The organism is Chloracidobacterium sp. (assembly GCA_025057975.1).
Taxonomy (GTDB): domain Bacteria; phylum Acidobacteriota; class Blastocatellia; order Chloracidobacteriales; family Chloracidobacteriaceae; genus Chloracidobacterium.
In genome coordinates this window covers 1-207,432 of the sequence record JANWUV010000007.1, presented here as the reverse complement: position 1 = coordinate 207,432, position 207,432 = coordinate 1, and the positions used below count along the sequence as shown (strand labels likewise).

The window sequence follows — 207,432 nt, the reverse complement described above, 5'->3', positions numbered from 1 at the left end:
CGCGTACGCCTTCCGATCCCAGTAAAAGCTGTTCCGCCCGTTGATGTACTGGTTGATGAGCGGCACGCTCGACCCGCTCGGCACGACGCTTTCACTGAACGGCACGCTCGTCGCCGGGTTGTTTTGCGCGTTGTATTCCACCCGCTCCTTCTCCCCCGTCGGATGCGTCACCTCCACCCACCGCTGCGCCCCCGTCCCAGGTCCGTTCGTGAAGCTCGTCGTCCCATACGGCGTCGTCAGGCTGGTCAGAAAGTCCCCCGCCCCATAGGTGAACGCCGACTCGATCCCGATCACGTCCGTGATCCTCGCCAGCCGTCCGCTCCCGTCGTACGCAAACTGCGCATACCGCCCGTACGGGTCCGTCACCCGCGTCACCCGCAGCCGCTCCGCGTCCGTCCCCGTCGTCGGGTAGTCCAGCCGCGTCCGCCGCCCCTGCGCGTCCACCACGCTCGTCAGTCGCACGCCCGCGCGTCCGCATCGTACGGCGCTTCGTTGTAGTTCAGCGTCACCGTATGCCCCTGCGCGTCTTTCAGCTGCGTCAAAAACCACCGCCGCGTCGTCCCTGTCGGCGGATCGAGCGCCAAGCCATAAACTTCCAAGCTCCCGTCGTTGAACCGCCGCTCGTAGCGCGTCGTCTGTCCCCCGCCCAGCACCCGTGTCACCACCGCCTGCGACCGCAACTTATGACACAATCACCCACCAGTCTTCGCAGTGGGGTAGGTCCGGCTGTGTCGCGCAGTCTTGCTGCCGGAGGCAAATCCGGTTGATGCAGAAAGTCCCGTGATTTTCACAAAGCTGCCCGCGCGCGCCGACGCACTCATAGCCCAGCGCGTTGCCCTGCGAGTCGTAACGCGCCTGACACGTCTGGTTTGGGCAGTAGACGTACGCTTGCCGGGCAGGCTGATCGCCTACGCTCGCATCGCCTACGCTCGCAACGACCGACTCCGGCGCTACAGCGCGCCGCCAAGTTTCGCCGTCCTCAAACTTGACTTCTTCAGCCGCTAGGATGAGCAAGACTTGGCTAGCCTGAGACCGGCGCGCCGCCTCCAAGAGCGATCCCAGAGGCAATCCATAGTCGCGCCGACCAGCCACCGTCTCCACATCGGCCGGCTTGCCTTTGCGCGCAACTTGGGCGACTTCTCGCGGCAGCCGCTTCGCTACACACTGACCGGCGGCGAGAACGCGCTTGTCGCCATCCGCTTCGATCAGAAACCACGCAAGGCGGAGATCTTGCATGCGGCGCTGAGTGGCGTTTCGAGTCTGGACAAGCGTCGCTCGGAATGGACGCGCCTCACTGGCGACAGCCGAAACCTGGATCTCAGCGGCAAAGCCCTCTGAAGTGATATCCGGGACGACGCTAAGCCACGGGAAGCCCTTGTTGTCATCGGCGGGATGAAGCTGCGCGCCCGCCTGAAGAGGCGACAGCAGCCACAACAGCCACAGCGTCAGCAAAACGCCCCGACGGCTTATCACAGCAAAACCTATTCTTGACTGAGCCAATGACATGTTTGACCTCCAGAACACAGTCAATCTGCATCAGATGCAAAGTGAAGCCAACAGCAGCTTTCTTTAACAAAAAATTACATTGGTTTTTTGCGTCAAGCGCGGACTCAGCGCATTGGCGAACCCCACAGCGGAAGGGAGCAATGGTACTTCTGCCACATTTACGCAACGCTGTCGCCATAAAAATAACCAAGCAAAATACTAACAACAGAACAAATACAACTACTAGGTGAAATACAACAACAAGTAGCAGGGTCAAGCGATTTTTCAGCAATTATGATAACAGCAGGGGATTGCAGCGTTTTTCAGGTGCAGCCGGCTCAAAGCGCCTCTGAAGCAATCGGTTTCAGCCGCGAATGACCCGGCCGCAATGAAGGAGACTGCGCAAAGGGCGATGACGGACTCGCGCCGAGACGCCAAGGCGCAGCGAGCGAGGAAGAAAGCCGGGCTACATCGCTGCGAAAAACGATATGATGATCGAGCAACGCTGCTCTCCGATGTCGCGGGACGACGAGCCATGAACCCATCATCCCACTACTTTCATTCGCACCGGCTCAAGCTGCACTACTGGGACTACGGCGGCGGAGACGACCGGCCGCCGCTCATCCTTGTACACGGCACGCAGGATCACGCCCGCAGCTGGGACGATTTTGCACGCGCGTTTCACCACGAGTACCACGTCTACGCCCTCGACTTACGCGGCCACGGCGACAGCGCCTGGGTGGAAGGCGCGATGTACGCCTTTCCAGAGTTTATGCTCGATTTGGTCGCGTTCGGCGGTGTGGTACAACGGTTTCCGGCCGCCGTCGTCGGGCATTCGCTGGGCGGAGTGGTGGCGATGCACTATGCCGCCGCCTTCCCGGAGCGGGTTGCCGCCGTCGTCAACATCGAAGGTTGGGGGCCGCCGCCGTCGGTGAAAACCAAAACCTACACCGAGCGGCTGCGGACGTGGGCGGAGCGTGTCCTAGCGGCCGAGAGCCGTACGCCTCGCCGCTACGCCTCAATTGAGGAAGCCACCGCCCGGATGAAGGAAGCCAATCCGCACCTAAGCGACGCGATGGCCGCGCATCTGACGCGCTACGGCACGAACCGGACGGCCGACGGCAGCCTCATCTGGAAGTTCGACCCGTATTTGCGCCACCTGCCGCCGTTGGGTTTACCGACGGAGTTGGCAAAGGAGTTGTTCGCCGCCGTCAAGTGTCCGGTACTGTGCATTCGAGGCGCAAAGAGCTGGGCGGCGAATCTGGCGCAAAGTCCCCAACTCCAGATGATTGAGCGGATGCAGTACGTTGAGGTCCCCGAAGCCGGCCACTGGGTGCATCACGACCAGTTTGAAGCCGTCGTCCAGGCGACACGTCGGTTTCTGGCCGAGAACGCCGTTTCGCCAACGAAACAACCGGCGTCGAGCGGGGCGGATGGTCGGTAGTTTGCGTCAGGCTTCGTCTGCAAGCCGAAGCGCGCGCCGACCGGAACAGGGCAGGGGAAACCCGTGAGCTATTTCGCCGCCGTGTAAGAAACTTGGAAAACTCTCCGACGGCGGAGACCGGCAATGGTCGCGGCTGGTGGCGATGGGGACAAGGTAGCCGGACGCAAACGCGCCCAACAAGAGCAACGCCAAAACGAGCGCCAACGGGTGAAGCTCCGCAAGTGCAAGTGAGGTTGAAAATAAGCGCCTGCTGTATTCATCGCCTGTAAGGCAGGCGGCAGTCCACACGCGGGCGGCGCTCCACGCGCCAAGCTAGCTTGCCTACGGTCAGGCCCTAGCGACGCCAAGGGAGCGCCAAGACGTAGCCTACGTCTTCAGGGAAATCACGCAGCGCAGAGCCGAAGATGACGCAAAGCTTACGCGAGGAAGTCGCCCCGGTTGGCGCACGGCGCGTCGCAGTCCGGGCACACCGCCGCCTGGGCCCATATCAGCCGACCACTCCCACCGGCGCAAGGTTGACAACGGCGGCGGAAAGACTCGGCGGCGGCTTCGGCGTGGCGGAAACACACATCCGCGACCGCCGCCGCTTCCTCCAGCTGAACGGCCAAGGTCGTTCGGCGGCGTCATACGGGTGTGTCACAGGATTTTCGCCAGTCGGTCAAGCGTCTCCTGAAAATCGGCCTTTTCACTCGTGGACTGACGCAGGAACTGATTGACCGCGTCAATTTTCGAGATGGCGTAGTCGGTACGCTTGTCTTTGCCGCTTTTGTACGCGCCGATGAGAATCAGGTCCTTCTGGGACTCATAGGCGTCAAGAATGTCGCGCAGCTTCATCGCCTTGGCGATGTGATCCTTGTCGGCTACGGCCGTCATAACGCGCGACACCGAGTGCCGGACATCAATCGCTGGATAGTGACCGCCAGCCGCCAGCGCGCGCGACAAAATGATATGTCCGTCCAAAATCGAGCGGGTTTCGTCGGCGATGGGTTCGGTCATGTCGTCGCCTTCGACAAGCACGGTGTAAAAGGCTGTGATCGAGCCGCGCTGCGAGTTGCCGGTACGCTCCAACAGCTTGGGCAACTCGCTGAATACCGACGGTGGGAAACCGGCGCGCGCCGGGGGTTCGCCGGTCGCCAAGCCGACTTCGCGCAAGGCGCGGGCGAAGCGCGTCACGGAGTCCATCATCAGCAGCACTTTTTTGCCTTGGTCGCGGAAGTACTCGGCGATGGCCGTCGCAACGTGCGCCGCCTTGAGCCGCACCAGCGACGGTTCGTTGGACGTTGCGACAACGATAACCGACCGCTTCAGACCCTCCGGTCCGAGATCGTGTTCGAGAAAGTCGCGCACTTCGCGTCCGCGTTCACCGATGAGCGCAATGACGTTGACCTCAGCTTCCGTGTTGCGCGCCAACATCCCTAGTAGCGTTGATTTGCCCACGCCAGCGGCGGCGAAGATGCCGACGCGCTGCCCTTCGCCGACGGTCAACGTCGCGTCAATCGCCCGTACGCCGGTCACAAAACGCTTTGTCACACGCTGGCGCTTCATCGGGTCGGGCGGGCGGGCGGAGACGGGAACCTCAACGGCGTTCTGGATCGGTCCTTTGCCGTCCATCGGTTCGCCCAGCCCGTCCAAGACGCGCCCCAGTAGTTCGTCGCTTACCCGCACCTTGAGCGAGCCGCCGGTTGAGATGACTTCCGCGCCCATGGCGACATCCTGAAGTTCTCCCAGCGGCATGAGAATAATTTCCGAACCGCGAAAGCCGACGACTTCAGCCTTCAAATCCTGCGCGCGGTGCGGCGAGCGGATGAGGCACAGTTCCTCAATGCGCGCGCCCGGTACAGAGGCCCGGACAAGCAAGCCGACCAGTTCTGTGACACGCCCGCGCACCTCAACCGAAGGCAACCAGTCAAGGGCCCTGACGTAGGGCGACAAGTCCAGTCGTGGCGACACCACTCCTCCCATCAACGAACGCCTCCTTCGGGTTTGTCCGTTTTTCCGCCGCTGAAAAGCCGCCGCCGGATGATACCGCCAACCGGCGCAGCGGCGCACGCCGGCCGGCGTGAATCTTTAGCCGGCTGGCGCCGGCGTAGGGATTTGCTTCTGAAGAATGAGACGCTTGGTGCCGCCCTTGGCGCGACCGATAAACGGAACATGGAAGCGATAGGTCGTCACCGTACAGAAACCTTCATTACCTTCCTTGCAGTAGGTCACGGACACCACCACGTCAAACGCGCCCATACCGTCAGCCGTGACGGTATAGGGAATCGTCACCGGGAAGCGCAGCTTCTCACCCGCCGCCGCCATCGCCTTGGCCGGTACGGTAAAGCCCTCCGTTCCGGCCTCAATGCTCACAAAGTACCGTTGCTCGGCCTTGGGGGCATACTTGAACCCCGGCGGCAACTTGACATCCACCACAATCTCGCCCGCGCCCGGTATGAGCCGCTGCGCCGGGACGCCGACCTGTTCCTCGTTCGGCAGCGCATCGGCCTTGCGTTTGACCGGCGTCGGAGCGTTGAGTTTATCAATCGGAAACGTTCGCACCCGCGTCGGCTCAAACTCCACCACGCGCACAACGTGATTGTTGGTGTCGGCGATGAACAGTTTGCCGTCGGCGTAGGACACGCCGCCCGGTTCGTGAAACAGCGCCGGGATGTCGTTTTGCAGGCCTGGCTTGCCGGCGCCAATCAGGTTTGAGACAAAGCGCGTTCGCAGGTCAATCGTGCGCAGCTTATGGTTGTAGCTGTCCGCAACGTACAGCTTGCGGTCGGCGACGGCTACTCCCAGCGGATGCTGGAAGCGGGCGTTTTCGCCCCTGCCGTTAGCGTCGCCGAAGTCGAACAGATCGCCGCCAGCTATAGTCGTCACCTGTCCATCCTTCAAGTCAATGGCTCGAATGGCGCTGATTTCACTGTCGGCCACATACAGTCGCTTACCATCGGTCGCCAATCCCGAAGGCTGAGCAAACAGCGCCGTGTCGAGCGCGCCGTCCCGCCGTCCCTCGCCGCCGGTTCCGGCGTACCAGCCGACCGTGCCGGTGTCGAGGTTGTACCGCCAGATTTGGTGTGCCCCCGCCATAGCGATAAACAGCGTGCGTTCGTGGACGACCAAATCCCAAGGTGAACTGAGGCCGATGGTCGTCCCTGGCCCCGTTCGGTCGCCGCGCTCGTTTTTGCCCGTCCCGGCGACTGTTTCCACCTGCTTGGTCTTGAGATTGACACGCCGAATCAGGTGATTGCCGGTGTCGGCGACATAAAGGAAATCGCCGTCCAGCGCCAGTCCCTGCGGATAACGGAACTCAGCGAAATCGTAAGGGCCGTTGCGCGTTCCTGGCGCGCCGGAGCCGATGACGTCAAGCAACCCGCCGTCGAAATCAACGACAACCACCCGATGGTGGCCGGTGTCGGCGATGAATAAGCGCCGACTCGCCGCATCCGCATGCACCTTGCCCGGAAACCGGAGCGGACGGTCGGGTTCTTTGGACAGTTCTAGCGCGGTTTCCACTGACCCCGGCTTGAGCGTCCCCTTGCGCTTGGCCTCGGCAATGAGCGCAGCGATGTCGCGGTCAAGTTCGTCGCGGTGACCCTCGCCAGTGTACCGACTCGCCACGTAGCCGTCGGGTGTGATCAGCACCAGCGTCGGCCAGGCGCGTACTGCATAGGCGTTCCAGATGGCGAGGTTGGCGTCGTTGACGACCGGGTGCCGGATGTCGTAGCGCGCAATCGCCTGCCGGATGCTGTTGCTTTCTTTCTCGTTTGTGAACTTGGCCGAGTGGACGCCGATGACAACCAGTTCATTTGGGTACTTGGCTTCCAATGCCTTGAGGTCGGCGATAACGTGCAGACAGTTGATGCAGCAGTAGGTCCAGAAATCGAGTAGCACGACCTTCCCACGTAGCGCGGCGAGCGACAGCGGCCTCGGTATGTTGAGCCAGTCCACGCCGCCTTCCAGTTCAGGGGCGCGAACGGGACCGATTTGCAGCAGGGAACGTGTCGGCATTGGGGAGGAAGCCGTCGGCCACAACGCCGTCGGTGACAAGAGCAGGAGGAGAGCCGCTAGGATCGTACAACACGAAAGCCACAAACGTTTCATACACCGCATGGTGTTGCGCCGGGACGTACCCGGCAAGTGGAACGGTACGCCAGAGGAGGGCAAGGTGATGCGTGAGGAGACCTTTGAGATTGAAGGCATGCACTGTGGGCATTGCGTGCGCGCCGTCGAAACCGCACTCCGCGCGCTCGTCGGCGTTGAGGTACGCCGGGTGGAGATTGGGCGGGCTTCCGTCGCCTATGCGCCCGAAACCGTGAGCCGGGCGCGGATTGTCGCGGCGATTGAAGAAGCCGGCTTTCAGGTTGTTTGAGCAAACGCAAGGAGGAAAAGCCGTAAAGACGCTCTGAAAGCGCCATGCGCGATACACTAACAACATCGAAGTCAACGTCAACCACAACACCCTCTCACACCTCTGCCGAGCCGCCTATCGCCGTAACGGAAATCATTGGCGTCGGCGGGATGACGTGTGCGGCCTGCGCCAACCGGATTGAGCGCGCGCTGCACCGGCTCGAAGGCGTCAGGGCGGCGACGGTGAACTTGGCGGCGGAGCAGGCGATTGTGACCTACTACCCCGAAACCATCACCTTGCCCGCGCTACACGCCGCCATTGAACAGGCCGGTTACACGGTCGTCACGACCGCCGCCGATGCGCCGGAGCAGGCGGCGGCCGACGCAAGCGAGCGCGAGCGGCGTTCTCTTGGTCGGCGGGCGCTCATCGCCGGTCTCTTAGCCGTGCCGCTCTTCATGCTTGAGATGTCGCCGATGTTCCTGCCGGCGCTGCACCACGCCTTAGTCGGCGTCGTAGGGGAGGCGGCGCTGCGGTGGGTGTTGTTAGGGTTGGCGACGCTCGTGCAGTTCGGCCCCGGCTGGCGCTTTTACCAAAAGGGATGGGCGGCGGCGCGCGCCGGAGCGCCGGATATGAACACACTTGTGATGCTGGGGACGACGGCCGCCTACGGGTACTCGGCGGCCGTGACGTTGTGGCCCACGGCGTTCCCTGCCGGGACGACACACCTGTACTACGAGGCGGCGGCGACGGTCATCGCGTTGGTGTTGCTCGGCAAATATCTTGAGGCGCGCGCCAGAGGGGAGGCGGGCGCGGCGATTCGGCGACTACTTGAATTGCAGCCGAAAACGGCCCGTGTCATCCGCAACCAAAAGACCGTTGACATTCCAGTGTCCAACATTTGTCCGGGTGATCTGGTCGTTGTCCGTCCCGGCGAGCGCATTCCTGTGGACGGCGTCGTCGTCGAGGGAGCGTCCTTTGTGGACGAATCTATGCTGACCGGCGAGCCGCTCCCGGCGGCGAAGGCCGTTGGCTGTCAAGTCGTCGGCGGGACGGTCAACGGTCGGGGAAGTTTTGTGTTTCGAGCCGAGCGCGTCGGCGCAGAGACAGTTTTGCAGGGCATCGCCCGTCTAGTGCAAGCCGCACAGGGGACGCGACCGCCCATCCAAGATGTGGCGGATCGCGTCGTGAGGTGGTTCGTCCCGGTCGTGTTGGGGACGGCGCTGGCGACCTTTGGCCTCTGGTGGGGACTGGCGTCGCTGGAGTTGGCGGTGGTCAACGCCGTCGCCATCCTGATCATCGCCTGCCCCTGCGCCATGGGATTGGCGACGCCGACCTCACTGTTGGTCAGTACGGGCAAGGCGGCGCAGTTCGGCATCCTGTTTCGGACAGGCCGCGCCATGCAAACGCTCGCCAATCTGCGGACGGTGGTTTTTGACAAGACCGGCACGCTGACCGTCGGACGCCCGACGCTCACGGATGTCCAAGTTGTGGCGTCCCCGCCGGGCCTGACCGAAACTGAACTGCTGGGTTGGATTGCGGCTGTGGAGCGCCGGTCGGAACACCCAGCGGCACGGGCTGTTGTCACGGCGGCCGAAGCGCAGGGCTGGCCGCAAACGGATGTCGCCGACTTCGCCGCCCTGCCCGGTCTGGGTGTGACGGCGACGGTCGCCGGACGGCGGTTGGCCGTCGGTACCGGCCAGTTGATGGCCGAGCTTGGCGTGGACGCCACGCCCCTAGCGCCGACGGTGGAGGCTCTGACATGCGCCGGAAAGACCCCGTTGTACGCCGCGCTTGATGGGCGGCTCGCGGCGTTGCTGGCCGTCGCCGACGAGGTGAAACCGACGGCGGCTGCGACGGTTGCACGCTTGCGCGCGGACGGGCTAGAGGTGGCCATGGTAACGGGCGACAACCGGCAAACCGCACAGGCGGTGGCGTCGTGGCTGGGCGTCACGGAGGTCATCGCTGAGGTGCGCCCGGAAGCCAAGGCGGAAGTGGTGCGGGCGTTTCAGAAGCGCGGCGCCGTGGCGTTTGTCGGGGACGGCATCAACGATGCGCCCGCGCTGGCGAGCGCCGATGTCGGCATTGCGATCGGGACGGGGACGGACATCGCGGTTGAAGCCGCCGATGTCGTGCTGATGTCCGGCGATCCGTCCGGCGTGGTGAATCTCATCGCGTTGTCCCGCGCGACGATGCGCAACATCCGTCAAAACCTGTTCTGGGCGTTCGCCTATAACGCGGCGCTGTTGCCGGTCGCCGCCGGCGTCCTGTACCCGGCGTTTGGCGTGTTGCTTTCACCCATGTTCGCCGGGGCCGCCATGGGGTTATCGAGTTTGTTTGTGTTGGCGAATGCGATGCGTTTGCTGCGCTGGCGACCGCCGGTTCAGCCTTAGGGGGCTTTTTGCGCCGGCGCGGCGGAGTCGCCGAGCAGCGCCTGATACGCTTTGCCGAGAGAGACTATGCAATAGCTCCTTTTCAGGTAGTGTTACTTGGCGGCCGACAGAAGATCATAATCGAGAAGCTACGATGACCACGTCCGCGAAGTTGAACCACAGGGTGAACCCTGTGCTTGTCTAGGAGTCTCCCCATGGCTCCGATGATGAAGATTGGCGAAGTTTTGCAGGGGCAAGTGGCTTTGGTCATCGGTGCGGGTTCGGCCGTCGGCGCGGCGTCGGCGCGCAAACTCGCACGCGTCGGAGCAGACGTCGCCGTCAACGACGCCGGCAATCCGGCCGGCGCGCAGGTGACGGCTGACGCTATTGCCGCCGCCGGCGGCCGAGCCGTCACCCTTGAAGCCGATGTGAGCATTGGAGCTGAGATCAAGGCCATAGTCGCCGCCGTCGTCAAGGCGTTCGGTCGCCTTGATATTTTGGTTAGCGACGCCGGACTCCAATGCGACGCCGCCTTTGCCGACAGAACGTTTGAAGAATGGAACTACATCGTCGCCGTCAACCTGACGCGGCAGTTCTTGTGCGCGCGGGAGGCCGTCCGGCAGTTTCTCGCCCAGCCGCCGCGCCCGTGGGGTTCAGCCACGCTCGGCAAGATTATCTTCACATCGGGTTTGCCTAACGCGATTCCGTGGGCCGTCGAAGTCAACGGCGCAGCTTCCAAGCAAGGCCTATCGTTCCTGAAGAAGTCGCTGTCGCCGGAGGTCACCGGCAAGAGAATCCGCATCAACGCAGTTTCGCCGGGCGCAATTCAGGCATCCGGCAACCGGGCGGCAGGGGATACGTCGGAGTTGATCTTGTATGGATGCGTCGCCTCCCCGGAGGACATCGGCCGCGCCGTGGTCTGGTTGGCGTCGGACAGCTCGGATGACTTCACCGGGACGGCATTCTATGTGGTTGGAAAAAAGCTTTATATGGACAATGGGATGCTCTTGTGTTCAGAGCTTTGAGAAAGAAGGACAAGAGGCATATGCAAAGTCTGAAAAGACTGCATGGCGGCGATGGTCATCAGCGGCAAATTTGACCGCCCGTTTTCAGAACGTGTGGCAAGGCGTCGGCTGACGCCTTGCCATAACGAAGATAACGAAATGGCTGGACTTTGCTTAGCCTCTGATTTTGATTTGGTGCTCCACTTGGAGGAAGCTTGGCTTTGACACGCGAAAGCCGGCTGCAAGCAGCTGAACGCCGACAATCGGCTAACTCCCATTGTTTTTTTTTGATGAACTGGCTTGACGGCGAGCAACATCACAGCCGTGCAACAGCCCATGAACCTATTGCCCAAGTTTTTTCTTTTTTTATTGCTTTTTACCAGTTACCAAGGCCTCTATCCTTCCGTTTGAGACACTGACGGAGACGCTGATCGTAGAGCTTGCATTCTCTTTTTGCGCTTTGATGACCGTCGTATTGCCGTCGCGCTCTGTCTCCCAGCGATAATCTTCCTTCTTAAACTTCGCCTCGTAGTAGTTAACAATCTTCTGGTCTGAGTCTCTGGACTTGGCTGTGTATTTAATTCGACCTTTGGCGCCGCGCTTGAGATGAAATCCGGTATCTGGGTACTCAATCCATTCGCTCCAATATTCTGAATTCTAATCCTCCGAAGCATCAGAAACTGAGTATTTCTGAGTTAATTCTTCCGATTGGATAGCAAAGGTAATAATTCCAACTCCGTTACGGACTACAAAACGTCTCACCACATTGGAAGCCTAGTGTGGTATAGGTTAGGGATTAGCTTGGAAAATACATTGGCATGGTCGCTTATCCATCGCCAACTTGCGTTTCAGAACGCAGGCCTGTTTTGCGTACACCGGAAGGGAGAGATTCGTGTATGTTCTCCAAAACGGCGCCGACGCTCCGGCTGTTGATGACCGGTTTGCGGTGCGGTTCATGGGTTGCGCCGCCGCCGCCCGGCTGGGAACGACTCCCGTCGGCGACCTGCCGCCGCTTACAGCCTTTCTTTCCCGAACTCGACCTTGGCCGTGATGTGCTCTGGCGGGTCGGCCCGCTGCCGTGGTGGGTGCGGCGGACGGCTTTTGTCCCGCCGATTGCGATTACGTTCGGTTCACTCGTTTGGGTGGCGCCGGGTTGGTACACGCCGGACACGCCGGCCGGAGTTGAACTCATCGCCCACGAGCTGGCGCACGTCGTTCAGTACCGTCGCTATGGCTACGTCGGCTTTACGCTGCGTTACGGATGGGATTTTCTCGTCAACCTGCTGCGCGGCGACAGCCTTGCCAAGGCGTACGAGAACATTCCCTTTGAGATTGAGGCGCGGACTCGCGCAGCCGCCGTTTGCCGGCAGTCCCGGCTGGTTTGATAGTTTTGAACGCGCCATCCCCAAACACCTATCGTCCTCACCACTACGATGTCGGCCGACGCTATTCGCCTGACCAAGCTCGCCAAGCGCGCTGGCTGCGCCGCCAAGCAGCCGCCGGGCTACTTGTTCTCATTCTTGAGCGGACTCCCGCCCCTGACGGACCCCAACGTTTTGGTCGGAAGTCAGACGGCCGACGACGCAGCCGTGTATCGCCTCAGCGACGACTTGGCGCTGGTGCTGACGACCGACTTCTTTACGCCGATTGTGGACGATCCGGCCGATTTTGGGGCGATTGCGGCGGCGAACGCCCTGAGCGACGTGTACGCTATGGGAGGCGAACCGCGCGCGGCGCTCAATCTGGTCGGCTTCCCGGACAACCGGCTGGAAGCGTCCGTGCTGGGCGACATCCTGCGCGGCGCGATGGAGATTGCCGCCGCCGCCGGTGTGAGCATCGTCGGCGGTCACACCATCAAGAGTGACGAGCCGATCTACGGGCTGGCCGTCGTCGGTGTGGTGTCGCCCGACCGGATGCTGACCAACGCCGGCGGACGGCCGGGCGATCGGCTGGTGCTGACCAAGCCAATTGGCGTGGGCGTGGTGACGACGGCAGCCAAAAACGACGCCGACGAGCTGGGCGCGATAGCGGAGGCCGTCCGCCTGATGCGGACGCTCAATCGCGCCGCCGCCGAAGCGGCTCTCTCCGTCGGCGTCCAGGCCGCAACGGATGTCACCGGCTTCGGCCTGCTAGGTCACTTGCGGAATCTGGCTTTCGCCAGTGGTTGTGCGGCGGAAGTGGATTATGACGCCGTTCCAGTGCTACCTGCCGCCCGGCGCTATGCGGAGGCTGGTTTCTGTCCGGGCGGGACGCACGCCAATTGGCGCTTTCTCAATGACTGGACGGCGTATGATCCTGCGCTCGCCAAAACCGATCAGCTGTTGCTGTGCGACGCGCAAACCTCCGGCGGCTTACTGCTGGCCGTTGCGCCTGAGGCCGTTGTGCCGCTCCTCGACGAACTGCGCAAGCGCGGGACGCCCTGTGCGGCGGTCATCGGCAAACTGGTCGCCGGTCCACCCGGTCGCCTGACTGTACGGCGAATGGCAGCCTAGCCGGACAACGGAGGGGATGGGCGGCGCGCGGCTGTCCGGTTTCCATTTGACAAACAACCCTGACCCTGAGTAGTCTGACAGCCGTTTCAGTCCAAGCCAATACCGGCCTAGCGGATTGGAACGCTTGCAACGGGGCGTGGCTCAGCCTGGTAGAGCGCACGGTTCGGGACCGTGAGGTCGGAGGTTCAAATCCTCTCGCCCCGACCACGTTGTTCGTCGAATGCACTAGTGAACAACAGGTTTGGCCGAGCTGGGTTAATCCTGGCCCGGCTTCTTACGCTTTGCAACAACAGAGACGGGCGGCATGGGCGTAATTGCACGGCACTTTCGCATCACGGGACGGGTGCAAGGCGTCGGGTACCGGTATTTTGTCCTGTGTGTTGCACGTGAACTGGGGATTGTGGGATGGGTGCGCAACCTTCCAGACGGCAGCGTTGAAGCTTGGGCCAAGGGACAGCCTCACGTGATGGAAGCTTTTCAACACGAACTGAGTTTTGGCCCCTACAATGCCCAAGTCGCCGGCATTGAAGTGACGGAAGCTGATCCCTCGGTTCAGTGTGACGAGTTCCGCATCTTGCGCTAGCCTGTCGTCGCCTGAAAGCCGGTGGTGCGCCGCCGGTTTCGTTTCGGTGAGCCTTCTTCTAGGAGCGCGCGATGGACGAGCTGCGACGCCTGATTCGTGAGATTCCCGATTTTCCTAAACCCGGCATTCTGTTCTACGACATTACAACGTTGCTCAAGGATTCGCAGGGGCTGCGGTTGGCGGTCAACCGCATGAGCGAGGCTTTGGCCGGACAGCCGATTGATGTGGTGATCGGCGTCGAAGCGCGGGGCTTCATCTTTGCGCCGCCGCTGGCCTACCAACTCGGCGCAGGGTTTGTCCCAGTCCGGAAACCAAGGAAATTGCCCGGCGAAGTCGAGCGCATCAGCTACGACTTGGAGTACGGCAGCGATACGCTTGAAATCCACCGCGACGCGATTCAGCCGGGGCAGCGCGTCGTCATCGCCGATGATTTGTTGGCGACCGGAGGGACGGCGGCGGCGGCGGCGGCGCTTGTCGAGAAACTCGGTGGGGAAGTGGTCGGTCTAACCTTTCTGGTTGAGCTGACGTTCTTAGGCGGGCGGAAAAAACTGGCACGCTATCCTGTGATATCGCTACTGACGTACGACCGTTAGACATTTCCGGCGTGCTGGCTTCTAGAAAGTCACATCCGGCAATGTCAGGCTGGTCAGGCGGTGGGATTGGCGCTAGAGTGCAGTTCAAAAAGTTCGGCGTGCGCTTGCGTAGCTCAGTGGATAGAGCAACCGCCTCCTAAGCGGTAGGTCGCCGGTTCGATTCCGGCCGCGAGCGCTTCTGCTTTTAGGTTGCCCGCCTTCAGAGCCGAACACCGACCGCCGGCATGTCGTCGTGTTGAGGCAAGTGGTGTTGGCGCAATGTCTCAGCAAGCACGGCCTTTGGCTCCGCCGGCGGACGGTCATACAACTCGCCCGGCCGCCGCTGGAAAGCCTTTGTTCCGTAGCCGCGTCTTTGCGCCGCCCGGCTGATTGGCGAACCCGTGGAGGTCAGGTATAGGGCGATTTCCCGACTGGAAACCAGCCGCTGACTGACAAATGCCTATTGCGCCGGCGCGTGTCGCCACCGATGACCTGCCGGTTGCTGCGCACTTCTGGGAGACAGCCGTCGGCGTCCCAGCCCTCTTCGGAGGTGACGTAGTAGAGCGGCCGTCCGGCTCTGGCAAAAGTCACTCTTCCTGCTGTCGGTCGAGACGGCAGACGGCGATATCCATCCCACCGGTACCTTAACCAACATGGACGCAGGGGCGCTTTTCCGGGTTTTCAACCGCTTTGCGCAGCACTTCGTGGACGACCGGGGCGGTGTCGCCTTCGCCAAGGAACAAATACTTGAAGGCGTAGCCAATAGGACTGCCTTCCGTCCAGCCGAAATAGACATCGGGGATGACGCCGGTTTCCTTCTGCGCATGCAGCAGGAAAGCGGCGATGGCGTTGGGCACGGCGGGGCTGTCGCAGCGCAGAACACGGTGCTTACCAACAGTAAATCCCTGAACTTCTAGCACTTCGTCGTTGAATTCCGACGGGTTGACAATGCTGACCTCGAAAAACAACACTGGCTCATCGTACCCGATGCGATGGACGCGCTTAAGTTCGGCGCGTTTGCGGGCGTATTCGCGTTCGTCGCCGGTTTGCGGCCGATTCGCCGCAATGCGCAGCATGTTGTTTTTGACGGCCTCCCGTAGAAACTTCTGCGCCTTGGCGTCGAGAACGACCCGCTTGGTACGTAGTTCGGTCGCTCGCAGCGCGCGCGACACCAGCGAGACGAAGATCAGCGACAAAATGAACGCCAGACAGACTTTTAGCCCTGTCGGCCGCTCGCGGATGTTTTCCAGCGTGGTGTAGGTGAAAACCAGCGCAATGGCGATAAAGCCAGCGTAAGTCCATCCGCCGTCGCGCCGCGCCGAGATGACCACGGCGATGGAGGCCGACAGCATCAGCATCAGCACGCCGGTGGCATAGGCGTCGCCCTGCGCTTCAATGCTTGCGTCGAAAAACCACGTCACGAAGAGCGTCACCGCGGTAATGACAACGACCAGCGGCCGGTTGGCGCGCGCCCATTCCGGAGCCATCCCGTAGCGCGGCAGGTAGCGCGGAATAAGGTTGAGCAAGCCGGCCATAGCCGAGGCCCCGGCATACCACAAAATCGCCGCCGTCGTCAGGTCATAGAACGTCCCGAACCCGACGCCATAGAACTCATGCGCCAAATACGACAGCGCGCGACCGGCGGCTTTCCCCTCCGGTTGGAGCGCTTCAGGGGGGATAAGCAGGGTGGTGACCAAGGAACTGCCAATGAGCGCCAGCGACATGATGACCGCCGCCGTTAGGAGGAGTTTCTTCGCGTTGCGAATCCGCCCGACCGGCTGTTCCGGCGTGTCAGTCGGGTCGCCTTTGATGAGCGGCATGACCGTCACGCCGGTTTCAAAGCCCGAAAGCCCCAACGCCAGTTTGGGAAAGGCGAGCAAAGACAACAACAAGATCAGCCAGACGTTGCCGTGGGCGGCGCCGGCCGCCAGCGCCGCTTGCCAGCGGGGGAACACTTCCGGGTGGGTGGCGATTTCATGCAACCCACGCCCGATGACGACGACGTTCAGCCCCATAAAGACAATGACCAGTCCGACGGCAAGGTAGATAGCTTCCGCGAACCCTTTGAGAAAGATGCCGCCCAACAAGACGAGTAGAAAGAACGTCAGCAGCAACCGGTGATTCAGCCAACGGGGTGCAAAGGGGTTTTCGATGAGATGCTCGGCGGCGTCGGCCGCCGACAGCGTCATGGTGATGACGAAATCGGTCGCTGCAAAACCCAGTAGGCACAGCACGAAGGTTTTGCCGCGCCAGCCGGGCAGGAGTTGTTCGAGCATGGCGATGCTGCCCTGCCCATTGGGGCTTTCACGGGCGACGCGCCAATACATTGGCACGGCCCCGAAGAGCGTCAGGGCGACAAGAAACAGCGTCGCCACAGGCGCGAGCGCGCCAACGGCCAGAAACGCAATGTAGGGTTGATAGGCAAGCGTGGAGAAGTAATCCACGCCCGTCAGACACATCACTTGCCACCACGCTTTGGTCGGATGGCTGTGTGCGACGGACTTGGTCGCAGTCAGCGTCCGGTCGCGTGCGCCTTCAAGAAACCAAGCCCGGAATCGAACGATGGTACGTAGCATGCAGATTTACCGACGCGCCCGGCTCGGCTTGGCGCCGCGCCGGTCATGTCGCTCCGGGACGGCATTCTAGTCCATTTCCACCAGCATGCGCAGCTTTGGAGATTCGACCGGGGAAGTTGTCCTGAGCGGTGTAAACCTGCGTGTTGGGGCAGGGAAGGACGCTTACCGTCGTGCGCCGCTGCGCGGCGGCGTGTAACGAACTAAGTCCCCTGTGACGGTTACGCCGCGCGCTCTGAACCGCACTCGCACCGGCAGTCGCGCTGCGTCTTCCGTCAGCCACAGAAAAAACGTCCCTTGATAGCGCGTAAAGCCCGCCTCATAGGCTTTCAGGTCAAGCTTGCGTGCGCGAAACCGTCCGGCGCGAGTCGTAATCGTTTCGACCTCGTTGGTGATAAGCACCGGGATGTCGTAAATACGGTCGTCTTCGGTTAGCACCATAGGAATCGTGACGCCGGGCGTCAGTGGCTGGGTGCGCAGGACGTGCCAGAAGGTTTGCAGGTCGGTCGTCCAGCCGCGACTGGGCAAGGTGCGCACCTTGACCGGCGACGCCGCGTCACCGTCGCGTTCTAGTATGGTGCGCAGAGCCGCCGTCCGCGCTTGGCAGGTCATTTGCAAGCGCTCCCACCGCCGACTGCGCAGGGCGCGTTCGTTGTGGACAAGACCTAAGTCGGCGGCGTCCACAATCGAGAGATAGTCGTTGCGGATATCGAGACGAAGGAGCGCCGGAAGAAAGCCCCGTGTCCGCGCCTGCGCCTGAAACACCAAAACCGGCGGCGAAATCGGCGCTGGACAGCGTTCAGCTGTTTCCGGTGTTCTGAGCTTGGAAGCCAAGGCATCCATTGTTTCCCGAACCGTCTCCGGGGCGACCACCGCCAGTTCCAGTTCGCCCAGCTTGCCGTACAGCGGGAAACGCGAGAAGCTGAACTCATAGGTTAGTTTTTCACCAACTGTAAACGGATAGGGCCGTGGAATAGGGAACGGCGGGGCGATGGAAGCGCCGACGGCGGCGGTGTTCTCCACCGCCGCTGCAGTTCCGCCGGGGGCTTGTCCGTAACCAAGCGGCGTAAGCGCCAAAACACTGAGAGCGCCGCTGAGTCCAAGCGTGAGCCAAAGGCGGTTCGTCATGAGGCGATGTCCTCAATTTGCCGAGGCCGGTTGTTCCAACAACGGCAGAAGTTGCTTTTCAAGATGCTCGGCGGCGTCGGCGAGATGCTGGGAAACGGTCGTCAGGGCGCGACCTTCGAGGACAATAATGCGACGCGGGTTACGTCCGACGGCAACCGCCACCGCCGGGTTGTCCAACAGCCGCTGCCGAGCATCGGCTTCTTTTCCCAGTTCAGCGCCTGTCACCACATAGTCCGGCTTCCACTGGATGAGTTGTTCCGGGCTGATTTGACGGAAGCCGACGACGCCTTGTTCCGCCGCCACGTTGACGCCGCCGACCGCGCGCACCAGATCATCAAACGTCGTCTCTGCACCGGCCGTGAAATATGACGCGCCGAACGACATCAAACGCGGGCGTTGGCGGCGTTGGCGAGCGCGCTCGGCCAGCGCCGCGAAGCGTTGTTCGAGGTCGGCGACAAGTTTCGCAGCCGCAACGGGTTCGCCGACGGCCTCGCCAAGCGCGCGGATGTTAGCTTTGATGTCATTGAGGCCACTGAATTTCGTGAACCGATAAACCGGCGCGCCGCTCGCGCTAAGGAGTTCTACAAGTTCGGCTCGGCTATAGCTCGCTACGAAAATTAGGTCCGGTCGGAGTTGCAAAATGGCTTCTGCGCTGGCGCCGCAACGCCCGGCGACGAGTTTGGCTTTGTCGGCGCAGTAGCTGTACCGTGGATCGTCGGCGAGGCTGCTTAGCGCCACAAGGCGTTCCGGCGGCAGCATGGCCAGCAGGAGCTCATCCGTCGCCAATGTTTGCGAGACAATTCGCTGCGGACGCACCGGGACGGTGACGGCCTTGCCGGCGCCGTCGGTGACAACGCGCACGGCGGATGTTGGCGGCGGCTGAGCCGGCGGTTTCGGTCGCATGCAGCCGCCGAACACCAAAACCGACGCACCGCACAGTAGCGCCCATAAGCAAAGCCGATGGACGCGCCGGCGCGAACAATCCTTTGCGGGAATGAGCATGTTGCTCATTGAACGTTGCACCGCCTTCCGCAGCGAGCGGCTACATCGAGTGTTTGCGCGCCGTTGCAACGGCGGCTCCAAAGGCGATCGCTGCATTGACAAGCAGCCACACGCGCGCGCCGTCGCCCCGCAGCGCCAAGATGTTCGGCAGGAAGATAATCGGCGTGCTGTGGCTCTGCGTGATGGCGTCCCAAGCGAGATGGCTCGCCATACCGACCGCCAGCCCATAGCCGACGGCCTGCCACGGGCGGCGCTCAAACGTCAGCCCGAGAACGGCGAAGGGCAAGATTGCGGAGTGGGTCAGAAACCACCGATGCCATGGCATCCCAAGCCACAGGATGTCCCAGTCCGGGACGGGGTAGTGAGTGAATTGCCAGAGCCGGTTGACCCACGTTCCCGGACGATCAATATGCGTCGGGAGAAAAAACAACGCGCTGGAACCCATGACTAGCGCAAACCAAAACCACAGCCGGCTCGCTTGCCGGTTCGGAGAAGCAGACGCCGTCGCCGCCGGGTCAGAGCCGGCCGACCTCACGAGCGAGAAAAAGGCCCACGCGCACCCCAGACCGGCCAGTGCGTGTTGAAGTCCGTTCCAAAAGTAGGGGTTCATTGCCCGGCCACTCGCGTCGTCGAGACCTAGTAGTAGCCGACGCCACGGTTGGCGAGCGTCGAGTTCAGAGACAGCTTGACGCCAATTGCCATCAGGAAAGCCGACACTAAAAACTCGAACAAGGTTGTGGGCAGCAACACGGCGCGTCCTGAAAAGACCACAAGAACGCCACTCAACGCCAGCAACCCGCCGCCAATCCAGCGCGCTTGTCCACGAAGGAAGACGACGGCCAACAAACCGGCTATCGCCAGCAACACCGTACCAGCGGCGGCAACGCCGTACCACCAGCCGTACCACCAGCCCCAGCGCGAGCTGTAGTACACCGTACTGTCGCCGGCGGTCAGAACGATTTTGCGTCCCAGCCCGTAAAGCCCCGCGAGAAAACAGCCGACGCCGACCAACCCGGATAACCCACGCATGCCGGACACCTCCCAACCCACAAGTGATGTCGTTGCTCAAGGCAAGCCTGTTGCATTCCGGGCAATGTACACGAACCATCGTTTCAACGCCATGTTGCAAAACCCAAACCGCCGGCTTCGGCGACGGCCGTCCGCTGACGACTTGCGCCTGCCGACTAACTCTCGGTAGCTTTTCATCCGATGACGCAGCCGGAATCACCCGCCCCACAAGCCAACGGTGACGATTGGTTTGGAACGCCGTACTACGCCCTGCTTTATCACCACCGGGACGAAACCGAGGCCTGCCTATTCATCGCCAACCTCGTCCGTCACTTGGCGCTGCGTCCTGGCGACCGCGTGCTTGACATCGGCTGCGGCCGCGGCCGCCACGCCGTCTGCCTGCACGAACACGGTCTCGACGTGGACGCCTTTGACATTTCCCTGGCCTGTATCGCCGTCGCTCAACGGTATGCCGGGGAGAGGCTTCGATTTCACGTTCACGACATGCGCCGGCCGTTCGCCGTGGGCGGCTACCGCTGCGCCCTCAACATGTTCACTAGCTTTGGTTATTTCGCGGATGACGCCGAAAACGCCCGCGTCGTCGCCGCCGCTGCGCAGGCCCTTGATCCGGGCGGCTGCTTTGTTCTCGATTTTCTCAACGCCCACTGGATCGTGCCGCGTCTGACGCCCTTCAGCGTTCAAGTCATTGGCGGCATTCGCTTTGAAATCCGACGCGAGTATGCGGACGGCTTCATCCTCAAAACCATCACCTTTGAGGACGCCGGGCGACGCTTTCGCTTCGTCGAGCGCGTCAAGGACATCCGTCTGCCGACGCTGCAAAGCTTCTTTGCAGCGTCGGGTTTGCACGTGGAGGCGGTTTTCGGCGACTATGACCTGTCGCCATACGTGCCGGACGCCTCACGCCGGGTCATCCTCATCGGCCGTAAGCCCTAACGCCGGCCTTTCGTATGCTGCTCCACCTTGTCTGGTCAAACCTACGCCACCGGCCGGTACGGACGGCGCTCAGCGCTTTCGGCGTTGCGCTGGCCGTGACGCTCATTCTCGTTAACGCTGGTCTCGTCAACGGCTCTCAGCGCAGCCGCGCCCAACGCGAAACCAATGTTCAGGCCGAACTCATGTTCTGGCGCGAGTTCAGCTTGACTTCAACCTCAGCTCTCGTCATGCCGATTCAGTACGCCGACCGCCTGCGGCAAATCGCCGGCGTCGCCGATGTCGCTCCAGTCGGGCAATACCTCAAGCCGAGCGAGTACGGCATCGGGCTGGAAATCGTTGAGGGTGTCGAGTGGGAAAGCTATGCGCGCCTGACCGGCGTTCGTTTGCAGGCGGGAACGCCCCCAGTGGACGAATATGACGCCGTTGTAGATGCGGAGTTCCTCCGTACGCGCCGAGCTAAGCTTGGCGACACGGTCAAGGTGTTCGAGCGGTCGTTTCGGATTGCCGGCGTCTACGCGCCGGAAGCCGGCACGGCGCGCTTCAAGATGCGGCTTGACACGATGCAGAAGCTGTTGGCTGCGCCGGAACGCTGCACGTTCATCTACGTTAAGTGCGCCAAGCCGGACGAACAGGAAGCTGTCGCCGCCCGCATTCAGGATGAACTGCCCGACAACACGGTGATTCTCGTCCGCGACCTGCCGGCCGCCTACGCGCAGGGCATTCCGGCGCTCAACACGTTTCTCAAGCTGGTCATTGGGCTGGCGGTCGCCGTCGGCGTGACGTTTGTTTTTCTGACGATGTACACCACCGTCGCTGAGCGCAAACGCGACATCGGCATTCTGAAATCACTGGGCGCGTCGCCGTGGTGGATTATTCAGGCGATTGAAGCCGAGGCGCTGCTTGTCGGACTGGTCGGCTTTGCACTAGGTGTCGGCGCAGCCTACGCGGCGGTCGCCGGCATTACGGCATTGACGGCTTTACGGCCGGAAATCGAACTTCGCTGGCTGGGCTTCGCCGCCCTGATCAGTTTGGCGAGCACGGCGTTGGGAGCGTTGTATCCGGCGTGGCGTGCAGCGCGGCTCGATCCGGTCGAGACGCTGGCCGAGTAGTTCCGCCGCTGCGTAGCCGCGCACTGTGCGTTTGCTAGACGCTACGGTATAGTGCGCGCACGGCGCAGGGCGTCCGCCGCCGGCGCCGGTTCACTCACAGCAACCGAGGAAGTTCCAATGGGTTTCATCACCGGCAACCCGCCCCTGACCCGACCCGACGCCACCTTCGTTGCGCCGACCGAAATCAAGTACGGCGTCGGCAAGGTCGGCAACCTGACGATTGAACTCCAACTTGCGCCCGATCTGGCCGAACGAACGCGGGTCGCCGTCTTCACCGACCCCGGGGTGGCGGCGGTCGGCTTGCTTGATGTTGTCCGGCAGGCGTTCGCCGACTCGGATTACACAATTGTCGCCGTCATCGCCGACGTACCACCTGAATCGGACACGGAGTTTGTCAAGCAGGCCGCCGCGAAGCTCAATGAACAGGAAGTTTCACTCATCGTGGCGCTTGGCGGCGGAAGCGTCATGGACACGGCCAAGATTGCGGCGGTGATTGCAGCCTACGGCGGCGAAGCCGGCGACTATGAGGGCGGCTTTATGGTGCCAGGACCCATTACGCCCATCATCGCCATTCCGACGACCGTCGGCACGGGGAGCGAAGTGACGCTGGCCGCCGTCGTCAAGGACAACATACGGCGACGCAAGCTGACCATCGGCAGCCCGTTTCTTTTCCCGCGCATGGCGGTGCTCGATCCCAACATGGTCGCCACGCTACCAGCCAAACTGGTTGCGTGGACGGGCTTTGACGCCCTTACCCACGCGATTGAAGCCTATTCCTGTGCAGAGCGCGAACCAATTTCGGCGGCGCTGGCGCTGGGCGCGATTGAACTCATCGCCGACAACCTTGAAGCCGCTATGCAGGAAACTGGGCCGACGGAGGCCCGCGCCAAAATGCAGTACGCGGCGACGATGGCTGCCATGGCGTTTTCCAACTCGCCGGTTGGCGCTGTCCACGCCATTGCCCATTCGGTGGGTGCACTCTTCGGCATTCACCACGGCTTGTCGAATGCGATTGCCTTACCCTTTGTGATGGAGTTCAATCTGCCGGCCGTGGCGGCGTACTACGCCGCCGTCGCCCGCGCCTTGGGCGTGAAGGATGTCGGACAATCCACGGAGGCGTTAGCGGAGGCGGGGATTGCGGCCGTGCGCGCCTTGAAGCAGCGATGCGGTGTGCCTGCGCAGTATCGTGAAGTCGGCGTGCCGACTGACCCCGACACGGCTGCGGCTGTCACGGATTTGACGCTTGAAGACATCTGCTTGTCGTTCAACCCGGTCAAAGCCGAACGCGACGCAATTCTGGCATTGGTGACGCGCACGTTATAAGCACCTAGTAAGCGCCGGCCTAGCCGGTTGGTTTAGCGAGTGGGGGATAAGGTGGAAGCGCCATGAGTGAGGTCCCGGACGATCCGTTTGCTTTCGACCTTTTCGCCCAGCCTGTTGTCGCGCCGGACGAAGAGGAAGTGGCGGCGGCGCCGGAAACAGAGCCGCCGCGTGAGCGGCGCTGGTACGACGCGCTGCCTAAACTAACGCAGGTCGAGGCGGCTTCCGGGCGTGAATTAGGCGGTGCTCCAACTTGGCTGTTTGGAGCGATGTTTCGCGCGGCCGCCCCGCGGCTGCTAACCATTTTACGAACGCCGCCGGAACTGTTCGGGATAAGCTCCTTTGGTCTAGCCGAAGTCGCCGCCAACGAGCTTGGTCGCGCCACCGAAGACCGCCGTTTTTGCGCCACTTTGGGCGTCGGTCAGGGTGACGCCGCCGTGTTTTTGCAAACCGACGCCGGTTTCGCGGCGGCGCTTGTTGAGCGCATGCTGGGTGGGAGCGGGACGCCGCCCGACAGCGTGCGCCAAGTGTCCTCGGCTGAGGCGGCGGCGCTGGAGTTTTTGTTGCTTGCCATGGCCTGGGACGTCAACGCTTTTCTCGGCGAACCGGCGTTGCGCTTGACCTCCTGTGCGCGGTGGCTGTCATACGGACACTTTCTCTCCGCTACATCCGATCCCAACGCGCCAACCCGCCGGCTGGTTGGGGCCGTCAGCATGAAGTTTGCGGAAGTTGTTGGTTTTGCGGAATTTATCTTTGACGCCGCTGCCCTGTCCGCCCTGCGGACGCTCGCCAGCCGGGTGATGGCGCGGCCGCTTACCGACCCGGCCTTGGCGCTGATTCGCCAAAAACGTCTGGCGGAGTTGGCAAAACTCCAACCGACGCTGCCCATGGCGGTGGAGGTCGGAGCTTTTGAAGCCGCCTACCGGGAGTTGCAGACGCTTGAAGTCGGCGACTTCGTCGTTTTGGAAACGATACAATCCGTGCTTCAACCGGGCGAGGCCGGCAGCGTCACGGTTGGCGGAACGGAAAACCTGAGGCTCTTCGGCGACTTTGACGATACACTGCGCCTGATTGTCCGAGACCTTCTGCCGGCGTCGCCGCTGTCGCTGCTTGAGGAGAATGTCGCCATGCCTGTAGAGGAAACCGCCGCGCCGGCTGTGGCGCTCGACGATTTGACCGTCACGGTGCGCGTTGAGCTGGCCGCGCGCCGAATGCGTTTGGAGGAAGTTGCGCAGTTGCGCGTCGGCCACGTTCTGGAACTTGGCTGTAAGCCGACCGATCCGGTGACGCTGACGCTTGACGGCCGCCCGATTGCGCGTGGGGAACTGGTGGATATCGAGGGACGTTTGGGCGTCCGTATCACTCAAGCCCGGAGCTAGGTGCGATGCTGGCGCTGGTTGGATGGCAAAGCGCCGTGGAGCCGCCCCCGCCGGCCGGCAGCGGTTTCTTTTGGGCGTTGCTTCAAACGCTCGCCGCGCTGGGGATAGTCTGCGCCGTCGCCTACGTGACGCTGCGCGTGATCCTGCCGAAGCTGGGCGGTCTTGGGCTGCGGCGGTCGGCCGGTCTTGTCCACGTTGTGGACGCCCTTCCGCTTGAACCCCGCCGTACGCTATACGTCATTGAAGTCAACGGAAAGTACCTGCTGGTCGGCGCGTCCGAGGCCGGCCTTCAGATAATCGAAACGCTGGATGCGGCGGCTGTGGAGCAGGCGTTGGCCGCCCGCGAGACTGCACCGCCGCTGCCGCCGTTCGCGCAGGCCGTCGGCCGGTGGTTTCTGCGAAAGTGAGGAAAGCCATGCCGTTACGTGCGCGTCTGCTCAAGGTTGTCGCCGTATTCTTCCTACTGGTGGGTTGCAGCGTCGGATCGTCGTCGGCGGCGATGGCGCAGGGGCCGGTGCAGGCGAATCCGGTGGTCTTGGTGGTGACACTGGGTGCGCTCGCGCTCGCTCCCTTCGCGCTCATCATGATGACCTCGTTTGTAAAGATTTCCGTCGTGCTCTCCATTTTGAGAAACGCGCTCGGCACACAGCAGATTCCACCCAATCAGGTCATCACGGGCATTTCGCTCATTTTGACCATCTTCATTATGGCGCCGGTGGCCGAGAAGATGCTGGAAGAAGCCGGCCTGTCGGACGCCACAGCGCCGGTCTTTACGGAAATGCGCGCCGAAACCCTCTTCAAGGCGCTTGATAAGGGCAAGGAACCGCTGCGGGCCTTTCTCGAACGCAACGCCCACGAAGCCGACCGCCGGTTGTTTCTGGGATTGGCGCAGCGGCTGGCGCAAAAGAACGGCAAGGACCCAAACGCCATTACCGCCCGCGATTTTCGCGTTGTTGTTCCGGCGTTCGTCACCAGCCAACTGACGGAGGCGTTTCAGATTGGCTTCCTGCTGTTTATTCCGTTTCTCGTCATTGACATGCTGGTGTCGAACATCCTTCAGGCGATGGGGATGTTCATGCTTTCGCCGACGATCATCTCGCTGCCTTTCAAGTTGTTGCTTTTTGTGTTGGTCAAAGGCTGGGTGACGCTCATCCAGAATCTTGTGGTGAGTTACGCTTGACGGCTTTCGCGCCAAGGTACGCCTATGCAGACGTTTCTAACGCTTGCCAATCAGACGCTCTGGTTGATTTTGCTTCTGTCGCTGCCGGCGTTGACCGTCAGTCTCATCGTGGGGCTGGTCATTAGCCTGTTGCAGGCGCTGACGCAAATTCAGGAACAAACCCTGACGTTCGTGCCAAAGATGATCGCCACCATCCTTACCTTGATTTTCTTCGGCAGTTGGACGTTCACGCAGTTGATCACGTTCACCCAACAGGTCATGGCGTACATTCCGAGGGTCGCCGCCTTGCGCTGAGCTGCACTATCGCGGCTTCCAATCACGCCTGTAACTGTTTACGTTCACCGCTGGCGGCCGGCGCGGGCGCTGCGTTCGTTGTCCCGGCGGCCGCTTGACGACGTTTGGCGTAGAACAGGAAACCGCCCAGCCCAAGGACAGTGACCACGATTGAAACGCCGACCAGCGTCACCAGCTTGTTGATTTTCGCCCGTTTCTCGATGTCGGCCAGTTGCGCCTCAAGCTGACGCGGCGGCTCGGAGAAGATCGTCACCACCACGTTGTTAGCGTCCAAGTTGGGAACGCCGCCAGTGACAAGCCGTTTCACGTCGTCTTCTTTGAAGCGGGTTTCGGCGGATGTTGTCACCAACAGCACCGAAGCTTTGGCCGGCGTCGGCTGCAAGCTGGCGATGTCCTTTTCCGGCAGCACAATGTTGACGCTCACCCGCGCCACGTCCGGCAACTGGCGTAACTGGCGCTCGATTTCCGTTTTGATTTGTTTGATTTTCTTAGCCTCTTCCGCCGTAGGCGAAAGACCGCCGAACGTCCCGCCGCCGGTATCTTCACCTAGCCCTGTCCCCGTGGGGCGCGGTAGCCCTAGTTCCTGTAGGATGCGAATGGCCAGCGCCGCCTTACCCGAAGCGAAGGCGTCTTCAATAACGAGGATGCGCCAACCCTTTTGGTCTTCGCCCCCAGCGGGTTCCTTTTTGGCTTCAATACCGCGGTCTTGGAGGACGGCGATGATCTCGTTGGCTTCAGGTTCCGTTTGTACCGTCACCACCGGTTCCTGCTTCTGACAGGCGGTCGTCAGCAACAGAACCATCCACAAACCCACCAAAGACAGCCGGCGCCAAGCGTTGCGACGAGCCGGGGACGGGCGAGGCGTCGAGCGGAGCATGACAGAGGACATACTGGAATACCGTGGTACAGGATGGAATCAGGCGTCGCCGGTGAACATTGGCAAGTAAGCTTGGCGACTGAGCGCCGAAAGTCAACCCGGTGCGGGTGGAAGCGTGATGGTGACCGGTGTCCCGAGCGGGCAGGCCAACCACAGTTCCTCGATGTCGGCGTTGTCCAACGCCACGCATCCCGCAGTCCAGTCGGTGTTGACGCCCCCGCCGTGGATGCCGATTTCCCCACCCAGCGGCGTATCCCACGGCGGACGCGCCCGCGCGCGCTGCGCCTGCAGGATGGCGTCATGCTGCTCGCGGCTGATGAGTCCAGCGCGCAGCCCGCGCACGGCATCTTCTGCGTTTGGGTAACTCAACCCCAAAAACAAGTGGAAACGGCTGCGCTCATTGCGCGTGCAAACGTAGAAATCACCCACCGGCGTTCGCTGATCACCCTCCCATTCCTTATCCAGATTGGGTTCAGCGCCTAAGGCGACGCGGTAGGTTTTGACGCAAACCCCACCAGACCATAACTCAAGCCGGCGTAAGCGCTTACAGACGCGCAGCGCAACCTGCTCAAGCGGGAACGGGACGCCGGCTTCCGTTGCCGCCGCGCGCAGGCGCTCAGAAGCGGTGGGGGCGGGCGTCGTCGGCGGACGCAGCGATGCAGCGGCGCAGGACTGAAGCGAAAGCGGCGCAAGCAACACCAACGGCGACTGGCGCGTCGCAGAAATCGTCCCTTGGTCGGGACGGTTGGCCCCGCTTGCAATTCCAGCTTGCTCCATATCAAGCTCCATCAAACATATTCAAAGTCTGGTTTGAAGTAACGCATAATGATTCGAGTTTTGTTTGTTTGCACTGCCAATATTTGTCGGTCGCCAATGGCGGAAGGTATTTTCCGTCACCTCGTCGCTGAGGCTGGCCTTGCCGACGTGATCGAAACTGACTCAGCCGCCATTTCACCCCTGCGGATTGGCGAACCCCCTGACCCACGCGCGCAACGGACGATGCTCAAGCGTGGCATAGACATCAGCGATTTGCGGTCACGCGAGGTTCAGCGGGATGACTTTCAGCGGTTTGATTACCTACTAGCGATGGACCGCGCCAACCATGCCTACCTGCGCTCGCTCTGTCCAAAGGGCTGTGAACATAAGCTCTACATGATGCTGGAGTTTGCGCCCTCCCTTGGCGTGGCTGAAGTTCCCGATCCATACGCCGGCGGCGAGGAAGGTTTTGAGTTGGTGTACGGTGCGCTTGAGATGGCGGCGCGCAACCTCTTGGCGCACATCCGCAGCCGGCAGACATCAGCGGGCGGCGACCTTATGTGACCGCGCGCTACATCACGGTTGTGATGATTTCCTGAATGCTGCGTTGGAGGTCACGGTCGTCGGTAATCGGGTTGACAATCGCCGCTTGACAGGCGCTGACCGGCGCAACGCCGCCTCGGATAAGCTGCGCCGCGTAAACCAGCAGGCGTGTGGAGACCCCTTCTTCAAGCCCGTGGCCGCGCAGGTTGCGAACCTTCTGGCCAATCGTCACCAAGTCGCGCGCTGTCGCTTCATCCACCCCGCCTTCGCGGACGACAATCGCCGTCTCGATTTCAAACGGCGGGTAGTCGAACTCAATCGCCACGAAACGCTGCCGCGTGGACTGCTTCAAATCCTTCAGCACGCTCTGGTAGCCCGGATTGTAGGAAATAACAAACTGAAACTCGTCGGGCGCTTCAATGACGATGCGGCGCTTCTCGACCGGCAGAATGCGCCGGTCATCCGTCAGCGGGTGGATCAGCACCAGCGTGTCTTTGCGCGCCTCGACAACTTCATCCAAGTAGCACATTGCGCCGTGCTTGACGGCCAACGTCAGCGGCCCGTCGTGCCAGACGGTCTCTTCACCCTCCAGTAGGTAACGCCCGACCAGATCGGTCGCCGACAGGTCTTCGTGACAGGCGACCGTCACCAGCGGCCGCTTGAAGCGCCACGCCATATGTTCGACAAAGCGGGTCTTCCCACAGCCCGTCGGGCCTTTCAACATCACCGGCAACTTCGCCTGATACGCCGCCGTGAACAACTCGACTTCGTTGCCGACCGGCAGGTAGAACGGTTCTTTCTCAAGGATGTATTTTTCGATGGCGCGTTCCATGAGCATGCTTTTGTTGTGCGTGTCTTGGAAGAACAGCGTTAATCCGCGATAAGGTGATGGGAGTGCGAGTTTTTCACAGGCCGCCGCCGGCGTCCACCAACCGCCGTAGGCGCGTCGCCGCTTGACACGTTCACTGGCGTCGGCGTCCGTCGCGCCGGCCGCTCCGATTTCACCAAAGTATCATCCCATCTTCGTCTCCCAGCGAGTTCCACCGGCTTATGTCTTTTCTCCACTGTTGGGTACGGGGGCTGCCGTACCGCTCCGGCGTTTGGTTTGTGCTCTGGCTCGGCGTTCTGGGCTGGCCATCACCGGCGGCGGCGCAGCCGGCAATCGCTTATCGCGTGACCATCACCGCGTCCGGCGACGCCGAAGCCGAGATTGAAATGACCATCCGCAACCTCGCCAACCGCGACGCCTTCGATGTGGCGTTGCCGGCTTGGACGCCCGGTTCGTACGAAATCCTTAACCACGCTAAAAACCTCTTCGACCTGACGGCGCAAACCCCGGACGGCAAGCCGCTGCCCGTGCAGCGCCGCGACAAACAAACTTGGCGTGTGACGTGCCGCAACCAACCTACTGTCGTTCTGCGCTACAGTGTGCTGTGCGACCGGCAAAGCGTGGATTCCAACTGGTTGGGCGACGATTACGGTCAATTGGTCGGGGCGGCGACGTTCCTGTACTTGCCCGATAGTCGGCGTCTGCCCGCCACGCTGACCCTGCGCCTGCCGCCGGGTTGGCAGGCGGCTGTCCCGCTCAACCAACGGCCGGAGGGCGACTATGCAGCGGAAAGCTACGACGCGCTGATTGACGCGCCGCTGCTTGTCGGCCGCCTGACGCGCTTGGATTTCACCGTCCGCGACAAGCCCATCAGCGTCGTCACAGCACGTCCGCCCAAAGACCCGGCGGGTTTGAAGGCTGTGGTCGCCAAGCTTGTTGAGACCTACGCCGATCTGATGGGCGGACTGCCCTTCGAGCGGTACATGTTCCAGTATGCCCCGCTTGAAGACGAAGACGAGGAACGGCTGGAGGGTCTCGAACATGCCAACGGGACGCTCATCAACTATGCGCCCGAAACTTTGCTTGACAACCCGCGCGCCAAAAACTTCCTGGCCGTGACGGCGCATGAGTTTTTTCATGCGTGGAACGTCAAGCGCCTCAAACCGTGCGAGTTCGCCGACTACGCGCTCGACCGTGAGTTGTACACGCCGCAGTTGTGGTTCGCCGAGGGCGTGACGGAATACTACGCTTGGCGTGGTTTGCGGCGGGCGGGTCTCATCACCGCCGCCGACTTTGACGAGGCCGTTCAGAATGCGCTGGCCTACGTGATCAACAACCCGGCCGCCAAAGCCGTCAGCCTCGCCGACGCTTCGCTGGCGACGTGGCTGACCGGAACGAGCAACTTTGAGGACATTCCGCTGGATTACTACCGCAAGGGCTTTTTGGTCGGTTTGCTGCTGGACATCGAACTGCGCGTCCGCACGGCGAATGCGCGCGGCCTTGATGATCTCATGCAGCGGCTGTTGCGCGAGTTTCCAGCGAACGGCCCCGGCTACTGCGCCGCCGACATCGTGCGACTGGCCGGCGAACTGGCGGACGGCGACCTGAGGCCGTTCTTCCAGCGTTTTGTCGAAGGGACGGACGACCTGCCGATGGAAACCGCGCTGGCTCAGGCCGGGATGACGATGCTTGTCGAACCATTGACCGAACTGGATTTCGGCTTCGAGTGGGAAGCGACGCCGGCCGGTTTGGAAATCGTTGAAATTGAACCGGATTCCCCGGCCGGCGCCTCCGAGCTGGAAGAGGGCGACCTGCTGCGCACGGTCGCCGGTAAGCCCGTACGCAGTGAAGACGACTTTGAAACCGTCTTGGCGACATTACGCCCCAACACGCCGGTCAAACTGACCGTCCTGCGCGACAAACGTCCCGTGACGGTCACGCTGACGCCGGAAGTCGTGACGACGTTGGATGTCGCGGTCGGTCCTGCGCCAAATCCGACGCCGGCGCAGAAGGCGATTCGGACGGCGTTGCGCGGCGAGTAACCGTTGATCGCGTACGGCGTGCAGCGTTCCAGTCGGTTGAAGCCGTTGCGCCGCCACAGTATTCTGCCGCCCGTCTTGCAGACGGAACGCGACAAGTTAGGAGGCGAGCATGGCTTTCAAACGCTGGTTGTCTGGCGCGCCACGGGGCTTGGCGGCCTTTGTCGTCGTGGCGTCACTTCACAGTCACGGCCGGGCGCAGGCTGTGGGCTGTCCGTGCGAACCGTCGCCGAAGGTCAAGGCGGCGTTGGAACGGCTGTCCTCCGCCGATGAACAGGGCGACAAGCCGCACGAAGCGTTTTACCACCGGCGACTTCAGCGGTTGCAGGCGTTGCTGAAGCAGCATCCCAGCGATCCGTTTGTTCATCGGCGCTACCAGACGGTGGTTTTGGCTGATTCGGAGAACTCGGACGCGCGCCCGCGTCTAATCGCCGAGTATCAAGCCTGGGCCGAACGGGAGCCGCACAATCCGGTCGCCCAGTACCTGTACGCCTGTGCGCTGGGGCCTCAGCAGTGGGAGGCGGCCGCCGCCGTCGGTGAGCGTGCGCTGGCGACGGCGCCGACCTGTCCACAACTGCATCTCCTGATGACGAAGCTTTACCAGTATCGAGACAAAGAGCGTGCGCGTCGCCATTTGAGCGAGTTTATGCGGCTTTGCCCGAACAGTTTGGCGGGCTACGCCTACGCTTCACTCATCACCGACCCGACGGAACTACAGACAACGGCGGAGCGCCTGCGGGCGCGACTGCGGAAAGCGCAAGACCGCGAAGCGGCGGCGGCGTATGTCCAACTGTGGCGCATCGAATTTCGCGCGCGGACGGTCGCCGAGCACGCGCAACTGCGCCGCATGATTCAAAGCGATTTGCAACGCCTGCGGGCGCAACATCGCGTCGTAGATGAGCCTTGGCTGCGAACGCTCTACGAAGGCTACGGCTACATCTCGGATGAAGACGGCCGGCGATGGGTTGAAGCACAACTCGAACAGTTTTTTCCCTATTCCAAGTGGCGGTGGGAAATTCTGGACAAACGGTGGCAGGCTGAGCATCCCTATCCCGATGCGTCGGCGACCCCGGAGCAACTTCAGTCCTATTACCGGGCGCTTTTACAGCATACGGAACAGAAGATTCGCGTCCTACCAGATGACTTTTACGCCCGGCTGCAACACTTTGAGGCGTTGGCGATGCTGCCGGACAGCCCCGATGCGCAGGTGCTACGCGCCGCCGATGCGTTGCTGCGCGTCCTTGATCGACCATCGGAGGTGGTGTACGCCGTACCGCCCATTCAAATGCGCATTGCACGGCAGTACGCCAAGCGCAAACTTCGGCTGGATCAAATCCCCGGACTGATTCAGGCCGGACTGCGACAGCTTGAGCGTCATGGGGAAAGCCAAGCGGCGACGCCGGAGATGAAGAAAATTTTTGAAAACAACATGGCTCTTGCTCGTGAGGAAGGTTGGTCGCTGCTGTTTGACCTGTACTTGGAAATGCAGCGGTACGACCAAGCGCGGGACATCTTGACCGAGATGAGAGCGGCGCTGACGCCGGGGCGGGAGGCGTCCGAACCGGCGGTGGGCGGTTCGTCGCCGGTTTGGAAGGTCCGCTTGGAACGGCTGTTCTGGGAGTGGTCGGGGCGGCTGGCGGAAGCCGAAGGTCGTAAGCTGGATGCCATCGTGTTTTACCAACGCGCCGGGCGGCCGGAGAAAGCCCAAACGCTATGGTCGGCGGCGGGCGGGACGGAGGATGGATGGAAGGCTTTCGGTTTGAGCCACCTGCCTTCGCCGCCAAAAACGCCGCCGCCGGCGCCGGCGACCATCGGTTGGATGAAACGCGATACGCCGTTGCCGGATTTCACCCTCAGCGACTTAGGGGGCAGGACGTGGAAGTTGGCCGACCTGCGCGGCAAGACGGCGCTCATCAACATCTGGGCGACGTGGTGCGGCCCGTGTAAGCAGGAGTTGCCGCACATACAGAAACTCTACGAGCGGGTCAAGAACCGACAAGACGTGGTGATTCTTTCCTTCAACGTGGATGAGGATGTCGGCTTGATTGAACCTTTCGTGAAGAAGCAGGGCTACACCTTTCCGGTGGTGCCGGCCAAAGCCTATGTTGAGCAGGTTGTGCCGCAGCTTTCAATCCCGCGCAACTGGCTGATCAGCCCCGATGGCGTGCTGCACATGGAGCAGCTTGGTTTCCGTTTGCCGGGCGAGCAGTGGATCAACCAAGTCATTGAGATGATGGAGCGCGCCCGCAGCGGCCGAAATCAGTCAAAGGACGGTGACGCCGAGACGGTCATCAAGTAGGCGCTTTCGGTACGGGCGCGGTACGTCTTTCCGGCGTCGGTGGGGCTGTATCTGGTTCGGTGCGGGCGGATGGCCTTCCCGGCCCGCTATCGGTGGAGAGCGCGTTGCGTCATCCGTCGTGCGTTCACCGTGAGCTTGCGCGTTCACTCCGCGCGGCCTAGGTCGTCCGCCGGAGCGGTTGCAATCGCGATGCGTGTCGGGCATCATCCCGCCGCCGACAAGCCCACCTATGAACACAGTGACGGCAAACCTCGACAGCACGGAGCAGCGGTCGGCGCTGGAACGTGAAACGCGCCCATGGGGGCAGTACGCCGTTCTCGACGCCGGGCCGGGATACAAGGTCAAGCGCATCGAAGTGCTGCCCGGTAAGCGCATGAGTTACCAGAAACACGCGCGGCGGCACGAACACTGGATGGTCGTCCAAGGCTGCGCTCAGGTCACGCTTGACGGCGACGAGCGGTTGGTTCGCGTAGGTGAAGCCGTTGACGTACCCATCGGCGCGGCGCATCGCATCGCCAACCCCGGCGCGGAACTGCTGGTGCTGATTGAAATCCAGCGCGGCGATTACCTCGGCGAAGACGACATCATACGTCTTCAGGACGACTTCGGGCGCGTGACGGGCTGACCACCGTTGCGCGCCTGTAGGATGAGCCGCATCTTGAGGTCGTACAGCGATTGCTCCAACCCCGTTGGGTAAATGTGTGGATTGACGAACCGCTTCAGTCCTGGCGACAGCCGTGCCACAGCCGATTGCGCCCGCCGGCGGACGGTTTCCAAATCCGGTGGGTCATACACGCACGCGCCGCCCCGAAACACCGGCACAAGCAGGTCTTCATAGGCGGCTTCAGCCGGAATCCGCTTGCGCCGCGTTGGATCAAGTGGGTCAATGATGACGCATGGTTCGGTGACGCCCAGCCGAACGTCGTAAATCGCGTCGGCAAGCAGTTCGCCGTCCACGCTAAAGCGTCGTACCTGGTGGATGCCCGGCGTCGAAATTTTGACGGCCTGTTCCGAGAGTTTGAGACAGTAGCGCCAGTCGTCGGCGTCGCGGTCGCGCAGCGCCGTCAACTTGTACACGCCGCCCAGCGTTGGTTGGTCATACCCGGTGACAAGCTTTGTCCCGACGCCCCACACATTGATGCATGCCCCCTGCTGCTTGAGGCTGTTGATGATGGTTTCGTCAAGGTCGTTGCTGGCGACGATGACGGCGTCGGGAAAGCCAGCGGCGTCCAACAGCTTACGCGCTTCAATGCTCAGGTACGCCAGATCGCCCGAATCAAGCCGGATGCCAACCATTTCATGGCCCTGCTCACGCAGCCACCGCCCGACCTCAATCGCATGCCGGACGCCTTCCAGCGTATCGTAGGTGTCCACGAGAAAGATGCAGTTGTTGGGCATGACCTCGGCGTACGTTCGAAACGCCTCGCGTTCATCGTCAAACGACATGACCCAGCTATGGGCATGCGTCCCACGGACGGGGATGCCGTACACCTTCCCCGCCAAGACGTTGGAGGTCGCCGCGCAGCCGCCGACATAGGCAGCGCGGCTGGCCGAGAGTCCGCCGTCCGGCCCCTGCGCTCGTCGCAACCCGAACTCAATGACCGGCTCGCCCTGCGCTGCGATGCAAATCCGCGCAGCCTTGGTGGCGATGAGCGTCTGAAAGTTGATGATATTGAGGATAATCGTTTCCAACAGTTGGGCCTGCATCAATGGCCCTGTCACGCGAACCAGCGGCTCGAACGGGAAAACCACCGTTCCTTCCGGTACGGCGTCAATGTCGCAGGCCAACCGAAAGCCGCGCAGCGTCTCAAGAAACGCCGTCTCAAATAGCGGCCGCCCATCACGTCCTTCCAGCGTCGCCAGATACGCTAGGTCACTTTCCTCGAAAGTCGCCTGCGTCAAGGTCTCAATCAGCGTGTGCAGTCCGCACGCCACTGTAAAGCCCCCGTCAAAGGGATGGCGGCGAAAGAACATCTGGAAGACGGCTTCCTTTTCACCACGCCCGGACTTCCAGTAAGCTTGCGCCATCGTGAGCTGGTATAAATCCGTCAGCAGCAGCGACGAGGTCGGCCATATCGTCGGCATCGGGTTGCGCTCCATAACTTCGGTGAAAGTTGTTCAACGGGGCCGGCAGGGGACGTAACTGTTTCGCGTCGGCGTCATTTTCGCAAGCCATTCTTTCCACATTACGTTTATGCGCCCCGAACCTCTTCAGCCTCAACCGGGACAGGAATCCGTGTGGGACTATCCGCGCCCGCCGCGCCTAGAGCGTACTGCGAAGCGGCTGCGTGTCGTCTTTGCCGGGACGACCATCGCTGACACAACGCGCGGGTGGCGGGTGCTTGAAACCAGCCATCCGCCGACGTACTACTTTCCACCTGACGACATTCTCCCGGATGTGCTCATCGCCAGCCAGCGCACATCGTACTGCGAATGGAAGGGCGCGGCGCAGTACTACGCCGTCCGCGTCGGCCAGCGGGTAGCGCCAGACGCCGCTTGGAGCTATCCGCAACCAACGGCAGCGTTTGCGCCTATCGCTGGTTACGTTGCCTTCTACGCCGGGCTAATGGACGCCTGCTATGTGGACGACGAGCAGGTGATCCCACAGCCGGGTGGGTTCTACGGCGGGTGGATCACGAGTGACATTGTGGGGCCGTTCAAAGGCGTCCCCGGTTCGTGGGGTTGGTAGAGCGCCCCGTTTTCGCGCCATGAATGACCCCATCGGCTTCATTGACGCCCTGCTGCGGTTGCTCGACGTACAGATTTCCGTCGCGGCGCTGCTGGTGCTGGGCGGGTTGGTCTTTGCGCGCATGCTGGCGTTTGTGACGGTTGTGCCGTTTTTCGGTGGGCGGAGCGTTCCGAATCAGGTCAAGGTGGCGGAAGCGGTGGCCTTCGTCCTCATCATTGCGCCGGGTCTGAGCGCGAGCGTGCCGGAACTTGCTGTTCGGGGTGGCGCGTTTGGTTTCGCCATTCTGGTCGTCAAAGAGGTCGCCGTCGGCTTCACACTGGGGTTTGTGGCTTCGCTTGTGTTTGAGGCGATTCAAGTCGCCGGGCGCATTATTGACGCCCAACGTGGCGCGATGATGGGTGAGATGCTCAATCCCATGCTTCAGGAACAAGTCTCTGAGTTGGGACAGTTCAAGCTTCAAGTCGCCGTCGTGATTTTTCTCGCGCTGGGCGCGCACCGTTTTGTCATCGAAGCCCTCTTTCGCAGCTTCGAACTCATTCCCGTTACCGACTTTCCCAAGCTCGGCGTCGGTCTCTCGCCGGGGCTGACCAGCGTGATGCTGCTGACGGGTGAAATCTTCACGCTGGGCGTACGTCTGGCGGCACCGGCGATGGCGGCGTTGTTGCTGACGGATGTGTTCTTTGGGTTGGTCAATCGCGTTGCGCCCCAGCTCAATGTGTTTTTCCTCAGCATGCCAGTCAAGATGGCGCTGGGGATTTTCATCGTGATGCTGGCGCTGCCGGTGTACGCCGAGCAGTACCAAGCGGCCTTCAAAGAGGCGCTTCAGGCGTTTGAGGTATTGATGCGTCAACTGGCCCCGTAGTTATGGGGGCTGTTTTGTGGCGCAGACGCTCTGATATAGTGTGGCAATTTCCTCTCCTAGGACCTCCGCACAACGCAACCATACTTCCTAGAATCCAATGCTTCGGACATTATGAGGAAGAATCACCCGCCCAATGTCAACCAACCCTTCTTGGACGCCTGACACGGCGGCGCTCAAACGCGACCTGTCGTTTGTGCGACGGTTGCGTTGGCTATACATTGCGGCGCTTGCCACACTGGCGGCGCTGACCATCGGCGGGCAAATCGCCGTGCAGGATTTTATTGCCGAACAGCGTGACGACGCGCGGAGCATCAACGTCGCTGGCCGACAGCGCATGCGAAGCCAGCGCCTTACGAAGTGTTTGTTAGCTTGGCGACTGGCTGAGACGCCAGCGGAACGCCAAGCCTACGTGGACGAACTGCGCGAAATCCTCGCGCAATGGAAAACAGCGCATCGTGCCCTGCAGGAAGGGGACCCTGAAACCGGCGTCTCGGCTTGTCGCACGCCAGCGGCGCAAAAGGCGATGGCGGCGACGCTGCCGCACTTCAACGCGATGGTCGCTGCGTTGGAGCAGGCGTTGGCGGCGACCGACGCGACCGGTGCGCCGCGTCCGCCTTCCGCCGACCAGATTCAAACCGTGTTGGAGCGCCAAAAGCTGTTTCTGGCCGCAATGGAGCAGGTGGTGGATACGTTGGAGGCGGAGTCCAACCAGCGCCGGCTGCGGCTTCAGACGTTTGGTTGGGTGTGGCTGGTGGTTGTCCTGAGCATCTTCAGTTTGGAAAGCGGCTTGATTGTCCGGCGGGCGCTTTCTAAAACCGTCGCCGTCATTCGGGAAATTTCACTGGCGCGTGACCGCCTTGCGGGGTTGAACCGGCGACTGGAACGCGCCCGCGACGAGGCGCAGGCTGCCGTTCGCGCTAAGTCAGCGTTTCTCGCCAACATGAGCCATGAGATTCGGACGCCGATGAACGGCGTCATTGGGATGGCCGACTTACTGGCTGCGACGCCGCTTTCCAAAGAACAGAGCGAGTACGTTGAGACCATTCGCGCCAGCGCCCAGAGCTTGCTGGTCATCATCAACGACATTCTCGATTTTTCAAAGATTGAGGCCGGCGCGCTCCAGATTGAACGATTGCCCTTTGATTTGCGTGAATGTGTCGAGAGCGCGCTCGACCTGATCGCCGAAGCGGCCGGACGGAAGCGCTTGGACGTGGCATACCTGATTGAGGACAACGTTCCGCCGACCATCGTCAGCGACCCAACCCGCCTGCGGCAGATTTTGCTGAACTTGCTAAGCAATGCAGTGAAGTTCACGCAGCGGGGTGAAATTGTTGTGACGGTCTGCGCCGAGCCACTCGACGAGCCGGTGCCGGTCGGAGAAGAGCGCCGCCGGTATGAGTTGCGGTTTGACGTACGGGACACTGGGATCGGCATCCCGCCGGAAGCCCGCGAGCGTGTGTTTCGGGACTTTGAGCAGGCGACCGACACCACGGCCCGCGTGTACGGCGGTACCGGCCTTGGGTTGGCGATTTCCAAGCGGCTGGTTGAAATGCTTGGCGGCGAAATCTGGTTCGACAGCGAAGTAGGCGTGGGGACAACCTTTCACTTCACCATCCAGTGCGAAGCCTCACCGAGCCAGCCTCGCTTGTATGTGCGCGGCTCATTGCCCGGATTGGAAGGGAAGGTTGTGTTGGTTGTGGACGACAATGCGACGAATCGGCGTGTGTTGGAGGCCCAACTCCGCGCCTGGCAGGTGACGCCAATCTTGGCCGCAACAGCGGAGGAGGGGCTGCGCTGTTTGCGAGCTGAAACCAAGGTGGATGTTTTGATTCTCGACATCCATTTGCCGGACATGGACGGTTTGGCGTTGGCGCGGGAGATTCGCCGGCAGCCGGCGCACGCCAAGACGCCGATTCTGTTTTTCGGCTCCGTCACGGAGGAAGCCGTTCGGTCCGCTGTGGCGGCGTTGCCTCCGGCGCAGTTGCTCTCCAAACCGCTCAAGCCGACAAGCTTCCGGCGCAGCTTGGAAGAGCTTTTCGCCGTCCGCTCTGAGTCGGTTCAGGCGACGGCGAAGCCGCAGTTTGACGCCGAGCTTGGGCGGCGACACCCGTTGCGGGTGCTCATCGCCGAAGACAACGCCGTAAACCGCAAGCTGGCCGCCCGCATGCTGGAAAAACTCGGCTATCAGGCCGAGCTGGCTTCCGACGGCGTGGAAGCGGTGGAAGCGATTCTTGGCGCAGTCGCCTGCGACAAGCCCTACGACTTGGTGTTTATGGACATTCACATGCCGGAGAAGGATGGACTGGAGGCGATTCGGGATGTTCATCAGGCGCTGCCGCCGTCCAAACGCCCCCGGTTTGTGGCGTTGACGGCGGCGGCGATGCCCGAAGAGCGGCAGGCGGCGTTTGCGGCCGGCGTGGACGATTACCTGTGCAAACCATTCACGGTCGTTGACCTCGTGAAAGTGATCGAGGCGACGCGGCCTCTCGCCCAACGTGAACGGGAAAAACAATCGGTATGACCATGACCTCGGCGAACGGCGCGCTCACGCCGGTTTTTCTGCAACGGCTGATTCTGATCAACGGGCTGCTGCCGCTGGCGTTGTGCAGTTGGGATGGCGCGGCGGGTCGCTTGGGCGCGAATCCATTGGAGTTTATTCTGCGGCTGACCGGCATGCTGTCGCTGGTGTTCCTGACGCTCACGTTGATGGTCACGCCTATCGTGATGTGGTTTGGGCCGGCATGGCTTATCCGGTTGCGCCGAACGCTGGGGCTGTTCGCCTTCTTTTACGCGGCGCTGCACCTAGTTTGTTATCTCTGGTTTGACAAGATGTTTGACCTTGCAGCCGTCAGTGTGGATGTGCTGCAGCGACCGTTTATTTTTTTCGGCATGCTGAGCTTTGTCGTCATGGTTCCGCTTGCCGTTACGTCAACCAACCGGATGATCAAACGCTTGGGCGCGCGGCGCTGGAAACGGCTGCATCGTTTGACCTACATTGCCGCCGTCGCCGGGGTAGCGCACTTTTACCTGTTTGTCAAAGCCGACACGACTCTACCGGTGGCGTTTGCCGCCGTTGTTGGGTGGCTTCTGGCGTCCCGTTGGTTGCAAGCGCAGCAAGTGACGACGTTGGGCCTCCATAACGAGCGTTCGTGAGAATACCGGCTGTGAAAACACCTGAGCGGGAAGCGACTAAGCCCTGCGCACGCAGACCACCTTCCCGCTTGTTCCCAAAATTAGGCTGCGCGATGCGTGTGAAAGATGGGCAGCCGCCTTGGACGCCGCAAATCAAAATCTGCGGCGTAACGAATATCGCCGATGCGGAAGCGGCCGCAGCGGCTGGCGCCGACCTGCTGGGAATCATTTTCGCGCCGACCAGTCCACGGTGTGTCACGGTGGAAACAGGGCGGGAGATTGTCGCCGCCGTTCGTGGGCGATGTCTGACGGTCGCCGTCTTTCAGGACGCCTCGGTGGAAACCGTCAATGCCGTAGCGACGGCGCTTGGTTGCGATTTAGTTCAGCTCCATGGCCGCGAAACGCCGGTTATGGCTGCGCGGTTGATGCGGCCGGTGATTCGCGCCGTGACGGTAACGGCGGAAACCGACGAGGCGGAGGTGACGGCTTGGGCGACGGCGGACAATGTCGCACATTTACTCTTTGACCGGCCAAAAGACGGGAAAGATGGGTGCTGGGCGGCAAGCCTAGAGCGGCTATGGGCAGCGGCGCAGGCGACGCCGGCGGGCCGGAGAAGTTTTCTCGCAGGCGGACTGTCGTCCGATAACGTTGGGGAGGTGGTGCGCCGCTGGCAGCCGTTCGGGGTAGATGTAGCGTCCGGGGTCGAAACAGCGCCGGGCTGGAAGGATACGGAGAAGATGCGGGCGTTTTGTCGGGCTGTTCGTGCGTCCGGGCCCGGCGGTGCAGCCGTCTGTCCCACGCGGCATACTCTGAGAAAGTAACGATAGGGTTCAACCGAGGGAACGGTTTATGAAGGCGCTGGTCAAACGATATCGGTGGCGGCCGGGCGTTTTCATGTGGCTCGCAGCGACGTTCGGCTTCATGACCGTTAACGCCTTAGCGCAGGCGGGAGCGCTTGATGTCACCTTCAATCCGGGCGGAGGCGTCAGCGGCGCAGTGTACGCCATCGCCGTCCAGCCCGACGGTAAGGTCGTGATTGGCGGCGAGTTCAGCGCCGTCAACGGCCTTCCACGCAACAATGTCGCCCGCCTCAACCCTGATGGCTCGCTTGATGTCGCGTTCGATCCCGGTAGCGGCGTTAATGGCCGCGTCGAGGCGCTGCTAATACAACCGGATGGCAGAGTGGTCATCGGCGGCGCATTCTCCAGCGTCAACGGCGTCCCGCGCCGCAGCCTCGCCCGTCTCAACGCGGACGGCTCGGTGGATTCATCGTTCACCACGGGGACGGACGCCGCTGGCGTCGTCTATGCGTTGGCGCGACAGGGGGACGGCAAGCTTCTCATTGCAGGCGATTTTACAAACTTGGCTAATGTCCGCCGCGAGCGCCTCGCCCGCCTCAACGCCGATGGTTCGGTGGATACCGATTTTAATCCCAACGCCGCCGCCAACGGCCCGATCTTTGCCCTAGCCATCCAGCCTAACGGACGCATTCTGCTGGGCGGCGCGTTTACGCAGGTGAACGGCATTCCGCGTAGCCGACTGGCGCGCTTGACGGCTGACGGCGCACTTGATCTGACCTTTTCACAAAACAGTGAGACGGACGGTGTGGTGAATGCGCTCGGCGTCCAACCTGACGGTCGCATTCTCATCAGCGGTGATTTTCGTTTCGTCAACGGCGTGGCGCGCGGTGGAATTGCCCGCTTGGAGCCGGGCGGAGCATTAGACACAACCTTTGGAGCATTTGGCGGCGTCGCCGGCGGACTACTGCCCGTGGTCTACGCGCTCGTTATTCAGCCGAATGGCCGCATCCTTGTCGCCGGCGACTTCACAACGGTCAATGGAACAGCTCGCAACCGGATCGCCCGGCTCAATCCGACGGATGGTTCGCTCGATACCGGCTTTGACCCCGGAAGCGGTGCCAGCAGCGCCGTCTATGCGCTGGCGCTTCAGGCGGACGGCAAGATTCTGCTGGGCGGCGCGTTTGCTTCGTTCAACGGAACGCCGCGCGCCGGCGTAGCGCGTCTGCTGGGGGACGATCCCGGTTGCGCCTCGGCCGTCGCGCCGACGACGGCGAATTTCTCCGCACTGGGCGGCGATGGCATCGTGACGGTGACGGCGGCCGGCGACTGTACGTGGCGGGCCGTCAGCAATGTCCCGTGGATCACGATTACGGGCGGTGCTTCCGGCGGCGGCAATGGGACGGTGACATATCGCGTGGCGGCGCATCGCGGACGACAGCGGACTGGAATGATCACCGTCGCCGGCCGTGCTGTCACGATTACGCAGGCCGTCTCGGCTTTTGAAAGTGTAGGGCTGTTTCGGCGGTCGGATGGCTTTTTCTACCTACGCAACAGTTTGACAAGCGGCGTCGCGGATACGGCGTTTTTCTTTGGTTTGGGCAATGATATCCCGCTTTCGGGTGACTGGGACGGCGACGGAACGACGACCATCGGCGTTTTTCGTGTGACAGGTGAGACGGCGACGTTTTTCCTCAAGAACAGCAACAGCCCCGGCTTCGCCGATGTGTCGTTTCCGTTCGGCGCGCCCGGCGACATCCCCATCGCCGGCGACTGGAACGGCGACGGCCGCGATACGGTCGGCGTCTTTCGGAACGGCGTCTTTTTCCTCCGCAACACGAACAGCGCCGGTGCGCCGGATGTGGTCGTCAACTTCGGTTTGGGGACGGATGTCCCGGTCGTCGGTGACTGGGACGGCAATGGGACAACGACCGTCGGGTGCTACCGCCGCGCCAACGGCTTTTTCTACTACCGGAACGATTTGCTGTCGGGCGTTGCCGAGGCGTCGTTCTTTTACGGACTGGCGGACGACATTCCCTTTGCCGGCGACTGGAACGGCGACGGCCGCGACGGCATCGGCGTGGTTCGGCTGACGGAGGGCAGTTGGCGGTTTTTTCTGAAAAATGAGCTAAGCGCCGGTTTCGCCGATGTGTCGTTCAACTACGGCAATGCGGGCGACCTACCGGTGGTAGGGAACTGGAACGGTCGCCCGTAGCGCGCTGCGGCGTGCAGTTCAGAAGGGACTTTGCGGAGAAGCGCATTTTGACGGCGGAACGGCGGCGGTCCCGCGCAGCGGAAAAGTCGGTGTCCCTTCCGCCCTTTCTGGCGAGGGAGCGATGTGTCGCCTGCGCTTGCAGCCGGGAGGCTAGCGGGCCTACAGCGCTCGCCCTGACGCCGCCGGTACGGCGCGATGTCTCTTCGGAAACTCCCCTGGCGACGCTTGGAGAGCCTCCGCGCGCCGTCCGGCGTGGTCGGCTGCGGACGCTCCCCATAGGCTTCTGTGGAAGGTCTTAACGCCAACGACTTACGGTTTCTTGACTACCGCTTGTCGTAGGCTTCGCGCGTCAAAGGCTCAATCGGCGCAAGGTTACGCTTCTTCAGTTCGGCGTTAACGGCCGCCAACTCGCCGTCCACTAGCGCCTTGTGCTGCGCTTCCGCCTGCTCGACCGCTCGCCGGTACGGCTCAACCAACGCCAGCTGCGATGCCGACGGCCGCCCGCCGTAGTAGCTAATCTTGCCGTAGAGGTCGGCTAGTTTTTCCCGCAGCTGCTCCTCGCCGGTAATGCCGCCCTCGCGGGTCGCCACCAGCGACGCCCGTAGGGCCTGACAGCGGTCGGCAAACGCCGTCAGTTGTTTGGCCAAAGTGTCATCGGTCGGCAGCCCCTTGGCGCGCGCCTGCGCCGTATCACGCGCATCGGTCAGCGCCGCGTCCACGTAGGCCAGCCGCTCCAGCAGAGCGTACAGCTCAAGCTGCGTCTGCTGCTTCAACCGGCGATCGGCTGGACGATGCGGCGAAGTCGGGTCGGCGATCAGTGTGATGGTACCGGTGTACACTTGTTTGTCCTTGATGAGCTTGACGGTGTACGTGCCTTCGAGTACCGACGGTCCCGGCAGCGGGAACGGCGCAGCCTCCGAACGCGGGACGCGCGGCGGCTTGAGGCGCGTTGGCCATTCAACACGATTAATGCCCTTGCGCTTGCCGCCCGGCAGCGTCGTCACCAGTTCGCCGGCTAGGTTGTAAATCTCCACTCGAAAGTCACCGACCACATGCCGCTCCTTCAGGTAGTAGGCGATAATTGCCGCGTCCGGCAGCGGCGTCCCGCGAAACTCATCGTCGCCCGAAAAGCGCTGGCTGATGACTGGCGTCTGTAAAACCGACGGGCGCGTTTCTAGAAAAGCGACATCCTGGGCCAAAACTTCCGGCGTGAGCCGTCGCAGTGGCGTCAGGTCGTCCACGATGTACACGCCGCGCCCGTGCGTCGCCAAAATCACGTCGCCCTCGCGTGGATGAACGAACAAGTCATAAACCGGCAGGTTGTTCGGCAAGCCGCCGGTAAACTTCACCCACCGCTCACCTCGGTCAAGCGAGACAAAAAAGCCAAACTCCGTCCCCAGAAAGAGCAAGTTGCGCATGACCGTATCCTCGCGGACGACATGCGCAAAGCCGGTCGCGTCGCCGTCGGTGATGCGCCGCCACGTTTGGCCGAAATCGTCCGTACGGTAAACGTACGTCGCCATATCGCCTGTCCGGTGGCCGTCAAAGGTGGCGTAGGCTGTTCCGATGGCAAACCGCGACGCCTCCACGCAACTGCACCACGTATTAGGCGGCAGTCCCGGAATGTTGCGTACGACGTTCGTCCATGTCCTGCCGCCGTCGCGGGTCACTTGCAGGTTGCCGTCGTCCGTACCCACCCAGATGACTTTCTCATCCAGCGGCGACTCGCTAATGGTGAAAATTGTGCAGTGGTTCTCAGCCGTGGTGTTGTCCACGGTCAGCCCGCCGGATTCCTCCTGCTTCTGTTTGGTGGGATCGTTGGTCGTCAGGTCGGGCGAAATGCGCGTCCACGATTCGCCCTTGTCGCGCGACAGAAACAGATACTGTGCGCCGAAGTAGAGGTTCGCCGGATTTTTGCGTCCGACGGCGATGGGTGAGTTCCAGTTGAACCGCAGCTTCTCGCCGGGCGGCTCCGGCGGCGCAATGAACTTCGTTTCGCCTGTCCGCCGATGCCAACGGGCGAGATTCCCACCCTGGGATTCGAGGTATACAAGGTTGTCGTCGGTCGGATCGGGGACAGCCCAGAACCCGTCGCCGAAGCCGATGTTTTGCCAGTCGGCGTTGGTGATGCCGCCCGGCTTGTGCGACGGAGCCATCCAGGTCCCGTTGTCCTGCAACCCGCCATAGACGTTGTAGGGACGCGCGTTGTCGGCTGCGACGTGGTAAAACTGCGACACCGGCAGGGAACGCAGCAGGCGGAATGTCCGACCGCCGTTTTTGGATTCATACACGCCGCCGTCCGTGCCGAGCAGCAAGTGATCGCTGTTGTTGGGGTTGATCCAGAGCGCGTGGTGGTCGCTGTGCGTCCCGCCGGCGATGACTTCAAACGTCTTGCCGCCGTCTTCGCTGCGCGCCAGCGTTGTTGCAGGCTTATACACGCGCCGGTAGTGCTTGGGGTCAACCACCACCAGACTGAAGTAAAACGGGCGCGATTTGACGCTCGCGTTGACGTCGTTGACTTTCGTCCAACTCTCGCCCAAATCGTCTGAAACGTAGAGCGCCGTTTTGCGGCTTTCCACGTTGGCATAGACCGTGTTCGGGCGCGACGGCGCGACGGCGACGGCGATCCGCCCCAACTCGCCTTCCGGCAGCCCCTTCGTGAGTTTTTTCCATGTCTTGCCGCCGTCGGTGGACTTGTGCAGGCCGCTGCCGGGGCCGCCGGACGTGAACGTCCACGGCAGCCGCCGGAACTGCCACATCGCAGCGTAGAGGATGTCCGGCTCTTGTGGGTCAATGGCGACGTCGGCGCAGCCCGTATCAGCGTTGATGTAGAGGATTTTCGTCCACGTCTTGCCGCCGTCGGTCGTTTTGTACAGACCCCGCTCTTCGCCGGACGCCCAGAGCGGCCCTAACGCTGCGACATAGACCGTATCCGACTTGCGCGGATCAATGACGATGCGGGCAATGCGCTCGGTCTTTTCCAGCCCAACGCGCGTCCACGTCTCGCCGCCATCGGTCGTCTTGTAAAGCCCCGTCCCGACCGACACCGAGTTGCGCGTCCAACCTTCGCCCGTCCCAACCCAAACTGTATCCGGGCGCGTCTGGTCAATCGCAATCGCGCCGATGGATTGCGTGTGTTTGTCGAACACCGGCTTGAATGTTAGTCCACCGTCGGACGACTTCCACACGCCGCCGCTCGCCGCGCCGACATAGATGATTTTGGGATTTGTGTTGACGACATCGAGCGCCGCAATGCGGCCGCTCATGGTCGCTGGGCCGATCGCCCGCGCCGTCCAGGCGCCTAGCATAGACGAATCCAACTTCGGCGGCGCCGCCGTCTTGGTCGTTGCGGCAGGGGGAGCGGCGGGGCGCTCCTGCGCCGTTCCAAATATTAACAACAGGCAGCACCATCCAAGGGCCGCCAAAGCATGTGGCTTCCAAACGAACATAACTGTTTCTTGAGGTGATCTTCTGGAGAATTTTGGAAGGCAGTGACGAAAAGCCTGCAAAGACGTGAGCCGACGACCATCGCCGCCGGCTCACATCCAATGAATGCCGTTTTCGGGGGGCTATTCCGGCATTGAGAACATGGCGTCGTCAACCGCCACGTCGTATTCAAGACGTTCAAGGACGATTTGTATGAACGGCCGCCCGTCAATCAAGCGGTCAACTGCATGAGCCGTCATAATGCCGTTGACTTCCTTATAGTTGGAGAACACTGTCTCCATCTCGACTTCGGCGCCCTGCATTTTTTCTTTGCCCCGCGTCTTGAGGATAAGACCCGTGGCGGCGTCCACGTAGTAAGTGTCGGTTTCCCCGCGCTTGTTGGTGACTTTGACAACGTGAACAGGCGTCCCGTCAATTTCTTCGTCTTCCCCCAGCGCCAACTTGTAGCCCTTCTTTTCCGAATCAATGAAGGGGCCGTCCAGATCGGCCGACTCAATGAGGCTGTCGGCTTCCTCACCGCTCACTTTTTCAGGCTTGCTCGAGCCGGTGAAGGGGTTGATTTGCCAGACGGTCGTACCGTCGTATGCCTGTACCAATTTTGCGCCGCCCAAGTCGATTTCTTGGCGCATCTTATTGGGGCGGGCCAGCACGATGGTCAGTTTGCCTTCCGCCTGACCGCCGCCGATAACCACTTTCCCAGTGGCCTTGGATGATTTGACGCTCTTGAGCTTTTCGCCGCCCTGCGCTTTGACGATCTGCGCCACGACGGCTTCCAAAGTGGGTTTGTCGCCGGAAGGCGACCCCGCCGCTGCGCGCAGACCGGCGGATGACATCAAAACGACCAAAATCGCCGGTACAAACACCGGCCAAGACAAACGACGAAGCATGCACGAAGCTCCTTTGCAGGGATGTGAGGTAGCACTAGGCAACCTGTTTGTAGCGCAGTACGCGCCGACGCCGAGGGAAGTTTCTTACGGTGGTTTTAGTTTTTCAGTTTGCCGAGATGTTAGCGTGCAAATAAGTCGGCCGTGTTACGGAAGGCTTTGAACTCCAGATGGTTGCCTGACGGATCTTGGAAAAACATCGTCGCCTGTTCCCCCGCTTGTCCGGCGAAACGGATGTAGGGCGGTACAATGAACGTGACCTGCGCCTGCGTCAGTCGTTCAGCCAGCGCGTGAAACGCCTCCCACGACAACACGACGCCGAAGTGGGGAATGGGAATCGTCTTGCCGTCCACTGCGTTGCGTCCGGCGACGCCGAGAGGACCGGCGACGCGGTGCGCCGTAATCTGGTGACCCCAGAAATCGAAATCAATCCAGTCGTCGCTTTCGCGTCCGACGCGACAGCCAAGCAAGTCAACGTAGAAGCGCCGTGTCGCGGCCAAATCCGTCACTGGAAAAGCTAAGTGAAAGGGGGTCATACCGTGGCGTAAGTCGGCTCGGCCGATAGGGGCACGGGTTCGGTGGCGTCGGCCAGCGCCGTCGCCGCCAGCCACACGAGCGCCACCCACAGCGCATCGGCGAAAAACAGGTGAACAAGCTGCATCCAGATCGGAGCAAGCAGCCAAACGTTGATGACGCCCAGCGCGAACTGCGCGCTGACGATGGCGACGACGGCATTTGCGGCGCGGGTGGTTGTTACGGATGAGCGGAGTTTGACCGCCACCGCCACGATGACAGCGCTCGCCGCCAGCGCCGCGACGGGATGCAACCACCGCAACCGAACCGTGAAGTGTGAAAGGCTTGAAAATTCTTCCCGGATACCCTGCGCCAGCGAGCTTGCCGGAAACAGCGTATCACCCAGCGCCGCAATCGCGCCCGTCACGCCGACGACCAACGCCGAGACGAGCGCCGCCGCCAAGAGTCCTGGCTTTGTCCCTTGCCCGATGAGGCGCGGCGGACGGAAACCGCTGATCCAGTAGGCCGTCAAGGTCAGCGCGCCCAGCAGCAGAAACGTGTTGACCAGATGCACCGACATATAGACCGCACGTGCGACCGAGCGGTTTTCGGCGACCAGTTCCAGCTTGACAAGTAACGCGCCGATGAGCGCCTCAATGAGAATAAAGACTAGCGACCAGACAGCCGCCGTGCGGACAACGTGCCCGCGCGCAAACCGTCTGAACGACCAGACGACCAGCCCAATGACGCCCAGCAGCGCAAGGCCGCTCGTCGCCCGGTGCATAAACTCCACGAAGGCGGCAAACTGTCCAGTCGGTGGAACGACTTCGCCGTTGCACAACGGCCAGTGACTCCCGCAACCGTCGCCGGATTTGGACGCCCGAACATAGGCACCCCAGATGATGACAATGACATTCCAGCCGACGACGCCCCACGCAAAACGACGTAGGCGGCCGTCTGTTGTTGGAAAGTCCGTCGCCGGAGACAAGGTTTTGTTCGATGCACTCATCGGATGCTCAGCTACGTGCGGCAAGCCGCACCATTCGGGGATTGAGATCGGGACAGTCAAGCAGCGCTCCATACCGCCGAACTAGTTTGAAGACATAGCGCGGCGTCAACGCGCAACCTCCGACAGGACGGTTGGCGGCTGTCCGCTGGATGAGCGCCGCATGAGGCCCATCGCCCTTCGCTGCCCGGCGCAGCGGCAAGTCTAGCCGCAGGTAAGCGTCCAGCGTGGTTTTGGTCGGCAACGACAGGTCAACCATCCGCACTCGGCGCGTCCCGTCGCCGACTATCAGCCCCAATCCGGTTTCAGTCGCTTCCGGCAGGCGGACGACATCGCGCTGGCGCAGGCCACAGATTTCCGACACGCGCAACCCCATCTCACCCAACAGGCGCAACACTAGCGCGTCGCGCGCACCGACGAGCGTCCGCGTATCCGGTAAGGTCAGAAGCCGTTGCATCAACTGCGGGTCGGCAGCGGGAGTCAGCCTTGCGCCGCTGGTTGACGGCCCAGGCGTCATCTGCGCCGGGTTGTCGGCCGTCAGCCGCTGCGCGACGAGTTCGGCGTAAAACCGGCGCAGTGCCACAAGCCTCACGCCTACCGTCGGCGGCGCAACCCGCGCCAACAACGCCGCACGAAAGGCGCAGATGTCGTCCGGCGTAGCGTCCAGCCAGTGTTTCCCCTGCGAACGCAGCCAGTGCTCAAACTGGTCGAGCGCCGCGCGATAGACGCGGCGCGTCGTCTCCGAACGCAGCCCGGCCAGGAAAGTCCGGCGGCAAACGTCAATTGAGCCGACGGCGGCCGTCGCCATGGCTATCCGGCGGCTTCCTGCGCGCGCCGCCGCCGCGCCTGAATGAACGAGTTGACGCACAACGCCAGCATTTCACCGCACAACACAACCATGCCGATTTGCAGCGCTAGCGCCAGCGGCCGCGCCCCGAAATTGCCTTTGACGAGGCTCATCAGAATCGGTGTCAGACCGCCCAGCACGCCCAGCAGCGCCGCCGCCGACACCGCATGCATGGCGTGCTTGCGTAGGTTCTCCTTGTGAGCCAACGCGCCGAAAATCACAAACAACAGCCCAAAGGCAGCCGGAATGAACGCCGTCACACCGCTGTTGGCCGGGTCTTTGAGGACGTACCCGACGACGCTCAACACGATGAGCGCGACGCCGTTGCCGATGGAAATCAAAGGCATGGGAAGGGACATAACGGTTGCTCCACAAGCGCGCCCGGAGGCGAAATCAAAAAATGACACCGTGCGTTACCACACGGTGTCATTCTTCACAAAGGCGGCGGCGCGGGCAACGCCTATCCGCCGCCGTGACCGCTCACCGCAGGCGCATGGTCGGGTCGCCCAACAGCGTCCACGATTGCCGCACCTGTGGATCGCCCGTCGCCGCTTTCGCCCGCTGAACGGCTTCCCCCAACCGCGCCACCGGATTTAGGCCGTATATCGCGTCCAGCAGCGCCAGATTCGCCCAGTGCTGACCGTCGCTTGGCGTCAGCGCCGACGACGCCCACACCGCCGCCGCCCCGCCCGGCGCAAGCATCAACGCCTTGCCCAGCGCCGTCGTGTACAGGTCGTGGTGGAAACCGGTCAGGCAGGTCATACTCACCACCAGCCCGGCGCGGTCGTGGTTGCCCAGCGTCGCCGCGTCGCCGCTCGTCAGCACGTTTTCCGCCGCCCAGTTCTGAACCGAGCCGTGGCCGATGTAGTTGACCAGCCCCGCGCCAGCGTTGAGACCCGCCAGCAGCGCCGCCCGCGCGCCACCCGCGCCCAGCGCGCTCAGGCGAATCGGCGTCGCTTCCCCCGGATGCGGCAGCAGTTCCAGCACGTCGCTCGCCGCCGCGTCAAAGTCGCCGCCGCCGTCGGGATTATCCGCCACGACCAGCGCCCGCCGCTTCCAGTCGGCGTCGCCAGCCTGCTCATACGCCAGAATCTTCGACACGACCAGTTCCGCTTCAGCCAAGGTCTTGACCGGCAGGCGGCCCACCGCCAACCGGGCGAGTCCGGCCTCGTCCAGATCGCCGAGCCAGTCGTCCACGGCCGTTTCCAGCGCGCCGACGCCGATGAGCTTCGTCGGAATGAAGTTCCCGCCAAACCCAAGATAGTCGCGCGGATCAAAGGTCGCGTTGCCAACCAGCAGGGCGTACCGCGCCGGCCGCGCCCACGCCGTCGCCGCGTGTCGCAGAAAATCGCGCACTGCGCCGGCCGACTTCACGCCGTAGCTCCACTCGTCGTACACGTCGGTGATGTCCACGACCGCCGTCCGCAGCCCCTCGGCTTGCCGCGCCCGCGCCAGCCGATCAGCCGCCGGACGAAACGCCTCATGCGTGATGATGACGAAATCCACCGCATGGTCGCCGCGATGCCAGTGTGACGGCCGATTGGCTTCAGCGCGCGGCGTCGCCATCGCCGCCGAAGTCGTCACGATCACCTGCCGTCCCGGCGCGGCGGCGATGGTCGCCGTCTCGCCCGTCATCCGCACGGGCAGTTCGACCGGCGCGGTCGCGTCGGTCACATCGAAGGCGCGCGCCGCCGCCGTGAAGCCGTCAATCGCCAAAATGTGTCGCCCCAGCCCCGCGCCGTCGCGCGGGACGTTCACCACCAGCCGGTTGTCCGCCGCCCGCAAGCGGCGCTCGTAGGCGACCGTCAACGATTTGACGAGGTTGACATCGCCGGCCGTCGGCGCATGGAGTGTGATCGTGTTGATGCCGTTCATCACTTGGTCGGCCGGCAGCGTCCAGACGCCGCGCCCAACCGTGCGTCCACTGTAGTTCACCACGCCGAGCGGTCGGCCGTTCCACGCCACCGACACGGCGTGCTCACCCAACGACACGCCTTGTAGCTCAACCGTCACCTCAACCGGCCGCCGACCGGACGGGTCGGGGTCGCGCACCGTGACGGTCTGCTCCACGGGCGTCGTCGTCACCACGCTGCCGAAGAAGTTGTCTTCGTCACCGTTGAGCAGCGCCGCAAAATAGACGCTTTTATCGGCGCGCGTTGTCGCCGACCAGAAGCTTTGCAGCGTCGGGCGCAGCAGCGGGAACGACGCGCCCAGTTCAACGCGCCGCCCCGGACGGTCGCCCTCGATGAGCCAATAGACGGCTTCGCCGCTGTCGAGCGTATCCGCCGCGACGCCGTAAAACTCGACGCCTTCCGACGTGACGCGCAGGGGCGTTTCACGACCTTCGACGTAGAGTTGCAGGTTCGCCGGGTCGGCCATCCGCGACAGACCGGCCGCCCACAGCGCCGCCCACGTAACGCGCTGCCAGCCGGTTTGTCCGACGTAGAGCTTGACGGCCGCTCGCCCGGCCAGCCGTTGCTGCATTGCCAAGTCGCCGGTTGCGCTCTTGCGCCCAGGGCTTGCCGGCGGCGTTGTCAAGTCGTTCGGCGCGACTTCGATTTGTCGCCCGCCGGTCGCCGCCGCGCCTCGTCCGAGGAGCGGCGAGTTGCGCAGATGCAGCGGGAACGCTTCGCGCGTCTCGCGCAGCGTGATCGGGCCGTACCACTGGCGCGAGCCGTCCACGTCGTAGGCTTCCAGCCAGTAGTTGACCGGCGCGCGCGTCAGACGCAGCGCGTCGTCACGCCAGACGTAGTGTTGTCCGGCGGTGAGCGCGTCACTGGTGAGCAGGGCGCTGCCGGCGATGAGTTCCGGCGTGATTCGCTCGCGCTTGCCGCCGATCTCCCGCCAGACGTGGAAGCCAAGGTTATTGGCTTCATACCCGGTCGCCCACTCCACCACTGCCGCGCCCGTCGCGTAGCGCGTCGCTGAAGCGTTCGTAAATCGCGCGTCCGTCAACACGGGTGGATCGCACTCGGCGCTCGATGACAGCCCCGGCACGTCGGTGATGGTGATGTTAAAGTTATTGTTCGTGCCGTCTGCGCCGGGCGTCGCGCCATATGCAAATGGAAATGGGGGTGGAGGGCCGTTGAAAAGCGTTATGCCATTCTGCCCACCGGTTGTTGAAACTGATGCGCCAGTGATGGTCGAGGTTAGAAAAACCACGCCGCCGCCGCCACCGCCGCCGGGACCATGGGCATTTGCGCTGGTTTTCGCGCCTGTGTCATTTGGGCTATTGCTGCCGCCATTGCCGCCCTGCGCCTGAATGGTAAGCGTCGCTGGGCTGGGTTGGGTTGCCGTCAGCACGATGCTCCCGCCGCCGCCGCCGCCGCCGCTGCTGTCAGAGGCACTAGACATGCCGCTTGCCGTTGAGACCAGTTGTGCGTTAGCGCCGTTGGCGCGAATGGTTCCAGTTCCTAGAATTGTCCCGGCCCGGATGAAGACAATACCGCCGCCGGCCGCGCCGCTGCTAGCTTTAGCGCCCCTGCTGGTGTCGTTTGTGCCGACGTCGTCGTTGTTATTTGCGTTGTTTCCCGCGCCGTTGTTGCTGGTGCCGGCGCCGCCCCCGCCGCCCATAAAGATACGCGTCAAGGTCGGCGACTGCGCCGCCCCACCACGCCCTCCGCGATCCAAGGCGCTACTCCATGCGAACCCTCCCTGACCGCCAGCACCAGCGTTACTCCCACCACCACCGCCGGTGTTTTGATCGTTAGCAGAGGCATTGCCATCAGTGCCGCCGCCGCCAGCGTTCCCCGGCGCGCCGTAGCCCAAGCTGCCGTTCGGGTAGCCCTCAACGCCAGTATCGGCGACAATCATGTCGGCGAACGCCGGCGCAGCGTAGTTGGCGTTGGGATTGACAATTCTCACCACATAACGCGGTGTGCCGGCGATGCCTTCACCCTTTGAGGCATGAGCTGCGGCTAACGAGGCTGCCGAAGCTGGCGTCGTATTGCGGAAGTCGGTGTTGGCGTAACCGCCACTTCCGGTGAACCGCTTGCCGCCGCCGCCGCGAAAGCCACGACCGCTGACATCAATGACGCCGTTGGTTGAGCCGATCGTGAATTGACAGACGTTTTGCACGTCAATCGCCAACACACCGCCGGTGTTGCCGTCCCACGGCGCGCAGGTGAGTCCGACGCCGATCCCGACGCTGGTATACTGCGGCACCCGAATAACCTGAAACCGCCGCTGCCCCTGAGTAGCCGTGGCGTTAGCGTCCGTGTATGTGTTGGCTAAAGGCGTGCCGCCGCCGCTGTCGCTCGTGCGTACCGTGATGGTTCCGCCGCTCGTCAGCGACGTAACTGTGCTGGCAATGACGCGAGCGAATTCATACCGCCCGGCGTTACCCTGTGAAGTCTGGCCGCTGCCGGTACCTGTCCCTGCGCCATAGTTGGCGTTGTTGCTACTGTCAATCGTGGCGTCCTGCATCTGCATAACCAGCACCATATCGCCGACGGCAATGCCGACATTGACGCCCTGTCCTGACACCGTGTTCTTGATAGTAATGGTGCTGCTGTTTGGTCCGTTCACAACGGACTGGCCGGGATAGTAGGAGTTGACGACGCCGGTCAGTGGGGCTATCGGAGTAATGCGCGTGACCGGGGTGGCGTTATCGCATCGCTGCCCAAAAACCATGCCGTTTAGCATCAGCGCCACGGTGGTTACGAAAGCCGCTGCGACCGATACCCTTTGGGCAATAGCGTTACGCGCCAGGAAGCCGCGCTGTAGGTAAGAGCCAACCTGTTGCGCAATATGGAATGCGGCGTATCGGACAAGTGTCGGCATTTTTCTTTTCTCCAATAGGAAAGTCATCAGGCAGGCGGCGAAAAGCCTTGCCGCTTTTGCGGTGTTCGCGTGTGGTTGTTCTCGGAGATGTCGGGAGAGCAGTTGTTTATAAGACGCGGCAACCCGCCCAAGCGCCGGCGGCGCGATTGTATGCCAAAAGTGCCCTCGTTCGCATTGCCTGGCGCTCTCCGGCGTCCGGCCGCCGAACGTTGGAGTCACTCTGCCCAGAAGCGCAACGCGCGACACACAGTCCACAACCTCACGTTGCGCATCGCCACGCAGGAACAATCGCGCTGTTGCGCCGTCGCCCTCGACGGCGATGACGCGGTGCGCAATGAGCCGGTCACCGACGCGAGCCAGCACGATATCGCCGACCTGTACCGGCACGTCCGGCGACAACGGCTCGACCACAATCTCCGCGCCGTCCGGGATGGTCGGCTCCATACTCCGTCCCGGCGCGCGAAAACGTATAGGCTGCCCCTGCGCCAGTAACTCACCTGCTAGTTCGTACAGGTTGATCGTCATGGCGTCCACCTGCGAATAAAGTCCACAACTTCCATAGTCGGCGTAAACGCCAACCAACCACCGGGGACGGATGTCGCCAGTTCCGCCAGAAACCCCGCCGTAAAATCCATTGCTTCGGGATCGTAAAAAGGCGGGAAGGCGCGCGCGAACAGCAACGCAGAGAGCAGCCCGCTTGAAACAGGCTCGATGACGTTTTCGCGTCCCCGGCGCAGAACAAAAACGCCGGTGATCACCGCCGAATCAGGGCAGGCGTAGTCGGCTTCGCCATGCCACGGCGTGCCGAACATGCGCCACTGACCATGAATCCGGCGGACAATCACGCGGTCGTCGCTCAGAATCGTCGCGCCGGCCGCCGCCCACAGGCGGGCCGTCGTCGTCTTGCCGTCGCCCGATTGGCCGACGAACAAAAAGCCGCGCCCGTCCACATCCCTGACGGCGCAGGCGTGGAGTTCGGCCCCACGCCCGCGCGCCAGCAGATTCGTCACGAGTAACTCGTCCAACGGATATTCGAGCGCGGCGCGCATGGCGCGACGCACAACGGCGTCCGGTCGGTAGGCGATCCAACCGGTTTGGTAACTGGCGTCGAACCACGCTGTACGATACGGCTGTGCCCCAAAAACCGGCGAACTGATGTCATAGACGTAGCCGCCGTCGGCGCTGCGGTAGAGCGTCCACGTTCCGCCCGACGCGAAGAGTTGTTCCGTACGTCTCACCGGCGACCGGCGATCATCCCACCACACCACCGAAACAGTCGCCGTCGGCGTTGTGGGTCGCGTCGGCGTTGTAAACAGTGCCAGCGGGCCGTCCGTCGCCGAAGGCAAGTCGGTGGCTTCCCGCCGAACGGCGATGGTCAAGTCGCCGATGGAGAGTGTTTCTTCTGTCATGGCGTCTTGGCTTATGAGGCAATTGCGCTGCAACCCAGCGCCCCACACTGCGGGCTGGCCGGCCCAGCCGTGGTCATCGTCTTGCATGCGCCAAGAACGGCTTCTTCAGCGCGCAGTTCAACACGCACAATGGCAGGTTTCGTGTAGGGACGTCGCCCCTGCGCATCGCTTGGGGTGGGAATCGCTGGTTTGTCTTGGTTCTCCATGGATATTGACACCTCGGTGGCTTTCTATGCGTCAGTGCAAATTTTTTGGTTGCCAGCAAAAAACCTTCACCCGGCTGCCGGAAGCGCCGCCGCCGGCATAACGGGCAGACTGCGGCGCGGACGAGAGGGCAGAGCGACGCCCAATTCGCGGGCGCGTGAGCGCAGGGCTGCGACTGAAGCTTGGATGTCATCGTAACGTCCACTGCCGGGGCGGTATTCGCACAGCGGGTTGGGCTTGAGTGGAATGCCAAGCAGGTAGGCACGCAAATGATTGACGCGACAGGCGAAATCAATCGGCGCTTCCTTGTCGCCGTTTTCCAGCTCGTTGACGGCGGCGCAGCTTCCGCACATCGGACGAATCTCGCAGGTTTGGCACTTGACCGGGCGCGTTCGCTGTTGCAGGCGCACGTGGCGCAGGAAATGCTCCCAGCCGTCCCGAAAGCTGCCCCGCCGTAAATCGTAGGTGTCCACCTGCGACAGCACGCAGATGGACATCTCGCCGTACGGGTTGACCGCAAACGATCCGACGCCGCCGCCGCAGTCATAGACGGTATTCGTCACGTAAGGAGCCATGACCGCCGTTTGGTAGCGGTCGTTCAACTCCCGCCATGCCGGCAAACGACGCGGATCGCGGAGGTCCAGCTCAACGACCTCCTCCGGCGTTAGGCGCACTTCCAACGGTGACTGCGAGCAGTCAATGCGCGGATTGAGCATGCTGTCAAACTTGAACGGCACACCCAGGCTCTCCGCCCAGTCGCGCATGGCGAAGATTTCGTCCTTGGTGATGGTCGTCCCAACCGTTTTGAGCTTGAGGGGCAGTTGACGCTCCAGAAGCAACTGAATCCCCCGGTGACACCGGTCGTAGGAGCCGGGAACGCGCGTCAGGCGTTCATAGGTCTCACGGGTGTGGCCGTACAACGTGATCTCAATCGCAAACGGACGCCACTCGGCCAAGTAATCTGCGATGCGCGGCGTCACAAGCGTCCCGTTGGTGAAGAGCGTGATGAGAAACCCGCGCTTTTTGGCCTCGGTGTAAATCTCAAGAAAATCGGCGCGGGCAAAGATTTCGCCGCCGGTAAACAGCACCCAGAGCGTACCGGCTTCAGCGATCTCGTCGAAAATCCGCCGGTACTCATCCAGCGATAATTCCCGCCGCCGCGCCGCATGGTTGTTCATCGGCAGGTTGTTGTAGCAGTGGCGGCAGGCCAGGGGACACCGCCGGCTCACCTCAAATGTCGCCTCAAGCGGAATCCGTTCCTGCAATAGCCGATGGTGCAGTCGGCGACTGAACTCCGCGTAGGACACACGCTCCACCATAACGCCCCCCATCTCAAGCCCTTACGCAGCTTGTTCAGCGGCGTCTTTGGCGCGAATCAGGCCGGCTTTGCCAAGGTCGCTGAGGAAATCGGTGACATCCCGGATGGACTGTGCAAGCGACACATCAAACGCTTGGCAGAGCGCAGCTGCTAGCGCCGCCGGACTGTCATTGTGGTCAAGCTGCGCCCAGAGGAAGGCGGCCGTGTCATTGAGAACGTAAATGGCGTCGAGGTCGGCGGCTTGTCCGCGAATAGGGATCACCAAGGTTTCGCCGGCGATGCGGCGTACCACACAAGGCAGTTTTTCAATGATTTTGTTCACAGTTCACAGAGTTCAAAGAGTTAGTAATCACGAGGTCTGGCATTTATGCCTGTATGGTATAGTAGGAATGTTGCAAAATTCGTGTTTTTTTCTGGTAACTCGGCGGAAAATTTTAGCGCCCTTCCTCACTAAACCGGCTCGGCGGGCGTCCTGTGCCTTGTCTAAAGAAGGTGCACGGAGGCCTTCCACTTGGCCTTCCAGTGGCGTCGGGATAAGAATGCGCGCCTGTTCCGCGCTCTGCGGTAGGCTTGGAGCAGAGTGTTGAAGACCCCAAAAGCTTGTGCGAAGTCACGCCTTTGATGTCGTCCTTCTCTTTTGTCAACGTCTGCTTCGCTGTGATGTTGTGCATGGCTTCCGTGTCGCCATTGGCGACGCCGGCGGCCGAACCGTCCGCAGCATCGTCGGCTATGGTTTCTCCCCTTCAGCGGTCCGGTGGAAGCCACACACTGGTTGTCGCGCTGCCAGGCGTCGCTCAGTGGCGGACGCTTACGCTTGACGAGCGCGTGCGTTACCGGCAGGCGATTGAAAAGGTTTACTGGAAGCGGCGGCGCTGGGAAGCAGCAACGCCAAAACCTGCCTTGGAGAGTGTTCTGCCGCTAGCGCGGCTACGAGCATTGGTTGAAGACGAGCTGCGCCAACAGCATGCGCTTGAGCTGCTGTGGCGGCACGCGCCGACGGCGGCCGAACTTCACGCCGAAGTGACCCGGATGGTGCGGCAATCTAAGCAGCCGGAGGTTTTGCGCGAACTGTTTGCCGCGCTCGACAATGACCCGATTGCTGTCGCCGAATGCCTGGCCCGCCCGGCCCTTATCAAACAGCGGATTCATGCCGACTACGCCCGCGACCGACGCTTTCACGCCCAGACCGAGGCTCAGGCTCGACGTGCGCTTGAAAACACGCCAGCGCTTGAACAGACGCCTAACTTCGGCGCGCTCTACAGCGAAATCGAACTGATCCGGGATACGGGCGACGCGCCAGCCGACCGGCGACGTTCCGACCGTCTGCTTATTGCCGCCGCCGACTGGGACGCGGAACTCAACCGGCTTGCGGAACGCTTCAACATGCCGGCGGATAAACTGGCGCCCGGCGCAACGACGGCGCTGTGCGAAGACGACGAACGGTTTTTCGTCCAACGCCTTTACACGGTTGAAGAGGGGCGGCTGCGGATTGGCACGGCCGAGTGGCGCAAGATGGATTTTGATACGTGGTGGGCGCAGGTGAAGGCGGGCTACAGTCCCGTTGTCCCAACAATGGCGGGATCATTTCCGCCTGTTGTTATGGATAACGCTGCGCCCGAAGCCGTCGCCGGCACTGACAATCGGTGGGTCCTAGACCCAGTGGACGCCGTTCCTGCGCCGCGTTTTCGTCACACGGCTGTCTGGACGGGTGTGGAGATGATTGTCTGGGGCGGCTTTCGCGGAACGTTCAGCGGCGGCGGGCCGCTCAACACCGGCGGGCGTTATAACCCTATTACCGACACATGGACGCCGACGCGCGTTGCGCCTAGCGCCCCTGGCGCGACCGACGGCGCTCCGGCTCCGCGCGTCAACCATACGGCTGTGTGGACCGGTACGCGCATGATCATCTGGGGCGGCGTCAGCGGCGCGCCGGTCAACTCCGGCGCGCTCTATGACCCGGTGGAAGATAAATGGGTGGCGACACGCACCGACCCCAGTTCCTCGACGGCGAACGACGGTGCGCCAGCGGCGCGCTTTGGCCATGTCGCCGTCTGGGTGGCCCAGGCCGGGCGCATGGTCGTCTGGGGCGGCAACCTCAACTTTGCTGGTGGCAACGTTCTGCTCCCGACGAACACCGGCGGCGTCTATAACCCTGAAACCAACACCTGGAGCGCTACGGCGACGGCTGGCGCGCCGGCGGCCCGGACGGATCACATCGCTGTCTCAACCGGCGCGGCAATGATTGTCTTCGGGGGGGTCAACGCCGATGGCGGCCGGCTCAACAGTGGAGGGATCTACACGCCCAGCAACAACACCTGGACGGCGACGAGCACGACCAACGCGCCAGGTCTGTTCACGCCCAGCGCCGTCTGGACGGGCTCGGAACTCATCGTTTGGGGGAGTGTTGCAGGCACAGCGACGCCGACCGTCGCGGGTGCGCGGTACAACCCAAGCGCTAATAGCTGGACGCCCATCGCCACGGTCGGCGCGCCGACGCCGCGCGTTGACCAGACGGCGGTCTGGACGGGGACGGAAATGATCGTCTGGGGTGGCTCGGCGCAGGGAAGGCGCTTCAACGACGGGGGGCGGTACAATCCAGCGACCAATACGTGGACGCCGGTGACGACTGTCGGGGCTCCGGCCGGACGTGACAATCATACAGCCGTTTGGACGGACGCTTACGCTGCGCCCAACCAAAACGCGACAAAGTACATGATTGTCTGGGGTGGACAGGGCGGCGACGACACTGGCGGGCGGTACGACCCGCTAACTAACGCTTGGCTGCCGACGGCGACGACGCCCGTCCCGTCAGGGCGCGAGTTACATACGGCGGTCAACACCGGCGTCGAAATGATCATCTGGGGCGGCGCGGCGGCCGGCGTCCGGACATTAACCGGCGGCCGATACAATCTCGCTACGGCGCAGTGGACGCCAACCGCGACGCAAAATGCGCCCGGTTCGGCGAACAACCTGCCGCCGGTCGGTCATACAGCCGTGTGGACGGGTAGCGAAATGATTATCTGGGGCGGGCAGACAAATGCAGGCGGTCGCTACAACCCGCTGACCGACCAATGGACGCCGACCTCCCTGACGAATGCGCCTAGCGCCCGCGAGGAACACACCGCCGTGTGGACGGGGACGGAAATGATTGTCTGGGGTGGGCGCTTTACAAATCCCGCCAACAATCAAACCACCTACTTTGACAACGGCGGGCGCTACAACCCAGTGGCGGACACTTGGACTGCAACAGCCGCCGACGGGCGTCCGGCGCCGCGTGCGCGGCATACGGCCGTGTGGACGGGGACAGAAATGATCGTCTGGGGCGGCGTCACGTTTGCCGGCAACCGCCTTTCTGAACTGCGCACCGGCGGGCGCTACAATCCGGCCACGAACAGTTGGACAGCGACGCGCACCGACCCGACGGCTTCCGGCGGAACAGACGGTGCTCCCGACGCCCGCTTTGACCATACAGCTGTCTGGACGGGCGACCGAATGATCGTCTGGGGTGGAACGACCACGGCGGCGCGCGTTTTCAACTCTGGTGCGCTCTACAACCCGACGACCGACACTTGGGCTGCAACGGCGGCGGTCGGCGTTCCGACGGCGCGTTCTGGGCATACGGCGGTGTGGACGGGACGCGAGATGATTGTCTGGGGTGACGCTGGCGCGACTGGCGGACGCTACAATCCAACGTTCAACTTCTGGCGTCCGGTTGAGACAGAGGGCGCACCGGATTTGACCGCTGGACACACGGCGATCTGGGACACAACGCGCAGTCGGATGATTGTCTGGGGCGGTCGCGGCGGCGGCGGGTTGTCCAAGGTTCTTGGCGCATATGGCGCGCGCGGCGAACAGGGCGACACGGTGGGCGTCTTCCGGCGAGGTCAATTCTTCCTGCGTAACTCAAACACCTCCGGCGACGCCGACCTTGCATTCGCCTTTGGCGCAGAGGACGACGTTCCGCTGGCGGGCGACTGGGACGGCGATGGCGTAACAACTGTCGGCGTCTTCCGGCGCGGCGTTTTTTTCCTCCGCAACAGCAACAGCGCTGGGGTCGCCGACGTGGCCGCAGCCTACGGCGGAGCCGAAGACATTCCGTTGGTCGGCGACTGGGACGGCAATGGGACGACGACCATTGGCGTCTATCGCCCGGCCGAGCAAACGTTCTTTCTCCGCAACAGCAATACACCCGGCAACCCAGACATCATCATAACCTACGGCGAAGCAGGCGACCGGCCAATTGTCGGCGACTGGGACGGCAATGGGACGACGACCATCGGTGTCGTCCGTGGTAACACATTCCTTCTCCGCAACGACAACAGTGGGGGCTTCGCCGATCTGGCGTTTGCTTTCGGCAATCCTGACGATCAGGCGGTTGTCGGCGACTTCGACGGCGACGGCGTGGATACGGTCGGCGTCTATCGCGTCCAGACGTTTTTCCTACGCAACACGAACCTGCCGGGGACGGCCGACTTTCTGCTGGTGTACGGCGCAGAGGGCGACTTGCCGCTGGTGGGCAACTGGGACGGGGCGCTCTAGAGCAGTTTCCGTGTAAGTAGAGCGATGCCCCGGTTGAATCACATCAACGGTTTGGATGCGGTGGCGTTCCGCGCTGGAAACCGCGCGCATCGGTTCAGCGGAAGTTTCCCAGAAGCCACGCCTTGAAAGCGCGGCTATGCCCAACATCGCGCCGTGACGCCAAAGCCGCCGCTGCGCGCTTAGTCTTCGATCACGGCGGCAATGGGCACGCGCCGCCCGCGACCAAACGCTTTTGGCGTCACTTTAATGCCCGGCGCGGCCTGCTGTCGCTTGTACTCATTGCGGTTGACCATTTTGACGACCTGCTCAACGACGGCCGGCTCGAACCCGTCCGCAATGATTTCCTGAACGCTCTGATAGCGTTCGATGTATCGCTCCAGAATTGCATCAAGCAGGTCGTAAGGCGGTAATGAATCCTGATCGGTTTGGTTGGGACGCAACTCGGCCGAAGGCGGCTTCGTGATGGTGCGCGTCGGGATGATGGTCTGATGCCGGTTGATGTAGGCCGCCAGCCGATAGACATCCGTTTTAGGTACATCGGAAATCACTGCCAATCCGCCGCACATATCGCCGTAAAGCGTGCAGTAGCCAACCGCCAACTCCGATTTGTTGCCGGTCGTGAGCACCATGCAGCCGTGCTGGTTCGAAAACGCCATGAGCGTCAAGCCGCGCAACCGCGCCTGGATATTCTCTTCCGTCACGCCGTGCGGCGCGAAGCCGAAGGCGGGCGTCAACATCCGCATCATCGCCTCGACAGCTGGCTCAATTGGCACGACATGAAAGGCAATGCCGAGATTGCGCGCCAGTTCGGCGGCGTCCTCAAGGCTGTGTTGCGAGGAGTATTTCGAGGGCATAGCGACGCCCGTGACGTTTTCACGGCCGAGCGCGCGCACAGCGATGGCCGCCGTCACGGCCGAATCAATCCCACCGCTCAAGCCGATTACCGCTTGGCGGAAGCCGCATTTCGCCAAGTAGTCCCTAACGCCTAGCACCAGCGCGTCATGGATATCGCCGATTTCGTCGGAACTCTTGGGCGTGATAGGGGACGGCAGATTGGCTAAATCAACAATCCGCAGGTCTTCCTCAAAAGCGTTGGCTTCCAGCACCAACTCACCGCGCGCGTCAAGCACCATGCTGCGGCCGTCAAAGACAAGGCTGTCGTTGCCGCCGACCTGGTTGACCAAAACTACCGGCAACTGAAGCGCCGCAGCATGGTGCGCCAGCATCGCCCGCCGAAGCGCGGATTTACCGCGATGAAAAGGCGACGCGGAGACATTAATGATGACCTGTGCGCCCTGCTCGGCCAACTCGCGCACAGGATCAAGTTCGTATAGGTGCGCCTCCCAGAACTCCCGGCTGTTCCAAGCATCCTCACAAATGCACACCCCGAGGCGATGACCGCGCCACGCCATAATCTCCCGACGTTCGGCCGGCTCGAAGTGGCGCGCTTCGTCAAAGACATCGTAGGTCGGAAGCAGGGTTTTGTAGCGAATCGCCCGCAACTCGCCGCCCTCCAGCAAAGCCACCGCGTTGTAGAGCGGTTTGCCGAAATCATCGGGATTTTCCGCCGCAAAGCCCACCAGCAACGCCGCGTCAATCGTGGCTGAAAACCGCGCCAGATCGTCGAGCGCCGCTAGATTCCGCGCGACAAAGGCGGGGCGGTCAAGCAAATCAAGGGGCGGATAGCCGGGCAGAGTCAGTTCGGGGAAGACGACCAGGTCGGCGCCTTGCGACGCAGCGCGGATGGCGTACTGACGAACCTTGGCGGCGTTGGCGACAAAAGCGCCGACAGTGGTGTTGATCTGGGCGAGCGCGATTTTCATTGGGACTTCCTCTGGCTTGTACGGCGTGAAGGGGAAAAGCCTAAATTGTACACGTCCACGCCCGGTTGTCACCGGCTGGATGTTGTGGTCAGGCGGCGGGCGGCTACAAGGCAATGGACACTATGCATGGCGGATTTTTTTGATTTAGCCACTACCTATCGCGTAGGTATTAAAAACAGCTTGATTTCATGCGGGTTCCCAGCTACGCTCTGCGCCAATCCGCATTATGACAAGGGTAAACCACATACTTCGCGCGCTTGCGCTTAGGAGGACCCACATTCATGGCTGCCAAAGCTGCAAAACCGACGACCCCTAAGGCGAAAGACACGACTTCGGCGAAGGCGACGGCTTCAGCGAAGACCGACGCCCCAGCGAAAAAGGCCCCGGCGAAAAAAGCGTCGGCCAAACCAATGACGAAAACCGAAATCATCAACCACTTTGCTGATAAATTTGCGCTTCCCAAAGCGACGGTGCGCGCCTTTTTTGACGAACAGGCCCAGCTGGCGGCGGCGCAAGCCAAAGTCGGATTCAACATTCCGGGCATTGGTAAACTGGTCGTTCGGGAATATAAGGCGCGCGAAGGACGCAATCCGCGCACCGGCGAAAAAATCAAAATCAAAGCCCGTAAACGTCTCAAGTTTGTCATCTCGGCGGCGGCCAAGAGGGCAGCCGGCCTCGAGTAAACGCTGAGAAGCCTGAAGCGGCACTCCGCGCAGGTTCAGCGAATGGTCTGAGCGCGGGCTCTAGGACGGGGCAGAGACTTACTGCGGGGGACTGAATGTTTCCTCGCAGCGGCGGATGTCGGCGGCGGTGAGCGGAACGCGACGCGGCAGAATTGCCGCTTGTCTGTCCCGAATTGCTACGTTGGGCCGGAAACATTCCAAATAGCCGGGCGGCGGACGGCGAAAGTGTGCCATCAAGTCGCCGGTGGCTTGTGTGTTGCGCGCAATGACGTAATCGTTCAGTCCATGCTCGTCAATGACGTTGACGTGAGGGAGCGCCCATGCCAAGACGCCGACTGAAGTTTGCGTCACGACCGGGTACTGGTCGTCCCGGAGCTGTTCGCCAACGGTGCGCGGCGGCAGAACGCGCATTAGGAACAGATGGAAGCTCTTGTGCTCCTGATGACGCATGCATACGGCATGGTCAATGAGCCAGAACTGTAAGCGGTCGTACCAGCGGACATACGCCAACGCGAAGTCAGGGATGCCGGGGATGCGCCGCGCCAGAACATCCGCCACGGAAACTTTCAGGTAACTCGTCTCCTCACGGCTGGTCAGCCCCTTTGTCGCCAGCCAGTGCGTCCACGGAATAACCAACGAACAGGACAGGAACAGCACTCCAAAGACGGCGGCGCGGCGCGGGCTCGCGCCGACGGCGCTAAGCATCCATGCAGCGCTGACAAAGATGAGCGGAATCAAGTGACTGTACACCCGAAACTCAAAGTGGTCGCCGCCGATGACCAGCGTGTAGTAGGCGACCTGCGCCGCAAGGCTTAATCCGATGACCGCCGCGCTCAGGGTCGTCTCCAGATGTGCTGGGTCGCGTCGCAACCAATCGAGAATCATTCGCCAACGTCGGACGCCCACCCAGACGGCGGCCGCCGCTAAGCCGAGCCAGAACCAGAGGGCGTACTCCATGATGAAACTGAGCGCGTAGCGGACGCCGCTCGTCACCCAGAGCCAGCGCGGGTCGGACTTAGCGTAGTACGTGTTGGGAAGCCACTCACCATAAAATGACTTACGCCAGAGCACATGCGCCGGAATCGCCAGCAGCGGCGCGACGGCGAGCCAATCCACCGCCCGCCATTTTCCCTCTCGAAACCAAGCGTCGCCGACGAAAAGCGCCACCGACGCCAAGGCGAAAAGCAACCCGTCGGGGCGCGTCAAATAGACCAACGCCGCGAGCGTAGCAGTGGCTGCCAAGCGCATCGGGGTGTGTCGCGGTAGCCACCACCAAACGCACATCCACGCCGCCAGCAGCGCGTTGAACATCGCCGTCTCCAGCCCCGAACTTGCCCACGCGAGGAACGTCCGGTTGCTGAGGACGCCTACGAAAACGGCGGCTAGGATGGACAACCGGAATGGGGCCAATTGGCTTCCCAGCGGCAGCTTCAGGACGGCGACGCCGGTCAGCAGCAGCGTCAAGGCGGCAAAGACAAGCGTGATGTAGTTGGCCGCCGTCGGTGGGTCATAACCTGTGACCTCCCAGATGGCGCTTAGCACCATCACCCACAAGAAACTTGTGTAGCCCTCGACCGGCCGAAACGGCGGCGGATTCCAGACCAGACCGTAGCCCAGCTGGTGGTTGCTGACGTAACGAAACGCAATGTAGGCGTCGTCAGTGAGAAACCAAAACGCCCGCCAACCAAACCATAAGGCGACCAGACTGGCCGTAAACAATCCGACGACAGCGAAAGCACTGGAGCGACGGAGGATTGGCGGGATGTGGTTCCATGCCCGTGCGCCCACGCCATGACTACACGGGATACAGTGCCGACCGACCGGAGAGATTCCGCAAGCGTCTTCCATGGTGACTTGGTTTGACGCCGCCCGGTCGCTGCGCTTACTCAATATTGACCGACACAAAGCGAAACTCCCAGCGTCCGCCCACCTGCACCTCGACGCCCACTACCACCGTATCGCCAAGACGAAGTTCTTGCGTCAGCCGCGTCATATCTTCAGGCGACATGACCGGACGCCGATTGAGGCTGTGGATCACCATCCCTTTGGCCAGCCCCGCCTCATCGGCTGGACTGCCGGAGACAACTGATTCAATCAGCACGCCGTTCGGCTGACGCAGTTTGGGGATGAGGCTTTCCGGTAACGGCGCCGTCTTCAATCCGAGCAGGTTGTCGCCGTTTGTGGATTCGGTCTTTGGAGACAGGCGGGTGGTTTCTACCGCCGGACGCTCGGCAATCGTCACTTGGACGCTCCGGCGCTGGCCGTCGCGGATAAACTCCACTGTGACGGTTTTACCCACTTCCGTGTCGGCGACCTTGGTTGTCAGTTCGCGCTCGTTGCGAATGGGTGCGCCGTCAAACCGAACGATGAAATCGCCGCTGCGCAGCCCAGCGCGCGCCGCCGGACTGTCCGGCCCGACCGTGTCCTGCACGAGTGCGCCTTCCGCGTTTGGCAAACCCAGCGACTTTGCCTGCGCTTCCGTCATTGGTTGTACCGGCAGACTTACGCCAAGCCAGCCACGCCGGACACGCCCTTCCAAAATCAGCTTCCGGCAGATGCGTTCAACCAAATCGGACGGAATAGCGAACCCAATTCCCTCGCTGCCGCCCGACTCGGACAAAATCATCGTGTTGACGCCGATGACCTCCCCGCGCAGGTTCACGAGTGGCCCGCCGGAGTTGCCCGGATTGATCGAGGCGTCGGTCTGCAGGTAGTTGTTGTACTGGGCGAACCGATTCGTCCGTGAACTGGGCAGGTTGCGTCCGGTCGCGCTAATGACGCCGACCGTCATCGTTTGTTCAAGGCCGAACGGCGCGCCAATCGCCATCACCCAATCGCCCTGCTCCATCTCCGTCGGGTCGCCGAGGGTGACCGGCGTCAGGCCTGTCGCCTCAACCTTGATCACGGCCAAGTCGGTCGGCGGGTCAACGCCGACGAGCTTCGCCGTCGCTTGCCGGCCGTCGTCGAAGGTCACCCGGATTTTGTCGGCCTTGCCGACGACATGTTCATTGGTCACGATGTAGCCGTCGGAACTGATGACAAAACCGGAACCGGAGCCGCGCTGTTTGAGACCGCCCTCCAAACCGGGGATGGGCGGATGGTTGCGTCCCAGACCAAGCGCATCGGCGGAAACCGTCTCAATCACCCGAATGCTGACCACCGACGGCTTGACGAGTTTGCCGATTTTCCGAAACGCCGTCGAAAGATCGGCGGCCGCGCCGCTGAGCGCCTCGCCGTGGTGCGAGACAAGGGTCAGCTTTGAGAGGTCCGGCGCAGCCGGACGCGCCGTACGGGCCAACACCATCCATCCGCCCACCACCAGCGCAAAGCCGACGGCGGCGACCAAGACCGACTGGACGGCGAAACCAAACAGCTTGCGACGTGTACTCATAGATTTGAGAATCAGGCAAAGTGAGGAGAGTCGCGGCAAAGCGGAGGCGTGACTCCGAGTGTGGAGCGCGCCGGGTCGGCTGTCAACAACGGTCGCTCCAACGCCCGGCTGATGAGCAAGCGTGTCCGCGTTTTCCGACTTTTTTTCTCCGGCGCGCGTCTATCGTGACGGGTCCATGTCGGCGAACACCACGTCGGCCTTAGGCCAAATCAGTCCAAACGGAGTTTCATCATGCCACAGCGGTTGCGGTTGGGAGTGTTCGGCGGTTTCCTCTTATACGGCGTTTTGGTCGGGACGGCTGTTGCGCAGCAGCCCTCCCCACCCCCGCCGCCGGACGACCCGGACGCGGCGCTGCTGCGTCAGGAGACGGCGTTGCCAGCGGCGCTGTACGAATCGCGTCTGCTGGCGCGGGCGCTTGGATTGACGCCCGACCAAGTACGCCGCATGCAGGAGGTGCGGCGGCAGGAAGGGCCGGCGATGCAGGCTGCCCGACGGAAGGTCGTGGCGTGCCGGCGGCTGCTCAACGACGCCATCTACGGTGAGGAGACGAGCGACGCCCTTGTTGACCAGCGCGCCCGCGAACTGGCGGCGGCCGAAGCCGAACTCACGCAACTGCGCGCGCGGATGCAATATCGCATTCGGGCTGTGCTGACGGTTGAACAACTGCGCACCCTGAACGAACTGCGCGCCGAGCCGCGTGAGGACTTCCTACGACGTAGGCCGGAGCGTCCCGGACGGCCGATTCGACGGCCGACACCGTAGCCTTGCGTACGCCGTCGCCAACGTGGTCGCCGCTTGTCGGCCGGGCGGTCTTTTGGAGTTGCGCGGCGGCGCTGTGTGGTCTCGGCGCGGCGCGCAGCGGCGTGACGCCGGACGTGTACGGCAATGACTTCACGGTGTTTTACGCCGCCGCCCGGCAAGTCATCCTAACGGGCAATCCGTACGATACTGCGATACGGGCGGCGACGCCGTATCTCTACCCGCCGCTGTTCGCCCAGCTTCTGACGCCGTTGGCGCTGTTTCCACTTCCGGTCGCCGCCGGCGTTTGGGCGGTCGGCAACGTGGTCGCCGTTCTCTGGTTGTGGCGTTTAGCGCAGCCGGCGCTGACGCCGCCTCATGCTAATGCAACTCGTGCAACTCGCGCTTGGCTGTGGTGGGCGGCGCTTGCGCCGGTTTTTGTCGGCAACATCCTGCTGGGGCAGGTCAATCTTTGGATCGCCGTCGCCGTAACGTTCGCGTTGTCGGCGGACGCGGAGCGGCGACGCAGCCCGGCGGCCGGATTCGCCTTGGCTTTGGCGCTGAGCGTCAAGGTGTCCCCGGTATTGCTTTTGCCCTATTTCGTCGGGCGCCGCGCTTGGCGACTCCTTGGCTGGTGCGCGTTTTGGGTGTTGCTTGTCAACAGCTTGTCGTTGAGCCTGCTTGGCGAACACAGCCGAGACATTATTCAAGGCTGGTACCGGGAGGTCATTGTTCAGGGTTGGCGCTTTGATTTCGCCGTACCGAGCAATCAGTCGCTTTACGGCGCGCTGCTGCGGGTTGAACTGTGGCTTGGCATACCGGGTCGGCTCTCGTATTGGCCGTTGGCGGCGCTGGGGGCTGTGTGGCTTTTCAGCGTGGGCTGGGTCAGTCGTCGGGCGATTGAGCCGGCGGCGTATCCAGCGGCGGCGACGGCGGGCGCTTGGTGCGTTTTGGGAGCGAAACTGAGTTGGGTCGTCCATTTCGCGTTGTTGGCGTTGCCGGTCGCGGTTGCACTCGGCGGCCGGGCGCGCCGTTGGGCGGCTGAGGCAGGCGTGGTGGGCTTTGCGCTTTGCGCGTGGTCGGGTTTTCAGGTCGTACCATCGGCGCTCCGCTGCACGGTTGAAGCGTGGTCGCTCTTTGCCGGGGCGGGTATGGCGATTATGCTGGCGCTCGCTTTGGCGCTCAGATTAGACCTGTGTCGGGCGGCGGATGAAGAGGCGTCATCCGCGCCTGCGCTGTTCACCGCATGCAACAAAGGACAGATGGGCCGTCCGGGACGGCCTCGGTGACAACCGGTACGTCACACATCGCTTTGGCGGACTTGGCGACTGTCGGCGTTTTTACGGCGCTTTATGCGCCGTACGTGGCGCACGCGGCGGTGACGCGGGCGTTCTGGCTGGACGAGTTGTTCACCTTTTACATCGTGACGATGCCCGACTGGGCCGGGATGTTTGACCTCATTCGGCGCGGCCCCGACCAGAACCCGCCGCTGTTTTACGTCGTCACGCGCCTACTGGTCGGCTGCTTCGGCGAAAGCGAGTGGGTTTTCCGCTTGCCAGCGATGGTCGGCTACTGGGTGCTGTGCGTGGCGCTCTACTTCCTCGGTCGGCGTCTCGGCGGGTCGCCGGTCGGGCTGGTCGCCATGGCGACGCCGGTCGTTACGGGCGCAGTGTTTTATGCGACGGAAGCGCGTCCCTACAGCCTGATGCTGGGCTGTTTCGGCGTCGGTCTTGTTTGCTATGCCTTGGTCGCCGACGCGGCCCAGTCGCCCGCCCGGCGGCGCAGCGCCGTTTTGGGGCTGGGCGGCGCGCTGACGCTGGCGGCGGCGTTTCACTACTTTGCGGTGCTTCCGATGGTGTGTTTGGGGCTGGCGGAGTTGTATCGCACGTGGCGTACGGGGCGGCGGCGCTGGGCGGTGTGGGCGGCGTTGGTTACGCCGCTGGGCGTTCTTGCGTCCAACTGGATGCTCCTGACGGAACAGACCAAGCTGCCTTACTGGCGTGAGCAACTGCTCTGGCTGGAGTTGCCGTACTTTTATGACTGGCTCTGCAACACGCCGGCCTGTTTGGCGTTGTTGGCGCTGATGGCGGTTGTGGGTTGGCTTGATTGGCGCACATGCCGCACGCTCAACCCTGTCGAACCACCTGCGGCGGTTCCCGGTCCGGAGTGGTCGGCGTTGGGGGTGCTGTTGGTCGTCGTCCTGCCCGTCGGATGGATGACGCTGATGCAACTGACCGGTCAGACCCTGTTCACCCGACGGTATTTGCTGCCGGCCGTCGTGGGACTATCCATTCTGATTGTTCACGCCATACGGCGGCTGACGGCGCACAACGCTCGGCGACTGACGCTGGGGGTGTGGGCGACTCTCACCACGCTGACGCTCACGGCAACGCTTCAGCCGTGGCGACTCACACCGCCAAGCACTGAAGGCGTCGCCGACCTTCCCGACCGAAATCGGCCGATTATCGTCGGTATCCAGAATTACCTGCCACTGAAGCACTATTTTGGCGCTCAACTTCCACAGGTGGTTTACGTCTTTGGGGTGATGACCTACCCGCAACCCGACGACCCCACACGCGGACTGCGCGCCCTGCTGAATAATCCCCGCACCCCACGCTTTGAAGACCCAAACGCCTTCTTCCGCCGCCACCACCGCTTCTACGTCGTCTATCGCAAGCAGTCCGTCCTGCACGAAGCCGACCTGCTGCTGACCTTGTTTGAACAACACGCCCCAAAGCTGGTGCGCGCCACCGACAAGTACTTCGTTTATGACTTCTCCGACTAGCGGCTCGGTCGGTTTGGCAACCCGCGACGTGCGCCGTGATTTGCTGGTGATGGCAGGCTTTACGGCGCTCTATGCGCCGTACGTGGCGCACGCGGCGGTGACGCGGGCGTTCTGGCTGGACGAGTTGTTCACCTTCTACATCGTGACGATGCCCGACTGGACCGGGATGTTTGACCTCATTCGGCGCGGCCCCGACCAGAACCCGCCGCTGTTTTACGTCGTCACGCGCCTACTGGTCGGCTGCTTCGGCGAAAGCGAGTGGGTTTTCCGCTTGCCGGCGATGGTCGGCTACTGGGTGCTGTGCGTGGCGCTCTACTTCCTCGGTCGGCGTCTCGGCGGGTCGCCGGTCGGGTTGGTCGCCATGGCGACGCCGGTGTTGACGGCGGCGGTGTACTACGCCGGTGAAGCGCGTCCCTACGGACTGGCGTTAGGAGCGGTTGGTTTTGGGGCAGCTTGCCGTCGGCTTGCCGAGGTTCGAACTTGGCGACCATGGGCGACAGCCGGGCTGGCCGGCGGTCTTGGTTTGGCCGTTGCTCTCCATTACTTGGCTCTGCTGCCTGTCGCGGTACTCTGGGTTTTGGAAGTGATTCAAAGTCGGCGACGGCGGCGGGTTTCATGGGCAATTTGGGGTGGATTGTTGTCGCCGCTTCTTGTCTTAGCCCTGCACTGGCCTTGGCTTCACGGGCAGGCCAGGTTGCCTTTTTGGAAAACGGCGCTGTCTTGGAGAGAGGTTTGGGATTTCTACCACTGGCTGCTCAGCCCGCCGGAGTGCCTTTGGCTGGCGCTGATGGTCGGCGGCGCGACGGTGCTGGCGCAGCGGACAGCCCTGTCACCGCCAGCCTGTCCTAATGCCTACGAATGGACGGCGGCCGGCCTGTCATTCGCGCTTTTGCCGCCGATTGGGTGGATGTTCGTTCTCAAGCTTACCGGTAAAACATTTTTCGCCGACCGTTATTTGCTGGCGACGAGCGCCGGACTGGCGTTGCTGGCGGCGTATCCCTTACGCCGCATCGAGGTCCGCCATGGATGACTGGTTGGGATTGGCGTCTTGACCGTGCCGGCTCTGCTTTGCGTAACGACCATGCAACGACCGTGGCGACTCACGCCGCCAAGCGTCGCCGAAGTCGCCGACTTGCCTAATCCATCACAGCCGATCCTCGTGGACGTTGGTCAATTTTTTCCGCTCAAGCACTACCTTGGCGACCGGTTCCCGCAGGTGGTGCATGTGTTTGGCACGATGACCTACCAACAGCCCGCCGACCCAACCCGTGGATTGCGCGCCCTAACACTTAACCCACGCGCACCGCGTTTTGAGGAGCCGGCGCGCTTCTTTTCGGCGCACACTCGGTTCTATATCGTTTGTCACAAGGCATACGGAGCCGGAAAACTAATCCCGGAACTCACACAACGTCATGCTCCGGTCGTTCGAGAAACGCCGGAGTACCTCGTTTATGACTACGTCCAACAGCCAAACCACGAGTAGTTCCACGGCAGAGGCGTCCGGCGACCTCGTCCCGGACGGACGGCTACGGCTTGTCTCCACGGATGTCCCGGTGCTCGTTGGGTTCACGCTTTTGTACGGTGTCCAAGTAACGCACGCGGCGGTGACGCGGGCCTTCTGGCTGGACGAGTTGTTCACCTTCTACATCGTGACGATGCCCGACTGGGCCGGGATGTTTGACCTCATTCGGCGCGGCCCCGACCAGAACCCGCCGCTGTTTTACGTCGTCACGCGCCTGCTGGTCGGCTGCTTTGGCGAAAGCGAATGGGCGTTTCGCCTGCCCGCCATAGGCGGCTATTGGCTGCTATGCCTGTCGCTCTACATCCTTGGCCGCCGGCTCGGAGGTGGTTCAGCGTCGGGGCTTGTCGCTATGGCGACGCCCTTGGTCACGGGCGTCGTCTTCTACGCCAGCGAGGCCCGGCCCTACGGGCTGATGCTCGGCTGCTTCGGCCTCGGTCTGGTCTGCTATCACCTGACCGGCGACGCATCCTTGCCGCCCGACCGCCGGCGCAGCGCTTTACTCGGCCTAGGTGGTGGTTTGTCGCTAGGCATGGCGTTTCACTACATGATGCTCCTTCCGCTTACCTGCTTGTGGTTGGTTGAGCTGTATCGGACACAGCGCACCCGGCAGCACCGGTGGGCGGTATGGGCGGCGCTGCTAGCCCCATTGGGGGTTTTGGCATACAACTGGCCGCTTTTCATTGAGCAGGCCCAAATCCCATACTGGAAAACGACGCTCCGTTGGTCGGAGCTACCTGATTTCTACTGGTGGTTGATCAACCCACCGGCCTGCCTCGCCTTGTTGACGCTTTTGGCGGTTATTGTTCTGCGCAATTGGCAAGAACCTCGCACAGCCGCCCGTTCAGTCTGGTTTCAGAAGGACCTCGCCCCGGAATGGCCGGCGATGGGCGTCGTCTCGATCTTCGTTTTTCCAATCGGGTGGATGGTGTTGATGCAGATCACAGGCAAAACAATGTTCACCCAACGCTATCTATTGCCGGCCGTGGTCGGACTGTCCATTTGGCTCGTCTATGTCACCCGACGGCTGACGGCGCGCAACGCGCAACGACTGGCGGTGGGGGTTTGGGTCATCTTGGCAACGTCCACGCTGTGGGTCAGCCTGCAACCGTGGCGGCTTGTTCCGCCGAGCACCGAGGAGGTGGTGAATCTCCCCAATCCCTCGCAACCGGTCATCGTCAGCGTCTTGGAGTATCTTCCGCTCAAGCACTACTTCGGCTCACGGTTGCCGCAAGTTGTTTATGTCTTCGGAGTGTTGAGCTACCCCCAGCCTCAGGACCCGGAACGCGGATTGCGTGCGCTGTTGCGCAACCCGCGCACGCCGCGCTTTGAGGACAAATCGTTCCTTCAGCGATACAACCGTCTATACGTCGTTTGCCACAAGGTCTACGGCGCGGACTCACTGATTCCTCTGTTCAAGCGGCGCAATGTCCCGATTGTGCGGGAAACAGCGAACTACTTCGTTTATGACTACGCCTATTAGTCAGGCATTGGCGGATTCGTCAGCCGCCCCAAATCTTGTCTTTGATGGCGACGACGGGCGCAGCCTGCGCCAAGATTGCCTGACCGTCGCCGTCTTCACCCTGCTTTACGTTCCCCATGTAGTCCACGCCGCCGCCACGCGCGCGTTCTGGTTGGATGAGTTGTTCACCTACTACATCGTGACGATGCCCGACTGGGCCGGGATGCTTGATCTCATTCGGCGCGGCCCCGACCAGAACCCGCCGCTGTTTTACGTCGTCGCGCGCCTGCTGGTCGGCTGCTTCGGCGAAAGCGAGTGGGTTTTTCGGCTGCCGGCCATGGTCGGCTACTGGGTGTTTTGCGTGTCGCTCTATGTGTGGGTGCGCCTGCTGGGCGGCGGACGGGCGGCGGCGCTGGTCGCCATGGTCACGCCGGTGTTGACGGCGGCGGTGTATTACGCCGGCGAAGCGCGCCCGTACGGACCGGTTCTGGGAGGGTTAGGCTTGGGGCTGGTCGGTTGGCAACTGACACGGCAACCGCGCCAGCGGCGCTTGGGATTAGTGAGCTTGGGTTTGAGCCTGACGTTTGTCGCGGCGCTCCACTACCTTGCGGCGCTCCCCATCGGGCTGCTGTGGCTCGTTGAAGGGGGACTGACTTGGGCTACGCGGCGGTTCGACCGCGCACGGTGGGCGGCGCTATGCGCCCCCATGCTTGTGCTGCCGACGCATCTCCCCTTTTTCCACCAGCAGGCGCAACAAGGCTTTTGGAAAATCACCCTTGCGTGGCGCGAACTCCTTGACTTCTACCACTGGCTGATCGGCGCTCCGCCGTACCTCGGCTTGTGTGCGGTTGTCGGTCTCTTGGTCGTCCGGCGCAAACGGGCGTTGGCGAATGTTCATGGATTCGATTCAAGTACCTGCCCCGACGGCGACCGCATCTGGCTGACGACAAGTTTGAGCTTTCTCCTCTTCCCAATCCTTTGGATGATCGTCTTGAAAATGACTCGTCAAACGGCGTTTCAGGACCGGTACTTTCTTTCGACACTCATCGGTTGCGGCGGACTGGCGGCGTACGCGCTGCGCCGTCTGCCCGAGGAGCGAACGGCTTTGGTGTCCGTCGCAGCGTGGTGCTTGATGGGCGTCCCCGTCGCTGGCGCCGCCATGCAGCCTTGGCGACTTGTACCGCCAAGCGTTGCGGAAATCATCGCGCTGCCGCAGCTTGAATATCCGATTGTTGCAGCGGCCCACCTGTACTTCCCTATCCGTCACTACTATCCCGGACGATTTGAACAACTCCTTTATGTCGCAACGAAAAAGCGCCCGACACCGGACGCCGAAACCGGCTTATGGGCCCTGCAACGCCATCCGCGCGTCCCGGACTGGCTTGACGAAAACGAGTTTTTCAGCCGATGGGCGGGAAACTTTTATTTCGTCTGCCACAAAACCTACATGCGGCATTGGTTTGGTGAGTTCCAACGACGCGGCTATCCCATCGTACGCGAGACGCCGAACTATATCGTTTATGAGTGGCGGCGAACACCGTGAACAACATGCAGCGGCGCTCCTCCGCGCCGCAGGCGTTGTTTTCAGGGTCGGAATGTACGGTCAGCCCGCAGCGGAGATTTCCATGTGCGGCCGGTCGCCGTCCCGCGACAGCAAGCGCACCGTCGCTTTGGCGTTCGGCGTCAGGCGCAGGGCGTCCATCAGGTCGGTCGAAAGCCGCAGAAGGCCCCCGCGTCCACCGGCGACATACGCCGTGACGCTTCTCGCCGCGGCCGCAACCTCAAACGTGACCGTGATGCAGGTCGCCGAAGGCAGGCCGTGCGCATCCTTGATTGAAGGCGGCAACCCAACAAACGTCTTTTGGTTCGGATCGGCGCAGGCGAAGTTCTTGGCGAGCTGCGCCGCCTCGTTGGGCATGATCGGCGCAACCGGCGCCGTGTACTCAAAAATCGGACTGGCCATTGCCCCCTCCGCGTTCCCAACACTGGTTTCCCAGCGGCGGAAGCCAGGCGAGTTTTCACAACTTGACGGCTGTTGGCTCCTCGCCCAAGAATTTCCGCTGGAAAGCTATCATTTCAGATTTTGCCGCTTGAGGTCACGTGCATGTCCCAAACGGAGAAAGCGCCCCGTAACGTGCTTGGCGGTCCGCTTGAAATCTGCTGTACCTCGCCGCTGACAGGCTTTTATCGTACGGGCAAGTGCGAAACCGGTCCCGACGACCTTGGGACGCATGTCGTCTGCGCTCGGATGACGGCGGAATTCTTGGCGTTTACGAAGTCGCGTGGAAACGATCTGTCCACACCGGCGCCGTGGTATCGGTTTCCCGGCCTCAAGCCGGGCGACCAGTGGTGCCTTTGCGTTTCCCGGTGGAAAGAAGCACTGGACGCTGGCGTCGCACCGCCGGTCATTCTGGAAGCGACGCATGAAAAGGCGCTTGAAGTCGTTTCACTCGAAGACCTCAAGCGCCACGCTCTACCGGAACCTTTCAGCGATGTGGATGAAATCGTCTTCTCCGACGAGGAGTGAGGATGAGGCCGGCATGCCCCGCCTGACGCGCTTGGACGCGGGTCCCAGTCTGGCGCAGGTGTCGCTGTGCCTTGGTACGAGTAGGTGTAAGCCAGGGATATGGATGAAGTGGAGTAACGCGAAAACCATTTTGTACGGACGCCAAGCGCGACGGATGAAGACCCGCTTGTCCGTCCCACGGATTGGTCACATAGCTATGCTGGTAAGGCGGCGATGACCAAGATGAACGCCGCGCCGCGTCGGGCGGTAGTGCTGCTTAGCGGCGGCCTCGATTCTGCCACCACGCTGGCAATCGCCCGCGCCGAAGGCTTTGCCTGCTACGCGCTCTCGTTTGATTACGGCCAGCGCCACCGGCGCGAACTCGATGCCGCGCGGCGTGTCGCCGCCGCCATAGGTGCCGAAGCTCATCTAGTTGTCGCTTTCGACCTGCGCGCCATCGGCGGCTCGGCGCTCACGTCAGACCTGCCTGTACCGAAAGACCGCTCACCGGCGGCTATGGCGGAAGGCATTCCCATAACCTATGTCCCAGCGCGCAACACGATTTTTCTCTCGTTCGCGCTGGCTTGGGCTGAGACGCTCAATGCCGCCGACATCTTCATCGGCGTCAACGTCTATGACTATTCGGGTTACCCAGACTGTCGCCCCGAATACCTGCGCGCGTACGAAAGCATGGCGCGTCTCGCAACCCGCGCTGGCGTGGAAGGCGGGCAACGGCTGACGATTCACGCGCCGCTGATTGAAATGACCAAGGCGGAGATTATTCGGCGCGGTCTAACGCTGGGTGTGGACTACAGCCTTACGCACAGTTGTTACGATCCAACACCCGACGGCTTGGCTTGCGGGCGCTGCGACAGTTGCCGACTCCGTTTGAAAGGATTCACCGAGGCCGGTGTGACCGACCCCATCGCCTATGCGCCGTACTCAGAGGCCCCCCTATGAACCGCTACGATGCGCGGTTTGCTGCGCTCCACAGAGCCGGCCGCAGAGCCTTTATTCCCTTCACCATACTGGGCTTTCCTGACCGCGCTCGCTGTCTGGCGAGCGTTGCAGCCATGCTGGCCGCGGGCGCCACGGCGCTGGAGCTTGGCGTCGCCTTCAGCGATCCGCTCGCGGACGGGCCGGTGATTCAGCAAGCGACGCATGAGGTCTTAACGTCCGGTTTCAGGGTTCATGACGCCTTTGCGCTCATCCGCGACATTCGCGCACTAGATGCCGACATCCCCATTGGCTTGCTGGTTTATCACAACACCGTCGCAGCGCGCAGCCCAGCGCGCTTCTTTAGCGAAGTCAAGGAAGCTGGCGCGGACGGCGTCCTTATCGCCGATCTACCGCCGGAAACGGCTGTCGCGGCAGTGGAAGCAGCCAAAGCCGTCGGCGTCGCCCCAATCTTTATGGTTTCCCCACTGACGAGTGTGGAACGTCTGCGTCGGATTAGCACGTTGGCAGAAGGGTTTCTCTACGTGGTGTCGCGGTTGGGAACAACCGGCAGCGATACCAACTTTGACGACCAACTCCGGGCGACGCTCGCCCGCGCGCGCGCCGTAGCTAAGTTGCCGCTCTGTGTCGGCTTCGGCGTTTCAACTCCAGAAGCGGCCCGCCAGATGATTGCTCTTGGCGCAGACGGGGTTGTGACTGGCTCGCGGATTATTGAAATCATCCGTGAAGCCGGTCACGACGTATCAACAGCCGTCGGGACGTTTTGCGCCGCGATGCGGCAGGCGGTGGACGACGCCGCTCAAGCCGTGTAAATGCTGTCGCCGCCGACGGACGGCGCAGGCGTTTCGGAGACCGCTTCAGCGACTTCGGCCGCAAGCTCAGTGAAGTCACGCCGTCCAAACGCTGATTGCCCTGCTGCGCTGCCGTCGCCGCCGGTCAATGGGCCGCCACCGTCTTCAGCCAGCGATGTCGAGAACGAAGTCACGTCGAGACCACGCGCCTGCAGCATTTCATGGAGTTCACGGGCGTGGGCGTCCACAATGCGCTTAGCGGCTTCCGTCGTGGCGGTGATCTCCGCCGAGACACGCCCACGGGCGTCGGTTTGCAGCTTGATGCTCAATCCATTAAGGATGGAATGGGTTAGTTGAATCGTCGCTTGGGCCTCATTGCCGGAAAACGTCTGGGCGCGCACCGTAGCGACGATTCTTTCCATATCCACCACGTGTAGGATGCGCCGGGGTGTGACCTCCGAGGCCATCTCTGTGCGCAACGGCTGATTGGCGGGATACAGGTTTGCGCGAGCGGCTTCCTCGGCGGCGGCTGTTGGTGCTTGGTTGTCTTCACGTCCCTGCTCAAGCTGTCCCATCTCATCGGTGACGGCGTAACCGTCACGAGGTGAAGCATCGGCAGCCTGCCCAAGACCGACGGATTCCTGTAAGGCGTCGGCTTGGTTGAGGAGAGCGTCAAAATCCTGATTCGAAGCTTGGCGAGCAGGCGTCGGCTTCGACGCTGAACGTGACGACGAGGAGGATACCGTCGTTGTGGATGGGTTGACCTGCATGGCGCGTTACTCCGCTGAGCTAAGCATAAAGGCGTAGGACCGCCTATTTTGGTTTTCGGATCGGTGATCGGCATGTTGCGTCTGAAACGAAAAAATTGGCGCGGCGCGACGTTTGTTCAACCACCACACACGCCGAAAAAACTAGGGTTTGACACTTACCAAAAGGTGTGATTCCTTACAAACAAGCTCAAGTAGCCTGCCCTGCTACATAGGGTGTCCAATGCAACGCTCACTGTTGCGGTGACGTTGATTTTGGAACGGACAGGAGTCTCAGCATGAGATGCGCTTGCCGTGTGCTTGCTCTCGTTGTTGGGTGGTTGGCGGCGTGGTCGGGCTTGACCGTGACCGCGCAAAATCTCATAACGGCTTCCGAAGACGCCTTGACGGCGGCGGCGCAAGAATCACGCGCAGGGCAGGAGGGCCCGCGTGTCCCGCGGACGGTCGCCGACATCCCTGACCTACGCGATCTGACTGTACCTGGCGCGGAAGGACCGAGTAGCGTCAAGCCGCGCAGCGAGCGGCGTGAAAGCGACGTTGGCGTGCCGGTGGAAGACCGCTGGCGCATCGGTTTCCCCGAATGGAATCGCTACGAGAAGGGGAGCCTCCTGAATCCCTATCGGCTTAATGTCCTCAAGGGGGACTACCCCATCATTGGGCAGCATACGTTTCTTGTGCTGACCTTTGAGAGCATCACCTTCGTGGACGGCCGGCGGACGCCGCTGCCGCAGGACATCAACGCCCGGCGGCCCGGCGCGGCGGAGTTCTTCGGACGCGGCGGCCAGTTCCTCAACCAGCAAAACTTCATCGCATCGGTTGAACTCTTTCACGGCGACACGGCGTTCAAGCCGCCCGACTGGCGCATCAAGTTCACGCCGGTGTTCAACCTGAACTACCTCGCCGTACGCGAAAACGGCATCGTTAACCGCGATGTGCGTAAGGGGACGACCCGCTTTGACACACACATCGGCTTTCAGGAAGCGTTTGTCGAGGTTCGGTTAGGCGACACACCGCAGTTATTGCCCTTCTTGCGGGGCCGGGGGAGCCGCGGCGGACACAGCCCATTTTTTGACTTCACCTCGCTGCGCGTTGGGATTCAGCAGTTCAACAGCGACTTTCGCGGGCTGATTTTTGACGATTTCAATCTGGGCGCGCGCCTGTTCGGGAACTTCCGCGACAACAAGTGGCAGTTCAACGCGGCGTTCTTCTACATGCTGGAAAAGGACACCAACAGCGGCATCAACACTTTTGACCAGCGTAACCAGCGCGTGTGGATTGCCAACCTTTACCGGCAGGATTTTATCAAGCCGGGCTATACGATGCAGTTGAGTGTCCACTACAACGACGACCAGCCGAGCGTCAGGTTTGACCAGAACCGCTTTCTAGTGCGCCCGGTACAGGTTGGTCTTGTTACGCCGCATAGCGTCAAGGCCGGTTACCTTGGTTGGACCGGCAACGGTCACTTCCGGCGACTCAACATCAACCATGCGTTTTACCAAGTATTGGGGCGGGATTCGCTGCAACCCATCGCCGGCCGTCCGACGCGCATCAACGCGCAACTCGCCGCGCTGGAGTTGTCCTACGACCGCGATTGGCAACGCTTTCAGGTGTCGGGCTTTTTCTCGTCGGGCGACTCGAACCCGACCGACCGCGTCGCGCGCGGCTTTGACTCCATCCTTGACAAGCAGTTTTTTGCGGGCGGTGAAAACAGCTTCTGGAACAGTCAGGAAATTCGTTTGACCCGCGCCGGCGTCGCCCTTGTCACACAGGAAAGTCTGATCCCCAGTTTGCGCAGCAGCAAGTTGCAGGGGCAGGCCAACTTCGTCAATCCGGGCATCATCGTGGCCAACGTCGGCTATGAAGCCAACCTGACGCCTAAGCTGAAGCTTTTGGCGAACCTTAACTACCTGCGGTTCCACCATACGGAATCCCTGCAACTGCTGACCTTCCAGCGGCGCATTCGCAACAATGTCGGGATTGATTACGGCGCGGGCGTCATCTATCGGCCGCTGCTGAGCGAAAACATGATCATCAAGAGCGGATTCTCGGTTATGCACCCGCTCGATGGTTTCAAGGACATTTTCACCTCGAACTGTTCCGGGCTGAACTGCGGGGCGCAGTCGCGCTTCCTGTTCTCGCTCTACGCCAAGGCGATCTTCACGTTCTGACGACACTCGCGCCGGCGGCGAAAGCCCCCAATCCGGGTCCGGCGCGCCAAGGGTACGGCCATGGCCACGGCTTTCAGACTCAAAGCTTTTGTTCTCGGCGCGACGGTCGCCGTCGCCTTCCTTGGTTTTAGCGGACTGCCGGCGCTGCGTTCGGTGGCGGGCGACAATGCGCCGCCGCCGACCAACCCGACGCCGGCCGCCGGACAGGACAACACGCCTTCCGCCAAGCCCGCCGCGCCGGTGGACCCGGCGACGGCGCGTGCTCGGATTTACCGTGCCTCCAAGGACAAAACCGAAGACGATTGGAAGCTTCAAAACGCCAATGACGCCGGTTGCTTGAGTTGTCATACCGGCTACGAGGGCGGCTACAAGACAGCCCACATTGCCCCGGACGGGAGCGCGCTCAACATCGGCCGCAACATCACCTGTGTGTATTGCCACGGTGGGAACGGCGCAGTCATGAAGCCGTCCGGCAGCGAAAAGGGGCAACCCGCCTACATCAAAGCGCAAAACGAAGCCCACCCGCAGCCGAAGAATCCCAAACTGTGGAAGCGGAAGGACGGCTCGGCGCGGTCGGGCAACCCGGAGCTTTCCTACACGGCGCTGCTCAAGGAAGACCTTGAGTTCGTCCGCTTCGTCAATCCGGGCGATTTGCGCGTCGCAGACATCGCCTGCGGCGAGTGCCACAACAAGGCTGAGCGGTTCGACGGGCAGGCTTTCATTGTGGACAAGGTCAAAACCAGCATGATGACCCACGGCGCGATGCTGTGGGGCGCGGCGCTCTACAACAACGGGGCCTATCCCTACAAGGACACGCGCTGGGGCGAAAGCTACAACCAAGACGGCGCGCCGCAGGCGATTGTCTCCCTCAAGCCGCCGACGCCCTCCGAGCGCAAGTATCGCGGCATCCTGCCGTTCATCACGCCGCTCCCGCGCTGGGAAGTCACCCAGCCGGGCAACATCCTGCGCGTCTTTGAACGCGGCGGGCGGAAACAGTCGGAAGTCGGCAACCCAAACCCGGAAGCCGACCTGGCCGGTTTGCCGGAAGTCAAACTCAGTCCGCGCGGCTTTGGGACGCTCTTGCGCACCGATCCGGTGTTTTTGGGCTTGCAAAAAACGCGCCTGCTCGATCCGCTTACGTCGCTGCTGGGCACGAACGACCATCCGGGCGACTATCGCTCCAGCGGTTGCACCGCCTGTCACACGCCCTACGCCAACGACCGCTCGCCGGTGCACTCATCCACGAAGTTCGACTACGCGCATACGAATCGCGGGACGACCAAAACGGACGACCCGACGATTCCCAAGGACGAGCCGGGGCATCCCGTCCGCCACGTTTTAACCAACGCCATCCCGACCAGCCAGTGCATGGTCTGCCACATGCATCCCGGCACGAACATGCTCACGACCTATCAGGGCTTCATGTGGTGGGACAACGAAACCGACGGACGGCTGATGTATCCCGAAACGCCGCTCAAGCGCAGCGACGAAGAGCTGGAAAACATCGCCCGGCATAACCCGGAAGGCTCGGCGCAACGCGGCAAGTGGGGCGACCGTGACTTCCTCGATGAAGTGTGGACGAAAGTCAACCCCAAGGCGCAGCGGACGCAGTTCGCCGACTTCCATGGCCACGGCTGGATTTACCGCGCCGTCTTCAAGCAGGATCGCAAGGGACGCTACCTGGATGAAAACGACCAGCCGGTGGCGAATGTGACGCCGGACGCCCTGCGCGAGGCCGTGGCGTACACGTCGGAGGGCGTTGAAGTCAACAAAAAGACGATGCGCAGCGGCGTACCGGTGCACTTGAAGGACATTCACTTGGAGAAGGGCATGCACTGCGTGGACTGCCACTTCTCGCAGGACGGTCATGGCGACCGGCTGCTTTACGGCGAGCCGCGCGCCGCCATTGAGATCAGCTGTCAGGACTGCCACGGCTCGATTTACGCCTACGCCAACCCGAAATCATTGACGACCGGCTTTGCGGGCGGCGCGCGCAAGAAGAGCGCCGACGACGCGCTGGTGACCGGAAAGTTCACGGCGCGCAACAAGACCGAGGCGGAAGCGCCGGGCGGCGGCAATTCACTGGACGGCTACAAGACACGAACGGTTTACGACCGCGACCCATCCAAACGTCGCCCGCGTGGTTTCCGGCAGGCGTCCGTTCTCGAAATCCCGACGCAGGGGCCGTACAAGGGCAAGGTCATTCAGTACTCGATGGTGGACCCGGAAAAGTTCTGGGTTGTCGTTCAAACGAAGGACACCGTCACACCCGGCCACGAGCATTACAGCGAGAAGTCTCACTACGCGAAGATGCTCATGAAAGGCGACGTGTGGGACCCGAACGCCAAACCGGATGAAAGCAAAGACAGCCAGTTGGCTCACAGCGACCAGAAAATGACCTGCTACGCCTGTCACTCGGCGTGGATGACAAGCTGCTTCGGTTGTCACCTGCCGATGGTCGCCAACCGGAAGCGCCCGATGAACCACAACGAGGGCGGGCCGGAGACGCGCAACTGGACCTCTTACAACTTCCAAGTGCTGCGCGACGATGTGTTCATGCTGGGCATTGACGGCACGGCGACCGGCAACCGCATTGCGCCGGTGCGGTCGTCGTCGGCGGTCATCGTCGGTTCGCAGAACGCCAACCGACTGTGGCTATACTCCCAACAGCAGACGATTTCTTCGGAGGGCTATTCGGGACAGGCGATGAACACGCACGTGCCGCATACGGTACGGGCGCGTGAGACCAAGGGCTGTACGGACTGCCACATCTCCAAGGACAACGACAACAACGCGATTATGGCGCAGCTTCTGCTCCTTGGGACGAACTACGTCAACTTCATGGGACGGTACATCTATGTCGCTGAGGAGCATCACGGCATTTCAGCTGTTGTAGCGACGGAGCGGAGCGAACCGCAGGCCGTTATCGGCAGCACGCTGCATGAAATCGCCTATCCAAAGGAATACAAGAAGCACAAAGCCAACGGTGACAAACTCAAGGAAAGTTATCACCATCACGGTCATGCGCTGAGCGTTCAGATGCGGGGCGAGTATCTGTATGTCGCTGAGGGCGAGCGTGGCGTCCGCATCTACGACATCGCCAACATTGACAACAAAGACTTTTCCGAACGCATCACGACCGCGCCAGTGTCCCCCCTAGGGCAGCGGTTTTACGTCAAGACGAAGTATGCGACGGCGATCGCTGCCCCGACGACACTGGCCGTGGACCCAACCCGGCAGCGTTTCCCGGAAAATGAGGAACAGCCGATCAGTCCGGTGTATGCGTACCTCTACGTCAGCGACCGCGAGGAAGGGTTGGTAATGATCAACGCCGCAACGCTACTGGACGGCGACCCGACCAACAACTTCCTCAAGAAGGACTACACCTTCAATCCGAACGGCATCCTCAACGGCGCGGAGAACCTGACAGTAGCGGGCGACCATGCCTATATCTTGTGCGACCGTGGGCTGGTTATTGTGAACATCGCCAATGCCGCCGCGCCGAAGGTGGTTTCGGTGGTTGAAGGCTTCAAGAAGCCCAAGGGCATCGCCATTCAGTTCCGGTACGCCTTTGTAACGGACGCGACCGGCTTGCACGTCGTGGACATTACACTGCCGGAGAAAGCCCGACTCGTGCCGGGCGCGACCGTACCGCTGGAGGACGCGCATCAGGTTTACGTCGCGCGGACATACGCCTACGTCGCGGGCGGCAAGCAGGGGTTGGTGATTATTGACGTCGAGCGGCCTGAGCAGCCGAAGCTTGACCAGGTCTTTACGGCCGGCGGCGTCATCAACGACGCGCACGATGTGAAGGTTGGGATGACGAACGCCAGCGCCTTTGCCTACATTGCCGACGGCAAGAACGGCTTGCGGGTGGTGCAGTTGACCTCGCCGGAGACGATGGCGACCAACGGAGGGTTCAGCCCGCGTCCAGAGCCGCGACTAATTGCGACGCACCCGACGAAAGGTAAGTCGGTGGCTATCTCGAAGGGGCTTGACCGCGACCGGGGTGTGGACGAAAGCGGCAACCAGCTTGTCGTGTTTGGTCGGCGTGGGGCGCGGCCGTTCAAGTTGGACGAAATGCGCAGGCTATATCTGAAGCCGGATGGCACGGTGTACACGGTGTCAAACGATGTACCCAAAGGGCCGACCAAAGGGTGGTACGCCGAAGCCAAGGCGGCGGAGCCAAAGTCAGCGTCGTGGTGGCCGCTTGGTTGGCTGGCGTTTTTCGCTGTCGCCACGCCATTTGCGCTTCGCCGGCGTAAACGGCGCTGACGGCTTGGCGTGCGGCGATTTCATCAGCCTTCCATGTCCAGTCGCCGGCTTGGCGTGCGCCCACCGTCCCCACGAGGTGATTGTGTGATTGATTAGCAGCCGTCTATACGCTTCAGCTGTCCCGCGCCAAGCCGCCCGTTCACGGATAGCACTTGCACGTCGCGGCCTATCTGTCACCCCCGTCAGCTGGTTGAAATCCACATCTACGTAAAGCCCCAGTGTCGGGGGCGTGGGCGGCCGCTCGTTTGTGTTCGTGTAGCTGATGCTCTGCACGTTGTCGTCTCCAGCACAGGTCCATAGAGGCGCGTCTGCCGCCTCTGTGTGTCTTTCAGCTGCTTCAAAAAACCACTGCGTCATCTCATCGCTAGGGCTGAGGGCGGGTTGCGCCAAACAAAGACATCTGCCCTTCCGTCGCTAAACGGCTGCTCATAGCGCGCCATCTGTCCCCCACTCAACACCTGCGTTACCGCCCCTGCGACCACAGCTGCGGCGCGGCGATCAATGCTCCACGGTTACCACCACCCGATCGCCACTTCTCCCGTCCGCCGTCTGCGTGTACACCGTCATGTTCTGCGTCTTCTGCGTCGCCGCTACCTGCAGGTTCCTCCATCGCAGAAGCCGGGTCATGCTCACCTAAGGCTACTCCGTTGGCGCTCATCGTTGGACTGTAGATGCTGTCTGCTGCGCAGGCTGGAAACCGGCGTTAGCTACGGCGGGGATCATCCTCGACGGAAGAGCGACAGCGTTTACTGTTTTCCCGCCGAAAGGCACGGCGACGCCCGCTCATCACAGAAAAGTTCAGGTTTTTCGGCGCGAAACGCCGCTGAACTTCAAATGTAGCCTGCTCTGTTGTCTCGGAAAGCACCCTCGGTTAGCTGGGTGGGATGACGTCAATTGCCTCTGCATCAGTCTCAGGCCGCCGTTGGGGTTTCCCGAACCGGTGCGTGCTCCTGTTCAAGGCGTTGCCGACGTTTGTAAATCTCCATTACGATGAACACGATGGTCGCCAACGCGCCCAGCCCCAACCATTTGTCCAACGACAGCGGTTCGAGGCGCAAGATCGCCTGCATCACCGGCCAGTTCATCGAGAGGATGTGAATGGCCAGCGCCGTCAGCGCCCCACCGACCAACACTGGATTGCGCCGCCATGAAATCGTGAACGCCGACGCCGTCTCCGACCGGCAGGTGAGTACGTAGAAAAACTGAATCAGCACAAAAAACGCCAGCAGGATGTTGCGCGCCGCCGTGACTTCAACTCCTGTCTGCATCAGGTACACCCACAGCCCAAAGCAGAGGATCGCCATCGTGACACCGCCCAGCAGAACGCGCGTCATCATCCGCCGGTCGAAAATCCCTTCCTTCGGATCACGCGGCGGTTGCTGCATCGCGCCGGGTTCTCCCGCCTCAAACGCCAGCGCCACGTCCTGAATGCCGTTTGTGACAAGGTTGAGCCATAACCACTGGACGGCTGACAACGGCATCGGCAGCGCCAGCGCGACTGTCCCGCCGATGAGAATCAGCGACGCTGCGCCGGTCGAGATCAAAAACCATGTCACCTTGCGGATGTTGGCGTAGGCATAACGCCCCTCCTCAATGCCAGCGACGATAGAAGCGAAATTGTCGTCGGCGATGATGATCTGCGCCGCTTCCTTGGCGACATCCGTACCTGACCCCATCGCCACGCCAATGTTGGCTCGGTTGAGCGCTGGCGCATCATTGACGCCGTCGCCGGTGACAGCCACGACTTCGCCGCGCGCCACCAGCGCGTCCACAATCGCGAGCTTTTGGTCGGGCGTAACGCGGGCAAAGACACGCACCTGCGGGTGCTCATCCAGCCACCGGCCGAGCTGCTCGCGCGGCACCGCCGCCAGTTCCTGACCAGTGACCGTCTGCTCCTTGGTTTGCGCCAGACCTAACTCACGCGCAATCGCCAGTGCCGTCAGCGGATGGTCGCCGGTAATCATCATCACCTTGACGCCGGCGCGTTGTGCGCGGGCGACGGCGTCCTTGACCTCCGGCCGCAAGGGGTCAATAAAACCTACCAACCCGACAAGCGCCAGACACTTGACCTTTTCTAGGTCGGCCGGTGTCTCAACTGGCGTTTCAACAGCGCCGTGCGCAATGGCGAGCACGCGGTAGCCTTCAGCCGCCAGTGCATCCGCTTGCCGGACGACGCGCTCAAGGTTGAGCGCCTGCTCGCCCTGCGCTGTTTCCATCGTCCGGCAGAAGCCTGCGACGACCTCCACCGCGCCTTTGACCGCTGCGTGCGTTTGGTCTCCGACGCGGTAGGCGACGGCGGCATAACGACGTTCGGACTCAAAGGGGATTTCCGCCAGCGGCGGATGCGCTTGGCGTTCAGCGTCCGGCGTCAATCCGAGCTTGTAACCCAGCGCCAACAACGCCACGTCCATCGCGTCGCCGCTGTGCCGCCAGCCGCTCTCCGTGCGCGTCAGCGATCCCTCATTGCACAGGACGGCCGCGCGCGCCAGCCGGAGCAGTCTTTTGCGTTGCATGTCATCAAGCGGCTTGCCGCCGGCTAATGTGACCTCGCCCTCGCCGTTGTAGCCCTGTCCATGCGCCTCACAGCGTTGTCCATCGGGCAATACGATGACCTGTGCAGTTTGCTCATTGAGCGTCAGCGTTCCGGTTTTGTCGCTGGCAATGACCGTACAACTGCCCAAACTCTCCACCGCCACCAACCGCCGTGCAATCACCTTGCGGTTCGCCATCCGCGCCGTAGCGATGGACAGCGCCACTGTCAGGGCGACGGGCAATCCTTCGGGGATGGCGGCCACCGCTAGCCCGACCATCACCATAAACACCTCGCGGACGGGCAACCCTTGGAAGACCGACACGACTCCCAAGACGCACGAACAAGCGAGGATGATGAAGCCGACCTGATGCGAAAATCGCTCCATCCGTACCAGCAGCGGCGGTTTGGCGCTCGCCACCTCAACCAGCGACTGCGCAATGCGTCCGACTTCCGTGCGCGTTCCAGTCTCAACCACGACGCCCATCGCACGTCCGGTGACGACCAGCGAACCGGCGAAGACCATGTTGAGTCGGTCACTCACGGGCGTCGGTTCGGGTAACACCGCCACCGACTTGGTGATTGGCATAGATTCTCCCGTGAGCAGGGCTTCATCTACGCCGAGGTTGGAAACCTGAACCAAACGCACGTCCGCCGCTACTTTGTCGCCGGCTTCTAACAAAACGATGTCACCCGGCACGAGGTCTTCGGCGGAAACCGACAAGGCCTCGCCGTTGCGCCGGACGCGCGCACGAATCTCAAGCAGGTTTTGCAGGGCGTGGGCGTTTTGCTCCGCCTGCCATTCCTGATACGTCCCGATAATGGCATTGAGGACAACGACGCCGAAAATGAACCCTGCATCCTTGAAGTCGCCAATCGCCAGCGCCACCACACCAGCAATGAGCAGAATATAAATGAGTGAATTTGCGAACTGGTGCAGAATGACCACCCACAGCTTCGGCGGCGGCTTGGTCGGAAGGAGATTGCGTCCATATTGACGCTGGCGGGTCTCAACTTCGGCAGTGGTCAGCCCGTTTGCGTTCGTCGCCAGTCGGTCATAAATGTCATGCGTCGCCAGTGCATGCCACGGAGTGGTTGGTAAGGGGTTTTTCGTTGCCGAAGCGTCACGCCGCATCAGGCATCCTCCATCAACTTCGGGGTGAAAGCGCGTTGGGCTGCGGTGAAACTGGGTGATATTTCGGGGACGGCCGGGGCGAGCCGTTCCCCAATGTTTTCATCCTAATGCACGGATCAAACGCTGACGCCACCGAGCGGGAGCATTTTTCAGCCGCGTCGCCGCCGTCCGCCCCGCCCCAGGACGCCGAACAGGGCGGTGATCCGGTTGCCAAACAAAAGGTTGTTTGGGATGGTACGGCGCGCGAACGTCCTTCCCGAAATGAGATGGTTTTCTGATGCGTCATCCCGGAAGCCGTGAGATTGTGGCCTACTGGGCGGTGTGTCTGCTGATCTTGGCGGCCCTTGTGGATTCCCAGCTCATCGGCGCCATCGCCCCCGGCGTTGCGGCTGGGTTGGGGGCGTCCAAATCGGCCGTTGCGCAAAGCGCCGGTGTGTATTCACTCGCCAACGCCGCGACAGCGTTTTGGTTGGTCGGCCCAGGGCGAACACTGCGCCCGACACGCGGCTTGCCGTTGGCGGGGCTGCTGGCCGTGGCGGCGGCGCTGACGGCCGCCCTCGCGCCGAACATATGGGTGTTTTACTTGGCGCGGGCTGCGGCCGGTTTCTCCGGCGGACTGGTGTCGGCGCTGGCGATTGCGGCGCTGGCCAACGCTTCAAGTTACGCTGCGCGCGGCGTGCAAATGAGCGGCGTGGCGGTCAGTTACTTCTTGGCACCAGTCATCGGCGTTCCACTGGGCGCGTTTCTGGTCGGGCGCTTCGGCTGGACGGCGGCGTTCTGGTTCGCAGCAGCGGCGGCGGCCGTCGCGGGTGGGCTGGTGCTGCGGTTTCCGCTCCCGGCAACTCAAACGTCATCCGGCGCGCAGGTCGGCGGCGTCCGCGACCTGTGGCGCATGGCGACACGCTCCCGCTCGCATGGGTTGGCGCTCATCAGCGCGGCGTTCGTCTCCGGCGGTCTCGTCGCCTTCTCGGCTTTTCTGGGGACGTGGCTTTCCGACGCCTTCCGCGCCGACGAGTTCCGCATCGGCATGCTGTTCGGCGTGACGGGCGTCGGTGCCGTCGGCGGCGGCTTCGTCGGCGGCAAGTTGGCCGACCGCTACGGCAAGCGACGGGTGGCGGTGCTCGCCAATGGGTGGATGGCGGTGGGACTGCTGCTGGTCCCGACCTTCGCTTGGACATGGGGACTCCATCTGGCGACGGCGTTCGCCGCCTTTTGCGCTGCCGCGCGTGTCGCCCCGCTTCAAGCTCTGACGACGGAACTGGTCGCTCCGCATGAGCGCCCGGCTTTCATCGCCTTGCGCAACGGCTTCTCCCAACTGGGGATTGTCGCCGCCGTCGTCCTCGCCGGGCTGGTTTATTCGTCCGGCGGCTTCTTGGCGGTCGCGGCTGTCTGCACTGGCCTCACCATCGTCGCCTGGGCTTGCTTGCGCAATCTGGACGACCCGCAAACGGGACGCGCTGTGGTGGACCCACCAAAGCTACGTCTCTACCCGCGGTTGTTGCGGCGTGTCGCCGCGTGGCTGCTCATCATCGGGTTGGGACTCCCCTACCTTGCCGGCGTCGCCGTCACCAAAGCACGGACGCGCCCTGATGAACGTCGCCGCACGGATACGCCGGCGGCGCTGGGCGCGCAATATGAGGATGTTAGGTTTGAATCTTCCGGGATTCCGCTCACTGGCTGGTATTTGCCGGCACGGACACGGCAGGTCACCATCATTTTGACTCACGGGCTGTTTCGCTCGCGCTATGAAATGTTGGAGCGCGGTGTGGCGCTCTGGAAGCTCGGCTACGGCGTGCTGCTGTACGACGTACGCCGCCACGGTAAACACCGGGGCGAGTTCTGCACCGTCGGTTATGTTGAGCGCCGCGATGTACGGGCAGCCGTTGAGTTTGTCCGGCGGCGTGCGCCCTACGACCGGATTGTGCTGCTAGGCGTCTCTATGGGCGCGGCGGCAAGCCTGCTGGCGGCGGCTGAAACCCCGGAAGTCGCCGCCGTCGTCAGCGACAGCAGCTTTCGTTCCTTTCGGGACGCCGTTAGCAACGACGTACGCTATTTGGGGTTGCCCCACTGGCCGCTAGCCCCGGTGCTGACCTATACGACCGCGTGGCGGATGGGCTTCGCCGTTGGCGACTTCGACCTAGAGCGCGTCGCCCGCCGCATCACCGTCCCAATCCTATTCATCGGCGGCGGACGCGACCGGCGCATGCCGGTTGAAACCACGCTTGAACCGCTTTACCGTGCGGCACGGCACCCGGCCAGCCGCAAGCTGGTCATCGGCGGCGCGGCGCACGGCGAAGCCTACGCCGTCTCGCCCCAGCGGTACATCGAGGCTATAGACGGCTTTCTTCAGCAGGCAGTCATGATACCGTAGGTAAGCGCAGCAGCGCGTCCGACGCGCCGCCTCTGAATCTCAAAACTCTCACGCGAGGAAGAGACACCATGACACCTGTTCGCACCGGAACTCTGGCCCTAGCCGCCCTACTTGGTCTCGGCCCGGTCGTCACGCATTCGCCGACCACCACCCTGGCGGCGGCCGTTCAGGAAGGGATGAATACAGGCGAGAACGATCCACGCAAGGCGACGACGATTCAAACCGCCTCCGCTAAGCTGGGTAATGTCGCCGATGCCGTCACTGTACGCTACTTGAATCTGCCGTGGGGAGCGCAGACGTTTGGCTACATCGAAAACGGCGGCAACCAGTTCTACAGTACGCGCACATGGCCCATCGCGCACCTGACGCTCAAAGCGCGGGCGAAGTTCTTCGGCCGTGAGTTTGATCCCGGCGATTATGTCCTTGTTATTGTGCCGAAGGGTCTCGCCCACAAGATGGGCATGCAAGTACGTAGCTTCCAGCCAAGCGGTGACAGGGGGACGTTTCTTGTCCCCGGCAACGTGTTTACGGAGACGCCGGATGGCCCCATCCTCGCCTCGCGTCCAGTGGAGTTCAAGCCCGGCGCGCCTCAGAGCGACGCTATGCGGATTTCGCTAGTAGCCAAGAAGAACATGGTCGAAATGACCATCAACTACGGTGACCGCTCGTTTACGGAAAAGCTGACACTGGTGAAGTAACCGACCGACGGTGAATGGCGACTCGCCGCCGGACCAGGCTTGCTCCACTGTCCAAGATGCATTTTGGAGACGCCCCGGCGTCTCCGTCCGCTTAGGGAATGATCATGCCTGATGTCAACGAACCATTGATTCCAACCTCCGGCGACGCGCCGAGCAGGTCGTATTCCATGCTTGAGCCGCGCATGAAAAAAGTGTACGGCGCGTACTACAAAGAGCTGTACTACACGCCGGAGCGGCGCGTTCTTGATCCGAAAATTCAGGAACTCATTTCAATTGCGGCGTCGCTCGTCGCCAAGTGCGAGGGCTGTCTTGACGGTCATATGAAGAAGGCGCTCGAACTTGGCGCGACGAAGGAGGAAATCAGCGAGACGATTTGCATCGCGGCGGCTATCAATGCGGCGGCGATGATTGACATGTCGGATCGCTGCGCCGAACGGCTCAACCTCAATCACTTCCCCAACACGCCGTCCGCCGCGTCCTCTTCCAGTGCGTCATGAAGCCGGTGGTCATTAGCGTCGCCCTTCTATGGCTGGCCGGCTGGGTGGGGACAGTGGGCGGCGCGGCGGCGGATGGGCCGGATGGCCACGCTGCATCGCCCGGCGTGGTTGAGTACGGGACGTTTCGTTCGGAGAGTCTAGGACGCGACGTACCCTACGCCGTCTCGCTGCCGCCGTCATACGCCGCGTCGCCGGAGCGCCGCTACCCGCTGGTGATTTTCCTGCATGGGATGTTCAACGACGAACGTGACTGGGAAACGCGCGGCGTACAGGCGGCGCTTGACGCGCTCCGCGAAAAAGGACGGGTCGGCGAATTCATCGTCGCCATCCCGCGCGGCGAAAACAGCTTCTACATCAACGCCAAGCAGGGCGACCGGTATGAAGACGCCATCGTGCGGGATTTTCTACCCTTTATTGAGCGGCGTTACCGAACGCTCGGCGTCCGCGAAGGGCGAATGATTGCAGGCATTTCGATGGGCGGCTACGGCGCGCTGCTGATCGCCTTCAAGCACCCGACGCTGTTTGCGGGCGTCGCGGCGCACTGCGCGGCCATTTTCACGGAGCCGCCGCGCCCGCCGCAGTCGGCCGAGGATCGCATCGGCGCGTGGCGCTACAGCCTGGCGACCAAACTCTACGGCGACCCGCCGGACGCCGCGTTTTTCGAGGCGCATAGTCCGCTCGCCATAGCGCGGGCGCAAGCCGACGCCATCCGGCGGCTCAAGATCTACTTTGATGTCGGAACGGAAGACCGTTACCGTTTTGATGTCGGCAACCAACGGCTGCACGAAACACTGGAGGCGTTGAACATCCCGCACGAGTTTACGCTTGCGCCCGGTGGTCACGGCTGGGCTTTCTTGACGGCGCGGAGTGAACCGGCATTCACCTTTTGCTGGCGTACGCTGTCCCCGGCCGTGTCCGGCCGGTCGGCGCAGCGACCGGAGAAACGACTATGAGGGTGTGGGGACGCAGACGACGACTCCAGCGGCTGGTTCTGTGGGCGGCGAGTCTGAGTTGGCTGGCGAGTTGGCTGGGAGGACTGAGTCAACCTGTGTACGGACAATCTACAACGCCGGCGTATCGTCTGTACAAACCCGACGGCCAGCCGGCGACGCTCGACGACTTGGTTGGGGCGCTGGCCCGCACGGAGGTGGTCTTCATTGGCGAGTCCCACGACGACCCCGGCGCGCATGCTCTGCAACTCGACCTGCTGCGCGCGGCCTACGCCCGCTACGGCGCGGACGCCGCCGTGGATAAGCGGCAGGTCGTGCTGTCGCTGGAAATGTTTGAGCGCGACGTACAACTTGTACTGGACGAATACTTGGCCGGCTTGATACCCGAAAATCAGTTTCTGGCATGCAGCCGGCCGTGGAACAACTACCAGAGTGATTATCGTCCGTTGGTGGAGTTCGCCAAAGCGCACCAACTCCCCGTGGTGGCGGCGAATGCGCCGCGCCGCTACGTCAACTTGGTCGGCCGCGAAGGGCGCGAGGCGCTGACGAAGCTCTCCGCGCCGGCGCGCGCCTTTCTGCCGCCGTTGCCCTACGGGTTGGCCTCAGAAGCGTATGAGGCGAAGTTCCGGCGACTGATGACCGACCTGCACGGCGCCGGCGGCGGGACGCATCCCACGTCGAATCTTTCGCGGATGCTGGATTCACAGTCGCTGTGGGACGCGAGTATGGCGCATGCCATTGCTGAAACGCTGGCGCGCGTCCCACACCCTCTCGTCGTTCACATCAACGGTCGCTTCCACAGCGAGGAAGGGTTGGGCGTCCCGGAGCATCTTGCCGCCTATCGCAAAGGGACGCGCATGCTGATTGTGACCGTCGTGGCGGAGGAGGCCGACCCAGAAACTTTTGATGCGGCGCGCTACGGCAAACTGGGCGATTTTGTAGCGTTGAGCGTCAAGCCCAAGCCGTGACCACGGCCTAAGGATATGACGGTAGGAAGATGAGATGAGAATTTGCTCACCCTATTCGCGGTTGTGGACGGCGCTGTGGTGCGCCGTCGCCCTGGTCAGCGCAGCGTCGCCGCCGGCCGTCGTCCGTGCGCAAGTGGCGCGGCAGCCGGTGCGCGCCCCTAAAGCGATGGTGGCGTCGGCGAGCGCCATAGCGTCACGGGTCGGCGTGGACATTCTCCAACGCGGCGGCAATGCCGTGGACGCCGCCGTCGCCGTCGGACTGGCATTGGCTGTGACGTTTCCGGTCGCGGGCAACCTTGGCGGCGGCGGGTTTATGCTCATTCGGATGGCCGACGGCCGGACGACGGCGATTGACTACCGTGAAACCGCTCCGGCTGCTGCGCGCCGCGACATGTACCTTGACGCGGACGGCAACCACGTGGTGGAGAAGTCCACAGTGGGCTATGCAGCGGTCGGCGTGCCCGGCACGGTGGCGGGTTTTGACTTGGCGCTGCGCAAGTACGGCCGGCTCAAATGGGCGCAGGTCGTCGCTCCGGCGCGACGACTGGCGCGCGAGGGATTTCCGGTGAGCTACGCTATGGCGCAGGGTCTGCGGATCGCCGAACGTTTGGCGCGCGATCCCGAAAGTCGGCGAATTTTCCATCGGAACGGCAATTACTACGCGGAAGGCGAGATTTTCCGTCAGCCGGAGTTGGCGGATACGTTGGAGCGGCTTGAACGGCGCGGCCCACGTGAGTTTTACGAAGGCGAAACCGCCCGTCGGATTGCCGCCGCCATGGCCGCCAACGGCGGCCTTATCACGTTGGACGACCTGAAGCGTTACCGCCCAGTCGAGCGCACGCCGTTGCGTGGGACGTATCGGGGTTATGAAATCGTGACGTTCCCGCCGCCCAGTTCCGGCGGCGTCGTCTTGCTCAATGTCCTCAACCAACTTGAGGGCGACGATTTGGCGGCGTTAGGTCCCGGTTCATCCGAGGCGAGTCACTTGCTAATTGAGGCTCTGCGACGGTCGTTCGCCGACCGCGCTGCGCTCATGGGCGATCCGGATTTTGTGCAGGTACCGGTAGACATGCTCATTTCTAAGAGCTACGCCAGGGAACGGCGTGCAACGATTGATCCGAATCGTGCGACGCCGAGCGCCGCCGTCCGAGCGGGGCCGGAAGCGCCAGTGTCAGAGGCGGCAGAAACCACGCACTTCACAATTGTGGACGCTGAAGGCAACATTGTGGCGAACACCTATACGCTCAACGGCCCGTACGGCGCTGGCGTGACGGTACCCGGCACGGGTGTTCTGCTCAACAACGAAATGGACGACTTCACCGCCAAGCCCGGCTCGCCGAACGCCTTTCAATTGATTCAGGGTGAAGCCAACGCCATTGCGCCGGGGAAGCGGCCCTTGTCTTCGATGACGCCGACGATTGTTCTCAAGGACGGCAAGCCATGGTTTGCGGTTGGCAGTCCGGGCGGGCCGACCATCATTTCCACGGTGATTCAGATCATCATCAACGTTATTGATCACAAGATGAACTTGCAGCAGGCGATTGATGCGCCACGTTTGCATCACCAGTGGCTGCCAGATGTCGTGATGTGGGAGCCGTACGGGATGACAGCAGACACACGCCGCGCTTTGGAAGCCAAAGGTCATCGGTTGGATGTCATACCGCGTTACAACGGCGACGCTGAAGGCATCATGATTGACGCGACCGGCGTCAGACTAGGGGCGTCCGATCCGCGCAACCCGGACGCGCTGGCGATTGGCTACTAGAGTTGCTTCCGCGTGAGTCAAGCGACGCGCCGGCGAACTGTTTCAACGGTTTTGGGAGGTAGCTTGCCGCCGCCTCCCAATTGCAGGGCAGGGATAAATCACAGTGACGCGCGGCGCATTCGCCTCAGGCCCAGAGTCCCCGCCGCCCACGGCGGGCTGTTTTGCCTGACGCGCCGCTCCTGCGGCTACGCACATCGTTCAGCAAGCCGAAGTGGCGTGTTTTGCCGCTGGGCCTGCGTTTTGTCGCGCCGAACCGGAGGCGGTGAGGACGACACGGATTGTTCCGTCCGCCTGCCGACTGGTCCCGGTTCCCAACTTGTCGGGCCGTTCGGCCAGACGGTTTCACTGCGCGTCAGTTCGCCAAACTGCGGGCCTGGTCAGCGGCCAGCCGGTGCAGTGCGCTCGCGTCGCTCTAGTCGCTATCCCGGTGGCGGTCGGCGTCGGCGGCTGATGGAGCGTCATGGTCAGGCTATGAATAAAAACTCAGCCTTCCATTTGTCCTGCGCTTTCAGAATTAGCTCAACAACCTCCCGTACCGCGCCGCGTCCGCCGGGGCGGGTCGTCACGTAGTGGGCGACCTGCTTGACTTCTGGGACAGCGTTAGCGACCGCCACCGCCAGCCCTACCCGTTCCATCACCGGCACGTCCGGCAGGTCGTCCCCAATGAAGGCGACGGCTTCGGGCGGAAAGCCATGCGCCGCCATCAGTTCAGTCAGACGTTGCGCCTTGTCGTCGGCCGCCTGACAGAGAAACTCAACGCCGGTTTCGCGGGCGCGCTGCTCCAACGCCGTCGAACGCCGCCCGCTGATCACCCCCGTCCGCAGCCCCGCCCGCCGGGCGAGTTTGAGACCATGGCCGTCCTGCGAGTTGAAAGCCTTGAACTCTGTTCCGTCCGGTAAAAGGTAGATGAAGCCTTCGGTCAGGACGCCGTCGCAGTCCATCAGCAGCACCTCAATACGGCGCGCGCGGTCATAGACGGTATCCATGGAAACGTTCCTTAGGCGGCGTGAAAACTTGTGTAGACGCCGGCGACGCAGCGGCCGCTCCCGGACGCGGGCCAACCAGCGTCCCACGGCATGTCGCCGCCCCACAGTAACAGGGATAATCGCGTCGCCACGTTTCCGGGTCGCCCCCCACCACCTGCAAATGGTAGTCCATCGTCAACTCCGCCCCCGGCTCAATGTCGGTCAACGCCTCAATAAACACCCGCCCGTTGGCGTCCTGCACGCTTTCACAGTTGGGTTCGCAGGCGTGGTTGATGTAACGGGCCAGATTGCCGAAGCGACCGCCGTCCAGCATCGTCTGCTCGTCAATGATGAAGAGAAACGTGTGGGTGGTGTACTGCAGTTTGCGCGCGTACCGTCGGTCGGCCTCGGCGCGGCTGATCCGCTCGCCCTTGTATTCGATGATGCGCGTTCCCGCCTTGATGAATGTCGTGGCGAACACGCCCCACCCATGGATCGGAGAACGCCGTACTTCGCACAAATGATGCCGCTGCATAGGAAACCGCTCGGAAACAGTGCGGGAACAAATTGCGGGAGCGATGGGGACGCTTCTTCAACGGCGGGCGCGTCAGGCCATGGGGAGCGTAGAGCCACCGCTCGGTTGCCAGCAAATCCGAAACCGACACTCGGCGGCGCCTTCGCGCCGGCAAGCTGTCACCGTCACGTCGGGGTTGACGCCGCCGCAGAGTTCAACGGCGCGGCGAAAGTAACCAATCCCGGATTGGCAGTACTGTGACGGCGGCGGCAGGTCATAGGCCAGACAAACCGTGCCAGCGCGTACTGGCCCGGTCGTTTGTTCCGGTTCGTAGCGCGCGCTGCCGAAGGTCTGGAACGTTGGGGAAACGACGGCCGAAAGCCGTAAGAAACCGTCCACATCCCGCTGGACGAGACTTTCATACGTGCCGCCGATGTTGAGTTCGGCTGAAAACGCGCCTAAAGCTTCCACGACATCGGGCGTCGTGTCGCCCAGCGCCGCAGCAATCGCCGCATCTAGCCGCATCAGTAACCCAAGATCATACCATTCGCCGACAAACACTGTTTTAGTCAGCGTTGCGCGATCGGCTTCGTCAAGGTCGTTGAGGATGCGCTTGAGCGTGGCAATCCCATGCTTCATTTGCAGATACAGCAAGCGCGATTTAATCAAACTACCCTGAACCTTCCAGTGCCGAACGGCGGCGAGTTGCGCCGCGCGCTCTTCGCTGGTGACAGGGCGGCAGCACAGCGGTCGTGACCGAACATCCATAAACCAAACTCCCGAAAAACAGTGCGGCCATTAGGGATGACCGCTGAACAGCCGTCGCGCGTCCGTCTCCGACCCTGCACCGGCGGCGCACGACGGCACTTCATAGAGGTTCTTCCCAGAAGTTGTCAAAGCGAGTGCAGGCTTTGATAAACGTCAAATAAACCGTGCCGGTCGGCCCGTTGCGTTGCTTGGCGACGATAAGTTCAGCTCGCCCGGCGTTGTCCTCCGTCGGGTTGTACATCTCTTCCCGAAAGATGAAGGCCACCACGTCGGCGTCCTGTTCGAGGCTGCCGCTTTCGCGCAAGTCAGACAGCAGCGGCCGGTGGTCGGCGCGCATTTCGGAAGCGCGACTGAGCTGCGAGAGGGCGATGAGCGGAACGTTGAGCTCCTTGGCCAGCCCTTTGAGGTCACGCGAAATCTGCGAAACTTCGGTTTGCCGGTTTTCCGCGCGTCCGCGTCCGCGGACGAGCTGGAGATAGTCCACAATCAGGAGGTCAAGCCGCCCCTGCCGAGCTTTGAGGCGGCGCGCTTTGGCGCGCATTTCGGCGACGGAAACCGCCGGCGTGTCGTCAATGAAAATCTGCGCCTGCGTTAAGACGGCCAGCGCCTCAGCTAATCGTTTCCATTCATCGCGGTTGAGATAGCCGCTGCGCAGCCGCTGGGAGTCCACGCGGCTTTCAGCGCACAGCAGGCGCATCACGAGCGATTCCTTAGACATTTCCAGTGAGAAAATCCCAACGCACTTGCCCTCGTTGACCGCCGCATGTTGCGCGATGTTGAGACAAAACGCCGTCTTGCCGGCCGAAGGACGCGCCGCGACGATGATGAGATCGGAAGGTTGTAATCCATTGGTCAGCCGGTCGAAATCCGTAAAACCCGTGGCCAATCCTGTCAGGCGGTGACTGTGTTCCTGCGCGGCTTCCACACGGTGCAACTGGGTGCGGGCGACCTCGGCGACAGGGACAAAGCCGCCCCGAATCCGTTCTTCGCCGACTTCAAAAATGTCGCGCTCCAGTTCTTCCAAAATGGCATGGGCTTCTTTCTCTCCGCGTTGGCAGGCGTCAATCCCTTGCCGACAAACTTCCAGCGCCCGCCGCAAAAGGGCTTTATCTTTGACTGTCTTGGCGTAGGCTTCGAGGTTCGACGGTAGGGCGTAGGCGTCCAGCAGCGCCGAGAGCGCCGGAATGCCGCCGATATCGTCAAGCTGATTGCGTCGGCGGAGCACGGTCGCTAGCGTCGTCGGGTCAATTGGTTGATTCTGTTCCGCCAGTTCGCGCATCGCGTCGAAAATCTGCTGGTGGCTTCGTCGGAAAAAATCCTCCGGCTTGAGCAGTTCGAGCGCCGCGTAGCACACCTCGTTGTCAAGCAGAATCGAAGCCAGCACGCTCCGCTCGGCGTCCAGATCGTGCGGCAGCAGGTAATCGGGCGCTGATAAACCCTCGCTCTTACTCGTGCGTGCAGACATGCGGCGAAAGCAGCGGACGCTAGGCGAACCGCCGAACGGCGTCGCCGGGTGCGAATTGACTGGTGAAGCTTGGCGGAGGCACACCCGGGCGCGCCTTCCGCCAAACGCTCAACGGCGGCCGGTGAGCGCCAAACGCTGCGGCGACCGGCGGCGGAACCTTACTGCGGATACGCTGGTGGATGGAATTCTTCCGGGAACAACGGCGTGACGTTGACGCTCCAGTAGGCGTCGGAGCGGTCGAGGCTTCCCACCGCCACGATCACAAGGTGGTTCATCCCAACCACCAGCGTTCCGACGGAACCAATAATCAAAAAGCCTTGCGCCTCAAGGGCTTCGCGTGCCGGGAGCGTTTTCTTGTCCAGAAAGGGCAGCGCAAAGCCGTCCTGAACAGCCTGCCGCCAGCGCGACAGCAGAGCGAAAGCGTAGGGTTCAAGTCCGGCAATGGCAAGGGCTTCGGCCTTGGGGAACGTGGCTTCCCAGTACTCCATGTTCATGGCCGTCACCTCACAAACGCCCAATCGGCGTCGCATTGGGGGGCAAGCTTAGAAGGTCAGCCGCCGACGTGCGCCCGGTTACAGGCCTTGTGTGACGGAGCTATGACGCGAGGAAATCCAGCGCCAACGCCGTCATCGCCCGTACGCCGACGCCAATGCAGGCTTCATCCACCGCAAACTGAGGCGTATGGATGTCGCCGCCAATCCCGGCAGCCTGATTGGACACGCCTAGCGAGTAAAACATAGCCGGCGTCTCACGCGCAAAGTAAGCGAAGTCTTCCGCTCCCATGCGCGGCGCATGCTCAACGACCCGCTCGCTGCCGACGACCCGTTGCAGTGTGGGTAGCATGCGCTTGACGAGCGCGGCGTCGTTGACTAGCGGAGGAACAAGGCGTTCGTACCGGATGTCGCAGGTTGCGCCGCTGCCCGCCACGGCGTTAGCGACAATCTGGTGGATCAAGGCTTCGGTATCCACCCGCACGGTTTCGTCAAACGCCCGCACCGTGCCCTCCAGAACCACCTCGTCGGCGACAATGTTGTAACGCCGCCCGCCCTGCATTTTGCCGACGGTCAACACCATCGGCTGCTGGGCGTCGATCATGCGGCTGCGAATCGTCTGGAGCAGCATGACGACGGTGGAAGCGACCACAATCGCGTCCACGCCCCGGTGCGGGTAGGCCCCATGCGCCATCTTGCCCCGAATCGTGATGGTGAAACGGTCACAGCTCGACATCATCACGCCCGCGTTGTAGCCAAGTCGCCCGACTTCAAGCGGCGGATAGCAGTGCAGCGCAAAGATGGCGTCGGGAGGCGGCGAGCCGAGCGCGCCTTCAGCAATCATGAGTTTGGCCCCGCCTTCCTCACCCGGCGGCGGCCCTTCTTCAGCCGGTTGGAAAAAGAATTTGACCGTGCCGGAAAAGTGCCGGCGCAAGCGGTGCAACACTTCGGCCGTGCCAAGCGCCACGGTCATATGGATGTCGTGGCCGCAGGCATGCATGACGCCCGGCGTTGCGGATGCGAAAGGAAGCCCCGGCGGTTCGTCAATCGGCAGGGCGTCCATATCGGCCCGAACGCCAACAATCCGACCGGGCTGCCGCCCATGGATGGTCGCCACAACGCCATGGTGGGCGATATTGGCGCGAATGTCCGTGATGCCAAGTTCTTGGAGACGATGGACAAGGTAGCGTGCCGTCCGTACTTCGCGGTTTGACAGCTCCGGGTGCTGGTGCAACTCCCGGCGGATAGCGATCAAGCGCGGTTCGATTTGTGCAACCAGCTCGGCGACGAACTGATCTCGCGCATGGGGCGACTCAAAAAGGCGATATGATGATGAAACAGTCTCCGCATCCGGCATGGGCTCTCAAACAGCATTCCTGCAAGAAATACTGAGATGGTAATCTTGCCAGCGGCGGTTGAAAACCATGCTTTGCCAAGTTTGGAAAAGCATGCCCCATATGCGGCGTTTTTGGATCGGCTTACTAGCTTTAGCGGCAGTGGCGCTTTTCTGCGGGCGGAGTGGAGAGCCGGCCGCTGCACAGCCGTCGGTTCAAGAGTTGAACGCCCCCGCGCTCGATGTTGACGCCGTTCGGCGTGAGTTGCTGGCCGTCATCAACGCTCAGCGGGCGCGCGTCGGTGCGCCGCCGGTCGTGTTGGACGACCTTGCCAACCGGGTTGCCGACGCCCATGCGCGCGACATGGCGCAGTACAACTACCTGAGTCACTGGAATCGGGAGGGGCTGCCGCCCTACTTACGGTTTGCGCTACAGGGCGGCACGGACTATTCAGCCGAAAATGTTTCGATGTTCTCCGGCCTGTCCCCCCGTGCGACGCCGGCGGAAATCGCGGCGACCATCCTACGGCTGCACAACCTCATGCACGACGAGAAGCCGCCCAACGACGGCCACCGGCGGACGATCCTCAACCCGGAGCACACCCATGTCGGTCTGGGGTTCGCCGTCGTCGGCAAGGAACTGCGCATGGCGCAGGAGTTTCTGAGCCGCTATGTCCGCCTTGAGCCGCCGCCGACCAAGGCGCGTCCGACGGAGCGGCTGACCATTGTCGGGCAGGTGCTGGAGCCATCCGAGTTTGCTTGTTACGGCGCGGTCGTGCATCACGAGCCGTTGCCGCAGCCAATGACCCTGGACCAACTTCGTCAGCCGCGCCCCTACACCCTGCCGGAAAAAGCCCGCCTGCTCAAACCGAGGCCTCAGGACGGCGCACAATACACTGACGGGACAACCGGCGAGATTGACGTTGATCCGCGTGGCCGTTTCCAGTTCGAGCTAACGTTCCCCGAGCAGGAACGCGGCGTTTATACGACTGTGGTCTTCGTGCAGCGTGGGACACGGGGCAAACCGTTTCCAGCCGCCGCCTTCTCCGTCTGGGTTGAATAGCGCGGCGCGGCTCTCACTTCTCCGAAAAAAACAAGTTTTTGGATGCCATCTCGAAAACTTTGCATGCCGTCCGGGCAACAACTGTTCTCCGGCGCGGCGACGGCGCTGCTGCTCTCGCGGGCAACCCCAAGGCTTGGCGAAGGTTGTGGTTATGCCTACACCGGTTCTCATCGGCGGTGGGTCATGAATCTTCCGAGCGTCCCGCGCCCCCGTCGTCTGTTTTGGAGGTAACGCCACGTTGGCATCAAAGTTGCATTCTTGTGGCCAGCAAAGCCGGTCGCCTGACCATAACGGCGCGGCCGGTGGGTTCCGCGAAGCAGAGAGGAGCACAAGGTATGAAAAACTGGATCAGCCGCTTCCTCCAGGGCTTCGTTCTGGTGTGTGGGTTGGCGACGGTCGGGTACGCTCAACTCGACACCGGAACGATCACTGGTACGGTGTCGGATGAATCAAAAGCCGTGGTCGGCAACGCTACGGTTACGGTGCGCAACACGCGGACAGGACTAACTCGGACGACCCAAACCGACGGCGAAGGGCGTTTTCGCTTTAGCAGCCTACCAATTGGGAGTTACGAGCTAACTGTCGAGGCGACCGGACAAGCTAAATACATTCAGCAGGGCATCGAGCTGCTGGTCAACCAAGTCGCCGTGGTGGATGTGACGTTGAAGGTGGCGGCGACACAGGAAGTCGTCACCGTCACGGGCGACGCCTCGATTTTGAACACCTCCAACGCCGAAGTCAGCACACGCTTTGATTCGAAGCGTTTGATGAACCTACCGTTTGCGACGAACGGCAGCGTGTACAACATCCTGCTGTCCGTGCCGGGTGTCAGCCAGCTTGGTTCGGGGCAGACGGGCTTCGCCAATGGGATCAGCTTTTCGTCCAACGGTGGGCGCGTTCGCTCGAACAACTTCATGGTGGACGGGCAGGACCTCAATGACCCCAGCGTGGCGGGCGTCCAGCAGCCGCTGAACAATCCTGACCTCATTCAGGAAGTGCGCATCATCACCAGCCAGTTCGCGCCGGAGTTCGGGCGCAACAGCGGCTCGGTGGTGAATATAGTCACGAAGAGCGGCTCGAATGAGTTCCACGGGTCGCTGTTCTGGTTCAACAACAACAACGCGCTCAACGCGCGCAGCAACCTCGACAAACGCGCCGGACGGACGGAGGCGCCCTTCCGCGTGGAAAACCGCATTGGCGGCTCGTTGGGCGGCCCCATCCGGCGCAACAAGACGTTCTTTTTCGGCACACTTCAACGCTGGACCGACCGGGCGCTCGGTTCGGGCTTTACGCTCAACGGGGCGCCGACCGAGGCCGGGCGGCAGGTGCTTCGAGCCGCCGCCGGCGACCGTCCGCAGGTGGCGGCGCTGCTCCGCTTCCTGCCGCCCGCGCAGGCTCCCATCGGGCGCAACGCCACCTTCACGATTGGCGGTCAGACTTTCACTGTGCCGCTGGGTTCGCTTACCGGATCGGCGTCGCAGAAGTTTGACAACTGGCAGTGGTCAGCCCGCATTGACCAACAGTTTGATGAGCGCAACCGGGTTTCAGGCAGCTTTCTGTTCAACGACCAGCTTTCATCCGGTACTGGGCAGGTCACCCCACCGGGGCTGACCACCCGCGTCAAAGGCCGGCAGCAGGCGCTCAACCTGACGTGGACACATGTTTTCTCGCCGCGCTGGGTCAATGAGTTTCGCGCCGCCTACAACCGGTTCAACTCGATCACCAACGCCGATGATCCAACCTCGCAGGAAATCCCTTCGATTGAAATCAGCGAACTCGGCATGCTCGGTTTCAACGCGGCGGTGAGTCGGACGGCGATTGGGCTGGCGGTGAACCTGCCGCAGTCACGCCTGAACAACACCTATCAGTTTCAGGACATAATGACTTACACGGTTGGAAACCACACGCTAAAGTTTGGCGCGGATATCACCAACCGCGACATTCGGAGTTTCTTCCTGCCGACGTTGCGCGGCCGCCTGCACTACACGACGTTGCAGGCGTTCGTAGACGACTCGGCGACGCTCGCAGCGCAGATCAACCTCCCGCTGCGCGGCGGGCAAGCCATTCAGTACTACGACTTCACCGACGTGTTCTTGTTCTGGCAGGACGAATGGCGTATTCGCCCGAACTTCACCATCACGTATGGGCTACGCTATGAAACGCCCGGCAACGCGATGGAGAACCTCTATCGCCTCAATGACCGGATCGTTGCCGCCAACGGCAATGACCCGCGCTTCCGGTTGGAGGAGCGGCCGGGGCGCGACATGAACAACTTCCAGCCCCGGTTTGGGTTCAACTGGAATCCGCGCAACGACGGGAGCGGCGTCTGGGGCGCGATTACAGGCGGCGATAAGCTTGTGGTGCGCGGCGGCTACGCGCGCGCTTTTGACGCCTCGTTCCTCAACATCGCGCTCAACGTGGCGACCGCCTCGCCGTTTGTGGCGCTAGTGACGTTGCCCTCAACCAACTCCTTTGCGGCGCTGCGGACGGTGCAGCCCTTCACTGGCAACCCGCGTTTGCTGGCGGCGACGACGGTCGCCCCGGATTTCCGGTCGCCTTACGCCGAGCAGTACAGCCTCGAAGTCCAGCGCGAACTGACGCGCGACGTGGTGTTGCGCGTCGGCTATGTCGGCACGAAGGGGACGGCGCTGTTCCAGACGATTGACGCCAACCCGAACCGCCCGCGTACGACGCCACCGACGGCGACTGACCCCAACGTGCGTGTGGACCCAACGCGCGGCGTCGTCCGGTTGCGCGCCAACGCGGCGTCCTCGATTTACCACTCGCTCCAGATCAGCGTGGACAAGCGCCTAAGCCAGGACTTCAGTGCGGGCGTCCACTACACGTGGAGCAAGTTCATTGATGAAGCCTCGGAAATCTTCAACCCCTCGACGGGCGAGGTCGCCATTCCGCAGGATTCGTTCAATCGCCGCGCTGACCGCGCCGTCTCAAGCTACGACCGGACGCACCGGCTGACAGGCAACTTCGTCTATGAGTTGCCGTTCTTCCGTGCGCAGCAGGGCGCGCTCGGTCGGTTGTTGGGCGGCTGGCAGACTTCCGGCTTCATCACCTTCCAGAGCGGCGCGCCGTTCACGGTCTTCAACGGCTCCGATCCGTTGCAGAGTCTGTCCGGCATCAACGGGTTGGTCGGCGACCCGATTCGTCCGAATCTCAACACGACGCGGAATCTGAGCCGAATGAACGTGGCTGAGATTTTGCGGATGGGCGGTGCGAGCCTCTTTGCGCCCTTGCGGCCAGGTCAGCGCGTGGGCGATGCCGGACGGAACATCCTGCGCGCCGACGGTATCGGCAACATTGACCTCAGCGTGGCCAAGAACACGCGCATCGTGGAAGGCCACAACATCCAACTCCGTGTGGACTTCTTCAACATGACGAACACGCGCAACTTCGGTATTCCGGTCGCCGTCCGCACCTCCGCCGCGTTTCTCAACCAGTGGGGCACGGATGGCGGCAACCGGCGCATCGTGTTCGCCTTGCGTTATTCCTTCTAAAGTCGTCTGTGCTCGTGGGTGACGACGCCCCGTACGGCGCAAGTCGTACGGGGTATTTTGTTGTGGACGCCTTGCAAAAGCTGTGGCCACCGCCCTGCTGGGCGGCGGCCACTGAAGGATGGCTTGCTTGCCGGCCGCGCCTCCAACGCCCAACAGGCGCAAGGCGACCCCTTGGGCGGAAAGCGCTTAGAAGTTGTACTTGAACGCGAACTGGATCAACCGCGGTCCGGTCGAGGTCGAGAGAATCCGCCCGAAGTTCGGATTCAGCGGCGGCCCACCTGGTACAAGCGGCGCACCCGTACTGACCGGGTTGGCAAAGTTCGTCTGGTTGAAGGCGTTGAAGAACTCCGTCCGAAACTCCACCCGTTGCCGTTCGCTAATTGGGAAGAACTTCACAATGGAAATATCCGTGTTGGCCTGCGCCGGCCCGCGCAGGATGTTCCGTCCCGTGTTGCCGAAGTTGCCGACGCCCGTCGCGACGACAAACGCTCCCGTGTTGAAGTAGTTGTCCAACCGGTTACGGACGTTGCCGCTGCGTGCCGCGCTCCCCCGGAAGCCCGGAACGTAATCCGCCCGCGAAGCGTCAAATAGCCCGCGTCCCGAAATGACGTTGAACGGCAGCCCCGACTGAACAATGCTCACCGCTGCAATCTGCCAGTCGTTGAGCAAGAGTTTCGCCGCCAAGTTGTCGCCCTGATAAAACTTCGGCAGGTCATAAACAAAACTCGCCACGACGCGGTGCCGCCGGTCGAAATCCGCCGTCCCGCGCGTCCCGGCGAAAGTCGCCTGATCGCCCACATCGGCGGATACGTCGCTCGTTCCCAGCGAGGTAATCTGACCGGAGTAGTTGTCAATCGTGTGCGACCACGTGTAGGCAAATAGCCCCTGCAGGCCCTTCGACAGTCGGCGCGTGACGCTGATTTGCAGCGAGTTGTAGCTTGAATTCGCCGTCGTCTCCTGCGCATGGACGCCGAAGCCGATAGTGGGAATCGTCGAAAGCAGTGGACTGAGGGTGAACGTCCCGACCGCGTTTGGCGAGGTCGTCTGGTTGAGGTTGCGGAAGCGCGTGAGCTTGCGGCCCACCGAACCGACATAGGCAATCTCAAGCTGCGTGTCGCGGATAAACTCCCACTGGAAGCCAAGGGAGTACTGCTGGACGTAAGGCGTGCGCAGCTTGCGGTTGAGGTAAATGCCCTGCACTGGGATGACAATCGTCGGTTGGTTCGTCGGTCCGACTGGCAGGGCGGGATTGAACAAATCGTTCGGGACGATAAACGGAAAGCCGACTGGGTATTGCTGCGGAATCGGGACGAATGGGTTAGCCAGCGGCCGCGAAAACTGCGCCAGCGCCAATGTGTAGTAGGGATACGTCAGCGCCTGATTGTTGACCACGCGCGAGTTTGGCCGGTCGTAGTAAATCCCGTAACCGCCCCGAATCACGAACCGATTGCTTTCCAGCGGGCGGAAGGCGAAGCCGGTGCGCGGCGCGAAGTTGTTGCGGTCGGGTGGAACAAGCCCGCGCTCGATTTTCGGCACATTCGGAACACCCGGATTGGCGTTCCCAGCCTGCAAAAAGCCGTTGCCAGGCGCGCCAGCGCGGAAGCGATCCGGGTCAAAGGTCACAAACCGCCCTTCGGTGTCGAAGAATGGCCCGAAATAGTCATACCGAACGCCAAGGTTGAGCGTTAGCCGCGGGTGAATCTTCCAGTCGTCTTGGAAGAAGAGTGCAAAGTCATGGGCGCGCACCTGCCGCTTGGCCGCGCCGGGGCCGATGATGGAGAACGTCGGGTTGAAGCCTGGAAAAGCGTCCGCAACGAGAAACTCGGTGAAGGCGTCGCGGCGTCCTGGTGCAAACAGCGGCGCCAGCGACGGCAGATTCGCCAGCGCACCCGTGAAGGTGATCGAGCCGCGCGCAAACACGTCGAAATCCACCCGGACGCGGTTGTAGCGATATTCGCCGCCGAATTTCATGGCGTGGTTGCCGAGGGTGTAGGTCACGGTGTCGCCCGCCGTCAGCGTATCGGCTTGGTTGTCGCTAGCCGAAAACCCAGACGGGCCAACCGTAAACAGGTTCGTCAGGCCAATGGCCGGCATACCCGGAAACCGCCCGCGATTCGGCGAGTTGATGCCAAACTGCGCTGCTGTAAAGGGTTCGGTCGGCACAGCCTTAGCCGGGATGATGTTGAAGCCGAACCGCGCTTCGTTGATGAAGCCGCTTGCAAACGCATGCGTATCGGTGACGGACAGGAAGCGGTTGTTGGCTTCCGTGCGCACTGGGTAGCCGGGCGTCTGAAGCGCGTTCCCCAGCCCAAACTGGCTAAACAGCCCTTGGTCGGTCCGGTTGTTGGCGAAGAAAAACTTGACCGCCAGCCGGTTGGCGCTGCCGATTTGGGCGTCCACGTTAGCGTTGAACTGCTCCTCGCGGAACTTGGACAGCGTCGGTAGGATGCGCGCAATCTGCCCATTGCCCGACGGAATCAAAAACGAGCCGTCGGGATACCGCGCCTGAAGCAGTCGCCGCGCCACCGGATTGACGAAGCCCAGTTGCCCGAACAGCGCGAGGCCCGGCGCGCGCGCCCGCGACAGCGCCGCCAGCGCCGCGTCCGAACGGTCGTCGGTCAGATCCGGGGGTGTCCCAATGACAGCTAAGCTGTTGGTCAGCGACGTGCCGTTGGTTTCGCGCGTCCCCTGATAGGAGCCGAAAAACCACAGCCGATCCTTGACGATGGGGCCGCCCAGCGTGCCGCCGTACTGGTAACGCTCGTTCGTCTGCCGATCAATCCCCTGCCGCTTGAGGAAGAAGTTGTTGGCGTTGAGCGAGGTGTCGCGCAGGAAGAAATAGGCGTTGCCGTGAAACTCGTTCGTGCCGGATTTGGTCACGGCGGTGACAATGCCGCCCGCGTTGCGCCCGGCCGAAGCGTCGTACTGGCTGGTTAGCACAATGAACTCCTGAAGCGAGTCGGTCGCCGGTACGGCGAGGTTCGGCGTTGAGCCGGTCCCAATGGAGTTAGCGTCAATGCCGTTGATCAGGACGGAATTGCTCGTCGTGCGCTGGCCGTTGACGTTGATGGCCGTGTCGCCGCGTCCGACTTCCGACGTGTTGGTGATGTTGGCTGAAGTGCCCGCGCTGAGCGTTAGCAGTTGCTGGAAGTTGCGTGTCGGGAGCGGTAGTTGGCGGATGCTGCGCTCCTCAATAACGCGCCCCTGACTCGACGAGTCGGTGCGGACAAGCGCGCCTTCGGCGGAGACGACGACCACTTCGCCGCCGACTTCCCCGACCTGCAAGGTCAAATCCACAGTAGTGTTTTCAGTAATCCGCACGGGCACTTCGTCAAGCACCGTCTTGCGGAAGTTGGGGGCGGTGACTTCCACTTTGTACATGCCCGGCGGCAGCAACGGGACGACATACGCGCCGTTTTCACCGGTCGTGACCGTGCGCGTCGCCCCCGTTGCCTTCTGGGTGACGGTCACGGTCGCCCCGGCAATGGCCGCCCCGGACGGATCGGTGACAGTTCCACTCAACTGCCCAGTTGAAACCTGCCCCCAAACTGGCAGGCCCACCGCGCAGCCAAGCAGCAGCGCCAGACAGAGGCGCAACAATCGGCAGTGCATAGGGGTGAACTCCTTACTCCTGAGTATTTTGGGCTAAACCTTTTACGGTTGGTCGGACTGGCCTTCGGGCGGCTGCGTTAGGAGCGTGCGCAGATCGCGCTTGAGAATCTTGCCAGCGGCGCTCATCGGCAGCGCGTCAAAGAAATGCACCGACTTCGGCGTTTTGTAGCCTGCCAGCCGCTCGCGCAAAAACGCGATGAGTTCCGCTTCGGTCGCCGTCGCGCCTGGCTTCAACACGACGCAAGCCGCGCCGACCTCGCCCCATTTTGCGTCGGGGACGCCTACGACGGCGCACATGGCGACCGCCGGATGCGCATATAGCGCCTGCTCAATTTCCGCCGGATAGACGTTTTCGCCGCCCGAAATGAACATGTCCTTCTTGCGATCCACGATGAAGAAGAACCCTTCAGCGTCGTAGCGGGCGACATCACCCGTGTGAAACCAGCCGTCGGCGTCGCGGCTTGCGGCCGTCGCTTCCTCAGCGCCGAAGTAGCCGGACGACCCCGCTGGGCCGCGCAAAACCAGTTCACCGGCCGTGTCAGGCGGCAATAGCGTCCCAGCGTCGTCCATCACGGCAGCCTCAATGAAGAAGTTGGGACGCCCGATGGAGCCGGCCTTGCGTTCAGCGTCCTCCGGCGCAAGCGCAAAGACGCCGGGACCAAACTCCGTCATCCCGAAACCCTGCTTGAAACAGACACCCTTCGCGGCGCGGTAGGTCTCAATGAGCGACAACGGGAGCGGCGCGCCGCCGCTCGTGCAAAAGCGCAGCGACGACAAATCCGCCGTTGGCCAGTTCGGCGCGGCCGTCATCATCTGGTACATCGTCGGCACGCCCGCAAAGACCGTAATGCGTTCGCGCGCAATGAGGTTCAGTGTTTGCGCCGCGTCAAACTGGCGCATCAGTACAGTCGTCCCACCGAGGAGCGCAAGCGGCACGGTATAGACAAACAACCCGCCTGTGTGAAACAGCGGAAACACGTTCAAGTAGCGGTCGCCGTGCCGTAGGTCGTGAATGACCGTGTTGAGGGTGTTCCACGCGATTTGCCGGTGTGAAATCGCGGCAGCTTTGGGCGTCCCGGTCGTGCCGCCGGTGAAGATGAGCGCCGCAATGTCCTCCGGCTGCACCGGCGTCGGCGCGAAATCAGGCGCAGGCGCCGCAAGCCACTCGGCAAATGCCACGCTGTCGGCGACCGGCTCGCCGTCCAAATGAACCAACCGCGTCGCGCCGAGTTCACCTGTCTCGCGCATCTCGGCAACCGCCGTTGCGAAGTCGCTTCCAAACAGCAGCACACGCGGCTCAAGCCGTTTCAGGATTGCCAAATTCTCACGCCAGTGCAGTCGCCAGTTGAACGGCGTATGGAGCGCGCCGAGCTTGGCGCAGGCGAAAAAACAATCGAGATGTTCAATGCCGTCGCGGGCCAGCAGCGCCACCCGATCACCTGCGCCGACGCCCAACCGCCGCAGCGCGGCTGCGACGCGCACGGCGCGCACGTTGGCTTCAGCGAAGGTCAGCCGGAGCGGTTCGGCCTTGCCGGCGTCGACAAAGGCCAGCGCGTCCGGCGAATAAATGGCGCGGCGTCCAAGATAGTCGCCCAGTCCGACAAGCATGCTAGACCCACCTCCACACGGAAGCCGCCAGCGCAATGCCGCCGCCGCTGGCGCAAAAGACGATGGTCTGTCCCGGCTTCAAGCCGCGCCGTGTTGTGGCAAGGTCGTCGAGCGCCATCGGCAGGCAGGCCGAACCGGTGTAGCCCCACTTGTCCATTACCCAGTGCGTTTTTTCGACTGGCTGGCCAAGCATCGCCATGACCATTTCAATCGTCCGCAGGTTGATTTGCGTGAACAGGAACCAATCTACATCGGCGAGCGTCAGTTTCGCCTTGGCCAGCGTGGCCTGAATCAGCGCCGGCCAGTACTCGGTGTTGAACGTGCGCGGAAACTTTCGTACAAACTGCACCTTTGGCGGACCAAAAGCAGCGAGCGTTTCCAGCGTGCAGGGACGAAACGCGCCGCCAGTGTAAATCCCCATCGCGTCATGAAATCCACCGACGGCTTGCAGCTTGCCGGCCAAAAAGCCCGGCTTGTCGCCGGCCGCCAGAATGACTGCGCCCGCGCCGTCGGCGAAGAGCGTCGCCGTATATTTGTCGTTCGGGTCGAGAAAGCGGCTCATCCCGTAGCCGCCGACAACAAGGACGCGCCGATAGTCGGCGTCGGCGGCCATCATCAGCGCCGCCTGATTGAGCGCCGTCACCCAGCCTGCGCAGGCGGCGTTGAGGTCGAACGCCCCGGCGCGGTGCGCGCCAAGCTTGGTCTGTACGACTGAAGCCGTCGCCGGCGAGAGATAATCCGGCGTGTCGGTGGCGACAATGATGAGGTCAAGGTCGGCGGCGTCGAGTCCAGCGCGCTCCAGCGCCTGCCGGGCGGCGGCCACGGCTAAGTCGGAGGTCGTTTCGTCGGCGGCCATGTAGCGCCGTTCGCGGATGCCAACGTTGGCCTGAAGCCATGCGTCAATCGGTTCACCAAAGCGGGCGTCAAAAACGGCGTTCGGGACGACTTGCGCGGGCGCGTAACTGCCGGTGGCCAGGATGTGGGCGTAGCGCGTCATAGGCGCGTCTCCTTCAGGCGGCGAAGAAGGCAGCCAGCGCCGCCGCCGTTTCGTTGGGTTTCTCGATGGGGAACAGGTGCCCGGCGTCAGAAATCATGACCGTTTCGGCCTGCGGCAGCTTTGCCTTGAGCAAGGCGACGTTGCCGGGCGGTACAACTTGATCCAACTCACCGGCGAGAATCAGCGTCGGGCAGGTGATGGCCGCAATGCGGTCGGCGGCATTGTGCGTCGCGCCGGCCAGCATCTGACTCTGGAAGGCTTCCGGCGGCACAGGCGTCGTCAGTCGGTAGGCGATGAGCCGCTCCAGCATCGGCGGCTTGGCGGCAAGAAACGACGGCGCAACGGCCGTTTCAAGGCCGCGCCGGATCAACTCCATTGGGTCCATCGTCCGGTCAAGCATCAGCACGGCCATGGCGGCCGGCGTCGGCGGGATGGCTTCTGGGCCGCCAAAGCTTGTGCCGGCTAGGACTAGCTTGGTGACGCGCGTCGGATGCGCAAGTGTAAGCTCCTGCGCGATGAAGCCGCCAAGGGAATGACCGACGACGATGGCGCGCTCGACGCCGAGCGCGTCCAGCACGCCGACCATATCCGCCGCCATCTGCGCTGTTGTGTAGGGACCGGCCGGCTTGTCGCTGCGTCCCGCGCCGCGATTGGCAGGCGCAATTAGGCGGTAGCGGTCGCGCAGCAGCGGCGCGACGGTTTCCATCCAGAACCACTCGTCGTAGCCCAGACCGGTGATGAGAAGGACGGGCGGGAGGTCGCCGCCGGTGTCTTCGACGTAGAGGTTGACGCCGTTGGTCGTAACGTACGGCATGGGTTATAGCCTTTCTTCGGTGATGCGGCGGCGCAGCGCCGCTTTGTCGATCTTGTGCGCGCCGGTGCGCGGCAGCGCCGGAAGACGGATAAAGCGTTTCGGAACCTTGTAGCCCGCTAAGCGCGCCCGGCAAAACGCCGTCAGCTCATCGTCGCTTGCGTCGCCGGTGAGCACGACAAACGCCGCGCCGACTTCGCCCCACTTGGGGTCAGGAACACCGACGACGGCGGCTTCGACGACGGACGGATGCTCGTGCAAGACGCTCTCGACTTCGGCTGGATAGACGTTTTCGCCGCCGGAAATGAACATTTCCTTGAGGCGGCCGACGATGCGGAAACAGCCGTCGGCGTCGCGCGCCGCCAGATCGCCGGTGTGAAGCCAACCGTCGGCGTCCACGGCGGCGGCCGTTGCAGCGGGGTTGTTCCAGTAGCCGGAAAACAGGTGCGGCCCGCGCAGGCAAAGTTCGCCGACTTCATCGGGCGCAGCCTCTACGCCGTCTGATCGCACAATGCGCGCCTCAACCGACCAGAGCGGATAGCCGACGGCGCCAGGTTTTTCGCGCACCTGTTCTTCAGGCAGCCAGAAATTGTTCGGCCCGGCTTCGGTCAGCCCATAACCGGTTTTGAAAGCGACACCCTTGGCCCAGAAGGCCTCAAACACGCTCATCGGGCAGGGCGCGCCGCCGCTGATGATGAAGCGCAGGCGGCTGAAGTCGGCTGTCGCCCAGCGCGGATGACGCTGGAGTTCAATAAACATCGTCGGGACGCCGAACAGGATGGTGACGCCGTGGCGTTCAACAGCGTCAAACGTCTGATCGGGCGCAAAACCGCCCGTAACAATGCTCGTCCCGCCGACGGCGACCAGCGGCGCGGTCAGAACGTTGAGGCCGCCGGTATGAAACAGCGGCGCGTCGAGGAGCGTCACGTCATCGGGACGCAGTCCCCACGACAGAACGGTGTTGACGGCGTTGGCGAAAATGGCGCGGTGCGACAAGACGGCCCCCTTAGGCGTGCCGGTCGAGCCGCCGGTGTAGCAGAGCACCCACGGCGCTTCAGCGGTGATGGACGGCGGCGGCGGCGGTTCGGCGGAAAGTGTATCGCGTTCGCCAAAGGCCAGGGTGTCGGCGTCGGGAGCGTCGAAGGCGACGCGGCGCAGGGGAGGCGATTGCTCGGCGGCGAGTTCGGCGGCCAATGCCGCATGTGGCGCGTCGTAGAGCAGGGCGACCGGCGCGGCGTCGGCAAGAATGGCCGCCAGTTCGCGTCGGCTCAGACGCCAGTTGAGGTTTTGGAGTACGCCGCCGATATGTCCAAGCGCAAACCACACGTCAAGGTATTCAACCCGGTTGCGGGCGAGGACGGCGACGCGATCGCCGGGCTGGACACCCAACCCATCCCGCAGAAAACGCACCGTCTGGTTGACACGCCGAAACCATGCGCCGTACGTGACCGGAGCATAGCCGCGTTGCGCGTCAATGAGCGCCGTTTTGTCGGGCGACAGGCGCGCGCGGGCGGCAAGCCAAGCTGTCGGTGGGCACGTGGAAACGGTCATGGCGTTTTCGGGGAACGTTTCGTACGGGACTTCGGCGCCGTCTTTTTCGTGGTTCGACGTGGCGTTTTGACCGGCGCAGCGGCGTCCTTATCTTCTACGTCGTCAGTTACGGCAGGGCGCTCCGGCGGATTGGCAAAGGCGGTCATCGCCGCCCCAAGGTCAAGCCACTCGCGGAAGCGGCGGTCAAACTCCCGGCGCGTTTTCAGATACGCTTCCAGACTCGCCGTAAGGTAGTTCTGAAAGAAATCCTGAATGGTTTCACCCTGCAAGCGGATCAGCTGCAAGAGAAACGACACTGGTAGGAGATTTTGCCGGAGCTTTTCTTCTTCGAGGATGATGTTGACCAGCACCATTTTGGTGATGTCCTCGCCGGTGCGGGAATCCACCACACGGATGTCGCGCCCCTGCCGAATGATGTCAATGACATCTTGATTGGTTAGATAGCCGCCGGATTCCGTGTCATAAAGCCGCCGGTTGCCGTATCGCTTGATGATGAGCGCGTTATGCGTGGGTGTACGTCGCGTCATGGGCGTTTTTACGCAATTGGCTTCAATATCGTCAATAGTTTTTTTATAAAGTACTCGAAGTAAAGGAGTTTTGTCAGTTTTTGCAAGCGCAAAACCGCGTCATCTTGAAGGGCTATCACATTTTCGGCTAAATATTTTCAGAGCTAAACCATTCTTCAAAGGGCACTTAGCGACATTTTTGTGCAAATGCGAAAAAGTACCTTGACATGCCGCGCTAGGCGGGGATAGCTTCGTGAGCAGCCAAACGGCTTTCACCCTTTCAGCAAGGAGTACACTATGGCGCAGTCAAAGCAGACCGACAAACCCAACGAAGCCGCCGAGCGGCAATCAACCATGCTCGACCCAATGACCAAAGCCATGCGAGTTGCTACGGACGCCATGCTGGACGCGGCTTCGTCCCTGCGAAGCGTTGCGTTCACCAGCCTGCGCGCTGGACTAGCTGTGCAGGAAGAGGCCCTCAAGTCGGCGATGACGATGATTGCCGGCGCCGACCGGACGACAGCCGCCGCCGGGGATGCGGCGCGTGAAGTTGTCACCGCCGGGGCCGATGCCGTACGCGCCACGTTTGAGCAATGGAACGTGCTGGTCGGCGACAGCCTGCGCAAGCAGATGGACTTGCTGGCGTTTCCAATCAACCAATTCGTCAAGTAGAATCCCTGTGGGCGCTCATCCGTCAGGCTTCAGCACGGACAAGCGCCCCCTTTATCTTCACTTTCACGGTTTCGAGGCTTTCCCGAATGGCTAAAGCCGCCGGCGGCGCAAAAGCGTCTCAGTCCGCCAAATCCTTTCCGCAGGCGCTTTACGACATGCTCACCCGAACTTCGGCGGCGCAGTGGGACGCCGTGCTGCGCCATCCGTGGTTTTTGCGTCCGGTATCACTCTACATCAACGGCGTTTTGACGCTGTTGGAACGGACGCGGGCGTTGATGGGCTTCGGGCTGCGGATGATGAACCTGCCGACGCGCGAGGAAATTGCCGCCCTCGACCACAAGTTGACGGCGCTGCACGACCGGCTGGACGACCTGACGGCGCACCTGACCGACGTTGCTGCTCCGAAGCGCGCAGCGCGGGCGACGACTGCCCAGAGAGCTTCAAGCGCAAAAGGAATCGCCGGCCGAAAGGAGAAGCCTTCGCCAACTGTGAAACCGGCGTCCCCGTCGGGCCGCAAGCGTGCCGCACGCAAGGCGGTTGAGGCGGCTTCTGTGCCTGAGACGATCTCCACTTCCGACGCCGCATCCTCTTCATCGTGACAACTGAAGCGTCGCGCTTAAGCGCGTTTGTCGAGTACTGGCAATGGGCGCTGGACGACCGGTTGCTGCGCATCGCTGGAACCCCAGTCTTGGCGCACGCAGCCGGCTGGACGCTTGATCATTGGTTGGATTGGGTGGCGCTGGCTGGTGCGGCTGCGCCGTGGCATCCGTTCACGCTGGCTCAGGAAGTGCGGCAGGCGGCGCTGTTGGCGGCGGCCCGGGCTGTTGCGCCGCCGACGGCGACGACGCCCTGCGCCATGGTGCCCCTGGTGGGGCATACGTGGTTACGGCGTTATCCGCCGGCGGGCGTAAACGGCCGACGGCGCAAGCGTGCGCCGGTATTGATCGTCAACTCGCTCATCAACCGCCATTACATTTTTGACCTGTATGCTGGGCGCAGTTTTATCGCCTATCTGACGGCGGCCGGTCAGGAGGTCTTCGCGCTGGATTGGGGTTGCCCCGCAGCGGCGGCGCAGGCGTGGCGGCTGGAGGATGTGGTGGGCGTTGTCGGGCGCGCAGTGGAAGCGGTCGGTAGCGAAACCGGCGCGCGCGCTGTGCATCTACTTGGCTATTCGATGGGCGGCGTCTTGGCGACGACTTACGCAGCGTTGTCCCCGGCGCGGGCGGCGAGTTTGATCCTGCTAGGGACACCGGCCGACTTCACGCGCGATGCGCCATTGCGCACATGGCTGACCACGCCGACATTCAAGCCACAGCGCATAGCGGAGATTTTCGGAAACCTACCGGGGTGGTTGGTAAGCGCGTCATTTCGGAGCGTCAAGCCAGCGACCTACGCGACAAAGCCGTGGCTGATATGGCTGGACGCCGCCGACCGCGAGACACATCTAGCGGTCGAAGTGTGGCTGGCGGACGCCGTGCCGCTGCCCGGAAGGTTTTACGCTGACTTTGTGACGACCTACTACCAGGACAACGCCCTGTGGGAAGGAAAGCTACTGGTTGACGGGCAGCGGGCGGCGCTTGACGCGCTGGACTGTCCCGTACTCAACATCATCGGGTCATTGGATCAGATTGTGCATCCGGCGAGCGCTATAGCGCTGGCGGAGCGACTACCGGCGGCGCGATATGTGGAATACCAAGCGCGCTTGGGGCATCTGGCGCTGGTGGTCGGACGGGGCGCAACAACGACCGTCTGGTCGACCGTTCGGAATTGGCTTGCGCGGTAGGAATTGCCCGTTTTGCCGAGTCGGTGGCGCGCACGCCGTGTTGCGTTCGGTGGAGCGTCTACCCTGAACCGGCGCAGGCTGCCAGCGCCTTTGCGCAACGGGGAGCAACGGTGAACGGCATTTGTAAGCAGTCTGAGGAAGGACGAAAAACAATTCACGGGCGGGCCAAAGTGTGCTAAGTAACGTTCAAGCCGTTGGTCAAGCCTTGCTCGCCTGCTTGAACCGCCCCACCGCCTCCACTTCGGCCTCCGTCACGGGCCTCCGCCACGCGCCTATGTCGGAACAATATCCTTCGTCATCTAAACCACCGATTCAGATACCGCAGGCGTCCAAAGCGCCTTCCAATACCTCCGGCGGCGCAAGTGAGTGGTTTGCCGGCCCCGGCGGCGTTGGTCGCATCAACTATGCGCCGCCGATGTACCATCCGTACGCCGCGCCGGCCGGCGGCTATGTGAGCGGCACAAAACCTTGGTGGCAAAAGGTTTCGCGGCGCGGCTGGATTATCGGCGGCGTTGCAGCCGGCGTCGTCACCGTTGGCGGCATTGCGGGCTTGGTGGCGCTCTTCGGGGAAGAGGAGATTGACACCGATTCGCTTGAGCTTCAGAAGAAAAGCGGCTGGAACATCGGTTCGGAAAACCGGCCGCTGACGTTCGGCGTTCCCCAGACACGCCTCGACTCACGCAACAGCGACGCTTGGAAGCAATATCTTGCTGCCGACGCCATGCTGCGGGCGTTTGAACCGCGCGGCCGCTGGCAGCCCTACTTTGTGCCGACGCTCATCCAATCCCTGCAAGCCCAATCGCTCCGGTCGCAACTGACGCCGATATTCTCTCCGAGTATGGACGCGAGCTACGGACGTGGTCAGGCCTTGGCTGAGGACATTCTCGCCAACGCCTCCAACCCGAATGAAACGGCGATCTTCGTTGACCTCATCGGGCGTGACAGCGTCGCCTACGGTGCAGGTCTGGCGGCCCGCTGTCGGCTCATCACGACCTTTGACAATTACCCACATCCGCTGGGCGTCGTCCCGTCGCACGAAACCTTAGCAGCGATGCTGTACTACGCCGACGAAATCGCCGCCAAGCAGGCGACGCTGCCCGAAGACGCGCCGCCGGTGTTTTTGCTCGACGCCTACCGACTCAATGAGTACAAGGACGCCGACAATCAGTTCGACAACCGCTATCTGGCGAAGGTTCCGCCGGCGGACAAGCTCCGCGCCGCTGGCGTCAAAAACATCATCTATGTGACGCCTAATAGCTCTCAAAAGCATGAGATGGACGACCTCAACGAGGACTTTGTGGCCTACAAGGACGCGGGCATTCAGGTCGCCATCCTCCCGGCGAGCGAGTTCGTCCCTGACCCGAACCAGACGACGGCGAGCGGCGGCCGTCCGCGTTATTACTACGGCGGACATCCGCTCGGCAGCGTCTGGTTTTTCTATTCCTACCCGTGCTATGCGCCGTCGCCGGTGTACGTCAGCCGTACGCCCTACTACCGGACAATCACACCGGCGACGAACCCGATGGCTGGGCGCGTACCGAGCTACACGCCAGTCCCACGGCAGACGATGTTTTCAAGCACGCGGGTAGGCGGCGCGCGGGGCGTTGGACGGAGCAAGCCGAGTGGTTTTGGGCGCAGCACAGTGCGGGTCGGTGCCGGCGGACGCATTACGGGAACGCGGGCGGGACGGTCAGGTTCGTTTGGGCGCGGCGGCTTCGGCTTCGGATAGGCGGGAGCACAGGGGTGAGGATGCGCCGATGACGCTCACGGCGGACGAACTTTTCTTTCAGCGGGACGGCAAACGCGGTCTGTGCGCTGACGCGACCGGCGCGCCCGGCATGGCGGCGCCGGAATTAGACACGCTGGCGTCCGCGTTGGGTGAAACAGAAGCCGATCAGTCGGATTGTTGGCGCGCGATTGGACAGGCTTGGGGGCGGCGCATGGTCGAGCGTTTTGCTCGTTTACTCGCTTTGCGAACCGGCTTGCCGACCGTGTTGGCGCAGGCCCCGGTCGAACCCTTCCTTGATTTGTGCCGTGATTACCTGCGCGCATACGGCTTTGGAAGCTGTGTGTTTGTTGCGGGTGAGCCGACCTTCGCCGTCCACCTCCGCGACATCCCGGCCGGGGCGGATGCGCTACTCGCCGGCTTTTTTGAAGCCCTCATCGGCGGCGTGATGGAGACGCCTGTCGCCTGCCGAGTGAAAGCGCCCACAGCGGATCAAATCGTCTTAGAAGTCTTCCAGCAGGCTGAATCCTAAGTTCTCTTGTGGAGCGAAACTGAACTCGGTACAGTTTGCGCTATGACGCGCGCTTCCCGTTGGTCGCCAATGATGATCGCGCCAGTTGTGATAAGCCTTTGGCTGTCGCCTCTGGCGTGCGTTTTGACCTGCCTGCTAGGTGGTTGCGCGCAGTCCACTCGGTCGCATGCGGCGCATACTGTGGAAGTCCTTGTGTCACGCCGAGCGGCCTTGGCGGCGGCGCGTCCGTCAACGACCTCTGCAAATCGGCCGGAGACGACTGCACGCTGCTGTGCTGCGACAAGAGCTAAAACCTGCCGGCCGAAGACGGCCGGTAAACCGGCGTTGCTGGCGGCTACGCAAACGGCGACCGACGAGCCGGTTGTCGTCGCGCGTCAATACCCGACGGCGCACCTGACAGACTGGGATACCGTTGGCTGTGGCTGTTGTCGCCGTTTGACCGAGCCGAATCGTTTCACGGCGTCGCCGTTCTTGACGCTTACCGTCCCCTTGCCGTCGCCGGCTGAGCCGCCGGTTATACGTACGGCGGCGTCACGGCTAGAGACACGGCTGCGGACGACGACGTATCTTCCCTCGTACCGTGAGACCTATTTGAGGTGCTGTGTCTTCCGCATTTAGTACACGGCTGTGTCGCTTTGGCTTTGCCCACCCGGCGCTTCCACGTGGAGCGCCGAAAGACACACCGAATGACTTTGAAAAAGGAGACACATCATGTTGAAAGCCATTGTTCCAGCGTTGTTGCTTGCCGTCACGACCTTTGGCGGCGCGTTTGTTGAAGCCAAAACCCCGAAAACTGGGAAAAAAGCGCCGGCGGCCTGCTGCGCGACGAAGAAAAAAGCCGATACGGCCGCCTGCTGCGCCAAGCCCGGCTGTTGCGTCGGGCAGGCGTGCGATATGGGCGCGGATTGCTGCGCGCCGGGGAGCGATTGCTGCGTGGACGGTCAGTGCACCGGCGGCAAGAAGGCAAAGAAGACCGCTCGCTAGGCTTTCCATCAAACGTGCTGTTTCGACGCGCGGGGCTCGTCCCCGCGCGTTTTCTTTGCAGTGACAGTTCTGTGGCGTGAACTGCTCTTGAAACGTCAGTCGGCGGCTTTCTATGCTCACGCTGCTACGATTGCCGCTGACTTTCTCACCGCCATGCCTTCCGGTCGTACCCACGACATTGTCACCTATGTACTCGCTGTTCCAACGGCGGTCGGCTTCTTCTGGCTGACGCGCCATGCCGGTCTAACGGTGCTTGGAACGGCCATGATGCTCTTTGGCGGTCTGATGTTCGGTCCTGACCTTGACACCCACAGCAAGCAATACACCCGCTGGGGCGTTCTGCGCTGGTTGTGGTATCCCTACAAAAAGCTTTTCCCGCACCGGTCACACTGGACGCACGGGCTGCTGTGGAGTACTTGGCTGCGCGTCGGCTATTTCACGTTCATGGTCACGCTGGCGCTGGCCGCCGTCCTCTACGCGCGCGCCGTCTGGTTGGAGGGCTTACCGGCCGACGGCGACCAAGCCGTGCGAACGCTCCAAGCAGCCGGTCATCACATGGCGCGCCTGTTTCGAGCCGTGGACGGCAAAGTGTGGCTGACGGCGTTCATTGGCTTGTGGTGGGGTGCAGCGACGCATACGCTTACGGATATTGTCGGCAGCGCGCTCAAAAGTATGTTCAAACTCCTGTAGCGCGTTTTCAAGTTTGGGTTGCCGAGAGGTGCGGCCTTCTTTGAAAGGGTTAGGGGCGCGCCGTCCGAAAACCAAAATTCCATTGCGGCGCTACGTGTTCATCGTCGGTGATTCGCCAAGGGTGCTTTCAATGACTGCCGGATTGTTGAGAATGTCGTGCTTGTGTGTGGGACTAGGGATGTGGTCGGCGGGCGTCGTCTTAACTGGCGTCGGATGGGCGCAAGCGCCGACAGGAAGCCTGAGCGGGCGCGTCGTTGCGCGTGAAAGCAACCAACCGATTGCTGGCGCAAAAGTCACTGTCACGCGCTCGGTGACGAAGGACGCCTACACGGGTGAAACCGACGCTAAGGGCGAGTTTCGGCTTGGCGACCTGCCGCCCGGCAACTACGTTGTTGAGATTGACGCTGAGGGCCGCACAGGCATTCGTCTCAACGTGCTGCAAACCGTTGAAGCCGGCAAGACTACGGCGCTCAAGACGCCTTTCAAACTGGAAGTTGAGCGGACCTACTCGGTCATTCGTGGCGCGGTCTTCAACGAACGCGGACTGACAATGCCTGGCGTCACGGTGGTCGCCGAACGGGTTTCGTCCTCTGATCCCAGCCTCAAGCCCGGTAAGGTTGGGACGGCCGTTACCAACAGCGCTGGTGAGTTTGCCTTCCGTTTTCCCGGCGCGGACGCCGTGTATCGTCTTACGGCGCAGGCCAAAGGCTACCGAACGCAGACCAAGGCGTTGGACGTACAGAAACGGGAGGCGCGCAACATGGCGTTTCAGCTAGAACCCGAACCGCCTCGTAAGGATCGCGCCAATGAATGAGTTTTTGAGCTTCGCCGAACAGGTCGCGCGTGAGGCGGGCGCGATTTTGCGGGAACGGTTCGGCGCGCCGCTTGATGTCCGTCGCAAGGGGCGCATCGACTTAGTGACAGAAGTGGACGTACTGGCGGAAAACCTGATTCGTAGCCGCATCCAGCGGCGTTTTCCCGACCATGCCATCCTGGCTGAAGAAAGCGGCTTGGTGGAACGCGCCTCAGCCTTTCGTTGGATCATTGATCCGCTAGACGGAACGACCAACTACTCGCATGGCTACCCGTTTTTCAGTGTCGCCATTGCGCTGGAGCAGGCGGGCGAAACGGTTGTCGGCGTGGTGTATGATCCGTTGCGCGATGAACTGTTTGCGGCGGCGCGGGGGCAGGGAACGACCTGCAACGGCCATCCGGTGCGAGTCTCGGCCGTACCAACTCTGGAACAAGCCTTGCTCGTGACCGGATTTCCCTATAACGTCAGATCGTCGCCACGGAAGAATCTGGACCATTTCAGCGCGTTTCTGGAGATCGCACAAGCCATCCGGCGGGATGGGTCGGCGGCGCTGGATTTAGCGTATGTGGCGATGGGAAGGTTTGACGGGTTCTGGGAACTCAATCTCGCGCCATGGGACATGGCCGCCGGAAGCCTTTTGGTGACGGAGGCCGGCGGCCGGGTTACAGCCTTTGACGGGCAGCCGTTTAGTCCATACGTGGCCGAGATTGTCGCCAGCAATGGGCTGCTGCATGACGCCATGTGCGAGGTGCTCCGGGCGTCGGCGCGAACATCGGAATAGTCGCCCACCGAAACGATGTACGCGGGCAGGGAGGCGTTAGATGTCGGAACATTCCGAAGTGCCAACGATCAAAACCACCCGGCTGGACATAGAAGCTCTGTCCCGTGCCTCGTCGCCGAGCGAGCGGTTTGCTACGTTGCTGGTTCTAGAGGGGGGCGGCGTCAAAAGGACTCACATTCTTGACGCGCCGACGACCATCATCGGACGTGCGCCGACGGCGACCATTATGCTGGAAAACGATGTCGTCGCCTCGCGCGAGCATGCGCAAGTGACGTTGGACCTTGCGCCGGAGGCGTCGGAGCGGGCGCGTTATTTTCTCACCGACTTGGGCAGTACGAACGGCACATTCCTCAACGGCCGGCGGCTGCCGCCGCACGAGCGTTGTCTGCTGTCGGACGGGGACCGTTTCACCATCGGGTCACATACCTTCGTCTTTGTGCTGCCGCTGCGCAGCGGCTCGAAGTTTTTGACCGGCGATCTAAGTCGGATTTCGGTCTTTGATGTCATTCAGGTCATTGAAGCAAACCGGCTGACGGCGGCGTTTACGGTACGCGCCGCGCAAGGCCACGGGTGGCTTGGCTTCAACGACGGCCTCATTGTGACCTGCGAGGTGGGCGACCTACGCGGACTGGAAGCCTTCCGCAAGTTTGTCACCTTCACAGAGGGGTTTTTTGATGTGGAACGTTCGGCGACGCCCTTTCCGGTCACAATTGTAACGACAAGCAACGCCAGCCTGACGCTTGACACCCTCCGGGAGATTGATGAAGCCAACGCTGAGCTGAACTAGAGCAGTTTTTGGGCAAAGATTAGCCCCATCACGCTAGCGCGCGGATGGCGTCGTGACGCCTTCACACCCACAGCCTAGACTGTTTGTCTGTCACGCCGCACTAGGGCCGCTGACTGACAGGGTGACTCGCTACTTTGCTCGGAAAGCGCGCTGAGCGGCGTCCCGTCGCTTGGTTGTAGAACGCCGTCAGTGCGCAGCCCTTAGCTGGGCAAGACATTTGCGCGCCCAGAGCAATGGTGCGGCGGATGCAGCCGCGCGAAGGTTGGTGGGCAGCTGAAAATGTCGGCGGTACGGCGCGCGCAGCCGTTTCCAAGTCGTCCGAACGGCGAGCGTGCTCAACCAAGCGCCGCCCAAGCTTAACCCAATCACTTCCCACAATAGGCGCGAACTGTAGAGCAACAGGAAAACCAAAGCCGTGCAGCCCATGGTAAACCCAGCGGTTGACACGACTGCGCGTGACGTAACGTTGGGCAATCTCGCCGGTTTGCGCCTCCAGTAAACACGTCGCCTCCAGAATCCCAACAGGGGACTGCTATCGGGCGCGCGCCGGGCGGCTTGCGCGCCGTTACCTTGATTTGTTATTCAGATTATTCCTATTTGGTATTTGCCAAGGTATCGTTCCATGTCCGCTATGCTGGAAGCTATTGACTTGAACAAGGGTACGGCGCGCATCCGGCTCTGGACGACCTAAATCTCACGGTCGCCCCCAGCGAGATTTTTTGTCTGCTGGGAGCCAACGGCGCCGGCAAGACGACGACCATCAACCTGTTTCTGGGTTTCACAACGCCGACCAAAGGCGAGGCGCGCGTCAACGGTTATGTCGTCGCCGAGCACCCGCTCGAAACCAAGCAGTGATTCGCCTACATCCCGGAACAGGTGATGCTCTACAAGAACTTCACCGGCGTTGAAAACTTGGATTATTTCAGCGAACTGGCCGGCAAGCGGTACGCCAAGCGCGAGTTGCTTGATTGGTTGGCCAAGGCCGGCCTGCCGGCCGAAGCCGCTGAGCGGCGCGTCTCAACCTATTCCAAGGGCATGCGCCAGAAAGTCGGAATTGCCATTGCTATGGCCAATGAAGCCAAGGCGCTTCTGCTGGATGAGCCGACTTCCGGCCTCGACCCACAGGCGGCCAACGAGTTTTCCCAACTGTCACGCGCTTAGCCGAACAGGGCGTAGCCATCCTGATGGCGACCCACGATTTGTTTCGGGCCAAGGAAGTCGGTACGCGCATTGGGATTATGCGGCAGGGCAGGCTGTTAACGACGCTGACAAGCGCCGATCTGACGCACCGCGACCTTGAGACGATTTACCTTGAACATATGCGGAACTAAGGGGGCGACGCCCTCCGAGGGGAGCACGGAGTATAAGGACTTGGTCGATCGTTGCGCGGCGCGAGTTTCAGGGCATGCTCCGCGACCAACGCTTTCGTTGGCTATGCGGGGCGGTTGGCCTACTGGTGTTGGCGGCGACGGTTGTTGGTTGGCGGCAAGTCAGCGCCGTCCGACAACAACGCGCCGCCGCCAATGCGCTGGCTCGTGAGCACTGGGTGACGCAGCTGCCGAAGACCCGCACAGCGCGGCGCACTACGGGGTGTACGCCTTCAAGCCACAGACGGCGCTGGCCTTTGTGGACGCCGGCGTGGATGACTACGCGGGCGTCGTCGCCTACCTTGAAGCGCACCACCGCAACGACCTGACCGGAGCGGCGGCGCAGGACGGGCGCGCCCAACGGTTTCTGGCGCTGACGGCGGCGGGACTGCTCCAGTACGTCCTGCCGCTGCTCGTCATCGTTCTGGCGTTTGACGCCTTCGCCGGTGAGCGCGAAAGCGGAACGCTGCGGTTGGCCGTGAGTCTCGGCGCGCGTCCCGGCGCGCTGGTCGCCGGAAAACTCCTCGGCGTCGGCGGCGCTTTGGGGCTGGCGCTCCTCCCGGCGACGTTGGCGGGCGTTACGCTGCTGTGGACGCTCGACGGCGCGCGCTGGGAAGCAGGGCGCTTCGCGTTGATGGTCGGCGGCTATACGCTTTACGGGTTGATCTTTCTGGCGTTGACGCTGGCGGTTTCGGCGCGGTTGTCGTCCCGACTGACGCTGTTGAGTTTGCTGGCCTTCTGGGTTGTGAGCGGCTTTGTCGTTCCGCGCGCCGTGTCCGACTTGGCGGCGCGCTGGTTTCCAACGCCGTCGCGGGCGGCGTTTGACGAGGCCGTTGCGCGCGGTATGCGCGATGGGATTGACGGCTACGACCCGCAGGCGGAACGCCTCAAAGCGTTTGAGGCGCGCTTGCTGACGCAGTACAACGCAAAGCGTTTGGAAGACCTGCCGATCAACCCGACCGGTTTGTTGATGCAGGAAAGCGAGGAACACGGCAACCGCGTGTACGCCCACCATTACGCGGGTTTGTGGTCGGCGTTTGAGCGTCAGGACAGGTTGTACAACGCGGCGGCGGCGCTCTCGCCGACGCTGGCTATGCGCAGTCTCTCAATGGCGCTGGCCGGCACGGACGTTTTTCACCACATCGCCTTCGTGGAAGCGGCCGAGCAATACCGGCAGCCGTTCATCAAAAAGCTCAACGAGGATTTGGCGTATCAGTCAACGATGGCGACCGATGAAACCTACAAGGCCGACGCCCGGCTGTGGGCCGCCATTCCTCCATTTGCCTACAACCCGCCGCCGCTTGGACCGGCGCTCGGCCGGCAGTGGTTGGCCCTAGCGATGCTCGGCGTATGGTGCGGCGTCGCATCGGCGGCGCTCTACTGGGCGATGCGCCGCATGGTCGTTTTGAACTGAGCCAAGCTGATGTGGCGAGTGATTTTCCGTTGCGAATGGCGGCGTCTTTTTGTGGAAAAAACCGCGTGGCTGATTTTGGCGGCGCTGCCGATGCTCATCCTCTTCGGCGCGTTCAATGGCCTGCGGTGGACAACTTTTCAGCGTGCGGCTATTCATATCGTCTCCGCCATCTGCGCGACCATGCACAGCTTCTCGCTGGGCGTCATCTGGCGATAACGCTGGATGAGCCGTTGCTCTATCTCAGGGCGCGTGTCGTTGGGTATTTCGGAAGGATTGTACCTTGGCCGAGAAGGATTATGGGATATTGCTTGCCTGCCTTATGGAGCATACTCTCGCATCCGCCGCTCGAATACGAGGCAAAGCTGCGCGCTGCCTCGCGACTGAATAGGATAGTTGGCGATAAATAACTCTTCGCCCGCACGTGCGGTTAGTTGCTTGTAGTTGTTCATTCCATATTGCAGTGTCCAGCGTACCTGTGTGTACTCGGCGTACAAGTCGCGAATGAAGGGGCTATCGTCGTAAGTCAGCAACCAACGATGTGGAGTCTCGCGCAATACGCGCATCAGGCGGTGGTGATCAAAGCCTGTGTGTAGCTCCCCGCGCTTGCCATAAAGGCGCGAATCGGTTGCTGAGTAGTAGGGCGGGTCTAAAAAGAGAAATACCCCCGCCCCCTCTGCGCGTACTACAAGCTCAGAGTCTCCGTGCGTGATTTGTACCCCTTGCAGCAAAGGTTCCAGCCGCCGAACACGCTCAATCGCGGAACTGGTGAACCGCCCGCGAAACGCCTGTTCCGAGTAGCCTCCTGAGTCGACCGTGCCAGAGAAGGTCATCCGATTAAGCGCGAAGAAGCGGACGGCGCGTTCGAACTCGTCGCCCTGCCCATAGCGGTCAAGCAAGCGGTAGAAGAGTGCCTTCCCGTTTTGAGTTTCCGCTCGCAGTTGGTGAAGCGCGTCAGCGAGCTGATAAGCGCGTTCCTGCGCAACCTTCCAGAAGCAGTAGAGTTCGTAGTTCAGGTCGTTAATCCAGTAGCGGCGGTTCGGGAAGCGTTGGCGCACCGCAAGAAACACCGATCCGCCGCCCACCATCGGCTCGCGATATTCCTCAAAGTCGGGCACGATGGGCAGAATCTGCCCAATCGCCCGCGATTTGCCGCCAGGGAAGCGAAGGGGACTCTTAAGCATCGTTACCCTCCAGAACGCCTTCTATGCCCAGTCGTCGCAGCTCCTCGTTCAGCCAAGTCAGTTTCGAGCGTGCAGGCTGCTTCCGTCCTCTGCAAAACGCTTCCAACACTTCGGTCTCCGCAGGCAAACTTAGTTTGCCCCTGAACGCTCCTGTCAATCGCAGACGTGTGCGAAACAGCAAGGGCGTTTTCCCTAACTGCAGCTGCTGAAGTTGAGAGAACAACAGGAGTTTGAACAGACCGTCCTTGACATCGCTAAGCGACGGTAGGAAATGCTTTGTGCTGTTTTTGCTCTCCTGAATGACTATCTGATTTTCGCACTCGAAGATAACCTCGTCGGCGGTCAGGTAATATACGCCTCCTAGGTAGTTGCGTATCTCAAAAAATCCCTTTGCGCTTCCCGCCTGACTGCGTTCCAGTGCATGCTCTGTGATTGTCTCTCGCAGGGCTGCGCGTTCAGATGCAGAAAGGGAATGTTCAGCGTACTTGGCGAGATCTAACTTGTGTGGATTTTCCGTCGAGCGCACTGTGTCGAGAAACGAGCGCAGCCCTCTTTGTGAATGCAACTGCACTCCTAGTCTCTGAGCAATCGCGCTGTAGCTCTGAATAGCGCGTTCATATATGCAGAGGAACTTATCCACAAAATGGTCGCGGTTCCAGTGGTGCGCGTCCATTTTATAGCGCGCTATCTCCTCAATTTTTTGGTGAACATATGCGTTCTCCATGCGCTGGTGAGTGATGCGATAAGAATCCTTCTTACTGGCGTCGCTATACCAAGCGAGGACAACATACACCCCCATCAAGTTCATCCACGATAGCGTGATAAAATTCACCTGATCGAGATTTGTGTCATTCTCGCGTTCGCCTTTGCCTTCATCTTTGATAATCGGGATGACCGTGACAATCTTGCCGCTGTGCGAGTAAGTGTCGTAGACCTTCGCCAGCGGATAGGTGCGCGTGCGTTTCGGACCTGTCCACTTGGACAGGGCGATTTCGGCACCGTCAGGCAGGCGCACCTTGCAGGCGGGGCGGGCGTTATTGATATCGAATCCGCTCCAGTCATAAACGGGCAGTTCTGTAGGTTGTCCGCAAAAGCGGAGCGATTGAACGAGTCCTTGCAAGCGGATGACTGGGCGCGGCATGGATAAGGAGTATACCTGTTTGCACATGAGGTACAATCCCCCCGCCCTGCCACGCCCGACGCTGGTGATCATTGATGGACACAGCCCTCAACCACGTCCTGCGCAACCGCGAAGGGAAGCGCGTCGCCGTCATCGTCAACGACATGAGCGAGGTCAACATTGACGCACAACTGGTCGCCAACGGCGACGCGGCGCTCAATCGCGTTGAAGAAAAGTTGGTGGAAATGTCGAACGGGTGCATTTGCTGCACACCGCGCGAAGACCTGCTCATCGAGGTCGGACGGTTGGCGCGGGAAGGACGGTTTGATTACCTGCTCATTGAATCCACCGGCATTTCAGAGCCGCTGCCCGTCGCCGAAACCTTTACCTTTACCGATGAGACCGGGCGGAGCTTATCGGATGTGGCCCGACTGGACACGATGGTGACGGTCGTGGACGCGAAGCACTTTCTGCGCGATTACCGTGAGGCGCAAAGCCTCACGGAGCGTCGTCTTGAACTTGGCCCGGAAGACGACCGGACAATCGCGACTTGCTGACCGAACAAGTTGAGTTCGCCGATGTCATCCTCATCAACAAAGCCGACCTTGTTTCGGCGGAGGAACTCTCCGAACTGCGCGGCGTTCTACGGCGGCTCAACCCGGAGGCGCGTCTGGTGACATGCCAATTTGGACAAGCGCCGCTGACGGAAGTGTTGGGGACAGGGCGTTTTAGTTTTGAGCGCGCCAGTCAGGCCGCCGGATGGCTCAAGGAACTGCGCGGCGAGCATCCGCCGGAGACCGAAACCTACGGCATATCGAGCTTTGTTTATCGTCGCCGCCGTCCGTTTCATCCTGAACGATTGTGGGCGTTTTTCCATGGCGAGACGGGCGGCGACGAGTGGCAAGGCGTTTTACGATCAAAAGGTTTTTTCTGGTTGGCGACGCGCATGGACGCGGTCGGCATCTGGAGTCAGGCAGGCGCGCATGTCGCGTCGAACCCGGCGGGTACTGGTGGGCGACGCAACCGGAAGAAGCCTGGCCAGCGGATGAGGCGCTGCGGGCTGAGATTCGGTCGCTGTTTGACGGTCTGTGCGGCGACCGACGGCAGGAGCTTGTGTTTATCGGCGACCGGCGCATGCGGCGCGATGTCATCGAAGCGGCGCTCGACGCCTGTCTGTTGACGGAAGCCGAAGCGCGACGCGGGTTGAGGGCGTGGGCGACGCTGCCCGATCCTTTCAATAATTTGGGAGGCATCTGAAGTTGAGGCATAGGAATGCTCATTGTTTTGGGTAAGCTTTTTCTGTCAGCCGTTTGGTACACACTCTCTTGAAGACGGCCTATCAGTCGCCGACTCAAAGTGAGCGCCGGTTTTTTGGAGCGCACCCTGTGGCGGTGAGGCCGAAAAAACTGGTTGCACCGCCATGCAAACTTTGCAGGTCGAGTTCGTCGGAGGGCGACGTTTGCCTTGACGTGTGTCTTTGCACCTCGTCATACTCTGTGCATTTATTAACCAAACTTTGTCGTCTCAACCACGTACGCCCTACGTCTTTTGTGGTGCTCGACCGTTCTCTGTTATTTTGAAGCCTGCCCATGTCCCTTCACTTGGTTTTCCATTCCCGTACCGCGCGTCGTTTTGGTTTGGCGGCGCTGCCCTGCCTGTTGTTTGCCTTGATCTGGCTTAGTTTTCCGGCGCGGCAGCGCGCCGCCGCCTCTGGAGCGCACACGATGACCGAGTTGACTCCGCCGACCGATTTCACGATTTCGCTGCGCGGCTTTTGCTTTGACCCCACGACGAGTGACCCGGCGCGCGAATGCGCCCGGCGCGGCGGCTACCTAACCGAACACACTGGCGACGGCTACTACCTTGTCCAGTTCACAGGGCGGACGCGGGACGCTTGGCTGACGCAGTTGCAGGCGTTGGGCGTCGAGCCGGTGCAGTACGTACCGCATCAGGCGTACTTGGTCTATGTCCCGGCCACGGCGCGTGAGACGACGACCGGGCTGGCGTTTGTGCGGTGGATGGGGCCGTACCACCCCATCTACAAGCTCAGCCCGGACTTGCAGTGGGTGTTTACGGGGAAGGCAAGGAAGCCGGCAGGGGATGGGACGTACCTTGTGGCGACCTTCAAGCGCGAAGGGCTGGAAGCGGCGGCCCGACAAGTGGCGACGGTCGGGAAGGTGCTGACGGCGGAGGCGATGCCGTCCGGGGCTGCGTTTGACGTGTTGCGCGTCCAACTGACGCCAGAGGGGGTGGCGGCGGCGGCGCAGTTGCAAGCGGTGCTGGCGATTGAGCCGTACGTGCGACCGACGCCGGAAGACGAGCGCAACGCGCACGTCACGGCCGGGAACTACACCGGGACGGGGATCGAGAACTTGGCGGGACCGGGGTACAACCCGCAGGCGCAGTTTGGAAGCAATGGAAATGGGGTGACGGTCGGCGTAGTGGACGACGGGGTAGAGATTCCAGGGCCGCAGGGATTTTACATCACGGCGGCAAACGCAGTGGCGGGGCCGCCGCGCGGGGCGGACGGGGCGAGTTCGTTTCGTGGCGGACACGGGCATCTGTGCGCGAGCATCATTGCGGGGACGACGCCGTTTCCGAATCTTTTGGACCCACGCAACTACAACTACGGGCTTGGAGTGGCGCCGGGGGCGCACTTGGTGAGCGTGCCGCTGATTACGGGCGGGGCGTATCAGGGCGGAGACGCGACGGCGGTCAACGACACAATCACGACGCTGCCGCCGAACGGGGCGCGGGCGACGATTTCCAACAACAGTTGGGGCGCGGGGGTTGGGACGGACTACGGGACACGGGAAGCGCAGTACGACGCCTTCACGCAGGACGCTTCACAAGGTGAGACGATTGACCCGCTGCTGTTTGTGTTTTCGGCGGGGAACAGCGGGCCGAACGAGGGGACACTGACACGGCCGAAGGCGGCGAAAAACATCATCACGGTGGGGTCGTCGGTGGGCCTACGGCCGGAGTTGCCGGCGTTTTCAGATATTCCGAACACGAACATTGATTTTTTGTCGAGATTTTCGAGTCGCGGGCCGGCGGCGGATGGACGGGTGAAGCCGGATGTGTGCGCGCCGGGACAGCGGATTACAGGGCCGCGGACGACCTCGGGGCAGGTTGGGACGCAGCTTGGGGATGGGGTTCACGTTCACGGGAGCGGGACATCGTTTGCAGCGCCACACGTCGCAGGCGCGGCGGCAGTGTTCACGGGATGGTGGCGGGCGAACAACGGAGGACAGACGCCCGCGCCGGCGCTGGTGAAGGCGGCGCTCATCAATGGGGCGGTGGATATGAACGCCGAGCATCCGGGCGCACCGAGCAGCAGTACGACGGTGCCGATTCCGAACACGGGCGAAGGGTGGGGGCGTGTGAATCTGCGGCGCACAATACCAGGCGGGCTGCCGACGGTGTACGTCAATGAAAACATTGCGCTACTGGATGTAGGGCAGACCTATGTGTTTACGGGGCAGGTGGTCAACGGGGGTCAGCCGGTGCGGGTGACGCTGGCGTACAGCGACGCACCGGGAGCGCCGGGGGCAAGTCCAGCGCTAGTCAACGACCTTGATCTGGTGGTGACGGTGGGCGGGCAGACATATCGTGGGAATGTGTTGGCGGATGGAGTGTCGGTAACCGGCGGGAGCGCGGACAACCGGAACAACGTGGAGAACGTGTTTTTGCCGCCGCAGCCAGCTGGGACGCCGGTGGTGGTGCGGGTGGTGGCGACGGCGCTGAACGGGAACGGGATTTTGGGGAATGCGGATGGTACGGACCAGCATTTTGGGTTGGTAGTGTCGAACGCGGTGGCGGTAACGCCGACAGCGCCGTTGCTGGGGGTGCTGGGTGTGACAGCGACAGAGCAAGGGGGAAACGGGAATGGTGTGATTGAGCCGTGCGAGGGTGGGACGCTGACGGTACAGCTTCGCAACGACGGCACGCTGGCGACGGGGTTGTCGGCGACGCTGACAGCGGTGACGCCTGGGGTGGTGGTGACAAGTGGGACAGGGACGTTCCCCGACGTAGGGACGGGACAGGTGGTGACGGGGCCGACGCCAGCGTTTCGGTTTACGCTGGGCGCAGGCGTGCCGTGCGGGCAGGTTGTTGAGTTTCAGTTGACAGTCAACTATGCGGGCGGGGGCGGGCCGCTGGTAACGACGCTGCGCGTGCCGACGGGTTTTGTGGGGGGGAACTACACGTTCACGTCGTCGAGTGGTGGGACGATTCCGGCTGGAGGGCAGTTGGTGGTGGGGAGTCAGCAGGATGACGCGCTGGTGACGCTGACGGCGCCGTTTGGGTTTTCGGTGTACGAGACGAACGTCGCCGGCGGGGCGACATTGACGGCGGACACAAACGGGATTTTGCGGTTGGTGGGTGGAGGGGAGAGTTTGTTCACCAATCAGCCGCTGCCGGTGGCTGGGACGGGGAGCGCGCCGGCGTTGTTTGTGTTCTGGGATGATATTGACCTGACGGCGCAGCAGGGCGGCGGGCCGCGGGGGATTTTCACACAGGTGACAGGAACCGCACCGAACCGGCAGTGGATCGTGGAGTGGCGCGGGGTGCGGTTTGGGACGAGTGAGGAGATTCACGTAGCGGTGGTGTTGCAGGAGGGGTCAAACCGCTTTGAGTATCGGTATGCGCAGACGGGTCCTGGGAATGGGAACAGCGCGACAGTAGGGGTGCAGGCGGCAGGGAGCGGGAATCGGTTTACGCAGTTTTCGTTCAATCAGGGGGTGATTACAGCTGGGCTGCGGTTGGAGGCACAGTTGCCGAGTTGTGCACCGTGTGCGCCGTGCGAGTACACGGTGACGCCGACGGTGGTGAACCTACCGGGTGACGTTGTGCCGAGCGCGACACTCACCATCACAACGAGTCCGAACTGCACGTGGGAAGCGACGGTGCGCAACACTGACGCGCCGTGGATCAAGCTGATTTCAGCCCAGTTGGCCAGCGGGCAGGTCGTTACGCCCCGCATGGTCGGTCAACTCGGCGATGTCAATCGCCGCTTGGCCATTTCCGCGGCGGGCAGCGCGACGCTCACCTTTGCCGTTGGGCGCAACCCGCGCGCCACACCCCGAACAGGCACGTTCTTCGTCGCCGGACAGGTCGTGACCGTCACGCAAGCTGGGTCGGTCGGACCGGGCGCGCCCATCGGCTCAACGATGGCGATGTTTCGGCCGTCGAACGGGTATATGTACTTGAAGAACCGGCTGATTTCGGATTTCGCCGACCAAGATTTCTTCTATGGTTTGGCGGGCGATGTGCCGTTGGCTGGGGACTGGGATGGGGACGGGATTGACACGCCGGGGATTTACCGGAATGTCAACGGAGCGATGACGTTTTTCCTCATCAACAACAACACGGGCGGTTTTGCGGATGTGTCGTTTGCGTTTGGGGGTGTAGGGGACATTCCGCTGGCTGGGGACTGGGACGGGAACGGGACGGTGACGGTGGGGGTGTACCGACCGAGCGTGCAGACGTTTTTCCTGCGGAATGCGTTGGCGGCGGGGAATCCGGACTTGGCGGTGGTGATTGCAGGGGCGCAGGGGGGTGACGTGCCGGTCGCGGGGCGGTGGACGGCCGGGAGCGGTGTGACGGGGGTGGGGCTGTATCGGCCGAGTACGGGGCAGTTTTTGCTGAAGAACGCCAACACGAGCGGGGCGCCGGACGTGACCTTCACGCTGACGACGACCGGAACGTTCGTGGCGGCGGTGGCTGGGGACTGGACGCGGCAGGGATTTGCGACGGTGGGGGTGGTGGTGAACCTTGGGGGGACGATCCAGTTTCAGTTGCGGACGTCGAACACGAGCGGGCCGCCGGAGATTCGAGTGAACTACGGCGTGCCGGGGGACGTGCCGCTGATTGGGAACTGGGACGGACAGCCCAAACCACCGCCCGTCTCCGTACCGTAAGCAAGACTGGGCGCGTGGGCTGCGCCGCTTTTAGAGAGTAAAAAGCCGTAGCCGGCTAGGGGTATGCTTTCGTGTCAACTCGCGTACGCCCCAGTCATCCGTCTGAACGCCTCTCCGCCATCCCGGACGTGGATGGTGACGGCTCGCTCGCTGCACAAGCCAGTGGCTCAGCGGGGTGTTGCCTGCCGTTGACGCTTGTCCCATGACACATGACGGCTCAGGGTCTTTGTGCCGTCGAGGTGGGATGGAGCAGACGGCGTCGCGCCGGAGGCGGCAATGGAATGGGCGGCTCGGCGATTGCCTGCTTGAGTCGCCGCATAAACTCGGCGCGCGGAATTTCCTTCGCCCCAAACATCGCCATGTGCGGCGTCATCACTTCAATGTCAAACCAGGTCATCCCGTGCCGACGGAAGTACTCTACGGTTTGAATGATGACAAACTTTGAGGCGTGGGACTCGCGGTAAAACATGCTCTCTCCAGCGAACGCGCGTCCGATCATAACGCCGTACATCCCGCCGACCAGCTCGCCAGCAGGATTGCGCGCCTCAAAACTGTGCGCGTAACCGGCGTAATGCAACTTCGTGTAGGCCGCCTCAATCTCCGGCGTAATCCAAGTCCCTTGCTGATGCTTGCGGACGCTCATGCGGCAGCCGCGAATGACCCCAGGGAAGTCAGTGTTGATATGGAAGGTGAAGTTGGCTTTTTTGAGGTAACGCGCCAGCCGGGACGGAATGTGAAAATCCGCAAAGTCGAGAATGGCCCGTTCAGCCGGAGCAAACCACAGCATCGGATAACCTTCGTGCGGCCACGGAAAGATGCCGTTGCTGTACGCCAGCAGCAGCGATGACACGTGCAAGTCGCCGCCGACTGCCAAAAGACCATGCTCGTCGGCTTCTTCGACCGGTGGAAACTCCAGAATGGGCATGGTGAGCCGTCGGTTTGGACAGAAAATGGTGCAAAGCCCTGTCTTTAGTGCCGCCACCTTGCGGCAGTTCGCAGTTTACGAAGGCTGTTCAAAAAAGATGCGCGTCATGCCAATTCTGGTCAAGCCTAACGCACCCAAGCCATCTAAAATCCCTTAGGCGCACGGCCCTCCACTGGTGGAAAACACACCAGGAGATGCAGGGCGTCCACCGCTGCGGTCTGCCAGCCACGTTTACTCGTCATCATCATCCGTCAGCTTCAGGTCCTCAGCAAGAATCGCCACACGCAGACCCGTCCCACCAACACAAGTCGGGCAGTTGCCGAGTCGTTCCGGTTCGGCGCGGCCGCGCATCGCCGACCGGCATAACTCGGCCTTGTATGTCGCGGCGCCCCCACGTCGGACGCGATACACCGGATTGAGTACGTCGTAAGCGCTGCCGTCCGTCGGCGTATGGTCGTAGTCCTCAACGAAGGCGTCCTGACACCACTCCCAGACGTTGCCGTGCATGTCAAAAAGGCCGAACGCATTCGCAATGCCTAGCGACCCCACCGGCAATGGATGGCCAACGGTTGCTGACGGCTTGCCCTTGCTATAGGGAATTTCACCGTTGATGTTGGCGACGCGCGTGGTTAGGGTGTCGCCGAATGCGAACGGTTTAGACGACCCGGCGCGACAGGCATACTCCCATTCCGCTTCTGTTGGCAGCCGGAAATGTTTGCCAGTGATTTTTTCAAGTCGCCGGCAAAACTCAACCGCCTGCGACCACGTGATGTTCTCAACCGGCAACGTGTCGGTGTTCTGCAGTGCCATGCGCGGGGAGCGTCGCGGTCGTGGCGTGTCCGACGGCGAAGGATCAAGCGGTAGGTCGTCTTTGACTTTGGGCAGCGACGCGACAAACGCCCATTGCCGGCGGGTGACTTCATAACGGCCAAGATAGAACTCCGGGACAGTAACCTCATGCAGTTTCTCGTTCGGCAACCGGCCGACCTCATGCTCTGGCGACCCCATTTGAAACTCGCCGCCCGGAATCCGCACCAACTCCAAGATGACCCCCTTTTCCCGGTCAAGTTCAATCGCTACTAGCTCAGACTTCAAAATGCGTGGGTTAACAATGTGACCTTCTGGGGTCAGGTCTACGGTTTGGAACTCATCAAAGGCCAACTCACGCATGATGAGTGGGGCGTCACCGCCGCCTTTGTTGCGGCTGCGCAGCCGTTCCAGTTCGGCGTTTTCGGCCAACCGCTCGGCAATTCGCCCGTACTTACTGTCCGGCCCATACTTGCTCAGAAAGGCTTTGAAAGCTTCCGGGTCGCTGCTATGGCGAATGGCGTTCCAGGCGCGGTCTTCCTCCGTGAGACGAACAACCGCCTTTGCCCGCTTCGGTGTAACGCGCACAACGCGCGTCGGCTGCGACGTACCAACGCGCGTACTCAGTTCCTGTGACCGGACTGTACGTTCAGCCGGCTGCCAGAGGCTCATTCCAATGACGAGAATAATCACCAGCGTCGGCCATCTCCACCGTCGGCGCAGGAAGGCCGGCGTCGAGTCCTGAAGCAACCGTTTTGCCCATGACATGGCTTGGCTTTGCTAAGGAAATTAGGTTGTCTGGTGGTCGGCGTTGTCACCGCCAATCAGTTATAGATTGTATCTTTCAGCAATCTGCTTTTGGTTTGTTTTTCAGCCTTGGCGGGACGTGCGCTCAAACCGAACTAAACACAGAGCGACCTTTCGGAAGGCGCTTTATCCGCGCCCGGCTACTGTCAATACCGAGGAATTTGTCGTAGATTAGAGGCGTCATCACTTCGCAAGCGCACGGCCGCTGCATCGTTTCTGAGGAAAAGCGTATCATGAAGGGCCTCCCTGTCCTCTGGGCTTTGTTTGCTTCATTCTGCACCGCCGCCGTGATTGTGTTGACCGTGCGTTGGCTATACCGCCGCGCTGCCCGGCCGCGCCGGCGTCCCCTCCGAGAGTTGTTGCGGAATCTTGAACACAAGCGACCGACCCGCCGAGTGCGCGCCGCCAGCGAGCTGGCGGAGTGCTCAGGCTCGGAGGCAAAGGAAGCCGTGGATGCTTTGCTCAAGCGGTTGTCCGATCCCGAACCGGAAGTGCGTGCTGTGGTAGTGGACTCACTAGGGAAACTCGATGACCCACGTGCGAGCGAACCGCTACGGGAGCGCCTGCATGACGACTCGGCGGAAGTGCGCGGCCTAACGGTCTCGGCGCTGGTCAGCCTCAAGGACTTCGCGGCCCTGCCGGAGATCATCCGCCTCCTCGACGATGAGGACTGGACGATTCGCGCTTGGACGGCTTCGGAGATGGTGCGGCTCGGTCGGGAGGAAGCCCTAGAAACTCTGCTGGCGGCACGTAATCGGGAAGTCTGGCGGGCGCACCTGCGGCTGTGTGACGCGGCGTCACGTGTAGTGGACGAGCGCGCGGTTTCGCCCTTGTTGGTTGATATGCGGAAGGCCAAAGAACCGGGCGTCCGCGTCGAGGCTATGCTGGCGCTGGCCAGCTTCGGCTACATCCCTGACGAAGAAGCCCGCTTGGTCGAGAATCTAGTGGCTTCGACCGAGGAGGAACATCCCAACCTGCGTTTTCACGCTGTCGCCATGCTCGGTACGATGGAGATGCGGCGCATTGAGCCATACCAGCAAGCGCAGCGTGTTCTTGAGCGTCTGGCTGTCCGTGACGACAACGCGCTGGTGCGCGCCGCCGCCAGACATAGCCTGAAAAACTTCACCATCGCGCGCGAACGGACGATCCGAGCCCTGCCGCCGCCGCCGGCGGCAAAGGCGGTCGCGCCGGTGCGCGTCGAGATGCAGGACCTCGCCACGCTCACAGCGAACCTCAAAAACACGGAACTCCCCATGCGCTGGCGCTACGTGCATGCGTTGGCGGCGACGCGCCATCCAAAAGCGGTCATCCCACTGGCTGAAGCGACTCACGACAAAGAGTGGCGCGTTCGTGCGGCGGCTGCTCGCGGCCTTGGGTTGCTTGTGGGCGTCAGTGAAATGGACGTGCGTCCAACGTTGGAGCGCGCCGCGATTGAGGATGAACATTTCAGCGTCCGTGAGACGGCCGAACTGGCGCTGGCGCGGATTACGCCGACTTCGACTTCAAACCTGCGCTGACCTTGAGGTAGTGAATCCTACCGCGTCCTCTGAAGCTCAGAAGCTGTGTGACGGCCTAGGGAGCGCGTGCGCCACGCTCCGCCCTACCCAAGACGATCAAGGGAGTGATTTGCTATGGGAAAATCTGCGGCGGGTTCGTCGCCGATCGCGGAGGTCGCTACTCAGGTTTCTCCGGTTGAAATTGAGATAAGGCTGGCCCTTGCGCCTGACCAAGTACGCCGGTTGAGACGGCATCCTGTTGTGCGTCAGGCGCCGCGAACCCGCGCCCGACTGCGCACCATTTACTTCGACACCCCTGAAGCAGCGTTGTTCAAGCGAGGGCTGTCTCTACGCTTGCGGCGCGTTGGACGGCGGTGGGTGCAAACCGTAAAAGGGTGGCAGGGTGCCGGCGGCGTTCTCTCGCGGCGATTTGAGTGGGAGACCCCGATATCGCGTCAAGGCCCTGCGCTCGACGCCTTGCCGCCGGACATCCGAGCCTGTCTCCCGCCGGAAGTCGTCTCGGAGCTACGTCCTTGTTTTGAGACGGACGTCTGGCGTGAGACTTGGCAGGTTGTCCGGGATGAGACCCAGATTGAAGTTGCGCTAGATCGAGGCGAAGTGCGTGGGAATGCGCAAGTTGCGCCGCTTACTGAGATTGAGTTGGAACTAAAGACCGGCGAGGCGATTGGCCTTTTTGAGTTGGCGGAACAGTTGGCGACAGCGTTCCCGGTGTCTCTTGAACCGCGCAGTAAAGCGCAGCGCGGCTATCAGTTGACTGGAGCCGTTACGCCAACGCCCGTCAAGGCCGTGCCACCAACGCTGGATTTCGACGGCCCGGCGGTGCTGGCGTTCCAGCAAATCGTGCGCAGCTGCATGCGGCAGTTTGAGGCGAATCTGTCGGGTTTTCTGAACACTCCCGATCCCGACCCAGAATATGTACACCAGATGCGCGTCGCTCTACGCCGGATGCGGGCGGCGTTTGGTCTGTTGCGCTTTATGGAGTGCAGCCGGCCAGACTGGCTGGGAGAACTCAAATGGCTGATGGGCGAGCTGGCGGCGGCGCGTGACTGGGACGTATTTGTGACAGAAACGCTGACGCGCGTTCGGACGCGCCTTGAACAGCCAGAGCGACTGGATGAGTTGCTGGACGTAGCGGCGGCGCTGCGCCGGGCAGCGAACCTCCGGGCGCGTGCGGCGGTTGGTTCGTCGCGTCTGGTGCGGCTATGGCTCAAGTTGGAGCGCGAACTGGCGACCCAACCGCCCGTGGTGATGACGGCGACGGCATGGTTGCAGGCGGCCTTGCACCGTCGCCATCGCCAACTGTTGCGCCGGGGAGAGCGCCTTAACAGTCTTAGCCCAGCCGAGCGGCATGCGCTGCGCATCGCCGCCAAGAAACTGCGCTATGGGGCGGAGTTTTTTGCCGGGCGGCATCCGAAGTCGGCGCGACGTTTCATTCGATGTCTGGCTGATTTGCAGGACGTGCTGGGTGTGTTAAACGACGCCGCTGTGACAATGCGCTGCCTAGACGCCATCAAACAAAACGGCGGCCCTGCCGTCTGGGAAGCCGCTGGATTTGTCGCCGGATTCTTAGCCTGTGAGCAGGCCCGGCGGCTGGAAGAACTTGAACGGCTATGGCGAGACTTCCGCCGGGCGCAGCCGTACTGGGTTGGGAAAGATTAGGGCACAAGGTGAAGCGAGCTGAGGGGAGCTCTTTCTGGCCGGGAGTGCGTCCAGTGGCATGGCAATATGCGCTTGTCCAAAGACGACCCTAGTTCACTTGAGCGCCCTGTTGGCTATGCAGCGCCTCCGATGCGCAAGACGCCCCATTCAGACGCGCACAATGTGTCCAGCAGCGCTTTTCAACAACCTCAAGCCTGTCAACCACTGCCAAACACTACTTTTTTTCAAAGGTGCGCTTGCTAGCCAATCCTGACAACAGTCGCCAGCTGATTGACCGAAATTTATCTGCTCACGTAGCTTCCTAAGCCAGTATACTCAGCCCGTGGTTACAAGCTGGCTTGCCTCAGTCTCAGGTGAACTACTGAAACGAGGTGACAAAGTTTGTCTATGCCCGCCGTCGGAACACGCCTTGCGCACTACGAAATCTGTGAAAAGCTTGGTGCCGGCGGCATGGGGGAGGTTTATCGTGCGCGTGACCTTAGACTCAATCGGGATGTCGCTATCAAGGTTTTGCCGCCCCATCTGGTCAATGACCCGGAAGTACGCTTGCGCTTTGAGCGCGAAGCCCGGGCCATCGCCCAGTTGACGCATCCAAACGTGCGCGCCATTTACGACTTTGACGTGGAAGGTGACTGCGCCTTCGCCGTCATGGAATACCTTGAAGGTGAATCCCTGCGCGAACGCCTGCGTCAGGGCCCAGTCTTACGGACAGAAGGGCTGACGATCGCCGTCGCCGTCGCCGAGGGACTCGCCGCTATTCACCAGAAGGGCATCGTTCACCGCGATCTCAAGCCAGAGAACATCTTTCTGACGGCCGATGGACAGGTCAAAATTCTTGACTTTGGGGTGGCGCGCATGTCGAAGCCACAACCCTTTTCAGAAGAGGAGAAAACGGTACGCGCGTCAGAGACCTTTGCCACGTCGCCCGGTATGGTCGTCGGGACTGTTGGCTACATGTCCCCGGAGCAGGTACGTGGTGCGCCGCTCGACGGCCGAAGCGACATTTTCGCCTTGGGTGCGGTGCTGTTTGAAGTCTTTACGGGACGCCGCGCTTTTCCAGGCGCGACGCCGGCGGAAGTCACCGCCGCGATCCTGCGCGACGATCCGCTGGCGCAACTCAGTGAGACGGATGTCCTGCCGGCCGATCTGCGCCGCATCCTCGCGCGGTGCCTGCACCGCCGGCCAGAGCAGCGTTTCCAAAGCGCCTGCGACCTTGCCTTTGTCTTACGCACTCTCCAGCCGGGGACAACGGAAAACGCTCCGGCGGCGAAGACAACGCGCCGCGATGCCACCGTCCCGCCGCTGTCGCAAAAAGTTTTCAAAGATGCTGCGCTGGTCGGCGACCGAAGCTGGTTGTGGTGGGGCGCAGGGGCGCTCGTAGCGGCGGCGCTGGCAGGGATGTTCACTGGCTGGATATGGGGTAGTCGCTCAGCGCCGCCGTTTTTGACCTATACCTACCTGACGAACGCCGGGAGCGACACCACTCCGGCGTGGTCGCCGGATGGTCAAAGCATTGCCTTTGCTTCACAGCGCGACGGCCGGCAGCGCATCTGGATCAAGCGTCTCTCCGGCGAGGATGTCGAGGTGGCGATTACCGAAGGGGAAGACAGTGCGCCGCGTTTCTCGCCTGACGGTCAGCGGATTGTCTTTACACGTCGTGCAAGCGATGGTTCAACGGCGCTTTACGTGGTGTCGTCGCTGGGCGGTGAGCCGCGCAAGGTGGTGGACGACGCCGTGGAAGGCGACTGGTCGCCCGACGGCCGCCGCCTGTGCTTCATCCGTTGGGTTCGGGAGCAGGGCGTTACCTCGACGCTGCTGGAAAGCGTCGAAAGCGACGGCAGCAACCAGCGCCCCGTTGTGCGTCTGCCGGGTTTGCGCCTACGGCGTCCGCGTTGGTCGCCGGACGGTCAATTCATTGCGCTGACTAAGGATGTCGTCGCGGGCAATGTGATCTCGTCGGTCTGGGTCGCCACCGTCGCCACCGGCGAAGTGCGCCAGTTTGACCCGACAGAACGCGGCGGCTATCTGTCCAGCCCTGCTTGGCTTGAAGACAGCGCCACCATCGTCGCCGTTCAGGCGACTTCGCCGGAAGCGCCCAACATCGTTACGCCAGCGCGCGTGCTGGCGTTTGACCTCCGGACGCGCACTGTTCGTGTCATCGCCGCCCTGCCGCACGATACGCCGGTGTGCGACGTGCGGGACGGGCGACTGCTCTACGAAGCCCGTTCACGGCGCGGTAATCTCGTTGAAGTACGGCTTGGCGTGCGGCCCGGCGAGCCGCCGCAGCTGCGCGTGCTGGCGCGCGGCACGAGCATTGACCGTCAACCGCGCTACACGCCAAAGGGCGACGGGCTGGTGTTTACGTCCAATCGAACGGGCAACAACGATGTCTGGCGACTGACCTTCGCTGACGGCCGTCTTGCGCCCCTCACGACACACCCAGCCACCGACTGGGACCCGGCGCTGTCGCCGGACGGCGGCCGGCTGTATTGGAGTTCCAACCGGACCGGCAAGTTTGAAATCTGGACGGCGGCGGCCGACGGGACGCGCGGGCGCGCGCTGACGGCTTTCAACGCGAGCGCCCAGAATCCGACTGTCTCGCCGGACGGCCGGACAATATTCTTTACTGTCAGCGACCATCCCGATTACGGCCTCTGGCGCTTGGGGGTGGACGGCGCAGACGGTCGGCGGCTTGTCGCCGACATGCCGGCGCGGTGGCCCGAGGTGTCGCCGGATGGGCGTTACGTGCTCTATGTCACGACGATGCGCGAAGGCAACGGCAACGCCATCCGCGTTGTACAGGCGACCGACGGCGCGCAGGTTTTTTCCATCGAGACGGGGTTGGGCGGTTTGAGCCATGGCCGCGCACGGTGGTCGCCGGATGGCCGACACATTGCTTGGGTCTCAACCGCTGGCGAGGTAGGCGTTTTCATGCAGGAGTTCCGTCCCGGCGCGGACACCACAGCCACACGCCGCCGCCTCGTGGGGGACATCTTCGGTTCGCCGCCGGAAAGTTTCGCCTTCTCGCCGGACGGACGGGTGCTGGTGGTGGCGGCGAGCGACGATGCGCCGAATCTGATGCTGTGTGCTGGGATTCCTGAGCTTGCACTGGCCGGAAAAAGACGGGCGGCCGTCCCATGACCGGGCTGGATTGGGCCATCGTTGCGGCTTACTTTGCTTATCTCATCGTGGATGGTTTTCGGGCGGGTCGCCGAAGCCGCACGCCGGACGGCTACTTCCGAGCTAACCGCAGTTTGGGTTGGTGGACGGTGGGGCTGTCGGTGATGGCGACGCAGCTCTCGGCCATCACGCTGGTCGGCGCGACGGGGCAGGGCTACGCCGACGGGCTGCGCTTCATTCAGTTTTATTTTGCGCTGCCGGTCGCCATGGTCATCCTCTGCGCGACGGCCGTACCGGGCTTTTACCGAGCCAATGTCTTCACCGCCTACGAGTTTCTGGAACGGCGCTTTGGCGGCTGCGCCCGGACGCTGACAAGCGTCTTTTTTCTGCTGTCGCGGGGGTTGGCGACTTCGGTGGTCATCGCCGCACCGTCGGTTGTGTTGTCGGCGGCGCTGGGCTGGCCTGAGTCCGCCACGATCCTGGTCATGGGCGTCGTAACGACGCTGTACACGGTCGTGGGTGGCGTCCGCGCCGTGGCGTGGAACGATGTCAAGCAGATGGCGGTGATTGGGGTGGGACTGGTTGCCGTGCTGTGGGTGCTGATTGCGCGGTTGCCGCCGACGGTTTCGCTGTGGGACGGCTTGCAGGCGGCCGGCGCGACGGGTCGCCTGACCGCCGTGGATTGGCGATTTGACTGGCGGGAGAAGTACACTGTGTGGTCGGGGCTGCTGGCCTCGCTGTTTTTGTTTCTGTCGTACTTCGGCTGCGATCAAAGCCAAGTCCAGCGGTATCTGGCGGCGGCGTCCATTTGTGATGCGAGGCGGTCGTTGTTGCTCAACGCTGTGGTGAAGATTCCGCTGCAAGCGGCGGTGCTGTTGATTGGCGTGTTGATCTTTGCGTTTTACGTATTTGCGCCGGCGTCGCCACTGGTGTTTACGCCGCAGGCGGAGGCAACACTTGCCGACGACGCGGCGCGGGCGGCTTATGCACAGCTGACGGTGAACTACCGAGCGGCGGTCGAAGCGCGACGGCAGGCGGCGTTGCGCTATGCAGAAACACGGAATGCAGGCGCGGCGGCGACTGAAGCGCGTGAGGCGTTTCTAGCGGCGCAGGGGGCATGCGACCGGCTGCGGCGGGAAGCGACGGCGCTGCTGACGAAGGCGACCGGACGGCCCTTTGACGACACGAACTACGTCTTTCCAACCTTTGTCCTCTCGCAATTGCCGGCGGGACTGGTTGGTTTGGTGTTGGCGGCGGTGTTTGCGGCGGCGATGTCCACGAGCGCGGGCGAACTCAATGCGCTGGCGACGACGACCGCGTTGGACATTTATCAGCGCCGTTTTGCGCCGACGGCGACGGAGGCCGAGTTGGTGGGGGTCGGCAAGTTGGCGACGGTGTTTTGGGGCGTGTGGGCGTGCGTAGGGGCGCTTTACGCCGCGCGGTTGGGTTCGCTCATCGAGGTCGTCAACCGCTTTGGTTCGTGGTTTTACGGGGCGCTCCTGGGGGTGTTTGTCCTAGCTGTCGCCGACCGGTGCGCAAACGGACGTGGCGCCGTCGCCGGTCTGCTGTCGGGGATGGCCGGGGTCTGGCTGCTTGCCGCGACCGACGCCGTAGCCTTTTTGTGGCTCAACGCGGTCGGCTGCGCGGCGACCGTAGTCATCGGGGCGTTGGTCAGCCGATTGCCGTCCAAGGCCGACCATCTGCAATGAGTTAGCAGTGTTCTAGCATAGTAAGTAGATGCTACCCTTTCAATTCGATAAGTAAAAGTTACACTGTTTTTTCGATTATAGGTACATTGACAAATGTTGCTATACGATTTACGAGGGCAATCTTACTGCGACGGTCTTTTGTTGCTTTGAGTCTACCCGAAGCCAACCGGATGAAGCTCTCTTGATGTACTTGAGACTCAACGAGAAGGTCAACATCAAGCCGATTGTAAGAAGTATCTTGGTAAAGTCTTACACCCTTAATCCTTGAGAAATCATAGACAACTTCATGCTCTATGTTATTTCGCCGGATTAGCTGGAGATAAATTTTTTGTAAATTTTTGTCAAAAAAATCATTTGCATTTTAGGATGTAATAGTTTTATTAAAAGAAATGGCAAAATTGACATAACAAGAAGGGATAGAGAGAGAAAAGTGTAAGCTCTAGATGGATTTCCTTGAGAATATAAGCTTTCATTAGTAAGGTAGGCAAGTAAGAACATACAAAATAAAATAAATGAAAGGATTCCAATTAAGCGAACCAATTCAAAGGGCAGCAAGATGCGACCAAAATTAGTTCGCACCTCGTCAATAAGTTCCGGCTTTCCTCTGAGTATTATATTTGAGCGTTACATTCTATAATTTCCATGGTGCTTATTCTAACACTAGCGAGTCACTTAGTTGATGATGTCATCTTTTGTCAGTCATAGCTAAACTTACATTGTGACATAAGGCTACAGTTATTTGTTGCCGATGAGCAGAATCACGTTCTGTATGTCATCATGCATCTTATCGGGTGTGTTTTATTACTTCATTTGAGAAGGTTAATGGATATTCTCTAGTGTATTTTTCTATTATAAGCTATATTTCAAGAGAAAATTCTATTTACAGATTCCAGTCAGAGGCACTTGAATAAAGCCTGCTAACTTTTGTGCGATAGCAATTTTGCTCCTGTGATCTCCTGTAGGTTCTAGCCCTCCTCCAACAACTTCAAGTTTGTAAGAACTAGTAACTAAGTAGACATTTAATTTATCATAGGAATAATCATCAAGAAACTCTATGCTTTTTATACTTGAAAGATGGCATACTTTTCTGGATAAAACTATATCTCTAATAGTCTCTTGATGAGTAACACATTGAGCGATTTTGTCGATAACTATTTCTCTTCTTACTATCCCTATTTTTTTCATTGAGCAGTAATATGAAAGCAAGAATTAAGAGAAATGCTGATGGTATTGCAAGAGCAGTGTCTTTTGGTATGCCTAATCTTACTAAAAGTATCCCAATAAAAAGTATAATCGGTGAAGAAAACAACGGCAAGCCGAGGACAAATACAGCTACGAGTATATTGTTACGATAATATCCTTCCAAAACTATTTTCTCGCTGTTTTCAAAAGTAATTTTCATATTTATAAATTTTTGACAAAGCTAGAGCGTAGTATATTTATCGTCTATTATGCCCAGTGAGTTTGTGTGAGCAATTGATTACTAAAATCCTTTTCTATTGCTGTCGCTAAGTCTACCGAGATTCGGTAAGTGGCACATCTAGGTCCGACAATAATACCAGGTATCTCTGGTGCTACTAGAAGTACTAGAAGTGTAAGACTAGTGATAGAAACTAAAATAAAAGCTAAGAAAGCGCCAAAAAAGGATACACATCCAAGAAGGTCAGATTAATGATCTTCTAGAATCAATCGTTCATCGTTCTCATGAGAAATCTTCACCTCTTACCCCTTATTCGTTAACTCTAAAACCTTGGAGCAGCATCTTCCACTCCTGTTGTTCAAGTTTGTATACATCAATGAACAATGAATTATTTTAAGGTTATCTCTTTGCTCAACTAGATGCTTGTGAACATGCCTGGTGTAGGTAAGAGATGATGTTTTGGTCTCAAAAAGGTCTTTAGACAATTTATTGCTATAAAAAATATAACTAATTGCAAAAGTAGTATTGCGCTTTGGAAGATAGCAAGGCGTGATAAAGATCAACTAAACCGCCTAGTAATCACCCTTCTAATTACTTCAGAAGTAACTCACATTATCTAAACCCCCACCAGTGCCGCCCTATGTCCTTAGAGACTATACCCTAGTATATTTCCTTTGTGTTACTTTGGAGTTAATGGGTTTTGACAAGGAATTGATTAGCAATGTTGATTGCCAGATAGTGTGCGGTCAAGCTTCATGCTGTGCAGCCCGACCAGCGCGCAAACGGACGTAGCGCCGTCGCCGGCCTCCTGTCGGGGATGGTCGGGGTCTGGCTGCTTGCCGCGACCGACGCCGTAGCCTTTTTGTGGCTCAACGCGGTTGGCTGCGTGGCGACCGTGACTATCGGGGCGTTGGTCAACCGGTTGCCGTCCAAGACCGACCGTCTGCAATAGAGTTAAGGCTAGCCTCCGTTTGAAGGCGTAGCGTAGTTTTGGAGAGACATACCGCCCAACATAGCTTGGTGGATAGCAGCGACAGATCTCCAAGGCCGTGAGTGAGTGACACACCTCCCTTCCGCTGGATAGGACGGTAAAGTGACCTAGTTTTTTCCACCGCGTTGGCTTGGGCGGTTTGTGACTCGAAGCGACGCACAAGCGCTTGCCTCCTGCTAAGGCTACTCTTACTGGGCAAGCTGTTTTGCTGGACGCGCTGTGATCGTTGCCTCGCTGCCGCCGATTGGCGGTTTGGCTCGCTCTATTTGTTCGGGAAAGTGCTTCAAGAGAATCAATGGCGGCGTACGCCGGATTACGTCCGGGACAAACCAGCGTGCGCATAATCCGTCCAGCACCCTACACTTTCGCCTGATAGTTGGACGTTCGTATGAGTGAAAAACCGCAAGCCGTTGTCAAGCTGGGCGCAATTCTGGCGCGCTTCTCGGTGTTTACCGGCTTCTGGGCCATCGCCTACTTCTTTATGTGTCTCACAGCGTTCGCCGTCGCCCACCCGCAGTGGCGGTTTACGGTTGACGTGAACGACTTACTGATTTGGTTCAGCCTCTACTTGGTTGTTTCCTTGGCGCTGGGTAATCTGATCGGAGTTGTGTCAAACCTCATTCGCCCCCATACCGGAACGATCACCCACGGCGATTTTGACGGTCGCTTTGCTGGCAACTGGCTGCAGGTGATTCAGTTTTGCTTTGGAACGCTGTCCTCGGGCCTAGTTTTTCTGGCGCTGGCGCGGTTGACGGCTAATCTTGCCCGGCGATGGTTCGGCGTCAGGCTCGACATTCTAGATGGAACGTCACTGCCACTCGCCGCCGTGACAGTGGCGGTCGAGAGTACAGCGACAACCTTGCTGGTGTTAGCCATTATTTTTTACGCCAAAGGTCAACTCGAAGCCGCATGGAAGGCACGACAGGCTGGTTAGGACGCTTTCCGCAAAGCTCTCTCCGTCGCGCTAACACACGCGCCGCCGCGCGCAGGGCGGCGGCGGCCGGAGCCGCACGCCAAACCCCTTGACGTCATTTCACGGGAACATCCGCGCCCAACGACGAGCGCGCTAAAAAGCGAACTTGAAGGCGAACTGAATGATCCGCGGCCCGGTCGTCGTTTCGAGGATGCGCCCAAAGTTAGGCGTCCCGACAACATTGCCCGGATTGGCGAAGTTCGTTTGATTGAAGATGTTGAAAAACTCGGTGCGGAATTCCGCCCGATACCGCTCCTGAAACACCAAAAACTTCACGATTGAGAGGTCCGTGTTGGCCTGCGCCGGCCCGCGCAGCGTGTTGCGCCCAACCGTGCCGAAGTTCCCGACGCCCCTCGAAGGAATAAACCGGCTGGTGTCAAAGTAGCGGTCGAGCCGGCGGCGTACGTCACCAGAAAGACGCCCGTTACCCTGTCCACCGGGCGCGTACGAGGCGCGCGCACCGTCGCTCAAAACCGTGCTGCTGGCGATGGTGAACGGCAGTCCGGTCTGGATGATGGAGACGCCGGACAATTGCCAGTCATTGAGCAACGCTTTGAGGGCAAAGTTGTCGCCACTGTAAAATTTCGGCAGGTCGTACACAAAGCTCACCGCGAGTCGCTGCCGACGGTCAAAGTCCGCCGTCGCACGGTTGCCACGAAACGTCGCCTGATCGCCGAAGTCGGTTGACACGTCGCTAGTACCGAGGGAGGTCAACTGTCCCGAATACTCGTCAATCGCGTGCGACCACGTGTAACTCACCAGTCCCTGCAAGCCTTTCGCTAACCGCCGCGTCAGCGTCGCCTGAAGCGAGTTGTAGCTGGCGACAGCCGACGACTCCTGAACGGAAATAGCGAAGGAAACCAGCGACGGCTGCATGACTTGCGACAGCAACGTACCGAAGGGGCTAACTGTTCCGCCCGGCTCAAAAGGTTGGTTGACGGCTTTGAACCGCTGAAGCTTGCGCGTTTGCGAGCCGACGTAGCTGATTTCCAGCTGGGTGTCTTTGATGAACTCCCACTGGAAGCCAAGCGAGTACTGCTGCACATAAGGTGTACGCAGGTTGCGCCCCGGAAAGATACCCTGTACGGCGACCTGCCGACCACCAACGCAGTACGGTAGTCCTCGGTTGGGGCCCGGCGCACCGGTGCAACTTGTTCCAGGGAAAAACGAAGCATTCCCCGTGTCAATCGGTCCCTGAACCGGCGGAATCGGGGCAAATGGATTTGAGAGACCGCCGCCCGCCACCGCCGGGAAAAACGGCACGAGCGGGAAGACTGGGAAACTGAAGCTGGAGTTGATGACGGTGCGCGCGTTGAAGCGATCATAGTACAGCCCATAGCCGGCGCGCAGAACGAACCGATCCGTTGGCAACGGCTTCCACGCTAAGCCAATGCGCGGCGCGAAGTTGTTCCAATCTGGGTCAGTAAGCCCGCGCCGTGGATCACGGGCGATGCCCGGCAACCCCACACGATTGTTCGATGGGACAAAGAAACCGGCGAACGTCCCAGTGAGATTTGACACGCCGTTCGGACCCACACCGACGGCCGACCGCGCAACAGCTTCATCAAAGGTCGCCATCAGGCCGTCTTTCTCGTAGAAGGGCCCAAAGTAGTCATAGCGCACGCCTAGATTAAGCGTCAGACGGTCGTTGACCTTCCAGTCGTCTTGGAAAAAGAGCGTGAAATCGTTGGCGCGGAAGTCGCGCTTCGCACCGCCCGGCGAAATCACCGACAGAAACGGCGAGGTCAAACCTCCAGTGACCGACGACAGCCCTGGGCTGACGCCCGTGATCAGAAACTCTGTAAACGGCAGCGTCGGCAAAAACTGTGGCGCACGATTGACCGAGCCGGGCGGAATCCCCAGGGCAGCAAACGCGCCAAGACCGGCGGCGTTGGCAAACGCACCCGTGTACTGAATCAGGCCGCGCGCACCGACATTGAAAAACACCCGCTGCCGGTAGGGCCGCGCCTCACCGCCGAACTTCATGCTGTGGCTGCCCACCGTCCACGACACCGTATTGTTGAACGTAAAGCCTTCTGTGATGTTGGAGCTTTCAGAGGTCGTCGCCGGGCCGATTGAGAACATATTGGCAAAGGTAAAGCCCGGCAGACCCGGAAACCGCGCTGCGCTCGGCGAGTTGATGCCGAAATCGGCCGCACGGAAGGGCTCGGTCGGTCGGCCTTCAGTAATGATCCGGTTGTAGCCGAACCGAAATTCATTGATGAGGGTTGGACGCAGGATACCAGTCCAAGAAGCAGTGGTGACACGGTTGTTGGTAATAGCGTCCACCGGGTATCCCGGCAGCTGAAGGGGGTTGCCGCCCCCGAACTGCCGAAACAGCCCCTGCTTGACCTTATTATTGGCGAAGAAAAACTTACCCGAAACGCGATGGTTGTCGTTGATCTGCCAGTCGCCGTTCGTGTTGAACTGCTCTTCGCGGAAGGTGGATTCCGCCACTTGAACGCCGGTCGTCCGGCCGTTCCCGCTGGGGATGAGAAACTGACCGTTGGGATACCGCGCTTGGAGCAGCCGTACCTGCGGCGAAGTCGCAAAAGCCGCCGAGTTGATGAACGGCGCAAAGCCGGGCGCACGGTTCAGCGCAATCGCCCGAATGGCGGCCAGTGAGCGGTCGTCGGTCAGGTCCGGCGCCGGATTGAACGGAGCAATGCTGTTGTTGGTCGAAGTGCCGTTGGTTTCGCGCGTCCCTTGGTACGAACCGAAGAAGAACAGTCGGTTCTTGACAATGGGACCACCCAGAGTGCCGCCGTACTGTTTGCGGTTGTTCGCCTGACGCGGAATCCCACCTCGTTTGAGGAAGAAGTTATTGGCGTTGAGCGCCTGATCGCGTAGGAAGAAATAGGCGTTGCCGTGAAACTCGTTCGTCCCAGACTTAGTCACCGCCGCCACGATGCCGCCAACATTGCGCCCGGCGGAGGCGTCATACTGGCTGGTCTGAACGATAAACTCCTGAAGGGTGTCGGTCGCCGGTACGGCCAGGTTGGCGAACGAGCCGGTTCCAATCGAGTTGACATCAATCCCGTTGATGAGAATTGAGTTGCTGGTGGTGCGCTGCCCGTTGACGTTGATGGCCGTGTCGCCGCGTCCGACTTCCGCCGTGTTGAAGACGTTGGACGCCGCGCCGGCTGACAGCGCTAGAAGTTGCTGAAAGTTGCGCGTCGGCAGCGGCAGCTGGCGGATGTTTCGTTCGTCCACGACCCGACCATGCGCAGCCGAATCAGCTTGAATCAGCGGCGCTTCCCCAGAGACGTTGACGACCTCCGACGCCGCCTCGCCAATTTCAAGACTGACATCGCTGGTTGTGACGCCCGTGATGTTGATGGTGATGTTTTCCGTCACGCTTGTCTTGAAGCCGGAAGCGCGGACTTCAAGCCGATACTTCCCCGGCGGCAGCAGGGTGAAGACGTAGTCGCCGTTGCCGCCGGTCGTCGCCTCACGCTTACTTCCTGTCGCCTGCTCGATAAGCGTCACCGCCGCGCCGCTGACCACTGCGCCCTGCGGATCGCGCACCGTACCGCGCAGTTGACCGGTGCTTGCCGATTGCGCCGCACAGGGCGCAGCGCCAAAGCCCAAAGCGAAACACAACGCCAACCACAGGGCGACGACCATCCGCCGCCGGACGGACTGCGTCAATCGGTTTTGTTGAGCGATGGACGAGAGAGCGTTTCCTGTCCCGCATTGACGAAAGCGCCGGTTGCACACCTTCAAGGCCATAGCAAGCACTCACCCTCAAGAGATCTGTTTTTGCAAACCTACTTCGGCGGGGAACTTCGCCGGTCGGCATGGGGTTGCCGCAGCGCCGCCAAGCGCGTTATGGAGAAACCATGCCACGTTGGACATTTTGACGCGGAAGATACGCCGCAACGGTAAGCGCGTCAATTCAAAAATAGTCAAAACCTAAAAGGGTCAGGGCGCGAAATGGTTTCCAGCCACATCAGCGTACAGACAGCGCCGCCCGACTGCGCTTCGCGAGCGGTCGCAGTCTAGTGCACAAGGCGCGCCAAGGCCACACTTTGAAGGGAAGCCGTTAGCCGTTGACCAACTCGCGGGCGCGTTCGGCGGCCCGGACAACTGCCTTGATGAGCGTCACACGGAGTTTGCCTTCTTCCAGTTCAAGCAGGCCGTCCACGGTACAGCCGGCCGGCGTCGTCACGCTGTCCTTGAGCAAGGCTGGATGTTGCCCAGTTTCCAGCGCCAGTTTGGCCGCGCCAAGCATCGTTTGCGCCGCCAGCAGCGTTGAAATGTCGCGCGGGATGCCAAGCTTGACGCCGGCTTCGGAAAGCGCCTCGAGAACAACGTAGAGGTAGGCCGGCCCACTCCCCGAAAGCCCCGTCACGGCGTCCATCAGCTTTTCTTCGAGGAACGCCGTCCGCCCGACGGCGCTGAAAATCTCTTCGGCCAAGCGTTGGTGTTCCGGCGTCGCGCGCCGTCCGGCGCAAAGCACCGACATGCCTTCGTTGAGCAGCGCCGGCGTGTTAGGCATGACGCGAATGACAGGAGCCGGAAAGGGCAGGCGTTCTTCGATGTATGCAGTGCTGACCGACGCCGCAACGCTAATGAAGAGCTGTGACGGGGAGACCGCCGGGGCGATGCTTTCCAGCACGGCCGTCATGTTCTGCGGCTTGACGGCCAAAATGACAATGTCGCGTCCAGCGACGGCGGCGGCGTTGTCGGTTGTCGCCGGGATGCCGAGCCGCAACTCGACGCGCGCTATTGAGGATTGACGGGCGACCGAGCCGATGAGATTGGTGCGTTCTACGTCGGCGCGGCGGATCAAGCCTGCAACCAACGCTTCGCCCAGTTTTCCGACGCCAAGGATAGCGATTTTTTTGTCGTACAGCATGGCCGGTCTCATCCAGTTCGCCAGTGAGGGTTCGACACGCCTTGGAAGAAGCGCTTTGCTCGCCGCCGTCCGACACAAGGCGCTGTCGCCGGCTCAATGACAAACGCCGGCGGGTTCACATACCATGGCGGCCCAGCGATGTGAAATCGCCGGGCCACGAATGTTGGCTTTAGTCCCTCAAAGCGGCGCTCCGCCGGCGGCGTGAGCGTTTGGCGTCCAACTAAGCTGGAGGCAGGGGGTTGGATGGACACTGAGCTGGTACGAAAGTTGGTCACCGCCCACCAATGGCATCATGATTTTGAAGTTGCGCCGGGTGTGCGTACGTACGGAGCGTACAATCCTGAGGAGCTCTGGCATGAGTTGGCGCTGCCGGAGGATATGACCGGCTTGCGAGTGGCGGATGTTGGGGCTTCCAACGGCTACTTCAGCTTCATGGCGCACAGGCGCGGCGCTCAGGTCACAGCGTTTGACTACCGTCACCGGGATAACTCCGGGTTCGCCCTGTTGTCATGGATCCAGGGTGTAGACATCCCCCACCATCAGGTCAACGTCCTAGACCTGTCGCCTGAAACCTACGGCCGGTTTGACATCGTGTTAGCGTTGGGATTGCTCTACCACACCGCTGACCCCTATCGGGCCCTTTCCAACTGCGCTGAACTGTCTTCCGAGCGCCTGCTAGTCGAGTCCTACTGCATTGACCACCTCCTGCCGGAGGAACTGCGAAGCGAACCGGTAATGCGGTTTTTGCCCGACCCGGCGCGTTTTCCTGATCATGGGCAGCCCAACAATGACCCCAGCAACTTCTGGGGCTTCACCTCCGCTTGTTTGAAGCTCATGGTTGAGGACGTTGGCTTTGCAGTTGATCGAATACGGGTCAGGGCGGATCGCGTGTTGCTCGACGCTCATCGAGTCGGAGGGCATGAGCATCGCCAAATGCTGGCCTACCGGTGCTTTGACCAGCGGCCGCCGATGGGTGACCTGTACAACCCCGCATCTTGGACGATCTTCTAGCCTGTTTTCCGTCATCGTCGCCCGCCATGCTGTTTTCCCTGCGTATGCTCTGGCGCGAGGCGCGCGCCCTGTGGCGTCAGATGTTGTTTTTCTTTCTATGCATTGCCGTTGGGTCCGGGTTAGTCATCACCTTGCGATCAGCGGTTCAGAACATCCGCGTCGCGCTTGTCCGCCAAACGCGCGCTTTTATCGGGGCGGACTTAGAAGTGCGGATGCCATACCGGCGGGTCGCAGCACTGCGCCCACAGCTGGATGAGGTTCTCGTCACATTCCCAGACGCAACCCGTACGGATGTCGTCGAATTTGAAACCGGCATCGTCGCTGGTCGTGACGAGCCGGTGCGTATCTTCGTCCGCGCCGTGGATGAGCGTTATCCCCTTGAAGGTGAAGTTGCACTGCAAGGCGTAACCTACCGCTACGACTTGCTCGCCGGTCGCGGCGCGGTGGTCGCGCCGACGCTGCTTGACCGCTTAGGCATCGGCGTCGGCTCACCGCTGAAGATCGGACAAGAGACGTTCACCATTCGTGGCGTCCTCAAGCGAGAAACGACCTCGCGCGCCTTCGGCGCGTTGCCGACGGTCCTTTTGAGCAGCGCCGACCTCAAAACGACAGGCTTGCTCACCACTGACGGCTTGACGGCGAACTACTTTATCCGTCTGCGTGTCGGCGACCGTCTGGAACGGATTGAAGAGTTGGCGGCGGCGCTGCGGCGGGCGCTTGCCGCTGACAAAGGGGTGAGGGTCGAAACGGCGCGCGCGCGTGAAGCGCGCGTCGCCGAACGACTTGAGGAAACCGAAAATTTTTTCAGTCTCGTTGGCGTCGCCGTCATCATGCTGGGCGGGGCGGGCGTCGCCGGCGCCACCTACACCATCATCGGCCAGCGCATTCGGACAATCGCCGTTCTGAAGTGTCTAGGCGCTTCCAGCCGGCTGGTCTTCCGCCTGTACGCCTTGCAAATGGCGCTGCTCGGCTTAGCCGGCGGCGTCTTTGGCTGGGCGGGAGCAGCGCTCGCCCGTCGGCTTTTTGGCCCGCGGGTGGCGGCGCGATTTCCATTCCCGGTCACCTTTGAACTTACCTGGTCGGCGATTGGGCAAGGCGTCGGCGTTAGCCTGATCGCTGCGCTCGCGTTTTCCGTCGTACCACTGCTGAGTACACGCGGCGTCAAACCCAGTGTTTTGCTTCGCAGCCAAGTCGAGGCGCTCCACATCCCGCTGCGGTGGGCGGTCCCGGTCGGACTGGCGGCGACAGCGGTGCTCTATGCGCTTTTTCTCTGGCAGGCCGGGACGTTCAACCTTGGCAACGCGGTGTTTCAGGCAACGGCTGTGACATTAGCGGGGCTATACGGCGTTGGTTGGACGCTGATGCGCCTAGCTTGGGCGGCTCGGCGGGTCACTTCCTTCACGATACGCTACGGGCTGGCGGCGTTGCGGCGTCCGGGCAATCAGGCGACGGCGATTGTCGTGACAGTCGGGGTCGGCGTGTTTTTCGCCCTAACAGTACGCTTGTTGGAGCGGAACATCCGCTATAACCTTGACCTAGCCGTCGCGGAAAATCTTCCCAATCTCATCGTGGCGAATGTGCTTCCTTCGCAGGCCGAAGCCGTCGGCGCCTTGGTGGAGCGCCAGGTGCAGGTGCGACCGACTTTAGTGCCGATTATTTCGGCGCGCATCACAGCAATTAACGATCGACGGATTAACTTCGCCGCCATCAAGGATGCCAGCCGACGCGCCGCCGTCGATCGGGAGTTTCGGCTCACGTATCGCGCCGACCTGCTTGCCGGCGAACAACTCGTAGACGGCGAATGGTGGTCGCCATCGCCTTCGGACACCTTGGAGCTGTCGCTGGAAACCTTCACCCAGAGAAATCTCGGCGTTCGCGTTGGAGACCGCTTGACGCTGGATATTCAGGGTCGTGAGGTGGTGGGCGTCATTCGCAACATCCGCCGGATTGACCCACGCCGTAGCTGGCAATTTTTCGCCATCGTCGCTCGGCCGGGTGGTCCCTTGGATCAAGCGCCACAGACGCTTTTTGGGGCCGTTCGAACTCCCGCCGTTGAAAAATCGCCGGAGACGTTTCAGAAGCTGTATCTTGAGGTTGTACGGGCGTATCCGAATGTTTCCGTCGCGCTGACCGGCGACGCCGTGCGGGTGGCGCGTGAAATCCTAACGGGCATCCAAACGGCCTTGGGCGTCATCGGCGGCTTGGTCGTGTTGAGCGGCCTTGCTATGCTGGTTGGCGCTGTCGCCCTGACGCGCTACCAGCGCCAGTATGAAACCGCCTTGCTCAAGACCCTTGGGGCGCGTTTCGCCACGCTGATCGGCGTCACGGTCATTGAGTATGGGGCGCTAGGTGTGACGGCGGCTGTCATTGGCGGCGGCAGCGCCCTGGGCGCCAGTTGGTATCTGGCGCAGCGTATCCTCCGTATTGAGTGGCAACCTTTCTGGGGTGACTGTCTGGCGGGCGTTGTTGCAACGGTTGTTCTAGTCGTTGCCGTCGGAAGTCTGGCGAGTTGGGATGTTTTGCGAAGAAAGCCGCTTAGCGTGCTGCGAAGCGGCGACTAGCGCGCTTTCGAGGAAGATGTCGTGAGTTGGCCTCTATTCGGCGGGTTGACTTGCTACATTTTCTCGAAAAGCGCACTGGCCGGTCGCTCGTTGCGTCCCAAGCTTTCCCGTGCGGCGAGCCGCCGGGCGACCTGCGTCAGCGGCAGTTCATCGAGCGTTTTGTGTGTCGCCCACTGCGCTTCAACGCCGGTAACGTCACACGGCGCTTCAACTTCAACTAGAAAGATTTGCAGCGTTTGCCGGAAGTGCGTGAAGTCATGCGTCAATGTCAGCCCCGGCTGCATCCGTTGCGCCGTCAACCCTAGTTCCCGCAAACATCGCTCAGCCGCCGCTTGGTCGGCTTCGCCGTCTAGACAAGCGATGGTCGGAAACTCCCACAATCCGCCCAACAGCTTCGTCGTCGCCCGCCGGACAACTAACCGCCGGTCGGCGCACTGCACAAGCAGGCAGACGAATGGACGTACCGGACGCGCCTTGCGCGGCGACCGGAGCGGATACAGGGCTGTCAACCCTGCCTGCCGCGCATCACAGGCGTTCGATAGGGGGCAAGCGTCGCAGCGCGGCCGGCGCGGTCGGCAGACGGTTGCACCAAGCTCCATCAGGGCTTGGTTGACATCGCCCGGACGCTCGCCCGCCGCCAGCGCCTGCGCCGTCGTCCAGACAACGGTCTGCTGGCGCGCATGGTCATCGCCAATTGCCGTCGCCGCTAAACGAGCCACAACGCGCCGCACGTTGCCGTCAATTGCAGCGACCGGTTCTCCAAAGGCCATCGAAGCCACAGCCGCCGCCGTATAGTCGCCGACGCCCGGCAGCGTTCGCCACTCAGCCGCCGCGCGCGGCAGCGCCCCGCCGCGTTCCACGCAGATAAGCCGCGCCGCTTCGTGCAACCGACGCGCACGCTGGTAGTAGCCTAGCCCTTCCCACTGCTTGAGCACTTCGGCCGGATCGGCCGCCGCCAGCGATTCAACTGTTGGAAAGCGTTTGATAAACCGCGCGTAGTACGCCGCCGCGCGCGCCGCCTGCGTCTGCTGGGTCAGCGTTTCAGCCACCCACAGCCGGTACGGATCGGTCGTCGTACGCCACGGCAGGTCGCGCCGATGTTGGTCAAACCACGCCAGCAACCGCTGCCGCAAAGAGGCGACTTCGCGTTTCACGTCACCGTGCCGCCGTCAAGAATAATGACCTCGCCGTTCATGTAGGCGTTGCGGTCGGACACCAGAAACGCCGCCAGTTCGCCGATTTCCTGCGGCTTGCCGAGCCGGCCGACGGAACACCACATTTCGTAGCTTTCGCGGAACCGATCCGGCAGGGTATGCCCAAGGTCGGTGTCGAAAATCCCAGCGGCGATAGCATTAACCAGCACGCCGAACGCCGCGCCTTCGCGCGCCAGCATTTTCGTGAAACCGACAACGGCTGCTTTCGAGGTGGCGTAGTGAACACTGGTCGGAACAGTGCGGATGCCGCCAATCGAGCCGATGTTGAGAATCCGGCCGTAGCGCCGCCGCGCCATGTGTCGAAACACCGGCTTGGTGACGTTAAACAAGCCGTTGAGATTGACGTCCATGACCTCGTCCCAAGCTTTGTCACTCATGGTGAGGAACATGTCCGGGCGGTTAATGGCGGCGTTGTTGACCAAAATGTCAATCCGCTCGAAATCGTTCAGCGCGTCCTGCACCATTCGCTTCACCGAGGGTCGGTCGGCGACTGACGCGCGGTAAGTCACGACACGGCGACCGTAGGCGCGCACGGCGGCGGCGGCTTCTTCAGCCGCCGCATCGTTAGTGTGGTAGTTGAGGGCGATATCACAGCCTTCACGGGCGAAGACTTCACAGATGCCCCGTCCAATGCCGCGCGAGCCGCCCGTCACGAGCGCCACCTTACCTTCCAGCAATTTCGACATGGCGGTTTGGTTGCGCGCTCCTAAGCTTATGCGGGGACAAGGGCTGAGATTTCGTTGACGATGCGCTGCGTCGCGTCGGGAACGCCCAGCGCCGCCGCCGCCTCGCGCATGGCTTTCAACCGCATCGGCGTACTCAGTAAATGCCGCAGGATGGGTACAATGTCCTCGGCCCGGCGCAGGAGCAAGCCAGCATTGTGTTCTTCCAGTAGCACGCCCGTCCCAGCTTCTTGCGGCATTGGCGGCGTCACGGCGTCGGCGATAATAGGTAGCCGCGTCGCCAACGCCTCAAATGTCGTCAAACCGCCCAGCTTTGAAACCATGACATCCGACGCGCGCATCAGGCGCTCCATATGGTTGGAAAAACCCAGTACCTTGACCGGAAAGCGCGCCTGCCGGGCCAGTGCGCGCGCCTCCTCCGCCAACCGCTCGTTTTTGCCGGTTAGGAAAATCACCTGTAGGTCAAGGTCAGCCGCCACCAGCGTCCGGTAAATCCGGGGGATGTTGCCGCCGCCGACCCAACCGGCGTTGACAAAGACTGTGAACTTGTTCGGATTGAGTCCCAACTCGGCGCGCAGAAGCTGGGGATCAAGCTGGTTGGCTTCCTGAAACTTCGGGTGAATCGGCATGCCGATGACACGAATTCGGTGCTCGGCGACGCCGTATTCCAGCAGCTCGGCTTTGGCGCGCTCGTGCGCCACAATGTAGAGGTCAACAAACTCGTCACCCCACGCCCGCCAAGAATTCCCACAGGGATCAGTGACGACCGTCACAAACGGGATTTTCCCGCTCAGGTTGAGGTCGTGCAGGATACGCCCAATCGGGTACTGGAACATCGGGTGTACCGAAACAATCAGGTTCGGGCAGTGTTTATCAAACAGGCGTTCGAGGTAAGGCTTGGCGTACCGCTTGATGATGCTCCAGCGTTCGGGGTGATAGCGGTTGATGAGACGATGGTAGTACTTGACGTACTTCTGGTGCGAACGCAGCAGGAAGTTGTACACATTGCCCGCCGCCCGCGTTGCGGCGCTGCACTCTTCCAGCGCATGGGCTATGTGAACCAAAAACCTGACGCCTTCGGCGACCTTGCTCAAGCCAGCTTCGAGCGCGCGAGCGGCGCTTGTGTGGCCTCCGCCGGTGTCGGAGGTCAAAATGAGAATTTTTCTTTCCACGCTTCCCTCGCCATGTGGGGGATGTGACGCCTAACCGGAGCCGCACTATAATGACGCCGTTTGGCTGGAAACAAGTCGTTGACGCGGCGCGTTACCCACCCGTTCGGGACGGGATGACGGCGATGCACTCAATCTCCACCCGCACGTCCTTGGGCAGCCGGGCAACCTCAACGGTCGAGCGGGCCGGCGGTTCACTAGGGAAGAAGGTTGCGTAGACCTCGTTCATCGCTTGAAAGTCGTTCAGGTCCTTGAGAAACACCGTCGTCTTGACGACGTGGGACAAATCGCCGCCGGCCGCCCGCACTACGGCCGCCAGATTCTTAAGAACCTGTCGAGTCTGCGTGGCGACATCGTCGCCAACGATGGTCATCGTGGCCGGATCAAGCGGGATTTGTCCCGATGTGAAAAGCCAATCGCCAACCCGTACGGCTTGGGCATAAGGGCCAATGGCGGCCGGGGCTTGGTCGGTGACGATACGTGTGGTCGTCATGGCTGCGTCTCCTGTAAAGGCGTCGCCTGTGTGCTGGCCTCCGGGTCAAGGTCGGCGAAGTAACGCCGGGTGTGGCGTTTGCCGATTTCGAGGTTGTCACGGCATGAGCGCGTATTGCCAACCGTGCCGGCCGATTCGCTGAAGTCACGTCCAAGTACCTTAGCGGCCGTTTCAGCGTGTCGCCGCCGCCAGTCGGCTAGTTGCCGGTCCAGCGCCACGAGTTCGCGTTGTAATGCGGCCAACTGCCCCGGGTCGGTCGTCGGCGCGGCGGCGACGCGCTCGTAGGCGCGGCGCAAATTGCCGGTTCGCTCGACTTCGCCGATAACCTGCGCTATCAGCCCGTCGGGTCCGCCGTACTTGGCGAGGAAATCCCGCATGCCGGGACCATCAATCAGGTGGTGGTAAAGCGTATCCGGCGTGCGTCCAACCAGCAGCTCAATGACCGTAAGTTGGACGCTTTGCAGACCCGACGTGTGTTGGAGCGCGCCGCGAAACGCAAGAAAGCTCTCGCGGGTGAGCGTCTTCATCACCTCGAAGCCCTGCACGGCGAGCGCAAATTCCAAATTGCACCGATGCAAGAGATCGGTCGCAGCGACGATTTCGGGCGGCGTTAGGTTGAGGCGGCGAATGATTTCCCGAAGGTCGCGGATGACCTGCGCGAACCAGAACTCAAAGTGCTGATGGACGGCGATGAACATCACCTCGTCGTAGCAGTCGGTCTGCCGTTCAGATTGCAGGTCGTGGATGGCGTCGAGCTTGACGTAATCCCAGTAGGTGAGTGGTGAGCCGGTCATCAGGTGTGTGTTTCGTGTCGGGGAGGTGTTGGCCTCTACGATGACTTGAAATATATCGCTTCAGCGACGGCGGCGCCGCGTCTTTTGCATCGCGCCGGTTATCCTAACGGGGCGGGGGAAGCCCGCCCCACAGCGTTTATGGAACAGAGTGGAAACCCCGCGCCAAGAAGCGGCGCTGCGGTTGGGCGTGACGGCGGATCGTCCGCGACGGCGAACAGTAAGCCGCGCCGTGCATTTTTCGCCGACTGTCCGCTCCGCTCGCACCCGCTGCCGCGCGCCTATTTGAGCAGGTTGACTAGTTCCCGTACGGCGTCCGCCGACCTCCGCAAGGCGGCGGCTTCATCGTCGGTGAGCTTAATTTCGATAATCTGCTCAACCCCGCCTTGGCCGAGTTTGACCGGTACGCCGATAAACAGTCCTTCCAGGCCGTATTCCCCCTGCAGCAGCGCCGCACAGGGCAAGATTTTTTTCTTGTCTTTGATGATGGCCTCAACCATTTCCACCGTCGCGGCAGCTGGCGCATACCAAGCGGATGTCCCCAGCAACTTGACGATTTCCGCGCCGCCGTTGCGTGTCCGTTCAACGATGGCAGCGATGGTTTCCGCCGGCAGCAGTTCCGTGACTGGAATGCCCGCGCACGTTGAGTAACGTGGCAGCGGCACCATCGTGTCGCCGTGGCCGCCAAGGACAAAGGCCGTGATGTTTTCCACCGACACCTTAAGCGCGTCCGCAAGGAAATAGCGCATGCGCGCAGAGTCGAGGACACCCGCCATGCCGACGACGCGCTCGCGCGGAAAGCCGGAGACGCGGTGCGCAACCGTACACATAGCGTCCAGCGGGTTAGCAACGACGACCAAAACCGCGTTGGGCGAACGCGGCGCAACCTGTTCCGTTACGCTGGCGACAATCTTCTGGTTGACTTCCACAAGGTCATCGCGGCTCATTCCCGGCTTGCGCGGTGCGCCGGAAGTAATCACCACAACATCGGAATCGTTGGTAGCGTCGTAGTTGGTGACGCCCGTCACCAGCGCATCGTAGCCCTCAATCGGAGCCATTTCGTTCAAGTCCAAGCCTTTGCCCTGCGGCAGGCCCTCAACAATGTCCACCAATACGACATCGCCAAGCTCCTTGAGAACCAGCAACTCGGCGACAGTTGCGCCAACGTTTCCTGCTCCGACAACGGTGATTTTTTTACGTCCCATGATGGCTTCCCCTGTGCGGTGAAAATGAAGGATGCGACGGGCGTGCGCCCTTGGCGGCCGAGCCTAGCGCAACCGCCGTGCGGTTTCACGCGCTTTGTGCGCCGGCGTACACAGCGCCCGGCGGTTGAGCAGGCGGCCTCGGATCGCCGCAACGCGGGCTTGCGTGGATTGCCGAGTAAACGCCGTCGGCTTCACCAACGTGCGCTAGCGTATTCCGCTGTCCGCCTTTATGATGCCACCGACCTTGGCGGCGGTCGGCGCGCTTTCGTGCGCCGTCGCCCTTGAGCGGCTATGAACGAAGAACAGGTGCATCTTGAGAAGCAGGCGGGCGTCGCCGTTCTGACGCTCAACCGCCCACAGGTCATCAATGTTCTAACCACCGACATGCTGCGCAGACTTGATCAGGCGCTGGATGACCTTGCCGCCGACGCTGACGTTCACACCGTGCTTTTACGCGGCGCAGGAACGCGCGGTTTCTGCGCTGGAGCGGATGTCAAATGGCTTCGGCAGTGTGTACTCGACGGCCGCGCGGAAGTGGGCGATGAATTCTTCGCCGTGGAGTATGCGCTCGACCTGCGGCTTCGTCATTTCCCAAAGCCGATCGTAGCAGTGATGGAAGGGGTGACGATGGGCGGTGGGCTGGGGTTGGCAATTGGCGCGCGCTACCGGATTGCTACGCCGACGACGCGCTTGGCGATGCCGGAGGTGCACATCGGCTTTTTCCCTGATGTAGGGGCGAGTTGGTTTCTCAACCAACTGCCCGGCGCGTGGGGACGTTACTTAGCGCTGACCGGTGAGAGTATTGACGGCGCGACAGCGCGGGCGCTCGGTCTGGCGACCCACCATCTGACGGCGGAGCAGGTGGCCGACCTACCTCGTCTCTTGGCGGAACATGGCGTTCCGGCGTTCCTCGACCGCTGGGAGACCCCAGCGAAAGCGCCGGTTGAACGTCAAGCTTGGGTTGATCAGCATTTTGGTCAAGCGTCGCTAGAAGCTATTTTGGCGTCATTGGACGCCGCCGATGACGAGTGGTCACGGCAGGCGCGGCGAAACCTGCGCGCCGCCTCCCCTTACAGCCTCAAGGTGACGTGGGACCTCGTGTGCGCCGCGCCCCCGGCGTCGCTCGAAGCCGCGTTTGCGCAGGAGAGGGAAGCCGCGCAGCGGGCGATTCGGCATCCTGATTACGCCGAAGGCGTCCGAGCGCGGCTGGTGGATAAGGATTTTCAGCCGCGTTGGGCGGCTTCGCAAGCGGACGACTGAGCCAAGATTGTGGGAAACGGTACGGGGCCGCCGGGGGTCGGCCCGTTCCCGCCCACACCTGTCAGCGTCGTCAGACGACGCTGAGTAGGTGTCCCATTTTTTCCTTCTTCGTGCGCAAGTAACCGATTGAGGGCGCACGCGGCGACAGTTCAATCGGTACGCGCTCGACAACTTCCAAGCCGGCGTCGCGCAACGCCGCCAGTTTGCGCGGATTGTTCGACATCAGGCGTATTTTTCGTAATCCAAGCTCGCACAGAATCTCCGCGCACTGCGTGTAATCGCGGGCGTCCACATCAAAACCCAACCGCAGGTTGGCTTCAATTGTATCAGCCCCCTGATCCTGAAGGGCGTAGGCGCGAATCTTGTTCAGAATCCCAATACCCCGCCCCTCCTGTTGTTGGTAGATAATGACACCTAGGCCAGCGGCGGCGATTTTTTCCATAGCCCGCTGCAACTGCGGGCCGCAGTCACACTTGATCGAATGAAAAACATCGCCGGTCAGGCACTGGGAGTGAATCCGAACAAGGGTGGGCGTCTGTGGGTTGGGGACGCCCTTGAGCAAAGCGACAAACTCTTCGTCGCTCGTCAGGCTGCGATACCCAAGAATGCGAAACAGACCAAATTCCGTGGGGAGATTCGCTTCTGCGACGCGCTCAACCGTGAGCGCTGGCGCGTTGTCGCTGACTCTTTCCCCAAGCATGCCGTCCATGTGTCGTCTCCACTTTCTATTTGTTGTCCTGCGCCGTCTCCCAATCGGTTTTCCCGGCGCAGGCTGGCTCCGGCTTCGTGGGGCAAAAAGCCGGACGCAAGTAAGCCCTATCGTAGAAAGCGTTTTATCCGAACGGCAAGCCGCTCTGCCGTCCGTAGGCCCGGGCAAGAAGGCAACAGCCGCGACGCTTTCAGGCGCTCAACAGCAGGGTGGTCGCCCAAACTGAGCGCGCGGGCCGGCCGGTTAGCGCAGCTACTCATCCTCCGGCATCAGGGCGTGCCCATCGAGCATTTCCACGTAGTCATAGGCTGCCTGCTTGACAATCCGTGGTTTACTTCCGTCAATCGGCCCGATGAAACCTTCACGCTCCATCATGTCGAGAATAGCCGCCGCCCGGCCGTACCCGATGCGCAGCCGCCGCTGGAGCACCGAAGTCGAAGCCTTCCCCATCTGCACGACAATCCGTACGGCTTCGTCGTAAAGCGCATCTCGCTCCCCAACGCCGGCTTCCGCCGCCTCAACTTCCTCTTCCGACATCTGGACGCTTTCATTGTACTGGGGCGCGCCCTGCCGCTTGAGAAACTCTGTGATGCGGTTGATTTCGGCCTCGCTGACATATGCCCCGTGAATGCGAATGAGCCGTGACGAGCCAGGTGAAAACAGCATGTCGCCCTGTCCCAACAGCTGCTCTGCACCGTTGGCGTCGAGAATCGTGCGAGAGTCCACTTTGGACGACACCCGGAAGGAAATCCGCGCTGGAAAGTTGGCTTTGATCAGGCCGGTAATGACATCCACCGACGGGCGTTGCGTGGCAATGACCAGATGAATTCCTACGGCGCGCGCCATTTGCGCCAGCCGGGCAATGGCGGTCTCCACTTCGCCTGACGCCGCCATCATCAGGTCGGCCAGCTCGTCAATGACAATGACGATGTAGGGAAGGCGCGGCGGCGGCCCGTCAGGAAATTTCATCGGATCGGGCGGTTCGCTTACGGCGCGATTAAAACCTTCGATGTTGCGAACGCCGACGCTTGCCAGCAGCTTGTAGCGGTTTTCCATCTCGCCGACCGCCCAGTTGAGCGCGTTGGCGGCCCGCTTCGGGTCAGTGATAATGGGCGTCAACAGGTGCGGGATCCCGGCGTACAGCTCCAGTTCGACGCGCTTCGGATCCACCAAAATCAGGCGTACGTCGTTGGCGGTGGACTTAAACAAGATCGAGCAAATCAGCGAGTTAATCATCACCGACTTTCCCGACCCGGTTGCGCCGGCGATCAACAGGTGGGGCATCTTCGCCAAGTCGGTTGCGTACGGCTCGCCGTTGATAGTTTTTCCCAACGCAATCGGCAATCGTCCGGGATTGTCACGGAATACCGGCGACTCGATGATTTCACGCAGGTAAATTGTGTCACGCTGTGTATTCGGCACTTCAATGCCGATGGTCGCCTTGCCCGCCATCCGGTCAATGCGAATGGACTCCACTTGCAACCCAAGGCAGAGGTCGTCCACAAGGCTGACCACCCGACTGTACTTGACGCCCGGATCGGGCTTGAAACCAAATGTCGTGACCACCGGCCCTGGTTCGATTTCCTGAATTTCGCCGACAACGTTGAACTCACGGCATTTTTCCGCTAGTAACCGCGCACGCGCGCGCAGTTCCTCATCGGATTGACTCATCTGCGGCGGGGGCGGATTCAACATGTCCACGGTCGGTAGAGCGTAGGCCGCGGCGGTTGCAGCCTCGGCCGGGGACGGCGCAGCCGCCGTCCCCGCCGCTGCACCAAACCGGTTGCTGGCTAGAGTTGCCGGTTGCTGGACAACTGCCGGTTGGATGGCGGCAGGCGTCGGCGGTGTGGAGTGACGCCGGACAATCTGAACGCCCTGCACCATTTTGGCGACTTCCTGTTGCACGTCGTCCTGAAGCTGTGGTGTGGACACACCTGCGCGGCGGCCGGCGACGGGCGGCTCTGGTTCAGTTCGGCGTTGCAGCTCTCGAACCAGCGCATTGTTGCCGCTGTTGCGGCGCTCAATTGCCTCACGGGCCAAGCGGCGAACATCTGCGCCAGGACTGCGTGGGATCTCCAGCGGCGTCGGTGCGGCAGCCGGCGTTTTTGGCTCCAAAACAGATGGCTTCTGCTCTAAAACCGGCGGCGACTCGCTCGCGGGCGCGACCGGCGGCGGAGGTGGCGTCGGCTCGACCGGCGCTTCTGGTACAGCCGACACGGCGGCGGCCTCGGTCGAGAAATCAGCCGCCGGAACGCTATGCGGTGTTCGGCGCACTCCAGAGACGATGCCGGGCGCTTCGTCGCCACCGTAGAGCGCTTCAGCAATCCGTTGCTCGTGACGGCTTTTGTCCTCCAAAGACTCGGCGACAGCACCATAGCTGTTGTCGGTTGAATGACTACGGCGGCGGGCAACCGTGACGGGGAGGCCGCCGTTGGCGGATGGTGTAGCGGGTTGGTCGGGGACCTCCGCCGTCGCCGTTTGGGCCAGTGGTGACAATCGCCGCCACGTGAGCAACCAGCCCCGAAATGAAAACGTCGTAGCCAGCATCAGCGACAGCAACGCTGCGCCGATCAGAACCAAGCCGGCGCCAAGGGGATTGAGCGCCGCTTCAAGCCAGCTTTCAAGCGTCAAGCCGACAAAACCACCTGGATGAATGCGCCCCCAAAACAAGGGCAACTCCCGGAACAGGGAGAGAAAACCGGCCGACGCAAGCAGCAAGCCGGTGACGCCGGCGGCCTGTTCAGCCGACACCAACAGCGCCCGACCGCGAAACACTTGGACAGCGTGAAAGCCGATCAGTAGCGGCAAGGCGTAAGCCGTCAGTCCGAGACTTTGCAGCAGGGCATCAGAGGCCGCCGCGCCAACCACGCCGATCGCATTGTGGATTTGCGTCACCGAGGCGCTGACGCTCCAGGAAACATCGTCTGGGTGGAATGAGAGGAGGGCGAGAGCGAGCGTCAGGGCACAGAACCCAAGTAGGATACCGACGGCTTCGCTAAAACGCGAAGGCACGAAGTATGTTTGGTCGGCGGGGGTGACGGTTGGGGGCAAGCTGTTGGTCATCGGCGTGTTTGTCCTCAGCGAGTCCTTTGAGACAGCCGCATTTGGCCGCGTGGGCTAGGTGTCGTTGCTAGCGACAAGGACGCCCTCCGGCTGGCGGTTCTTGGCGACAAGGTACTCCTTGATGAAATCGTCTAGGTCGCCGTCAAGAACATTCTCCACATCGCTGCGTTCCAGCTTGGTGCGGGTGTCCTTGACGAGTCGGTATGGATGTAACACGTAACTACGGATTTGGGAACCGAAGGAAATATCGCGCTTAGTCGCCTCTAACTTGGCGTTTTCAGCACGGCGGCGCTCAAGCTCAAGTTCGTAAAGCCGTGACTTGAGCACCTTCATCGCCATCTCACGGTTCTGGTGCTGTGACCGCTGGTTCTGGCACGACACCACAATGCCGGTCGGCAGGTGCGTGATGCGAATGGCGGAGTCGGTGACATTGACGTGCTGCCCGCCGGCCCCGGACGAACGATAGGTGTCAATGCGGAGATCCTTTTCGTTGATTTCGATCTCGATGTCGTCTTCGACTTCAGGCGTCACAAAGATTGAGGCGAAGCTGGTTTCGCGCGTTCCTGCCGAAGAAAACGGCGAAATCCGCACCAGCCGGTGCACGCCGCTTTCACACGACAACAACCCGTAGGCGTAGTCGCCTTCCACCATGAATTCCGCCGAGGTAATGCCTGCTTCCTTGCCGGGCTGCACATCAAGGATACTGGTTTTGAAGCCACGTCGTTCGCACCAGCGCAGGTACATCCGCAGCAGCATTTCCGCCCAATCCTGGGCGTCTGTCCCGCCCGCCCCCGACTGGATGCGCACAATGGCGTTGTTGGCGTCGTCCGGCCCAGACAGCAGCATCTGTACTTCGGTCGCTTCGACCTTGGCTTGCAGCGCCTTCAAGCGGGCCGCCAGTTCGGCAAGTGAGTCTGGGTCCGCTTCAGCAAACTCAAACAGAACTTCCAAATCGGCCGACTCACGGTCATAGAAAGCCGCTAGCTCAATTGCATCGGCCAGCCGCCGCCGCTCCTTGAGCACCTTCTGCGCTTGTTCTTGGTCATTCCAGAAGTTTGGGTCGGCGACACGGGTTTCGAGCTTTTCCAGTTGTGGACGTTTACCTTCCGGGTCAAAGAAACCTCCGCAGCGGCGCAATCCGTTCAAGCAATGCGTCGTAGGTCCGGCGAAGTTCAAGCAAATCCGACATAAGTAGCAACCTTTCTTTGTTTTTTGTTGTTGTGAAACTAAACCAAACGGCAGTGTCTGAAAACCAAGCCAGAGTTGAAAATTAGCAAAAAACTGTGGAAGACAAGCGGCGGCGTCCAGACAGCACGCCGTAAACCTGTGATAGGCGGACATCAGCGCCTTAGGCTATCCACACAAAAGACATTTTCGGTACTTTAGCGCCGGCCGGCTGTCGGTTCCAGCCGAAAAGCGCAAGAAAGGATGTTGTTTTTCACATGAGTCAGCCTGACGACGAGGTGCTTGGCAAAGCCTACGATCACCGGCTGGCCAAACGACTCCTGACTTACCTCAAGCCTTATCGCAAACGGGTGGCGTTGGCGATTCCGCTGATTGCGCTGACGGCGGGTTTTGAATTGCTGGCGCTCAACCTGACGATGGCGGCGGTGGACTTGTTCCTGATGCCGCCCGCCCACGGTCAACTGGGGCTATTTTCACGGATGTTGGCATCCAGCTTTGATCTCTTGGGCGGTCGTCCCTCGCCTTTTGACGGCGTGAGTCTCATCGGCGCGCTCTACTTGGGCTTGATGCTGGTGGTGTTTGGCCTGACCTACCAGCAAACCATGTTGCTCAACGGAACGGGGCAGTTCGTGATGTACGACCTGCGCCGCGAGTTGTTCGCCAAGTTTCAGCGGCTGCCGCTGAGTTATTACGACCGGACGCCGATTGGTCGGATGACGACGCGCCTGACTTCTGATGTGGACGCCCTCAACGAACTGTTCACGTCGGGTTTTGTGACGCTGTTCAGCGATGTCGTGGTGCTCGTCGGCATTCTTGGCTTTCTTTTCCTCATCAACTGGAAGTTGGCGCTGGTGAGCTTGGTCGTCGTCCCACTGCTGACGGCGGTGACGGCATGGTTTCGGACTAACGCCACCCGAACATATCGTGAGGTGCGCGCCCGTCTAGCCCGCATCAACGCTTTTCTCCAAGAACACCTTTCGGGTATGGCGACGGTGCAGTTGTTTAACCGTGAAGCCCGCGAACTGCGCGCGTTTGACGCCGTGAACGACGCGCACCGCCGCGTCAACATCGAGACGATTTTTTACTACGCCGTGTTCTATCCGGCGATCGGCTTCATCAGCAATCTGGGCGTGGCGCTGGTTATCTGGTACGGCGGCGGACAGGTGCTCACAGGGACGCTCTCGCTTGGCGCGCTCATCTTCTTTATTCAGGCGATGCAGCGATTTTATGAGCCGATTCAGGACATCAGTGAGAAATACAACATCTTGCAGGCCGCTATGGCGGCGGCGGAACGGGTCTTCAAGGTTTTAGATGAGCCGTTGGTGATTACGTCGCCGGTTGTTCCAAAAAGGCCGACCGTCAAGCGCGGCGAAATTGAGTTTCGGGGCGTGTGGTTTGCCTACAAGGATGAGAACTGGGTGCTGCGGGACGTGTCATTCCATGTCGCGCCGGGGCAAACTGTGGCGCTGGTCGGCGCAACTGGGGCAGGGAAGACATCCATTACCAGTTTGTTGATGCGCTTTTACGACGTACAGCGCGGGCAAATCTTGATTGACGGCGTAGACGTACGCGACTTTGACCTTGCTGAACTCCGGCGCTACTTCGGCGTTGTCTTGCAGGACCCAACACTTTTCGCCGGTACAATTGCCGACAACATACGGTTGGGCGCGGCTGACATCACCGACGAACAAGTCATTGCGGCGGCGCGGGAGGTGCGGGCTGACGACTTCATCCGGCGCTTACCTGGCGGCTATCAGGCCGTGGTCAAGGAACGGGGCGCTACGTTGTCCGTCGGGCAAAAACAGCTCATTGCCTTGGCGCGGGCGTTGGCGTTCAATCCGCAGATTCTCATCCTGGATGAAGCAACGGCCAGCATTGACAGTGAAACCGAAGCGCTCATTCAAGCGGCCGTCGAACGGCTGTTGGTTGGGCGGACGTGCGTCGTCATTGCCCATCGGCTGTCCACTGTGCGCCGCGCCGACCGCATCATCGTGCTGCATCGCGGCGAGATTCGCGAGATGGGAACGCATCAGGAACTAGTCGCCCGTTCCGACGGCATCTACCGGCGACTTTACGAGCTACAGTACCGTGAGTCGCCGCCGCTGCGGGCGTGGGCGTCGTCGCCCGCTCGATGACCTTAGCGCAAGGGGCTGTCCGCCGGCGTCAGACGACTGCTTTCGATCTAGTTCCGGGGGCGGGCGCAGGCAAAGCAGACAACACAGTGGGGGCTTCGCTCAAGACAGGATTTGGTTTTCGCTCAAGCGCGTACCGCCCAGGCTGCCAAAAACATCCCTAAAACAAGAAACCCTTGGGCGTGGGCGTTGTACCAGACGGCCTTCCCGATGGGATCGGCGAGGAAGGTGCGCTGAAACCACATTTGCGGGAGAACAACGGCGGCGACGAGAGCAGCCCAGACCCACTCGCCCAGCAACGCCAGCAGGCCGGCGGCGGCGAACTGCCCGGCGTCGAGAACGAAAATCCCCAACCAGGCCCCGCGCTGAACACCGAAAACCTGGGGCAGGGTATGGATGCCCATCCGTGCGTCGCCTTCAAGCGATTTGAAGTCGTTGGTTGTCATGCTGCCGACACTAGCGATGACATAGCAGACGGCGATGGTCGTCGCCGTCCAACTGACTTGGCCTTTGAACGCCAGTTCACCAGACATCCATGGGAGCAAAATGTATGAGCCAGCGACGACAGTGTTGCCGACCCAGACAACCCGCTTCAGTTTGATGGGGTTGGCGCTGTACAGATGCGCGTTGACGATCCCAATGACTGCAAGCGCCACAATCCAGGGGTGGATGAGGTACGCCGCGACGAGCGTGAGCGCGCATAGCACGCTGACGCCAAGCGTCGCTTCACGCAAGCTGATGCGCCCAGAGGGAATGGGGCGATAGGGTTCGTTGATGGCGTCCACGTCGCGGTCGAAGTAGTCGTTCATAGCTTGGCACGTCCCGGAAATCAGCGGCCCACTCATCAACAACCCCAACCACAGTCGCCAGTCGGTCAGACTAGCGGCGGTAAACTGCGCGCTGCACAGCGCCCCAGCAACATAGGCGCACATAACGGGAATCCAGGTCACTGGCTTGAGCAGCTCTACCCAAGCGGCGACCTTGTGGCGCGTCGGCGTCGAGGGCCGGGCTGCCGTCCGCGACAGCTGTAACGATGATGGCGGTGCAACGCCTTCCTTCACGGGCCAAACGCCTCCTCCCGCACCCTGATTGGGGCTGTTTCCAACTTATGGAATCCCTTTAGCGATGCAAAATCCATTTTCACTGGTTGGCGAAAGCCGACGACTCTCCTAAGAGCCTCTAAGAGCCTCGAAACTGCGTATGTCGTTTCCGTACATTTCTGACCGTAGCTGCTGGTTGTTACTCCTGTGGATGGGTGTTTGGTGTTGGCTTTTTGATCTCCCGACAGCCGCTCAGTCGGCGCGTCCGATCAAGCCACTTCCCGCCTCCAAGGTCATTGCCCGCCACGTGGCGGCGCTAGGCGGCGAGAAGGCTGTCCGAGCCGCCGGTAACGTGACGCTGCGTGGAGCGGCGCAAACAGCGACCGGCGAAACCGGAAGCTTTACGCTCGACCGCGCGTTCCCAAACCGGATGCGACTTGAACTGATTTTCGACGCTGACCAGCGCCGCCTCGGCGTTACTGGCACTTCAGCCTGGATGCAAACAACCCGCGACGGGGCTTATACGCTGGTGGATGACGCTGGGCGGCGGCTCCTGCTCGAAGGGTGGGCCCTGGCTAGTCGCTTCCTTGACGTCAAAGCCCAGGGCGTCGCCGCCCGGTCGTTGCCGGCGACGGAACTTGACGGGAAACCATACTACTGTGTCGTGTTCACTTCGCGAGAACGAGCGACGGTGACCGGCTATTTCGCCGCCGACACCGGTCTCCTAGCGCGCTTGGAAAGCGGCCAGGGCGCAGGCCGGTGCGTCTTTCAGTTTGCGGACTATCGTCCGGTCAATGGTGTCCGCGAGCCTTTTCAGATCACGCTTGAAGCGCCTGACGAACCGACACTTACGCTAACCGTAAACGAGGTGCAGCGCGTCAACGCCTTCGCCGCCAACCATTTCGACATTCCGACCAGCGACCCATCACTTGATCTGCCGGCTCTCCTGACGCGCGTCACGACCAACCAGCGGGCGGTGGATGAGCGGGTGACACAGTACACCTACACATTGACAGAGACCATTCGGCGACTGGATGGCGATGGGCGCGTCAAAGAAACAGAAGTCAAGACCTATGAGGTGTATCCGTTGGTAGGCGGGGCGCGGGCGCGTAAGTTGGTCGCCGTGAACGGTAAGCCGCTTTCGGCGTCCGAAGCGGAAAGGGAACAGCGGCGGGTGGCAAGGTTCATTGAGGAGAACGAAGCGCGCTGGCGAAAGCGCCAAACCCTCAAGGCGGATGACAACGACGAGGCGCAAAAGCGGCGGTTGACCATTTCGCAGTTTCTGCGAGTGTGTGAGTTTTATAACCCACGGCGGGAGACGTTACGGGGGCGACCTGTCATCGTTTGTGACTTTCGCCCGCGGCCCGACTACAAGCCAATTAGCGACGTGGAGAAGGTTCTACAGAAACTGGTCGGGACTGTCTGGTTTGACGCCGAAGACGAGGAAGTGGCGCGGCTTGAAGGTCGTTTTGTGAGTGATTTCAAGGTCGGCGGCGGCTTGCTGGCGTCGCTCAAGCGTGGTGCGGCGTTTGTCTTCGAGCAGACGCGCAACGCCGAGGGCGTCTGGCTGCCGTTGCGGGAGGATTTTAATGCTGGCATTAAGGTGCTGCTTGTCGCCGGCCTCAACATCAGCGTCGAAAATCGCTACAGCGATTACAGGAAGTTCTCCACTGAAACGAAGGAGTTTACCGACGACCCGCCCGCCGAGCCGTAGCCAACGCGCCTACTCGGCTAACTTGGCGGCTTGTGGTGAACCTCATGGTTGTAACCAAGGGCGGCGGGTGAGCGCCGACCAACACGACCAAGCGCCGGTCGTCTGCCGTACAGGCGGCGTGGCGGCACGCTTCCACTTAGGCGTAGTAGCGAGGCGCGTTTTTACAGGCAGGCGTCGCCGGCTGCGAAATCCGTTATAACGCGCTGACCGCAGTATGGGGGCTTCCAACCTCTGCGCTGGGGTGCGAACATCTCGCCGCGGGAAGCACCCCAACCTATGCGGAATGGAAATCCTGTACCCCAAGCAACCGTTTCATCCGTGAAAATTCCCGGAACTTTTGCCGAAAGGTACGTTTAATGTGCTTGGGAGCAATAGCGGCGTGCCGCACGCCCGGCGGGTGATGCTGCGGTTGCTCGTGGCGTAGCGTACATTCCTCCTCTCTGCTTGCGCGGTGGTTTTTCCCACCGCATTTTTTTGTCCAATGACGTACCCTCGCGCCGAGCCCCCAAGCGCAAGGCAAAGGCTGGGAGGAAACACCGATGCCGCCCGCCGCTGCGCCCGCTAAGCCGTCGTCTGTCAATCCGTCGCCCGTTGCAGCGCCGGTTGCGCCGGATGACAGTTTCCGTCCAGCGCTGGCGTTTTCAGCGCTGACGCCGTGGTTTGATGTTGTGGCGCGGGTCGCCGTCCGCGACGCCGCGCTCAAGGATCAGTTGGCGGATTTGTTGCCGCTTCAGGCAGGGCAAGTGGTTCTTGATGTCGGTTGCGGTACGGGGACGCTGCTGCTGCGCTTGCATGCACGTCAGCCACAAGCGCGACTCTACGGCGTGGATGCCGACCCGACGGTGCTAACCATCGCCAAACGCAAAGCCGCCGCCGCTGCCGCCAACCTCGCGCTGACGGTCGCTTCCGCAACGCGCTTGCCCTTCGCCGCCGACGCCTTTGACGCCGTAACGACTTCGCTGATGCTCCACCACCTGACCACGCCGCAAAAGCGACAGGCGCTCGCGGAAATCCGGCGCGTCCTACGGCCCGGCGGCGTGTTGCTTGCGGCCGACTATGACGCGCCCCGGACGTGGTTAGAAGCGCTGGCCTTTCTGCCGATCCGCTTCTTTGACGGCTTCGACGCCACTGAAGCCAACGTGCAGGGTCAACTCCCCGCCCTGATGCACGCCGCCGGGCTAAAAGCCGTCACCGTCTGCGCCGAACTGCCGACGGCTTTTGGCTACATCACCGTCTGGCGCGCGCAGTCGCCGGCCGCCGTCACTTCGCTTTGACGGCCGTGATGATGGCGTAGCCAAGTTCGCCGCGCGCAACAGCGTCGGCGGCGCTCTGCGTGACCTGCTTGGCTTTGGGAAAATCCACGTCCGGCAGGGTGAGTTTTTTCAACGCGACCATCAGTTCCGCGCCAAGAAGCTTGGCGCGAACGCTTGCGACCATCTCGCCCAGCGCCGCGTCATGTGGCTCGACGACGCCCGGCGCAAAGCCCGCCGCCGCCAACAGCGCCGTATAGTCTTCCACCGGTCGCGCGTCGGCAATGCAGGCGACCCACGCCAACAGCGTTTCCAACGCCGGCGCAAGCGGCCCCCGCCGCGTCAAATCGCTCAACCCCACTTGTCCGCCCGGCTTTAGAACGCGGAAAAACTCGCGCGCCGCCTGCGGCTTATCGGGAAACGTACAGTAGGCGCACTCGCACACAACGGCGTCAAAACTCGCGTCGTCAAAGGGCAAACGCTCGGCGTCGCCTTGCACGAACCGGACACGCTCCGCTAGCCCACGCTCGGCGGCGGCCTCCGTCGCCAGCCGGACGTTTTCTGCACCGAAATCCACCCCGACGACTTCGCAGCCGAATGTCTCCGCCAGATGCAACGCACTGGTTCCGCGTCCGGCGGCGACATCCAGCAGTCGCATACTGGGCTTCAGGCCAAGGATTTCACCTAGTCGCGTTGTGAGCGCCAGGCCCCCTGGATGAAACGACTCGCCGAAGAGAAAGCGCACGACATCGCTTTCATAAAACTGTGCGCAGCACGATTTGACTTCCTGCGCCTGATTGGCCGCTTCCGGGGCGGCTACCTCTCCCATAGCGGCGCTCATGGACGTGGCTCCTTGAAGGAAAAAGTAATGGGTCGCACCTGGAACGGCTTACCTTCCTTGCGAGCGAGTTTGCGCTCCCATTCAAGGGCCTCCAGTTGCTCGCGCGCTTGCTGACGGTAGCCGATAGTGTTGTAGGCGCAGAACGGAATCTGCTTGCCGCCCGGCAGCAAGAATTCCTTGCAGCACTTCATGAGGTTCTTCTGGTTGAAGGTGTAGGGGTCCATGAAGTCCTGCAACATGATCATTTTCATCTTTTCGGCGATTTCGCCAACGCTGAGCGACTCAAAACCGCAGGCTTGACACGATATCTGAAGGTCTCTGGCGGATTTCGCTGTCCCCGGCGCGGCCGACGACGACCATAGCCCCTCAAGCGCGATTTTGATTTCCGCGCTGTAGTCCGGCATGACCTTGTTCGTGATGTAGTCCAAGTAGTCATAGACATTGACAACGCGCGGCAGGGGCGTCACTGCCCCGTTCTCCACGAAGGCGTACGTTACGGCGTTGCAGGTTGGGAAGCAGCATGGTACAGGCACGAAGTCGCTCTTGCGGAACAAACCCTCGGTCTGCGTTTCAATCATCGTCAGGATATCGGGAATCGTTATCCGCTGGAGCGGGTCGTGCGCTAGGTGGCGGCCGGCGTGGAAGGCGGGCTGGAAGTTCACGCCGCGCACCGCTGGGTGTTCCATTGCAAACTTAACAATAGCCCCCACTTCGTGCTCGTTGACGCCCCGTTCAATCGCCGGGACGAGCACCGCCGTCAGCCCCTTCGCCGCCAGCCGATCAAGCGCGCGAAGTTTTTCCTCAAGAATGTCCGGTTCACCCCGAATGATGCGGTAGGTCTCACGATCAAAGCCGTCAAACTGGAAGTACAACGCCGGCCGAATCTCGGCCAACTCGTCCAGAAACGCATCGTCCCGCGCAATGCGCTTACCATTGGTGTTGAGCATAACAAGGTTGATGGGGCGCTTCTGCGCTTCGCGCAGGAAATCAAGAATCTGCGGGTGAATCGTCGGCTCGCCGCCGGAAAACTGTACGACTTCGGCACGGCCCTCCGCGCGGACGAAGTCGTCGAGGATGGATTGCACCTCTTCAAGCGTCAGGCTGAAGCCGGGGCCGGCTTCGGCAAAACACAGCGGGCAGTCCATGTTGCACACGCTGTTGACCTCGATGATGCCCAGACAAGTGTGCTGCTGGTGGTCAGGACATAATCCGCAATCATACGGACAACCCTCGACCACCTCGCTGTTGTAGTGCAGTGGAATTGTGCCGGGCTTGTTGTAGCGCACATTCGTGATGTACGCCTGGGCGTCGCTGTAAACGAGCGATTCGTAGAGCTTTCCCTTCGCCCGCTCACAGTCACAGCGTTTGCGCATGAAGACCTTGTTGTCGCGGACGATGATGTGCGCGTCCACGACCTTGGTGCATTCCGGGCAAATGCTGCGCGTGAGTTCAAGAAACACATAGTCTGCGTCTTTTTTGCGCGGCGGTTCGGTGGGGTGTAGAAGCGGCGGCGCGGCCGCAGCGGGCGGGGCTTCAAGAACGGTTGCCGATTCGCTCATGGCTGGTGATTCTCCAAGCAGTTAGATTTCGATATTTTGACCGTGTTTGGCGCTCGACCCCCAACAGCCGCCGGACGGACGGCCTAAAGGCGCTAGCGCATCATCTTCGACAAGCTCTGAATGACTTTGCCGGCCGTCCCGCTGAGGAAGTTTTCAACGGCGACGCCGGCCGCCAGTTGCTGGACGGCGGTGGCATAGGTTGGGTAAGCGTGAATGGCGCTCGCGATATCCGTCACCTTCAGACGATGATTGAGCGCCAGCGTGAATTCCGTAATCGCTTCGCCGGCGCGCGGCGCCACCATAGTCGCGCCAAGCAGCGTGCCGTCGCTGTGCGAAATCACCTTCAGAAAACCGTCTGTGTCATCGTCGCAAACGGCGCGGTCGGTACGTTTCATCATCCAGTGATGCGCCTTGACCGCCGCGCCGTGTTTGGCGCGGGCTTCAGCTTCAGTCATCCCAACGTGCGCCGCTTCGGGGTCAGTGAACGTCACCCACGGCACAATGTCGGTAAACCCCACAGACCCGCCCAGCAGCAAAGCATTGCGTACGGCCAGAAACGCCTGCCAGCCAGCGAAGTGCGTAAACTGATGGCCACCCAGTACATCTCCGGCGGCAAAGATGTGCTTGACGTTTGTCCGCAGGTTGGCGTCCACCGGAATGCCGCGTGCGTCCGCTTGAACGCCCGCTTTGTCGAGGTCAAGACCGGCAATGTTCGGGCGCCGTCCGGCGGCGATGAAGAGCGTTTCCACGTCGGCGCAGCCGGCGTCACTTTCCACGTGAATGACCTCTCCCCGTCGCCGCACGGCGCGGGCGCGGCCGGGTATAAGCCGCATGCCTTCCCGCTCGAAGACAGCGCGCAGAGCCGCGCCGACTTCCGGTTCGTCTCTCGGCAGCAGTCGTTCGGCGAACAGCGTCACCTGTGCGCCAAGACGCTGAAACGCCTGCGCCATTTCGCAGCCGATGGGGCCGCCGCCGACCACCGCCATGCGCTTCGGCAACTCGTCGAGGTCAAAAATGGTTTCGTAGGTGATAAACGGCGTGTCATCGAGGCCGTCCAGCGTCGGTCGGATGGGACGCGCGCCCGTGCAGATGAGAAAGTACTTCGAGGTCAGCGTCCGGTCGCCGGCGGCGATGGTCTGGGCGTCAAGAAACCGCGCCGGCGCAAGCACGACCTCAATGCCGTTGCGCCGCAGGACATCAGGCGCTTCGTGGGCATAGACTTCGCTGATGGCGCTCTGCACATAGGCTCGGACGCGCGCCATGTCGGTGCACGGCGGTTCGACAGCGATGCCGTAACGATGCGCCCGCCGGACTTCATGGGCGACTTTGGCGGCTTTGAGCAGGGCTTTGCTCGGCACACAGCCCGTCCACGTACAGTCGCCGCCAATGCGGTGTTTCTCGACCAACGCGACTTTCGCGCCAAGTTGGGCGGCGAATCCGGCGGCGGTGAGTCCGCCAGAGCCGGCCCCGATAATCACGATGTCGAAGCGGTCAGCCATCCAGCCCCAGCCTGTCTGCACAAAGCGGGCGGCGTCCGGTTTGCGCGGTGGAAATGTTAAGGTTGTACGGAGCGTACTCTAGCGCACGGACCCGACGGTGAGCAATTTGTCGCTTATTCGCCGCCGGGTGTCGCCGTCCCAAGTCGCGTTGCGCCGGACGCGCCGCGCCGTGTAGCTTCCATCCCGCCCGTCAAGCGTATGCGGCTGAACCTGGTTGGTTGTGTAACGCCATGGCTGATTTTTCCACCCGACTTGAACGCCTCTACCAAGGCGAACGCCCACCGGCTGAGGAATGGCTTGACGTGATTCATCACGCGCCGCTGGATGAACTGCTGTTCTGGGCGGATCGCCTGCGGGCGGACTGGCATCCTGACAACGTCGTGACTTATGTCATTGACCGGAATGTGAACTATTCCAACATATGCACGTCTGTATGTACGTTTTGCGCTTTCTACCGGAAGCCCGGCGACCCGGAAGGCTACGTTCACGACTACGAAACGCTCTTTCGCAAGGTTGAAGAAACGCTGGCGCTCGGCGGCAGCGGCATCCTGATGCAGGGCGGGCTGCACCCCGATCTCAAACTCGAATGGTACGAAGAGCTACTCCGACAGCTCAAAGCCCGCTATCGGATTCACTTGCACTGCTTCTCGCCGCCGGAAATCCTGAACTTCGCGCGCGTCAACCAGCTTCCCATCCGCGTCGTGCTTGAGCGTCTACGTGCGGCCGGGCTGGATTCGATTCCGGGCGGCGGTGGCGAGATTCTGGTGGATGAAATCCGCATGCGCCGCCGGACGGAATGCACTAGCGCGGAATGGCTCTCGATTATGGAAACAGCCCATGAGTTGGGCATCCCGACGACGGCTACGATGATGTACGGCATGGGCGAAACCGACCTGCACCGTCTGGAGCACCTACGCAAAATCTACGAGTTGCAAGCGCGGACAGGAGGTTTTATCGCGTTTATTCCGTGGACGCTGCAACCGGACTCCGTTCCCATTGGCAAGCTCTTTCCAGAACGCGTCGCCCCGGAGGTGTATTTGCGGTGGTTTGCGGCGGCGCGGCTCTATCTGCGCAACATCCCCAACCTGCAAGTGTCCTGGTTGACGCAGGGGTTTGAGGTTGCGCGACGCGCGCTGCGCGGCGGTGCCAACGATATGGGCAGCATTATGATTGAAGAAAATGTCGTCTCGGCGGCTGGGGCTAAGTACCGCGCCGACGAAGCGCAGTTGGTCCGCATCATCCGAGAAGCTGGTTTTATTCCGTGCAAGCGCAATGCGGCGTACCGCCGACTGGAAGCGCCGGCGGTTGCTGAGGCCGTCGCCTAGTCGCCGATGAAGACGAGCTTCGTTTGGTACGCGGCTGGAGCGACTCCCCTCTGGACGCGCTTCACACGCTTTCTTGAGACCAACTACGTCGAGCTGCTGGCGGCGGCGGGTTGGGCGGTTGTTGCTTGGCTATTGGTTCTGCTCGTAACGCGCGGCATCCGGGCGCTCGTTCGCCGGGTTTCCGCCGACTTTGAGCCGCCCTACACTGCGCTGCGCCATCCTGTACGAGTCTTTCTCTGGCTGTTGCTGCTGCCAGTCGGCGCGGATTTAGCTGAACTGCCAAGAAACGTCCAAAACCGCCTTGAAGCAGGCTTTGGCGTCGCTTTGACGCTGGCCGCCCTCTGGTTCGGCTTTGAGTTGACGGCTGTCGTCGCTGACTTCTCCCTGCAACGCTTGGACGCTAACGGCATGGATGAACAACGCCGCCGGTCGGCGGCGACGCGCATCGCTATTCTGCAGCGGCTTGTCCAAATCGCTATCGTCGTCGTTGGGGCGGCGTTGTTTTTGATGCAGTTTCAAGTGGTGCGCACCATCGGCGTCTCGCTGCTGGCGTCGGCCGGGATTGTGGGCGTTGTCGTCGGCATCGCTGCTCAGAAAACCATCGGCAACTTTGTCGCCGGTATCCAGATCGCCATTACGCAACCGATTCGCGTCGGCGATACGGTCATTGTCGAAAACGAGTACGGTCAGATTGAAGAACTGACCTTCACCTTCGTCGTCGTCCGCATTTGGGACAAGCGGCAGCTCATCTTACCGGTGTCGTACTTTCTGGAACGGCCTTTTCAGAACTGGACGCGCTACACGCCGGAACTCATCGGTCAGGTGCTGGTGCAGGCGGATTTCAGCGTGCCAATGGACGCCATGCGGGCTGAACTGCAACGGCTGTGCGAGGCCGATCCGAACTGGAACGGGCAGGTGTGTCGGTTGATTGTCCAAGAGGTCAATGAGCGCGCCATTGTTATTCGGGCCACGATGTCGGCTGATGATCCGGGGAAGCTTTTTGATTTACGGGTAGCTGTACGCGAGGGCCTCGTGCGATGGCTGGCGACAACCGAGGGCGGCCGTTATCTACCAAAAATCCGTCAGGCCGATTTACTTGACGCCCAAGTGACGTCTACGGGCGGCGACGACGGCGATGGAGTCCCATGATGCGCTTGTCAAACAGTGTTTGCGCGCCGGCTCGGTGTCGCACAGGACAGGCGTCGGTAGGGCTTATCCGCAACCCGATGCAGCTTGCCGTCCAACGCACGCTGCAACTGCTCAGTGAATGGACTCTCGTCTCGGCGCGTAACGGAGAACGGCGATGCTCCACCGACGATGCAGGCGCTCCACTACGGTGTGTCAGCGCCGCCTCCCCAGTAAGGCGCTGGGGCAGGCGGCGTCAAGCGTTAGAGGCAGGGGAGAGTTGGTCAGTACTTCGGGACACTCGGATCCACGTCGTTTGACCAAGCAGTGATGCCGCCGGCCAGATTGATGAGTTTACCCGTGAATCCGGCTTTCTGTAGAGCTTCGATGGCGCGCGCGCTGCGCCCGCCCACTTTGCAGTGCACGATTGTCGTGCGCGTCGGGTCAATTTCACCCATTCGCTCAACGATTTGCCCCAGCGGAATGAGCTTCGTGTTGGGCAGGCGCGCAATCTCGTACTCGTGTGGCTCGCGTACGTCAATAATCTGCAAGTCTTCACCCAAGTCTAGACGGCGCTTGAGTTCGACGGCGGTGATTTCTTCCATAGCCGATTTCTCCGTAGAGGTTGGCGGCTTGAGTCCACAAAATTGCTCGTAATCAATGAGTTCAGTGATTTTCGGGTGATCGCCGCACAACGCGCACTGCGGATTTTTGCGCAGCTTGAGTTCGCGGAACTTCATCCGCCAAGCGTCAAACAGCAGCAGTCGCCCAATCAGCGTCTCCCCTGCGCCTAGGATCAGCTTGATAGTTTCGTTGGCTTGAATCGCCCCGACAATCCCCGGCAACACGCCCAGCACGCCGCCTTCGGCGCAGGATGGCACAAGTCCCGGCGGCGGCGGTTCGGGATACAGGCACCGGTAGCACGGCCCCCGCTCGCCCCAAAACACGCTTGCCTGCCCCTCAAAACGGAAAATCGAGCCGTAGACATTTGGCTTCTTGAGCAGAACGCAGGCGTCGTTGACCAAGTAGCGCGTTGGGAAGTTGTCCGTCCCGTCCACCACAATGTCATACTCACGAATGATTTCCAGTGCGTTGCGGCTCGTCAGGCGCGTTTCGTGAATCTCCAGATGGACGTTGGGGTTGATGTCGTGCAGCCGGTCACGCGCCGAAGCGACCTTGGGCCGGCCGATGTCCTTCGTACCGTGGATGATCTGGCGCTGAAGGTTGGAGGCGTCCACCACGTCGAAATCCACAATGCCGAGCGTCCCGACGCCGGCCGCCGCCAGATACATCCCCAGCGGCGCGCCCAGCCCTCCCGTCCCCACCATCAGAACGCGCGCCTGCTTGAGCTTGCGCTGCCCTTCTAGTCCGACCTCCGGCAGGATGAGATGCCGCCCATAGCGCGTGTATTCTTCCTGCGTCAGTTCGGGCAGCGGACGCGCGGCAGCGTCACCGTCGGCCGCGCCGCCGGCAATCGAAGGCACAATCATGACGGTTTCGCCGTCGCGGAGCGGCGTGTCCAGCCCCTGCAACGCGCGGATGTCCTCGTCGCCGACGTAGACGTTGACGAAGCTGCGCACCGCGCCGCCGTCATCGAACAGATGCCTTTTGAGTTCGGGATGCGCCGCGCCAAGCGCCGCCAGGGCCTCGCCGGCGGTCGCCGCCGTCACCTCGATTTCCGCCTTGCCGCCGGCAAAGCTGCGCAGCGCGGTCGGGATAAGTATCGTTACCGGCATGCGTTCTCCTCTCCTTTCACCAGAAGTTCAGGGTTGAACCGACTGCGATCCGCCTCCATTTCCCACGCTAACAGCTCGCCTGCCCGCCCCTGTATCACGGAGACAATGATGTACGAATAGACCGGCAGGGCATGCTCCAAATCATAACTGGACGGAACAGCCGGGTGGTCGGGGTGCGAGTGATAAAAGCCAATCACGTCAAGCCCCTTGCTCCGGGCGTAGCGTTCGCCGCGCATCAGCTCCGACGGCGTGATCAAAAACCGATTACGCTTGGCGCTTTCCTCGCGGGCGTTGGAAATCGGGAACACCTCGCGCGTCGTCTTGCGCCCATCGTCCTCAAAAACGCCCAGCAGCAGCCCACAACACTCGTACGGATAATCGGCTTCGCCGTGCGCGCGAATCGCGGCCGCCTGTTCGTCGGTCAGCGCCAGCATACCGTCACCTCGTCTGCGCCTCGCCCCAGATGTCTTCGCTCATGTAGCGCGTCCCGGCGTCGCAGAGTACCGTCACGACGACCGAGCCGGGCGGAAGCGTCCGCGCCACATTCAGCGCCGCCACAACGTTCGCCCCAGCACTGACCCCGACAAACAGCCCTTCCTCACGTGCTAGTCGCCGCATCATCGCCTGCGCTGCTTCCGTACTCACTTCCACGTTGGCGTCGGCGACGGTCGGATCGTAAATGCCCGGCACAAGCGCCGTCGCCATGTGCTTCATCCCTTCCAGCCCATGCAGTGGCGAGTCAGGTTGCATTGAAATGCACCGAATGTGCGGATTGAGTTCCTTCAGACGGCGCGACGTGCCGATGAACGTCCCTGACGTGCCTAGTCCGGCGACAAAGTGCGTGACGCGCCCGTCAGTTTGCGCCCAAATCTCATTCGCCGTCGTCAGGTAGTGCGCCCGCCAGTTGGCGTCGTTGTTGTACTGGTCAGGATAGAAATACTTGTCCGGGTGCTCGGCGGCGAGCTGTTTCGCCAGCCGCTGCGCTCCGTCGGTGGCTTCGAGTGGATTGGTCTCAATAATGTCCGCGCCGTAGATGCGCAGCATTTTTTTGCGCTCCAGGCTGGCGTTTTTTGGTAGGCACAGCGTCACACGGTAGCCCAGCGCCGCGCCCAACATCGCATAGGCGATCCCCGTGTTGCCGCTCGTTGCGTCGAGAATCGTCTTGCCGGGCGTCAATGCGCCGCTGCGCTCGCCAGCGCGAATCATGCTCAACGCCGCCCGATCCTTGACCGAGCCGCCGGGATTGAGATGTTCGCCCTTGGCGTACACCTCAACGCCTTCTGGGACGACGCCCGCCGTCACGCGCTGAAGCCGAAACAGCGGCGTGTTCCCAATGGCGGCGGGCAAGGTGAGGGCGCGCTCCTGCATGGCGGCTTAGATGGCCTTTTTGGCTAAGTACCAGTCCACCACTTCGTACTCACTTGACTGCGCGCGTGCGGCGGCGTCGGCGAGCGTCTGCGGCGGCGGAACGACGACCTTCTCGCCCGGCTTCCAGTTGGCCGGCATTGAGCAGGCGTTGGCGTCGGCCGTTTGCAGCGCCTCTAGCGCCCGCAGGATTTCGTCAATGTTCCGTCCCAGATTCATCGGGTAATAAATCAGTGCCCGCACAATGCCCTTGTCGTCAATGATGAACACAGCACGGACGGTCGCCGTCTCGGAAGCGCCCGGATGAATCAGCCCGTACTTCTGGGAGACCTTCATATCGAGGTCGGCGATGACCGGAAAATCAATCTTGACGCCAAAGTGCTGCTCGATGTTGCGCAGCCAGGCGATGTGCGCCGGGACGGAATCCACCGACAGCCCAATGAGCTGCGCGTTGCGCTCGGCAAACGCCTTGGCGCGCTCGGCGAAGGCAACGAATTCCGTCGTACAGACGGGCGTAAAGTCTGCCGGGTGCGAAAACAGCACCACCCACTTGCCTTTATAGTCCGACAGCCGAATAACGCCCTGGGTGGACTTGGCTTCAAAGTCCGGCGCCGGGTCGTTGATGCGCGGCAAAGCCATGACGGTTTCCACGGCTGCTCACCTCCCAGAGTTCAAAGGATGAAAGCGCATGAGAGTCCAATAAAACGGAAATTCTGTAAACGATACCGGAGGACTGGTCAATCCGTCGGCGCGTTGCCCGCCCGCTCAAGCGCGCGCGCCGTCGTCCGCAGCGACACCGTCATCCCATCCGTCAGCGCGATGACATTAGGATGAACGGCGGCGGCTTCTTGAATGAAGGGCTGCGTTTGCCGGTAGCGCCGTGAAAAGTGCGTCAGGACAAGCAGCCTCGCCCCGGCCTCGCGCGCGACGGTCGCCGCCTGCCGCGCCGTCATATGGCCATAGCGGTCGGCTTCTGCAATTTCACTCTCTAGAAAGGTCGCTTCGCACAGCAGGGTGTCCACGTGGTCGGCCAACCGTAGCGCACCGGCGCAAGGACGGCTGTCCATAACGAAGGCGAACGAGCCGCCGCGTTTGGGTCGCCCGACTTCGGCGGCCGCAATGCGCCGGCCGTTGGGGAGATCAAAAAAGCCCTGCCGCTTGAGCCGGCCCACAGCTGGCCCCTGCAGGCCTAACGCCGCCAGCTTTTCCGGCAGCAGCGTCAGCGTGTCGGGTTCAACCAGACGGTAACCCCAACTTTCCACCGTGTGGTCAAGTGGGTGCGCTTCAATTCGAAACCGCGCCGTTTCGTAGATGACACCGGGCGTGGTGATGGGATGCTCCCGGATGACGGCCGTTTCCGTGAAAATCGAAGCCCGCCGCAGCCGACGGACATACTCCGCCCCGGAAGCCGGGTAGTACAAATCCACCGGATGCGTTACGCCGTCGAGCGAGAGCCGCTGAATAACGCCCGGCAGCCCCAGACAGTGATCGCCGTGTAGATGCGTGAGGAAAATCGCCGTGATGTCGGCGGCGGCGACGCCGAAGTGCGTCATTTGCCGCTGCGTGCCCTCGCCCGGATCGAACAGCAAACCAGCGTCGTCCCAGCGGACAAAGTAGCCGTTGTGGTTACGTTCGCGCGTCGGCACTTGGCTGGACGTACCGAGCGCAATCAGAAGACGATCCGACACGGCTTTCACCCGTCAACTAACCTGCCGGCGGCGGCCCGGAAAGAATGGGCGGCTCAGGCGGCTTTCGCCAGCTTGGCGAGATACTCCTCAAGCTTGCGGATGCGGACATCGTAAATGGACTGCTGGATGGACTCAATCAGGTCGTATTCCTCCTTGATACAGAGCAGGATGAACAGCCCCCACAGCATCCGCTGCCGATCCTGCTTGAGGCTTTCAATGCGGGCTTCGAGGTCAGGCTTTTTGGTGCGCCGGTACTCCTCCGTCAGAGCTTCGATCTCCATGTGCAACTCGCGCAGCAGGCTCAGCTTGACATCGAACATGTTGTAGAAGCGGTCGCGGTAGGCTTCCTCCTGATGCCGGTAGTAAATGTGCCGGTACTGGTAGAACTTCATGAACACATCCTCGCCCTGTCGTTTGGAGAGGCCCGTCACGGCGGCGATTTCCTCCGGCGAGCTGTGCATGAACTTGTCGAAGGTCGAAAGCCCGGCCAGGATGATGCGGTTCATGAGCTTTTCATTGATTTCGGGAATCTGCTTGAGAATGAACTTGACAATGAGCACCTCCTTCTTGCTGTTGAGGTCGGATTCCGACAAATCCAGCGCGAAGGTTTTGGGAAGCAACTGGGCGAGTCGCTCGTAGGCGGACTGAATGTGCTGAAGCGCTGTCTCCGTGAAATAGGCCTGGTCGGGCACGCCCTTTTGCGACTGAAGTGCCTGCCGCATCTCTTGCAGTGCGGTGCAGATTTTCCTGTAGCCCATCTTTTCGGCCGAACCGTACAGCAGGTTGACCGACGGCTCGACCATTTCAATCCATTCAAGCGATGTACGCCGCTTGATCTTCTGATTGAGTTGGATTTCCCGCATGAAGTCCTTGAGCGGTTTGACGTAGGCGACGGCGATGTTGTCGTACAGTTCCATTAGCATCGCCTCTTCGTATTCAGTCAGGCCGGAATCAAGCGTCGCGCTCCCGCCGCCGCCAAGGCCTCGGCTGGTGAGTACAGCGTCCAGATTGTCAAAAAGGTCGTCCACCGCGGCGTCGTCAAAGAGGGCTTCCGCCGCGTCGTCAAAGGCGTCGTTGATGAGCTGAATGTTTTCGAGCTTCTGAAGCGTCGAGGTTTCAACGGCCGCCGATGGTGCGACGGGCGTGACATCGGCGGCAATCTGGAAGGCAAAACCCATGTAGTCGAGCAGTGCTTTTTTATCGCTCGGCTGTTTGGTTTTGAGGTACTGGTGAACCAGTTCCAGCGCGCGCTCGCAGGCGTCCACCATCGCGGCGACAAGAAACCGGCGTTCGTCGTAGGCCGCCTTGAGATACGCGCCCAGTGTCGTAAACGTGATCTGAAGCGCTTCGTCCGAGGTGGCGCGTGCCGTTTCCGTACAGATTTCAGCCGCCGCTTTATAGGGCGCAAACAACAGCGGCTTGCGCCGAATGCGTTTCAGGTTTTCATCCAACATCTTGAGGCCATCCGACAACGCGGCGGCGTCGCTGCCGACGCGCAAGGCGTCTACGGCGACGAAGTTCTGGCGGATGAGGTAAAAAAGTTGCTTGTAGAGGTCGTACTTGCCCAGCCGCGTGCGTTGCTGGAGGGTTTCAATGTTGGCCGGCTCGGCTAGCGCGTCCCAGACAATGCGGCACAGTTTCGGGTCGGGGCTGTCCTTGAAATGCAGCAACAGCGGGTTGACCGAGCGCCGGGTGAAGGAGGAGTCAGGCTTGACGGCCGTATTAGCGATCTGCTTCAGCTCGCTGCGCTGCAACAGGGCCTCGTGCAGCAGCAGGGTGGTGTCCAACGTAATGTTGCGCGGGGCCGGCGGCGTTTTGGTGTCGAAGTAGGCTAGCGCGACCTCACGCGGGTCGAGCATAAAAAGCCAGTAGAAGGCGTTGTCGGCTTCGAGAAAGAACGCCGGCACCGAGGCGTGGGTGACATTGCCCATGGACATATCTACACGGCACTCGGTGTTGTCCGTCAGCGTGACATGAAAGTGACCGGTCAAACCAGCTTCCCAAGCGTAAACAAACGCCTCCGGCAGGTTTTTTTGCACCAGTAACCGATTGAGGCTGCGATCTACAGCTAAGGGCGGCGGCGCCGGCGTCGCTGTGTCCAGCAGTTGACGGGCGGCGACATGCAGCGCGTTGCGCGGCGTCAGCGACGCGACAATCTCCTGACATAACGCCTTGACTTCATCGGTGTACTGATAGGCTAAGCACCGCAGAATCTTGGCGGCGCCGTCCGCATTGCCCAAAAACGCGAACGAACGCTTGAGCTTAGCAAGTTCCGTCCGTACTCGTCCGGTCAGAAAGGCGATAGTGGGCGGCGAAAGGATAGTTTGGGCGAAACGTTCAACGTACTCCTCGCTCCAGTGTTTGAGGGCATGGTCGAGCGAGGCTTCCATCGCCTGCGGATCGTCGAGTGCGACGAGCGCCATGGCGATTTTGTCGGCCAGATCACGTGAGACCGGGTCGTCGTGGCGCTTGAACTCGGCCAACTTGGCCCGGAGGCACTCGCTCGCCGCCTCGCCGCCAATGAAGCTGAGCGTCGAGATGCTTTGCAGGTTGACCTGCCGGACGCCGCGCACTTGCAGGTGTTGACCGACGAGCGTAACAGCGCGGGCGCGCTCAATCGGCTTCGGCGACACAATGCGGCCGAGGAGGAAAATCAGGTTGCGGACGTAGTACCACGGCGTCTCCGGCGTACAGTATTCAAGCTGCTGCAACAGCGCCGGATAGATGCGTTCCCCGTTGGCTTCCAGCACACTAAGCAGGACCCGCCTTTTACGGCGCTCCGGCTCATCAAAAAGCTGCTGAAACAACGTCTCGGGCCGCCACGCGGTAAAGCGGCTCAGGATGTCGCCCATCAGCAATCGGGAAAGTTTCGTCGCGCCGTACTCGTCAATCTTGCGTCCACTGAAGAGACTCGCCTTGCTTTGCAGTCGCTGGCTTTTTTCGATGGAAAAGCCGCGCGCTTTGGCGAGTTGCTCCACCAAATCCATCATCTGGCAGGACTGGGGCAGGAAGTCGTCGTTGAAAAAAGCCACCGCCAAATCCACCGACTGCGCGAGGTACTCTTCAAGGTTGAAGCGTCGTTTGTTTTCGTATTCGGCGTCCTTATCGGCTTCGTTGGCGGCGATGATTTCCTGCCGGACGCGCTTGTCCGTCACCAGCCCGACAAACTCTCCGACAATCCCGCTGACCTTTTCCTGATACGAACGTACGTCGGCGCTGGTCTGCTCGTCAGCGAACTCGAACCGCCGGTCAGCGGACAGAAGATTGTGCGTTGCGTTACGGTAGATGTTTTCGTTGAACTGATCTTCCTGGACCGGTACTTCAATCCGCTTTTCGAGCGCGTACATCACCCGTTCCCGCACATCGCCGATGGGTCGCAGTTGTTCCCACGGATGCTGCGCTAGAAGCGCCTCAAGATGCGGCCGGTAGGCGGGCGGGCAAAGTTCAACCAGATGCTTTTCAAAGCTTGGGAAGAACCGATACACCTCGTTGAAGCGCACGACGCGGTAGAAAAAAATGTCAAACACTTTGGCGCGCGCCGCCATGACGATATCGAGCGGGTTGACATCCGGTCGGCGCTGGACGACTTTGGAAACCCAGTTGAGAACGACCCAACTGACCGTTCGAATATCCGACTGCAAAACGGTCACGAGCGAGGCCGCGACCAGCGCCGGGGCGCGTTCCCCTGCGAGGAAACCTTCAAAGTCTGCCAACGCCGGCTGCAAAGCTTCATCTGTCATAGCTCTGACTCCACGCCTAGCCTAAACTGAGCGAGCGGTTGCACGCACCACCGTCCAAGTAAACCAACCGCCGCCGAACAACCTTGGTTTTTCAGTTCGTTTGCAAACCCACTTGGGGCGCTTTCGGCAGTCATACCCCAGCCCAACACCTTTACGCCATGCCAAGAAGCAAGTAAATCCGACCATTACTGCACTTTTGGTTGATTGCACAGTAAAAACTTTCCGCCGCTCGCGGCCACGGGATACAACGCTGTCGCGCCAACCAGTCGCTCAATCCGTGGCAGGTGAACGTCCTCAACCAGCAGGTAGGCGCGTTCCGGCGTGCGCCACAGGGCGACGAACTGCTTGTCGTCCAGAAACACATCCGGCGCACCGGGAGCGTAGGAGCCGTATTCAAGGTTAGTCGTGCGCCCGTTGAGCAGCAACGCGCCTTGGAGGTTGGCGTAGAAAAACACGGATGAAAAGGCGTAGTACTGGTTGTCCACCACGACGCGCCCCGGATGCGTCCGCTGCGCAGCGACGAGCGCCTGCGCCAGCGGATAGGAACCTAGATAGGGATCAAAGGTCGTCATGGCGATGCGGGCGGCGACCAGCAGCAGCGTCAGCATTGCCGTGATGGGCGGCCATATCGTCCGTCGCTGAAGAACGTGGACGCCGACAGCCCCGATAAGAAACGCGACAGCGGCCAGGGTCAGCGGCAGGCGCAAGTAGGCGAATGACCGAACCGTGAGATCGCCCAGGTGGCCGAGCGACAGCGTATAGACGGCGTACACGTCCGTGCTTTTGGCGAGCGCCTGTGCGATGTCGCCGGGCGTCGGCGTGTTCCAGTTCACGATGAGGAGCGCAGCGGCGACCAGCGCCGCCAGTCCGGCCGTGACTGAAGTCGTCCAGCAGGCGATGGTCTGGAAACGACCGTCTTTGGTCAGCGCCGCACCCAACAGGAGAGCGACGGCCGGATAAATCGGCAGCGAGTAGTATTCCTGCGTCGTTGAAAACGAAAAAAACACCATCACAAAGCCGATCCACACAACGGCCAATAGCGTCAGCCGCTCGGCGCGGTTGGCTGGCCGGCGTGTCAGCCGCAAGCGGGCGACACCGGGCAGGAACAGGCTCCACGGAAAGAACCAGACTAGATGCGACAGCCAGAACCACAGGCGCGGAACGGTGTTATAGTCGCGCGGGTAGCGTCGCCCCAGAAAGCGCAACACATGCTCGTTGAAGACAAAAAACCAGAAAAACCCACGGTATTTGCCCGGCTCGCTGGTCAGCGCAAAATCAAACCACGGCGGATTGCGCACCGTAGCAGCGACAAACCATGGCAGGATGAGGCTTAGAACGATGACGGCGGTTGTCGCCGGCTGTAGGCGTTGCCACAGGTCGCGTTGTCGCCACTGCCCTGTGACCAGGGCGTACAGCGCTATTGCGGCCAATGGGAAGATGAGCCCGATGAACCCCTTGAAGAGAAACCCGGCCGCGAGGCTGATGGCCACAACGGCCGACCAGCAGCGCGGCCGGACTTCTTCCAGATCAGTCGCCCGCAGAAACGCCCACAGGGCGAGCGCAATGCTCAACGTGAGCAGTACATCCGCGATGAGGATGCGCGTAAACAGAAAGAGGCCGATGCTGGTGGCGAGGATAAGGCCGGCGTGAAAGCCAGCGCGCGCGCCAAAGGCCCAGACGCCCATCCGCAACGTCAGCCAACACAGCGCCACGACGCCCAGACCGATGGGCAGCCGCGCCGCCCAATCGTGAACGCCGAAGACGGCGAACGCCAGCGCGATGAGCCAGTACTTGAGCGGCGCTTTTTCGAGGTACACGACGCCGTTGAGACGTGGCGTGATCCAGTCGCCGGTTTCAAGCATCGTCCGGGCGATTTGCGCTTGAGCGGCGTCCACGTCGTCCATCAGGTGGGGCGGTGGAAAACAGGCGCTCACAAACACAACACCCGCTACGGCGATGACTAACCACTCGTCACGGCGCTTGATGAACATGCCTGAAACAAGGTATCTCACTGGCGTAAGCTGTTGCTCGAAAATCTCCCAATCAGAATCACAACCAACCGAGAATGCTCAAAAGTCCATTACGCTATCCCGGCGGCAAGTCTCGCGCAGTTCAGCAAATCATGCGCCTTCTGCCTAATGGCTTTGAAGAATATAGAGAGCCGTTTGTTGGAGGAGGATCCTTTTTCATTTATCTACGTCAAGTGTATCCGAGTTTGAGATTTTGGATTAATGACTTAAATCCTGAACTTTTTTATTTCTGGAAACAGGCACAAGAGGATTCAGAAAAGCTGGCAAAAGAAATCTTGAGGGTGAAGTGTAAAAGAACGGATGGGCAGAAACTGTTCAACGACTTGGTCGCCGTCAAGACGGAAAACCTCACTGGACTTGAACGCGCCGTCCGTTTTTTTATCCTCAACCGCATCACGTTCTCAGGCGTTGTCGAAGCCGGTGGCTACTCACAGTTGGCGTTCAGGAGTCGGTTTACCGAATCTTCCATTCTGCGTGTCGCCAGGCTTGGGCGACTTCTGGAAGGCGTAAAGATTACTAATCTGGACTACCGCCAAGTGCTTGCTTCAGGCGGCGGAGAAATCTTCACCTTCCTTGATCCACCGTACTTCAAAGCAACGAAGTCAAGGCTGTATGGGAAGAACGGCGTCTTACATACAACCTTCGACCATGGTGAGTTTGCCGAGCGGATGAAGTCCTGTAGGCATTTATGGCTGGTGACATATGACGACTCACCTGAAGTTAGGGAAAACTTCAAATTCGCCAACATCTATGGCTGGAAGCTCCAATATGGCATGAACAACTACAGGCAGGGTCGGGCGACGCCGGGTCATGAGCTTTTTATCGCCAACTATCCACTGCCCATCCCATTAGAAAGTCGCGTTGCTGAGGAGCGGCTGCCGAAGCAACTTAGGCTGATCTGACACCGACGCAACGCCGGGCAGCGGGTTGTCCTCACCAGGCGGCAGTCGTCGCTCCCGCCGGCTCAATTGGACGCGACAACGGCTGAAAACGACCGCCGTCCAGAAGAACGTAGCGTTCACCGCGCCACTCAATGGTTTTGCCCAGAAAACCGCCGATCCACGACGCCCAACTAAGGAGGTCTTGCAGCGGAATGAGCCAGAGATGTCGCCGGATTGTGCGGTCACCGAGTCGTCCCGCCAGCGTGAGCGCCAGACCGCCCCGCAGCAACAGCGCCGCCGCAACGACGGCAAGGTTGACCGGCCACGGCGCGACGGCGGCAAAAAGCAGCGACCAGACCAAACCGTAGGTGAAACCCTGTCCTGGATAGCCCGCCGGACGCGAAAACCGGCTGCTGCGATTCCAGCGCAGCCGGTGCTTGAAGTTCGTGCGGAAACCACGCGCCGTAGCGACGTGCTCTACCGGCTGCGGCAGCAGCAGCACCTTCCAGCCGGCGCGCGCCGTCCACGCCCCCAGTACAAAGTCGTCGGCGAGGTAATCGCGCATGGCGGCGAACCCGCCGATGGCCTTCAGACAGTCGCGGCGAATCGCCATGGACGGCCCGAGGGCGAACTTCATGCCTTCCAACCGTTCGGCGACGATGACGCCAGCCATAAACTCGGTCGTCATCCCAATGGCTTCCAGCCGCGACCACACATCGCCGCTCGCCACGCCCCGGTACGGGTGCGTCACCACGCCCACATTTCGGTCAGCGAAGGCGGCGGCGATACCGTCAAGGTAGTTTGGTGGTACGCAGGTGTCGCTGTCCGTGATCACGAGGATGTCGTAGGCGGCGGCCTGCGCCATCTTTTCCAGACTAAACACCTTGGCGTTGGCGTAGGGCGGCTCGCCTGTAAAGAGCAACTGGGCGCGGACGCCGGGAAAGCGCGCGCACAACCGGCGAACGACTTCGACCGCCGGATCGTCTGGCGTCCGTACGGCGAAAATCAGCTCAAAGCGTGGGTATCTCAGTTGGAAAAAACTGCTCAGGCAGGTTTCCAGTTCGGTTTCCGCGCCGCACAGCGGCTTAAGCAACGACATCGGTGGGCGCTGCTTCTTAGGCGGGCGTTTGAGGTTCGCGCGGTGACGGGGAAATGTCGCCGCCGACCAGAGAGCCAGCGCCAGATAGGCGAGTCCGCCTAGCGCGGCGACGCCCAGCGGAATTTGCAAGCCAAGCCAAAGATACGACATGTCGCGCGTTCCGTCCTGAAGCCGAAGCACAAAGTTTTGGGTTATAGTCGCCGACTTATGTCGAAACAAGGCCCGCCGCACATGCTGTTGTTTGTCGCCACGCCCAGTGAGCGCCGCGCGGTTTGGGATGTGCTTCGGGATAACGCCGCCCACATCACGCTGATGGGCGTTGGCCCGGCGCATGCGGCGCATGCGGCGCACGCGACGCTCGCCGCGCTGCCGGCCGGCTTTCGCCCGCTTGTGGTGGCGGCGGGAATTGGCGGGGCGCTCGCGCCGACGCTTGCCGTCGGCGACGTTGTTGTGGGAACGGGGGTTCTGACCCCTGACAAACCGCGTTGTCCGTGCTGTCCGGCGGCGACGGCGCAACTGGCGGCGCGGCTGACGGCCGCCGGATGGACGGTGCATCAGGGCGACCACCTCACCGTGCCGTATGTCGTCTGCCGGGCGGCGGAAAAACGGCGTCTTCACGCGCAAACCGGGGCTTGGGTGGTGGATATGGAGAGCTACGCCGTTGCGCAGGCCGCCGTGGCCTATGAACTGCCCCTGCTGCTGCTGCGTATCATCAGCGACGATGCACACCATGATTTGCCCGATCTCAACGCCGGATTCGATGCGGATTACCAAGTACGTCCACTGGCGATGGCGGCCTTGCTGGCGGCCAGCCCCGTTGCGTCCATCCAATTTCTAAGCAACTTACGGCGGGCGCTGCGGGAACTGCGCCGCGTCGTCCGCGTCGGCTTCACGGACGACTTTGAACGCGCTCCCGAAGCGCCGAGGTAACATAGTCCGGCAGAGATTCGGCGAACGGACGGGACACTGACTCAAGGCATCGCGTACGCCATCGCGGCGACCTACGCGCCGACAACATTGAAGTTTCGGGCTACGCGCAGGATCAGTAGAATTTCGCCTGAACCTGCAACTTGACTTCGGGTTGTGGATTGAGATGCAGCAGGCGGCGACAAGCATCAACCTCGCGCTGCGCATGGCGCTGTCATACGCGCTGGGCGGGACGGACAACACGGTGCTTCGGGCGGGCTTTGGGCTGTTTCACGAGAAGTTGCCGCTCAACGCGCTGGCCTTTCGGAGCATGCCGCGTCAGGTGGTGACGACGTTCAACTGGGACGGCTCGGTGCGCGACCCGGCGCGGGCGTTTGTGTACGACTTGGCGCGCGACCCGGAAAACGACCCGGCGCGCGGCGGCGATTTCCGCGTGCCGTACAACCGGACGTTTCGGGTTGAGTTCGCTCAGCGCGTGACCAAGCGCGTTTTGGCGAAGCTTTCCTATCTCGACAGTCGAACCTTCAACGATTTGTTTATTGAGCCGATTTTGCGCCCGACGAACGGCGTGATTCGGCTGTTCAACACGGGACGGCGACGTATCGGGCGTTTGAGACGATGGCGGATCTGAAGTTTTCTAGCGCGCACACGCTGATGGTGTCGTACGTGCGGAGCAAGGCGCGGTCGCAGCTCAACGACTTCATCTCGTACTTTGGTGATGTGCCCAATCCAATGATTCGTCCCGGCCAGTTTGGGAATGCGCCGGTTAACGCGCCGAATCAGTTTTTTGCACGGGGTGTGTTTGGGCTGCCGTGGCGGATCAAGCTCGCGCCGATTTTCGAGTGGCGGGACGGCTTTCCGTACAGCGTGACGGATGAGGGACAGAACTTCATTGGACAACGGAACGCGGACGCCACGCGCTTTCCGCGCTTCATGGCGCTTGATCTGGCGGTCACGAAGACATTCGACGTTTCCGACTGGCTCAAGCCGACTTTCTTTGGCAGGAAAGCGGACTTGCGCTCGGCGAGCTTTACGGTGAGTATTTTCAACGTCACCAACAACTTCAATCCGAGGAACGTCTTCGCCAGCATCGGCGCGCCGCAGTTTGGGACGTTTTTCGCCGTCTATCGGCGCTTCTATCGGATTGATTTCAACATCAATTTTTAGATGAGTTGCGGTAATTTGAGTGGAATAGAAAAATCCTATGGAATCAGTCATAGAAAGCCTTAGAGAGCAATATCACAGGAGATTTGCCAGTTTAGCTGAATATCGCAATGAAGTTTGGAAGATTATTCTATCTCAGTATTTGCAGGAGAAAATTGGTCAAGATAAAATTATTCTCGACTTAGGTTGTGGGTGGGGCGAATTTATCAATAATGTTCAAGCTAAGAAAAAATATGCCATAGATCTCAACTCAGACGGAAAAAACCATCTCAATCCTGACGTTCACTTTATGAACGTCGACTCTTCAAAGCCTTGGCCGCTTGAAGATGAATCACTTGATGTTGTTTTTACTTCCAATTTCTTTGAACGTTTACTCAATAAGAACGAATTACTCCTAACACTGAACCAAGCTTTTCGATGTCTGAAAAAGAATGGAGTAATTATATGCTTAGGTCCGAATATCAAGTATATCGGGAAGTCCTACTGGGACTTTTTCGATCATCATTTGCCGCTGTCGCATCTTTCTTTGATTGAGGGACTGGAATTAGCCGGCTTTACGATTGTATCATCAAGAGCGAAATTTTTGCCGTACACAATGGCTCGCGGCATAAGGCCACCGCTCTTTCTTGTCAGCATTTACTTAGCCTTGCCGATAGTCTGGCGTATCTTCGGAAAACAATTTTTGGTCATAGCAAGAAAATAAAATACAGTTCTAGAGTAGTTCTCAAGGAGATAGATTCTCAAGAGAGCAAGTAGTGCGCGACGGCTTGCCACCCTGCAGGAGAACGGCGTAACGCCGCCGCGCGCCAAAGGTGGGCTAACTCACTGCGTCGTCTCAAAGAAGCGAGCTAGTTCTGAAGACGTGTCTCCCAAGCGCGGACGATGTCCTGCAAAATATCCTGTAGCGACCGCGTCACGCTCCAGCTCGGATAATCCTCCTTCATCCGCCGCAAATCGCTGTAGTAGCAGATGTGATCCCCAATGCGCGCCTGCTCGACGTACCGATACCGCTGCGGCTTGCCCGTCAGAGCTTCCGTCATTTGAAACGCTTCCAGAATCGAACAGGCGTTTTCCTTCCCACCCCCCAAGTTGTACACCGCCCCAACCCGCGGACGCTCATAAAAGGCGTACATAAACGCCGCGACATCCTCCGAATGAATGTTGTCGCGCACCTGCTTCCCCTTGTAGCCGTAAATCGTGTACTCCCGCTCCTCCACGTTGCACTTGACCAAGTAACTCAAAAAACCGTGCAACTCGACGCCCGCGTGGTTCGGACCCGTCAGACAGCCCCCGCGCAAACACACCGTTGGCATCCCAAAATACCGCCCGTACTCCTGCACCAGTACGTCCGCCGCCGTCTTTGACGCCCCAAATAGGGAGTGCAGCGTGTGATCAATGGGAAATGTCTCCGGGATGCCATGCGCATAAGCTGGGTCGGCATAGTCCCATCGCGTCTCTAACTCCACCAGCGGAATGTGATTTGGGCCGTCGCCGTACACTTTGTTCGTGGACATGTGAATAAACGGCGACTCTGGACAGAACCGCCGCGCCGCCTCCAGCAGGTTGAGCGTGCCGACGGCGTTTATGTCGAAATCGTCAAACGGTATCCGAGCCGCCAAGTCGTGCGACGGCTGCGCCGCCGTGTGAATGATGACCTGCGGGCGCAGTTCCCGTACCAGCGCCAGCAACCCGGCTCGGTCGCGGATGTCAAGTTCGTGATGGTGAAAGTGGCGCAGCGACGTTTCGAGCCGTCGTTGATTCCAGCGCGTATCCCCACCGGAACCGAAAAAAACCGCCCGCTGGTTGTTGTCAATGCCGTGGACGATGAATCCGCGCCGGTGGAAATACTCAACGACTTCAGAGCCAATTAGCCCTGACGACCCTGTGACTAGGCAAACCGGGGTGGACACGTGTACTTTCCTCTCAGCCTCTCGCTACATTGTTTGCGGTATTGGGTTGAAGCGTTGGCTCTCACTCTACCGGCAGCGGTGGGTCGTGTTCAAACGGGAACGCACTTATGCGCATTCTACTGACCGGCGTGTGCGGTTTTGTCGGGAGCGTCGTCGCCCGCACGCTCCGCGACCTGCTGACCGATCTGGAAGTGATTGGCGTGGACAACCTCATCCGTCCCGGCAGCGAAATCAACCGCCGCCGGTTACGTGCAGCGGGTGTGCGCGTCATCCATGGCGACATTCGTCTGGGGAGCGACGTGGAAGGGCTGCCGCGCTGCGATTGGATCATTGACGCCGCCGCCAATCCCAGTGTGCTGGCCGGGGTGGACGGCAAAACCGGCGCGCGCCAACTGGTCGAACACAACTTGGTTGGGACGCTCAACCTGCTGGAGCTTGCCCGCCGGTGGAACGCCGGTTTTATCCTGCTGGGGACGAGCCGGGTGTACAGCATTGCGGCGCTGTGCGCGATGCCGTTGGTGAGCCTATCCACACGTTTTGCGCCCGACCCGGCGGCGAGCATCCCCGGACTGAGTGCCGAAGGCGTGACGGAGCACTTCTCGACGACGCCGCCGTTGTCGCTGTATGGGAGCGCGAAGCTGGCGTCGGAAATTATGGCGCTTGAATACGGCGCGGCGTTCGGCTTTCCGGTCTTCATCAATCGCTGCGGCGTGATGGCCGGCGCGGAACAGTTTGGCAAGGCTGACCAAGGCATCGTGTCGTTTTGGATTCGCTCCTACGCGGCACGGCGACCGCTGCGGTACATCGGCTTTGATGGGCTGGGTCGGCAGGTGCGCGACTGTCTGCACCCGGCCGATTTGGCAAACTTGCTCGTCAGTCAGATGCGCGCCGAGCAAGCGCCCGACCTGCCGCGTGTGGTGAACGTTGGGGGCGGGCTGGCAAGCAGTTTTTCGCTGGCGGAACTAAGCGCGTGGTGCGCCGACCGGTTTGGAGCGCACGAGGTGACAGCTGACCTGACGCCGCGCCCGTTTGATGTCGGATGGTTGGTCCTGGACACGACGCTTGCCCAGACAAGTTATGGTTGGCGACCGACGCGGGCGCGGGAGGCCGTTTTTGAAGAAATCGCCGAGCATGCTGTCCGGCATCCCGAATGGCTGGAACTATCAGAAGATTAGGGCGCTTTCCGAGAAAAACGTAATGAGCCTACCTTGCTGCTGACGGCGACGGACAGTGGTTACAGAGCCTCAGGAGGCGACCCGCGAAGCGTCGGTGAACACAGGCAGCGACGCCCCCTTACGCCTTCCAAAGCGTCCAAATCCCGATGAGCATGAACCCGATTCCGGCCGCATAGTTCAAGTACTTGGGTTCAATATATTTCGCAATGACGGCACCGGCCAGTACGCCGATGGCCGTGGCGGCGATGAGCGCCATGGAGGCGGCTACAAAGACGGCGACCAAATTCGCATTTGGTCGGGATGCGAAGAGGAGCGTCGCCAACTGCGTCTTGTCTCCAAGCTCCGCGAGAAACACTGTTCCGAAGACAGTTATAAGAACTTTCGGATCCATGACTCACCATTTGAAGCCCGTCTAAAAATAACTGACCGGGAGAGCGATACGAGCAAGACAGCCGCTTCCAAATCATAGCTGTGCAACCCGACAGCTCTCTGTGTCGCCGGTTTCGGGTAGGCTTTTACGCGGAAAATGCTCTGGAAGCATCAAGCAAGCAACAAGAAAACGTTTCACGAGAATAGGCGAGAAAGTTGGTGTGTTTGACCCTAGGAACGATAAGCGACGGGTCGAGTGGTAAGGGACGTGGCTTCCGAGTCGTGCTTGAAACGTCTAAAACATAAGGCTTAGGTTTTGCCCACGCCCCATCGGGTCAGGGCTTGAGAAAACACTCAGCCGCTGCGCACCCACGGTTGGGAAACAACCCGGCGCAGAGCGCGCAGTGACCCAAACGGATACAAGCACATCGCTTGCCCGGTATCGTCCATCACCACCATCACGTCCGAAGGTTTGTTCGGCAGCGGTACAGCGACTGCGAGGTGGTGCGGCGCGTACTGAACCAGCGGAACTCGGACGCCCCACCGCTCAAGGTGGAGCGTATCCGCCCCACCGACGATGCGCAACCGTCGAGAGTCATTGACATACTCGCCTACGTAGCACGCCTGTTCCGCGTGCAATATCCGCCTTGGTTTTACATCGGCCGTCACCGGCGACGGTCCAAACCAAGCGGCTTCGAGTCGCTCCAGCGTCCAGCGCAGAGGCTGCGGCCACGCTTTGGTCAGCAAGGCGTAACCCCAGCCTTCCTCTGGAACAAGACACACGACGCAGGCCTCGTCGCCGGTGAAGCCCTCATGCTCAACCAAGCGCACGCCGTTTCGCTGGCGCGAAAAACAGCCTAGACCAGCGACCATCGCCGGACGGCTCGGTACGGCGACCGTTATTTCCAGAAGGGACGCCAGCCGGGCTGGATGACGCAACAGGCCAGTCAGCAGCCTGCCCGCATCTTCCGCCGTCCCTGTCAAGCCACCCGCCGCCGCCGTCGGCCCTTCGTCCAAAACCGCCGTGGACATCCCGTAAGGTGTCAGAACATACCGCTGAACCAGTTCGCGCAGGGGCTGCCCGGTCAGTTGTGCAAGCCAAACGCCGGCGACGGCGAAGCCGAGATTGGCGTAGGAAAACACGACGCCCGGCGGCAGCCAAACGGACGCCAACACCGCCGACGGATCAACCAAGGCAGGCAGCGGCGCGTCCGGCAGTCCAGCCGTATGGGTCAGCAGATGGCGCAGCGTGACGGACGTGGAAGGTGACAGCGGCGCATCCAACGTCAGTCGTCCCTCGCCCGCCAGCGCGCAGGCGACCAGCGCCGTTAGGAGCTTCGTCGCCGAGCCGAACCGAAAACGGGTTGCAGCGTCGGCCGTCCCAATGGTCAGGCGGCGAGCGCCGCCGTCGGCCGTCGCAAGGCAAAGAACGGCGCAGGTTTCCGCCGGAAGCGCCGTCGAAAAAACTTCGGGCCAGTCAGCCGGGAGAGGCATCGAGTGTCCAACTACGAACGTTTCCGCCGCGCCAAGCGTGTCCGCACGGCACCGCCGGTTTTCGGCGGCGTCGCCTGCATTGCTACAAGCGCCGTTTGCACCCCGGCGCGCAACCCCGGCGGGACGCGCAGGCGGTAGTTAGCCGGCGCCGTGTAGGTCAGCAGCTCTGGGTTGTAACTGCGTAGCAGTTCCGGCGAGACGCCGACCTGTTGCGCCACGGCGCGCAGGTCAACGGCGGCCGTCACCGGCAACACGTCATAGCGCAGCGGCGCTTCGCGCGGGATGTTGTGAAAGCCGTACAGCTCGGGATGCTTGGCGATGAGAATCATCGCGAGAATGATCGGCACGTAGTTTTGCGTCTCACGCGGCAGCAGACCCTGCCGCTGCAATGACCAGAAGTCGCTATAACGGCTGCGCGCCAACGCCCGCTCGACGTTGGCTTCACCGCAGTTGTAGGCCGCCATCGCCAGCAGCCAATCGCCATTGAAACGTCGGTAAAGCCACTTGAGATAGCGCGCGGCGGCGCGCGTCGGCTGTTCAATCCCGCCGCGCTCGTCAATCCAAGCGTTTTGCGTCAGACCAAAGCGCGCGCCCGTCGAGGGAATAAACTGCCAGATGCCGTAGGCCGCCGCCGGCGACAGAGCGTTTGGACTCCAACCGGACTCCGCCTGCGCCAACCACACGAGGTCTTGGGGAACGCCCTCTTCGGCGAAGATGCGGCGGGCGATGTCGAGGTAGCGCCCACTACGCCGAAGGCCGGCGATGATGGTGGGGCGACCGGCACCGCGCGTGAAGTACGCCAGAAAACGCCGCACTTCCGGCGTCGCTGCGACAGCCGTGAAGTCCAGTTCGCCGCGCACTTCCACGTCGGCGATGTCCGCGTCGGAGACGACGACATCCTGGAGCAGGTCGAGCGGCGAGGGCGTAAACCGTTGTTCGCCCCAACCCGTTTCCGTCTGCTGCATTTGCAGGTCATAATAGCGGATGCGCTCAATCAACTGCCGGTAGTAGGCGTAGAGCACCGGATGCGCTCGCACGCCGACCTGCGATTCAAGCAGCACGTCCAACGCCAAGTTGAAGTATTCACGCGCCGACTCGGAACGGTTGGCGTCAAAGGCGCGCGCGCCCAGGACAAAGTAGTTCTCTGCGCGTTCAGTCAGCGCCCGAACCCACTCCGGCGGTGGCTCCTCGCCCGGCGCGACAGGCTGTGGGAACGCGAGATCGCGAGGCGGCGCGGGCGGCAGCGGGATTTCCTGTGCTGTCGCCGCGCCTGTTAGGAACGCCAGCCCTATCCACCCGAAGTATCCAAGCCGCCGTCCGATCTTCATGCCGCCATACACCCGCCCGCGCAAGTCACCCGACGACGCCAAGGCGCCGTCGTTCGGCGTGGCGCAGAGGCTATACGGTTCAGCCGCGATTCTGCAAGTCAGGCGGCGGCGCGTCCGGCTTGACGACTTCGAGCGTCACGTGGATGTCACGCGCGCGGATGAGAAAACTTAGGTACTCTTCCCACGTCTTGCGAAAAATTCGCCAGCGCGGACGCCGATTGACGGCGTTGACGAGCCAAGCGACGCCCACCAGCCGCCACAGCCGGAGAAACGTTACCTCGATGGACACTACGCGAAAGCCGCCGCCGGCGTAGTATGCGCCCGGATGGCCAGCGGCGAAGTAATCAAAGCTGTAGGCGCTGAAGTGCCACCGGTGCGTCGGATCGTTCCACGAACCAAGTGATGAGTAATGCGGCGTGGCGATGTACAGTCGTGCGCCGGGCGCGGCGATGCGGTGCAGCTCGGCGAGGAACTCCGGCACGGACGCGACATGCTCAATGACGTGCCGCGCATAGATTTCGTCAAAAGTGTTGTCCGGGAAGGGATAGGGACGTGCGTCGAGGTCGTGAACGACATCCACGCCAGGCAGCGGAATACGATCCAAACCTACCGCGCCCGGCTGCTTGCGCTGACCGCAGCCGACATCAAGGACACGAGGTGTGCGTCCGTCCGCCATGGTTTAGTCATCAACCGGCGGCCGGCGAATAGCGTAAATAGCCGCACGGGCCTGTTCGGCAAGTTTGGGGTGCGAGGCCGACAGGCCGGCTAGCTGTCCCAGCACATCCGACGTACGCAGCAATAGGCGGGCGACATCGCCCTCGACAGCCTCCGTCATCGCCAGCAGGCTTTCCCATGAACATTGCCCGTCGGCCCACGTCCACAGCAGCCGTCCGGCGTCGTAGTCAATCGTCATGGCGCAGTAGTTTTCATACCGTTCCTGGACGGCGGCGATGCCATAGGCGATGCCGCGCGCCTGCTTGAGCGGACGGAGGTACTCGGCGCGCATCTCGTCGTAGAGCGGAAATTCACGGTCTTCGGCGGCGATGGCGCCGCACAAGGCGGCCAGATGGCGCGGGCTTTCAACATCTAGCACCCCAGCCCGAATGAGCTCGCCGACGAACACGGCGTTGTCCACCCGCAGTTGTGCGGCCCACAGACCGTCAGCGGTCGGGCGCCACTCCCGGTCGAGGTAGCCATAGTGCTGAAGGACAGCGACGCATTTCTTGAACCGTTCCCAGAGGCCGTTCTCGATTTCGGAGCACCGTTGCGCCAGTTGGTCGTAGAGTTGGCGTGTTTCCGCCATTTCCGCCGCGCGGGGAGCGCAGTTGGTGACATGGGGGCAGGTAAAGCAGGGAAAACCAGCGGCTTTGGCTTCGAGACGTTCCACCGCAGCGACAGCGGCGGCGTAGTCGGCGCGCGTTTCCGGGTCGTCCAAATCAAGCGGACGCTTGGCGTTTTCCCATCGCCGAAGTTGTTTGCGGGCGGCGGTCAACTCCCGCCACACCGGACGGTACTCGGCGAAGGTGCGGGCGCGATCACCAGCCGGACACACAGCGGCGTCGGCGTCGAGGGTGGCTTTGAGTTCGTAGAGCCGTGGGCGCAGCCGGTCGGCCAACTTGCGATTCTGGAAGTGGCGAAAACTGCGTTCGATGAGACTGCGCGCCGCCTGAGGCGACATTTGCCGGAGCAAGTTGAGCGCCATGGTGTAATTGGCGTCAAAGGCGCTTTCAACCGGTTCAGGAGGACTCGTCAGTTTTTGCGCAATAACGTGCATATCCTGAAACGGCCCCGGCACAAAGATGGCAAAGCCGACGCGGTCGCGCCCACGGCGGCCGGCGCGGCCAGTCATCTGGGCAAGCTCAAAGGCTTTGATGTCACGGTGGCCGTCGTCCGACCGTAGGCTAGAGGCGGTAATCACGACCGACCGCGCCGGCATGTCAATGCCGGCCGCCAGTGTAGAGGTCGCAAAGACGGCGCGTAGCGCCCCAGCCGCCATGGCGCGTTCGACGACGTGTTTCCAAGCTGGCAACTGGCCAGCGTGGTGGGCGGCGATACCCTTCCGCAGAAGCAGAGAAAACTGCCGGTGCTGCTCGACGTAGGGCGCTTCATCGGGATATTCCGCGACAATTTGGGCGATGCGCCGTTGGTGGTCGGCGGGCAGATCCGGAAGGCGCGTCCGGCGAAAGCTGTCCACAGCTTCATCGCAGCCGCGACGACTGGGCAGGAACATAATCGTGGGCGTGAGGTCGTACTGGAGTAGGATCTCCAGGACATCGGGGAAGGAAGCGGGTTCGAATGGAAGCCGCACGGCGTACTCCGCAAGCGTCACCGACCGGTGGCGGCCCGACCGGCGACTAGCTTATGTTCAGCGTTTGGTCGCGTACAGTGTGGCCTTAGCATTCCGGTCAAGAGTGCGACAAAAGTGTATCTCACGCAAGGGTACAACGGCGATGGAAATCCTGACGTTACAAAACCCCGACATTCAGCACAACTGCACGGTCAAGAAGGTGGACGACAAGGGCAAAGAAAGTGTGTGCAACGGTCACTTGCGAGAGTGGTTGACGCCGCCCGACGACCTGCGCGCGCAGCTGAAGCCGGGCGAGACGTACTACCGCTGTCGGCGGTGCGGCGCAGTCTATCGCGGCCCACTGCGGCGGCATTTGCGCGGCGTCCCGATCACTAAAACCCTCGTTCCGCAGCCGCCGCTTCCAACCCAGTTCCCGGCGGCGACGCTATAGGGCAGCCGCCACGACAACTAGTGCGAGGGAACGGCAAGACAAGGATGGGGGCGACGCGCCCCCATCCTCATCCCGACGCTGCGTGTGTGGCGCGCCAGCTAAAAGTTAAACTTCAACGCAAACTGAATCTGACGCGGTGGCGCAGCCAGCGTCGGCGCGCCGCTCAACTGGTAGTTCGGGTTGATTTCTATGATGTTGACGCGGTTCAGCGCGTTGAACATCTCAAAGATAAACTCCAGATTGCGCCCGTTCACATCAGCGTCCCGCGCAAAATAAAACTTCCGCGCCAGCCGAAAATCCACGGCGATGAAGTTCGGTCCTGTAAAAGCATTCCGCCCGACATTCCCCAAAAACGCTGAGACGGGCAAACCAAAGTTCTGCGGCAACCGACTGTCCGGCGGCAGGATCAAAAAGCCGTTGCGGCGCGGCGACGGAAAGCAGGTCAGCCCGGCCGTCCCCGGCGGACACGCCGTCACAAAGCTCGGCCGCGCCGTCGAGGAACTGTTGACCTGCGTTTGATCCACGCCTGTCAGCAACGTGTACGGTCGCCCGGCCCCCGCCTCGACAATCGGCGCAAACGTCCAGTCCGCCAACAGGTAGCGCCCCGGCCCTTCATTGCGCTTGAAGGGGCTGGTGAAGACGCCGCTGAAGATGAAGCGATGCCGCTGGTCAAAGTTGGAGTTTGACCGGTCAAGGCGCGGATTGCTGTTGTCCTGCGGCTCCTGCAACGTCTGTACGTCGGTCGAGTCGTCAATCGCGTGCGACCACGTGTACGACGCCAAGAACTGGAAGTTGTTGGAAAACCGCTTGTTCACCGTCAGGGTCAGCGCGTGGTACACCGAACTGCCCGTGGATTCATAGTTTTTCGTGCTGCCAAAGGGCACAAACGGCTCACCTTGCAGGCGCGGTAGGTTGAAACGCGTTGTCAGTGCGTTCAAAAGCGCCTGCGCCTGCGCAACCGGGATGTTCAAGATCGCCGCCGTGTAGAGCAGGTTCGGTCCGGTGCGCCGGAAGTCATTGAACAGGAAGCGTCCGATGGGCGCGACCTGCGCCGGCAACCCCGACAAGCCGGGACCGAGGCTGTTCGGCAGCGGGTTGTACAGCCCCGCCAGCGGTCCTGTCCCAAAAAAACCAATCGTCTGGCCGCCGACCACAATCGGGTTCGTTTGCGCCTGCGCATTCGCTTGCAGCAGCGCCAAGTTCT

Annotated in this window: 162 protein-coding genes, 2 tRNA genes and 2 pseudogenes; 87 read left to right on the top strand and 79 right to left on the bottom strand. The window is 61.4% G+C overall.

Annotated features, from left to right (window positions below):
- From NZ585_08245 to NZ585_08235, 3 genes are all read right to left on the bottom strand, one after another.
- On the bottom strand, positions 1-462 hold a 462-nt coding region (locus tag NZ585_08245), incomplete at its 3' end, for a hypothetical protein (protein MCS7080026.1).
- Positions 453-692: a hypothetical protein gene (locus NZ585_08240; GenBank protein ID MCS7080025.1), complete on the bottom strand. Its 240-nt coding sequence runs from the start codon at positions 690-692 to the stop codon at positions 453-455. The genes NZ585_08240 and NZ585_08245, both read right to left, overlap by 10 nt.
- Positions 682-1,473: a hypothetical protein gene (locus tag NZ585_08235; protein MCS7080024.1), complete on the bottom strand. Its 792-nt coding sequence runs from the start codon at positions 1,471-1,473 to the stop codon at positions 682-684. Before NZ585_08235 ends, NZ585_08240 begins: the two co-directional genes overlap by 11 nt.
- A gap of 547 nt (positions 1,474-2,020) precedes the next feature.
- On the opposite strand from NZ585_08235, the gene NZ585_08230 reads away from it, so the two are divergent.
- Entirely contained in the window at positions 2,021-2,929 is a 909-nt protein-coding gene (locus NZ585_08230) for an alpha/beta hydrolase (protein ID MCS7080023.1), read from the top strand.
- A 636-nt stretch (positions 2,930-3,565) separates the two neighbouring features.
- Here the strand turns inward: NZ585_08230 and sctN are convergent.
- Positions 3,566-4,891 (bottom strand): type III secretion system ATPase SctN, encoded by a 1,326-nt coding sequence (gene sctN / locus NZ585_08225; GenBank protein MCS7080022.1) that lies wholly within the window; start codon positions 4,889-4,891, stop codon positions 3,566-3,568.
- A gap of 105 nt (positions 4,892-4,996) precedes the next feature.
- Positions 4,997-6,925: a thioredoxin-like domain-containing protein gene (locus NZ585_08220; protein MCS7080021.1), complete on the bottom strand. Its 1,929-nt coding sequence runs from the start codon at positions 6,923-6,925 to the stop codon at positions 4,997-4,999.
- A 100-nt stretch (positions 6,926-7,025) separates the two neighbouring features.
- On the opposite strand from NZ585_08220, the gene NZ585_08215 reads away from it, so the two are divergent.
- The 9 genes from NZ585_08215 (at position 7,026) to NZ585_08175 (ending at position 14,481) form a co-directional block, all read left to right on the top strand.
- A complete protein-coding gene (locus NZ585_08215) occupies positions 7,026-7,286 on the top strand; it encodes a cation transporter (protein MCS7080020.1) in 261 nt (86 codons plus the stop codon).
- 44 nt (positions 7,287-7,330) lie between these two features.
- Positions 7,331-9,655: a heavy metal translocating P-type ATPase gene (locus NZ585_08210; protein MCS7080019.1), complete on the top strand. Its 2,325-nt coding sequence runs from the start codon at positions 7,331-7,333 to the stop codon at positions 9,653-9,655.
- 194 nt (positions 9,656-9,849) lie between these two features.
- Positions 9,850-10,659, top strand: a complete 810-nt coding sequence (locus NZ585_08205; GenBank protein MCS7080018.1) for an SDR family oxidoreductase — start codon at positions 9,850-9,852, stop codon at positions 10,657-10,659.
- A gap of 875 nt (positions 10,660-11,534) precedes the next feature.
- The gene (locus NZ585_08200; protein ID MCS7080017.1) at positions 11,535-12,023 is read left to right on the top strand and encodes a DUF4157 domain-containing protein; all 489 of its coding nucleotides are present in this window, start codon (positions 11,535-11,537) and stop codon (positions 12,021-12,023) included.
- Between the two features lie 48 nt (positions 12,024-12,071).
- Positions 12,072-13,130 (top strand): selenide, water dikinase SelD, encoded by a 1,059-nt coding sequence (gene selD, locus NZ585_08195; GenBank protein MCS7080016.1) that lies wholly within the window; start codon positions 12,072-12,074, stop codon positions 13,128-13,130.
- A gap of 130 nt (positions 13,131-13,260) precedes the next feature.
- A tRNA-Pro gene (locus NZ585_08190) sits at positions 13,261-13,337 on the top strand.
- Positions 13,338-13,434: 97 nt separating this feature from the next.
- Positions 13,435-13,713: an acylphosphatase gene (locus tag NZ585_08185; GenBank protein MCS7080015.1), complete on the top strand. Its 279-nt coding sequence runs from the start codon at positions 13,435-13,437 to the stop codon at positions 13,711-13,713.
- A gap of 71 nt (positions 13,714-13,784) precedes the next feature.
- Positions 13,785-14,306, top strand: a complete 522-nt coding sequence (locus tag NZ585_08180) for an adenine phosphoribosyltransferase (GenBank protein MCS7080014.1) — start codon at positions 13,785-13,787, stop codon at positions 14,304-14,306.
- A gap of 102 nt (positions 14,307-14,408) precedes the next feature.
- A tRNA-Arg gene (locus tag NZ585_08175) sits at positions 14,409-14,481 on the top strand.
- Positions 14,482-14,693: 212 nt separating this feature from the next.
- Here the strand turns inward: NZ585_08175 and NZ585_08170 are convergent.
- The 6 genes from NZ585_08170 to NZ585_08145 form a co-directional block, all read right to left on the bottom strand.
- Complete coding sequence (locus NZ585_08170; GenBank protein MCS7080013.1) at positions 14,694-14,876, bottom strand: hypothetical protein; 183 nt, start codon at positions 14,874-14,876, stop codon at positions 14,694-14,696.
- Positions 14,877-14,929: 53 nt separating this feature from the next.
- Positions 14,930-16,861, bottom strand: a complete 1,932-nt coding sequence (locus NZ585_08165; GenBank protein ID MCS7080012.1) for an amino acid transporter — start codon at positions 16,859-16,861, stop codon at positions 14,930-14,932.
- Between the two features lie 162 nt (positions 16,862-17,023).
- A complete protein-coding gene (locus NZ585_08160; protein MCS7080011.1) occupies positions 17,024-17,986 on the bottom strand; it encodes a DUF3108 domain-containing protein in 963 nt (320 codons plus the stop codon).
- Between the two features lie 12 nt (positions 17,987-17,998).
- Positions 17,999-18,997, bottom strand: a complete 999-nt coding sequence (locus NZ585_08155; GenBank protein MCS7080010.1) for an ABC transporter substrate-binding protein — start codon at positions 18,995-18,997, stop codon at positions 17,999-18,001.
- A 31-nt stretch (positions 18,998-19,028) separates the two neighbouring features.
- On the bottom strand, positions 19,029-19,433 hold the full coding sequence (locus NZ585_08150) for a hypothetical protein (GenBank protein MCS7080009.1): 405 nt from the start codon (positions 19,431-19,433) through the stop codon (positions 19,029-19,031).
- 191 nt (positions 19,434-19,624) lie between these two features.
- Positions 19,625-20,017 (bottom strand): hypothetical protein, encoded by a 393-nt coding sequence (locus NZ585_08145; GenBank protein MCS7080008.1) that lies wholly within the window; start codon positions 20,015-20,017, stop codon positions 19,625-19,627.
- Positions 20,018-20,197: 180 nt separating this feature from the next.
- Here NZ585_08145 and NZ585_08140 point away from each other — a divergent pair, with 180 nt between their 5' ends.
- The 7 genes from NZ585_08140 to fliQ all read left to right on the top strand — a co-directional run bounded on the left by NZ585_08140 (position 20,198) and on the right by fliQ (position 26,232).
- Positions 20,198-20,950 carry a class I SAM-dependent methyltransferase gene (locus NZ585_08140; protein ID MCS7080007.1) on the top strand — a complete coding sequence of 251 codons (753 nt, stop codon included), beginning with the start codon at positions 20,198-20,200 and terminating at the stop codon, positions 20,948-20,950.
- Positions 20,951-20,964: 14 nt separating this feature from the next.
- Positions 20,965-22,059 (top strand): ABC transporter permease, encoded by a 1,095-nt coding sequence (locus NZ585_08135; GenBank protein ID MCS7080006.1) that lies wholly within the window; start codon positions 20,965-20,967, stop codon positions 22,057-22,059.
- 117 nt (positions 22,060-22,176) lie between these two features.
- Complete coding sequence (locus tag NZ585_08130) at positions 22,177-23,382, top strand: iron-containing alcohol dehydrogenase (protein ID MCS7080005.1); 1,206 nt, start codon at positions 22,177-22,179, stop codon at positions 23,380-23,382.
- Between the two features lie 62 nt (positions 23,383-23,444).
- Positions 23,445-24,758, top strand: a complete 1,314-nt coding sequence (gene sctQ, locus NZ585_08125; protein MCS7080004.1) for a type III secretion system cytoplasmic ring protein SctQ — start codon at positions 23,445-23,447, stop codon at positions 24,756-24,758.
- Between the two features lie 5 nt (positions 24,759-24,763).
- Entirely contained in the window at positions 24,764-25,165 is a 402-nt protein-coding gene (locus NZ585_08120) for a flagellar biosynthetic protein FliO (protein ID MCS7080003.1), read from the top strand.
- An 8-nt stretch (positions 25,166-25,173) separates the two neighbouring features.
- The gene (gene sctR, locus NZ585_08115) at positions 25,174-25,938 is read left to right on the top strand and encodes a type III secretion system export apparatus subunit SctR (GenBank protein MCS7080002.1); all 765 of its coding nucleotides are present in this window, start codon (positions 25,174-25,176) and stop codon (positions 25,936-25,938) included.
- 24 nt (positions 25,939-25,962) lie between these two features.
- Positions 25,963-26,232 carry a flagellar biosynthesis protein FliQ gene (gene fliQ, locus NZ585_08110; protein MCS7080001.1) on the top strand — a complete coding sequence of 90 codons (270 nt, stop codon included), beginning with the start codon at positions 25,963-25,965 and terminating at the stop codon, positions 26,230-26,232.
- 22 nt (positions 26,233-26,254) lie between these two features.
- Here fliQ and NZ585_08105 read toward each other — a convergent pair whose 3' ends face one another.
- Both NZ585_08105 and NZ585_08100 read right to left on the bottom strand, forming a co-directional pair.
- Positions 26,255-27,121: a hypothetical protein gene (locus tag NZ585_08105; GenBank protein MCS7080000.1), complete on the bottom strand. Its 867-nt coding sequence runs from the start codon at positions 27,119-27,121 to the stop codon at positions 26,255-26,257.
- A gap of 81 nt (positions 27,122-27,202) precedes the next feature.
- A complete protein-coding gene (locus NZ585_08100; GenBank protein MCS7079999.1) occupies positions 27,203-27,886 on the bottom strand; it encodes a L,D-transpeptidase in 684 nt (227 codons plus the stop codon).
- Positions 27,887-27,934: 48 nt separating this feature from the next.
- Here NZ585_08100 and NZ585_08095 point away from each other — a divergent pair, with 48 nt between their 5' ends.
- Positions 27,935-28,429 carry a low molecular weight phosphotyrosine protein phosphatase gene (locus tag NZ585_08095; GenBank protein ID MCS7079998.1) on the top strand — a complete coding sequence of 165 codons (495 nt, stop codon included), beginning with the start codon at positions 27,935-27,937 and terminating at the stop codon, positions 28,427-28,429.
- A 7-nt stretch (positions 28,430-28,436) separates the two neighbouring features.
- Here the strand turns inward: NZ585_08095 and NZ585_08090 are convergent, their stop codons facing one another.
- Positions 28,437-29,216, bottom strand: coding sequence for a CbbQ/NirQ/NorQ/GpvN family protein (locus NZ585_08090; protein MCS7079997.1), 780 nt, complete (start codon positions 29,214-29,216; stop codon positions 28,437-28,439).
- 242 nt (positions 29,217-29,458) lie between these two features.
- Here NZ585_08090 and NZ585_08085 point away from each other — a divergent pair, with 242 nt between their 5' ends.
- From NZ585_08085 to NZ585_08075, 3 genes are all read left to right on the top strand, one after another.
- Positions 29,459-31,279, top strand: a complete 1,821-nt coding sequence (locus NZ585_08085; protein ID MCS7079996.1) for a PDZ domain-containing protein — start codon at positions 29,459-29,461, stop codon at positions 31,277-31,279.
- Between the two features lie 109 nt (positions 31,280-31,388).
- Positions 31,389-33,575, top strand: a complete 2,187-nt coding sequence (locus NZ585_08080; GenBank protein ID MCS7079995.1) for a redoxin domain-containing protein — start codon at positions 31,389-31,391, stop codon at positions 33,573-33,575.
- Positions 33,576-33,804: 229 nt separating this feature from the next.
- The gene (locus tag NZ585_08075; protein MCS7079994.1) at positions 33,805-34,200 is read left to right on the top strand and encodes a phosphomannose isomerase type II C-terminal cupin domain; all 396 of its coding nucleotides are present in this window, start codon (positions 33,805-33,807) and stop codon (positions 34,198-34,200) included.
- Here NZ585_08075 and NZ585_08070 read toward each other — a convergent pair.
- Positions 34,170-35,660 carry a nicotinate phosphoribosyltransferase gene (locus NZ585_08070; protein ID MCS7079993.1) on the bottom strand — a complete coding sequence of 497 codons (1,491 nt, stop codon included), beginning with the start codon at positions 35,658-35,660 and terminating at the stop codon, positions 34,170-34,172. The two genes, NZ585_08075 and NZ585_08070, sit on opposite strands and share 31 nt — an antisense overlap.
- Before the next feature lie 109 nt (positions 35,661-35,769).
- Between NZ585_08070 and NZ585_08065 the strand changes: the two genes are divergently transcribed.
- From NZ585_08065 to NZ585_08040, 6 genes are all read left to right on the top strand, one after another.
- Positions 35,770-36,264 (top strand): DUF427 domain-containing protein, encoded by a 495-nt coding sequence (locus tag NZ585_08065; GenBank protein MCS7079992.1) that lies wholly within the window; start codon positions 35,770-35,772, stop codon positions 36,262-36,264.
- Between the two features lie 19 nt (positions 36,265-36,283).
- Positions 36,284-37,126 carry a flagellar biosynthetic protein FliR gene (fliR, locus tag NZ585_08060; GenBank protein ID MCS7079991.1) on the top strand — a complete coding sequence of 281 codons (843 nt, stop codon included), beginning with the start codon at positions 36,284-36,286 and terminating at the stop codon, positions 37,124-37,126.
- Positions 37,127-37,259: 133 nt separating this feature from the next.
- Positions 37,260-39,647, top strand: coding sequence for a response regulator (locus NZ585_08055; protein MCS7079990.1), 2,388 nt, complete (start codon positions 37,260-37,262; stop codon positions 39,645-39,647).
- Positions 39,644-40,279: a sulfoxide reductase heme-binding subunit YedZ gene (locus NZ585_08050; GenBank protein ID MCS7079989.1), complete on the top strand. Its 636-nt coding sequence runs from the start codon at positions 39,644-39,646 to the stop codon at positions 40,277-40,279. The genes NZ585_08055 and NZ585_08050 overlap by 4 nt, the downstream gene beginning before the upstream one ends.
- A gap of 92 nt (positions 40,280-40,371) precedes the next feature.
- A complete protein-coding gene (locus NZ585_08045; GenBank protein MCS7079988.1) occupies positions 40,372-41,079 on the top strand; it encodes a phosphoribosylanthranilate isomerase in 708 nt (235 codons plus the stop codon).
- Positions 41,080-41,107: 28 nt separating this feature from the next.
- Positions 41,108-43,270: a hypothetical protein gene (locus NZ585_08040; protein MCS7079987.1), complete on the top strand. Its 2,163-nt coding sequence runs from the start codon at positions 41,108-41,110 to the stop codon at positions 43,268-43,270.
- A gap of 323 nt (positions 43,271-43,593) precedes the next feature.
- Here the strand turns inward: NZ585_08040 and NZ585_08035 are convergent, their stop codons facing one another.
- The 11 genes from NZ585_08035 to NZ585_07985 form a co-directional block, all read right to left on the bottom strand.
- Positions 43,594-46,719: a glycosyl hydrolase gene (locus tag NZ585_08035; protein MCS7079986.1), complete on the bottom strand. Its 3,126-nt coding sequence runs from the start codon at positions 46,717-46,719 to the stop codon at positions 43,594-43,596.
- A gap of 120 nt (positions 46,720-46,839) precedes the next feature.
- Positions 46,840-47,604 carry a hypothetical protein gene (locus tag NZ585_08030; protein ID MCS7079985.1) on the bottom strand — a complete coding sequence of 255 codons (765 nt, stop codon included), beginning with the start codon at positions 47,602-47,604 and terminating at the stop codon, positions 46,840-46,842.
- Between the two features lie 119 nt (positions 47,605-47,723).
- Entirely contained in the window at positions 47,724-48,137 is a 414-nt protein-coding gene (locus NZ585_08025; GenBank protein ID MCS7079984.1) for a VOC family protein, read from the bottom strand.
- Positions 48,134-49,123: a COX15/CtaA family protein gene (locus NZ585_08020; protein MCS7079983.1), complete on the bottom strand. Its 990-nt coding sequence runs from the start codon at positions 49,121-49,123 to the stop codon at positions 48,134-48,136. Before NZ585_08020 ends, NZ585_08025 begins: the two co-directional genes overlap by 4 nt.
- A 7-nt stretch (positions 49,124-49,130) precedes the next feature.
- On the bottom strand, positions 49,131-49,928 hold the full coding sequence (locus NZ585_08015; GenBank protein ID MCS7079982.1) for a site-specific integrase: 798 nt from the start codon (positions 49,926-49,928) through the stop codon (positions 49,131-49,133).
- Positions 49,929-49,930: 2 nt separating this feature from the next.
- Positions 49,931-50,326 (bottom strand): hypothetical protein, encoded by a 396-nt coding sequence (locus tag NZ585_08010; protein ID MCS7079981.1) that lies wholly within the window; start codon positions 50,324-50,326, stop codon positions 49,931-49,933.
- Between the two features lie 121 nt (positions 50,327-50,447).
- The gene (locus tag NZ585_08005; GenBank protein ID MCS7079980.1) at positions 50,448-55,274 is read right to left on the bottom strand and encodes a C25 family cysteine peptidase; all 4,827 of its coding nucleotides are present in this window, start codon (positions 55,272-55,274) and stop codon (positions 50,448-50,450) included.
- Positions 55,271-56,158, bottom strand: a complete 888-nt coding sequence (locus tag NZ585_08000; protein ID MCS7079979.1) for a hypothetical protein — start codon at positions 56,156-56,158, stop codon at positions 55,271-55,273. The genes NZ585_08005 and NZ585_08000 overlap by 4 nt, the downstream gene beginning before the upstream one ends.
- An 11-nt stretch (positions 56,159-56,169) precedes the next feature.
- Positions 56,170-56,364, bottom strand: a complete 195-nt coding sequence (locus NZ585_07995; protein ID MCS7079978.1) for a hypothetical protein — start codon at positions 56,362-56,364, stop codon at positions 56,170-56,172.
- 66 nt (positions 56,365-56,430) lie between these two features.
- Positions 56,431-57,681, bottom strand: a complete 1,251-nt coding sequence (locus NZ585_07990; protein ID MCS7079977.1) for a radical SAM protein — start codon at positions 57,679-57,681, stop codon at positions 56,431-56,433.
- A 21-nt stretch (positions 57,682-57,702) separates the two neighbouring features.
- Positions 57,703-58,002: a PqqD family protein gene (locus tag NZ585_07985; protein ID MCS7079976.1), complete on the bottom strand. Its 300-nt coding sequence runs from the start codon at positions 58,000-58,002 to the stop codon at positions 57,703-57,705.
- A gap of 299 nt (positions 58,003-58,301) precedes the next feature.
- Here NZ585_07985 and NZ585_07980 point away from each other — a divergent pair, with 299 nt between their 5' ends.
- On the top strand, positions 58,302-62,219 hold the full coding sequence (locus tag NZ585_07980) for a hypothetical protein (protein MCS7079975.1): 3,918 nt from the start codon (positions 58,302-58,304) through the stop codon (positions 62,217-62,219).
- Between the two features lie 179 nt (positions 62,220-62,398).
- Here the strand turns inward: NZ585_07980 and NZ585_07975 are convergent, their stop codons facing one another.
- Complete coding sequence (locus NZ585_07975) at positions 62,399-64,042, bottom strand: NAD+ synthase (GenBank protein MCS7079974.1); 1,644 nt, start codon at positions 64,040-64,042, stop codon at positions 62,399-62,401.
- A 410-nt stretch (positions 64,043-64,452) separates the two neighbouring features.
- Between NZ585_07975 and NZ585_07970 the strand changes: the two genes are divergently transcribed.
- The gene (locus NZ585_07970) at positions 64,453-64,725 is read left to right on the top strand and encodes an HU family DNA-binding protein (protein ID MCS7079973.1); all 273 of its coding nucleotides are present in this window, start codon (positions 64,453-64,455) and stop codon (positions 64,723-64,725) included.
- A 78-nt stretch (positions 64,726-64,803) separates the two neighbouring features.
- Here NZ585_07970 and NZ585_07965 read toward each other — a convergent pair whose 3' ends face one another.
- Both NZ585_07965 and NZ585_07960 read right to left on the bottom strand, forming a co-directional pair.
- Entirely contained in the window at positions 64,804-66,573 is a 1,770-nt protein-coding gene (locus NZ585_07965) for a hypothetical protein (protein ID MCS7079972.1), read from the bottom strand.
- Between the two features lie 34 nt (positions 66,574-66,607).
- The gene (locus tag NZ585_07960; GenBank protein ID MCS7079971.1) at positions 66,608-68,116 is read right to left on the bottom strand and encodes a Do family serine endopeptidase; all 1,509 of its coding nucleotides are present in this window, start codon (positions 68,114-68,116) and stop codon (positions 66,608-66,610) included.
- A gap of 231 nt (positions 68,117-68,347) precedes the next feature.
- Here NZ585_07960 and NZ585_07955 point away from each other — a divergent pair, with 231 nt between their 5' ends.
- The 7 genes from NZ585_07955 to NZ585_07925 are packed head-to-tail and all read left to right on the top strand — an operon-like array spanning position 68,348 to position 76,163.
- A complete protein-coding gene (locus tag NZ585_07955) occupies positions 68,348-68,878 on the top strand; it encodes a periplasmic heavy metal sensor (protein MCS7079970.1) in 531 nt (176 codons plus the stop codon).
- 2 nt (positions 68,879-68,880) lie between these two features.
- Complete coding sequence (locus tag NZ585_07950; GenBank protein MCS7079969.1) at positions 68,881-70,143, top strand: DUF2029 domain-containing protein; 1,263 nt, start codon at positions 68,881-68,883, stop codon at positions 70,141-70,143.
- The gene (locus NZ585_07945; GenBank protein ID MCS7079968.1) at positions 70,101-71,639 is read left to right on the top strand and encodes a glycosyltransferase family 39 protein; all 1,539 of its coding nucleotides are present in this window, start codon (positions 70,101-70,103) and stop codon (positions 71,637-71,639) included. Before NZ585_07950 ends, NZ585_07945 begins: the two co-directional genes overlap by 43 nt.
- Entirely contained in the window at positions 71,623-72,669 is a 1,047-nt protein-coding gene (locus NZ585_07940; protein ID MCS7079967.1) for a glycosyltransferase family 39 protein, read from the top strand. Before NZ585_07945 ends, NZ585_07940 begins: the two co-directional genes overlap by 17 nt.
- A 24-nt stretch (positions 72,670-72,693) precedes the next feature.
- Positions 72,694-73,122 carry a hypothetical protein gene (locus NZ585_07935; GenBank protein MCS7079966.1) on the top strand — a complete coding sequence of 143 codons (429 nt, stop codon included), beginning with the start codon at positions 72,694-72,696 and terminating at the stop codon, positions 73,120-73,122.
- The gene (locus tag NZ585_07930; protein MCS7079965.1) at positions 73,091-74,641 is read left to right on the top strand and encodes a glycosyltransferase family 39 protein; all 1,551 of its coding nucleotides are present in this window, start codon (positions 73,091-73,093) and stop codon (positions 74,639-74,641) included. The genes NZ585_07935 and NZ585_07930 overlap by 32 nt, the downstream gene beginning before the upstream one ends.
- A complete protein-coding gene (locus NZ585_07925; GenBank protein MCS7079964.1) occupies positions 74,625-76,163 on the top strand; it encodes a hypothetical protein in 1,539 nt (512 codons plus the stop codon). The genes NZ585_07930 and NZ585_07925 overlap by 17 nt, the downstream gene beginning before the upstream one ends.
- Positions 76,164-76,223: 60 nt before the next feature.
- Here the strand turns inward: NZ585_07925 and NZ585_07920 are convergent, their stop codons facing one another.
- On the bottom strand, positions 76,224-76,583 hold the full coding sequence (locus NZ585_07920) for a hypothetical protein (GenBank protein ID MCS7079963.1): 360 nt from the start codon (positions 76,581-76,583) through the stop codon (positions 76,224-76,226).
- Positions 76,584-76,724: 141 nt separating this feature from the next.
- Between NZ585_07920 and NZ585_07915 the strand changes: the two genes are divergently transcribed.
- From NZ585_07915 to trpA, 3 genes are all read left to right on the top strand, one after another.
- Entirely contained in the window at positions 76,725-77,147 is a 423-nt protein-coding gene (locus NZ585_07915) for a DUF2237 domain-containing protein (protein ID MCS7079962.1), read from the top strand.
- Positions 77,148-77,369: 222 nt separating this feature from the next.
- A complete protein-coding gene (gene queC, locus NZ585_07910) occupies positions 77,370-78,086 on the top strand; it encodes a 7-cyano-7-deazaguanine synthase QueC (protein ID MCS7079961.1) in 717 nt (238 codons plus the stop codon).
- A complete protein-coding gene (trpA, locus tag NZ585_07905; protein ID MCS7079960.1) occupies positions 78,083-78,895 on the top strand; it encodes a tryptophan synthase subunit alpha in 813 nt (270 codons plus the stop codon). The genes queC and trpA overlap by 4 nt, the downstream gene beginning before the upstream one ends.
- Here the strand turns inward: trpA and NZ585_07900 are convergent.
- Positions 78,883-79,644 carry a flagellar hook-length control protein FliK gene (locus tag NZ585_07900; protein MCS7079959.1) on the bottom strand — a complete coding sequence of 254 codons (762 nt, stop codon included), beginning with the start codon at positions 79,642-79,644 and terminating at the stop codon, positions 78,883-78,885. The two genes, trpA and NZ585_07900, sit on opposite strands and share 13 nt — an antisense overlap.
- A 293-nt stretch (positions 79,645-79,937) precedes the next feature.
- On the opposite strand from NZ585_07900, the gene NZ585_07895 reads away from it, so the two are divergent.
- Together NZ585_07895 and NZ585_07890 are read left to right on the top strand one after the other, a co-directional pair.
- On the top strand, positions 79,938-81,809 hold the full coding sequence (locus NZ585_07895) for a hypothetical protein (protein ID MCS7079958.1): 1,872 nt from the start codon (positions 79,938-79,940) through the stop codon (positions 81,807-81,809).
- Positions 81,810-81,869: 60 nt separating this feature from the next.
- Positions 81,870-86,084 (top strand): hypothetical protein, encoded by a 4,215-nt coding sequence (locus NZ585_07890; GenBank protein MCS7079957.1) that lies wholly within the window; start codon positions 81,870-81,872, stop codon positions 86,082-86,084.
- 911 nt (positions 86,085-86,995) lie between these two features.
- Here NZ585_07890 and NZ585_07885 read toward each other — a convergent pair.
- Positions 86,996-89,749 carry an HAD-IC family P-type ATPase gene (locus NZ585_07885; GenBank protein MCS7079956.1) on the bottom strand — a complete coding sequence of 918 codons (2,754 nt, stop codon included), beginning with the start codon at positions 89,747-89,749 and terminating at the stop codon, positions 86,996-86,998.
- 107 nt (positions 89,750-89,856) lie between these two features.
- Here NZ585_07885 and NZ585_07880 point away from each other — a divergent pair, with 107 nt between their 5' ends.
- From NZ585_07880 to ggt, 7 genes are all read left to right on the top strand, one after another.
- Complete coding sequence (locus NZ585_07880; protein MCS7079955.1) at positions 89,857-90,027, top strand: hypothetical protein; 171 nt, start codon at positions 89,857-89,859, stop codon at positions 90,025-90,027.
- Positions 90,027-92,120: an MFS transporter gene (locus NZ585_07875; protein MCS7079954.1), complete on the top strand. Its 2,094-nt coding sequence runs from the start codon at positions 90,027-90,029 to the stop codon at positions 92,118-92,120. The genes NZ585_07880 and NZ585_07875 overlap by 1 nt, the downstream gene beginning before the upstream one ends.
- 68 nt (positions 92,121-92,188) lie before the next feature.
- The gene (locus NZ585_07870; GenBank protein ID MCS7079953.1) at positions 92,189-92,818 is read left to right on the top strand and encodes a hypothetical protein; all 630 of its coding nucleotides are present in this window, start codon (positions 92,189-92,191) and stop codon (positions 92,816-92,818) included.
- Between the two features lie 104 nt (positions 92,819-92,922).
- Positions 92,923-93,315, top strand: coding sequence for a carboxymuconolactone decarboxylase family protein (locus NZ585_07865; GenBank protein MCS7079952.1), 393 nt, complete (start codon positions 92,923-92,925; stop codon positions 93,313-93,315).
- Positions 93,312-94,268, top strand: coding sequence for an esterase family protein (locus NZ585_07860; GenBank protein ID MCS7079951.1), 957 nt, complete (start codon positions 93,312-93,314; stop codon positions 94,266-94,268). The genes NZ585_07865 and NZ585_07860 overlap by 4 nt, the downstream gene beginning before the upstream one ends.
- Complete coding sequence (locus tag NZ585_07855; protein ID MCS7079950.1) at positions 94,265-95,233, top strand: ChaN family lipoprotein; 969 nt, start codon at positions 94,265-94,267, stop codon at positions 95,231-95,233. The genes NZ585_07860 and NZ585_07855 overlap by 4 nt, the downstream gene beginning before the upstream one ends.
- Positions 95,234-95,267: 34 nt before the next feature.
- Positions 95,268-96,998 carry a gamma-glutamyltransferase gene (gene ggt / locus NZ585_07850; GenBank protein MCS7079949.1) on the top strand — a complete coding sequence of 577 codons (1,731 nt, stop codon included), beginning with the start codon at positions 95,268-95,270 and terminating at the stop codon, positions 96,996-96,998.
- Between the two features lie 464 nt (positions 96,999-97,462).
- Here ggt and NZ585_07845 read toward each other — a convergent pair whose 3' ends face one another.
- The 6 genes from NZ585_07845 to NZ585_07820 form a co-directional block, all read right to left on the bottom strand.
- Complete coding sequence (locus NZ585_07845; protein MCS7079948.1) at positions 97,463-97,984, bottom strand: HAD hydrolase family protein; 522 nt, start codon at positions 97,982-97,984, stop codon at positions 97,463-97,465.
- Positions 97,968-98,498 carry an SET domain-containing protein-lysine N-methyltransferase gene (locus NZ585_07840; protein ID MCS7079947.1) on the bottom strand — a complete coding sequence of 177 codons (531 nt, stop codon included), beginning with the start codon at positions 98,496-98,498 and terminating at the stop codon, positions 97,968-97,970. Before NZ585_07840 ends, NZ585_07845 begins: the two co-directional genes overlap by 17 nt.
- A gap of 72 nt (positions 98,499-98,570) precedes the next feature.
- Positions 98,571-99,245, bottom strand: coding sequence for a hypothetical protein (locus tag NZ585_07835; GenBank protein ID MCS7079946.1), 675 nt, complete (start codon positions 99,243-99,245; stop codon positions 98,571-98,573).
- Between the two features lie 100 nt (positions 99,246-99,345).
- The gene (gene dnaB, locus NZ585_07830) at positions 99,346-100,710 is read right to left on the bottom strand and encodes a replicative DNA helicase (GenBank protein ID MCS7079945.1); all 1,365 of its coding nucleotides are present in this window, start codon (positions 100,708-100,710) and stop codon (positions 99,346-99,348) included.
- A 158-nt stretch (positions 100,711-100,868) separates the two neighbouring features.
- A complete protein-coding gene (locus NZ585_07825; protein MCS7079944.1) occupies positions 100,869-101,204 on the bottom strand; it encodes a hypothetical protein in 336 nt (111 codons plus the stop codon).
- Between the two features lie 100 nt (positions 101,205-101,304).
- Positions 101,305-102,558 (bottom strand): M20 family metallopeptidase, encoded by a 1,254-nt coding sequence (locus NZ585_07820; protein ID MCS7079943.1) that lies wholly within the window; start codon positions 102,556-102,558, stop codon positions 101,305-101,307.
- Positions 102,559-102,658: 100 nt separating this feature from the next.
- Between NZ585_07820 and NZ585_07815 the strand changes: the two genes are divergently transcribed.
- Together NZ585_07815 and NZ585_07810 are read left to right on the top strand one after the other, a co-directional pair.
- The gene (locus tag NZ585_07815) at positions 102,659-103,597 is read left to right on the top strand and encodes a CAP domain-containing protein (GenBank protein ID MCS7079942.1); all 939 of its coding nucleotides are present in this window, start codon (positions 102,659-102,661) and stop codon (positions 103,595-103,597) included.
- Between the two features lie 335 nt (positions 103,598-103,932).
- A complete protein-coding gene (locus tag NZ585_07810) occupies positions 103,933-107,109 on the top strand; it encodes a carboxypeptidase regulatory-like domain-containing protein (protein MCS7079941.1) in 3,177 nt (1,058 codons plus the stop codon).
- 186 nt (positions 107,110-107,295) lie between these two features.
- On the opposite strand, the gene NZ585_07805 is transcribed toward NZ585_07810, so the two are convergent.
- The 6 genes from NZ585_07805 to phaR are packed head-to-tail and all read right to left on the bottom strand — an operon-like array spanning position 107,296 to position 116,215.
- Positions 107,296-110,721: a TonB-dependent receptor gene (locus tag NZ585_07805; protein ID MCS7079940.1), complete on the bottom strand. Its 3,426-nt coding sequence runs from the start codon at positions 110,719-110,721 to the stop codon at positions 107,296-107,298.
- Between the two features lie 42 nt (positions 110,722-110,763).
- Positions 110,764-112,329 (bottom strand): long-chain fatty acid--CoA ligase, encoded by a 1,566-nt coding sequence (locus NZ585_07800; protein MCS7079939.1) that lies wholly within the window; start codon positions 112,327-112,329, stop codon positions 110,764-110,766.
- Between the two features lies 1 nt (position 112,330).
- Positions 112,331-113,326 carry a ketoacyl-ACP synthase III gene (locus NZ585_07795; GenBank protein ID MCS7079938.1) on the bottom strand — a complete coding sequence of 332 codons (996 nt, stop codon included), beginning with the start codon at positions 113,324-113,326 and terminating at the stop codon, positions 112,331-112,333.
- 13 nt (positions 113,327-113,339) lie between these two features.
- Positions 113,340-114,140, bottom strand: coding sequence for an alpha/beta hydrolase (locus tag NZ585_07790; GenBank protein ID MCS7079937.1), 801 nt, complete (start codon positions 114,138-114,140; stop codon positions 113,340-113,342).
- 3 nt (positions 114,141-114,143) lie between these two features.
- Complete coding sequence (locus NZ585_07785) at positions 114,144-115,688, bottom strand: long-chain fatty acid--CoA ligase (GenBank protein MCS7079936.1); 1,545 nt, start codon at positions 115,686-115,688, stop codon at positions 114,144-114,146.
- Positions 115,685-116,215: a polyhydroxyalkanoate synthesis repressor PhaR gene (phaR, locus tag NZ585_07780; protein ID MCS7079935.1), complete on the bottom strand. Its 531-nt coding sequence runs from the start codon at positions 116,213-116,215 to the stop codon at positions 115,685-115,687. The genes NZ585_07785 and phaR overlap by 4 nt, the downstream gene beginning before the upstream one ends.
- 276 nt (positions 116,216-116,491) lie before the next feature.
- Here phaR and NZ585_07775 point away from each other — a divergent pair, with 276 nt between their 5' ends.
- The 14 genes and pseudogenes from NZ585_07775 to NZ585_07710 all read left to right on the top strand — a co-directional run bounded on the left by NZ585_07775 (position 116,492) and on the right by NZ585_07710 (position 127,960).
- A complete protein-coding gene (locus NZ585_07775) occupies positions 116,492-116,866 on the top strand; it encodes a hypothetical protein (protein MCS7079934.1) in 375 nt (124 codons plus the stop codon).
- 86 nt (positions 116,867-116,952) lie between these two features.
- The gene (locus tag NZ585_07770; GenBank protein MCS7079933.1) at positions 116,953-117,465 is read left to right on the top strand and encodes a hypothetical protein; all 513 of its coding nucleotides are present in this window, start codon (positions 116,953-116,955) and stop codon (positions 117,463-117,465) included.
- Complete coding sequence (locus NZ585_07765) at positions 117,462-118,649, top strand: alpha/beta fold hydrolase (protein ID MCS7079932.1); 1,188 nt, start codon at positions 117,462-117,464, stop codon at positions 118,647-118,649. Before NZ585_07770 ends, NZ585_07765 begins: the two co-directional genes overlap by 4 nt.
- 274 nt (positions 118,650-118,923) lie before the next feature.
- Positions 118,924-120,378: a hypothetical protein gene (locus tag NZ585_07760; protein MCS7079931.1), complete on the top strand. Its 1,455-nt coding sequence runs from the start codon at positions 118,924-118,926 to the stop codon at positions 120,376-120,378.
- A 28-nt stretch (positions 120,379-120,406) separates the two neighbouring features.
- A complete protein-coding gene (locus NZ585_07755; GenBank protein MCS7079930.1) occupies positions 120,407-120,907 on the top strand; it encodes a hypothetical protein in 501 nt (166 codons plus the stop codon).
- Positions 120,908-120,949: 42 nt separating this feature from the next.
- Complete coding sequence (locus NZ585_07750; GenBank protein MCS7079929.1) at positions 120,950-121,525, top strand: hypothetical protein; 576 nt, start codon at positions 120,950-120,952, stop codon at positions 121,523-121,525.
- Between the two features lie 93 nt (positions 121,526-121,618).
- On the top strand, positions 121,619-121,891 hold the full coding sequence (locus NZ585_07745; GenBank protein ID MCS7079928.1) for a hypothetical protein: 273 nt from the start codon (positions 121,619-121,621) through the stop codon (positions 121,889-121,891).
- 153 nt (positions 121,892-122,044) lie between these two features.
- Entirely contained in the window at positions 122,045-122,581 is a 537-nt protein-coding gene (locus NZ585_07740; GenBank protein MCS7079927.1) for a metal-binding protein, read from the top strand.
- A gap of 151 nt (positions 122,582-122,732) precedes the next feature.
- The gene (locus tag NZ585_07735; protein ID MCS7079926.1) at positions 122,733-123,395 is read left to right on the top strand and encodes a carboxypeptidase-like regulatory domain-containing protein; all 663 of its coding nucleotides are present in this window, start codon (positions 122,733-122,735) and stop codon (positions 123,393-123,395) included.
- Positions 123,388-124,176, top strand: coding sequence for an inositol monophosphatase (locus tag NZ585_07730; protein ID MCS7079925.1), 789 nt, complete (start codon positions 123,388-123,390; stop codon positions 124,174-124,176). Before NZ585_07735 ends, NZ585_07730 begins: the two co-directional genes overlap by 8 nt.
- 40 nt (positions 124,177-124,216) lie before the next feature.
- Positions 124,217-124,963, top strand: a complete 747-nt coding sequence (locus NZ585_07725) for an FHA domain-containing protein (GenBank protein MCS7079924.1) — start codon at positions 124,217-124,219, stop codon at positions 124,961-124,963.
- A 631-nt stretch (positions 124,964-125,594) separates the two neighbouring features.
- A pseudogene (locus tag NZ585_07720) lies at positions 125,595-126,294 on the top strand (ABC transporter ATP-binding protein).
- A 259-nt stretch (positions 126,295-126,553) separates the two neighbouring features.
- Positions 126,554-127,744, top strand: a complete 1,191-nt coding sequence (locus tag NZ585_07715; protein MCS7079923.1) for a DUF3526 domain-containing protein — start codon at positions 126,554-126,556, stop codon at positions 127,742-127,744.
- A 51-nt stretch (positions 127,745-127,795) separates the two neighbouring features.
- Positions 127,796-127,960 carry a hypothetical protein gene (locus tag NZ585_07710; GenBank protein ID MCS7079922.1) on the top strand — a complete coding sequence of 55 codons (165 nt, stop codon included), beginning with the start codon at positions 127,796-127,798 and terminating at the stop codon, positions 127,958-127,960.
- 101 nt (positions 127,961-128,061) lie between these two features.
- Here NZ585_07710 and NZ585_07705 read toward each other — a convergent pair whose 3' ends face one another.
- Together NZ585_07705 and NZ585_07700 are read right to left on the bottom strand one after the other, a co-directional pair.
- Complete coding sequence (locus tag NZ585_07705; GenBank protein MCS7079921.1) at positions 128,062-128,925, bottom strand: DNA adenine methylase; 864 nt, start codon at positions 128,923-128,925, stop codon at positions 128,062-128,064.
- Complete coding sequence (locus NZ585_07700; protein ID MCS7079920.1) at positions 128,918-130,066, bottom strand: hypothetical protein; 1,149 nt, start codon at positions 130,064-130,066, stop codon at positions 128,918-128,920. The genes NZ585_07705 and NZ585_07700 overlap by 8 nt, the downstream gene beginning before the upstream one ends.
- A 74-nt stretch (positions 130,067-130,140) precedes the next feature.
- Here NZ585_07700 and NZ585_07695 point away from each other — a divergent pair.
- A pseudogene (locus NZ585_07695) lies at positions 130,141-131,302 on the top strand (GTP-binding protein).
- A 332-nt stretch (positions 131,303-131,634) separates the two neighbouring features.
- On the top strand, positions 131,635-135,966 hold the full coding sequence (locus NZ585_07690; protein MCS7079919.1) for a S8 family serine peptidase: 4,332 nt from the start codon (positions 131,635-131,637) through the stop codon (positions 135,964-135,966).
- 217 nt (positions 135,967-136,183) lie between these two features.
- On the opposite strand, the gene aat is transcribed toward NZ585_07690, so the two are convergent.
- Positions 136,184-136,891: a leucyl/phenylalanyl-tRNA--protein transferase gene (gene aat, locus NZ585_07685; protein MCS7079918.1), complete on the bottom strand. Its 708-nt coding sequence runs from the start codon at positions 136,889-136,891 to the stop codon at positions 136,184-136,186.
- Positions 136,892-137,122: 231 nt separating this feature from the next.
- Positions 137,123-138,466, bottom strand: a complete 1,344-nt coding sequence (locus NZ585_07680) for a formylglycine-generating enzyme family protein (protein MCS7079917.1) — start codon at positions 138,464-138,466, stop codon at positions 137,123-137,125.
- 272 nt (positions 138,467-138,738) lie between these two features.
- Between NZ585_07680 and NZ585_07675 the strand changes: the two genes are divergently transcribed.
- The 4 genes from NZ585_07675 to NZ585_07660 all read left to right on the top strand — a co-directional run bounded on the left by NZ585_07675 (position 138,739) and on the right by NZ585_07660 (position 146,510).
- Positions 138,739-140,022, top strand: a complete 1,284-nt coding sequence (locus tag NZ585_07675; protein MCS7079916.1) for a HEAT repeat domain-containing protein — start codon at positions 138,739-138,741, stop codon at positions 140,020-140,022.
- Between the two features lie 114 nt (positions 140,023-140,136).
- On the top strand, positions 140,137-141,681 hold the full coding sequence (locus tag NZ585_07670; protein ID MCS7079915.1) for a CHAD domain-containing protein: 1,545 nt from the start codon (positions 140,137-140,139) through the stop codon (positions 141,679-141,681).
- Positions 141,682-142,068: 387 nt separating this feature from the next.
- Positions 142,069-144,822, top strand: a complete 2,754-nt coding sequence (locus NZ585_07665) for a protein kinase (protein ID MCS7079914.1) — start codon at positions 142,069-142,071, stop codon at positions 144,820-144,822.
- Positions 144,819-146,510: a sodium:solute symporter gene (locus NZ585_07660; protein ID MCS7079913.1), complete on the top strand. Its 1,692-nt coding sequence runs from the start codon at positions 144,819-144,821 to the stop codon at positions 146,508-146,510. Before NZ585_07665 ends, NZ585_07660 begins: the two co-directional genes overlap by 4 nt.
- An 876-nt stretch (positions 146,511-147,386) precedes the next feature.
- On the opposite strand, the gene NZ585_07655 is transcribed toward NZ585_07660, so the two are convergent.
- Positions 147,387-147,695 carry a hypothetical protein gene (locus NZ585_07655; GenBank protein ID MCS7079912.1) on the bottom strand — a complete coding sequence of 103 codons (309 nt, stop codon included), beginning with the start codon at positions 147,693-147,695 and terminating at the stop codon, positions 147,387-147,389.
- Positions 147,696-148,690: 995 nt separating this feature from the next.
- Here NZ585_07655 and NZ585_07650 point away from each other — a divergent pair.
- Positions 148,691-148,882: a hypothetical protein gene (locus NZ585_07650; GenBank protein ID MCS7079911.1), complete on the top strand. Its 192-nt coding sequence runs from the start codon at positions 148,691-148,693 to the stop codon at positions 148,880-148,882.
- 427 nt (positions 148,883-149,309) lie between these two features.
- Positions 149,310-149,855 (top strand): hypothetical protein, encoded by a 546-nt coding sequence (locus tag NZ585_07645; protein MCS7079910.1) that lies wholly within the window; start codon positions 149,310-149,312, stop codon positions 149,853-149,855.
- 132 nt (positions 149,856-149,987) lie between these two features.
- On the opposite strand, the gene NZ585_07640 is transcribed toward NZ585_07645, so the two are convergent.
- Positions 149,988-153,626, bottom strand: coding sequence for a TonB-dependent receptor (locus tag NZ585_07640; protein ID MCS7079909.1), 3,639 nt, complete (start codon positions 153,624-153,626; stop codon positions 149,988-149,990).
- A 313-nt stretch (positions 153,627-153,939) separates the two neighbouring features.
- The gene (gene proC / locus NZ585_07635; protein ID MCS7079908.1) at positions 153,940-154,755 is read right to left on the bottom strand and encodes a pyrroline-5-carboxylate reductase; all 816 of its coding nucleotides are present in this window, start codon (positions 154,753-154,755) and stop codon (positions 153,940-153,942) included.
- 243 nt (positions 154,756-154,998) lie between these two features.
- Between proC and NZ585_07630 the strand changes: the two genes are divergently transcribed.
- Positions 154,999-155,766, top strand: coding sequence for a DUF1698 domain-containing protein (locus NZ585_07630; protein ID MCS7079907.1), 768 nt, complete (start codon positions 154,999-155,001; stop codon positions 155,764-155,766).
- A 26-nt stretch (positions 155,767-155,792) separates the two neighbouring features.
- The gene (locus NZ585_07625; protein MCS7079906.1) at positions 155,793-158,327 is read left to right on the top strand and encodes an FtsX-like permease family protein; all 2,535 of its coding nucleotides are present in this window, start codon (positions 155,793-155,795) and stop codon (positions 158,325-158,327) included.
- A 53-nt stretch (positions 158,328-158,380) separates the two neighbouring features.
- Here the strand turns inward: NZ585_07625 and mutY are convergent, their stop codons facing one another.
- From mutY to mdh, 6 genes are all read right to left on the bottom strand, one after another.
- Complete coding sequence (gene mutY / locus NZ585_07620; GenBank protein ID MCS7079905.1) at positions 158,381-159,481, bottom strand: A/G-specific adenine glycosylase; 1,101 nt, start codon at positions 159,479-159,481, stop codon at positions 158,381-158,383.
- Positions 159,478-160,227, bottom strand: coding sequence for an SDR family oxidoreductase (locus NZ585_07615; GenBank protein MCS7079904.1), 750 nt, complete (start codon positions 160,225-160,227; stop codon positions 159,478-159,480). The genes mutY and NZ585_07615 overlap by 4 nt, the downstream gene beginning before the upstream one ends.
- A gap of 26 nt (positions 160,228-160,253) precedes the next feature.
- Positions 160,254-161,396, bottom strand: coding sequence for a hypothetical protein (locus tag NZ585_07610; GenBank protein ID MCS7079903.1), 1,143 nt, complete (start codon positions 161,394-161,396; stop codon positions 160,254-160,256).
- A 91-nt stretch (positions 161,397-161,487) separates the two neighbouring features.
- A complete protein-coding gene (locus NZ585_07605) occupies positions 161,488-161,886 on the bottom strand; it encodes a RidA family protein (GenBank protein ID MCS7079902.1) in 399 nt (132 codons plus the stop codon).
- Positions 161,883-162,680, bottom strand: a complete 798-nt coding sequence (locus NZ585_07600) for a tryptophan 2,3-dioxygenase family protein (protein ID MCS7079901.1) — start codon at positions 162,678-162,680, stop codon at positions 161,883-161,885. Before NZ585_07600 ends, NZ585_07605 begins: the two co-directional genes overlap by 4 nt.
- 278 nt (positions 162,681-162,958) lie before the next feature.
- Positions 162,959-163,882 carry a malate dehydrogenase gene (gene mdh, locus NZ585_07595; GenBank protein MCS7079900.1) on the bottom strand — a complete coding sequence of 308 codons (924 nt, stop codon included), beginning with the start codon at positions 163,880-163,882 and terminating at the stop codon, positions 162,959-162,961.
- A gap of 291 nt (positions 163,883-164,173) precedes the next feature.
- On the opposite strand from mdh, the gene NZ585_07590 reads away from it, so the two are divergent.
- Complete coding sequence (locus NZ585_07590) at positions 164,174-165,142, top strand: 3-hydroxyisobutyryl-CoA hydrolase (protein ID MCS7079899.1); 969 nt, start codon at positions 164,174-164,176, stop codon at positions 165,140-165,142.
- A 70-nt stretch (positions 165,143-165,212) separates the two neighbouring features.
- Here the strand turns inward: NZ585_07590 and ribA are convergent, their stop codons facing one another.
- From ribA to prfB, 3 genes are all read right to left on the bottom strand, one after another.
- Positions 165,213-165,851, bottom strand: a complete 639-nt coding sequence (ribA, locus tag NZ585_07585; protein ID MCS7079898.1) for a GTP cyclohydrolase II — start codon at positions 165,849-165,851, stop codon at positions 165,213-165,215.
- A gap of 252 nt (positions 165,852-166,103) precedes the next feature.
- Complete coding sequence (locus NZ585_07580) at positions 166,104-168,914, bottom strand: DNA translocase FtsK (GenBank protein ID MCS7079897.1); 2,811 nt, start codon at positions 168,912-168,914, stop codon at positions 166,104-166,106.
- Between the two features lie 54 nt (positions 168,915-168,968).
- A protein-coding gene (gene prfB / locus NZ585_07575; protein ID MCS7079896.1) for a peptide chain release factor 2 occupies positions 168,969-170,103 on the bottom strand; the annotation gives its coding sequence in 2 pieces (ribosomal slippage) (positions 168,969-170,036 and positions 170,038-170,103; 1,134 coding nt in all).
- 253 nt (positions 170,104-170,356) lie between these two features.
- Between prfB and NZ585_07570 the strand changes: the two genes are divergently transcribed.
- Positions 170,357-172,234 (top strand): ABC transporter ATP-binding protein/permease, encoded by a 1,878-nt coding sequence (locus NZ585_07570; protein ID MCS7079895.1) that lies wholly within the window; start codon positions 170,357-170,359, stop codon positions 172,232-172,234.
- A gap of 122 nt (positions 172,235-172,356) precedes the next feature.
- On the opposite strand, the gene chlG is transcribed toward NZ585_07570, so the two are convergent.
- On the bottom strand, positions 172,357-173,292 hold the full coding sequence (chlG, locus tag NZ585_07565) for a chlorophyll synthase ChlG (GenBank protein MCS7079894.1): 936 nt from the start codon (positions 173,290-173,292) through the stop codon (positions 172,357-172,359).
- Positions 173,293-173,431: 139 nt separating this feature from the next.
- On the opposite strand from chlG, the gene NZ585_07560 reads away from it, so the two are divergent.
- Together NZ585_07560 and NZ585_07555 are read left to right on the top strand one after the other, a co-directional pair.
- Positions 173,432-174,985 carry a hypothetical protein gene (locus tag NZ585_07560; GenBank protein MCS7079893.1) on the top strand — a complete coding sequence of 518 codons (1,554 nt, stop codon included), beginning with the start codon at positions 173,432-173,434 and terminating at the stop codon, positions 174,983-174,985.
- 539 nt (positions 174,986-175,524) lie between these two features.
- Positions 175,525-176,259, top strand: a complete 735-nt coding sequence (locus tag NZ585_07555; protein ID MCS7079892.1) for a class I SAM-dependent methyltransferase — start codon at positions 175,525-175,527, stop codon at positions 176,257-176,259.
- Here NZ585_07555 and NZ585_07550 read toward each other — a convergent pair.
- From NZ585_07550 to NZ585_07540, 3 genes are all read right to left on the bottom strand, one after another.
- Positions 176,246-177,076, bottom strand: coding sequence for a methyltransferase domain-containing protein (locus tag NZ585_07550; protein ID MCS7079891.1), 831 nt, complete (start codon positions 177,074-177,076; stop codon positions 176,246-176,248). The two genes, NZ585_07555 and NZ585_07550, sit on opposite strands and share 14 nt — an antisense overlap.
- On the bottom strand, positions 177,073-178,635 hold the full coding sequence (locus NZ585_07545) for a radical SAM protein (GenBank protein MCS7079890.1): 1,563 nt from the start codon (positions 178,633-178,635) through the stop codon (positions 177,073-177,075). Before NZ585_07545 ends, NZ585_07550 begins: the two co-directional genes overlap by 4 nt.
- Before the next feature lie 92 nt (positions 178,636-178,727).
- Positions 178,728-180,134 (bottom strand): FAD-dependent oxidoreductase, encoded by a 1,407-nt coding sequence (locus tag NZ585_07540; protein MCS7079889.1) that lies wholly within the window; start codon positions 180,132-180,134, stop codon positions 178,728-178,730.
- Between the two features lie 230 nt (positions 180,135-180,364).
- Here NZ585_07540 and mqnC point away from each other — a divergent pair, with 230 nt between their 5' ends.
- A complete protein-coding gene (mqnC, locus tag NZ585_07535) occupies positions 180,365-181,459 on the top strand; it encodes a dehypoxanthine futalosine cyclase (GenBank protein MCS7079888.1) in 1,095 nt (364 codons plus the stop codon).
- 6 nt (positions 181,460-181,465) lie between these two features.
- Complete coding sequence (locus NZ585_07530; GenBank protein ID MCS7079887.1) at positions 181,466-182,608, top strand: mechanosensitive ion channel family protein; 1,143 nt, start codon at positions 181,466-181,468, stop codon at positions 182,606-182,608.
- A gap of 260 nt (positions 182,609-182,868) precedes the next feature.
- On the opposite strand, the gene moeB is transcribed toward NZ585_07530, so the two are convergent.
- The 7 genes from moeB to NZ585_07495 all read right to left on the bottom strand — a co-directional run bounded on the left by moeB (position 182,869) and on the right by NZ585_07495 (position 193,104).
- Positions 182,869-184,320: a molybdopterin-synthase adenylyltransferase MoeB gene (gene moeB, locus NZ585_07525; protein ID MCS7079886.1), complete on the bottom strand. Its 1,452-nt coding sequence runs from the start codon at positions 184,318-184,320 to the stop codon at positions 182,869-182,871.
- Positions 184,311-184,754, bottom strand: a complete 444-nt coding sequence (locus NZ585_07520) for a M67 family metallopeptidase (protein MCS7079885.1) — start codon at positions 184,752-184,754, stop codon at positions 184,311-184,313. The genes moeB and NZ585_07520 overlap by 10 nt, the downstream gene beginning before the upstream one ends.
- Before the next feature lie 4 nt (positions 184,755-184,758).
- Positions 184,759-185,688, bottom strand: coding sequence for a cysteine synthase family protein (locus tag NZ585_07515; GenBank protein MCS7079884.1), 930 nt, complete (start codon positions 185,686-185,688; stop codon positions 184,759-184,761).
- Positions 185,689-185,694: 6 nt separating this feature from the next.
- A complete protein-coding gene (locus tag NZ585_07510; GenBank protein MCS7079883.1) occupies positions 185,695-186,336 on the bottom strand; it encodes a peroxiredoxin in 642 nt (213 codons plus the stop codon).
- 86 nt (positions 186,337-186,422) lie between these two features.
- Positions 186,423-187,373, bottom strand: coding sequence for a ribonuclease Z (locus tag NZ585_07505; GenBank protein ID MCS7079882.1), 951 nt, complete (start codon positions 187,371-187,373; stop codon positions 186,423-186,425).
- 53 nt (positions 187,374-187,426) lie between these two features.
- Complete coding sequence (locus tag NZ585_07500; protein MCS7079881.1) at positions 187,427-191,113, bottom strand: hypothetical protein; 3,687 nt, start codon at positions 191,111-191,113, stop codon at positions 187,427-187,429.
- Between the two features lie 185 nt (positions 191,114-191,298).
- Complete coding sequence (locus tag NZ585_07495; protein MCS7079880.1) at positions 191,299-193,104, bottom strand: glycosyltransferase family 39 protein; 1,806 nt, start codon at positions 193,102-193,104, stop codon at positions 191,299-191,301.
- Positions 193,105-193,178: 74 nt separating this feature from the next.
- Here NZ585_07495 and NZ585_07490 point away from each other — a divergent pair, with 74 nt between their 5' ends.
- The gene (locus NZ585_07490) at positions 193,179-194,045 is read left to right on the top strand and encodes a DNA adenine methylase (GenBank protein ID MCS7079879.1); all 867 of its coding nucleotides are present in this window, start codon (positions 193,179-193,181) and stop codon (positions 194,043-194,045) included.
- A gap of 31 nt (positions 194,046-194,076) precedes the next feature.
- Here NZ585_07490 and hpnI read toward each other — a convergent pair whose 3' ends face one another.
- Complete coding sequence (hpnI, locus tag NZ585_07485; GenBank protein MCS7079878.1) at positions 194,077-195,273, bottom strand: bacteriohopanetetrol glucosamine biosynthesis glycosyltransferase HpnI; 1,197 nt, start codon at positions 195,271-195,273, stop codon at positions 194,077-194,079.
- A gap of 57 nt (positions 195,274-195,330) precedes the next feature.
- Between hpnI and NZ585_07480 the strand changes: the two genes are divergently transcribed.
- The 4 genes from NZ585_07480 to NZ585_07465 all read left to right on the top strand — a co-directional run bounded on the left by NZ585_07480 (position 195,331) and on the right by NZ585_07465 (position 197,917).
- Positions 195,331-196,053 carry a hypothetical protein gene (locus NZ585_07480; protein ID MCS7079877.1) on the top strand — a complete coding sequence of 241 codons (723 nt, stop codon included), beginning with the start codon at positions 195,331-195,333 and terminating at the stop codon, positions 196,051-196,053.
- A 163-nt stretch (positions 196,054-196,216) separates the two neighbouring features.
- Positions 196,217-196,681: a hypothetical protein gene (locus tag NZ585_07475; protein MCS7079876.1), complete on the top strand. Its 465-nt coding sequence runs from the start codon at positions 196,217-196,219 to the stop codon at positions 196,679-196,681.
- Positions 196,669-197,217 (top strand): hypothetical protein, encoded by a 549-nt coding sequence (locus tag NZ585_07470; protein ID MCS7079875.1) that lies wholly within the window; start codon positions 196,669-196,671, stop codon positions 197,215-197,217. The genes NZ585_07475 and NZ585_07470 overlap by 13 nt, the downstream gene beginning before the upstream one ends.
- A 37-nt stretch (positions 197,218-197,254) precedes the next feature.
- Positions 197,255-197,917 (top strand): class I SAM-dependent methyltransferase, encoded by a 663-nt coding sequence (locus NZ585_07465; protein MCS7079874.1) that lies wholly within the window; start codon positions 197,255-197,257, stop codon positions 197,915-197,917.
- A 145-nt stretch (positions 197,918-198,062) separates the two neighbouring features.
- Here NZ585_07465 and NZ585_07460 read toward each other — a convergent pair whose 3' ends face one another.
- Complete coding sequence (locus NZ585_07460) at positions 198,063-199,124, bottom strand: NAD-dependent epimerase/dehydratase family protein (protein ID MCS7079873.1); 1,062 nt, start codon at positions 199,122-199,124, stop codon at positions 198,063-198,065.
- Between the two features lie 107 nt (positions 199,125-199,231).
- Between NZ585_07460 and NZ585_07455 the strand changes: the two genes are divergently transcribed.
- Positions 199,232-200,299 (top strand): NAD-dependent epimerase/dehydratase family protein, encoded by a 1,068-nt coding sequence (locus tag NZ585_07455; GenBank protein ID MCS7079872.1) that lies wholly within the window; start codon positions 199,232-199,234, stop codon positions 200,297-200,299.
- Positions 200,300-200,417: 118 nt separating this feature from the next.
- Here the strand turns inward: NZ585_07455 and NZ585_07450 are convergent, their stop codons facing one another.
- The 5 genes from NZ585_07450 to NZ585_07430 all read right to left on the bottom strand — a co-directional run bounded on the left by NZ585_07450 (position 200,418) and on the right by NZ585_07430 (position 205,798).
- Positions 200,418-200,690: a TMEM165/GDT1 family protein gene (locus NZ585_07450; protein ID MCS7079871.1), complete on the bottom strand. Its 273-nt coding sequence runs from the start codon at positions 200,688-200,690 to the stop codon at positions 200,418-200,420.
- A gap of 332 nt (positions 200,691-201,022) precedes the next feature.
- Positions 201,023-202,162 carry a beta-lactamase family protein gene (locus NZ585_07445; GenBank protein ID MCS7079870.1) on the bottom strand — a complete coding sequence of 380 codons (1,140 nt, stop codon included), beginning with the start codon at positions 202,160-202,162 and terminating at the stop codon, positions 201,023-201,025.
- A gap of 11 nt (positions 202,163-202,173) precedes the next feature.
- Complete coding sequence (locus NZ585_07440; protein MCS7079869.1) at positions 202,174-203,532, bottom strand: lytic transglycosylase domain-containing protein; 1,359 nt, start codon at positions 203,530-203,532, stop codon at positions 202,174-202,176.
- 37 nt (positions 203,533-203,569) lie between these two features.
- Positions 203,570-204,166, bottom strand: coding sequence for a class I SAM-dependent methyltransferase (locus tag NZ585_07435; protein ID MCS7079868.1), 597 nt, complete (start codon positions 204,164-204,166; stop codon positions 203,570-203,572).
- A 3-nt stretch (positions 204,167-204,169) separates the two neighbouring features.
- Positions 204,170-205,798 (bottom strand): hypothetical protein, encoded by a 1,629-nt coding sequence (locus NZ585_07430; GenBank protein MCS7079867.1) that lies wholly within the window; start codon positions 205,796-205,798, stop codon positions 204,170-204,172.
- A gap of 142 nt (positions 205,799-205,940) precedes the next feature.
- Here NZ585_07430 and NZ585_07425 point away from each other — a divergent pair, with 142 nt between their 5' ends.
- Positions 205,941-206,228, top strand: a complete 288-nt coding sequence (locus NZ585_07425) for a Mut7-C RNAse domain-containing protein (protein MCS7079866.1) — start codon at positions 205,941-205,943, stop codon at positions 206,226-206,228.
- Positions 206,229-206,326: 98 nt separating this feature from the next.
- Here the strand turns inward: NZ585_07425 and NZ585_07420 are convergent.
- Positions 206,327-207,432: hypothetical protein (locus tag NZ585_07420; protein ID MCS7079865.1), on the bottom strand; the 1,106-nt coding region annotated here is incomplete at its 5' end.

Bases quoted from the DNA above. Each gene is read 5' to 3' on its own strand.
- NZ585_08230 (MCS7080023.1), top strand. From the start codon at position 2,021: ATGAACCCATCATCCCACTACTTTCATTCGCACCGGCTCAAGCTGCAC.
- sctN (MCS7080022.1), bottom strand. From the start codon at position 4,891: ATGGGAGGAGTGGTGTCGCCACGACTGGACTTGTCGCCCTACGTCAGG.
- NZ585_08220 (MCS7080021.1), bottom strand. From the start codon at position 6,925: ATGCCGACACGTTCCCTGCTGCAAATCGGTCCCGTTCGCGCCCCTGAA.
- NZ585_08215 (MCS7080020.1), top strand. From the start codon at position 7,026: ATGGTGTTGCGCCGGGACGTACCCGGCAAGTGGAACGGTACGCCAGAG.
- NZ585_08210 (MCS7080019.1), top strand. From the start codon at position 7,331: ATGCGCGATACACTAACAACATCGAAGTCAACGTCAACCACAACACCC.
- NZ585_08205 (MCS7080018.1), top strand. From the start codon at position 9,850: ATGGCTCCGATGATGAAGATTGGCGAAGTTTTGCAGGGGCAAGTGGCT.
- NZ585_08200 (MCS7080017.1), top strand. From the start codon at position 11,535: ATGTTCTCCAAAACGGCGCCGACGCTCCGGCTGTTGATGACCGGTTTG.
- selD (MCS7080016.1), top strand. From the start codon at position 12,072: ATGTCGGCCGACGCTATTCGCCTGACCAAGCTCGCCAAGCGCGCTGGC.
- NZ585_08185 (MCS7080015.1), top strand. From the start codon at position 13,435: ATGGGCGTAATTGCACGGCACTTTCGCATCACGGGACGGGTGCAAGGC.
- NZ585_08180 (MCS7080014.1), top strand. From the start codon at position 13,785: ATGGACGAGCTGCGACGCCTGATTCGTGAGATTCCCGATTTTCCTAAA.
- NZ585_08165 (MCS7080012.1), bottom strand. From the start codon at position 16,861: ATGCTACGTACCATCGTTCGATTCCGGGCTTGGTTTCTTGAAGGCGCA.
- NZ585_08160 (MCS7080011.1), bottom strand. From the start codon at position 17,986: ATGACGAACCGCCTTTGGCTCACGCTTGGACTCAGCGGCGCTCTCAGT.
- NZ585_08155 (MCS7080010.1), bottom strand. From the start codon at position 18,997: ATGAGCAACATGCTCATTCCCGCAAAGGATTGTTCGCGCCGGCGCGTC.
- NZ585_08150 (MCS7080009.1), bottom strand. From the start codon at position 19,433: ATGGGTTCCAGCGCGTTGTTTTTTCTCCCGACGCATATTGATCGTCCG.
- NZ585_08145 (MCS7080008.1), bottom strand. From the start codon at position 20,017: ATGCGTGGGTTATCCGGGTTGGTCGGCGTCGGCTGTTTTCTCGCGGGG.
- NZ585_08140 (MCS7080007.1), top strand. From the start codon at position 20,198: ATGACGCAGCCGGAATCACCCGCCCCACAAGCCAACGGTGACGATTGG.
- NZ585_08135 (MCS7080006.1), top strand. From the start codon at position 20,965: ATGCTGCTCCACCTTGTCTGGTCAAACCTACGCCACCGGCCGGTACGG.
- NZ585_08130 (MCS7080005.1), top strand. From the start codon at position 22,177: ATGGGTTTCATCACCGGCAACCCGCCCCTGACCCGACCCGACGCCACC.
- sctQ (MCS7080004.1), top strand. From the start codon at position 23,445: ATGAGTGAGGTCCCGGACGATCCGTTTGCTTTCGACCTTTTCGCCCAG.
- NZ585_08120 (MCS7080003.1), top strand. From the start codon at position 24,764: ATGCTGGCGCTGGTTGGATGGCAAAGCGCCGTGGAGCCGCCCCCGCCG.
- sctR (MCS7080002.1), top strand. From the start codon at position 25,174: ATGCCGTTACGTGCGCGTCTGCTCAAGGTTGTCGCCGTATTCTTCCTA.
- fliQ (MCS7080001.1), top strand. From the start codon at position 25,963: ATGCAGACGTTTCTAACGCTTGCCAATCAGACGCTCTGGTTGATTTTG.
- NZ585_08105 (MCS7080000.1), bottom strand. From the start codon at position 27,121: ATGTCCTCTGTCATGCTCCGCTCGACGCCTCGCCCGTCCCCGGCTCGT.
- NZ585_08100 (MCS7079999.1), bottom strand. From the start codon at position 27,886: ATGGAGCAAGCTGGAATTGCAAGCGGGGCCAACCGTCCCGACCAAGGG.
- NZ585_08095 (MCS7079998.1), top strand. From the start codon at position 27,935: ATGATTCGAGTTTTGTTTGTTTGCACTGCCAATATTTGTCGGTCGCCA.
- NZ585_08085 (MCS7079996.1), top strand. From the start codon at position 29,459: ATGTCTTTTCTCCACTGTTGGGTACGGGGGCTGCCGTACCGCTCCGGC.
- NZ585_08080 (MCS7079995.1), top strand. From the start codon at position 31,389: ATGGCTTTCAAACGCTGGTTGTCTGGCGCGCCACGGGGCTTGGCGGCC.
- NZ585_08075 (MCS7079994.1), top strand. From the start codon at position 33,805: ATGAACACAGTGACGGCAAACCTCGACAGCACGGAGCAGCGGTCGGCG.
- NZ585_08070 (MCS7079993.1), bottom strand. From the start codon at position 35,660: ATGCCGACGATATGGCCGACCTCGTCGCTGCTGCTGACGGATTTATAC.
- NZ585_08065 (MCS7079992.1), top strand. From the start codon at position 35,770: ATGCGCCCCGAACCTCTTCAGCCTCAACCGGGACAGGAATCCGTGTGG.
- fliR (MCS7079991.1), top strand. From the start codon at position 36,284: ATGAATGACCCCATCGGCTTCATTGACGCCCTGCTGCGGTTGCTCGAC.
- NZ585_08055 (MCS7079990.1), top strand. From the start codon at position 37,260: ATGTCAACCAACCCTTCTTGGACGCCTGACACGGCGGCGCTCAAACGC.
- NZ585_08050 (MCS7079989.1), top strand. From the start codon at position 39,644: ATGACCATGACCTCGGCGAACGGCGCGCTCACGCCGGTTTTTCTGCAA.
- NZ585_08045 (MCS7079988.1), top strand. From the start codon at position 40,372: ATGCGTGTGAAAGATGGGCAGCCGCCTTGGACGCCGCAAATCAAAATC.
- NZ585_08040 (MCS7079987.1), top strand. From the start codon at position 41,108: ATGAAGGCGCTGGTCAAACGATATCGGTGGCGGCCGGGCGTTTTCATG.
- NZ585_08035 (MCS7079986.1), bottom strand. From the start codon at position 46,719: ATGTTCGTTTGGAAGCCACATGCTTTGGCGGCCCTTGGATGGTGCTGC.
- NZ585_08030 (MCS7079985.1), bottom strand. From the start codon at position 47,604: ATGCTTCGTCGTTTGTCTTGGCCGGTGTTTGTACCGGCGATTTTGGTC.
- NZ585_08025 (MCS7079984.1), bottom strand. From the start codon at position 48,137: ATGACCCCCTTTCACTTAGCTTTTCCAGTGACGGATTTGGCCGCGACA.
- NZ585_08020 (MCS7079983.1), bottom strand. From the start codon at position 49,123: ATGAGTGCATCGAACAAAACCTTGTCTCCGGCGACGGACTTTCCAACA.
- NZ585_08015 (MCS7079982.1), bottom strand. From the start codon at position 49,928: ATGGCGACGGCCGCCGTCGGCTCAATTGACGTTTGCCGCCGGACTTTC.
- NZ585_08010 (MCS7079981.1), bottom strand. From the start codon at position 50,326: ATGTCCCTTCCCATGCCTTTGATTTCCATCGGCAACGGCGTCGCGCTC.
- NZ585_08005 (MCS7079980.1), bottom strand. From the start codon at position 55,274: ATGACGATCAACCTGTACGAACTAGCAGGTGAGTTACTGGCGCAGGGG.
- NZ585_08000 (MCS7079979.1), bottom strand. From the start codon at position 56,158: ATGACAGAAGAAACACTCTCCATCGGCGACTTGACCATCGCCGTTCGG.
- NZ585_07995 (MCS7079978.1), bottom strand. From the start codon at position 56,364: ATGGAGAACCAAGACAAACCAGCGATTCCCACCCCAAGCGATGCGCAG.
- NZ585_07990 (MCS7079977.1), bottom strand. From the start codon at position 57,681: ATGGTGGAGCGTGTGTCCTACGCGGAGTTCAGTCGCCGACTGCACCAT.
- NZ585_07980 (MCS7079975.1), top strand. From the start codon at position 58,302: ATGTCGTCCTTCTCTTTTGTCAACGTCTGCTTCGCTGTGATGTTGTGC.
- NZ585_07975 (MCS7079974.1), bottom strand. From the start codon at position 64,042: ATGAAAATCGCGCTCGCCCAGATCAACACCACTGTCGGCGCTTTTGTC.
- NZ585_07970 (MCS7079973.1), top strand. From the start codon at position 64,453: ATGACGAAAACCGAAATCATCAACCACTTTGCTGATAAATTTGCGCTT.
- NZ585_07965 (MCS7079972.1), bottom strand. From the start codon at position 66,573: ATGGAAGACGCTTGCGGAATCTCTCCGGTCGGTCGGCACTGTATCCCG.
- NZ585_07960 (MCS7079971.1), bottom strand. From the start codon at position 68,116: ATGAGTACACGTCGCAAGCTGTTTGGTTTCGCCGTCCAGTCGGTCTTG.
- NZ585_07955 (MCS7079970.1), top strand. From the start codon at position 68,348: ATGCCACAGCGGTTGCGGTTGGGAGTGTTCGGCGGTTTCCTCTTATAC.
- NZ585_07945 (MCS7079968.1), top strand. From the start codon at position 70,101: ATGCAACAAAGGACAGATGGGCCGTCCGGGACGGCCTCGGTGACAACC.
- NZ585_07940 (MCS7079967.1), top strand. From the start codon at position 71,623: ATGACTTCTCCGACTAGCGGCTCGGTCGGTTTGGCAACCCGCGACGTG.
- NZ585_07930 (MCS7079965.1), top strand. From the start codon at position 73,091: ATGACTACGTCCAACAGCCAAACCACGAGTAGTTCCACGGCAGAGGCG.
- NZ585_07925 (MCS7079964.1), top strand. From the start codon at position 74,625: ATGACTACGCCTATTAGTCAGGCATTGGCGGATTCGTCAGCCGCCCCA.
- NZ585_07920 (MCS7079963.1), bottom strand. From the start codon at position 76,583: ATGGCCAGTCCGATTTTTGAGTACACGGCGCCGGTTGCGCCGATCATG.
- NZ585_07915 (MCS7079962.1), top strand. From the start codon at position 76,725: ATGTCCCAAACGGAGAAAGCGCCCCGTAACGTGCTTGGCGGTCCGCTT.
- queC (MCS7079961.1), top strand. From the start codon at position 77,370: ATGAACGCCGCGCCGCGTCGGGCGGTAGTGCTGCTTAGCGGCGGCCTC.
- trpA (MCS7079960.1), top strand. From the start codon at position 78,083: ATGAACCGCTACGATGCGCGGTTTGCTGCGCTCCACAGAGCCGGCCGC.
- NZ585_07900 (MCS7079959.1), bottom strand. From the start codon at position 79,644: ATGCAGGTCAACCCATCCACAACGACGGTATCCTCCTCGTCGTCACGT.
- NZ585_07890 (MCS7079957.1), top strand. From the start codon at position 81,870: ATGGCCACGGCTTTCAGACTCAAAGCTTTTGTTCTCGGCGCGACGGTC.
- NZ585_07885 (MCS7079956.1), bottom strand. From the start codon at position 89,749: ATGCGGCGTGACGCTTCGGCAACGAAAAACCCCTTACCAACCACTCCG.
- NZ585_07880 (MCS7079955.1), top strand. From the start codon at position 89,857: ATGCACGGATCAAACGCTGACGCCACCGAGCGGGAGCATTTTTCAGCC.
- NZ585_07875 (MCS7079954.1), top strand. From the start codon at position 90,027: ATGCGTCATCCCGGAAGCCGTGAGATTGTGGCCTACTGGGCGGTGTGT.
- NZ585_07870 (MCS7079953.1), top strand. From the start codon at position 92,189: ATGACACCTGTTCGCACCGGAACTCTGGCCCTAGCCGCCCTACTTGGT.
- NZ585_07865 (MCS7079952.1), top strand. From the start codon at position 92,923: ATGCCTGATGTCAACGAACCATTGATTCCAACCTCCGGCGACGCGCCG.
- NZ585_07860 (MCS7079951.1), top strand. From the start codon at position 93,312: ATGAAGCCGGTGGTCATTAGCGTCGCCCTTCTATGGCTGGCCGGCTGG.
- NZ585_07855 (MCS7079950.1), top strand. From the start codon at position 94,265: ATGAGGGTGTGGGGACGCAGACGACGACTCCAGCGGCTGGTTCTGTGG.
- ggt (MCS7079949.1), top strand. From the start codon at position 95,268: ATGAGAATTTGCTCACCCTATTCGCGGTTGTGGACGGCGCTGTGGTGC.
- NZ585_07845 (MCS7079948.1), bottom strand. From the start codon at position 97,984: ATGGATACCGTCTATGACCGCGCGCGCCGTATTGAGGTGCTGCTGATG.
- NZ585_07840 (MCS7079947.1), bottom strand. From the start codon at position 98,498: ATGCAGCGGCATCATTTGTGCGAAGTACGGCGTTCTCCGATCCATGGG.
- NZ585_07835 (MCS7079946.1), bottom strand. From the start codon at position 99,245: ATGGATGTTCGGTCACGACCGCTGTGCTGCCGCCCTGTCACCAGCGAA.
- dnaB (MCS7079945.1), bottom strand. From the start codon at position 100,710: ATGTCTGCACGCACGAGTAAGAGCGAGGGTTTATCAGCGCCCGATTAC.
- NZ585_07825 (MCS7079944.1), bottom strand. From the start codon at position 101,204: ATGAACATGGAGTACTGGGAAGCCACGTTCCCCAAGGCCGAAGCCCTT.
- NZ585_07820 (MCS7079943.1), bottom strand. From the start codon at position 102,558: ATGCCGGATGCGGAGACTGTTTCATCATCATATCGCCTTTTTGAGTCG.
- NZ585_07815 (MCS7079942.1), top strand. From the start codon at position 102,659: ATGCGGCGTTTTTGGATCGGCTTACTAGCTTTAGCGGCAGTGGCGCTT.
- NZ585_07810 (MCS7079941.1), top strand. From the start codon at position 103,933: ATGAAAAACTGGATCAGCCGCTTCCTCCAGGGCTTCGTTCTGGTGTGT.
- NZ585_07805 (MCS7079940.1), bottom strand. From the start codon at position 110,721: ATGCACTGCCGATTGTTGCGCCTCTGTCTGGCGCTGCTGCTTGGCTGC.
- NZ585_07800 (MCS7079939.1), bottom strand. From the start codon at position 112,329: ATGCTTGTCGGACTGGGCGACTATCTTGGACGCCGCGCCATTTATTCG.
- NZ585_07795 (MCS7079938.1), bottom strand. From the start codon at position 113,326: ATGACGCGCTACGCCCACATCCTGGCCACCGGCAGTTACGCGCCCGCG.
- NZ585_07790 (MCS7079937.1), bottom strand. From the start codon at position 114,140: ATGCCGTACGTTACGACCAACGGCGTCAACCTCTACGTCGAAGACACC.
- NZ585_07785 (MCS7079936.1), bottom strand. From the start codon at position 115,688: ATGACCGTTTCCACGTGCCCACCGACAGCTTGGCTTGCCGCCCGCGCG.
- phaR (MCS7079935.1), bottom strand. From the start codon at position 116,215: ATGACGCGACGTACACCCACGCATAACGCGCTCATCATCAAGCGATAC.
- NZ585_07775 (MCS7079934.1), top strand. From the start codon at position 116,492: ATGGCGCAGTCAAAGCAGACCGACAAACCCAACGAAGCCGCCGAGCGG.
- NZ585_07770 (MCS7079933.1), top strand. From the start codon at position 116,953: ATGGCTAAAGCCGCCGGCGGCGCAAAAGCGTCTCAGTCCGCCAAATCC.
- NZ585_07760 (MCS7079931.1), top strand. From the start codon at position 118,924: ATGTCGGAACAATATCCTTCGTCATCTAAACCACCGATTCAGATACCG.
- NZ585_07755 (MCS7079930.1), top strand. From the start codon at position 120,407: ATGACGCTCACGGCGGACGAACTTTTCTTTCAGCGGGACGGCAAACGC.
- NZ585_07750 (MCS7079929.1), top strand. From the start codon at position 120,950: ATGACGCGCGCTTCCCGTTGGTCGCCAATGATGATCGCGCCAGTTGTG.
- NZ585_07745 (MCS7079928.1), top strand. From the start codon at position 121,619: ATGTTGAAAGCCATTGTTCCAGCGTTGTTGCTTGCCGTCACGACCTTT.
- NZ585_07740 (MCS7079927.1), top strand. From the start codon at position 122,045: ATGCCTTCCGGTCGTACCCACGACATTGTCACCTATGTACTCGCTGTT.
- NZ585_07735 (MCS7079926.1), top strand. From the start codon at position 122,733: ATGTCGTGCTTGTGTGTGGGACTAGGGATGTGGTCGGCGGGCGTCGTC.
- NZ585_07730 (MCS7079925.1), top strand. From the start codon at position 123,388: ATGAATGAGTTTTTGAGCTTCGCCGAACAGGTCGCGCGTGAGGCGGGC.
- NZ585_07725 (MCS7079924.1), top strand. From the start codon at position 124,217: ATGTCGGAACATTCCGAAGTGCCAACGATCAAAACCACCCGGCTGGAC.
- NZ585_07705 (MCS7079921.1), bottom strand. From the start codon at position 128,925: ATGCTTAAGAGTCCCCTTCGCTTCCCTGGCGGCAAATCGCGGGCGATT.
- NZ585_07700 (MCS7079920.1), bottom strand. From the start codon at position 130,066: ATGCCGCGCCCAGTCATCCGCTTGCAAGGACTCGTTCAATCGCTCCGC.
- NZ585_07690 (MCS7079919.1), top strand. From the start codon at position 131,635: ATGTCCCTTCACTTGGTTTTCCATTCCCGTACCGCGCGTCGTTTTGGT.
- aat (MCS7079918.1), bottom strand. From the start codon at position 136,891: ATGCCCATTCTGGAGTTTCCACCGGTCGAAGAAGCCGACGAGCATGGT.
- NZ585_07680 (MCS7079917.1), bottom strand. From the start codon at position 138,466: ATGTCATGGGCAAAACGGTTGCTTCAGGACTCGACGCCGGCCTTCCTG.
- NZ585_07675 (MCS7079916.1), top strand. From the start codon at position 138,739: ATGAAGGGCCTCCCTGTCCTCTGGGCTTTGTTTGCTTCATTCTGCACC.
- NZ585_07670 (MCS7079915.1), top strand. From the start codon at position 140,137: ATGGGAAAATCTGCGGCGGGTTCGTCGCCGATCGCGGAGGTCGCTACT.
- NZ585_07665 (MCS7079914.1), top strand. From the start codon at position 142,069: ATGCCCGCCGTCGGAACACGCCTTGCGCACTACGAAATCTGTGAAAAG.
- NZ585_07660 (MCS7079913.1), top strand. From the start codon at position 144,819: ATGACCGGGCTGGATTGGGCCATCGTTGCGGCTTACTTTGCTTATCTC.
- NZ585_07655 (MCS7079912.1), bottom strand. From the start codon at position 147,695: ATGAAAAAAATAGGGATAGTAAGAAGAGAAATAGTTATCGACAAAATC.
- NZ585_07645 (MCS7079910.1), top strand. From the start codon at position 149,310: ATGAGTGAAAAACCGCAAGCCGTTGTCAAGCTGGGCGCAATTCTGGCG.
- NZ585_07640 (MCS7079909.1), bottom strand. From the start codon at position 153,626: ATGGCCTTGAAGGTGTGCAACCGGCGCTTTCGTCAATGCGGGACAGGA.
- proC (MCS7079908.1), bottom strand. From the start codon at position 154,755: ATGCTGTACGACAAAAAAATCGCTATCCTTGGCGTCGGAAAACTGGGC.
- NZ585_07630 (MCS7079907.1), top strand. From the start codon at position 154,999: ATGGACACTGAGCTGGTACGAAAGTTGGTCACCGCCCACCAATGGCAT.
- NZ585_07625 (MCS7079906.1), top strand. From the start codon at position 155,793: ATGCTGTTTTCCCTGCGTATGCTCTGGCGCGAGGCGCGCGCCCTGTGG.
- NZ585_07615 (MCS7079904.1), bottom strand. From the start codon at position 160,227: ATGTCGAAATTGCTGGAAGGTAAGGTGGCGCTCGTGACGGGCGGCTCG.
- NZ585_07605 (MCS7079902.1), bottom strand. From the start codon at position 161,886: ATGACGACCACACGTATCGTCACCGACCAAGCCCCGGCCGCCATTGGC.
- NZ585_07600 (MCS7079901.1), bottom strand. From the start codon at position 162,680: ATGACCGGCTCACCACTCACCTACTGGGATTACGTCAAGCTCGACGCC.
- mdh (MCS7079900.1), bottom strand. From the start codon at position 163,882: ATGGGACGTAAAAAAATCACCGTTGTCGGAGCAGGAAACGTTGGCGCA.
- NZ585_07590 (MCS7079899.1), top strand. From the start codon at position 164,174: ATGAACGAAGAACAGGTGCATCTTGAGAAGCAGGCGGGCGTCGCCGTT.
- ribA (MCS7079898.1), bottom strand. From the start codon at position 165,851: ATGGACGGCATGCTTGGGGAAAGAGTCAGCGACAACGCGCCAGCGCTC.
- NZ585_07580 (MCS7079897.1), bottom strand. From the start codon at position 168,914: ATGACCAACAGCTTGCCCCCAACCGTCACCCCCGCCGACCAAACATAC.
- NZ585_07570 (MCS7079895.1), top strand. From the start codon at position 170,357: ATGAGTCAGCCTGACGACGAGGTGCTTGGCAAAGCCTACGATCACCGG.
- NZ585_07560 (MCS7079893.1), top strand. From the start codon at position 173,432: ATGTCGTTTCCGTACATTTCTGACCGTAGCTGCTGGTTGTTACTCCTG.
- NZ585_07555 (MCS7079892.1), top strand. From the start codon at position 175,525: ATGCCGCCCGCCGCTGCGCCCGCTAAGCCGTCGTCTGTCAATCCGTCG.
- NZ585_07550 (MCS7079891.1), bottom strand. From the start codon at position 177,076: ATGAGCGCCGCTATGGGAGAGGTAGCCGCCCCGGAAGCGGCCAATCAG.
- NZ585_07545 (MCS7079890.1), bottom strand. From the start codon at position 178,635: ATGAGCGAATCGGCAACCGTTCTTGAAGCCCCGCCCGCTGCGGCCGCG.
- NZ585_07540 (MCS7079889.1), bottom strand. From the start codon at position 180,134: ATGGCTGACCGCTTCGACATCGTGATTATCGGGGCCGGCTCTGGCGGA.
- mqnC (MCS7079888.1), top strand. From the start codon at position 180,365: ATGGCTGATTTTTCCACCCGACTTGAACGCCTCTACCAAGGCGAACGC.
- NZ585_07530 (MCS7079887.1), top strand. From the start codon at position 181,466: ATGAAGACGAGCTTCGTTTGGTACGCGGCTGGAGCGACTCCCCTCTGG.
- moeB (MCS7079886.1), bottom strand. From the start codon at position 184,320: ATGCCGGTAACGATACTTATCCCGACCGCGCTGCGCAGCTTTGCCGGC.
- NZ585_07520 (MCS7079885.1), bottom strand. From the start codon at position 184,754: ATGCTGGCGCTGACCGACGAACAGGCGGCCGCGATTCGCGCGCACGGC.
- NZ585_07515 (MCS7079884.1), bottom strand. From the start codon at position 185,688: ATGCAGGAGCGCGCCCTCACCTTGCCCGCCGCCATTGGGAACACGCCG.
- NZ585_07500 (MCS7079881.1), bottom strand. From the start codon at position 191,113: ATGACAGATGAAGCTTTGCAGCCGGCGTTGGCAGACTTTGAAGGTTTC.
- NZ585_07495 (MCS7079880.1), bottom strand. From the start codon at position 193,104: ATGTTCATCAAGCGCCGTGACGAGTGGTTAGTCATCGCCGTAGCGGGT.
- NZ585_07490 (MCS7079879.1), top strand. From the start codon at position 193,179: ATGCTCAAAAGTCCATTACGCTATCCCGGCGGCAAGTCTCGCGCAGTT.
- hpnI (MCS7079878.1), bottom strand. From the start codon at position 195,273: ATGTCGTATCTTTGGCTTGGCTTGCAAATTCCGCTGGGCGTCGCCGCG.
- NZ585_07480 (MCS7079877.1), top strand. From the start codon at position 195,331: ATGTCGAAACAAGGCCCGCCGCACATGCTGTTGTTTGTCGCCACGCCC.
- NZ585_07475 (MCS7079876.1), top strand. From the start codon at position 196,217: ATGCAGCAGGCGGCGACAAGCATCAACCTCGCGCTGCGCATGGCGCTG.
- NZ585_07470 (MCS7079875.1), top strand. From the start codon at position 196,669: ATGGCGGATCTGAAGTTTTCTAGCGCGCACACGCTGATGGTGTCGTAC.
- NZ585_07465 (MCS7079874.1), top strand. From the start codon at position 197,255: ATGGAATCAGTCATAGAAAGCCTTAGAGAGCAATATCACAGGAGATTT.
- NZ585_07455 (MCS7079872.1), top strand. From the start codon at position 199,232: ATGCGCATTCTACTGACCGGCGTGTGCGGTTTTGTCGGGAGCGTCGTC.
- NZ585_07450 (MCS7079871.1), bottom strand. From the start codon at position 200,690: ATGGATCCGAAAGTTCTTATAACTGTCTTCGGAACAGTGTTTCTCGCG.
- NZ585_07445 (MCS7079870.1), bottom strand. From the start codon at position 202,162: ATGCCTCTCCCGGCTGACTGGCCCGAAGTTTTTTCGACGGCGCTTCCG.
- NZ585_07435 (MCS7079868.1), bottom strand. From the start codon at position 204,166: ATGGCGGACGGACGCACACCTCGTGTCCTTGATGTCGGCTGCGGTCAG.
- NZ585_07425 (MCS7079866.1), top strand. From the start codon at position 205,941: ATGGAAATCCTGACGTTACAAAACCCCGACATTCAGCACAACTGCACG.